At 71.7% G+C, this 228988-nt stretch carries 203 protein-coding genes and 7 pseudogenes (2 of these 210 only partly in view); 115 read left to right on the forward strand and 95 right to left on the reverse strand.

The window, feature by feature from the left end:
* Both OHB41_RS41325 and OHB41_RS41330 read left to right on the forward strand, forming a co-directional pair.
* On the forward strand, positions 1-622 hold the 3' portion of the coding sequence (locus OHB41_RS41325; RefSeq protein ID WP_266704989.1) for an endonuclease/exonuclease/phosphatase family protein. 194 nt of this gene lie to the left of the window's left edge; the window shows 622 of its 816 coding nt (coding positions 195-816); its start codon lies off the left edge, out of view; it ends in the stop codon at positions 620-622.
* 145 nt (positions 623-767) lie between these two features.
* Positions 768-1169, forward strand: coding sequence for a hypothetical protein (locus OHB41_RS41330; protein WP_266704991.1), 402 nt, complete (start codon positions 768-770; stop codon positions 1167-1169).
* Positions 1170-1459: 290 nt separating this feature from the next.
* Here OHB41_RS41330 and OHB41_RS41335 read toward each other — a convergent pair whose 3' ends face one another.
* Complete coding sequence (locus OHB41_RS41335) at positions 1460-2113, reverse strand: PP2C family serine/threonine-protein phosphatase (protein WP_266704993.1); 654 nt, start codon at positions 2111-2113, stop codon at positions 1460-1462.
* A gap of 10 nt (positions 2114-2123) precedes the next feature.
* Here OHB41_RS41335 and OHB41_RS41340 point away from each other — a divergent pair, with 10 nt between their 5' ends.
* The 15 genes from OHB41_RS41340 (at position 2124) to hypE (ending at position 16461) form a co-directional block, all read left to right on the forward strand.
* A complete protein-coding gene (locus OHB41_RS41340; protein WP_266704995.1) occupies positions 2124-2528 on the forward strand; it encodes a hypothetical protein in 405 nt (134 codons plus the stop codon).
* Between the two features lie 461 nt (positions 2529-2989).
* Positions 2990-4078: an NADH-quinone oxidoreductase subunit B family protein gene (locus tag OHB41_RS41345; protein WP_266704997.1), complete on the forward strand. Its 1089-nt coding sequence runs from the start codon at positions 2990-2992 to the stop codon at positions 4076-4078.
* 88 nt (positions 4079-4166) lie between these two features.
* On the forward strand, positions 4167-5951 hold the full coding sequence (locus OHB41_RS41350; protein WP_266704999.1) for a nickel-dependent hydrogenase large subunit: 1785 nt from the start codon (positions 4167-4169) through the stop codon (positions 5949-5951).
* The gene (locus tag OHB41_RS41355; RefSeq protein ID WP_266705001.1) at positions 5948-6550 is read left to right on the forward strand and encodes a NifU-related iron-sulfur-binding protein; all 603 of its coding nucleotides are present in this window, start codon (positions 5948-5950) and stop codon (positions 6548-6550) included. Before OHB41_RS41350 ends, OHB41_RS41355 begins: the two co-directional genes overlap by 4 nt.
* Positions 6547-7206 (forward strand): DUF5947 family protein, encoded by a 660-nt coding sequence (locus OHB41_RS41360; RefSeq protein ID WP_266705003.1) that lies wholly within the window; start codon positions 6547-6549, stop codon positions 7204-7206. The genes OHB41_RS41355 and OHB41_RS41360 overlap by 4 nt, the downstream gene beginning before the upstream one ends.
* Entirely contained in the window at positions 7203-7895 is a 693-nt protein-coding gene (locus tag OHB41_RS41365; RefSeq protein WP_266705005.1) for a DUF6084 family protein, read from the forward strand. The genes OHB41_RS41360 and OHB41_RS41365 overlap by 4 nt, the downstream gene beginning before the upstream one ends.
* Positions 7892-9322 carry a hypothetical protein gene (locus OHB41_RS41370; protein ID WP_266705007.1) on the forward strand — a complete coding sequence of 477 codons (1431 nt, stop codon included), beginning with the start codon at positions 7892-7894 and terminating at the stop codon, positions 9320-9322. Before OHB41_RS41365 ends, OHB41_RS41370 begins: the two co-directional genes overlap by 4 nt.
* Positions 9319-9879 (forward strand): hydrogenase maturation protease, encoded by a 561-nt coding sequence (locus tag OHB41_RS41375; RefSeq protein ID WP_266705009.1) that lies wholly within the window; start codon positions 9319-9321, stop codon positions 9877-9879. The genes OHB41_RS41370 and OHB41_RS41375 overlap by 4 nt, the downstream gene beginning before the upstream one ends.
* A gap of 10 nt (positions 9880-9889) precedes the next feature.
* The gene (locus OHB41_RS52765) at positions 9890-9994 is read left to right on the forward strand and encodes a DUF6893 family small protein (protein WP_381242641.1); all 105 of its coding nucleotides are present in this window, start codon (positions 9890-9892) and stop codon (positions 9992-9994) included.
* 222 nt (positions 9995-10216) lie between these two features.
* Positions 10217-10612 (forward strand): hydrogenase maturation nickel metallochaperone HypA, encoded by a 396-nt coding sequence (gene hypA, locus OHB41_RS41380; protein ID WP_266705011.1) that lies wholly within the window; start codon positions 10217-10219, stop codon positions 10610-10612.
* A 3-nt stretch (positions 10613-10615) separates the two neighbouring features.
* Positions 10616-11395 carry a hydrogenase nickel incorporation protein HypB gene (gene hypB, locus OHB41_RS41385; RefSeq protein WP_266705013.1) on the forward strand — a complete coding sequence of 260 codons (780 nt, stop codon included), beginning with the start codon at positions 10616-10618 and terminating at the stop codon, positions 11393-11395.
* Positions 11392-13872: a carbamoyltransferase HypF gene (gene hypF / locus OHB41_RS41390; protein WP_266705015.1), complete on the forward strand. Its 2481-nt coding sequence runs from the start codon at positions 11392-11394 to the stop codon at positions 13870-13872. Before hypB ends, hypF begins: the two co-directional genes overlap by 4 nt.
* Before the next feature lie 78 nt (positions 13873-13950).
* Entirely contained in the window at positions 13951-14259 is a 309-nt protein-coding gene (locus tag OHB41_RS41395) for a HypC/HybG/HupF family hydrogenase formation chaperone (RefSeq protein WP_266705017.1), read from the forward strand.
* Positions 14256-15380: a hydrogenase formation protein HypD gene (gene hypD, locus OHB41_RS41400; protein WP_266705019.1), complete on the forward strand. Its 1125-nt coding sequence runs from the start codon at positions 14256-14258 to the stop codon at positions 15378-15380. Before OHB41_RS41395 ends, hypD begins: the two co-directional genes overlap by 4 nt.
* A gap of 25 nt (positions 15381-15405) precedes the next feature.
* Positions 15406-16461: a hydrogenase expression/formation protein HypE gene (hypE, locus tag OHB41_RS41405; RefSeq protein ID WP_266706521.1), complete on the forward strand. Its 1056-nt coding sequence runs from the start codon at positions 15406-15408 to the stop codon at positions 16459-16461.
* A 75-nt stretch (positions 16462-16536) separates the two neighbouring features.
* On the opposite strand, the gene OHB41_RS41410 is transcribed toward hypE, so the two are convergent.
* The gene (locus OHB41_RS41410; RefSeq protein ID WP_266705021.1) at positions 16537-17343 is read right to left on the reverse strand and encodes a COG4705 family protein; all 807 of its coding nucleotides are present in this window, start codon (positions 17341-17343) and stop codon (positions 16537-16539) included.
* Between the two features lie 695 nt (positions 17344-18038).
* Between OHB41_RS41410 and OHB41_RS41415 the strand changes: the two genes are divergently transcribed.
* The 5 genes from OHB41_RS41415 (at position 18039) to OHB41_RS41435 (ending at position 22276) form a co-directional block, all read left to right on the forward strand.
* Positions 18039-18833 carry a SigB/SigF/SigG family RNA polymerase sigma factor gene (locus OHB41_RS41415; RefSeq protein WP_266705023.1) on the forward strand — a complete coding sequence of 265 codons (795 nt, stop codon included), beginning with the start codon at positions 18039-18041 and terminating at the stop codon, positions 18831-18833.
* 466 nt (positions 18834-19299) lie between these two features.
* Entirely contained in the window at positions 19300-19980 is a 681-nt protein-coding gene (locus OHB41_RS41420) for an ABC transporter permease (protein ID WP_266705025.1), read from the forward strand.
* Positions 19977-20648, forward strand: a complete 672-nt coding sequence (locus OHB41_RS41425) for an ABC transporter permease (RefSeq protein ID WP_266705027.1) — start codon at positions 19977-19979, stop codon at positions 20646-20648. Before OHB41_RS41420 ends, OHB41_RS41425 begins: the two co-directional genes overlap by 4 nt.
* Positions 20645-21580, forward strand: a complete 936-nt coding sequence (locus OHB41_RS41430) for an ABC transporter substrate-binding protein (RefSeq protein WP_266705029.1) — start codon at positions 20645-20647, stop codon at positions 21578-21580. The genes OHB41_RS41425 and OHB41_RS41430 overlap by 4 nt, the downstream gene beginning before the upstream one ends.
* 78 nt (positions 21581-21658) lie before the next feature.
* Complete coding sequence (locus OHB41_RS41435; protein WP_266705031.1) at positions 21659-22276, forward strand: RBBP9/YdeN family alpha/beta hydrolase; 618 nt, start codon at positions 21659-21661, stop codon at positions 22274-22276.
* 403 nt (positions 22277-22679) lie between these two features.
* Here the strand turns inward: OHB41_RS41435 and OHB41_RS41440 are convergent, their stop codons facing one another.
* From OHB41_RS41440 to rhaI, 7 genes are all read right to left on the reverse strand, one after another.
* On the reverse strand, positions 22680-23834 hold the full coding sequence (locus tag OHB41_RS41440; protein WP_266705033.1) for an ABC transporter ATP-binding protein: 1155 nt from the start codon (positions 23832-23834) through the stop codon (positions 22680-22682).
* Between the two features lie 22 nt (positions 23835-23856).
* On the reverse strand, positions 23857-24504 hold the full coding sequence (locus tag OHB41_RS41445) for a LutC/YkgG family protein (RefSeq protein WP_266705035.1): 648 nt from the start codon (positions 24502-24504) through the stop codon (positions 23857-23859).
* Positions 24501-25988, reverse strand: a complete 1488-nt coding sequence (locus OHB41_RS41450) for a LutB/LldF family L-lactate oxidation iron-sulfur protein (protein WP_266705037.1) — start codon at positions 25986-25988, stop codon at positions 24501-24503. Before OHB41_RS41450 ends, OHB41_RS41445 begins: the two co-directional genes overlap by 4 nt.
* Positions 25985-26740 carry a (Fe-S)-binding protein gene (locus OHB41_RS41455; RefSeq protein ID WP_266705039.1) on the reverse strand — a complete coding sequence of 252 codons (756 nt, stop codon included), beginning with the start codon at positions 26738-26740 and terminating at the stop codon, positions 25985-25987. The genes OHB41_RS41450 and OHB41_RS41455 overlap by 4 nt, the downstream gene beginning before the upstream one ends.
* 95 nt (positions 26741-26835) lie before the next feature.
* Positions 26836-28284: a rhamnulokinase gene (locus tag OHB41_RS41460; RefSeq protein ID WP_266705041.1), complete on the reverse strand. Its 1449-nt coding sequence runs from the start codon at positions 28282-28284 to the stop codon at positions 26836-26838.
* Entirely contained in the window at positions 28281-30320 is a 2040-nt protein-coding gene (locus OHB41_RS41465) for a bifunctional aldolase/short-chain dehydrogenase (protein WP_266705043.1), read from the reverse strand. The genes OHB41_RS41460 and OHB41_RS41465 overlap by 4 nt, the downstream gene beginning before the upstream one ends.
* A 145-nt stretch (positions 30321-30465) precedes the next feature.
* On the reverse strand, positions 30466-31626 hold the full coding sequence (gene rhaI / locus OHB41_RS41470) for an L-rhamnose isomerase (protein WP_266705045.1): 1161 nt from the start codon (positions 31624-31626) through the stop codon (positions 30466-30468).
* Positions 31627-31934: 308 nt separating this feature from the next.
* On the opposite strand from rhaI, the gene OHB41_RS41475 reads away from it, so the two are divergent.
* From OHB41_RS41475 to sigJ (OHB41_RS41515), 9 genes are all read left to right on the forward strand, one after another.
* A complete protein-coding gene (locus OHB41_RS41475) occupies positions 31935-33452 on the forward strand; it encodes a sugar ABC transporter ATP-binding protein (RefSeq protein ID WP_266705047.1) in 1518 nt (505 codons plus the stop codon).
* Positions 33453-33480: 28 nt separating this feature from the next.
* Positions 33481-34521 carry an ABC transporter permease gene (locus OHB41_RS41480; RefSeq protein WP_266705049.1) on the forward strand — a complete coding sequence of 347 codons (1041 nt, stop codon included), beginning with the start codon at positions 33481-33483 and terminating at the stop codon, positions 34519-34521.
* On the forward strand, positions 34514-35506 hold the full coding sequence (locus OHB41_RS41485) for an ABC transporter permease (protein ID WP_266705051.1): 993 nt from the start codon (positions 34514-34516) through the stop codon (positions 35504-35506). Before OHB41_RS41480 ends, OHB41_RS41485 begins: the two co-directional genes overlap by 8 nt.
* Before the next feature lie 29 nt (positions 35507-35535).
* A complete protein-coding gene (rhaS, locus tag OHB41_RS41490) occupies positions 35536-36618 on the forward strand; it encodes a rhamnose ABC transporter substrate-binding protein (RefSeq protein ID WP_266705053.1) in 1083 nt (360 codons plus the stop codon).
* 18 nt (positions 36619-36636) lie between these two features.
* The gene (locus OHB41_RS41495; RefSeq protein WP_266705055.1) at positions 36637-36957 is read left to right on the forward strand and encodes an L-rhamnose mutarotase; all 321 of its coding nucleotides are present in this window, start codon (positions 36637-36639) and stop codon (positions 36955-36957) included.
* 268 nt (positions 36958-37225) lie between these two features.
* Positions 37226-38251: a LacI family DNA-binding transcriptional regulator gene (locus OHB41_RS41500; RefSeq protein WP_266705057.1), complete on the forward strand. Its 1026-nt coding sequence runs from the start codon at positions 37226-37228 to the stop codon at positions 38249-38251.
* A 121-nt stretch (positions 38252-38372) separates the two neighbouring features.
* Positions 38373-39674, forward strand: a complete 1302-nt coding sequence (locus tag OHB41_RS41505) for an alpha/beta fold hydrolase (protein ID WP_266705059.1) — start codon at positions 38373-38375, stop codon at positions 39672-39674.
* 46 nt (positions 39675-39720) lie between these two features.
* On the forward strand, positions 39721-40554 hold the full coding sequence (locus tag OHB41_RS41510; protein WP_266705061.1) for an enoyl-CoA hydratase/isomerase family protein: 834 nt from the start codon (positions 39721-39723) through the stop codon (positions 40552-40554).
* Between the two features lie 158 nt (positions 40555-40712).
* A complete protein-coding gene (gene sigJ / locus OHB41_RS41515) occupies positions 40713-41606 on the forward strand; it encodes an RNA polymerase sigma factor SigJ (RefSeq protein WP_266705063.1) in 894 nt (297 codons plus the stop codon).
* A gap of 3 nt (positions 41607-41609) precedes the next feature.
* On the opposite strand, the gene OHB41_RS41520 is transcribed toward sigJ (OHB41_RS41515), so the two are convergent.
* A complete protein-coding gene (locus tag OHB41_RS41520) occupies positions 41610-42485 on the reverse strand; it encodes an SDR family oxidoreductase (protein WP_266705065.1) in 876 nt (291 codons plus the stop codon).
* Between the two features lie 173 nt (positions 42486-42658).
* Here OHB41_RS41520 and OHB41_RS41525 point away from each other — a divergent pair, with 173 nt between their 5' ends.
* Complete coding sequence (locus tag OHB41_RS41525; RefSeq protein WP_266705067.1) at positions 42659-43513, forward strand: pentapeptide repeat-containing protein; 855 nt, start codon at positions 42659-42661, stop codon at positions 43511-43513.
* Here OHB41_RS41525 and OHB41_RS41530 read toward each other — a convergent pair.
* Positions 43475-44959, reverse strand: a complete 1485-nt coding sequence (locus OHB41_RS41530; protein ID WP_266705069.1) for a cytochrome P450 — start codon at positions 44957-44959, stop codon at positions 43475-43477. The two genes, OHB41_RS41525 and OHB41_RS41530, sit on opposite strands and share 39 nt — an antisense overlap.
* 108 nt (positions 44960-45067) lie before the next feature.
* Here OHB41_RS41530 and OHB41_RS41535 point away from each other — a divergent pair, with 108 nt between their 5' ends.
* Both OHB41_RS41535 and OHB41_RS41540 read left to right on the forward strand, forming a co-directional pair.
* Complete coding sequence (locus OHB41_RS41535; RefSeq protein WP_266705071.1) at positions 45068-45685, forward strand: TetR/AcrR family transcriptional regulator; 618 nt, start codon at positions 45068-45070, stop codon at positions 45683-45685.
* Positions 45686-45784: 99 nt separating this feature from the next.
* Positions 45785-46510 (forward strand): DUF2470 domain-containing protein, encoded by a 726-nt coding sequence (locus OHB41_RS41540; protein WP_266706523.1) that lies wholly within the window; start codon positions 45785-45787, stop codon positions 46508-46510.
* Here the strand turns inward: OHB41_RS41540 and OHB41_RS41545 are convergent.
* From OHB41_RS41545 to OHB41_RS41560, 4 genes are all read right to left on the reverse strand, one after another.
* Positions 46478-47695, reverse strand: coding sequence for a lactonase family protein (locus OHB41_RS41545; protein WP_266705073.1), 1218 nt, complete (start codon positions 47693-47695; stop codon positions 46478-46480). The two genes, OHB41_RS41540 and OHB41_RS41545, sit on opposite strands and share 33 nt — an antisense overlap.
* A gap of 113 nt (positions 47696-47808) precedes the next feature.
* Positions 47809-48843 (reverse strand): hypothetical protein, encoded by a 1035-nt coding sequence (locus OHB41_RS41550; RefSeq protein WP_266705075.1) that lies wholly within the window; start codon positions 48841-48843, stop codon positions 47809-47811.
* A 53-nt stretch (positions 48844-48896) separates the two neighbouring features.
* Complete coding sequence (locus OHB41_RS41555) at positions 48897-50156, reverse strand: FUSC family protein (RefSeq protein WP_266705077.1); 1260 nt, start codon at positions 50154-50156, stop codon at positions 48897-48899.
* A 229-nt stretch (positions 50157-50385) separates the two neighbouring features.
* Positions 50386-51000, reverse strand: a complete 615-nt coding sequence (locus tag OHB41_RS41560) for a CGNR zinc finger domain-containing protein (RefSeq protein ID WP_266705079.1) — start codon at positions 50998-51000, stop codon at positions 50386-50388.
* 121 nt (positions 51001-51121) lie between these two features.
* Here OHB41_RS41560 and OHB41_RS41565 point away from each other — a divergent pair, with 121 nt between their 5' ends.
* The 3 genes from OHB41_RS41565 (at position 51122) to OHB41_RS41575 (ending at position 53840) form a co-directional block, all read left to right on the forward strand.
* Positions 51122-52123: a quinone oxidoreductase family protein gene (locus OHB41_RS41565; protein WP_266705081.1), complete on the forward strand. Its 1002-nt coding sequence runs from the start codon at positions 51122-51124 to the stop codon at positions 52121-52123.
* Between the two features lie 190 nt (positions 52124-52313).
* Entirely contained in the window at positions 52314-53246 is a 933-nt protein-coding gene (locus OHB41_RS41570; protein ID WP_266705083.1) for an NADP-dependent oxidoreductase, read from the forward strand.
* Positions 53247-53360: 114 nt separating this feature from the next.
* Positions 53361-53840 (forward strand): MarR family winged helix-turn-helix transcriptional regulator, encoded by a 480-nt coding sequence (locus OHB41_RS41575; protein WP_266705085.1) that lies wholly within the window; start codon positions 53361-53363, stop codon positions 53838-53840.
* A 165-nt stretch (positions 53841-54005) separates the two neighbouring features.
* Here OHB41_RS41575 and OHB41_RS41580 read toward each other — a convergent pair whose 3' ends face one another.
* From OHB41_RS41580 to OHB41_RS41595, 4 genes are all read right to left on the reverse strand, one after another.
* Positions 54006-54731 carry an Atu4866 domain-containing protein gene (locus OHB41_RS41580; RefSeq protein WP_266705087.1) on the reverse strand — a complete coding sequence of 242 codons (726 nt, stop codon included), beginning with the start codon at positions 54729-54731 and terminating at the stop codon, positions 54006-54008.
* 226 nt (positions 54732-54957) lie between these two features.
* The gene (locus OHB41_RS41585; protein WP_266705089.1) at positions 54958-56355 is read right to left on the reverse strand and encodes an amidohydrolase family protein; all 1398 of its coding nucleotides are present in this window, start codon (positions 56353-56355) and stop codon (positions 54958-54960) included.
* 331 nt (positions 56356-56686) lie between these two features.
* Entirely contained in the window at positions 56687-57082 is a 396-nt protein-coding gene (locus OHB41_RS41590; RefSeq protein ID WP_266705091.1) for a hypothetical protein, read from the reverse strand.
* A gap of 128 nt (positions 57083-57210) precedes the next feature.
* Entirely contained in the window at positions 57211-57759 is a 549-nt protein-coding gene (locus OHB41_RS41595; protein ID WP_266705093.1) for a GNAT family N-acetyltransferase, read from the reverse strand.
* A gap of 271 nt (positions 57760-58030) precedes the next feature.
* Here OHB41_RS41595 and OHB41_RS41600 point away from each other — a divergent pair, with 271 nt between their 5' ends.
* Entirely contained in the window at positions 58031-59101 is a 1071-nt protein-coding gene (locus tag OHB41_RS41600; protein ID WP_266705095.1) for a Rossmann-fold NAD(P)-binding domain-containing protein, read from the forward strand.
* A gap of 119 nt (positions 59102-59220) precedes the next feature.
* On the opposite strand, the gene OHB41_RS41605 is transcribed toward OHB41_RS41600, so the two are convergent.
* From OHB41_RS41605 to OHB41_RS41620, 4 genes and pseudogenes are all read right to left on the reverse strand, one after another.
* Positions 59221-59475 (reverse strand): hypothetical protein, encoded by a 255-nt coding sequence (locus OHB41_RS41605; protein WP_266705097.1) that lies wholly within the window; start codon positions 59473-59475, stop codon positions 59221-59223.
* 89 nt (positions 59476-59564) lie between these two features.
* Positions 59565-60335 (reverse strand): TNT domain-containing protein, encoded by a 771-nt coding sequence (locus tag OHB41_RS41610; protein ID WP_266705099.1) that lies wholly within the window; start codon positions 60333-60335, stop codon positions 59565-59567.
* A 299-nt stretch (positions 60336-60634) separates the two neighbouring features.
* Positions 60635-60850 (reverse strand): annotated as a pseudogene (locus tag OHB41_RS41615) (diguanylate cyclase); the annotation flags it as partial.
* A 112-nt stretch (positions 60851-60962) separates the two neighbouring features.
* Positions 60963-61247: pseudogene (locus OHB41_RS41620) on the reverse strand (cobalamin/Fe(3+)-siderophore ABC transporter ATP-binding protein); the annotation flags it as partial.
* Between the two features lie 151 nt (positions 61248-61398).
* Between OHB41_RS41620 and OHB41_RS41625 the strand changes: the two are divergent.
* Positions 61399-61938 (forward strand): LOG family protein, encoded by a 540-nt coding sequence (locus OHB41_RS41625; RefSeq protein WP_266706525.1) that lies wholly within the window; start codon positions 61399-61401, stop codon positions 61936-61938.
* 98 nt (positions 61939-62036) lie between these two features.
* On the opposite strand, the gene pdxR is transcribed toward OHB41_RS41625, so the two are convergent.
* Positions 62037-63476 (reverse strand): MocR-like pyridoxine biosynthesis transcription factor PdxR, encoded by a 1440-nt coding sequence (gene pdxR / locus OHB41_RS41630; RefSeq protein WP_266705101.1) that lies wholly within the window; start codon positions 63474-63476, stop codon positions 62037-62039.
* Positions 63477-63523: 47 nt separating this feature from the next.
* On the opposite strand from pdxR, the gene OHB41_RS41635 reads away from it, so the two are divergent.
* The 7 genes and pseudogenes from OHB41_RS41635 to OHB41_RS41665 all read left to right on the forward strand — a co-directional run bounded on the left by OHB41_RS41635 (position 63524) and on the right by OHB41_RS41665 (position 68439).
* Positions 63524-64075, forward strand: a complete 552-nt coding sequence (locus OHB41_RS41635; protein ID WP_266705103.1) for a carboxymuconolactone decarboxylase family protein — start codon at positions 63524-63526, stop codon at positions 64073-64075.
* A gap of 13 nt (positions 64076-64088) precedes the next feature.
* Positions 64089-64994 (forward strand): MIP/aquaporin family protein, encoded by a 906-nt coding sequence (locus OHB41_RS41640; RefSeq protein ID WP_266705105.1) that lies wholly within the window; start codon positions 64089-64091, stop codon positions 64992-64994.
* An 8-nt stretch (positions 64995-65002) separates the two neighbouring features.
* Positions 65003-65875, forward strand: coding sequence for an NAD-dependent epimerase/dehydratase family protein (locus OHB41_RS41645; protein WP_266705107.1), 873 nt, complete (start codon positions 65003-65005; stop codon positions 65873-65875).
* A 190-nt stretch (positions 65876-66065) separates the two neighbouring features.
* Positions 66066-67067: a hypothetical protein gene (locus OHB41_RS41650; RefSeq protein WP_266705109.1), complete on the forward strand. Its 1002-nt coding sequence runs from the start codon at positions 66066-66068 to the stop codon at positions 67065-67067.
* 24 nt (positions 67068-67091) lie between these two features.
* Positions 67092-67307 carry a transposase gene (locus OHB41_RS52430; protein WP_353962922.1) on the forward strand — a complete coding sequence of 72 codons (216 nt, stop codon included), beginning with the start codon at positions 67092-67094 and terminating at the stop codon, positions 67305-67307.
* 473 nt (positions 67308-67780) lie between these two features.
* A pseudogene (locus tag OHB41_RS52770) lies at positions 67781-67951 on the forward strand (ISL3 family transposase); the annotation flags it as partial.
* Between the two features lie 56 nt (positions 67952-68007).
* Entirely contained in the window at positions 68008-68439 is a 432-nt protein-coding gene (locus OHB41_RS41665; protein ID WP_266705115.1) for a DUF4259 domain-containing protein, read from the forward strand.
* A gap of 237 nt (positions 68440-68676) precedes the next feature.
* On the opposite strand, the gene OHB41_RS41670 is transcribed toward OHB41_RS41665, so the two are convergent.
* Both OHB41_RS41670 and OHB41_RS41675 read right to left on the reverse strand, forming a co-directional pair.
* Positions 68677-69369 carry a hypothetical protein gene (locus OHB41_RS41670; RefSeq protein ID WP_266705117.1) on the reverse strand — a complete coding sequence of 231 codons (693 nt, stop codon included), beginning with the start codon at positions 69367-69369 and terminating at the stop codon, positions 68677-68679.
* Entirely contained in the window at positions 69366-70610 is a 1245-nt protein-coding gene (locus OHB41_RS41675; RefSeq protein WP_266705119.1) for a hydroxymethylglutaryl-CoA lyase-like TIM-barrel protein, read from the reverse strand. The genes OHB41_RS41670 and OHB41_RS41675 overlap by 4 nt, the downstream gene beginning before the upstream one ends.
* Positions 70611-70987: 377 nt before the next feature.
* Here OHB41_RS41675 and OHB41_RS41680 point away from each other — a divergent pair, with 377 nt between their 5' ends.
* From OHB41_RS41680 to OHB41_RS41705, 6 genes are all read left to right on the forward strand, one after another.
* Complete coding sequence (locus tag OHB41_RS41680; protein WP_266706527.1) at positions 70988-71926, forward strand: L,D-transpeptidase; 939 nt, start codon at positions 70988-70990, stop codon at positions 71924-71926.
* Between the two features lie 455 nt (positions 71927-72381).
* The gene (locus OHB41_RS41685) at positions 72382-72978 is read left to right on the forward strand and encodes a hypothetical protein (protein WP_266705120.1); all 597 of its coding nucleotides are present in this window, start codon (positions 72382-72384) and stop codon (positions 72976-72978) included.
* 6 nt (positions 72979-72984) lie between these two features.
* On the forward strand, positions 72985-73638 hold the full coding sequence (locus tag OHB41_RS41690; protein WP_266705121.1) for a DUF5987 family protein: 654 nt from the start codon (positions 72985-72987) through the stop codon (positions 73636-73638).
* A complete protein-coding gene (locus tag OHB41_RS41695; protein ID WP_266705122.1) occupies positions 73635-75224 on the forward strand; it encodes an FAD-dependent oxidoreductase in 1590 nt (529 codons plus the stop codon). The genes OHB41_RS41690 and OHB41_RS41695 overlap by 4 nt, the downstream gene beginning before the upstream one ends.
* Positions 75225-75460: 236 nt before the next feature.
* A complete protein-coding gene (locus OHB41_RS41700; protein ID WP_266705124.1) occupies positions 75461-78163 on the forward strand; it encodes a TIGR03767 family metallophosphoesterase in 2703 nt (900 codons plus the stop codon).
* A 213-nt stretch (positions 78164-78376) separates the two neighbouring features.
* Positions 78377-80599 (forward strand): TIGR03767 family metallophosphoesterase, encoded by a 2223-nt coding sequence (locus OHB41_RS41705; protein WP_266705126.1) that lies wholly within the window; start codon positions 78377-78379, stop codon positions 80597-80599.
* 286 nt (positions 80600-80885) lie between these two features.
* Here the strand turns inward: OHB41_RS41705 and OHB41_RS41710 are convergent, their stop codons facing one another.
* The gene (locus OHB41_RS41710) at positions 80886-82862 is read right to left on the reverse strand and encodes a hypothetical protein (RefSeq protein ID WP_266705128.1); all 1977 of its coding nucleotides are present in this window, start codon (positions 82860-82862) and stop codon (positions 80886-80888) included.
* Positions 82863-83082: 220 nt separating this feature from the next.
* Here OHB41_RS41710 and OHB41_RS41715 point away from each other — a divergent pair, with 220 nt between their 5' ends.
* Complete coding sequence (locus OHB41_RS41715) at positions 83083-83475, forward strand: sigma factor-like helix-turn-helix DNA-binding protein (protein ID WP_266705130.1); 393 nt, start codon at positions 83083-83085, stop codon at positions 83473-83475.
* Here the strand turns inward: OHB41_RS41715 and OHB41_RS41720 are convergent.
* Positions 83433-84407 carry a DUF5937 family protein gene (locus tag OHB41_RS41720; RefSeq protein ID WP_266705132.1) on the reverse strand — a complete coding sequence of 325 codons (975 nt, stop codon included), beginning with the start codon at positions 84405-84407 and terminating at the stop codon, positions 83433-83435. The two genes, OHB41_RS41715 and OHB41_RS41720, sit on opposite strands and share 43 nt — an antisense overlap.
* Before the next feature lie 82 nt (positions 84408-84489).
* Between OHB41_RS41720 and OHB41_RS41725 the strand changes: the two genes are divergently transcribed.
* Positions 84490-85734, forward strand: coding sequence for an MFS transporter (locus OHB41_RS41725; RefSeq protein WP_266705134.1), 1245 nt, complete (start codon positions 84490-84492; stop codon positions 85732-85734).
* A 35-nt stretch (positions 85735-85769) separates the two neighbouring features.
* Here the strand turns inward: OHB41_RS41725 and OHB41_RS41730 are convergent, their stop codons facing one another.
* The 3 genes from OHB41_RS41730 to OHB41_RS41740 are packed head-to-tail and all read right to left on the reverse strand — an operon-like array spanning position 85770 to position 88707.
* Positions 85770-86357: a hypothetical protein gene (locus OHB41_RS41730; protein ID WP_266705136.1), complete on the reverse strand. Its 588-nt coding sequence runs from the start codon at positions 86355-86357 to the stop codon at positions 85770-85772.
* Positions 86354-88021 carry a sensor histidine kinase gene (locus OHB41_RS41735; protein WP_266705138.1) on the reverse strand — a complete coding sequence of 556 codons (1668 nt, stop codon included), beginning with the start codon at positions 88019-88021 and terminating at the stop codon, positions 86354-86356. Before OHB41_RS41735 ends, OHB41_RS41730 begins: the two co-directional genes overlap by 4 nt.
* Complete coding sequence (locus OHB41_RS41740) at positions 88018-88707, reverse strand: response regulator (protein ID WP_266705140.1); 690 nt, start codon at positions 88705-88707, stop codon at positions 88018-88020. The genes OHB41_RS41735 and OHB41_RS41740 overlap by 4 nt, the downstream gene beginning before the upstream one ends.
* A gap of 213 nt (positions 88708-88920) precedes the next feature.
* Between OHB41_RS41740 and OHB41_RS41745 the strand changes: the two genes are divergently transcribed.
* Positions 88921-89820, forward strand: coding sequence for a DUF3152 domain-containing protein (locus OHB41_RS41745; RefSeq protein WP_266705142.1), 900 nt, complete (start codon positions 88921-88923; stop codon positions 89818-89820).
* A gap of 3 nt (positions 89821-89823) precedes the next feature.
* On the opposite strand, the gene OHB41_RS41750 is transcribed toward OHB41_RS41745, so the two are convergent.
* Complete coding sequence (locus tag OHB41_RS41750) at positions 89824-90729, reverse strand: helix-turn-helix domain-containing protein (protein ID WP_266705144.1); 906 nt, start codon at positions 90727-90729, stop codon at positions 89824-89826.
* A gap of 220 nt (positions 90730-90949) precedes the next feature.
* On the opposite strand from OHB41_RS41750, the gene OHB41_RS41755 reads away from it, so the two are divergent.
* The gene (locus tag OHB41_RS41755) at positions 90950-91384 is read left to right on the forward strand and encodes a nuclear transport factor 2 family protein (RefSeq protein WP_266705146.1); all 435 of its coding nucleotides are present in this window, start codon (positions 90950-90952) and stop codon (positions 91382-91384) included.
* 211 nt (positions 91385-91595) lie between these two features.
* On the opposite strand, the pseudogene OHB41_RS52100 reads toward OHB41_RS41755, so the two are convergent.
* Positions 91596-91835 (reverse strand): annotated as a pseudogene (locus OHB41_RS52100) (PLP-dependent aminotransferase family protein); the annotation flags it as partial.
* 59 nt (positions 91836-91894) lie between these two features.
* Here OHB41_RS52100 and OHB41_RS41760 point away from each other — a divergent pair.
* Positions 91895-92605 carry an enoyl-CoA hydratase-related protein gene (locus tag OHB41_RS41760; protein ID WP_266705148.1) on the forward strand — a complete coding sequence of 237 codons (711 nt, stop codon included), beginning with the start codon at positions 91895-91897 and terminating at the stop codon, positions 92603-92605.
* Here the strand turns inward: OHB41_RS41760 and OHB41_RS41765 are convergent.
* The 4 genes from OHB41_RS41765 to OHB41_RS41780 are packed head-to-tail and all read right to left on the reverse strand — an operon-like array spanning position 92512 to position 97094.
* Entirely contained in the window at positions 92512-93870 is a 1359-nt protein-coding gene (locus tag OHB41_RS41765; RefSeq protein WP_266705150.1) for a GH1 family beta-glucosidase, read from the reverse strand. The genes OHB41_RS41760 and OHB41_RS41765 overlap by 94 nt on opposite strands.
* A 29-nt stretch (positions 93871-93899) precedes the next feature.
* On the reverse strand, positions 93900-94739 hold the full coding sequence (locus OHB41_RS41770; protein WP_266706529.1) for a carbohydrate ABC transporter permease: 840 nt from the start codon (positions 94737-94739) through the stop codon (positions 93900-93902).
* Positions 94740-94764: 25 nt separating this feature from the next.
* Entirely contained in the window at positions 94765-95766 is a 1002-nt protein-coding gene (locus tag OHB41_RS41775) for a carbohydrate ABC transporter permease (RefSeq protein ID WP_266705152.1), read from the reverse strand.
* Positions 95767-95780: 14 nt separating this feature from the next.
* On the reverse strand, positions 95781-97094 hold the full coding sequence (locus OHB41_RS41780) for an ABC transporter substrate-binding protein (protein WP_266705154.1): 1314 nt from the start codon (positions 97092-97094) through the stop codon (positions 95781-95783).
* 168 nt (positions 97095-97262) lie between these two features.
* Between OHB41_RS41780 and OHB41_RS41785 the strand changes: the two genes are divergently transcribed.
* Positions 97263-98585, forward strand: coding sequence for an ROK family transcriptional regulator (locus OHB41_RS41785; RefSeq protein WP_266705156.1), 1323 nt, complete (start codon positions 97263-97265; stop codon positions 98583-98585).
* Between the two features lie 183 nt (positions 98586-98768).
* Positions 98769-99611: an alpha/beta fold hydrolase gene (locus tag OHB41_RS41790; protein WP_266705158.1), complete on the forward strand. Its 843-nt coding sequence runs from the start codon at positions 98769-98771 to the stop codon at positions 99609-99611.
* Positions 99612-99761: 150 nt separating this feature from the next.
* On the opposite strand, the gene OHB41_RS41795 is transcribed toward OHB41_RS41790, so the two are convergent.
* On the reverse strand, positions 99762-100721 hold the full coding sequence (locus tag OHB41_RS41795) for an SDR family NAD(P)-dependent oxidoreductase (protein ID WP_266705160.1): 960 nt from the start codon (positions 100719-100721) through the stop codon (positions 99762-99764).
* A 366-nt stretch (positions 100722-101087) separates the two neighbouring features.
* A complete protein-coding gene (locus tag OHB41_RS41800) occupies positions 101088-102125 on the reverse strand; it encodes a PHP domain-containing protein (RefSeq protein WP_266705162.1) in 1038 nt (345 codons plus the stop codon).
* A gap of 133 nt (positions 102126-102258) precedes the next feature.
* Between OHB41_RS41800 and OHB41_RS41805 the strand changes: the two genes are divergently transcribed.
* The 4 genes from OHB41_RS41805 to OHB41_RS41820 all read left to right on the forward strand — a co-directional run bounded on the left by OHB41_RS41805 (position 102259) and on the right by OHB41_RS41820 (position 104236).
* On the forward strand, positions 102259-102498 hold the full coding sequence (locus OHB41_RS41805; protein WP_148011937.1) for a hypothetical protein: 240 nt from the start codon (positions 102259-102261) through the stop codon (positions 102496-102498).
* A gap of 257 nt (positions 102499-102755) precedes the next feature.
* A complete protein-coding gene (locus tag OHB41_RS41810) occupies positions 102756-103154 on the forward strand; it encodes a hypothetical protein (protein ID WP_266705165.1) in 399 nt (132 codons plus the stop codon).
* A gap of 3 nt (positions 103155-103157) precedes the next feature.
* The gene (locus OHB41_RS41815) at positions 103158-103862 is read left to right on the forward strand and encodes a hypothetical protein (RefSeq protein WP_266705167.1); all 705 of its coding nucleotides are present in this window, start codon (positions 103158-103160) and stop codon (positions 103860-103862) included.
* Positions 103859-104236, forward strand: a complete 378-nt coding sequence (locus OHB41_RS41820) for a peptidase inhibitor family I36 protein (RefSeq protein WP_266705169.1) — start codon at positions 103859-103861, stop codon at positions 104234-104236. Before OHB41_RS41815 ends, OHB41_RS41820 begins: the two co-directional genes overlap by 4 nt.
* A gap of 203 nt (positions 104237-104439) precedes the next feature.
* Here OHB41_RS41820 and OHB41_RS41825 read toward each other — a convergent pair whose 3' ends face one another.
* The 4 genes from OHB41_RS41825 to otr(A) form a co-directional block, all read right to left on the reverse strand.
* The gene (locus OHB41_RS41825; RefSeq protein ID WP_266705171.1) at positions 104440-105675 is read right to left on the reverse strand and encodes a lectin; all 1236 of its coding nucleotides are present in this window, start codon (positions 105673-105675) and stop codon (positions 104440-104442) included.
* A gap of 135 nt (positions 105676-105810) precedes the next feature.
* A complete protein-coding gene (locus OHB41_RS41830) occupies positions 105811-106482 on the reverse strand; it encodes a VanZ family protein (protein WP_266705173.1) in 672 nt (223 codons plus the stop codon).
* A 58-nt stretch (positions 106483-106540) separates the two neighbouring features.
* On the reverse strand, positions 106541-107191 hold the full coding sequence (locus OHB41_RS41835; RefSeq protein WP_266705175.1) for a DUF4230 domain-containing protein: 651 nt from the start codon (positions 107189-107191) through the stop codon (positions 106541-106543).
* A gap of 348 nt (positions 107192-107539) precedes the next feature.
* Positions 107540-109396: a tetracycline resistance ribosomal protection protein Otr(A) gene (gene otr(A) / locus OHB41_RS41840; RefSeq protein WP_266705177.1), complete on the reverse strand. Its 1857-nt coding sequence runs from the start codon at positions 109394-109396 to the stop codon at positions 107540-107542.
* Positions 109397-109642: 246 nt separating this feature from the next.
* Between otr(A) and OHB41_RS41845 the strand changes: the two genes are divergently transcribed.
* Together OHB41_RS41845 and OHB41_RS41850 are read left to right on the forward strand one after the other, a co-directional pair.
* Positions 109643-110596: a ribose-phosphate diphosphokinase gene (locus OHB41_RS41845; protein ID WP_266705179.1), complete on the forward strand. Its 954-nt coding sequence runs from the start codon at positions 109643-109645 to the stop codon at positions 110594-110596.
* A 510-nt stretch (positions 110597-111106) separates the two neighbouring features.
* Complete coding sequence (locus OHB41_RS41850; protein WP_266705181.1) at positions 111107-112024, forward strand: class I SAM-dependent methyltransferase; 918 nt, start codon at positions 111107-111109, stop codon at positions 112022-112024.
* Positions 112025-112136: 112 nt separating this feature from the next.
* Here the strand turns inward: OHB41_RS41850 and OHB41_RS41855 are convergent, their stop codons facing one another.
* Together OHB41_RS41855 and OHB41_RS41860 are read right to left on the reverse strand one after the other, a co-directional pair.
* Positions 112137-112517, reverse strand: a complete 381-nt coding sequence (locus OHB41_RS41855; protein WP_266705183.1) for an anti-sigma factor antagonist — start codon at positions 112515-112517, stop codon at positions 112137-112139.
* A gap of 247 nt (positions 112518-112764) precedes the next feature.
* Positions 112765-113715 carry an NADP-dependent oxidoreductase gene (locus tag OHB41_RS41860; RefSeq protein ID WP_266705185.1) on the reverse strand — a complete coding sequence of 317 codons (951 nt, stop codon included), beginning with the start codon at positions 113713-113715 and terminating at the stop codon, positions 112765-112767.
* Positions 113716-113785: 70 nt separating this feature from the next.
* On the opposite strand from OHB41_RS41860, the gene OHB41_RS41865 reads away from it, so the two are divergent.
* Entirely contained in the window at positions 113786-114736 is a 951-nt protein-coding gene (locus tag OHB41_RS41865; RefSeq protein ID WP_266705187.1) for a GlxA family transcriptional regulator, read from the forward strand.
* 326 nt (positions 114737-115062) lie between these two features.
* On the forward strand, positions 115063-116043 hold the full coding sequence (locus tag OHB41_RS41870; protein WP_266706531.1) for a zinc-binding dehydrogenase: 981 nt from the start codon (positions 115063-115065) through the stop codon (positions 116041-116043).
* A 128-nt stretch (positions 116044-116171) separates the two neighbouring features.
* Here OHB41_RS41870 and OHB41_RS41875 read toward each other — a convergent pair whose 3' ends face one another.
* The 3 genes from OHB41_RS41875 to OHB41_RS41885 form a co-directional block, all read right to left on the reverse strand.
* Positions 116172-116624, reverse strand: coding sequence for a VOC family protein (locus tag OHB41_RS41875; RefSeq protein ID WP_266705189.1), 453 nt, complete (start codon positions 116622-116624; stop codon positions 116172-116174).
* Positions 116625-116936: 312 nt separating this feature from the next.
* Positions 116937-117707: a DUF427 domain-containing protein gene (locus OHB41_RS41880; RefSeq protein WP_266705191.1), complete on the reverse strand. Its 771-nt coding sequence runs from the start codon at positions 117705-117707 to the stop codon at positions 116937-116939.
* 227 nt (positions 117708-117934) lie between these two features.
* Positions 117935-118681, reverse strand: a complete 747-nt coding sequence (locus tag OHB41_RS41885) for an SDR family oxidoreductase (RefSeq protein ID WP_266705193.1) — start codon at positions 118679-118681, stop codon at positions 117935-117937.
* A 474-nt stretch (positions 118682-119155) separates the two neighbouring features.
* Here OHB41_RS41885 and OHB41_RS41890 point away from each other — a divergent pair, with 474 nt between their 5' ends.
* Positions 119156-119527 (forward strand): cupin domain-containing protein, encoded by a 372-nt coding sequence (locus tag OHB41_RS41890; RefSeq protein WP_266706533.1) that lies wholly within the window; start codon positions 119156-119158, stop codon positions 119525-119527.
* A 63-nt stretch (positions 119528-119590) separates the two neighbouring features.
* Positions 119591-120205 carry a DUF5134 domain-containing protein gene (locus OHB41_RS41895; protein ID WP_266705194.1) on the forward strand — a complete coding sequence of 205 codons (615 nt, stop codon included), beginning with the start codon at positions 119591-119593 and terminating at the stop codon, positions 120203-120205.
* 63 nt (positions 120206-120268) lie between these two features.
* Here the strand turns inward: OHB41_RS41895 and OHB41_RS41900 are convergent, their stop codons facing one another.
* Entirely contained in the window at positions 120269-121165 is an 897-nt protein-coding gene (locus tag OHB41_RS41900; protein ID WP_266705196.1) for an RNA polymerase sigma-70 factor, read from the reverse strand.
* Positions 121166-121615: 450 nt separating this feature from the next.
* On the opposite strand from OHB41_RS41900, the gene OHB41_RS41905 reads away from it, so the two are divergent.
* The gene (locus OHB41_RS41905; protein ID WP_266705198.1) at positions 121616-122686 is read left to right on the forward strand and encodes a ferritin-like domain-containing protein; all 1071 of its coding nucleotides are present in this window, start codon (positions 121616-121618) and stop codon (positions 122684-122686) included.
* Between the two features lie 177 nt (positions 122687-122863).
* On the opposite strand, the gene OHB41_RS41910 is transcribed toward OHB41_RS41905, so the two are convergent.
* Positions 122864-124798 (reverse strand): N-acetylmuramoyl-L-alanine amidase, encoded by a 1935-nt coding sequence (locus OHB41_RS41910; protein ID WP_266705200.1) that lies wholly within the window; start codon positions 124796-124798, stop codon positions 122864-122866.
* A gap of 383 nt (positions 124799-125181) precedes the next feature.
* Between OHB41_RS41910 and OHB41_RS41915 the strand changes: the two genes are divergently transcribed.
* Both OHB41_RS41915 and OHB41_RS41920 read left to right on the forward strand, forming a co-directional pair.
* Complete coding sequence (locus OHB41_RS41915; RefSeq protein WP_266705202.1) at positions 125182-125673, forward strand: hypothetical protein; 492 nt, start codon at positions 125182-125184, stop codon at positions 125671-125673.
* A 249-nt stretch (positions 125674-125922) separates the two neighbouring features.
* Entirely contained in the window at positions 125923-126318 is a 396-nt protein-coding gene (locus OHB41_RS41920; protein WP_266705203.1) for a hypothetical protein, read from the forward strand.
* Positions 126319-126761: 443 nt separating this feature from the next.
* Here the strand turns inward: OHB41_RS41920 and OHB41_RS52775 are convergent, their stop codons facing one another.
* Together OHB41_RS52775 and OHB41_RS52780 are read right to left on the reverse strand one after the other, a co-directional pair.
* Positions 126762-127802 (reverse strand): DJ-1/PfpI family protein, encoded by a 1041-nt coding sequence (locus OHB41_RS52775; protein WP_266706535.1) that lies wholly within the window; start codon positions 127800-127802, stop codon positions 126762-126764.
* A gap of 237 nt (positions 127803-128039) precedes the next feature.
* Positions 128040-128837: pseudogene (locus OHB41_RS52780) on the reverse strand (PP2C family protein-serine/threonine phosphatase); the annotation flags it as partial.
* Positions 128838-129579: 742 nt separating this feature from the next.
* On the opposite strand from OHB41_RS52780, the gene OHB41_RS41935 reads away from it, so the two are divergent.
* Positions 129580-130329, forward strand: coding sequence for an SDR family oxidoreductase (locus OHB41_RS41935; protein WP_266705204.1), 750 nt, complete (start codon positions 129580-129582; stop codon positions 130327-130329).
* Between the two features lie 116 nt (positions 130330-130445).
* Here the strand turns inward: OHB41_RS41935 and OHB41_RS41940 are convergent, their stop codons facing one another.
* Together OHB41_RS41940 and OHB41_RS41945 are read right to left on the reverse strand one after the other, a co-directional pair.
* On the reverse strand, positions 130446-131000 hold the full coding sequence (locus tag OHB41_RS41940) for a TetR/AcrR family transcriptional regulator (protein WP_266705205.1): 555 nt from the start codon (positions 130998-131000) through the stop codon (positions 130446-130448).
* Entirely contained in the window at positions 130997-131359 is a 363-nt protein-coding gene (locus OHB41_RS41945) for a DUF1304 domain-containing protein (protein ID WP_266705206.1), read from the reverse strand. The genes OHB41_RS41940 and OHB41_RS41945 overlap by 4 nt, the downstream gene beginning before the upstream one ends.
* 201 nt (positions 131360-131560) lie before the next feature.
* Between OHB41_RS41945 and OHB41_RS41950 the strand changes: the two genes are divergently transcribed.
* From OHB41_RS41950 to OHB41_RS41975, 6 genes are all read left to right on the forward strand, one after another.
* A complete protein-coding gene (locus tag OHB41_RS41950; protein WP_266705208.1) occupies positions 131561-133105 on the forward strand; it encodes an oxidoreductase in 1545 nt (514 codons plus the stop codon).
* A 202-nt stretch (positions 133106-133307) separates the two neighbouring features.
* The gene (locus OHB41_RS41955; protein ID WP_526025017.1) at positions 133308-135155 is read left to right on the forward strand and encodes a sensor histidine kinase; all 1848 of its coding nucleotides are present in this window, start codon (positions 133308-133310) and stop codon (positions 135153-135155) included.
* Between the two features lie 5 nt (positions 135156-135160).
* Positions 135161-135571, forward strand: a complete 411-nt coding sequence (locus OHB41_RS41960; protein ID WP_266705212.1) for a roadblock/LC7 domain-containing protein — start codon at positions 135161-135163, stop codon at positions 135569-135571.
* Positions 135568-135942 (forward strand): DUF742 domain-containing protein, encoded by a 375-nt coding sequence (locus tag OHB41_RS41965; protein WP_266705213.1) that lies wholly within the window; start codon positions 135568-135570, stop codon positions 135940-135942. The genes OHB41_RS41960 and OHB41_RS41965 overlap by 4 nt, the downstream gene beginning before the upstream one ends.
* Positions 135923-136528, forward strand: a complete 606-nt coding sequence (locus tag OHB41_RS41970) for a GTP-binding protein (RefSeq protein WP_266705214.1) — start codon at positions 135923-135925, stop codon at positions 136526-136528. The genes OHB41_RS41965 and OHB41_RS41970 overlap by 20 nt, the downstream gene beginning before the upstream one ends.
* Positions 136525-137904, forward strand: coding sequence for a cytochrome P450 (locus tag OHB41_RS41975; RefSeq protein WP_266705215.1), 1380 nt, complete (start codon positions 136525-136527; stop codon positions 137902-137904). The genes OHB41_RS41970 and OHB41_RS41975 overlap by 4 nt, the downstream gene beginning before the upstream one ends.
* A gap of 69 nt (positions 137905-137973) precedes the next feature.
* Here OHB41_RS41975 and OHB41_RS41980 read toward each other — a convergent pair whose 3' ends face one another.
* Together OHB41_RS41980 and OHB41_RS41985 are read right to left on the reverse strand one after the other, a co-directional pair.
* Positions 137974-139602: an amidohydrolase gene (locus OHB41_RS41980; protein ID WP_266705217.1), complete on the reverse strand. Its 1629-nt coding sequence runs from the start codon at positions 139600-139602 to the stop codon at positions 137974-137976.
* A 41-nt stretch (positions 139603-139643) separates the two neighbouring features.
* Entirely contained in the window at positions 139644-141137 is a 1494-nt protein-coding gene (locus OHB41_RS41985; protein ID WP_266705219.1) for an APC family permease, read from the reverse strand.
* 118 nt (positions 141138-141255) lie between these two features.
* Here OHB41_RS41985 and OHB41_RS41990 point away from each other — a divergent pair, with 118 nt between their 5' ends.
* The 3 genes from OHB41_RS41990 (at position 141256) to OHB41_RS42000 (ending at position 143023) form a co-directional block, all read left to right on the forward strand.
* On the forward strand, positions 141256-141999 hold the full coding sequence (locus OHB41_RS41990) for a TetR/AcrR family transcriptional regulator (protein WP_266705220.1): 744 nt from the start codon (positions 141256-141258) through the stop codon (positions 141997-141999).
* Between the two features lie 89 nt (positions 142000-142088).
* Positions 142089-142550 (forward strand): pyridoxamine 5'-phosphate oxidase family protein, encoded by a 462-nt coding sequence (locus OHB41_RS41995; protein WP_266705221.1) that lies wholly within the window; start codon positions 142089-142091, stop codon positions 142548-142550.
* An 80-nt stretch (positions 142551-142630) separates the two neighbouring features.
* A complete protein-coding gene (locus OHB41_RS42000; protein WP_168531597.1) occupies positions 142631-143023 on the forward strand; it encodes a VOC family protein in 393 nt (130 codons plus the stop codon).
* Positions 143024-143058: 35 nt separating this feature from the next.
* Here OHB41_RS42000 and OHB41_RS42005 read toward each other — a convergent pair whose 3' ends face one another.
* Positions 143059-143385 carry a DUF4235 domain-containing protein gene (locus OHB41_RS42005; protein WP_266705222.1) on the reverse strand — a complete coding sequence of 109 codons (327 nt, stop codon included), beginning with the start codon at positions 143383-143385 and terminating at the stop codon, positions 143059-143061.
* Positions 143386-143683: 298 nt separating this feature from the next.
* Here OHB41_RS42005 and OHB41_RS42010 point away from each other — a divergent pair, with 298 nt between their 5' ends.
* Positions 143684-144628 carry a cation diffusion facilitator family transporter gene (locus OHB41_RS42010; RefSeq protein WP_266706537.1) on the forward strand — a complete coding sequence of 315 codons (945 nt, stop codon included), beginning with the start codon at positions 143684-143686 and terminating at the stop codon, positions 144626-144628.
* A gap of 171 nt (positions 144629-144799) precedes the next feature.
* Here the strand turns inward: OHB41_RS42010 and OHB41_RS42015 are convergent, their stop codons facing one another.
* Complete coding sequence (locus OHB41_RS42015) at positions 144800-145243, reverse strand: nitroreductase family deazaflavin-dependent oxidoreductase (RefSeq protein ID WP_266705223.1); 444 nt, start codon at positions 145241-145243, stop codon at positions 144800-144802.
* 165 nt (positions 145244-145408) lie between these two features.
* On the opposite strand from OHB41_RS42015, the gene OHB41_RS42020 reads away from it, so the two are divergent.
* The gene (locus OHB41_RS42020) at positions 145409-145924 is read left to right on the forward strand and encodes a nuclear transport factor 2 family protein (RefSeq protein WP_266705224.1); all 516 of its coding nucleotides are present in this window, start codon (positions 145409-145411) and stop codon (positions 145922-145924) included.
* An 89-nt stretch (positions 145925-146013) separates the two neighbouring features.
* Here OHB41_RS42020 and OHB41_RS42025 read toward each other — a convergent pair whose 3' ends face one another.
* Entirely contained in the window at positions 146014-146646 is a 633-nt protein-coding gene (locus OHB41_RS42025) for a LysE/ArgO family amino acid transporter (protein WP_266705225.1), read from the reverse strand.
* A gap of 421 nt (positions 146647-147067) precedes the next feature.
* Between OHB41_RS42025 and OHB41_RS42030 the strand changes: the two genes are divergently transcribed.
* Both OHB41_RS42030 and OHB41_RS42035 read left to right on the forward strand, forming a co-directional pair.
* Positions 147068-148255, forward strand: a complete 1188-nt coding sequence (locus tag OHB41_RS42030; protein WP_266705226.1) for a cytochrome P450 — start codon at positions 147068-147070, stop codon at positions 148253-148255.
* A gap of 19 nt (positions 148256-148274) precedes the next feature.
* Complete coding sequence (locus OHB41_RS42035) at positions 148275-148469, forward strand: ferredoxin (RefSeq protein WP_266706539.1); 195 nt, start codon at positions 148275-148277, stop codon at positions 148467-148469.
* A 108-nt stretch (positions 148470-148577) separates the two neighbouring features.
* On the opposite strand, the gene OHB41_RS42040 is transcribed toward OHB41_RS42035, so the two are convergent.
* Positions 148578-149147, reverse strand: coding sequence for a TetR/AcrR family transcriptional regulator (locus tag OHB41_RS42040; RefSeq protein ID WP_266705227.1), 570 nt, complete (start codon positions 149145-149147; stop codon positions 148578-148580).
* Positions 149148-149171: 24 nt separating this feature from the next.
* On the opposite strand from OHB41_RS42040, the pseudogene OHB41_RS42045 reads away from it, so the two are divergent.
* A pseudogene (locus OHB41_RS42045) lies at positions 149172-149435 on the forward strand (DUF1348 family protein); the annotation flags it as partial.
* Between the two features lie 52 nt (positions 149436-149487).
* Here OHB41_RS42045 and OHB41_RS42050 read toward each other — a convergent pair.
* Positions 149488-150939, reverse strand: a complete 1452-nt coding sequence (locus OHB41_RS42050; RefSeq protein WP_266705228.1) for an amidase — start codon at positions 150937-150939, stop codon at positions 149488-149490.
* 210 nt (positions 150940-151149) lie between these two features.
* Between OHB41_RS42050 and OHB41_RS42055 the strand changes: the two genes are divergently transcribed.
* A complete protein-coding gene (locus OHB41_RS42055; protein WP_266705229.1) occupies positions 151150-151698 on the forward strand; it encodes a flavoprotein in 549 nt (182 codons plus the stop codon).
* A 31-nt stretch (positions 151699-151729) separates the two neighbouring features.
* On the opposite strand, the gene OHB41_RS42060 is transcribed toward OHB41_RS42055, so the two are convergent.
* The 7 genes from OHB41_RS42060 to OHB41_RS42090 all read right to left on the reverse strand — a co-directional run bounded on the left by OHB41_RS42060 (position 151730) and on the right by OHB41_RS42090 (position 159936).
* Complete coding sequence (locus tag OHB41_RS42060) at positions 151730-153433, reverse strand: glycosyltransferase family 39 protein (protein WP_526025018.1); 1704 nt, start codon at positions 153431-153433, stop codon at positions 151730-151732.
* A gap of 113 nt (positions 153434-153546) precedes the next feature.
* Positions 153547-154866: an alpha-glucosidase/alpha-galactosidase gene (locus tag OHB41_RS42065; protein WP_266705230.1), complete on the reverse strand. Its 1320-nt coding sequence runs from the start codon at positions 154864-154866 to the stop codon at positions 153547-153549.
* Complete coding sequence (locus OHB41_RS42070; protein WP_266705231.1) at positions 154866-155882, reverse strand: carbohydrate kinase family protein; 1017 nt, start codon at positions 155880-155882, stop codon at positions 154866-154868. The genes OHB41_RS42065 and OHB41_RS42070 overlap by 1 nt, the downstream gene beginning before the upstream one ends.
* Positions 155879-156697, reverse strand: coding sequence for a carbohydrate ABC transporter permease (locus OHB41_RS42075; RefSeq protein WP_266705232.1), 819 nt, complete (start codon positions 156695-156697; stop codon positions 155879-155881). The genes OHB41_RS42070 and OHB41_RS42075 overlap by 4 nt, the downstream gene beginning before the upstream one ends.
* Positions 156694-157656 (reverse strand): carbohydrate ABC transporter permease, encoded by a 963-nt coding sequence (locus tag OHB41_RS42080; protein ID WP_266705233.1) that lies wholly within the window; start codon positions 157654-157656, stop codon positions 156694-156696. Before OHB41_RS42080 ends, OHB41_RS42075 begins: the two co-directional genes overlap by 4 nt.
* A 117-nt stretch (positions 157657-157773) precedes the next feature.
* Positions 157774-159069, reverse strand: coding sequence for an ABC transporter substrate-binding protein (locus OHB41_RS42085; protein ID WP_266705234.1), 1296 nt, complete (start codon positions 159067-159069; stop codon positions 157774-157776).
* A 12-nt stretch (positions 159070-159081) separates the two neighbouring features.
* Positions 159082-159936, reverse strand: coding sequence for an endo alpha-1,4 polygalactosaminidase (locus tag OHB41_RS42090; RefSeq protein WP_266705235.1), 855 nt, complete (start codon positions 159934-159936; stop codon positions 159082-159084).
* Between the two features lie 253 nt (positions 159937-160189).
* Here OHB41_RS42090 and OHB41_RS42095 point away from each other — a divergent pair, with 253 nt between their 5' ends.
* Both OHB41_RS42095 and OHB41_RS42100 read left to right on the forward strand, forming a co-directional pair.
* Positions 160190-161140 (forward strand): alpha/beta hydrolase, encoded by a 951-nt coding sequence (locus OHB41_RS42095; protein WP_266705236.1) that lies wholly within the window; start codon positions 160190-160192, stop codon positions 161138-161140.
* A 514-nt stretch (positions 161141-161654) separates the two neighbouring features.
* Positions 161655-162446 carry a class I SAM-dependent methyltransferase gene (locus OHB41_RS42100; protein ID WP_266705237.1) on the forward strand — a complete coding sequence of 264 codons (792 nt, stop codon included), beginning with the start codon at positions 161655-161657 and terminating at the stop codon, positions 162444-162446.
* 51 nt (positions 162447-162497) lie between these two features.
* Here the strand turns inward: OHB41_RS42100 and OHB41_RS42105 are convergent, their stop codons facing one another.
* Positions 162498-163370: a phytanoyl-CoA dioxygenase family protein gene (locus OHB41_RS42105; RefSeq protein WP_266705238.1), complete on the reverse strand. Its 873-nt coding sequence runs from the start codon at positions 163368-163370 to the stop codon at positions 162498-162500.
* A gap of 64 nt (positions 163371-163434) precedes the next feature.
* On the opposite strand from OHB41_RS42105, the gene OHB41_RS42110 reads away from it, so the two are divergent.
* A complete protein-coding gene (locus tag OHB41_RS42110; protein ID WP_266705239.1) occupies positions 163435-164358 on the forward strand; it encodes a helix-turn-helix domain-containing protein in 924 nt (307 codons plus the stop codon).
* Here OHB41_RS42110 and OHB41_RS42115 read toward each other — a convergent pair.
* The 3 genes and pseudogenes from OHB41_RS42115 to OHB41_RS42125 form a co-directional block, all read right to left on the reverse strand.
* Complete coding sequence (locus OHB41_RS42115) at positions 164321-164812, reverse strand: universal stress protein (RefSeq protein ID WP_266705241.1); 492 nt, start codon at positions 164810-164812, stop codon at positions 164321-164323. The two genes, OHB41_RS42110 and OHB41_RS42115, sit on opposite strands and share 38 nt — an antisense overlap.
* Positions 164813-164828: 16 nt before the next feature.
* Positions 164829-166100, reverse strand: coding sequence for an arsenic transporter (locus tag OHB41_RS42120; RefSeq protein WP_266706541.1), 1272 nt, complete (start codon positions 166098-166100; stop codon positions 164829-164831).
* Between the two features lie 114 nt (positions 166101-166214).
* Positions 166215-168598 (reverse strand): annotated as a pseudogene (locus OHB41_RS42125) (SpoIIE family protein phosphatase).
* Positions 168599-168849: 251 nt separating this feature from the next.
* Here OHB41_RS42125 and OHB41_RS42130 point away from each other — a divergent pair.
* Positions 168850-171948, forward strand: a complete 3099-nt coding sequence (locus OHB41_RS42130; RefSeq protein WP_266705243.1) for a glycoside hydrolase family 2 TIM barrel-domain containing protein — start codon at positions 168850-168852, stop codon at positions 171946-171948.
* Here the strand turns inward: OHB41_RS42130 and qcrB are convergent.
* Positions 171859-173403: a cytochrome bc1 complex cytochrome b subunit gene (gene qcrB, locus OHB41_RS42135; RefSeq protein ID WP_266705245.1), complete on the reverse strand. Its 1545-nt coding sequence runs from the start codon at positions 173401-173403 to the stop codon at positions 171859-171861. The two genes, OHB41_RS42130 and qcrB, sit on opposite strands and share 90 nt — an antisense overlap.
* Positions 173400-174335, reverse strand: a complete 936-nt coding sequence (sigJ, locus tag OHB41_RS42140) for an RNA polymerase sigma factor SigJ (RefSeq protein ID WP_266705247.1) — start codon at positions 174333-174335, stop codon at positions 173400-173402. The genes qcrB and sigJ (OHB41_RS42140) overlap by 4 nt, the downstream gene beginning before the upstream one ends.
* Positions 174336-174517: 182 nt before the next feature.
* Here sigJ (OHB41_RS42140) and OHB41_RS42145 point away from each other — a divergent pair, with 182 nt between their 5' ends.
* The 3 genes from OHB41_RS42145 (at position 174518) to OHB41_RS42155 (ending at position 179333) form a co-directional block, all read left to right on the forward strand.
* Entirely contained in the window at positions 174518-176131 is a 1614-nt protein-coding gene (locus OHB41_RS42145) for a DHA2 family efflux MFS transporter permease subunit (RefSeq protein WP_266705249.1), read from the forward strand.
* Entirely contained in the window at positions 176128-176745 is a 618-nt protein-coding gene (locus OHB41_RS42150) for a hemerythrin domain-containing protein (RefSeq protein WP_266705251.1), read from the forward strand. Before OHB41_RS42145 ends, OHB41_RS42150 begins: the two co-directional genes overlap by 4 nt.
* A 563-nt stretch (positions 176746-177308) precedes the next feature.
* Positions 177309-179333 carry an RICIN domain-containing protein gene (locus OHB41_RS42155; protein WP_266705253.1) on the forward strand — a complete coding sequence of 675 codons (2025 nt, stop codon included), beginning with the start codon at positions 177309-177311 and terminating at the stop codon, positions 179331-179333.
* A gap of 638 nt (positions 179334-179971) precedes the next feature.
* Here the strand turns inward: OHB41_RS42155 and OHB41_RS42160 are convergent.
* Positions 179972-180940: a 2-hydroxyacid dehydrogenase gene (locus OHB41_RS42160; protein WP_266705255.1), complete on the reverse strand. Its 969-nt coding sequence runs from the start codon at positions 180938-180940 to the stop codon at positions 179972-179974.
* The gene (locus OHB41_RS42165; protein ID WP_266706542.1) at positions 180937-182106 is read right to left on the reverse strand and encodes a lactate 2-monooxygenase; all 1170 of its coding nucleotides are present in this window, start codon (positions 182104-182106) and stop codon (positions 180937-180939) included. The genes OHB41_RS42160 and OHB41_RS42165 overlap by 4 nt, the downstream gene beginning before the upstream one ends.
* Before the next feature lie 128 nt (positions 182107-182234).
* Here OHB41_RS42165 and OHB41_RS42170 point away from each other — a divergent pair, with 128 nt between their 5' ends.
* Positions 182235-183398 (forward strand): PucR family transcriptional regulator, encoded by a 1164-nt coding sequence (locus tag OHB41_RS42170; RefSeq protein ID WP_266705257.1) that lies wholly within the window; start codon positions 182235-182237, stop codon positions 183396-183398.
* Positions 183399-183413: 15 nt separating this feature from the next.
* On the opposite strand, the gene OHB41_RS42175 is transcribed toward OHB41_RS42170, so the two are convergent.
* The 3 genes from OHB41_RS42175 to abmR form a co-directional block, all read right to left on the reverse strand.
* Positions 183414-184136: a cyclase family protein gene (locus OHB41_RS42175; RefSeq protein WP_266705259.1), complete on the reverse strand. Its 723-nt coding sequence runs from the start codon at positions 184134-184136 to the stop codon at positions 183414-183416.
* Positions 184137-185732, reverse strand: coding sequence for a purine-cytosine permease family protein (locus tag OHB41_RS42180; protein WP_266705262.1), 1596 nt, complete (start codon positions 185730-185732; stop codon positions 184137-184139).
* A 282-nt stretch (positions 185733-186014) separates the two neighbouring features.
* Positions 186015-186587 carry an ATP-binding transcription factor AbmR gene (gene abmR, locus OHB41_RS42185; protein WP_266705264.1) on the reverse strand — a complete coding sequence of 191 codons (573 nt, stop codon included), beginning with the start codon at positions 186585-186587 and terminating at the stop codon, positions 186015-186017.
* Between the two features lie 350 nt (positions 186588-186937).
* Here abmR and OHB41_RS42190 point away from each other — a divergent pair, with 350 nt between their 5' ends.
* Both OHB41_RS42190 and OHB41_RS42195 read left to right on the forward strand, forming a co-directional pair.
* Complete coding sequence (locus tag OHB41_RS42190) at positions 186938-187384, forward strand: protease inhibitor (RefSeq protein ID WP_266705266.1); 447 nt, start codon at positions 186938-186940, stop codon at positions 187382-187384.
* Positions 187385-187842: 458 nt separating this feature from the next.
* A complete protein-coding gene (locus tag OHB41_RS42195) occupies positions 187843-189417 on the forward strand; it encodes a bifunctional phosphatase PAP2/diacylglycerol kinase family protein (protein WP_266705268.1) in 1575 nt (524 codons plus the stop codon).
* An 11-nt stretch (positions 189418-189428) separates the two neighbouring features.
* Here the strand turns inward: OHB41_RS42195 and OHB41_RS42200 are convergent, their stop codons facing one another.
* Positions 189429-190928, reverse strand: coding sequence for an MFS transporter (locus OHB41_RS42200; RefSeq protein ID WP_266705270.1), 1500 nt, complete (start codon positions 190926-190928; stop codon positions 189429-189431).
* A 210-nt stretch (positions 190929-191138) separates the two neighbouring features.
* Here OHB41_RS42200 and OHB41_RS42205 point away from each other — a divergent pair, with 210 nt between their 5' ends.
* Both OHB41_RS42205 and OHB41_RS42210 read left to right on the forward strand, forming a co-directional pair.
* Entirely contained in the window at positions 191139-191492 is a 354-nt protein-coding gene (locus OHB41_RS42205) for an ArsR/SmtB family transcription factor (RefSeq protein ID WP_266705272.1), read from the forward strand.
* Between the two features lie 6 nt (positions 191493-191498).
* A complete protein-coding gene (locus tag OHB41_RS42210) occupies positions 191499-192035 on the forward strand; it encodes an SRPBCC family protein (RefSeq protein ID WP_266705274.1) in 537 nt (178 codons plus the stop codon).
* Between the two features lie 4 nt (positions 192036-192039).
* On the opposite strand, the gene OHB41_RS42215 is transcribed toward OHB41_RS42210, so the two are convergent.
* The 5 genes from OHB41_RS42215 to OHB41_RS42235 all read right to left on the reverse strand — a co-directional run bounded on the left by OHB41_RS42215 (position 192040) and on the right by OHB41_RS42235 (position 199082).
* The gene (locus tag OHB41_RS42215) at positions 192040-194853 is read right to left on the reverse strand and encodes an NHLP bacteriocin export ABC transporter permease/ATPase subunit (RefSeq protein WP_266705276.1); all 2814 of its coding nucleotides are present in this window, start codon (positions 194851-194853) and stop codon (positions 192040-192042) included.
* A 1-nt stretch (position 194854) separates the two neighbouring features.
* On the reverse strand, positions 194855-197077 hold the full coding sequence (locus tag OHB41_RS42220) for an NHLP family bacteriocin export ABC transporter peptidase/permease/ATPase subunit (protein WP_266705278.1): 2223 nt from the start codon (positions 197075-197077) through the stop codon (positions 194855-194857).
* The gene (locus OHB41_RS42225; RefSeq protein WP_266705280.1) at positions 197074-197883 is read right to left on the reverse strand and encodes a DUF2118 domain-containing protein; all 810 of its coding nucleotides are present in this window, start codon (positions 197881-197883) and stop codon (positions 197074-197076) included. The genes OHB41_RS42220 and OHB41_RS42225 overlap by 4 nt, the downstream gene beginning before the upstream one ends.
* Positions 197884-197973: 90 nt before the next feature.
* Entirely contained in the window at positions 197974-198189 is a 216-nt protein-coding gene (locus tag OHB41_RS42230; protein ID WP_148011319.1) for a type A2 lantipeptide, read from the reverse strand.
* Positions 198190-198668: 479 nt separating this feature from the next.
* Positions 198669-199082, reverse strand: coding sequence for a PaaI family thioesterase (locus OHB41_RS42235; protein WP_266705282.1), 414 nt, complete (start codon positions 199080-199082; stop codon positions 198669-198671).
* 195 nt (positions 199083-199277) lie between these two features.
* On the opposite strand from OHB41_RS42235, the gene OHB41_RS42240 reads away from it, so the two are divergent.
* Positions 199278-200597 (forward strand): S1 family peptidase, encoded by a 1320-nt coding sequence (locus tag OHB41_RS42240; RefSeq protein WP_266705284.1) that lies wholly within the window; start codon positions 199278-199280, stop codon positions 200595-200597.
* Positions 200598-200928: 331 nt separating this feature from the next.
* Here OHB41_RS42240 and OHB41_RS42245 read toward each other — a convergent pair whose 3' ends face one another.
* Positions 200929-203100, reverse strand: coding sequence for a SpoIIE family protein phosphatase (locus tag OHB41_RS42245; RefSeq protein ID WP_526025019.1), 2172 nt, complete (start codon positions 203098-203100; stop codon positions 200929-200931).
* Positions 203101-203412: 312 nt separating this feature from the next.
* On the opposite strand from OHB41_RS42245, the gene OHB41_RS42250 reads away from it, so the two are divergent.
* Complete coding sequence (locus tag OHB41_RS42250; RefSeq protein ID WP_266705286.1) at positions 203413-205857, forward strand: SpoIIE family protein phosphatase; 2445 nt, start codon at positions 203413-203415, stop codon at positions 205855-205857.
* Positions 205858-205998: 141 nt separating this feature from the next.
* On the forward strand, positions 205999-206526 hold the full coding sequence (locus tag OHB41_RS42255) for a metallophosphoesterase family protein (protein WP_266705288.1): 528 nt from the start codon (positions 205999-206001) through the stop codon (positions 206524-206526).
* A gap of 58 nt (positions 206527-206584) precedes the next feature.
* On the opposite strand, the gene OHB41_RS42260 is transcribed toward OHB41_RS42255, so the two are convergent.
* Positions 206585-207757, reverse strand: a complete 1173-nt coding sequence (locus OHB41_RS42260; protein ID WP_266705290.1) for an XdhC family protein — start codon at positions 207755-207757, stop codon at positions 206585-206587.
* A gap of 278 nt (positions 207758-208035) precedes the next feature.
* Between OHB41_RS42260 and OHB41_RS42265 the strand changes: the two genes are divergently transcribed.
* Positions 208036-210024, forward strand: coding sequence for an elongation factor G (locus OHB41_RS42265; protein ID WP_266705292.1), 1989 nt, complete (start codon positions 208036-208038; stop codon positions 210022-210024).
* A gap of 271 nt (positions 210025-210295) precedes the next feature.
* Here the strand turns inward: OHB41_RS42265 and OHB41_RS42270 are convergent, their stop codons facing one another.
* Both OHB41_RS42270 and OHB41_RS42275 read right to left on the reverse strand, forming a co-directional pair.
* Complete coding sequence (locus OHB41_RS42270) at positions 210296-210967, reverse strand: formylglycine-generating enzyme family protein (protein WP_266705294.1); 672 nt, start codon at positions 210965-210967, stop codon at positions 210296-210298.
* A 137-nt stretch (positions 210968-211104) separates the two neighbouring features.
* On the reverse strand, positions 211105-211455 hold the full coding sequence (locus OHB41_RS42275; RefSeq protein WP_266705296.1) for a VOC family protein: 351 nt from the start codon (positions 211453-211455) through the stop codon (positions 211105-211107).
* Between the two features lie 186 nt (positions 211456-211641).
* Here OHB41_RS42275 and OHB41_RS42280 point away from each other — a divergent pair, with 186 nt between their 5' ends.
* From OHB41_RS42280 to glpK, 3 genes are all read left to right on the forward strand, one after another.
* Complete coding sequence (locus OHB41_RS42280) at positions 211642-213528, forward strand: glycoside hydrolase family 5 protein (RefSeq protein ID WP_266705298.1); 1887 nt, start codon at positions 211642-211644, stop codon at positions 213526-213528.
* A gap of 164 nt (positions 213529-213692) precedes the next feature.
* Complete coding sequence (locus OHB41_RS42285) at positions 213693-214538, forward strand: MIP/aquaporin family protein (RefSeq protein ID WP_266705300.1); 846 nt, start codon at positions 213693-213695, stop codon at positions 214536-214538.
* 22 nt (positions 214539-214560) lie between these two features.
* A complete protein-coding gene (glpK, locus tag OHB41_RS42290) occupies positions 214561-216078 on the forward strand; it encodes a glycerol kinase GlpK (RefSeq protein WP_266705302.1) in 1518 nt (505 codons plus the stop codon).
* 54 nt (positions 216079-216132) lie between these two features.
* Here glpK and OHB41_RS42295 read toward each other — a convergent pair whose 3' ends face one another.
* Together OHB41_RS42295 and ctaD are read right to left on the reverse strand one after the other, a co-directional pair.
* A complete protein-coding gene (locus tag OHB41_RS42295) occupies positions 216133-216483 on the reverse strand; it encodes a hypothetical protein (RefSeq protein WP_266705304.1) in 351 nt (116 codons plus the stop codon).
* Positions 216480-218165 (reverse strand): aa3-type cytochrome oxidase subunit I, encoded by a 1686-nt coding sequence (ctaD, locus tag OHB41_RS42300; RefSeq protein WP_266705306.1) that lies wholly within the window; start codon positions 218163-218165, stop codon positions 216480-216482. Before ctaD ends, OHB41_RS42295 begins: the two co-directional genes overlap by 4 nt.
* Positions 218166-218270: 105 nt before the next feature.
* On the opposite strand from ctaD, the gene OHB41_RS42305 reads away from it, so the two are divergent.
* Together OHB41_RS42305 and OHB41_RS42310 are read left to right on the forward strand one after the other, a co-directional pair.
* Entirely contained in the window at positions 218271-218834 is a 564-nt protein-coding gene (locus OHB41_RS42305) for an RNA polymerase sigma factor (RefSeq protein ID WP_266705308.1), read from the forward strand.
* On the forward strand, positions 218827-219798 hold the full coding sequence (locus OHB41_RS42310) for a CU044_5270 family protein (RefSeq protein ID WP_266705310.1): 972 nt from the start codon (positions 218827-218829) through the stop codon (positions 219796-219798). Before OHB41_RS42305 ends, OHB41_RS42310 begins: the two co-directional genes overlap by 8 nt.
* Before the next feature lie 170 nt (positions 219799-219968).
* Here the strand turns inward: OHB41_RS42310 and OHB41_RS42320 are convergent, their stop codons facing one another.
* Entirely contained in the window at positions 219969-220871 is a 903-nt protein-coding gene (locus tag OHB41_RS42320; RefSeq protein ID WP_266705311.1) for a hypothetical protein, read from the reverse strand.
* Positions 220872-220930: 59 nt separating this feature from the next.
* On the opposite strand from OHB41_RS42320, the gene OHB41_RS42325 reads away from it, so the two are divergent.
* Positions 220931-221470 (forward strand): MarR family winged helix-turn-helix transcriptional regulator, encoded by a 540-nt coding sequence (locus tag OHB41_RS42325; RefSeq protein WP_266705312.1) that lies wholly within the window; start codon positions 220931-220933, stop codon positions 221468-221470.
* Positions 221471-221533: 63 nt separating this feature from the next.
* On the opposite strand, the gene OHB41_RS42330 is transcribed toward OHB41_RS42325, so the two are convergent.
* Complete coding sequence (locus OHB41_RS42330) at positions 221534-221899, reverse strand: nuclear transport factor 2 family protein (protein ID WP_266705314.1); 366 nt, start codon at positions 221897-221899, stop codon at positions 221534-221536.
* 173 nt (positions 221900-222072) lie between these two features.
* Here OHB41_RS42330 and OHB41_RS42335 point away from each other — a divergent pair, with 173 nt between their 5' ends.
* Positions 222073-222369 (forward strand): hypothetical protein, encoded by a 297-nt coding sequence (locus tag OHB41_RS42335; RefSeq protein ID WP_266705316.1) that lies wholly within the window; start codon positions 222073-222075, stop codon positions 222367-222369.
* A 125-nt stretch (positions 222370-222494) separates the two neighbouring features.
* Here the strand turns inward: OHB41_RS42335 and OHB41_RS42340 are convergent, their stop codons facing one another.
* Complete coding sequence (locus tag OHB41_RS42340; RefSeq protein ID WP_266705319.1) at positions 222495-224249, reverse strand: ABC transporter ATP-binding protein; 1755 nt, start codon at positions 224247-224249, stop codon at positions 222495-222497.
* A 333-nt stretch (positions 224250-224582) separates the two neighbouring features.
* Here OHB41_RS42340 and OHB41_RS42345 point away from each other — a divergent pair, with 333 nt between their 5' ends.
* From OHB41_RS42345 to OHB41_RS42360, 4 genes are all read left to right on the forward strand, one after another.
* Complete coding sequence (locus OHB41_RS42345) at positions 224583-225668, forward strand: S-(hydroxymethyl)mycothiol dehydrogenase (protein ID WP_266705321.1); 1086 nt, start codon at positions 224583-224585, stop codon at positions 225666-225668.
* Entirely contained in the window at positions 225668-226297 is a 630-nt protein-coding gene (locus OHB41_RS42350; protein ID WP_266705323.1) for an MBL fold metallo-hydrolase, read from the forward strand. Before OHB41_RS42345 ends, OHB41_RS42350 begins: the two co-directional genes overlap by 1 nt.
* A 132-nt stretch (positions 226298-226429) precedes the next feature.
* Positions 226430-227392 (forward strand): SDR family oxidoreductase, encoded by a 963-nt coding sequence (locus tag OHB41_RS42355; RefSeq protein ID WP_266705325.1) that lies wholly within the window; start codon positions 226430-226432, stop codon positions 227390-227392.
* A 217-nt stretch (positions 227393-227609) separates the two neighbouring features.
* Positions 227610-228422 (forward strand): SDR family NAD(P)-dependent oxidoreductase, encoded by an 813-nt coding sequence (locus tag OHB41_RS42360; RefSeq protein WP_266705327.1) that lies wholly within the window; start codon positions 227610-227612, stop codon positions 228420-228422.
* A gap of 134 nt (positions 228423-228556) precedes the next feature.
* Here the strand turns inward: OHB41_RS42360 and OHB41_RS42365 are convergent, their stop codons facing one another.
* Positions 228557-228988: the 3' portion of an Rv1733c family protein gene (locus OHB41_RS42365; protein ID WP_266705329.1), read on the reverse strand. It continues 153 nt past the right edge of the window; 432 of the gene's 585 nt are visible here — the last part of the coding sequence; the start codon falls outside the window, past its right edge — the gene reads right to left on this strand; it ends in the stop codon at positions 228557-228559.

Below are 228988 nucleotides of genomic sequence, written 5' to 3' on the forward strand. Positions count from 1 at the left end.
CGCCAAGACCGAGTACCCGAAAGTCGTCGACGAGGTGGTGGGCCGCATCCGGGCCAACCACGTCGACGCGGTCACGCTCAACGAGGCGTGCAGTGGCGATGTCGCCACGATCGCGGAGCGCACCCGCTTCCACTACCGCTTCGCCACGGTGATCTACAACGGTGCCCCGCTGCCCTGCAAGTCGCCTGACGGAAGGGGCTTCTTCGGCAACGCGGTACTGACCAAGGAGGCGATCCGCGCATCCGAGGACGCGCCGTACTCCGTGTTCAGCGGAGTGGAGCAGCGACGCTGGCTCTGCGTGACGACAGCCCGCAAGCTGGACGTGTGCACCAGCCACCTCTCCACCGACGGCGAGGCGTCCGGCACCGCCAACTCGGTCCAGTGCGCCGAGTTGACCCGGGTGCTCGCCTCCCGTGGCCGGTCCACCGTCTTCGCCGGCGACGTCAACCGGCACGCCTCGTGCGCGCCTGAGAAGCAGTGGACGCTGACTGACACGGCCGCAACCCAGGCGCCCGGCATCCAGCACGTCTACGGCAATCTCGCCGCGCCGACGCTGGAGATCGAACCGACCACGTACACGGACCACGACGCGCTGGTGGTGCGCGCCAGGCTGCGCCACTGATCTCCCATGGTTGACAGGTCCGGGGGCGTCGGCCCCCGGCCCCACCCGTATCCATGTCCGGTGCCCGTGTTCGGGGCGGTGGTTAGAATGAGCCATGAAATCGAACTCCACGCATTCCGGGACAAGTTGGGACCGGCGGCGCGCAGTGTTTCTGGCTTCCCTGCTGAGTGCGGCGGCCCTCGGATGGACCGCGGTCGCACTGAGCGTGCACGCGACCGGCTCGACCGCACCGGACCCCGACAGCGTGACCGATGCTGACGTGGCCCGGCTCGGTGCTGCTCTGATGGCCGGCATCGCGGCGCTGGCCGCCGGACTGTGGTGGAGCCACTGGACGACCGTACGTCGGTCGGCGACCGGCGGAGGCTGGGCGCGGGGGGCATTCGCCGTCTCCGCCGTCCATTCGATGTTCGTCGTACCGGTGATTGCGTTCGCCTCCTGGGACTGGAAGGTCCCCGCGATCGCGTTCACGTGCGCGGTGCTCGCCGGCGGTGTGCGGGAGGTCGCCGGGGTGACCGCACCCGCTACTGGGGTCGTCCGTCTGGGATGACGTCGTGGTGGGGCCGACGCGGCGCCGACGTGACGGGTGCAGTCGTTCCACGCCGGTACGACGGCGGGCAGGCGCGGAAGATGTCGCCGGCGGAGACCGTCTGCTCCAGGACGACGTTGCCGGCCTGGTCGACGCGCCGCCGAGCTGTTGCTGGGCCGCGAGGCCCACGGATGCCGGCGTGTCCCTTCGGGCCATCGAGTCAGCCAACGAGGGCAGCGAGCCCGTTCACCCGGATCGCGGTGCCGGCGTACCGCCCCGGCGCCCGGCGGGTCCGGGCCGGACCGGGTGGGTCAGGAGTCCGCCGGCGGGGTCTCCCGGGCCTCGCCGAAGTCCCAGAGGCAGACGACGGTCCGGTCGCCCCCGGGAGACCGCACCGGCACGTTCACCTCGGAGAGGAACGAGGTGAGATAGGGCCGGCGCGCCGCCCAACGCTCGGCGAACCAGTCTCCCGCCTCGGGGCGCACCAGCAGCTCCGCCAGGGACGAACTGCGCAGTGCCAGCAGGTCACCCGGACGGGTGGTCAGACGGACGCAGCGCACCTGCTGGGCGGCGGCGGGCAGCCGCAGCCCGCGCTCGGCCACCGTCTCGCCGGGCGTGAACGCAATGGTCCAGGCTCCGTCGCGCAACAACATCAACGCGCCGTCACCGATCCCGAAGGCCACGTGTTCCCGCTGCCGGCTGTCTCCCAGGCGCGAGAGCAGCCCCGTCAGCGCCACCGCGATCGCGGCGTCGTCCGGCTCGCCGCCCGGCCCCTCCCCGCGCGTCACCAGCCCCATGGAGTGCGCCACTCCCTGCAGTGCCGTCCTCAGCAGCCCGGTCAGGTCGTCGTCCGATCCGGTCGGCCCGTAGAGCTGATGGCCCAGCGTGTCCCCGTAGCGGGCCACCTGCGCGGCGAGGTTGCGGCAGGCGCGGTCGGCCGCGGACTGCGACCAGCGCCCGCGCACCTCACTGGCCGTGCTGGTGCAGCGGGCCCTCGCCGAGCGCGACGGGCGGCTGACACCGCTGGTGCTGGTGTTCACGAAGTGCGACCGCCTCCCGTCCGCGGCGGGCGCGCCCGCACCGCTGGACTCCCTGGTCGAACCCTTCGGGGACGTCATCGCGAAGGTCGCCGTCACCGAGAACCTGCGCGGCGCGGTCGCCCTGGTCGCCTGCGGCCGCGAGCCCGCGGGCGTGACGGTTCCGGTCCTGTGGATCCTGCATCACGCGATCGTGGGGCGCGGCCTCGCCCTGCGTGCCGCGCTGACCCCCGGGCGTCTGCTCGCACCGGCGGACAAGGCCGCCGAGTACGGACGCCTGGAACCCCTGTTCGCCCCCGCCGAACGACTGGTGACCCTGCTGTCCCACGTGCCCAGCTTCTGAGCGGGCCTCGGACCCGGGACCTGATCGACCCCGTCGCGGGGGACCCTCCCGGCCCGCCGCCGGGTGGCGGCTCGACCCCCGCTTTCGGGTGACCCCACAGCCTGTCGTCGGCGACGCTCCGTACGAGGTGTCCGACCATCGCAGTCGACCGGGGCCCTGCCGCCCGTACCGTCGCCGCCGGGAGTCCGTCATGCGCATCCCCGCCCGGCGACCGGAGATCCCCTTCACCTGGACGGGCGACCCAGGGCGTCGCGGATCGGCGGGGCGCTGCGCCTCTCCGGACCGGCGAGGGCAGGGGCACCGGACAGGCCCCGTCACTGGAACGGACGGTCATCACATCCCATCGCGGCCGGAGGGGTGGTACCAAGAGACCTGATAGTCGAATTAAAGGCTTTCATCCCCAAAAGGGGTTTCGTTCCCCCAGGGGATCTCATCCCTCACCTCCCCGAGGAGGCGGTCCCATGACAGCGACGACGCCGAGCACGGCCGGCGCCACGGACGCCGGTGGTGCGCCTGCCGACGAGACCCCCACGATCCACATCCTCTGGATCAACGCGGGGCTGAGCTGCGACGGAGACTCGGTCGCGCTGACGGCCGCGATGCAGCCGAGCATCGAGCAGATCGCCCTCGGCGGCCTGCCAGGCCTGCCGAAGATCGCGGTCCACTGGCCCCTCATCGACTTCGAATGCGGTCCGGTCGGCGGCGCGGACACGTTCATCGAGTGGTTCTTCAAGGGGGAGCGCGGCGAGATCGACCCGTTCGTGCTGGTCGTCGAGGGGTCCATCCCCAACGAGTCGATCAAGCCCGAGGGTTACTGGTCCGGTTTCGGGGACGACCCGGCGACCGGCCAGCCGATCACCACCAGCGAGTGGATCGACCGGCTCGCCCCCAAGGCGCTGGCCGTCGTCGCCATCGGCACCTGCGCCACCTACGGCGGTATCCACGCCATGGCGGGCAACCCGACCGGAGCGATGGGCCTGCCCGACTACCTGGGCTGGGACTGGACGTCGCACGCCGGCATCCCCATCGTCTGCGTCCCCGGCTGCCCGATCCAGCCGGACAACTTCGCCGAGACGCTCACCTATCTGCTGTACCAGGCGGCCGGCTCCGCCCCGATGATCCCCCTCGACGACAAGCTGCGCCCCGCGTGGCTGTTCGGCGCCACCGTGCACGAGGGCTGCGACCGGGCGGGCTACTACGAGCAGGGCGAGTTCGCGACCACCTACGACTCGCCCAAGTGCCTGGTGAAACTGGGCTGCTGGGGCCCGGTCGTCAAGTGCAACGTGCCCAAGCGCGGCTGGATGAACGGCATCGGCGGCTGCCCGAACGTCGGCGGCATCTGTATCGCCTGCACCATGCCCGGCTTCCCGGACAAGTTCATGCCCTTCATGGACGAACCCCCCGGCGCGAAGTTGTCCACCAAGGCCAGCGGCGCCTACGGCGCGGTGGTCCGCAGACTGCGGACCCTCACGACCCAGACCGTCGACAAGGAGCCGAAGTGGCGCCACACCGGGGACAAGATCACCACCGGATACCGGCCACCGTGGTGATCCCCCGCCCCACCTGAGACGCACGCACCCCCACCACCCCGGCCACCCCTCCCGGACCACCCGCGCGAAGAAGGGCACGACACAGACGATGGCACCGAAGACGAAGGCGGCCGGCGACGGTAGCGGCCTGATGGAGATGGCCTGGGACCCGATCACCCGGATCGTGGGCAGCCTGGGCATCCACACGAAGATCGACTTCAAGCAGAAGCGGGTCGCGGAGTGCTACAGCACCTCGTCCGTCTTCCGCGGGTACAGCGTGTTCATGCGGGGCAAGGACCCCCGCGACGCGCACTTCATCACCAGCCGCATCTGCGGGATCTGCGGCGACAACCATGCCACCTGTTCGGTGTACGCGCAGAACATGGCGTACGGCGTGAAGCCCCCGCACCTCGGTGAGTGGATCATCAACCTCGGCGAGTCCGCCGAGTACATGTTCGACCACAACATCTTCCAGGAGAACCTGGTCGGGGTCGACTACTGCGAGAAGATGGTCAGGGAGACCAACCCCGGTGTCCTCGAACTCGCCGAGCGCACCGAGGCACCGCACGCCGGGGAGCACGGCTACCGCACCATCGCCGACATCATGCGCTCCCTGAACCCCCTCGAGGGCGAGTTCTACCGCGAGGCACTCCAGGTGAGCCGGTACACCCGCGAGATGTTCTGCCTCATGGAGGGGCGCCATGTGCACCCCTCCACGCTCTACCCGGGCGGCGTCGGCACCATCGCCTCCGTACAGCTCTTCACGGACTACCTCAGCCGGCTGATGCGCTACGTGGAGTTCATGAAGCGCGTCGTCCCCCTGCACGACGACCTCTTCGACTTCTTCTACGAGGCCCTGCCCGGGTACGAGGAAGTAGGACGCCGGCGCGTGCTGCTCGGCTGCTGGGGCGCGCTCAACGACCCCGAGTACTGCGACTTCACCTACGCCAACATGACGGACTGGGGCCGGCGGATGTTCGTCACGCCCGGCATCGTCGTCGACGGCAAACTCGTCACCAACGACCTCACCGAGATCAACCTCGGCATCCGCATCCTGCTGGGCAGTTCCTACTACGAGGACTGGCAGGGCCAGGAGCAGTTCGTCACCCACGACCCGCTCGGCAACCCGGTCGACCCGCGGCACCCGTGGAACCAGCACACCATCCCGGCCCCGCAGAAGCGGAACTTCGACGACAAGTACAGCTGGGTCATGTCGCCCCGCTGGTTCGACGGCAAGGACCACCTCGCCCTGGACACCGGCGGCGGCCCCATCGCCCGACTGTGGTCCACCGCCCTGTCCGGACTCGTCGACACCGGCTACGTCAAGGCCACCGGGCACAGCGTCGTCATCAACCTGCCCCGCACGATGACGAAGCCCGAGACCACCTTCGAGTGGAAGATCCCGCGCTGGAGCAACGCGCTGGAGCGCAACCGCGCCCGCACCTACTTCCAGGCCTACACCGCCGCCGTCGCGCTGCACTTCGCGGAGAAGGCCCTCGAGGAGGTACGCGCCGGACGCACCCAGACCTGGGAGAAGTTCGAGGTGCCCGACGAGAGCATCGGGGTCGGTTTCACCGAGGCGGTCCGCGGTGTCCTCTCCCACCACATGGTGATCCGCGACGGCAAGATCGCCAACTACCACCCGTACCCGCCCACCCCGTGGAACGCCAGCACCCGGGACACCTTCGGCACCCCAGGCCCCTACGAGGACGCCGTGCAGAACACCCCGATCTTCGAGGAGAACTCCCCGGAGAACTTCAAGGGCATCGACATCATGCGCGCCGTCCGCAGCTTCGACCCCTGCCTGCCCTGCGGTGTCCACATGTACGTGGGCGGCGGCAAGACCGTACAGAAGATGCACATGCCCACCGGCCTGAGCGGACTGGGCGGATGAACGCCGCGCGGGCGGCCGAGGCGCCGCACCCGGTGAACGCCACGCAGACCGGACTGCGGATCGAGGACGTGCTCGACCGGCTCGCCGCCACCGGTGACCCGGCCGTCCGCGCGGCGGCCGAGGAGCTGGTGCAGGCCCTGATGGACTTCTACGGGGCCGGACTGGCCCGGGCGCTCCACCTGCTCTCCGCGCCCGCGAACCGTCGCGCCGACGCCGACCCGGTCGCGCCGCTGCTCGGCGACGAACTGGTCGCGAGCCTCCTCGTCCTGCACGACCTGCACCCAGAGGACCGGGCGACCCGTATCGCCCGCGCCCTCGACACCGTGCGGGAACACGAGCTGGCCGTCGTGGACTTCGACGAGACGACCGGAACCCTCAGGCTCCGGTCCGCCGAGGCGGCGGGCACGGGCTGCGGGTGCGCCGCGAACGGGACGACGGCGCGACAGGCCGCCGAGGACGCGCTCGCCTGCTTCGCGCCCGAGGTCACGGCCGTCGAGGTGGAGTCCGCCGGCACGCCGGGGGAGCCCCCGCTGCTGCAGATCGGCCTCGGCCCGGACCGCCGGGCCGCCGGCCGCCCGGCTCCGGCGAAGACCGCGTGAGCACGCCCACCGGCGCGGGCCCGGCCACCCGAGGACCGGGCCTGCGCAGGTTCCTGACCGGGCGTGGGCCGCGCCCGGAGCGGTGCGGACTGTGCGCGGTGGCGGTGGACGAGGCGCACCACCGCCACCTGGTCGACACCGAGAAGCGGGCCATCGTCTGCGCCTGCCTCCCCTGCGCCCTGCTCATGCAGCAGCCGGGCGCCGCCGCCGCGGGCCGCTTCCGCGCGGTACCGGACCGCTACCTCACCGACCCGGACCACCGTCTCGACGACGGTGCCTGGGAAGCGCTGCAGATCCCGGTCGGCGTCGCCTTCTTCTTCCGCAACGCGGCGCTCGACCGGCTGGTGGCCCTCTACCCGAGCCCGGCCGGGGCCACCGAGAGCGAGCTCGACCCCGCCGTCTGGAAGACCGTGCTGGGCGGCAGCCGCCTCGCCGAACTGCTCGAACCCGACGTGGAGGCGCTGCTGCTGCGCCGCGTCGACGGCCGCGTCGAGTGCGCCCTCGTGCCCATCGACATCTGCTACGAACTGGTCGGCCGGATGCGCCTGTTGTGGCAGGGCTTCGACGGCGGCGCGGAGGCCCGCGCCGCCCTGGACGCGTTCTTCGAGAGGGTCGGGGAACGCACCCGGGACGTGGGGGAGGAGAGCCGGCCGTGACCGAGTTCTCGTTCACCTGCACCGGCGTGCGCGCCGACCGGTTCGCCGCCGGACCGACCCTCGTCTTCCGGCTGCGTGTCACCGCCTCCGGCGACGAGCCGGTGCACGCCGTCGCGCTGCGCTGCCAGATCCGCATCGAGCCCGCCCGACGCGGCTACGAGCCCGCCGAGGCCGACGCGCTTGCCGACCTCTTCGGCGAGCGGTCCCGCTGGGGCAGCACCCTCCAGCCGGTGCAGTTCGCACAGGTGTCCGTCATGGTCCCCGCCTTCACCGGGGAGACCGAGACGGACCTCGTCGTGCCCTGCACCTACGACATGGACATCGCCGCGACCCGCTACTTCGACGCCCTCACCGACGGCGAGGTACCGCTGCTGATGCTCTTCTCCGGCACCGCGTTCACCGGAACGGGCGGCTTCCGCGTCGAGCCCGTCCCGTGGGACCGCGAGGCCGTCTTCCGGATGCCCGTCGCCACCTGGCGGGAGATGGTCGAACAGCACTTCCCCGGCTGCGGCTGGATCCGGCTGCCCCACGACACCATGGACGCCCTGCTCGCCTTCCGCTCCCGCAGGGCGCTGCCGTCCTGGGAGGCCACCGTGCGGGCACTGCTCGACGAAGGCTCCGGCGCGGCTCCCGGCACGTCCCGGCCGGGGTCCACCCTCACCCGTATCACCGGAAGGACCGCTCCGTGAGCGTGACCACGTTCGCCCCGGAGACCGAGGCACGTCTCGCCCTCGCCCGGCAGGTCGCCGACGCCGTCCTCTTCGAGGGCTATGTGCTGTACCCGTACCGGGCCTCCGCCGCCAAGAACCGGCTGCGCTGGCAGTTCGGGGTCCTCGTGCCGCCCACCTGGGGCGCCGCGACCGAGGAGCACGACTTCCAGCACACCGAGTGCCTGATGGAACCCAGGGCGGACGCCACCCTCGCGGTCGAGCTGCGCTTCCTGCGCGCCCGGCGGAGGACCGTCCAGCGGGCGCGCCCCGACGGCGGCTTCGACACGGTCCGCGAACTCCGTCTGGGGGACCGGATCCTGGTCCCCTGGGACGAGGGAACCGAGGAACGCGTCGAGGCGGTCGTACGGGTCGACGAACTCCTCGGCGACGGCGTCACGATCCCCTTCGACCGCCCCGCCGCGGAGGACACCGAACCCGTCCTCGACGAGACCGGCCGCCCGGTGGGCCGCATGATCCGCCGCTACGAGGAGACCACGGGCGTCCTGCGACTGTCGGCCCGTGAACTCGACGGCCCCTACCGGGTGATGCGGCTGACCGCCGTCGTCGAGAACACCAGCACCTGGACACCCACGGACGGCGCGGCCGCCGACCGGGACGCGGCGCTGCCCCGCTCCCTGGTGGCCGCCCACCTCCTCATGGGACTGAGCGCCGGGTCGTTCCTCTCCATGACGGATCCCCCCGAGTGGGCGAAGGGCGCGATCGCGGCCTGCCGCAACCTCCACACCTGGCCCGTCCTCGCGGGCGAACCCGGCCGCGCCGACGTGGTGCTCTCCTCGCCGATCATCCTGGAGGACCACCCGGCCATCGCCCCGGAGAGCCCCGGAGCCCTGTACGACGCCACCGAGATCGACGAGATCCTCGCGCTGCGCACCGCCGCCCTCACCGACGAGGAGAAGCGCGAGGCACGGGGTACCGACGAGCGGGCCGCCGCCGTGATCGACCTCGCGGACTCGATGCCCCCCGAGGTCCTGGAGCGACTGCACGGGGCCGTGCGCAGTCTGCGCGAGGTGACCGGATCGGCCCCCGCCCCCGCCGCGGACGGATTCCCCGACGAGTTCGGGGTACCGCGACCGGACACACCGTGGTGGGACCCGGCGGGCGACGCCGGATTCGACCCCGGGCACGACCGGGTCGTCGTCGACGGACACTCCTTGGGCGCGGGCAGCCGGGTGCTGCTGCGGCCGGGCCTGCGGCGCACCGACGCCCAGGACCTGTTCCTGGCCGGGCGCACCGCCAGGGTCGAGGCCGTCCTGCACGACGTGGACGGCGGGGTGCACCTCGCGGTGACGGTCGAGGACGACCCGGGCGCCGACATCCGCCGCGAACAGGGCCGCTTCCTGTACTTCCAGCCGGACGAGGTCACCCCGCTGGAGGACGACGCATGAGCGCCGCGCCGGACCGGCCCCGCACGCCGCTCGGCAGGGTCCTCGTCGCCGGCATCGGGAACATCTTCCTCGGCGACGACGGCTTCGGCGTCGAGACCGTGCGCGCCCTGACCGGGAGGCAACTGCCCGCACACGTCGAGGTCGTGGACATCGGCGTACGGGGAGTCCATCTCGCCTACCAGGTCCTCGACGGCTACGACACCCTGATCCTGGTCGACGCCACCGCGCGCGGCGAAGCACCCGGCACCCTCTACGTCATCGAGCACGACGCCGCCGAAGGGGACGCGCCGCCCGGTGCGGTCCTCGACGGGCACCGCATGACCCCCGACACCGTGCTCGCGCTGCTCGGGACCCTCTGCGCCGGAACCGGTGGCCGGCCGCCCCGGCGCACGCTGGTGCTCGGCTGCGAACCGGCCTCGGTGGAGGAGGGCATCGGCCTCAGCCCGCCGGTCTCCGCCGCCGTACCGGAGGCCGTCCGGCTGATCGAAGAGTTGCTGCGGGCCGACGAGCCGGGAGAGTCCGCGCCGCGGGCCACGGTCGGCGAAGCCGCGAAGTGAGGAGAGAACCATGATCAAGACCCTCGTCGGCGGCGTTGTCGCCGCCGTTGTCGCCGCCGTCCTCGTGCAGTCCCTGCCCGACATCAGGCGCTACCTGAGGATGCGCAGCATGTGAGCCGGCGCCCGCCCGGCCGGATGGCCGAGGGGGCGCGTGAACGCGTACCGCGCTGTTGCGGCGAACGGCGTACCCGGCCGGGCGGCGACGGCGCGCCGGGCCGCCGCCCCCGGACGCCTCCCCTCTAATGAGGGCGGCGGACCCCCGCCCCACGGGTCGACCCACGGGACGGCCGACCGGGCGGCGGCCGGCCCGGACCGGCCCCTGCCAGGACGGAGACCGATGCACGAGATGTCCATCGCGCTGGCCGTGATCGGCCAGGTGGAAGAGGCGGCGGAACGGGCCGGCGGCGTCACGGCCGTGCGCTCGGTACGGCTCCAGGTGGGCGAACTCGCCGGCGTCGTGCCCGACTCCCTGTCCTTCTGCTTCGAACTGGCCTGCGCCGGAACCCTCCTCGAAGGCGCCGAACTGGTCACCGAGTCGGTGCCCGGACGGGCCCGCTGCGCACCCTGCGCACACGAATGGGCCGTCGGCATGCCGCCCCTGCTGACCTGCCCGCGATGCGGCGGAGCCGGCACCGACCTGCCGGCGGGCCGCGAACTGCAGATCCTCAGCGTGCAGTGGGAGGACGGCCCCACGCACGCGCACCTCCGCGAACCGATCCCCGAGGAGCGCTGAACCATGTGCCGTGTGGTCGACCTGCAGCAGGCCGTACTCGCCAAGAACGACGAGAGCGCGCACACCCTGCGCGCCGAACTGGCCGCCCGCGGCACCACCGTCGTCAACCTGCTGTCCAGTCCCGGCAGCGGCAAGACCGCCCTGCTGGAACGCGAACTGGAGCTGGCCCGGCGGCGGTCCGTGCCGGTCGCCGCGCTCACCGCCGACCTCGCCACCGAGAACGACGCGGTGCGGCTCGCACGCTCGGGCGTCCCGGTCAAGCAGGTCCTCACCGACGGGCTGTGCCACCTGGAGGCCGAGATGCTCCGCCGCCACGTGGAGGGCTGGCTGCCCGACCGCACCCGGCTGCTGTTCGTGGAGAACGTCGGCAACCTCGTCTGTCCGGCCTCCTACGACCTGGGGGAGACCCTGCGTGTCGTGCTCGCCTCCGTCACGGAGGGCGAGGACAAACCCCTCAAGTACCCCACCGCCTTCGGCCTGGCCCACCTGGTCGTCGTCACCAAGACCGACATCGCCGAGGCCGTGGAGTTCGACGAGGCGGCGTTCCGCGCGAACGTCGAACGCGTCAACCCCGGCGTCGAGGTGCTGCTGACCTCGGTCCGCCGCGACCTCGGGATCGGGACCCTGCTCGACCGGGCGCTGGCGGCCGCGGACGGCGCCCCCCTGCACGCCCCCGTCATGGCCCACCGCGCGGACGCCTCCCCGCACTCCGGCGCCGCTCCCCACACCCACGTCCACGAGCACCCCGACGGCACCGGCGCCATGGCGCACTCCCACTCGTGAGCGAACCCCGGTCCCCTGCCGCCGTCCTCGGCGAGACGCCGCTGCGCCGTCGTGTCCTCGTGCGGGGCGTGGTGCAGGGCGTCGGCTTCCGCCCGTACGTCTACACCCTCGCCACCGGCCTGGACCTGCGCGGACATGTGACCAACACCCCGGAAGGCGTCGTCGCCGAGGTCGAGGGGGCGCCCGAGGCCGTCGCCCGGTTCTGCGACGGCCTCGCCGTGCACGCGCCACCGCTGGCCCGCGTGGAGTCCGTCGACCACCAGGAGGTGCCCGCCACCGGCGACACCGCGTTCAGCATCCTCGCCTCCCGCACGGACGGCCCGGCCCGCACACTGATCCCGCCGGACACCGCCACCTGCGCAGCGTGCCTGCGTGAACTCGCCGACCCGGCCGACCGGCGCCACCGCCACCCGTTCGTCAACTGCACCCACTGCGGCCCCCGGTTCACGATCGTCACCGGTCTGCCCTACGACCGCGCCCACACCACCATGGCCGGCTTCCCGATGTGCGCCGACTGCGCGCGCGAGTACGCCGACCCCGCCGACCGGCGCTTCCACGCCCAGCCCGTCGCCTGCCCGGCCTGCGGCCCGCGGCTGCGGCTGCTCGTCCCCCCGCCCGGAGACGCCGGCCCGCCGCGGCCGGTCACGCCCGACGCCCCGGTCGCCGAGGCCCGCCGGCTCCTGGCGGACGGCGCGATCCTCGCGGTCAAGGGACTGGGCGGCTACCACCTGGCCTGCGACGCCACGAACCCCGACGCCGTCGCTCTGCTGCGCCGCCGAAAGGCCCGAGGCGACAAGCCGTTCGCGGTCATGGCCAGGGACCTCGACGACATCGGGCACCTCGTCCGTCCCGGCGCTGAGGAACGCGGCCTCCTCACCGGTGCCACCCGCCCCATCGTGCTGCTGCGCCGCGCCGGCACCGCGCGCACTGCGCACGACCCGTGGCCGGCCGCGTCCGTCGCGCCCGGCAGCCCCGACCTGGGCGTGATGCTGCCGTACACCCCCCTGCACCATCTGCTGTTCGGCCTGCCCGGCGACCCCGACGGCCCGCGCCTGCTCGTCATGACCAGCGGCAACGTCTCGGGCGAGCCGATCGTCACCGACGACGGGGAGGCACTGCGGCGGCTGGCCCACCTCGCCGACGCCTGGCTCACCCACGACCGCCCGATCCATGTGCCCTGCGACGACTCGGTGCTGCGGGTGTGCGACGGCGAGCCGCTCATGGTGCGCCGCGCCCGCGGCTACGCCCCGCTGCCGCTGACGCTCCCGGTGCCCGTCCGGCCGGCTCTCGCCGTCGGCGGCGACCTCAAGAACGCGCTCTGCCTCGGCGAAGGCCGCCGCGCCTGGCTGTCCGCCCACATCGGCGACATGGACGACCTCGCCACCCAGCGGGCCTTCGAGCGGGCCGTTGCGCAACTGGAGTCCATCACCCCGGTGCGCCCGGAACTGCTGGCGGCCGACCGGCATCCCGGCTACCGCTCCGCCCGCTGGGCCGACCGGAACGCGACGGGACGGCCCGTCGTGCGCGTCCAGCACCATCACGCCCATGTCGCCTCCGCGATGGCCGAGGCGGGCCTCGACGGCAGCCGCCCGGTGCTCGGCGTCGCCTTCGACGGCACGGGGTACGGCGACGACGGAGCGGTGTGGGGCGGCGAGTTCCTGCTCGCGGACTACGACGGCTTCGTCCGGTTCGGGCACCTCGCGTACGTGCCGCTGCCCGGCGGTGACGCCGCCGTACGTCGTCCGTACCGGATGGCGCTCGCGCATCTGCGGGCCGCCGGGCTCGACTGGTCCGACGACCTGGCCTGCGTGTCCGACTGCCCGCCCGACGAACGCCTCGTACTAGCGCGGCAGTTGGAGCGTGACCTGAACTGCGTCCCCACCTCGAGCATGGGCCGGCTCTTCGACGCCGTGTCCTCCCTGGCCGGTGTCTGCCACCGGTCCGGGTACGAGGCCCAGGCGGCGGTCGAGCTGGAGGCCGCCGCGCTGACGGCGCCCGCCGGGGACACCGGGGCGTACGGGTTCGGCGTGCGGTGCGCGGAGCCGGACCGGCCCGTCGTGCCGGGCACCGGCGGCCCACGGGCGGACAGCGCGCCCACCCCGGCCGGGCCGGCGGCCGTCCTGGAACACCCGGCCCCCGTCCTGGCGGATCCCGCACCCGTGTTCGCGGCGATCGTCGCTGATCTGCGCGCGGGAGTGGCGCCTGGCGTGGTCGCGGCCCGTTTCCACCGGGCCGTCGCCGCGCTCGTCCGCCGGTTCTGCGGGCTGGCACGCGAGCGGCACGGAGTGGACACGGTCGCCCTCACCGGCGGTGTCTTCGCCAACTCCCTGCTCTCCTCGGCCTGCGCCGCGGCCCTGCGCGCGGACGGCTTCACGGTCCTGCGCCACCACCTGGTGCCGCCGGGGGACGGCGGTCTGGCCCTGGGCCAGCTGGTGGTGGCCGCCCGCGCCGAGGAACGGACCCCCGCCACCGACTGACGAACCGGTCCGGCCGGGCGACGACGTACGACCCGCACGACCCGCACGACCCGCACGCCCCACAGCAAGGAGAGGCCCATGTGCCTGGCGGTACCCGGCAGAGTGCTGGACATCGAAGAACGGGACGGTACCCGGATGGCCAACGTCGACTTCGGCGGCGTGGTCAAGGAGGTGTGCCTGGAGTACCTGCCCGACCTCCAGGTCGGCGAGTACGCCATCGTCCACGTCGGATTCGCCCTCCAGCGGCTGGACGAGGAGTCGGCGAAGCAGACGCTGGAGCTGTTCGCCACCCTCGGCATGCTGCAGGAGGAGTTCGGCGACCCCTGGGAGATGGCCGCGGAGACGGGCGGAACCCTGCCGCCCGAGGGAGAGGGGGCGCGGCTGTGAAGTACATCGACGAGTTCCAGGACCCGGACCTGGCGCGCAGGCTGCTCGACGACATCCACTCCACGGTGACCAGGCCGTGGGCGCTGATGGAGGTCTGCGGCGGACAGACGCACACCATCATCCGCCACGGTATCGACCAACTCCTGCCGGAGCAGGTCGAGTTGATCCACGGCCCCGGCTGTCCGGTGTGCGTCACACCGCTGGAGGTCATCGACAAGGCACTGGAGATCGCCTCCCGCCCCGGGGTGATCTTCTGTTCCTTCGGCGACATGCTCCGTGTACCCGGCACCGGACGGGACCTGTTCCAGGTGCGGGGAGCGGGCGGCGACGTACGGGTCGTCTACTCGCCGCTCGACGCCCTGCGGATCGCCCAGCAGAACCCGGACCGGGAGGTGGTCTTCTTCGGCATCGGCTTCGAGACGACCGCACCGCCCAACGCCATGACGGTGTACCAGGCCCGCAAGCTCGGCATCAGGAACTTCAGTCTGCTGGTGTCCCACGTGCGCGTACCCCCGGCCATCGAGGCGATCATGCAGTCCCCGAGCTGCCGGGTCCAGGGCTTCCTGGCGGCGGGACACGTGTGCAGCGTGATGGGCGTGGAGGAGTACCCGGAACTCGCGGAGCGCTTCCGGGTGCCGATCGTGGTGACCGGATTCGAGCCGCTGGACATCCTCGAGGGCGTCCGCCGGACCGTGGCGCAGCTGGAGCGTGGCGAGCACACCGTCGACAACGCCTACCCCCGTGCCGTCCGCCCGGAGGGGAACGCGGCGGCGCGGGCGATGCTGGAGGACGTCTTCGAGGTCACCGACCGGGCGTGGCGCGGTATCGGCGTGATCCCCGACAGCGGCTGGCGGCTGTCCGCCAAGTACCGTGACCACGACGCCGAGTACCGCTTCTCGGTCGACGGCATCCAGACCCGGGAACCGGCCGAGTGCCGCAGCGGCGAGGTCCTTCAGGGCCTGCTCAAGCCGCACGAGTGCGAGGCGTTCGGAACCCTCTGTACCCCCCGCACCCCGCTCGGAGCCACGATGGTCTCCAGCGAGGGCGCCTGCGCCGCGTACTACCTCTACCGGCGGCTGGACCTCACCCCCGCTCCCCGGGAGGCGAGCCCCGTTGTCTGACACCACGGAGACCACCGACGTGCGGATGCCCGTCCTCGATCCCGCGGCCTGGACCTGTCCGGCGCCGCTGCGCGACCAGCCCCGCGTCGTCATGGGGCACGGCGGGGGCGGGGCGCTCTCCGCCGAACTCGTCCAGCACGTCTTCGCGCCCGCCTTCGGCGGCAGTGTGCTCGCCCAGATGGGCGATGCCGCGGCCCTGTCGCTGGGCGGTGTCCGGATGGCCTTCTCCACCGACTCGTTCGTGGTGCGGCCGCTGTTCTTCCCCGGCGGCAGCATCGGCGACCTCGCGGTCAACGGCACCGTCAACGACCTCGCCATGAGCGGTGCCCGGGCCGCCTACCTCTCCTGCGGCTTCATCCTGGAGGAGGGCGTCGAGATGGAGACCGTCGCCCGCGTGGCCGAGGCGCTCGGTGCCGCCGCGCGCACCGCGGGCGTGGAGATCGCGACCGGTGACACCAAAGTGGTGGAGTCCGGCCACGGCGACGGGATCTACATCAACACGGCCGGGATCGGACTCATCCCGGCGGGCGTCGACCTGCGTCCGCAGCGGGTCGTGCCCGGCGACGTCGTGATGGTCAGCGGCGCGATCGGCGTGCACGGCGTGGCCATCATGAGCGTCCGTGAGGGCCTGGAGTTCGGGGTGGAGATCGAGAGCGACTGCGCGGCGCTCGGCGGGCTGGTCGACGCCATGCTCGCGGTCACCCCCGATCTGCACGTGCTGCGCGACCCCACCAGGGGCGGCCTCGCGGCCTCCTTGAACGAGATCGCGGCGGCCTCGGGCACCGGGGTCGTCGTCCGGGAGCGCGAGGTACCGGTCCCGCCGGCGGTGGCCAACGCCTGTGCCGTGCTGGGGCTCGATCCCCTGTATGTCGCCAACGAGGGCAAGTTGGTGGCCTTCGTTCCCCGCGCGCACGCCGACGCCGTGCTCGACGCGATGCGGGCGCACCCACTAGGCGCGGGGTCGACGGTCATCGGCGAGGTGGTGGCCGACCATCCGGGCATGGTGGTGGCCCGAACCGGGCTGGGCGGCACCCGGGTGGTCGACATGCCGATCGGGGAGCAGCTCCCGAGGATCTGCTGACCCCCGGACGGCCGCACGGAGGGCGGGAGGCCGCGAGCCGGTCTCGCCTCCTCCCGCCCCGTGCCGCGCGTCCGCTCACACGGCGCCGGACATCGGGCGCGGGGTGTCCCGGACGTCGTCGCGCGAGACGGCGAGATAGGCGACGAACCCGACGATGGCGACGGTCCAGGCCAGGGTGACGGGCCCCAGCCCGAGTCCGAGGCCGCCGCGCGTGTGGCCGAGGGCCATCCAGTCGGCGATCGAGGCGCCGAGCGGACGGGTGAGGACGTACGCCGCCCAGAAGGCGGCCACGGCGTTGAGGGCGTTCCAGCGGTGCAGGACGGCCGGGACGGCGATGGCGACGGCGTACAGCACGGCCGAGCCCAGGTAGCCGAGGCCGACCGTCGCGGAGAGGTCCCCGGCGGCGGTGCCGAGCGCGAAGGTGGCCAGCACGGTGACCCAGTAGAAGAGTTCGCGCCGGCGGGTGCGGATGCTGTGGATGGAGAGGGTGCGTTCGCTCGCGTACCAGAGGACGAGGACCGCCGCCAGGGCGAGCATGAAGAACGGGGTCGAGACCATGTAGGGCACGCCGAGGCCGACGTGCAGGACGTCCGCGGCCATCGTGCCGAACACGCTGACCATGACGATCGCCGTCCAGTAGATCCAGGCGACGTAGCGGCGGGCGGTGAGCTGGAGGGTCAGCGAGGCCGCGAGGGCCAGACCGCCGAGGCCGACCGCGGGGACGGGGCCGAGCTTCTGCGCGAGGAGGTCCGAGGCCGTTTCACCCATACCGGTGGTCAGCACCTTGATCAGCCAGAAGCAGACGGTGACTTCCGGAACCTTGCTCGCCATGTGGGTGGCGGTGGCGGCGCGACGATGGTGGGTGAGGTGCTCTGTGCTCATGCCCCGCACGATGACATGGCGAACTGGCCTGGTCACAGGGGTCTTTGCCATTGCTTTGGGGCTTCTGGTGCAGGTGTTGCCAGGCGCCGCGGCGAGCCTGAACACAACCTGAACGCATCCGCGGAAACCCCTGGATCCGCTGGCCGGCGACGTGGACTCGGTGATACGAAGGCCGGTCCGCCCGACCGCTCGACCCGACCGCACGGCCCGATCGCGATGCCCGACCGAGCAGCCCGACGCGATGCCCGACCGCTCGACCCGCTCCGGATCTCCACCCGGTGTGGCCGTCCCCGCCCACCGTGCCCGACACGACCCGACCCGACCCGATTCCGGAAATCGCGCACTCGAAAAATTCACGCGTCGACCGCGGAAATGCACGACGCGTGAATGTCCGGCACAGGAGGGGGCGGCGTGTGAATCGGCCGGGGTGCGCGCGAATGAGCCGTGTGCGAATACGGCGGCCTGTTTCCCTGCGCATGTTTCCCTACGCTCCAGCGTCGGTCGGCTGCCCGGTGTCACTTTAATGAACCGAGGGGTTCCGGATGACCGATATGGGGTAATTTAGGGCAGAGTGCTTCGGACAGGAGGCACGTCCGTGGGAGCTGGTCCGCCAGATCCCGGGTGTGCCCCGTCCATCAGTGTGCGCCCGCCCCCATGGACTGCCGGTCAGTAGCCCTGAGGGAGCTGTGAGCGCCATGCACACCACGGTCAGTACGAGGCATCACCCGCACGACGACGCCCCCGACACCGGCGACGCCTTCGCCCGGCTCGCCGGACTTCCCGACGGGCCCGAGCGGGAGGCGCTGCGGGACGAGATCGTCCGCGCCTGGCTGCCCATGGCGCAGCGCGTCGCCGGCCGGTACCGCGGCAGGGGCGAGGCGGCCGAGGACCTCGTGCAGGTCGCGGCGCTGGGCCTGCTGAAGGCCGTCGACCGCTACGACCCCGCCCGGGGCAACGCCTTCGAGAGCTACGCCGTCCCGACCGTCACCGGCGAGATCAAGCGTCACTTCCGCGACCACATGTGGATGCTGCACGTGCCGCGGCGCGTCCAGGAAGTGCGCGCCAGGGTCCGTACGGCGCTCAAGGAGCTCTCGCAGACCACACCGGGCCGGCAGCCCACCGTCGCCGAGATCGCCGCGTGCGCGCACCTCGGCGAGGACGACGTACGCCTCGGGCTCGAAGCCCTGGACTGCTTCGCCACCCTCTCCCTGGACGCCGAGCTGCCCGGCGAGGACGACGGATGCGCGCTGGCCGACACTCTGGGCGAGACGGACGCCGGATTCGACCTGGTCATCGACCGCGAGGCGGTCAAGCCCGCGCTGCGCTGCCTCCCGGAGCGCGAGCGCACCATCCTCTATCTGCGCTACTTCCGCGGAATGACGCAGCTCGGCATCGCCGAGCAGCTCGGGATCTCGCAGATGCACGTCTCGCGGCTGCTCAGCACGTGCTGCAGCACCCTGCGGGAGCAGCTGCTCACCGAGGCGGCGTAGGGCACGGGCCGTGTGGGGCCCGGTGGCGCGCGGCCCCGGCGGTCCGGTGACGGTGTTCCGCCCGGCCGTCCGGCGGGTCGCCCCATCCGGGCGGCCGGGGGGCGGGCTCACTGCCGAACCCTCCCGGGAATGGTTGGCCAGCGGGCCGCCTCTCTTCGAACTACCTGGGTGGACTCGGTCCAAACAAATTCCGGGCGACGGGTTGAGCGCGCCGTCGCCCGATTTCCGCGTGGACCGCGTGATTTCCGAGGATCCATTCCAGCGGCGCGCGCATATCGACCCGAAGATCTGTCGGGCGGGCGGAAACATTTTCCCCGCACTCCGGCACCGCGGATTCCGCCCGATCCGCCCGGGGCGACCGCGGCCGCATGACGACACATGACACCCGTACGCGCGTGCTCGCAGTGACACCCCGTACGGGTCACCAGAACGCGCCGCCCCCCTGCGGGCCCGCTGCAATGGACAGATGACGGCGCCTCCGGACGACTGCCTCGCGCGCAACGAGTGGATCTGCGGTGCGTATCTGAGCACCCGTCGCCAGATCCTGCTCGACGCCGTCGCCCAGCACCTCCAGCTCACCGTGATCGCCGTGCTCGTAGGACTCGCCGTCGCGGTGCCGCTGGCCGTCCTCGCCCGCCGCTGGGGCTGGGCCGCCGGCCCCGTCCTGGCGGTGACCACCATCCTCTACACCGTCCCGTCACTGGCGATGTTCTCGCTGCTCCTGCCCGTGTACGGACTGTCGGCCGCACTCGTCGTCGCCGGCCTCGTCCTCTATTCGCTGACCCTTCTCGTACGGAACATCCTCGCGGGCCTGCGCGCCGTCCCCGAGGAGACCCGGCAGGCCGCGCGCGGCCTGGGATACGGGCCGGTCAGGTTGCTGCTCACCGTGGAGCTGCCGCTCGCCGTGCCCGCCGCGATGGCCGGGCTGCGGATCGCCACCGTGTCCGCCGTCTCGCTGGTCACGGTCGGCGCGATCGTCGGCTTCGGAGGCCTCGGCAACCTCATCTACGCGGGCATGAACACGTACTTCAAGGCGCAGGTCCTCACCGCGTCCGTGCTGTGCGTCGTCATCGCCGTCGCGGCGGATCTCCTGCTGCTCGGGGTGCAGTGGCTCATCACCCCCTGGACCCGCGGAGCCCGCGGATGAACACCCTGGCCGAGGCCTGGCACTGGCTCGGCGACCCCGCGCACTGGACGGGCGACGACGGAGTTCGGCACCGCCTCGCCCAGCACCTCGTCCTCACCGTCGTCTGCCTGGTCATCAGCTGCCTGATCGCCCTGCCCGTCGCCCTCGTCCTCGGCCATCTCGGGAAGGGCGGCGCGCTCGCGGTCAACATCTCCAACGTCGGCCGGGCCGTCCCCACCTTCGCCGTCCTCGTCCTCCTGCTCCTCACCCCGCTCGGCAGGTACGGCGAGGGGCCCACGGTCGTCGCACTCGTGCTGTTCGCCGTCCCGCCGCTGCTCACCAACGCGTACGTCGGCATGCGCGAGGTCGACCGCGGCGTGGTGCGGGCGGCACGCGGCATGGGGATGACCGGGCGACAGATGCTGTTCCAGGTCGAACTGCCCCTCGCCCTGCCGATGGTGATGAACGGCGTCCGGATCGCCGCCGTCCAACTGGTCGCGACGGCCACCATCGCCGCGCTCGCGGGCGGCGGCGGGCTCGGCCGGATCATCACCGCGGGATTCAACCTGGCGAGCACCCCGCAGGTCGTCGCGGGCGCCGTGCTGGTCGCCGTGTTCGCGCTGATCGTCGAGGGGATCTTCGAGACCGCCGAACGGCTCGCGCCCCGCTGGGTGAGAGGCGCGCGGTGAAGCGACACGCCGTCCTCGCCGGTGTGCTCCTGCTGGCCGGCTGCGCCACCGGCCCGTCCCTGGAGAACCGCGGCGCCGTCACCGCGCCGCCCGGCGACAGCAAGCACCTGACCGTGGGCTCGGCCGGATTCACCGAGAGCGACCTGCTGGCCCAGATGTACGCCCTGCTGCTGAAGCAGGCCGGGTACAGGACCTCCATGCTCACGGTCGCCAACCGCGAGCTCTACGAACCCGCCCTGGAGTCCGGCCAGATCGACGTCGTTCCGGAGTACGCGGCCACCTTCGCGGACTGGCTGAACGCCAAGACCCACGGGGCCGACGCACCACCGGTCGGCTCGCCCGACCTCACCGCCACCATGAAGGCGCTGCGGTCGCTCGCCGCACCCCGCGGGCTCACCGTCCTCGATCCCGGCAGGGCCGTCGACCAGAACGCCTTCGCCGTGACCGGCCGGTACGCCCGGCAGCACCGGCTGAAGAACCTCAGCGACCTCGGGGCGTCCGGTCTGAAGGTGCGGCTCGCGGCGGGCGACGAGTGCGTCAAGCGGCCCTACTGCGAACCGGGCCTGAAGAAGACGTACGGCATCGACATCACCGCGGTCGATCCGAAGGGCGTCGGCACGACCCAGGCGAAGCAGGCCGTGCAGAGCGGCCGGGACCAGATGGTGCTCACCACGACGACGGACGCGACCCTGGGCGAGTTCGGGCTCGTCCTGCTCGCCGACGACAAGCACCTGCAGAACGCCGACTACGTCGTGCCCGTCGTCAACCGCTCGCGCGCGGGCAGCGAGAACGTCACCAAGGCGCTCGGCGCGCTCAACGGCGTGCTCACCACCGCGGACCTGGCGTCCATGAACCAGCAGGTGGACAGCTGGCGACGGCTCCCGGAGGACGTGGCACGCGCCTATCTGAAGGAGAAGGGCCTCCTGAAGTGACCGGCTGTACATGACGGGCCCGGGCGACTGTACGGGGCCGCTGGACCCGGCGGCGTGGCATGCCCGACGATCACCCTCATGACCTCGATCCCGGCCTCGCCCTCGACCTCGCGCTCCTTCCTGATCCTGCACGGCTGGCAGAACCGTCGCCCCGAAGGCCACTGGCAGCACTGGCTGGCCGGTGAACTGGCGGCCCGAGGGCAGGACGTGACGTACCCGCAGCTCCCTGATCCCGACCACCCGTCGCTGACGTCCTGGCTCGACCGGCTGCACGCCCACCTCGACGCGCAGGAGCACGAGCGCGTGGTCGTCTGCCACAGCCTCGCCGTCCCGCTGTGGCTGCACGCGGCGGTTCGTGGCACGGTCCGCGCCGACCGGGTCCTGCTGGTCGCACCGCCGTCCGAGGCGGTCATCGCCGGCTACGAGGACATCGCCGGTTTCTGCCGCTCGGGTGCCACCGCGGCGCACCTGCGCGCAGCGGCGCCGGTGACCCGGCTCGTGGCCACGGACAACGACCCGTACTGCCTGGGCGGTGCGGCCCAGGAATACGGGGTGCCCCTCGGCCTCGACACCGACGTCGTCCCCGGCGGCGCGCACCTGGACCTCGAAGCGGGCTACGGTTCCTGGCCCTCGACCCTGTCCTGGTGCCTCGACGAAACGACCCGCATCGCCCCCCGCCCACCGAACGCCCCATAGCCGACGCGCGCCCCGCCCCCCCCGCAGGGGGCGCGGGGAACGGCGCGCCGAGCCCCCACGCACCCGCACCTGAGTCCCGCCGATACGCCTTCCCCGGCACCCCGGTTCAGGGACCGCCCTGCAAGGGGCGCGGGGAACGGCGCGCCGAGCCCCCACGCACCCGCACCTGAGTCCCGCCGATACGCCTTCCCCGGCACCCCGGTTCACGGACCGCCCTGCAAGGGGCGCGGGGAACGGCGCGCCGAGCCCCCACGCACCCGCACCCGAGTCCCGCCGATACGCCTTCCCCGGCACCCCGGTTCAGGGACCGCCCTGCAAGGGGCGTGGGGAACTGCGCACCCAAACGCCGCCCGCACCCAAACCTCACCCCCCAGCGCACCCACCCCCCAACCCAGCGGAGCGCCTACGCCTTGGTTACCGAGTCGAACGCCACCTGCCCCCGCGCCACCCCCCGCGCATCCGCGTCCACCGAGCGCCGCAGCGCCTCGTGCAGCTTCGCCGGGGTCAGGACGCCGAGGAACCGCGCGCCTTCCAGTACCGCGACCCACCCCGCGTCGTGCTGGAGCATGACACCGAAGGCCTGTTTCAGCGGGGCACCCACGGGGACCCATGAGTCCATCCGGTGGACGTGGTCCCCGACGGAGCCGCCCCCGGTCAGCTCATCGACCCCCACCCAGCCGTGCAGATCACCCTCGGCGTCCAGCACCACCGCCCAGCGGGCGCTCCCGGCACGCAACCGCTCGGCGGCCGGCCCGGCGGACTCGTCCATGCTGGCGACGGGCGGCTGTTCCAGGTCGTCGTGCTGGATCTCGGTGACCGACAGCCGCTTCAGCCCTCGGTCGGCCCCGACGAACTCGGCGACGTACTCCGTGGCCGGGGTGCCCAGGACGGCCCCCGGCGTGTCGAACTGCTCGACGCGCCCCTGCCCGTACACCGCGATGCGGTCGCCGAGCCGGACCGCCTCCTCGATGTCGTGCGTGACGAACAGCACCGTCTTGCGCACCGACTCCTGCATCCGCAGGAACTCGTCCTGCAACTGCTCGCGGACCACCGGGTCGACGGCCCCGAAGGGCTCGTCCATCAGCAGTACGGGCGGGTCCGCCGCGAGCGCCCGTGCCACACCGACCCGCTGGCGCTGACCGCCCGACAACTGGTCCGGATAGCGGGATCCGTACGTCTTCGGGTCCAGGCCCACCAGGTCGAGCAGCTCGGCGGCGCGGGCCCGGGCCTTCGCTCTCTTCCAGCCGACCAGCGTCGGAACCGTCGCCGTGTTGTCGAGGACGGTCCGGTGCGGGAACAGGCCCACCTGCTGGATGACATAGCCGATCCGCCGGCGCAGCCGGACCGGGTCGACCGTGGCGACGTCCTCACCGTTCACGAGGATCCGGCCCGAGGTCGGTTCGATCAGCCGGTTCACCATCATCATGGTGGTCGTCTTGCCGCAGCCCGACGGGCCGACGAGCGTGACGAGTTCGCCCTCCGCGACCTCGAACGAGAGGCCGTCCACGGCCGTCGTGCCGTCCGGATAGCGCTTGGTGACCTGTTCGAACCGGATCATTCCCTCACGCTATCCGCGCCCGTCACCCGCCGCTCACCAGCACCACCTCCAGGGTGCGGGGACCGTGCACCCCCTCGACCCGGTCGAGTTCGATGTCGCTGGTCGCCGACGGGCCGGAGATCCAGGTCAACGGGCGGGCCGGGTCGAGGCGCTCCAGCGCCTGGGGCACGGAGGAGACGACCTGCCCGGGAACACGGACGACACAGATGTGGTGGTCGGGGACCAGCGTGATGCGGCGACGGCCCTGGTCGGGGCCGCCGTCCAGGACCAGGGTGCCGGTCTCTGCGATCGCCACAGCGCACCCGGTGACCACGCTGTCGACCCGGTCCAGCTCGGCCGAGGTGTCCTCGGCCCGGTCCGGTACACGCGTGACCTCGGTCGCGGCCAGCCATGTCTCGTCGAGACCCGCCGGTACGACCACCGAGGCCGAGCCGTGCGCGGCGAGCAGCCCGGCGACGGTCGCCGCCAGTTCGCCGGCCGCGCAGCGGTGCACGATCGCCCGGTAGTCCGCCAGGTTCTCGGCCAGCAGATCCACCGTCTCCGCGACACTCCGGTCGCCGTGCTCGCGCAGATACCCGCGCGGCACGGCCTGCTCGTACGGCGTGTCGTCCCGCGGAACGTCGGCGAGCGCGCGCCGCACCCGCCCCAGGATCAGCTCCCTGCTGCTCACTTCGGCACGTCCTTTCCGCCTCGTGTCCGCTGCCACCAGTCGCGGAACGGCTCCGCGGGTACCGCCGGCAGGTCCCGGGTGTCGCTCCACGCCCGGCCGGGTCCGGGCAGCGTCCGTGGATGGAAACGGCGCGTCCGGGACGCCAGCCGCTGGCCGGTGCGCAGCGCGCCGGGGTGGCCGAACGCCCAGCGTGCCGCCCGCATGGCGGCCCGCTCGGCGGCGTGCCCCTTCGCGGGCTTGAGGACGACCTTGTTGCCCTTCCGCGTCACCTGGCCGCCCTCGGCGATCCGCTCGCGCAGATGGACGAGGACCTCCGGGATGTCGATGGCGACCGGGCAGACGTCGTAGCAGGCGCCGCACAGCGAGGAGGCGTACGGCAGGGAGGCGTCGATCTCGCTCTCGGTGCCCCGGAGCTGGGGGCTGAGGATCGCGCCGATCGGGCCGGGGTAGACCGAGCCGTAGGCGTGCCCGCCGGCCCGCTCGTACACCGGGCAGACGTTGAGACACGCCGAACAGCGGATGCAGCGCAGCGCCTGGCGGCCGACCTCGTCGGCGAGCGTGTCGGTGCGGCCGTTGTCGATCAGGACCAGGTGGAAGGTCCGGGGACCGTCCGCCGTGTCGGAGTCCGTGGTGCCCGTCCACATCGAGGTGTACGGGTTCATGCGCTCGGCGGTCGAGGAGCGGGGCAGGGTCTGCAGGAAGACCTCCAGGTCCTGCCAGGTCGGCACGGTCTTCTCGATCCCGACGACCGAGATCAGTGTCTCGGGCAGCGTCAGGCACATCCGGCCGTTGCCCTCGGACTCCACCACCATCATCGTGCCGGTCTCGGCGACCATGAAGTTGGCGCCGGAGACACCGACCTTGGCGCGCAGGAACTTCTCGCGCAGATGCAGCCGGGCGGCCTCGGCGAGTTCGGCGGGCGTGTCGGTGAGGCCCTCGGGCGCCGGGCGGCCCCACTCGCTCATCTCGCGGGCGAAGATGTCGCGGATCTCGCCGCGGTTGCGGTGGATCGCGGGGACCAGGATGTGCGAGGGCCGGTCCTTGCCCAACTGCACGATGAGCTCGGCGAGATCGGTCTCGTAGGCGCGGATGCCCGCCGCTTCCAGGGCTTCGTTGAGACCGATCTCCTGGGTGGCCATCGACTTGACCTTGACGACTTCGCTCTCACCGGTCGCCCTGACCAGCTCGACGACGATCCGGTTGGCCTCGTCGGCATCGGCGGCCCAGTGCACGACGCCGCCGGCCGCGGTGACCGACTCCTCCAACTGGACGAGATAGCGGTCGAGATGACGGAGTGTGTGGTCCTTGATCTGTTTGCCGGCCTCGCGCAGGGCCGCCCAGTCGTCGAGTTCGGAGACGGCGACGGCGCGCTTGGCGCGGATCGTGTGGGTCGCGTGGCGCAGATTCGCGCGCAGGGTGGGGTTGTTGACCGCCTCGTGGGCGGCCTCGGGGAAGGCCGGCATGCCGACGAAGGTGCCACTCATGCGCTCGGCTCTCCTTCCGTGCTCGCCAGGATCTCCGCGATGTGGACCGGCCGCATGTCCGTGCTCAGCCGGGTCATCGTGCCGCCGATGTGCATCAGACAGGAGTTGTCGGCGGCGCAGAGCACGTCCGCGCCCGTCGCCTCGGCGTTGCGTACCTTGTCGGCGCCCATCGCGGCCGAGACGTCGGGGTTCTTGACGGCGAAGGTGCCGCCGAAGCCGCAGCACTCGTCGGCGCCGGGCAGCTCGCGCAGCTCGAGTCCCCTGACGGCCTGGAGCAGCCGGCGCGGCCGGTCGCCGAGCCCCAGACTGCGCAGCCCGTGGCAGGTGGGGTGGTAGGTGACGGTGTGCGGGTAGTACGCGCCCACGTCCGTCACCCCGAGCACGTCCACCAGGAACTCGGTGAGCTCGTACGTCTTGGGAACGACCGGGGCGAGCGTGGCCGCGAGGGTGTCGCCGCGGCCTTCGGCCCGTGCCCGCTCGCCCATCCGTGGATAGAGCTCCCGCACCATCGCGCCGCACGACCCGGAGGGCGTCACGATCGCCTCGTACTCAGCGAAGACATCGGAGAAATGCCGGGCCAGTGGTTCGGCCTGATGCCGGTATCCGGTGTTGTAGTGCGCCTGTCCGCAACAGGTCTGGGCCATCGGGAAGTCGACCTCTACGCCCAGCCTGGTCAGCAGTTTCACCACGGCGCGGCCGGTGTCCGGATAGAGCGTGTCGTTGACACAGGTCAGGAACAGAGCGACGCGCATCGCGGCTCCTAGGGATCGATCATCGGATGAGTGCAGAGTACGCGGCGGGCGGGCGCAAGGGGAGTCCCCGCTCGGGGAGCCGGGTCGGTCCCCGCTCACGGACGGACGAGCCGGTCCTGCGCGGCGCGCCAGACGGCCGCGTCGCCCCGGGGCTCGTACCGCCGCAACGGCTGCGTACGGGCGAGGAGCCCCCGCATCGACGTACGGTCGCCGACCAGGCCCTGGGCCCTGGCCTGGACGAGGACGTTGCCGAGTGCGGCCGCCTCCGCCGGGCCCGCCACCACCGGCAGCCCGCAGGCGTCGGCGGTCAGCTGGCAGAGCAGTTCGTTGCGGGTGCCGCCGCCGACGATGTGCACGACGTCGACCGGGTGGTCGGCGAGCTCCTGCGCCTCGGCGACGGCCCGGCGGTGGGCTAGCGCGAGGGAGTCGAGGATGCAGCGGGTGGTCTCGGCACGGGAGCCGGGCACGGGCTGCCCTGACGCCCGGCAGGCGTCGGCGATCCGGGCCGGCATCCGGCCGGGGGCGAGGAAGGCGGCGTCGCCCGCGTCCACGACCGATCGCAGCGCCGGGACCTCGGCGGCGGCCCGCAGCAGTTCGCCCAGGTCGGGGTGGTCCCACTCGCGCAGGCACTCCTGGAGCAGCCACAGTCCCATGATGTTGCGCAGATAGCGGACCGTGCCGTCCACGCCCAGCTCGTTGGTGAAGTTGGCCGCCCGGCTCGCCTCCGTGAGGACCGGCGCGGCCAGCTCCAGGCCCGCCAGGGACCAGGTGCCGGTGCAGATGTAGGCGAAGCGTTCGCCGACGGCGGGGACGGCGGCCACCGCGGAGGCGGTGTCGTGCGAGGCGACGGTCGTCACCGGGACCGGGCCGGTCAGTCCCGTCTCCTCCAGCACCCGGGGCGTCAGGAGGCCGGCCGGGTCGCCCGGCCGGCGCAGCGGCGCGAACAGCTTCAGGTCGATGCCGAGCCGCCCCGCGAGGTCGTTCGCCCACCCGCGCGTCCTCGGGTCGATCAGCTGGGTGGTGGAGGCGTTGGTCAGCTCCGTGCCCGCCTCGCCCGTCAGCCAGTAGGCCAGTAGGTCGGGGATGAGCAGAAGCCTCTCGGCGTGCGCGAGTTGGGCCGTCGAGAGGGCCGCGGTGAGCTGGTAGAGCGTGTTGAACGGGGCGTACTGGAGCCCGGTCGCCGCGTACAGTTCGGCGGCGGGCACGGTGGCCCACACCTGCTCCGCGACGCCCTCGGTGCGGGTGTCGCGGTAGTGCACCGGGTTGCCGAGCAGCGTCCCGTCGGCGTCCAGCAGCCCGTAGTCGACGGCCCAGCTGTCGATGCCGACGGAGTCGACCTGACCGGCGGCGCGCAGTCCGTCGAGCACTCCCGCGTACAGCGCGAGCACGTCCCAGCGCAGCCCCTCGGGGACCCGCACCGGCCGGTTCGGGAAGCGGTGGGCCTCGGTGAGGTCCAGGGTTTCGGGGCCGACGCGGCCGACCATGACGCGCCCGCTGGACGCGCCGAGGTCGACCGCGGCGAAGGTCTTGTGGTGCCCGTTCATCGCAGGAATGCCGCCGCGACGCCGGCGTCGACCGGGACGTGCAGACCGGTGGTGTGCGTGAGGTCTCCGCCGGTCAGCGCGAACACCGCGTTCGCGACGTGCTCGGGCAGCACCTCCCGCTTGAGGATGGTCCGCTGGGCGTAGAACTCGCCGAGCTTCTCCTCCTCGATCCCGTACGTGGCCGCGCGCTGGGCGCCCCAGCCGCCCGCGAAGATGCCCGACCCGCGCACCACCCCGTCCGGGTTGACGCCGTTGACACGGATGCCGTGCTCGCCCAACTCGGCCGCCAGCAGCCGGACCTGATGGGCCTGGTCGGCCTTGGTCGCGGAGTAGGCGATGTTGTTCGGTCCGGCGAAGACCGAGTTCTTGGACGCGATGTAGACGATGTCGCCACCCAGCTCCTGCCGGATCATCACCCGGGCGGCCTCGCGGGAGACCAGGAAGGAGCCGCGGGCCATGATGTCGTGCTGGAGGTCCCAGTCCTTCGCGGTGGTCTCCAGGAGCGGCTTGGAGATGGAGATGCCCGCGTTGTTGACCACCAGGTCGACGCCCCCGAAGGCGAGCACCGCCGCCCGGAAGGCCTCGGCGATCTGCTCCTCGGAGGTCACGTCGACGGTGACGGCGACGGCCCTGTCGGGTCCGCCCAGCGCCGTGGCGACCTCGGCGGCGTTGGCCGCGTTCAGGTCGGCGACCACCACGCAGGCACCCTCGGCCACCAGCCGCTCGGCGATCGCCTTGCCGATACCGCTGCCCGCGCCGGTCACCAGCGCCACCCGGGTCGCGAGCGGCTTGGGCCTGGGCAGCCGCTGGAGCTTGGCCTCCTCCAGCGACCAGTACTCGATGCGGAACTTCTCCGACTCCTCGATGGGCGCGTACGTGGAGACGGCCTCGGCGCCCCGCATCACGTTGATCGCGTTGACGTAGAACTCGCCCGCGACGCGAGCGGTCTGCTTGTCCTTGCCGAAGGAGAACATGCCGACGCCGGGGATCAGCACGATCGCCGGGTCCGCGCCGCGCATCGCGGGGGAGTCGGCGTCGGCGTGCCGCGCGTAGTAGGCCGCGTACTCCTCGCGGTACTCGGCGTGCAGCTCCTTGAGACGGGCGATCGCCTCGGCCGGCTCGACGGTCGGCGGCAGGTCGAGGACGAGCGGCCTGACCTTGGTCCGGAGGAAGTGGTCGGGGCAGGAGGTGCCGAGCGCGGCGAGACGGGGGTGCTCGGCGCGCTCGAGGAAGTCGAGGACGACGTCGGAGTCGGTGAAGTGGCCGACCTGCGCGCGGTCCTGGGAGGCCAGGGCCCGGACGTACGGCGCGAGGGCCGCGGCGCGCGCGCGGCGCTCGGTCACGGGAAGGGCCGTGTAGCCCTCGACGGCCGGCCCGAAGGGCTCGGGCCTGCCGCGCTCGGCGAGGAACGCCTCGGCGGTCCTGATGATGTGCAGTGAGTTGCGTTCGCAGTCGTCGGCCGTGTCGCCCCAGGCGGTGATGCCGTGGCCGCCCAGGACACAGCCGATCGCGCGCGGGTTGGCCTCCTTGACGGCCGCGATGTCCAGGCCGAGCTGGAAGCCCGGCCGACGCCAGGGGACCCAGACCACGGTGTCCCCGAAACACTCGGCGGTCAGCTTCTCGCCGTCGGCCGCGCAGGCCAGCGCGATACCGGAGTCCGGGTGCAGGTGGTCGACGTGGGCGGCGTCCACCAGACCGTGCATCGCCGTGTCGATGGACGGGGCCGCGCCACCCTTGCCGTGCAGGCAGTAGTCGAACGCGGCGACCATCTCGTCCTCGCGCTCCACACCGGGGTAGACCTCCGTCATCGCCCGCAGCCGGTCCAGCCGCAGTACGGCGAGCCCGGACCCGGTCAGCGTGCCGAGGTCACCGCCCGACCCCTTCACCCACATCAGCTCGACGTCGCCGCCGGTCACGGGGTCGGTGTCGGTGCCCTTCGCGGAGGTGTTGCCGCCCGCGTAGTTGGTGTTGCGGGGGTCGGCGCCGAGCCGGTGCGACCGGGCCAGCAGAGCGGCGGCTTCGGGATGGGGTGCCATGTTCCTGGTCCTTAGAGAAAGAGGAGTGAAGAGAGAGGACGTACGAGTGCTGCGGCGCACCCGGCGGGTCCCGGGCGGCCGCACGGCCGGCGACCTGCCGGCCCCGGCCTGCCGCCGGGGTCACCCGGCGGACGCGACACGGCGGCTACGCCCCCCACCCGGCCTGCTGTCCGCCCACCCGCTCCGCGGCGATCTTCCCCGCCCACCCGGAACGGTGGTACGCGGCCACCGGGTCACCGTCCAGGCCGAGCTCCTCGCGGACCTCGCGCAGCAGCGGCCGTACGTCGGTGTTGTACGCGTCCATGATCACGGCGTTCGCGGCGAGCACGTCACCCTCGCGCTGGGCGGCAGCCAGCGCGTCCCGGTCCACGAGCAGCGCCTTGGCGGTGGCCTCCTGCACGTTCATCACCGAACGGATGATCGCGGGGATCTTCGCCTCGATGTTGTGGCACTGGTCCAGCATGAACGCCACGTCGGGGGTGAAGCCGCCGCCGCGGATCACCTCGTACATGATCCGGAAGAGCTGGAAGGGGTCGGCGGCGCCCACCATCAGGTCGTCGTCCGCGTAGAAGCGCGAGTTGAAGTCGAAGCCGCCGAGCTTTTGCTCACGCAGCAGCGTGGCGACGATGAACTCGATGTTGGTGCCGGGCGCGTGGTGCCCGGTGTCGACGACGACCTGTGCCTTGGGGCCGAGCTTGAGGCAGTGCGCGTACGCGGTGCCCCAGTCCGGCACGTCCGTCGCGTAGAAGGCGGGCTCGAAGAACTTGTACTCCAGGAGCATCCGCTGGTCGTCCCCGAGCCGCTCGTAGACCTGGGCGAGGCTCTCGGCCAGCCGGTCCTGGCGCTCGCGGATGTCGTCCTGGCCGGGATAGTTCGTGCCGTCGGCGAACCAGAGCTTCAGGTCCTTCGAACCCGTCGCGTCCATGATGTCGACGCACTCGAGCAGGTGGTCGAGAGCCTTGCGCCGCACCGTCGCGTCCGGGTGGCAGACGCTGCCCAGCTTGTAGTCGTCGTCCTGGAAGGTGTTGGAGTTGATCGTGCCCAGCCGCAGGCCGCGCTCCTCGGCGTACTTGGCCAGGGCCGCGTAGTCGTCGACCTTGTCCCAGGGGATGTGCAGCGCGACGGACGGCGCGGCACCGGTGTGGGCGTGCACCTGGGCGGCGTCGTCCAGTTTCTCCCGCGGACTGCGCGGCACGCCGGGCTGGGCGAACACCTTGAAGCGGGTTCCCGAGTTCCCGTACGCCCACGACGGCGTCTCTACTGCCTGGGTCTTGAGTGCGGCCTTCACCGCGGCGAGCTCGGTCACTTCGGGGCTCCTGTGACTTCGGGTGTGACGTCGGGTCTGAGCGACGGCGACTTCGGTCCGGACGGCTTCGATCTGAACAGGGGTGGTCTGAAACGATTCAGAACGCTGAAGCTATGAGCACCCCGAAAGGCTGTCAACCCCCTCGGCAAAGACCGCTCTCCGTGACTCGGTTGTGACCTTTGGCTATCGAGAATTTCGACCCGAACCCATTGACGTGACCTGGGCTACATGCCTAACGTCCCGGCAACCTAGTTGAAACCTTTCACGACGTCGTGAGGCCTCTCCGCCCGCGTCGTTGAGGAGCTCCCATGACCCACCGGTCCGACGCGGGTCCGGCCCCCGTACTGGCGCTGGAGGACATCTCCAAGTCCTTCGGCGCGGTGCGCGCCCTGCGGGACGTGTCCCTGGAACTGTTCCCCGGCGAAGTGCACGCACTCGCCGGTGAGAACGGCGCGGGCAAGTCGACCCTCATCAAGACGCTCGCCGGCGTGCACCGACCGGACGCCGGCCGGGTGCTGCTGGACGGCGAGCCCACTGTCTTCCACGGTCCCGCCGACGCCCGCGACGCGGGTATCGCGGTGATCTACCAGGAGCCCACGCTCTTCCCCGACCTGTCGATAGCCGAGAACATCTTCATGGGCCGCCAGCCCCGTCGTGCGCTCGGCCGCATCGATCACAAGGCCACCCACGCGGCGACCGCCGGTCTGATGAAGCGCCTCGGCGTCGAGCTCGACCCCGAGCGCCCGGCGCGTGGACTGTCCATCGCCGACCAGCAGATCGTCGAGATCGCCAAGGCGCTCTCCTTCGACGCCCGGGTCCTGATCATGGACGAGCCGACCGCCGCCCTGACCGGCAGCGAGGTCGCTCGCCTCTTCGGGGTCGTGCGCACCCTGCGTGAGCAGGGCTCGGCGGTGCTGTTCATCTCGCACCGGCTGGAGGAGATCTTCCAGATCTGCCAAAGGGTCACGACCCTGCGCGACGGTGCCCTGATATCCAGCGAGCCGCTGGAGGGCATGACGGAGGACGACCTCGTACGCCGGATGGTCGGCCGCGACCTCGACGAGCTCTACCCCAAGCAGGACGTCGAGGCGGGCGAGATCGCCCTCAGCGTGCGCCGCCTGACCCGCGAGGGTGTCTTCACCGATGTCTCCTTCGACGTCCGGCGCGGTGAGATCGTCGGTCTCGCCGGGCTCGTCGGCGCGGGCCGTACGGAGGTGGCGCGGGCCGTCTTCGGCGTCGACCGCTGGGACGCGGGGGAGGTGGAGGTCGACGGCAGGTCGCTCACCAACGGCGCGCCCTCGACGGCCATGTCCGCAGGCCTCGCCCTCGTCCCCGAGGACCGCCGCGCCCAGGGCCTGGTGATGGACATGTCCATCGAGCGCAACATCGGTCTGACCGGGCTGCGTACGACCGTCAGGGCGGGCCTGATGGACCGGGGCGCCGAGCGCAGCCGGTCCCTCGACTGGGCGGTCAAGCTCCAGGTGAAGTACGCCCGGCTCGCCGACACCGTGGCCACGCTCTCCGGCGGCAACCAGCAGAAGGTCGTTCTGGCCAAGTGGCTCGCCACCGGCCCCAAGGTGCTGATCGTGGACGAGCCGACGCGCGGAATCGACGTGGGCACGAAGGCCGAAGTACACCGGCTGCTCAGCGAGTTGGCCGCGGACGGCGTCGCCGTCCTGATGATCTCCTCCGACCTGCCCGAGATCCTCGGCATGGCCGACCGGGTCCTCGTGATGCACGAGGGCCGGCTCACCGCCGAGATCCCGCGCTCCGAAGCCACCGAGGAATCCGTGATGGCCGCAGCGACCGGGAGGGCCGCCGCATGACGACGACCGACACTGAGAGGGCCGCCGCATGACGGTGACCGCACCCAACCCCGCCCCCGCCGCCGAGGTCCCCCGGTCGAGCGGCACCCGGCTGGTGGACCGCGTCTTCAAGATGCGCGAACTCGCCATCCTGGTCGTCTTCCTGGTGATGATCGCCATCACCCAGATGGGCAACAGCCAGTTCCTGTCCGAACAAGGCATCAAGGACCTGCTGTTGAACGCGACCATCCTGGTGCTGGTCGCCACCGGCCAGTCGCTGGTGGTGATCACCCGGAACGTCGACCTGTCGGTCGGTTCCACGCTCGGCATCAGCGCCTTCGCGGCCGGCACCTATCTGCAGGGCGGCGGAAACCCCGTCGTCGCGGTGGTCCTCGCGGTGCTGCTCGGCATCGGCTGGGGACTCGTCAACGGGCTGCTGGTCAGCCTCGGCCAGGTGCCCGCGCTCGTCGTCACCCTCGGCACGCTCTACATCATCCGCGGCATCGACTCCATCTGGGTCGGCTCCCGGCAGATCACCGCGGCCGACCTCCCGGGCAGCTTCGTCGACTTCGGCTCCGGCGGCATCTCGGCGGTGCCGTACCTCGCGCTGATCGCCCTGGCCGTGCTGCTGGTCACCGCCTACTACCTCAAGCACTTCGGCAGCGGACGGGAGTTGTACGCGCTCGGCTCCAACCCCGAGGCCGCGCGGCTGGCCGGCATCCCGGTCCGCAAGCGGATCCTGACCGCGTACGTCGTCTGCGGCGGCCTCGCCGGCCTCGCCGGCGCCCTGTACCTCGCCCGGTTCGGCAACGTCGACTCCGGCACCAGCACCGGCTACGAACTCACCGTCGTCAGCGCGGTGGTGGTCGGCGGCGTCGTCTTCACCGGCGGTTCCGGCAGCGTCTACGGCGCCGCGCTCGGCGCGCTGCTGCTCACCTCCATCAACAGCGTGCTGCCCGCGCTCGGCGTCAGCTCCGTCTGGGTGCTCGCCATCAACGGCGTCCTGCTCATCCTCGCCATCGCGGTCGACCGGATCGTCGCGCTGCGCGTGGCCTCCGCACTGAAGAAGAGGAACGCCCGCCATGGCTGACTCGCCCCTCGCGCGCGCCGTCCGCTGGGACACGGTCGTCGGCGCCCTCCTCATCGTCCTGCTGCTGTTCTCCTTCGGCTTCGTCGACGGCTTCGGCAACGCACTCAACTTGTCGTTCCTGATCGGCAACACCCTGCCCATCGCGCTGATCGCGCTGCCGATGACCCTGCTCGTGGTGGCCGGGGAGATCGACCTCTCGGTCGCCTCCACGGCCGGTCTCTCCGGCTCGGTGATGGGCGCCCTGTGGAACCAGGGCATGACGATCGAGACGATCATCCCGCTGTGCCTGCTGCTCGGCGTGGTGTGCGGGCTGGTCAACGGCCTGCTGGTGACCCGGCTCGGACTGCCCTCCCTCGCCGTCACCATCGGCACGCTCGCCGCCTACCGGGGCATCGCGCAGATCGTGCTCGGCTCGGACGCGGTGACCGACTTCCCCACCCAGTACCAGGACTTCGCGGCCGGGCGCATCGGGGACACCTTCGTCCCGCAGGCCTTCCTGCCCTTCCTGGTGCTCCTCGCGATCGCCGTGGTCGTCCTGCACGCCACCCCGTTCGGACGCTCGGCCTTCGCGGTCGGCGCCAACGAGGAGGCCGCGCGTTTCGCCGGTATCCGGGTCAAGCGGCAGAAGCTGATCCTGTTCGTCGCCACCGGCTTCATGGCCTCGCTGACCGGCATCTTCTGGGCGCTGCACTACGCCAGCGCCCGCTACGACAACGCCACCGGCCTCGAACTCTCCGTCGTCGCCGCCGTCCTGCTGGGCGGCATCGACTTCGACGGCGGCAAGGGCACGCTCGGCGGCGCGATCGCGGGAGTCTTCCTGCTCGGCGCGCTGCAGAACGTGATGAGCCTCTCCAATGTCTCCGCGCAGTCGCAGATCGTCGTCACCGGCGTTCTGCTCGTCGTCTCCGTGCTCGGCCCCCGGGTCGCGCGGCAGATCTCCGTAGCGAGGGCGGGCCGCAGAGCCGCCTCGACTCCGACCTCGTAACCGCCCACCCTCGTAAAGGAACTTCCGCCATGCGCAAGTCAACGATCCGCCGCACCTGCGTGGCGCTCGCCGCCGTCACCTCGCTCGCCCTGGCCGCCACCGCCTGCGGTGGCACCACCAAGAAGGACGTCAAGAGCGACAGCGGTTCGAACGCCACGGCCGGCAAGGCCGACCCGAACGCAGCGACCAAGAAGGGCCTGACGGTCGGGTTCCTGCCCAAGCAGGTCAACAACCCGTACTTCACCTCCTCCGACAAGGGCGGCGAGAAGGCGCTGACGGAGCTGGGCTCCAAGTACAAGGAGGTCGGCCCCAGCAGCGCCACCGACACCTCCGGCCAGGTGAGCTACGTCAACACGCTCACCCAGCAGCAGGTCGACGCGATGGCCGTCTCCGCACAGGACCCGGGCGCACTGTGCACCGCGCTCAAGCAGGCCATGAGCAACAAGATCAAGGTCGTCACCTACGACTCGGACACCAAGCCCGAGTGCCGCAACGCCTTCGTCTCGCAGGCCAGCGCCGAGGACCTGGGCCGCACCGAGGTGCAGCTGCTCGCCGAGCAGATCGGCTACAAGGGCGAGATCGCGATCCTGTCCGCCGCGCAGACCGCGACGAACCAGAACACCTGGATCGACTTCATGAAGGACGAGCTGAAGGACCCCAAGTACAAGGACGTCAAGCTGGTCAAGGTCGCCTTCGGCAACGACGACGCCCAGCAGTCCTTCCAGCAGACCCAGGGCCTTCTCCAGGAGCACCCGAACCTCAAGGGGATCATCTCCCCGACCACGGTCGGCATCAAGGCCGCGGCCCAGTACCTGTCCGGCTCCAAGTACAAGGGCAAGGTCAAGCTGACCGGCCTCGGCACCCCCAACGACATGCGCAAGTACGTCAAGAACGGCACCGTCGACGGCTTCGAGCTGTGGGACCCGGCGAAGCTCGGCGAGCTCGCCGCCCGCACCGCCGTCGCGCTGGTGTCGGGACAGATCAGCGGCAAGGAGGGCGAGACCTTCAAGGCCGGCGACATGGGGTCCTTCACCATCGGCAAGGACGGCGTGATCAACCTGGGCAAGCCGACCGTGTTCGACGCGAAGAACATCGACCAGTTCAACTTCTAGGTCCCCGGAGGGTCCTTGATGCAGCGTGTGTGCTTTCTGCTGAAGGTCCGGGCGGACCGCCTCGACGAGTACCGCGAGCGGCATGCCGCCGTGTGGCCCGAGATGCTTCAGGCGCTCTCGGCCACCGGCTGGCACAACTACTCGCTGTTCCTGCGCGAGGACGGGCTGCTGGTCGGCTACGTGGAGACCGAGGACTTCGCGGCCGCCCGGGCCGGCATGGAGGCCACCGGCATCAACGCCCGCTGGCAGGCGGAGATGGCGCCGTTCTTCGAATCGCTGGACGGCGCCAGACCCGACGAGGCGATGACCCCCCTCACCGAAGTCTTCCATCTTGCCTGACCAGGAGCCCCGCACATGAGACGACGCACGCTCCTGACGACGGCGCCGGCAGGCACCGTCCCGGGTCCCGGTCCCGCCGGCACACCACGGGCCGCCGGCCCGGGCCCCGTCACCGCCGCCACGCACCAGGGGAAGGCCTGCGGCACGCCGCCCCGGGCCCTCCACGTCGTCGTGTCCCGGTTGCCCGCATGAGCGCCGGTCCCGGAGGACACGCGGGTAATGTGAAGGCCCGCCCGCCGCTTCTCGTTTACCTGGAGGTTCCTGCCTGATGGCTCAGTCGGTGGGTATCAAGGACGTCGCCCGCGCCGCTGGAGTCTCCGTGGGCACGGTCTCGAACGTGATCAACCGCCCGGACACCGTGGCCTCCGAGACCCGGGCGCGGGTCCAGTCGGCCATAGACCGGCTCGGCTACGTCCGCAGCGAGTCGGCGCGCCAGCTGCGGGCCGGGCGCAGCCGGATCATGGGCCTGCTCGTCCTCGACATGGGCAACCCCTTCTTCGTGGACGTGGCGCGCGGCGCCGAGCGGGCCGCGCGGGACGCCGGGCTCGGCGTGATGGTCTGCAACAGCGCGCAGAGCGCGAGCGAGGAGGCCGACTACCTGTCGCTCTTCGCCGAGCAGCGGGTCCGCGGGGTGCTGCTGACCCCCGCCGACGCGACGGGGCGCAACATCGAGACCTTCCGCCGCAACGGCATCCCCTTCGTACTGGTCGACCGGGTCGCCGAGGGCACCACCGAGTGCTCGGTCTCGGTCGACGACGTGGCGGGCGGCGCGCTGGCCGTACGTCATCTCGTCGACGCAGGCCACCGCTCGATCGCGTACGTCAGCGGTCCGCCCGGACTGAACCAGGTCACCGACCGGCGCACCGGCGCGCTGAACGCGCTGGCCGAGGCAGGGCTGCCGCCCACCGCCCTCAGGGAGCTGCCGACCGAGCGCCTGGACGTCGCCGCGGGCCGTGACGCCGGCGCCCGGCTGCTCGGCCTGGCCGTGCGCCCGACCGCCGTCTTCTGCGCCAACGACCTGCTCGCACTCGGTGTCCTGCAGGCCATGTACGCGGCCGGCGTCGGCGTCCCCGACGACCTCGCCATCGTCGGCTACGACGACATCGAGTTCGCCGCCGCCGCGGCCGTCCCGCTCACCTCGGTGCGCCAGCCCGCCATGACGATGGGCGCCCTCGCCGCCGAGCTGCTGCTGGAGGAGACGGAGGCCGAGACGGCCCCGGTGCCGCACGAACACCGCCGGGTGGTGCTCCAGCCGGAGCTGGTGGTACGCCGTTCCAGCCTGTCGGCGCGCTGATCCTCCCCACCCGGTGCTGAGCCGCTGTTCAGTACGGTTTCTTGATCCCCGGGCTCGGCCGGCCCGGGAGCATGTGTTCAACTGGGACGCAGCCTGGAATCCGTACGTCTGGGGAGTCCCGTTGACCGTCAGCTACCGCCAGCCCGGTGTCGTCCTCACCGACCACCGCTTCACCGTGCCCCTCGACCACGACGACCCGGCGGGGGAGACCATCCAGTTGTTCGCCCGCGCGGTCGTCGCGAGCGAGAAGGCGCACCAGGACCTCCCCTGGCTGGTCTACCTCCAAGGCGGCCCCGGCTTCGGTGCCAACCGCTTCGTCGGCAAGCAGGCCTGGCTCGGCCGTGCGCTCAAGGAGTTCCGGGTCCTGCTGCTCGACCAGCGCGGCACCGGCCACTCCACGCCCGCCAACCGCCAGACGCTCCCGCTGCGCGGTGGTCCGCGCGCCCAGGCCGACTACCTCACGCACTTCCGCGGCGACTCCATCGTCCGTGACTGCGAGGTCATCCGCCCCCGGCTCACCGGCGGCGCGCCCTGGACCGTACTGGGCCAGAGCTTCGGCGGCTTCTGCGCGGTGAACTACCTCTCGACGGCCCCCGAAGGCCTGCGCGCGGTCCTGATCACCGGCGGGCTGCCCGCGCTGGACGCGCACGCGGACGACGTCTACCGGGCCGCGTATCCCCGTATCGAGCGCAAAGTGGCGGCACACTACGCGCGTTACCCCCAGGACGTGGAGCGGGCCCGGCAGATCGCCGAGTACCTCGTGCGGCACGAACCGGTCCTGAGCGGCGGCGACCGCCTCACCGTCGAGGCCTTCCAGTCGCTCGGCATCCTTCTCGGCGGCAGCGAGGGCAGTCACCGGCTGCACTACCTCCTGGAGGAGGCCTTCGTCCGCACCCCGCAGGGACCGGCTCTCTCCGACGCCTTCCAGGAGGAGGTCCAGGGGCTGCTCTCGTACGCGGGCCACCCGCTGTACGCGCTGATCCACGAGGCGGTCTACGGGCAGGACGACCGGCCCACCGCCTGGTCGGCCGAACGGGTGCGCGCCGAGTTCCCGCAGTTCGACGCGGCCAAGACACTCGCGGACGACGGGCCGCTGCTGTTCACCGGCGAGTCCGTGCACCCTTGGATGTTCGACACCGACCCCGCGCTGCGGCCACTGCGCGAGACCGCCGAGGAACTGGCCGCCCGCACCGACTGGCAGCCGCTGTACGACCCCGCCCGCCTCGCCGCCAACGAGGTCCCGGTGGCCGCGGCGGTCTACCACGACGACATGTACGTCGACACCGGGCACGCGCTGCGCACCGCCCGCGCCATCGGCGGTCTGCGCACCTGGGTGACCGACGAGTTCGAGCACGACGGCGTACGGGCCGGCGGGCCTCGTGTCCTGGACCGGCTGCTGGCGTTGACGCGCGACGAGGTCTGAGGTCCCCTACGGTCTGACGGGTTGTCAGAACCGAGAGGGGACCTGGATGATCGACACCTTGCGTACCGACGTCCCGGAGGGTGAGGAGCGCTTCCGCCTCGACGTGGAGGACGGGATCGGCGTCCTCACCCTCTGCCGTCCGGGCAGGCTCAACGCGTGGAGCTGGGAGTCGACACGCCAACTCGGGCTGCTGGCCGACCGGATCCGCTTCGACGAGTCGGTCCGGGTGGTCCTGCTGCGGGCGCAGGGGCGGGCCTTCTGCGCGGGCATCGACGTGACGGCACCGGGCGGCGCGATCGAGGGACGCTCGGACGCGGAGCGGGCCCGCAACTACTACGAGGGGATCCGCTGGGCGCACGAGCGGTTCGCGGTCTTCGCGGGGCTGCCGCAACCGGTGGTCGCGGCCGTCCAGGGACACTGCCTGGGCTTCGGCTTCGAACTCGCGCTGATGGCGGACCTCAGGATCGCCGCCGACGACGCGGTGTTCGCTCTGCCGGAGGCGCGGCTCGGGGTCGCCGTCGACGCGGGCGGAGATCTGCGCATCGCGCGGGAGGCGGGGGCCGGGTGGGCGAAGTTCCTGGCCCTGACAGGGCGTTCACTGGACGCCGTCACCGCCGAGCGGCTCCGTCTCGTGCAACTCGTGGTCGCCCGCGACGAACTGGACGCGGCCGCCCGTGCCGTCGCCGCCGAGATCGCGGCGAACGCGCCGCTCGCCGTGCGCGGCATCAAGCGCGACATCGACGCGTACGCCGACGCGGGACTCGCGGCGGCCTTGGACCGGACCGCCGGATCGGCGGCGCTCACCCTGGCCTCCGAGGACTCCCGCGAGGGATACGCGGCGAAGGCCGCGCGCCGCGTGCCGCGGTTCGAGGGGAAGTGACCGGCGTGCTTTGATCGGACGCGGCTCCGAGCCGCGTCCGGCCCGGCAACGGCCGGAGCGGGCACGGCGACCGGTTCCGTGCCGCGTCCGGCGCCCGGCCCGGCCCGGCCCGGCGAACGGTGCCGCACGGGGTCGCGTGCGGTGGGGAAGGGGGACGGGTGAGGGACGACGAAGAGCTTCTCGCCGAGCGGTTCGAGGAGCACCGGGGCCGCCTGCGAGCGGTGGCCTACCGGATGCTCGGCTCGCTGAGCGAGGCCGACGACGCCGTGCAGGAGACCTGGCTCAAGCTGAGCCGGACCGACGCGGCCGGCATCAGGAACCTCGCGGCCTGGCTGACCACCGTGGCGGGCCGGGTCTGCCTGGACATGCTGCGCTCCCGCGCCGCGCGTCGTGAGGAGCCCATGGACACCTACGTCCCCGATCCGGTCGTGAGTCCCCTGGACCGGGTCGATCCCGAGCAGGAGGCACTGCTGGCCGACTCGGTCGGGCTCGCCCTGCTCGTGGTGCTGGAGACGCTGGAGCCCGTGGAGCGGCTCGCGTTCGTGCTGCACGACATGTTCGCGGTGCCCTTCGACGACATGGCGCCCGTCGTGGGCCGTTCCCCGGCCGCGACCCGTCAGCTCGCCAGCCGCGCGCGACGCCGCGTTCAGGGGGCCGCCCCGGAGTCCGAGCCGGATCTCGGCCGGCAGAAGGAGGTCCTCGACGCCTTCCTCGCGGCCTCACGCGCGGGGGACTTCGAGGCACTGGTCGCCGTCCTCGACCCCGAGGTGGTGCTCCGCGCCGACTCCGGTGCCCTCGTCGGCGGCGCGGCCGCGTCCAAGCTGGTGCGCGGTGCCCGGACCGTCGCCGGGCAGGCGCTCCTGTTCCGGCAGTTCGCGGACTCCTCGCGGCTCGCGCTGGTCAACGGTGCGATCGGCGTCGTCACGGCGCCCGGGGGCCTCCCGCTGGCGGTCATGGGCGTCACCGTCGCCGACGGGAGGATCGTCGGGATGTACATCCTGTCCGACCCCGAGCGGCTGGCGCGGCTCGACCTCACCCCGTTCGGCGACTGACCGTCAGCCGGTGAAGGGGCCGAGCCCCAGCTGGTCGCGCACCGGTACCACCGGTGCGCCGACAAGCCCCCTGCGCTGCCAGTTCGCACCGTCCACCACCAGGGTGTGGCCGGTGATGAAACGGGCGTAGGGGGAGGCCAGGAAGGTGGCGGCCCAGCCGAGTTCGCGCGGCGCGCCGACCCGCAGCGCGGGCTGTCGCGCGTCGTGCGTCCCGGCCCGGTCCAGCGCTCCCCGGATGTCGGCGGTCATGTCCTCGTGCGGCATCAGACCGGGCACCAGCCCGTTGACCTGGATGCCGTACGGGCCCCACTCCACGGCCAGGGTCTCCACCAGGTTGCGCACCCCCGCCTTGGCCGCCGCGCTGTGCGCGTATCCCGGGCCGCCGGTCCAGGCGTACGAGGCGCCGACGTCGATGATCGAGCCGGGTGTGCCCGCGGCCAGATGTCGGCGGCCGAACTCGCGCGTCATCAGGAAGGTCCCGGTGAGGGTGATGTCGACGACCGCCCGCCAGGCGTTCGGCGTCATCTCCTCAGCGGGCACGGGGAAGTTGGCGGCCGCGTTGTTCACCAGTACCCCGGGCAGCGGGCAACCGTCGAAGACCTCGGTGATGCGGTCCGCGTCCCGTACGTCGCACACCGCCGTCGCCACCCGGGTGCCCAGCCGGGCCAGCTCGGCGCGGGCGGAGCGCAGATGCTCCGGGCCGCGGCTCACCAGCAGCAGATCGGCGCCGAGCCGCGCGAACTCCGCCGCGATCGCCTTGCCCAGCCCGGTGCCGCCGCCGGTGACCATGACCAGCGTGCTGTCGTACGTTCCGGGCGGGAGCGCGCTCGCGCCGAGCGGGGGAGGGACGGGCAGGCCGGGCGGGAGTGTGTCGTCCATGGCCGCCTCGATACCCCGTGCGACCGAAAACCTCCAGAGCCGAGGCGTTCCTGTGCGTCCCGGTCTCCGGCGGACGCCCCCACCGCAGCCGCTCGCCCGGCCCTCCGGATCGGTTGCCGGTCATGTCATCGGCCCAGTTCAGGCCGTGGTTCGCGGGTCAGTAGGCTGGGGGCATGCAGGAAGACAGCGGAACAGCCACGGACCGGCTCCTGGAGCTGCGGGCCGACTGCGGCGAGTGCTTCGGGCTGTGCTGCGTCGCGCTGCCCTTCGCCCGTTCGGCCGACTTCGCGATCGACAAGGACGCCGGTAAGCCCTGCCCGAACCTGGCGGCCGACTCCCGGTGCGGCATCCACACGCGGTTGCGTCAGAAGGGCTTCACGGGCTGCACGGTGTACGACTGCTTCGGCGCCGGGCAGAAGGTGTCCCAGGTCACCTTCGGCGGCCAGGACTGGCACTCCGTCCCGCGGGAGCGCGCCCGGCAGATGTTCGACGTGTTCCCGGTCGTCCGTCAGCTCCACGAACTGCTCTGGTACCTGAACGAGGCGCTGACGCTGCCCGCGGCCGGCCCGGTGCACGCCGACGTCCGCCGTGCGCTCGTGACCACCGAACGGCTGACCCGCCTGACCCCCGGAGAGCTGGGGGAGCTGGACGTCGGTGCGCACCGGCAGGACGTCAACGTGCTGCTGCTGCGTGCCAGCGAACTGGTGCGGGCGGGAGCCGGGCGCGGGAAGAACGGCGGGAAGAAGGACCGCCGGGGCGCCGACCTGATGGGCGCCCGTCTCAAAGGCGCCGACCTGCGGGGTGCGGACCTGCGCGGCGCCTACCTCATCGCCGCCGACCTCACGGGTGCGGATCTGCGCGGCGCGGACCTGATCGGCGCCGACCTGCGGGACACCGATCTCACGGACGCCGATCTGACCGGGGCGTTCTTCCTGACCCAGCCCCAGGTGAACGCGGCCCGGGGCGGCGCCGGCACCAGGCTGCCGCGGTCAGTCGGCCGACCGGATCACTGGACGTCCCGGCACTGAGCCCGGTGCCGGCGCCCGCTCCTCGAGGTGCAACCGCAGTCCTTCCGGCATCAGGGTCAGTCGTTCGGCGATGCGAAGCCGGTAGTCCGGCTCGGGGCGCAGTTCGTAGCGGCGCAGCAGCAGCCCGAGGACCAGCGTCGCCTCGTGCAGCGCGAACTGACGGCCGATGCAGGCGCGGGCGCCGGTCCCGAACGGCTTGAAGGCGTGGCCGGGCCGGGACCGCACGGCCTGCGCGTCGAAACGGTCCGGATCGAAGGCCTCGGCATCGGCTCCCCAGACGTCCGGATCGCGGTGCAGCATCGCCGTCAGCACCAGGGTCCACGCCCCCCGCCGCATCGGGTGGACGCCGCCCAGCACGGTGTCCTCCCGGGCCTCGCGCGCGAAGGCGGGCGCCGTCGGCCACAGCCGGAGCGACTCGTCGAGGATCCGGCGCACGTACCGCAGCTTGGCGACCTGGTCGTAGCCCGGCCGGGGCGTGTCGCCCCAGACGCGGTCCACCTCGGCCCGGGCGCGGGCGGCGATGCCGGGGTGCCGGGAGAGGTAGTGCAGGGCGAACGAGAGCGCGCCCGAGGTCGTCTCGTGACCGGCGACGAGGAACGTGATGACCTGACGGCGGATGTTCTCGGGCGTCAGCCGCTCCCCGGTCCCGGGGTGCGCGGTCTCCAGCATGCGGTCGAGCAGGTCCCCTTCGCCCGAGGTGCGCTGTCGGGCCGCCACGACCGCGTCGACCGTGCGGTTGAGGTAGGCCATGTCCGCCGCGTTGCGCCGGGTGGCGCCTCGCAGCACCACGGGTGCCAGCGGCGCGGGGAGCACGTTGAGGCGCTGCGCGTAGGTCAGGGTGCCGACCATCGCGGTCACGAAGGGGTGGGGTCGGGTGCGTTCGAAGGAGCCGAAGTCGTGGCCGAAGCCGGTGCGGGCGATCGTCTCCAGCGTCAGTTTCGTCATGTCGGCGGGCACGTCGACCGTGCGTCCGGCCGTTCGCTCCCGGTCCCAGCGGTCGGTCAGCCGCTCGGCGACGGCCAGCATCATCGGGTGGTAGCCCTCCATGGCCTCGCGGCTGAACCCGGGGGCCAGCACGTCGTGCGCGAGTTGCCAGTTCGGCTCGTGGTTGTAGGCCGTGAACAGCCCGTCCCCCGCGACCGGCCGGAGATTGGCGACCCCGAGCCCCACGTGCTTGGCGAACCGGGCCTCGTCCGCCAGTTCGGCCGCGAGCTTCGCGCCCCACACGAAGACGATCTCCTTGCCGAAGGCCCTGCGCCGGAAGATCGGGCCGAGCTGCCGCCCGAAGCGCATCGAATCCTGCAACGGGGAGCGGACGTTGGAGCCGATCACATCCCCGACGACCGGGATCCGGTACGGCGGATGCGGGATGCGGCGCAGCTCCGGCCAGCCCAGCTCGGCACTGCGGAACCCCTTGGGCAGTGCGGCCCCTGTCGTCTCCGCCATCACGCGATCTCCCTTGTGCCTGCGGCCGTTCGGCTCTGTTGTACGCGGGTTCAACAGCGGATTCCAGTCTGTTCCCGTTGCTGAACCGACGTCAAGTAAGGTGCGGACATGGCCGGGAGTCGGGGGGAACGGGAGGAGCGCACGCGCCGTCGGCTCAGTAGCGCGGAGCGTCGGGAGCAGCTTCTTTCGGTGGGGGCGCGGCTGTTCTCGGAGAGTCCGTACGACGACGTGTGGATCGAGCAGGTCGCCGAGATCGCCGGTGTGTCGCGCGGTCTTCTGTACCACTACTTCCCGACCAAACGGGACTTCTTCGCCGCGGTCGTGGAGCGCGAGAGCGAGCGCATGCTGCGCATGACGGCGGCGGTGCCCGGGGTCGCCGTGCGGGAGCAGCTCGGTGCCGGGCTGGACACCTTCCTGGCGTACGTCGAGACCCATGCCCACGGCTTCCGTGCCTTCCATCGTGCCGACGCGGCCGGTGACCAGGCGGTGCGCGCGGTCTACCGGCGGGCCCTGGCCGCCCAGGAGCGGCAGATCCTGGAGGCGCTCGCGGCGGACCCGGACTTCGGCCGCGCGGCCGTGGAACGGCCCGAACTCCGGATCGCCGTGCGCGGCTGGCTCGCCTTCACCACGGCCGTGTGTCTGGAGTGGCTGCGGGGAGCGGAGCTGACGCGGCAACAGCTGCGCGATCTCTGCGCGCGGGCGCTGCTGGGCGCGATCGCCTCGTAGCCCCTGGGGGTGACATGGCTGCGGCACGGTTGGCGCACACCCGGATCTTCGATAGGTTAGGCAAGGCTTACCTAAATGGAGGTTGGGATGGGTGACCGAATGGGTGACCGTCATGTCTGGACGGCCGCGCCCGCCGTTGCCGAGCGCGGCCGCTCGGTGCTCGCCGCGGCCTGGTCCTGCGCGGTGACCGCCGAGGGCGGCCGGGAGGAGCTCCTCGGCGCGCACACCGTCGCCGCGGACGGCAGGGTCCTCCTGCACGTGCCGGACGACAGCTCGCTGCTCGCCGCCGCCATCTGCGCGCCCCGCGGCGAGCCGTCGGCCGTCCTGGAGTTCGCGGACGTCGCGCCCGTTCCCGTACGCCGCCGGATCCGTACCCGCCTCTGGATGGCCGGCTGGTTCGTGGTGGGGGAGGGACGTCTGGAGTTCCAGGCCTCACGCGTCGTGCTGCGCGACGCGTCCGGCGCCGTCGTGGTCCGCCTCGACGAGTTCGCCGACGCCGTCCCCGATCCGCTGGCGACGGCCGAGGCCGCCCTGCTCACCCACCTCGCCGACGCGCACCCCGACGCCGTCGAGCGGCTGACCCGCCTCGTCGAGCCCGAGAGCCTGCACGGCGCGGTCCGCGTCCAGCCGCTCGCCGTCGACCGGCACGGCCTGACGCTGCGCATCGAGCGGGCGCGGGGCGACGGCGATGTGCGCCTGCCCTTCCACGCACCCGCCGACGACGTCTCCCAGCTCACCGAGCGGATGCATGTGCTGCTCACGCAGGCGAGCTCCATCACCCGCCCTCGTGCGCTACAGCGGCAGCGCGCAGACGGCGACCGGTGACGCGAACGGCTCGCCCGCGAGCCGGAGGCCGCCGCTCGCTCCGTCGACATGGAAGACGCTGACCGTGCCGGAGCGCTGATTCGCCGCGAACAGCAGCCGCTCGTCGGGCGAGAAGGCGATCTGGCGCGGGAAGTCGCCGCCGGCCGGCACGGTGTCCAGGAGCCTCAGCCGGGCGCCGTCCGCCTCGACCGCGTAGCGCGTCAGACTGTTGGCGCCACGATTGGCCAGATAGGCGTACGCGCCGTCAGATGTCACCAGGATCTGCGCCGGGTAGTTGGTGCCCGTCCCCGTACCCGTGGACTGCGGGTCCCCCGGCGTGAGCCGCCCGCTCGTCCGGTCGTACCCGCAGACCACGACCGTGTTGTCCACCTCGTTGGCGAGGTAGGCGAAGCGGCCTCCGGGGTGGAAGGTGAGGTGGCGGGGGCCCGCGCCCGGACGGGTGTGCGCCTGGGACACCTCGGCGAGAGTGCCCTTGGACGTGTCCAGACGGTAGCTGTAGACGGTGTCGGTGCCCAGGTCGACGGCGAGGACATGGCCGGCGTCCGGGCCGGTGAGGAACTGGTGGGCGTGCGGCCCCTGCTGCCCGGGGCCGGGAGCCGGGCTGGAGTGCGTGACCAGATCCGTGCGCTCGCCGATCGCGCCCGAGGCGTCGATGGGGTGCACGGCCACACTGCCCGAGCCGTAGTTGGCGCTCAGCAGCCAGCGCCCGCTCGGGTGGACGGACAGGTGGCAGGGGCCCGAGCCTCCCGTGCCACGGGTGCCGAGCACCTTGTTGCCCGCGAGGCGTACGGCCGTCACCCCGCCCTCGGGCCGCTCGTCGACGGCGTACAGGGTGCGGCCGTCCGGATGCACGGCGAGGTACGAGGGGTCGGCGACGCCGGTGACCGTGCCGGTGGCCTTGACGGCGCCCGTGACGGGGTCGTACGTGGCCAGTCCGATCCCCTTCCCACCCCCGTCGACCGAGGTGTACGTGCCGACGAACAGGGGCCGGACGGTGGGAGCGGATGAGCCGCCGGTCGGGTGTGAGCCGACGGTGGGCGCCGTCACGGCGTCCGCGGGCTCGGCGCGGGGCGCGGCCGGCGCGGGCAGTGCCGTCGCCGCGACGGCTCCCGTCAGCGCTCCGACGAACCGGCGCCTGCTCCAGCCGCCGCCCGCGCCGCGCGCCGGTTCTGCACCACTGCTCATGCCTGCACCTCGGGTGTCGGTCGCCTCAGCCGTGACACCCACCATGACGTGCGACACCCGTGCGGTGCAAAGACGGCGCGGGACGTTGCACGGTACGCAACGCGCACCGGTTCCTACCAGTCACCGTCCGCGACCGGTTTGCCCGGTGCGTCCCCGAGCGGAATCACCTGCTCGGGCGAGGGCGTCTGCCAGGGCTCGTGGTCGGCGCCGAGCCACTCGCCGACCGGCCGCACCGCGCCCAGCGTGTCGGTGGGGGCCACGTCCCCGGCGTCCTGGTCGTAGTACTCGAACCAGGGCAGCCCGGCCCGGGTGTAGGCCGCGCGGTCCACGGGTGACGGCGGGGGTTCCTCGCCCGTGACGCGCCGCCACTCGGGGGGCGTCACGAGGTGGACGAACACGCGGCCCGGCTCCGCGGCCCAGGCGTCGAGCGGCCGGTCGGCCGGATAGATCTCCTGACGCATCGAGCCGCCCACACCGAGCCCCATGGCCGGCGCGCTTCTCGCACGGCCGGCGGCGGGAGCGGGGGCCGGCACGCCGCCGGGCGCCGGGGGAGCGGCCCCGTAGCCGGACATGGCCCCGGCCGACCTGCGGGTCCCGGCCCGGCGGCGCTCCTGCTCGCGCCACTTCGCGAGCTCCGCCGCACGGAGGGGGAACGACTGCAGCTGGATGCCGCCCCACACCTCCTCACCGGTCACCTGGCCCTCGACCGTGGCCCCGAGCCCGAGGGGCACGGCCACGAACTGGCGGACCTTCCCCTTGCCGGAGTTGATGCCGTCGAGCCACGGCTGACGCGGCAGCACCACGTGGTTCTGCGGGTCCAGCGCAAGCCGCGGGCTCCAGGGGCTGCCCGAGATCGCGCACACCTTGCCCACCCCGACCTGCAGTGCGGCCGGTTCCGTCGAGCCCGCGAAGCTCAGCCACATGGCCTCGCGCAGATGGACCGGCAGCATCACACCGCCGCGCGCACGCCATGCGGCGGGCACGGTGTCCGCGTGGTCCTCGACGCGGCGCAGGGGGAACTCTCCGAGGCCGGGCGGCAGTCCGTGCGTACCCGTCTCGGGCAGGCGCAGCGTCCGCATGAAGCGGATCCGCACACCCCCCGGCAGCAGGAGTGAGTTCCCCTCGATCCGTACGGCGCCTTCGGTCATCCGCGCTCCCCCTCGTCGTCGGCGCCACGCCTCCCCGGCGTGGCACGGGCTTCCTACAGAGAACGTCGCGAGGCCGCCGGACGGTTCCGGCTGCGGCGCGGCAGCGGGACGCGCAGGTATTCCCGCAGACGGGTGAGGTGAGGCCGGCGCTCGCGCTGCTCGCGCGCGCCGCGGTCGAGTTCCTCCATCAGCCGCCGCGAGCGGTGCTCCGTGTCGAGCTCGTCCAGGATGCGGTTGACCTCCGTGAGGACGGCGCCGTGCAGCTGCCACTGACGGGCGTCCCGCTGGACCCCGTCGAGCAGCAGCTGGGCGAGTTTGTCGCGGGTCGCCGACGCCGTGGTCAGCTCCGCGGCGAGCCGGGTCTCCGCCGACTCGGCGCTGTGGCTGACGTCCGTGGTCACCAGGACGGCGAAACTCACCACGGCGTCGGCGACCTCGCTCAGCAGCTGCTCCAGCACCGCACCCACCTGCGGTTCGAACAGGGGCTCGGGATCGCGCTCCTTGGCGAGGTCGGTGAGGGTGCGCGCGAGCACCCGCAACACCACCGTGCAGATCTCCAGCGTGTCGAGTCCGGTGCGCAGCACGATCCGGTGCAGCAGGCCCTCACGGACGCGGGGATTGAGTTTCAGGCTGTCCTCGGCCTGCCGCAGTGCCGCGTCCACCCCGACGATGTCGTGGTCCAGGCGCCGCGCCTCGTGCAGCCGGGCGGTGGCGTGCTCCACGGGGGTGCGACCCGCCGCCTCCTCGCCCATGCGCAGCATCAACTGGCGTACGCGCCGTGCCAGGTCCTCGATGGACTGGCCGGCCGCGCCCACCCACACGGGGGGAGCGAACAGCAGATTGCAGCCGAGCCCGACCACCGCGCCGATCAGCGTCTCCAGGACCCTGGCCCAGGCGGTGTCCCCGACCCGGGTCACGCCGAGGACGAGCATGGCGCTGATCGCCACCTCGGGTACGAACTCGCTGACCCGCACCAGGTGGCCGACGGCCAGCGAGGCGAGGATGAGCAGGGCCAGGCTCCACCAGGTCAGCCCCACGAGCAGGCTGAAGCCGATGGCGACCATGACGCCGGCCACCACGGAGTTCACCCGGCGGATGCCGGTGGTGAGGGTGGAGTAGAGCGTGACCTGTACGACGAGGAGCGCGGTCAGCGGGGCGGTGAGCGGTGCGGGCTCGGGGCTGAGCCGGACCGCGATCACATACGCGATGCTCGCCGCCGCGGCCGACCGCACCGACTGGACGACCACGGGTTCCTGGTGCCACTTCCGGAACTGTGGTCCCACCACGGCCCACACACCACGTACGTCTCGCATCCTTGGCCTTTTCCCCTTTCGTCCCTGTACCGAACGTGCTGATCGAGGACTGTAACTGTCCGCAACGAAGCCAAATTTGTCGTCGCCGGGCCCCTTCCCTGATCTGTCCCGCCGACGCACCGACCGCCGACGCACCGACCGCCGACGCGCCGGCCATCGGCGCGCGCGTGTCAGGGGTACGCAGGCTCGCGGGCCCCACGGTCGCCGGGCGGGTGGAGACGACTCTCCCTCACCGGGGGGAGGCGGCGCGGCTGCGGGACCGGTAGCCGGCCACCTTGGCGAGATTGCCGCAGCGGTCCATGGAGCACCAGCGGCGGCGGCGGGCCTGGGAGTCGTCCAGGAAGAGCAGGGAGCACGTGGGGTTCTCGCACTCCTTGACCCTGCCCAGCAGGGGGCCGCCGATCAGGAGGACGGCGTCCCGGGCCACGGTCGCCAGAGCCGCGGGGCCGGGACGCGCGGCGGTCCAGCGCAGGGGCGGCCGCGGGCCGGCGTACGGCTCGGCGAACTGGGGTGCGAGGTCGGGCAGAGCCGCCGCTTCGTTCACCCGCGTGACGTCGCCCGGGTCCGCCGCCTCTTCGAGCATCGCGGCGCGTACGAGGCGGTAGACGGCCTCCCGCAGTGAGCGGGCGTGGCCGAGATCGGCCTCGCTGATCCGCACCGGCCCGTCGTCCGTTCCCGTGTGCAGGCCCGCCTCGGTGATCCAGCGCGCGAGGGCCTCGGGGTCCGGGAGCCGTTCGAGCGGCGTGTCGTGCCGTTTGCCGAGCGTGGCGACGAAGTTCAGGGCGGGTCGTCCGCCGATGAAGGGGAACGCCGTCTGCGGCTCGGGGGCGGGGGCTGAGGACATGGCCCGAGTCTAACGCCTTGACACCAGTTCATGAGGTGTCGCACAGTGACACCACTTCAACCGGTGTCACTGGGCGCGCCGTCCGGCGCGTGGGGCTCCGGTACGTTCCGAGGGAGCAGGTATGCGTGCGGTGCGGATCGAGGAGTTCGGCGGGCCCGAGGTGCTGGTCCCGGTGGAGGTGCCGGACCCGGTCGCGGGCCCAGGTCAGGTGCTGGTGCGGGTCGCGGCGGCGGGGGTGAACCGGGCGGACGCGCTCGTGCGGGCCGGGGTGTACCACCGGGCCGGCCGTCCGCCGCTGATCCCGGGCGTCGAGGCGTCCGGCGTCGTGGTGGCCGTGGGGGAGGGGGTGACCGGAGTCGGGGTCGGACAGCGGGTCATGGCCCTGGACGGGGTGAACGCACCTGGTTTCTACGCCGAGTTGGCCGTCGTACCGGCCGAGCGGGTGACCGTGCTCCCGGACGGCGTCGAGCTGACGCAGGCCGCCACCCTGCCCGTGGCGTGGCTGTCCGCCTGGTACTGCCTGCTCCGTCTGGCGAAGGTGACCAAGGACGACACCGTACTGGTGAAGGCCGCCGCGAGCGGGGTGGGCAGTGCGGCCGTGCAGATCGCGGCCGGTGCCGGCGCCCGTGTCATCGCGTCGGCGGGCTCACCGGAGAAGACCGCCTGGGCTGCCGGGTTCGGTGCGCACGACATCCTCGACACCTCCGTGCACCCCGACGACGCCGAGGTCGACGAGGTGCTGCGGCTGACCGGGGGGCGGGGGGCGGACATCGTCCTGGACACCGTCGGCGGCCCCGCCTTCGGGCGGAGTCTGCGCGAGGTCGGCCACGGCGGACGGGTGGTCGCCCTCGCCAACGTGGCCCTGGAGCCGAGCGTCGTCGACACCCGTGACTTCTATCCGAAGAACGCGTCCGTCCTCGGCTTCCAGCTCACCAACCTGCAGATCCACGGCTACGACCCCCGCGCGGACCTGCGGGAACTCGCCGAACAGGTCGCGGCGGGCCGGTACCGGGTGCCGGTCGAGGCGGTGTTCCCCCTCGAACGGGCACGTGCCGCGCACGAGCGTCTGGAGCGGAGGGAACACCGGGGCAAGATCGTGCTCGCCGTTCACGACGGGGTGTGACTCGGGCGGACGCGCCGTCCGGAACGGGCGCGGGCGCGTGGGGCGTCGGATGACGTCGGCACTGTTGACACTTCAACAATAGACTCTATTGTGGATCCATCAACAAACGTCCTGGTGTGACCCGCCCCCGAGACGGAGGGGCTCACAGTCCTGGCCCGCACCGATGTGGGACACCCTCAAGGAGAACCCCATGAAGGCACTGGTCGCCCGCTCCTACGGGCCCGTGGAGAATCTGACCCTCTCGGACGTGCCCAAGCCCACGCCCGGACCGGGCCAAGTCCTGGTCCGCACCGAGGCGTCGGCGCTGAACGCCATCGACCTCGCCCTGGTCACCGGAGCGGTCAAGGATCATCTGCCGATCCAGCACCCCTTCGTGCCGGGCGTCGACGTCACCGGCGTCGTCGAGGCGGTCGGCGAGGGCGTGTCCCGCTTCGGTGCGGGGGACCGCATCCTCGCCTGGAACGGCGTGCCTTCTGGCGGCCTCGCCGAGTACGCGCTCGTCGAGAATGCTCCTTCCGCCGCCCTGCGCCCGGCCACGCTGGGTCCGGCCGAGTCGGCCGCACTCCCGACCGCCGCGCTCACGGCGGCCGCACTCGTCGACGAAGCCAAGCCGCAGGACGACGAGAGGGTGCTCGTGGTCGGCGCCTCCGGGGGCGTCGGCTCCTTCGCGGTACAGCTCGCCAAGCAGACCGGCGCCAAGGTCCTGGCCACCGCGCGAGCCGACGAGGAGGACCTTCTGCGGCGGCTCGGCGCCGATGCGACCGTCGACTACATGAACTCCGACGTCACCGCGGAGGCTCTGCGCTGGGCCCCCGGCGGCGTCGACGTCGTGATCGATCTGACCCATGCGGGACCGGCGTTGGCCGGCGCCGCTGCCGCGGCGCGCCCGGGTGGCCGTCTGGTCTCCCCCTTGATGGGTCCTCCGGCCTTCGACCGCGACGTCACCGCCGTCTACACCGGCACCCGGACGCCTGCCGGGCGGCTCGAAGCCCTTGCGGCCCAAGCGGCCGAGGGACACCTCATCGTCGAGATCGGCGCGCGCTACTCCTTCGCGGATGCCGCGCAGGCACTGACCGACTACGCCCACACACACCTGCCCGGCAAGGTCGTCATCACCTTCTGACCTGTTCTCGGCGGCCTACCGGCTGCCGAGCCGGGCTGCGGCCCGTGACCGCGAGTACCGCCTCGAGGCCGCACACATTTTGTTGGCGTGTCAACTTTTTGATATCCTCGCAGCATGGGACGAGGGCAGTGGCTGAACGAGCAAGAGGCTCATGTCTGGCACTCGTTTCTGGATCTGCGCCGTCGCATCGAGTCCGTGATCAACCAGCAACTCAGCGAGGACGCCGGTCTGTCCTCGGTGGACTACGAGCTCCTCGTTCCCTTGTCCGAGGCCCCGGACGGGGTACTCCGATTCCGGGAACTGGGGCGCATGGTGGGCTGGGAACGCAGCCGCCTGTCGCACCAGGTGCGACGCATGGAGCAGCGGGGGCTCGTTCAGCGTGAGGACTGCGCCACCGACGCCCGTGGATTGATGATCCGCCTCACGCCGACAGGCCGTGCCGCCATTACGGCCGCCGCGCCGGAACACGTCAAGGTCGTGCGACGGTACTTCTTCGAGTCCCTCACCGAAGAAGAGGTGGCAACGCTGGCGGACGTCTACGACCGACTGCTCGCCAGGATCGATTCCGACGTGCCCGGCAGCGCTGCACCCTGACTCCTTGCTCCTTGCTCCTTGCTCCTTGCTCCTTGGTCCCTGGGACAGCCGTCCGGTCGAGGAGACCCGGACGACGGTGTGCGTCCGGACGGCGGCCGGGACGTCGACCGCGGTCGGCACCGCGACGGCGCCGGCCGGAGCTCCGTGACCGCGCCCAGCTCGGGGTCAACGCCGGGTGAAGCGATATCCGGCGTGGTGCAGGGCGCCGTCCTTGAACTCACCGAAGGCCCAGAAACCCAGGTCGTCCAGGTAGTCGATGCGCGTGCCGTCAATCCAGTAGCGGCCCTGATAGGCGCTCGGGCGGTCGCCGCGCGCCTCGTCGTAGCGTCCGTCGGGCAGCAGTTCCTGGCGTACGAAGTTGTTCTCCTCGACCCACATCCCCGTGAACGGGTGTGCCGGGTCGAAGACGGGCGCTTCGTTCGGTATGGCGGCGGCGGTGGTTTCTTCCAGAGGCCGGCCGTTCCAGAGGCGGACCCGGCCTCCGGTGACCAGGACGTCGAGATGCGTGCCTCGGGCCGGGACCGCGCCGACCGGGGTTCCGGGGGCGTCGGCCAGCTGGAGAACGGCGACGTCGGCGGCCTTGCCCGGAGTGAGAGTGCCGCTGTTGGCGGCCTCCGCGAAGTCGGTCGCGGCCGGCAGGACGACGGTGCCCGCACAATCGATGACGATCATGTTGTCGTCGCCCGCCGCCGTCAGCAGGCCAGGGCCGACTCCCACGATCAGTGAGCCGCCGATGAGGACGTCGGCTTTCTGCCAGTCGCCCATCAGCGGGTTTCCGGTGACGACCGCGCCGCCGGCCAGCAGGAGTGGCCGGCCCTGAGGGCTTCGCAACTCGCTCAGAACGGCGTCGTCGCGGCGCGGAGCCGCGGTCGTGGTGGTGGTGTCCGTCATGGTGGTTCCTCTGGTCGTCGGTGGGCCCGAGGCGCGGTCGACCTCAGGCCCCGCGGTCGGGGTCACGGCCGACGCGGTACGCGGCCAGGCCGTGCGGTTGCCGGGCGTACGTCATCCTTCTGCGCGGCCCGAAGGGCGCCGCGGCTCCGGGGCGTGGGCCGGTGCGAAGGCGCCCCGGGGTCCTGGCGACGCGAAGGGGCCGTCGGCGCTGAAGCCGAAGGGGCTCTCAGCCGATGGCGGAGGTGTTCAGGACGTACTCACGCGAGGCGTGCACCTGGCTGCGCAGAGCAGGCAGGTCGACGTCGAGAACCTGGCCGTTCCACTTCCGGGCGTCTCCGTTGATGAGGACGGCGGTGATGTTGCGGGCGTCCGAGCCCAACACGACCGTGGCGACAGGGTCGTTGAGAGGCATGTTGTTGAGGTCCTCGGCCCGGATGACCAGCAGGTCGGCCTTCTTGCCCGGGGTGAGTGAACCGGTCACCGCCTGGAGGCCGTTGGTGCGGGCCCCCTGCAGGGTGGCGAAGTCCAGCACATCGTGCGTGCTGATGCGTGAGGGCTGCTGGTCAGTGTGGTGGGCGGCGTTGACGGCGCGCATCCGCTGAATGGCGTGCAGGGCTCGCATCTGGGTGAACATGTCGCTCGACAGGGCCACTTCGACGTCGATGCTCAGTCCGGGCCGGATGCCGACGGCCAGGGCCTCGTCGACGGCGGGGATCGCGGTCTCCAGCCCGATCTGCGCGTCGGACGTGGGCGCGAGCGCCACGGTGGTGCCGGAGTCCCCCATCGCCTGCCACGCCTCGGCGCTGAGCCCCGTCGCGTGGATGAGGGTGACGTCCGGGCCGAGGATTCCTTCCTTGTTCCAGCGCAGCACGGCCCCGGACGACGCCATGCCGAAGACGGCGTCGACGCTCACGCCCACCCCCAGATCCTCGGCGATTCGGGCCAGTTCAGGCCCGTAGGCGAGGCCGGGTCCGGCGATCTCGTCGGTCGCGAGGGCGGCCACCCGCAGGGTCAGCAGGTGGTCGTCGCTGGTGAAGAACTGGTTCTTGAGCCGGGTCAGGTCACCGGGCCACTGCCGGTCCCAGTCGCCGAAGTGCGGGCCCATGGAGGCGTGCACGCCGCGGATGCCGGTGTCGAGGAGGGCCTGGACGGCGGCGTCGGAGTGCTCGGAGCTGCGGGAGTTGTGGGAGAAGTCGAGCATGCAGGTGATGCCGCTGTCGATCGCGGTCAGAGCGGCCAGCCGGGTGCCGACATACATGTCCTGGGGTCGGTAGACAGGGGCGTAGCCGGCCAGGGTGGTCGTCACGTAGCCGCCGAGGTCGTCGACGTCCGGCATGATCCGGCGCAGTTGAGCTTCCCAGGCGTGCCGGTGGGTGTCCACGAAGCCGGGGGCGAGAATCGCGTCGGTGGCGTCGACGACCACGGCGCCGTCCGCTCCGAGATCGCGTCCGACGGCGGTGATCGTGCTGCCTTCGACGAGCAGCTCACCGCCGGAGAGGACTCCGAGTTCCGGATCCATCGTGACGATGGTCGCGCCGGTGAACAGGATGCGTCGCTGCGGGTCGGCGGACTGCCGCTGCAATTGGTCGAGCACGGCGGCACTGGTGGTGTCGTTGACGTTCATGGGTGTCCTCTTCCTCGCCCAGAGGCGCGGTGGGCTTGTGCGCATCGGCTTGCGGACACCAGCGTCGACCGGGCTCACCGGGGTAGCCAGGCCGCGGTTTCCCCGGGTGCCGCACACCCACCTTCGCTGCGGGCGGGGGGCAGCCGGGGGGATCGAGGGCACGAGTCGCCGCGACGGATGACGTGGGATTCGATCAGCCGGACCGCCTTCTCGACTGGGCGAGATGCCCCCCCCACACCTCGCGGACCTCGCCTACGGATGCGCTTCCTCAGGCGCTTCAGGGGCGGGGTGAGCCACCTGGTGCCCTGTCACAGGGCGGACGGCGCGTCCCTCACTGCTGGACCCGGCACCGCCGGTCCGCCAGTGCTCGGGTCAGTTCGGCGTCGTACTGATCGGCGTCGAAAGAGAACGCTGGGGGCCGCACCGTGTCAACGGGCACCTGCCAATCCGACCACTCCACGATCCCGCCGTGACGCTGCACGAACACGGACAGGAAGCCACAGCACCCACCCGTGCACTCGGGCTCGCCCAGCACGACACGTCGCCCCCCGCCGGTCGCCCAGAGGGGGCCGTGACCGTCAGAGGGGAGCGCATCCTCGGCAAACGGGCCGTGGCCTCCCTCTCCGGCCGCCTCTGCCACCACGTCCTCGCCGTCGAGCCGGAACCGCAACTGGGCAGCCCACCGCCGGCCCGGCGGCAGCACACTGACCTCGAACCGATTGAACACCCGAGCACCCTACGGGCACTGGCCGGCACGGGTCTTTTCCCGCGACCGGGCGTGGGCGTCCGGCCACCTACCAGTCGCGAACGGTGCCTTGCGGCATCAGGGTGTTCTCCTGAGCGGCGCCTCGGGACTCAGGTCTCGGGAAGCGACGGATCGGGTGTCCAGGGGTTCGGCGCGGTGATGGACCAGCGTTCGTGGTCCCGCCAGTCCCCGTCGATGTAGAGGTAGGCGGGAGAAACCCCTTCGTGGCGGAAGCCCAGCCGCTGGACCAGGGCCAGGGACGCCTTGTTCGCGGGCTGAATGCTGGCCTCCAGCCGGTGGAGTCGCAGGTCGGTGAATGCGTGCTGGAGGGTGATGGTGAGCCCCTCGGTCATGTAACCCAGTCCTGCGGACGGGGCGAAGGCCGCGTAGCCGAGGGACGCGCCCTGGTAGCGGCCTCGGATGATCGAGTTGATGTTGACCATGCCGGCGGCCGCGCCGGTCTCCGCGACGCGGACCAGGAAGCCCAGGTTGGTGCCGTCGTCGAAGCGGCGCATCCAGTCCTGGAACTCCTCAGCGGTTCCGGGTAGTTGCATCCACGGCAGGTGCAGCCCGGTGCTGGCCCGTACGAGCATGCAGAACTCGTCCTGGTCGGCGTGGGTGAGCGGGTGCAGTTCGACCCGTGACGGCATCTTGAGCATGCACCAACATTAGGGCCTGGAAGCAGTGGGCCCCCTAGTGATCCACCAGCGGGAAGATCTTGCAGCACCCGGCCGTGGCCACTCGCAATGACAAGCGCCGCCGCGTTCACCTCGGCACCGCGACCGCGGCAGCCCCCATCATCCGACTGCGGACATGGCCGGCCGGACATGAATCAGGGACTGTCGTCATTCCTTGGCCAACGACCCCCGGGTTCAGGGCTGGTCGGGTCCTGGGAGGTCGGCAGTCAGAGGGGTGTGTCAGAGTCTGCGCATGCTGGAGATCGCGGTGAAGACGGAGAACTGGGAGCGGCACGTCCGTGTGTCCGCCGAGGAGCTGGCCGGGCTGGTCCGGCGAATCGGTGGTGACGGTGACCGGTTCCTGGTGGTCCAGCGGATACCCGACCTGCCTGACGTCTTCGCCCAGGTCTGGCACAAGGCCGGTGGTGACTACACGCTGGAGTACCGGGACGGTGCCGCCGACCGACACTTCCAGGCGACGGTCGGCGGGTCCGAAGCCGTGATCGCGGCGATTACCGGCTGGGCCCGCCGGGAGGCCGGTTGGGAGGGTGGTCTGGCTTGGTCGCTGCTGGACATGGGGCCCGCCCGCGAAGTTGGCCGTCGTGAGGACGGGGCCGAACACGGCGCCGGGAAACACGGTGGTCAGTTCGGTGGGGCCCGCGTGACTCTCCATGAAGTCCCACGCCGCCCGTTCGGCGAGCGTCTTGGAGCTCATGCCGTCGAGGTTAGAACGCCTGAAAGCCCTGCGACGGGCCGAAAGGGGGGTGCGCTTCTCCCAGGATTTCCGGCCCCCGTGGAGCCCGTCGCCACCGTGGGCTGCCCGCCGATTTCTGACTACCGGCACCGGCATGATCGTGCGATGCGGGCGCGTCCGCCGTCCGGCCCAGTCCATAACAGCCCGGTGCTGAACGGGACCCTCCGCGCCATGTCCGGCATCCCGCGGATCGGACTGGAGATCGTGGACGTCCGCGATCTCGTGGACATCCACATCAGGGCGATGACGTCGCCGGACGCCGCCGGCCAACGCTTCCTCGCCACCGGCGAGTTCACCTGGATGACCGAGATGGCCCGCATCCTGCGGGACGGCCTCGGAGCCGACGGCCGCCGGGTCTCCACCCGGCAGGTCCCGGACTTCGTGGTCCGGCTCGCGGCCCGGTTCCGGGACCGGTCGCTGCGCGAGATCACGCCGGCCCTCGGCCGCCGCAACCGTCACAGCACGGAGAAGGCCGGGCGGGTCCTCGGCTGGCAGCCCCGGCCCGCCCGCGAGACCGTACTGGACTGCGTCAGAAGCCTCATCGAGCACGGCGCCGTCCAGCACATCTGAGCGCCGGGCCCCGTCCGACCGCTCGGCGGAGGTGACGCCGGAGCCGCGGACACCCGGAGCGCCGCGCGGACGCGATCCCTGCCGCGCGGTCACGGTTCGTCCCCCCCCGTGCGGTGAGGTTACGCGGGGCCGGGGGCCGGTCCCTCGTCGGTGAGACGGTCGTAGAGCCAGCCGCAGGCCCGGGCCTCCTCGGTGAACCGTTCGAAGACCTCGCGCCGTCCCCGCTCGTGGACGCCCACCACCCACTCCCCGTCACGTTCCTCGAGGAAGTAGCGGTCCGCCGCACGGTGGTCGCCGGGGCAGTCCGGGATCTCGTAGTACGCGGAGGGGACCCCGGCCGCCCGTAGGGCCTGGCACAGCTCGAACCGGTCCATGGCGCCAGTCTTTCATCAGGGCTGAAGCCGGGCCCGACATGTCCGGGCCCGGCTTCAGCGGGATCGTGCGCGATTGCGGGAGGGCGGGACTACTTGATGACGCGCACCAGGGTGCCGTTGCGCACCAGGTCCCCCACCGTGGTACGCGGGATGCCGGGACAGAACTGACTCGACGTCACGTACTGGGTGCCGAGGCCCGGCTGCTCGAACCCGGGGGCGGTCTTTCCCGCACACACCGTCACGTCCTTGGCCACCTTGTACACGTGGTAGTCGTACGGGTAGCGCGGATCCATGGTGTTGAGGCTCGACGGCGGGATCGACCGCTTCCCGTACTTGGTGCCCGCCGGGGCGAGGAACCGGCCCGCCTCGGCGCCGAACCGGTCCACCTTCAGGCCCGCGTGGAGCACGAGAGGAGCGGCGAGCACCGTCTGGTTCCTGTGCGTGTAACCGTCGTCCGGCGGGTAACGCCAGTCGCCCTGGCCCGAGTCGGCGGAGGGGTCCCACCACCGGTTCAGGAACCGCACGGCGGTGAGGCCGCCGAGCCGGTCGTACCGGTGGAGGATGTGCCCCAGCGCTCCCTGCGTCGGCAGCCACTTGGGGCCCAGCCGCCAGTCACCGCAGAAGAAGTAGGGGCGCAGGGCCGGAGCGATGGGAGCGGGCACCAGCCCCCTGCACACCCACGGCTGGACGGGCCCGCCGACAGTGGCCTTCGGCAGCGCGGACGAACGCGCCACTCCCGGAGCCGGTTTGACGGGCCAGGCGTGCGCGGCAGCACCTGGACGGCCGCTGTCCCGGTCCGCGGGCGCCGCGGACGACGAGACGGAAGCGCCCAGCACCAGGGAGCCTGCCAGGCCTCCCACCGCCGCCAGGCTCGCACACCAATGTGACGATCTCACCAAACCTCCTGCGGGAACGTGTGTCCGGAACACGCCGCCGCGCGCCCTGGAAAGGCGTCGTGGGGCGACCGGAATGTCGGGACTCACACAAGCCAAAGGGATCCGGCCGAGCGAGTGGACGTGCCGAAGCGCGTCCGAACGGGTCCGTGGCTTCATCCCGTTGCGTCATCGCCGACCCGTCCGGCCACACCGACCGGCGCCGGAGCGGGAGGTCCGGACCCGTCCTACTGCCCCCGGGCCACCACGCCTCTCCGCGCCGCACCTCAGGGAGCGGGGACGGCGGTGGGCGGCCACACTCCCGGTGCCAGCACGCCGAGTGCCCAGGCGCGGGCGACCAGTTCCGTACGGTTGGCGGCTCCCCAGTGCTCGGACAGGAGCCGCGGGTGCTAGTTGACGCCGTCCACGGTCAGGCCCGTCTCCCGGGCGGCCCGCGCGGTGGTCGCGCCCCCGGCGAGCAGTTCCAGGACGCGCGCCTCGGCCGTGGAGGCCCACGGTTCGGTCGGCCGCCGCGCGCCGGGGCACTCCCGACGGTGCGGTGAGCGGCTGACAGGGGTTCCGGCCGTGACCACGCCGCGCGGCTCGATCCGGCGGTCAGCGCACCCGCGTCTCCCACACACGGGCGGGGACGACGAGCGGGCCGCCGGTGACCGGGTCGGGGACGACGACACAGGAGAGACCGAAGACGTCCTGGACCAGGTCGGCGGTGACGACCTCGGTCGGCGGTCCCTGGGCGACGATGCGGCCCGCTTTCATGGCAACGAGGTGATCGGCGTAACGGGCGGCCTGGTTGAGGTCGTGGAGGACGGCGACGACGGTGCGGCCGCGCTCGTGGTTGAGCCGGCGGACGAGGTCCAGGACCTCCACCTGGTGCGCGACGGGCCTCGCACAGCGCCCGGGTGCCCGGGCGCACCGTCCTGCCGGGGAGCGCACGGCGGTGGATTGGTCCGGCCCGCCACCCGGGAATTGGCCCCCACGGCCGGGGCGCCGGGTGCGTAGGGTCGGGATCATGACAGCGGTTCCCCCCACGATGAACGTCTGTGTCTTCCTCTCCGCCGCGGACCTCGACGAGCGCTACACCCGGCCGGCCCGCGAACTGGCGGAACTGCTCGGCAAGGGAGGGCACACCCTGGTGTGGGGCGGATCCGACACCGGACTGATGAAGGTCGTCGCCGACGGGGTGCGGGAGACCGGAGGTCGGCTGGTGGGAGTCTCGGTCGCCTTTCTGCGCGAGTGGGCCAGGCAGGACGCCGACGAGATGGTGTTCGCCGACGACCTCGCCGCACGCAAGGCCCTGCTGCTCGCGCGCGCGGACGCGGTGGTCGTGCTGGCGGGCGGCCTGGGCACGCTGGACGAGGTGACCGAGATCCTGGAGCTGAGGAAGCACGGACTGCACGACAAGCCCGTGGTGCTGCTGAACACGGCCGGGTTCTACGACGGCTTGGCACTCCAGCTCCGCCGGATGGAGGAGGAGGGCTTCCTGCCGGTACCCCTGAGCGGGCTGTTCTTCCTCGCCGACGCGGCCGCCGACGCCTTCGCCCACCTGGAGGAATCCGTCGTCGGGCGATGAGGCGACGGCGGTGAACCTGCCCGGCCGCGGCCAAGCGCGGCGGTACCCGGCAGTACGTAGCAGTACGTAGCGGTACGTGGCGGTACGTGGCGGTACGTCTAGGGCATCACCCCGCACAGGACGTCCAGCGCACCCTTCCACGCACTGTCCGAGGGAGCCGCGTAGTTCACCACGAGCGCGTCCTGCGGGGGGAGTCGGTGGCCGGACTCCGGCGTCTCGTAGCGGAACTCCGCGAGCCCGCTGACCGCGAGGCCCCGCCGCGCCGCCTCCTGGGTGACCGAGTGCTCCGTTCCGTGGGGGAGTTCGACGACCGCCTGCAGCCCGGCGGCCATGCCCTTCACGTGGACGTGTGGGGCCCTGTGGGCCAGGGCCGTGACCAGTTGCTCACGGCGGCGCCGGTAGTGCAGCCGCATCGAGCGCACATGACGGTCGTACGCGCCCGACGTCAGGAACTCCGCCAGCGTCAGCTGTTCGAGCGCACTCGACATGTAGTCGCCGTACCCCTTGGCCGCGACGATCTCCGGGACCAGTTCCTGCGGCAGGACCATCCAGCCCAGCCGCACCCCGGGCGCCAGTGCCTTGCTCACCGAGCCGAAGTACACCACCCGTTCGGGGCCGAGGCCCTGCAGGGCGCCCACCGGCTGTCGGTCGTATCTGAACTCCCCGTCGTAGTCGTCCTCCAGGATCAGGCCGCCGGTGCGCCGCGCCCACTCGACGGCCGCCGTACGACGGTCCGGGCGCAGCGCGACCCCCGTCGGGTACTGGTGGGCGGGTGTCATCAGGACCGCGCCGATGTCCTCCAACCGCTCCAAGTCGTCGGTGCACGCGCCGTGTTCGTCGACGTGGACGGACGGAGTGCGCAGGCCTGCGTCGGTCAGCAGGTCGCGGTAGAGGTCGAGTCCGTACGACTCGACGGCCACCGCCCGCACCTGCCGCGCCCTGAGCGCCCGTGCCATCAGCGCGAGCCCGTGGTGGAAGCCGGAGCAGACGACGATCCGCTCCGGCACGGCGTACACCCCGCGGGCCCGCGCCAGATAGTCCGCGAGGGCGGTGCGCAGACGGATCTGGCCGAGGGCGTCGCCGTAGCCGAAGGCGTCGTGCGGCGCCGCGGTCAGGGCGCGGCGGGCGGCGGTGAGCCACTGCGCGCGGGGGAAGTTCGCGAGGTCCGGTGAACCCGGCCGCAGTCCGTACGTCGGACGTTTCGGGGCCGGCCGCGCGCGGGGGGTGTCGGGTTCGGCTCTGCTCGGCTCGGCCCGCTCCGCCACCCGGGTCCCGGAGCCCTGCCGGGCGGTGAGCCAGCCCTCCGCGACGAGTTCGGCGTAGGACTCGGTGACGGTGTTGCGGGAGACACCGAGATCGGCGGCGAGCGAGCGGGACGGCGGCAGCCGGGTGCCGGGTGCCAGCCGTCCGGTGCGCACGGCGTCCCGGAGCGCGTTCGTGAGCCCGGCGCGGAGTCCGGGGCCGCGCAGTTCCAGATGGAGGTCGCTGCCGGGTCCGGAGGGCGAGTCGGGCCCCGGATTGGTCTGGGAATCTGTCACAGAAGTGGACCCTACTTCAGTGCCACTGGATGCGTAGCGTTGCAGTCATGAACGGGAACGAAGTGCATGAGAACCGTGACGACACGGACAACCCGGTGGGTCTGGACAACCTTGGCCGTCTACCCGAGCACGTCCCTCGCCCGGACTGGGCGGAACTCGCGCCGGAGGCGTTCAAGGCCCTGGTCCGCGTGGACACGGCGGCGAAGCGGGGGCTCGATCCCGTCCTGCTGAACCTGGTCAAGATCCGCGCCTCCCGGATCAACCACTGCGCCCTCTGTCTGGACATGCACAGCAGGGACGCGCTCGCGGCAGGTGAGTCGGCGGGGCGGATCCTCCAGCTCGGCGCCTGGCGGGAGTCGAGGCACTTCTACACGGCCGGGGAGGTCGCGGCGATCGAGCTGACCGAGGCGATCGCCGTGTTCACGGACAGTCCCGTGCCGGACGAGGTGTACGCGCGGGCCGCGGCCGAGTTCAGCGAGAGCGAGCTGGCCCGTCCCGTCGTCGCGATCACGATGCTCAACGGCTGGAACGGCTTCGGAGTGTCCACCTGCCTCGTCCCCGGCCACTGCACATCGCCACCTGACCGGACGACGCCCTGACGTGAAGGAGATCATGGTGAGTACCGTTCGTTCTCGCGCGCACCGGCTGTCGCTGTCCCGTGCCGTCGACGAGTTCGTGCTCGCCACCGTCCTGCTGTTCCTCGCGGTGACGGCCGTACGGTGGCTGCGCGACCCGGGCTCCGTGCTGTGCGTCGCCGACCTCGACGCCGCGATCACCGTCATCGGCGCCTTCGGCGGGACCGTCCTCACCGTGCTCATCCTCACCCCGCCGGGCAGGCGCAGCGGGGGACACATGAACCCGGCCGTGACGGTCTCCCTGTGGCTGATGGGCGCCTTCCCGGGACGCAGTGTCCTGCCCTACGTGCTGGCCCAACTCGCGGGCTCCGCCGCGGGGACGGGGCTGGCGCGTCTGGTGTGGGGACGCCCGGTCACCCTCCCGTCGGTCGACTACGCCGCGATCGGGCCCGCGCCCACCTGGCAGCCCGCGTCCGTGTTCCTCGCCGAGGTGGGAGGCATGGCGGCCATCGTCCTCGTCGTCGGGTTCCTCCTGGCCCATACCCGCTTCTCACGCCTGCTGCCGTACGCCATCGGACTGTCCGTCGCGCTGGTGATCACCCTGCTCGGCACCCGCAGCGGGGGCTCCGTCAACCCGGCCCGTCAGCTCGGGCCCGCCGTGCTCGCCGGGCGGACCGAGGACCTGTGGATCTATCTGGTGGCGCCGGTCCTGGGAGCCGCGCTCGGCGCCTGGCTCGACCGCCTCCTCGGCCGGCGTCGGCTCCGGCGCCGCCTTCCGGCAGGTGCGACGCGGGTGGCGGCGAGTACCGAGTCGTCGGGTGAGGGCGGTGTCCCCGTCCTCGCCGTGCAGGGGCATGCCGCCCTTTGCGAGCCGAGCCGCGTGACCGCCCCCACTCCACCCATATCCGTACAAGATGGAAACTCTTGCAACCGAAAGGGCTGATTTCATCCATGAACATCCTCGTTGCCGGTGCGACCGGCGCAGTGGGCCGCCTCCTGGTACCCCTGCTGGTGAAAGAAGGACATCAGGTCACGGGAATCTCCCGCACGCCCGAAGGGACCGAGCGCGTACGACGGCAGGGCGCGTCGGCCGTCCAGGCGGACGCGTTCGACAGGGACGGCCTGCGACGGGTGATGGCCGAGACCGCTCCGGACGCGGTGATCCATCAGCTCACCGCCCTGTCGGACGCGGACGGGGAGACGACCAACCGGCTGCGCGTCGAGGGCACACGCAATCTCGTGGACGCGGCCGAGTCGGCCGGAGTGAAACGGATCGTCGCTCAGTCGATCTCCTGGGCGTACGTACCGGGGGAGAACCCGGCGGACGAGACCGAACCGCTGGATCTCGGGGCGGCCGAGCCGCGAGGAGGAATGGTGGACGGCATCCGGGCACTGGAGGAGACCGTGGCCGAGATGGAGGCCGGTGTGGCACTGCGCTACGGCATCCTCTACGGCCCGGGCACCTGGTACGCACCAGGGGGCGCCGTGGCCGCGGCCCTGGCCGGTGAGCCGGACGCGCGTCTGCTCGCCAACCTCGAGGCGGATCACTCGGTGACGTCGTTCGTGCACGTCGCCGACGCCGCGAGGGCCACCGTCGCCGCCCTCGACTGGCCGTCCGGGCCCGTCAACGTCGTGGACGACGAGCCGGCCGAGGGCCGTCAGTGGCTGCCGGTCCTGGCCGCCGCCCTCGGCGTGCCCGCACCCGAGGTGCGCACCGGACGGCAGAGTGGGGCCAGGGGCGCGTCCAACGAACTGGCCCGCTCCCGGGGTTGGGAACCCGAGCACACGACGTGGCGGTACGGCTTCGCCGCACAGGATGTCTGACGTACGTCTGGCGCATGTCTCCCGCACAGGGGATCGCACCCGGCCCCCGGCCGGGGCGACCCGGACGGTGCCCGCGGTGCCGGGTAACCGTGCTCCTCGAACTCCGCGCCGTCGGAGAACCGCCGCCCCGTCGAACTCGGGGCTGCCGAGGCGGCGTCCGGTCCGACGGGTCCCCGGTACGGTTCGTCCGGTGAACGCGAACGCAGACGTGGACGTGGACGGGTGGGAGGCGGGGCACCGGGCCGCGTACGGGTGCGGGGCATGGGAGCGGGCCTGCCGGCAGGGGGCCCTGTTGGCAGGCTGGTACGAGGAGCAGGACCGCGGCCTCGGCGCTCCGACGCCCCGGCGGTTCCACGCGCATTCAGGTCCGCGTGCCAAGTGGCCGTGGGGGAGCGGCCCGCACACCGTGGGCCTGCTGCTGTGGCGGGCCGCTCACGACGCCGGGATCCTGGTCGACGAGATTCTCCTGGCCGACACCTTGCGCTACTGCGACCCCGCGGCCGTCCCTCTGGCGGCGGGCCCCCTGCCCGACGCTGCCCGAATGGGGGGCATCGGGGTCGGCAGCGCCGAGTCGGTGGTCGGGATCAGGCACGTACTGCAGGCCCACGTCGCACCCGAACACCTACAACCCCGGCCCGCCGGGGCGCGGTTGACGGTCGGCTACCGGGTCCGGGAAGTCCTGGCGACGCCGGACTGGGAGCGCGGCGACTGGCCGGCGGCCCTCGTGCCGGCTCGTCAGGCGATGGGGCGGGCGGACGACCTCCGGGAGCGGGGGACATGGGAGCCCACCGCCCGGGAACGGTCCACCGGGGCGCGCATCGGCCTGGACCGGGAACCGGCCGCCGCGCGCGCCGTCCCGGGAGGCCGGGCGTCGGGCTGGCGGGCGCGGGCGGCACGCCTGGTCCACCTCGCCGACGCGCTGTCCACCGACGCCGACACGCTGCCGCGCGACAGCCAGGGAACCCCGGGTCCGCTGGCACAGGTGCTCGTCGCCACGGCCCGTGCGTGCGAACGGCTGCGGACGAGCGCGGAGGAGGTAGGGCGACTGTGGGCGGCGGAGCCGCACGAGCCTGCGGACCCGGCCTCCTGGGAACTGGCCCACGTGCCCGACGCGTTGCGCGTCCAGACCGAGGAGACGGAGGATCTGGTGCGGGCCGTCGCCGTCTTCCTGTGGGTCCTGGCGTGCAGCTGACCGTCAGGAGCACGCGGCACCGGTCTGGCGGCCTGGCTCGCCCAGCGGCCAGGCGTCGAGGTTGTCTGCCGGGACCGAGCACCGTTCTTCGCCGAGGGCGCTGCCGCCGGAGCGCCGCAGGCGGTCCAGGTCGCGGACAGGTGGCATCTCTGGCACAACCTGAGCGAGGCCGCAGAGCGGAGTGTTGCCCAGCATCGTCGCTGCCTGGACGTTCTGGCACCCGCGGCATCTGAGCCGTAGCCTGCGACGGTTCCGGCTGTGGACCCGTCCACTTCGCCGTGACCACGCGGACACCGGTTCGCCGACCGAACCCGGTCCCGGCACGCTGCCGTGCACGCCCCGCTGAAGCCAGGGCACAGCCAACGCTCGATCCAGAGACACCTCCGGATGACCTGGCGGACCGTCAAACAGTTCGCTGAAGTCGCGACGTCAGGGGAACTGTTCACCGGCCAATGGCAGAACCGGCCCTCCGTCCTCGACGACTACAAGCGGTACCTGGACGACCGCTGGAACGGGGGCTGCACCAACGCCTGGAAGCTCGAGGAAGAGATCGTGCCGCTCGGCTACAAGGGCAGCTTCCAGCGCGTCCGCGCCTACCTGCACGACAAGCGCACATCGCCACGGCCGGTGACCGCCATGCCGCCCTCGCCCCGCCCCGTGTCCGGATGGATCCTCCGGCACCCGGACACCCTTGCCGGCCCAGCCTCCACACCTTCGCTGCGGGCATCGACCGAGACCGCGACGCCGTCATCGCCGGCCTCACCTTGCCCTGGAACTCCGGCGTCGTCGAAGGCCACGTCAACCGGATCAAGATGCTCAAGCGCCAGATGTTCGGCCGCGCAGGCTTCGACCTTCTTCGCAAACGGGTCCTGCTCGTCCCGTAGTCGTGTTGTCAGTGCCTGATGCGAGGATCCGGGCGACCATATGCAAGGAGATCAGCATGGGTACCTGGGATACCGGCCCCTTCGACAACGACACAGCCGCAGACTTCGCCAACGCGCTCGACGATGTCGAGCCCGAGGCGCGAGAAGCCCTGATCCGAGGCGTCCTCGTCCGAACGATCGACGCAACCGGCTATCTCATGGAAGCGGAAGAGGCGGTGGCCGCCGCCGCCTTGATCGCGGCGCAATGCCCGGAAGGCGACCCCGTCGACACGCCCTACGGCCCGGAAACACCTATGCCCCTGTTCCCTTCCGACCTGCGCGCACTCGCCGACGAAGCCCTCGCCCGCATCGTCGGCGACGAGGATGGGCCAGCCTCGAACTGGGTCAACCCGGAGGACTGGAAGCAGTGGCGAGCCATACTCACGCGCCTTCGCGCAGTGCTTTCCGCGCCACCCCCTTCCATTGCTCTCTTCGATGTCCAGCCATAACGGAGCGTCACTCAGCACGGAAGCTGAGCCAGAACCTGTACTTGGGTTCTGGCTCAACTTCTGCGATGCCGTCCCGAGGTGAGAGCGTCGGCAAGCCGCGCCCCCGGATCACCAGGGAGAGGGTGCGCCGAACGCCCGGTCGGCCAAGTGGAGATGCCGTCGTCCACCCACCGCGGAACGACGTAGAAGTGCAGGTGGGCGTGCGGCACCGGCTCTCCTTTGACCAACACCCCACCTTTAAGTGGCCTTCGGCCCCCCGTGGCCGGCGGCGCGCAGATGGTGCAGATAGGCGGTGGGGTCGGGGTGCATCGCGTCCTGTGCGCCGGAGCGGTGCAGTTCCAGGTGGCCGTCCGGGTGCAGACGGAGGGTGGTGGTCGCCGCGCGGGGTGGGGAGCCCGGGGCGTCGGGGGTGGTGCCGGGAAGCGCGGCCGGGTCGAGGACGGGGACGTCCTCGGGGAACATGGCGCGTGCCTGGGCCGCGGTCGGCGCCGGGGGCCGGCCCGTGCGGTTGGCGCTGCTGACGTACAGGACGGGGTGCTCGTCCAGGACCGGCTGCAGGGGGCTCCAGCGGGCGCCGAACAGCAGGGTCCACCCGTTGTGGGTCGCCGGGGCCAGCCAGGCGGGCGGCGTGTGGTCGTGGCGCAGCGGGGCCAGCACCGTGACCCGCTCGTCGGTCAGCAGCCGTCGGGCGGATTCGGCCGCGTGCTCCGCCAGCTCGAGCGCCGGCAGGACGAGGTCGGTGGTGTGCGGGTGATGGGTCCACAGGGCGACGGGCTGGTCGGCGGGGCGGTCCTTGGCCCGGTTGACCGCGGACGCGGCGGTCGCGGCGACGACGAAGGTCAGGGGCGCGTGGTTGGGCAGCACCGCGGCCCGCCCCAGGGACAGGCTCGCGTGCACGGCGTGGACGATGCCGGTGTGCGCCGCGGTCATCGCGGAGTGCGGGCGGTGGGGACGGTCAGGCGGGTGAGGTAGTCGCCGAAGTCCGTGTCGTCGATCACAGCGTGTCCTTGTCGATAGGCCTGTGACTTCACCCAGGCCACCGCGGTGCGTGTCTGGTCCGGGTCGAGTCCGTGTCCGAGCCGCGCGGCGACGGCGGTGATCACTCGGGCGCTCGCGAGATGCGTGAGGATCACGCGGGGCTCGATACCGAGGAGCGCGTGGGGATCGTAGGGTTCGAACAGGCGGGGATGGACGAACGGGGTACCGGTGGAGATGGTGCCGACGCCGTCCCCCACGATCGGTGTGGTGACACCCAGCGGCGCGCCGGTCTCGGCGGCCACCATGCGGGCGATGCCGGGCGGCAGGGTCAGGTCGGGGTCGGTCCACCACGGGGCGCGGCCGTCGCCGAGGAGTTCACGGGCGCGGTCGGGGCGGTAGGCGAGCAGGAACAGGAGCGGTTCGGTGGCGACCATACCGCTGCGTTCGGCGATGCCCAGCCAGGACGAGGACAGGACACGGACGCCCGCGCGCAGTGCCTGGAGGGTGTTGGCCAGAGCGAGGCCGAGGTCGTTGTGCAGGTGCGAGGCCAGGACCACGTCGTCGCCCGCACGGCGGCGCACGGTGGTGAACATGGCCGCGGCGTCCTGCGGCAGTTGGTCGCCGACCGTGTCCGCCAGTACCACCACCCCTGCGCCCGCCTCCGTCATCCGCGCGGCGTGCTCGCCGGTCAGGGCGTGATCGGCCCGGGAGGCGTCGGCCAGGCACACATCGACAGCCACACCGTCGCCGGTGTCCCTGGCCCCCGCGACCAGCGCGGCACCGGCGGTCAACGCCCGCTCGGCCGAGCCATGGGTCATCACCCCGGCCATCGCCTCGGACGCGGGCACGATCACCATGATCCTGGCGTGCGCGCTGCCCCGGACCGCGGCCAGGGCCTGGCGTACGTCACCGGCGGTGCCCCGGCACACCGCGGACACGCTCACCGTCTCCCCGGCCTCCACCGCCACCTGCCGGACCGCTTCGAACTCCTCCGCGCACACGGCGGGGAAGCCGGCGGCGAACACCGCGTGCCGCGGGCCGTCCGCGGCGAAGATCCGGCCCTGGGCACGGGCCAGACGCACCCGGAAGTCACCCGTCATCAGGGTTTTCGCCTGAGCCCCGTCCCGCGGGGACTCCTCCCAGAGCACCACCCGGCCCGCCCGCGCGGACTCGCGCACCACATCGACCGCCACCGTCACGCCCTTCGATCACGGGCCGTGGACGGCGGGCCCGGCACGCCCCGGAGAACGATCACCCGGAGCGGGTTCCTGCCGCAGCCACAGCGGGCCGTTTCACACGATCGGGCGCACCGCGGACCTTACGGTTGCGCGGCCACGACTTCAACGGGGGAGCGCACTCGGGGCCCCGCGCGGAAAGACCCGAGCGTCTCGTCCCCGGTCCGGGCCGCGAGCCGAGACTTGAGACACGTTTTACGTGACGCGTGCAACTGCTGGCCCCTCCGCCGGTGTCTGACACTGAGTCGGGCCCGTCAGGGTCGTGGGGCGAGAGAGCGGAGCAGGTCGTGGGACGGCGCAAGAGTGGCATAGGGATCGCACTCGTCACGGGTGTGATGCTGCTGGCTGCGAGTGCCTGCGGCGGGGGCGGCAGCGACAAGGCGGGCGGGGACGACGCGAAGGCGCCGGGCAAGCCGAGCGCGAGCGCCTCGCCGTCACCGACGAAGCCCGCGGGTCCGCCGATGTTGCTGGAGACGATCACGCCGCAGACGGGAACCACGGTCGGTGTGGCCATGCCGATCTCGGTGGTCTTCACGAACCCGGTGGCGGCCAAGGCGCGGGCCACGGTCGAGAAGCACATGAAGGTGAGCGCCTCGCAGCCGGTGGCCGGTGCCTGGCACTGGTTCGGCGACAAACGCGCCGACTGGCGCCCGAAGACGTACTGGCCCTCCGGGACGACCGTGAAGATCGACGCCGACATGAAGGGCGTCGACAACGGCAACGGACGGTACGGCGTGCGCACTTACACGCACACCTTCAAGGTCGGTGACGACGTGCGCGCGGCTGTCTCGGTGACCGGCCACACGATGAAGGTGACCCGGAACGGCGCGGCGGTGCGCACCCTGTCGATCAACGCGGGCAGCGCCCAGTATCCGACGTGGAACGGCACGATGGCCGTCATCGACAAGCAGGAGAAGGTCCACATGACCTCCTGCAGTGTCGGTATCAGCTGCGACAAGGGCAGCCCCAACTACTACGACCTGACGCTGCCCTGGGACGTCCACCTCACCCAGTCCGGCACCTACGTGCACTACTCGACCGGCGACCCGAACCCGGGCAGCGGCAGCGCCCGCGGCTCGCACGGCTGCGTCCACCTGTCCATGTCGGACGCCAAGTGGTTCTACGGCGAGGTGAAGCAGGGCGACCCCGTCACCATCACCGGCTCGCCCCGTGCCAAGGCGCCGGCCGACAACGGCTACGCCGCGTTCAACCTGGGCTGGGACCAATGGCTCGCGGGCAGCGCTTCCGGGGAGGGAACGACCGCGACGCTGTGACGCCCCGCGGCGGCGCGACATCGGGTTCGCCGATGTCGCGCCGCCGCGGTTCGCCCGGGTCCGTCCGGTAGGGCGGATGGCGGGAGTCGGTCATCGAGTCGTCCGTGGACGTCGACAGCGGGCGACACGGTGGTGCGAAACGTGGTGGGCCGAGCCGTCCGCGGGGACGGCCGCGCCGGGACGCGATACCTGGTCGGGAGCACAACAACCGCAGCACGGAAGGCAGTTGACGGAACTTCCTGCGGCAGGCTCAGTGGCTCAGTCACTGACCCACCTCTTGTACCGGGCGGTAGGTGTGCCCCATCCTCGGTAAGCCGGCCGCCCCGCCCAGCGTGCTGTGACGGCGGTCGGTCGTGCGTGACGTTCGCCCTGCTCCGCCTACGGGAGGTCCCGTGTTTCCCCTGCGCCTTCGTGTTTCCGCAGCCGGCTGCGCGCTGCTTCTGGGAGCGTCGGCGGTGCTGCTCACGAGCAGCACCGCCGACGCGGCACCGTCGAAACCGGTCGTCCGCGAGAACCCGGTCCGGGAGGCGACCCGCTCCGCGGGGGCCGTCGACACGTCCACGGGGCCGTTCACCGAGCCGGGGTTCGCCGCCGGCTGCACCTGGCACGAGTTCGGGGAGGGGGAACAGCCGCCGTGGTGGCTGACGTTCGCCGACCCGCTGTGCGTGGAGTACAGCAAGCGGGACATCACCATCGACGACGGAGGGGCCCTGCGGTTCCTGGTGGCCGAACCCTCCCGGTTCGCCGTCGCCATGGTGACCTGCCACTACTACCAGAAGGACCACTGGAGCGTGCAGTCCACGCACGGCGCGACGCCGTGGGTGGCGTGGGACGGTCAGTACTGGTGGGACAAGGCGGCGGGACGGGCCGGAGCCCGCCTGACGAACTTCCGTGTCGACGGACACACGGTGGGCATCGGGGACGCGGTCACGGCCCTCGAACCGCTCTTCCCCGACGTCGCCCGCGCGCTGAGCGACTACGGCCGGGCCGCAGGCGAGACCGGGCTGACCGTGTCACTGCCCCACGACCTTCGCTGCGCGCTGGCCGGGTGACCCATCATGACCGGACCCGACCGGAGAGCCATCCTCAAGGCACTCGTCGCCACGCTCGCAGGACTGTCCGCCGACGGTCTGGACTCGCCCGTGGCCGACGCGGCCGACGCCTCCGAGAGCTGGACGACACAGACGCTCGAGGCGTTCGCCGACACCCTGATCCCGGGCGCGCGACGCTTTCCCGGTGACGTGGTGGTCGCCGGCGCGGTCACCGGGCCGGGTGCGGTACAGGCCGGTGCCGTCGGCCTCCTCGCCTCGCCCGAACTGCCGGTGGCGCCGCTGCTCCCGGCGATCGCGGCGCTGCTGGACGCGCGCGCCGTCGCCTATGCCGCCCTCCGGCTGATCTGGCTGCCACCGACCCGCCCGCCTTTCGTGGGCCTGTCCTTCTCCGACCGCACCGCCCTGGTCGGCGGCCTGTTCGACCCGGATGACCTGGACCGGCCGATCTGGCAGGTGATGAGCCTGCTGGTGGGGCTGGCCTTCGACACCGCAGGACAGCAGGACACCGTCGAGGCCCTCGGGCAGGGCCATCCCGGGCTGGCGTGGCTGCGCTTCCCCGAGCCCGACCCGGACGGCCTCTGGCGCTTCCCCGACTTCTCCTACGGCCGCCCGCTGGCGGACCTTCATCCGAACACGACCGCTTCGGGGAGCCCGGCATGACGGTGCAGACCACGGACGTCCTGGTGATCGGCAGCGGCTTCGGCGGTGCGATCCCGGCCTACTACCTCGCGGCGGGCGGAGCGCGCGTCACTGTGCTGGAGCGCGGCCCCCGCGCGGCCGCCGCCGACTTCACCCACTCGATGCGCCTCGGCACCTACAACAAGATCGTGGACGTGATCCAGGGCGACGGAGTCTCGGTGGTCGCCGGCAACTGCGTCGGCGGCGGGAGCGTCGTCTACTTCGCCGCCTCACTGCGCGCACCGTCCTTCGTCTTCGAGCGCCACGGCAGCCTCGGCCGCCGGCTGTGGCCGGCCGCCCTGACCCGGGCCGCCCTCGACCCCTGGTACGACCGGGTCGAGGAGGCGCTGCCGGTCACCCGGACCGACTGGCCGGACGTGTCCTACGCGGGCGGGGTCCTGGCAGCCGCCTGCCGGCGGGCCGGGCACACCTGCAATCCCGTGCCGGTGGCGGTCGACACGAGCGCCTGCACCAACTGCAACTGGATGCTCTCCGGCTGCCGCTTCGACGCCAAACGCTCCCTGCTGCTCAACTACCTGCCCGCCGCGGAGGCCCACGGCGCCGACATCCGTCCGCTGCACGAGGTGCAGACCGTCACCCCGTCGCCGCTGTCCGGCCACCGCTACGCCGTGGGCTACACCGTCCTGGATCCCGACGACTACAGCTGCACCTCGGAGGCCGGCGTCATCCACGCCAGGGTCGTCGTACTCGCCGCCGGTGCCGTGGGCACGCCCGTGATCCTCCAGCGCTCCGCTCTCCTCCTCGGGGGCATTCCGGCCGCTGTGGGGCGCTACTTCTCCGGCAACGGCGACCGCGTCAGTGTCGCCGACATCGTCGAGGACAAGGCGCGCTCACTGCTGGGGCTGTCACGTCCCGACGGGTCCGCCTACCAGGGGCTGCCCGTGGGCCGGCCCATCACCGCCGCCACCTACGACCACCTGGACCCGACCGCCCCGGAGTACAGCCGCTTCACCCTCCAGCAGATCTACTTCCCTCCGCTGACCAACCTGCTGGCGCAGGCCGCCGGTTCGCCCGCCTGGTTCGGCGTCGAGAAGCGGAACATGCGGGCCCGGTGGCGGTCCTGGCTCACCCTGCTGGCCATGACCGAGGACGACAACGAGGGCACCTTCGGGGTGGTCCCGCTCACCGGCGGCTTCACCCGGCTGGCGCCAGGGCTCGGACAGGGCACGATGACCTACCGTCCCACCTCCCGTACCCGCCGGGCATGGGACCGGGCCGACACCGCACTGCGGGACATCCTGGAGAAGGACGGCCTCTCCCGGGTCCGCCCGTGGAGCGAGGACGTCGCCGACACCGTCACGGCCCATCCGCTCGGCTCCGCGCGGATCGGCGACGATCCCGCCACCAGCGCGCTCACCGACGGCCACGAACTGCGCGGTCACAGCGGACTGTTCGTCACCGACGGCGCCGCCGTCCCCACGTCCCTCACCGTCAACCCCTCACTGACCATCGCGGCCCTCGCCGAACGCGCCGTCGCCACGATCGTCACGCGTGCCGCCGACACCGGGGTCGCGCTCCGCCGCGACGTTCCGCTTCCCGGCCGTTGACGGGCCCGTGGAACGAGGCGGAACGGAATGGAACGCCAGAAGGAGAGACGAGTTCGACCTTTCCCGGGAGACATGGCGTGGGTATCTCACGAAGAAGGCTACTGACGACGACCGGAGTGGGCGTGGTGGTGTCGGCCATCGACGCGGGCGGTTTCCGCGCCGCCGCCGAAGCTGCGACGCCGACGGCCGCGGGCCGAGCGCCCGTTACGGCGACAGCCTCCCCATCGGAGGTGCCGGTGGCCACCACGTGGGACCGGACGGTGCAGCGGGCGAGCTACGCCCAGGGCGCGGGCTACCAGCGGCTAGTCGCCGGGCCGGGGGAGCCGCACACCATACGTACCGACCTCTGGTCCCGCTTCGGCCCTCCGACGATGGCGCTGGCGGCGTTCGCGCAGATGACCGACCTGCACATCGTGGACGACCAGTCGCCGGCCCGCCTCGAGTTCATGGACCGCTACGCCGACGCGGGCGCCCCGCACTACGCCTCGTACCCCACCGATTCCGCCTACCGGGGCCACGAGTTCCTGTCGACGCAGGTCGTCGACGCGATGTGCCAGGCCCTCGCCGGTATCGGCGAGGGTCCGCGGAGCAAGAAGCCGCTGCAGTTCACCATCGTCACCGGCGACGCGATCGACAACTGCCAGCACAACGAGAACCGCTGGTACATCGACCTGCTCGACGGCGGCCAGACCATCGTCCCGGACTCCGGCCGCATCGGCCTGGACCAGAGCTTCTCCGGCGGCGCCCTGACCGGCGGCGGCACCGGGGACAACCACTACTACTACCCGTCGGTGCCCCCGCAGCAGGTGCCGGGCAACCAGTACACCGGCACGTCAGGTCTCGGATTCCCCTATGTCCCCGGCCTGTTGGACGCGAGCGGCGCGGTGGGCGCGGCCCGCCGGCCGTTCGTCTCCCACGGCCTGGGCATGCCCTGGTACGCGGCGTACGGCAACCACGACGGCCTGTGGCAGGGCAACGAACCCATCGACAACAACCTCGTCGACGTCCAGGGCATGACGGTCGGCTCGTCCAAGACCACCGGCACCTCCGCCGACCTGCCCGACAACTACAGCGACCTCGGCACCTTCGGCAAGCTGATGGTCGCCTGGGACCTGGAGGGAACCAGGGTCGTCGCCGACCCCGACCGGCGGCTGCTCACCCGCAAGGCGTTCATCCAGGACCACTTCAACACAGCCGGCCTGCCGGTCGGCCACGGATTCCAGGGCGTCGGGATCGACAAGGCCTACTACGCGATCCCGTCCGGTTCCAGCGACCTGATCCGCTACCTCACCCTGGACTCCACCAACACCAACACCGACGGTTTCGGCTCCGGGGCCGCGGGCGGGTCGATCGACACCGACCAGCTGAACTGGCTGGAACAGCAGCTCAGGGCCAACAGCTCACGCTACGTCGACACCAACAACCGCATCGTCACGCGGAGCGGTGTGCAGGACAAGATGTACGTCCTCTTCTGCCACCACACGCTGGGCACCATGGACAACCTCGACGACGGCATCTTCGGCGGCATCTTCGGGGACCGGCACACCGGCGACGAACTCAAGGCACTGCTGCTGCGCTACCCGAACGTGATCGCCATGGTCAACGGACACACCCACGCCAACAGGATCGTCCCCCATCCGACTCCGGCGTCCAGCCCGATCTCCGGCGGCTTCTGGGAGATCTCCACGGCCTCGCACATCGACTGGCCGATCCAGAGCCGCATCATCGAGATCATGGCGAGCCCCGACGCGCAGAACGCGGGCGAGTTCGGCTCCTCAGCCGGGCCCGCCACCATCTCGATCTTCACCACCATGGTCGACCCCGCCGCGCCCCTGTCGTTCGGGGGCGACACCAGCACGCCCGCACAACTGGCCTCCCTGGCACGGGAGCTGGCCACCAACGACCCGCAGGAGGTGAACCACGGCATCACCAACCGCATGGGCGTCGCCCAGGACCGCAACACACAACTGCTCCTGCCGGCCCCCTTCCCGCTGCACGCCCCGCACCCGCTCGGCTCCCCGATCACCGCGGCCCGCAACAAGGACGGGCGCCTGGAACTGTTCGGCACGGACGCGCAGGGCAACCTGTGGAACACCGGTCAGCAGACCGCGGGCGGCGGCCTGCGGTCCTGGACGAAGCTCGACAGCGGGCCGGGGTGGCAGTCCGTCACCGCCGGCAGCCACCAGGACGGCCGGGTCGAGGTGTTCGCCATCGACCAGAACGGCTACGTGACCCGTCGCGCGCAGACCAGCGCGGGCAGCAGCACCTACACGGCGCCCCAGCAGTTCGACTCCGGCTTCACCTCGGCGACCGCGGTCCAGGACCAGTGGGGCGGCATGCAGGTCTACGCGACCCGCGGCGACAACACCATCCGCCACCGCTGGCAGGACTTCCTGAACGACGACACCGCCTCGAACGGCTGGTTCACTCCCTGGACCCAGCTCGGCGGCACCGCGATCCAACTCGCCGTCGAGACCGGCTCCGACGGGCGGGCCGTGCTGGTCGCCATCAAGGAGGACGGCCTCCTCATCCAGCGCCGGATGAACGTCGCCAACGCGCAGACGGAGAGCGAGTGGGGCGGCGTGCTGCCGCTCGACGGCATCCTCGACTCCGTCGACATGGCCCGCAACCTCGACGGCCGCCTGGCCATCTTCGGCACCAACCCCGACGGGCAGCTCTTCCGCCGCTTCGAGACCGCCCCCGCCGCCGGCACCTGGCAGTCCTGGGTCCAGCTGCCGACCCAGTCCGGTAACACCACGCTGCGGATGCGGCACGTCTGCGCCGAGCGGAACGGGTCCGGCAGGATCGAACTGTTCGCCGTCGACGACACGGGCACGCTGTACCGCTGCACGCAGACCGACCCCAGCAGCACCACCTGGTCCGCCTGGGAGTCCTGCCAGTTCACACTGCGCGCCACGCACACCTCCGCCGGTCTGTGACAGGCCCGGCGACACCGGATCCGTCCCGCTCATCCGCCTGAACACAGGTCCCGGCCCCGCCGCTCGGCGGCGGGGCCGGCACCCGCGGGTGTCTCCGCCTTCCCCGCGACCGTCCCGTCACCGGCCCTTGGGAACTCCACCGCGGTCGACGGGGTGGCGGACGGGCGAACGACGACCGCACAGCATGTCCGCCCCCACACCGAAGGAATCGACATGTCCGTCTCCCGTCGCAGGATCCTGACCGCTGCCGGAGTGGCCGTGGTGGCCGCGGCCCTCGACGTCGGCGGTCCGCGCGCCGTCGCCGTCGCCGCGTCGCAGCCTCCCGGCACCGGCGCCGCATTCGGCCTCACCACGTTGGACCGGACCGTACGGGTCGGTCCCGACCTGGGCACGGGATACCACGGCGTGGTCGCCGGCCCCGGCGAACCGCACGTCGTCCGCGACGACTTCACCCCCGCGACCACGCCGCAGGTCATCCGGTCGCTGATCGCCTTCGCCCAGATGTCCGACCTGCACATCGTCGACGACCAGTCACCACTGCGCGTCGAGTGTCTGGACCGGCTCGCGGACTACGGACCCCCGCACTACAACTCGTACCCGACCGAATCGGCTTACCGCGCTCACGAATTCCTGTCGACACAGACGACCGACGCGATGTGCCGAGCCGTCCGGCAGGTCCTCCGCGGCCCGCGGACGAGCACACCGCTTGCCTTCACCGTCGTCACGGGCGATGCGGTCGACAACTGCCAGTACAACGAGTCGCGGTGGTACATCGACCTGCTCGACGGCAACCCGGTGCGACCGGACTCCGGTGACCTCACCATGGACGAGAGCGTGGCAGGCGGCCAGTTCGGGACGGAGACCCACTACTGGCATCCGGAAGCACGGCAGACCCCGCCCGACAACAACGCCCTCCACGGCTTTCCGGTCGTGACCGGCCTGCTGGGGGCCGCCCGCAGACCGTTCACGGCGACCGGACTGGGCATGCCCTGGTACGCCGCCTACGGCAACCACGACGCGCTCGTCCAGGGCAACGTCCCGATCGACACCCTCCCCTTCGACCCGCTCAAGGCCGTCGCCACCGGCTCCACCAAACTGACGGAGATCGAGGGAGTCCCGGACGTCTTCGACAACACCGCGACGTACTACCTGGACCTGCTGAAGGACGTGCTGACGGGCGAGTTCACCCTCCGGACCGCCCACGTGACGGCAGACCCGTCCCGCCGGCTGCTCACGCGGGGCGACTTCATCGCCGAGCACTTCAACACCACGGGTACCCCTCGCGGACACGGCTTCACCTCCGGCAGCGACAAGGGCTACTACGCGATTCCCCCGGGGCCGGACGACGTGTTCCAGTTCCTGGTGCTGGACACGACCAACACCGGCGGCGGTGCCGACGGCGCCCTCGACCAGGACCAGTGGAACTGGCTGAACGCCCAGCTCAAGGCCAACAGCTCACGCTACGAACTCGACGACTCCGACGGCACCCGGGCCCGGACGGTCGTCACCCAGCCCGGCGTGACCGACAGACTCGTCGTCATCTGCTGCCATCACACCCTCGACTCCATGGACAACACGGACAGCGCGTCCCCCTACGGCGGCGCGGAACTCCGCGACCTGCTGCTGCGCTTCCCGAACGTGATCCTCCTGGTCGACGGCCACACCCACACCAACAACATCTCGGCCCACAAGACCTCCTGGCCGTCCACCCTCCGCAACGGCTTCTGGGAGGTGAACACGGCCTCGCACATCGACTGGCCCATCCAGAGCCGGATCTTCGAGATCGCCGAAGGCGGCGGCATCCTGTCCGTCTTCACCACCATGGTCGACTCCGACGCACCGCTGTCGTTCGACGGGGACACCGGCACCCCCGCCGCGCTGGCCTCGCTGGGACGCGAGCTGGCCGCCAACGACCTTCAGGCGGTGGCGGCCGGTATCGACAAGCGCCGTGGAACAGCCGAGGCCCGCAACACACAGTTGCTCCTCCCCATGCCCTTCCCCCTGCCCGCCGGACGCGGCACACCGCTTCCGGGCACCGGCTGGCCGGTGGTTCAGCAGGGGGCGAGCGGCGAGCGGGTCAGGACCGCGCAGTACCTGCTCAACGCCCGGGGAGCCGCGCTGAGCGTGGACGGCTCCTTCGGCTCGTCCACCGGCAGCGCGGTGCGGTCCTTCCAGACGAGCCGCGGTCTGTCCGCCGACGGGATCGTGGGACCCGCGACCTGGCGGGCTCTCGCCGTCGTCGTGCAGCAGGGCAGCAGTGGGCCCGCGGTGACGGCGTTGCAACGCCAACTCGTCATCCACGGAGCCGCGTTGAGCGTGGACGGTTCCTACGGTTCGGCCACCGGCGGCGCGGTACGGTCCTTCCAGTCCGCCCAGGGCCTGCCGGCCGACGGGGTCGTCGCGTCCACGACCTGGCAGACGCTGACCGGGTTGTGACGCGCGCCGTCCACGGGACCGCCGACCGGCGGACGACGACTCCCCGGTGCCGCGAGCCGCGAACCCGGTCGTGCGCGGGCGGTCGACCGGGGGCGGTGCGATACCGCCGGCGACCCCGACGGGCCTTCACCCGCGACAGCGCCGGACGGCGCCCCGCACGACAGGGGCCGAGCCGGCCCGTCCGTACGCACGCGGCCAAATGCCGGACACGGACACTGCCGACGCCCGCGCGGGGTGCCGGGCGGGTGGCCGGCGCTTCGATCCGGGCGGCGCGGTCCGGCACCCGTCAGGCGGGCCAGTACGAGCACCGCACCCCGGTGTGCACCGCGTGCCGCAGGTGTTCACCGATCACCGGGTCGGCTGCCGCGATCCGGTCCAGCGCCCGGCGGACGGCCTTGCTCACCGCGACCCGGGAGCGTTCCTCGCCCTCGGGGAAGCGGCGGGCGCGGCCGCCCAGTCCCGTGGCCCCCGCCAACTGGCCCACCAGCCAGTCGTGTTCGGCCTGGGCCGCGGCGGCGCGCGCATGGTCGTCTTCCGCCGCGAACTCGTCCAGTTCGAGGCGCAGCCGCGTCAGACGACTGCGATACTCCTGTGTCGCCACCCGGTCCAGTGCCCGCTGCCCGGACAGACCCGTGTGCTCGACGGCCCCGTCGAGCGCGGTCAGCCCCGCCACGAGGTCGACGGCACGGATCTCCTGGCGCGGGTTGGCGATCAGCACCACCAGATGGAGCATCCCCACACTGTGGTCCACCAGGACGCTGCGCCCGCCGACCCCGATCCGCCACTTGCGGCCCAGCCGGGTACAGAACGCCGCGGTCTGCCCCTGCCCGTCCTCGCCCTGCTCGTCCGCACCGTCAGGGCCCCCGGTATCCGGTGCCGACGCCGTGGCCTCAGCGGCGGCCACGGCCATCTCCCGCCGGACGGCGTCGGCCTCGGCCTGCCGCCCGGACCGTTCGAGGGCCACCGCGAGCCGCTCCCAGGAGGCCGTGGCCGCGGGCCAGTGCGCGAGGGCGAGGTTCTGCCGTACCGCGTCCCGCAGATGGGTCACGGCCCGGTCGACGTCTCCCATGGTCAGTGCGGCGACGCCCAGCGCGTGGTGGGCGGAGCCGAAGCAGGCGACGGCGAGGCTGCCCACGATCGGCAGATGACCGTACGGACGCAGCAGTTCGTAGACCCGGGCCGCCGTGGCGGTGTCGTCGAGGAGATAGGCGGCCTCCGCGACGCCGTGCATCGTCACCATCCAACTGCTGGACCGAGGCAGGTCGCCGAGGTCGTGGCCGCACAGCGTGGCGAGCGCGCTGACGGCCTTCCGCCGGTCCCCGGCCGTCACGGCGGCCACCGCCAGCGCGGCCAGGGCGTGATCGTCCACGGCGCTCAGGGTGGGGGAGTTGACCACTTCGCTGAGCAGCGGCACGAGTTCGACCACCCGGCCCTGGTACCAGCGGATGGTCACCAGCTGCGCGGCCTGCCACACGGTCGCGTTGACGTCACCGGCGGCGATCCCGCGCTCGGTGCAGGCCCTGGCCAGGGCCTCGGCCTCGTCGAGGCGGCCCGCGCGGACGGCGAGCATGACCTCCATCGCGCTCACGACGAACCCCACCGCGAGATGGTCCTGCTCGGCCAACAGCCCCCGCAGCTCCGACAGGCAGCGTTCCGCGTGCGGGTCGCCGTCCAGGAACATGTCGACCGTCTGCCACAGCAGGCCCATCAGCAGATCGCTGCGGCGGGAGGTGCGGAAGCTCTCCGCGACCAGCTCGGCGGCCAGTTGACGGCGCAGTGCTCCGTACTCCGGGCCGATCAGGCAGTGATGGGCGAGGCTCAGGGCCTCCGCACGCGCCATCGGGTTCTGTCGTGCCCGCGCCTGCTTGAGCAGTGCCATGACCGCCGTGTTGTCGCTGTTGCGGTAGTCGCCCTCCCCGGCCAGCCGGATCCGCAGCCGAAGCGCCAGCGAGGACTGAGGGTCCAGCAGCTCCAGGGCCCGGCGTATCCGTGACTCCAGGAGAACCGAGCCGGCGACCGTACGGTGCTCGTGCACCCACAGGCCGCCGAAGCCGAGGGCGGCCACCGCCATCGCCCGTTCCTCGCCCACCGACTCGGCGATCCGGAAGGCGCGTTCGAAGCGGTCCCGGCCGGTGCGCAGATCGCCGTCGTCGACGACGGCACGGGTGCCCTCGTCGAGCAGGGTCCGAAGGTCACCGGGCCGCCGGGCGTCCGGTCCGGCCGGACCGGACGTGTTCCGAACGGGCGCATCCGCGTTGTTCACGGCTGTAATTCTCTCCTGGGTGCACTCGACAACGCCAGGTGAAGCCGGCCGGACCGCCGCGTCGATCGTGATCGATGGCCATGCCACAGGCGGGGGACGGCGAGTGAGCCTATCGCAGAGGCCGCAGGGGGGAACAGCCGCTGTCCGAGGCGTGGTTGCGGCGTTCCCCGCCCGTCGCACGTTCCCCTCGCGAGGCTCGGCGCGCGGCCGGCTGTTCGGGGTGGCCCGCAACGTCTGGACCAGTACCTTTCGGCGGGCGGGACGCAGGGAGGCGGTACCGGGACCGGAGGTCACCGATCCCTGGAAGGTGGTGGACCAACGCCTGGACGCGGCGGCGCCGGCCCCCGCGGCCCCCGCGGTGCGCCGGTCGCTGGCCGAACTCCCTGTGGACCACCGTGATTTGCTGCTCCTTGTCAGCCGGGAGCAGCTGCCCCCGGCGGAGGCGGCCGCCGCCGGGGGCATCCCGGCGGTCACGGCCCGCTCACGGCCGCACAGGGCCCGGATCGATCAGGGCGATCAGGGCGATCAGGGCGATCAGGTGGGTCAGGTGGGTCAGGCTGGTCAGGTCCGTCAGGCGTTCGCGAGCGTGGTGCCCAGCGGCGTGCGCTCGTAGAGCACCTGGTGGCCGTAGCGGCGCGAGGTGAGCAGGCCCGCGTCGCGGAGCACCGACAGATGGGACGAGACGGACGAGAGGGCGAGCCCGTGCCGGTGCGCGAGCGCGCTGGTCGTCGCCGGCTCGCCGAGGCCGCCGAGGATGGCGGCCCGGTTGGCGCCCAGCAGCCGCACGAGGGCGTCGGAACCGGACTGCGGGGCCTGCCACAGACCGCCGATGCCGCGGGCCGGATAGACGATGGTGCTCTGCCAGGGCGGGTCGAAGCCCGCCGCGACGTCCGGCCACACGAAGACACTGGGCGCGAGGACCAGGCCGTCGCCACCGAGGTCCCGGTCGTGCTCCGTCCGTCTGTGCAGCGTCAGGGTGCCGTTCGCCCAGCTCAGCGAGGGATGGAGATCGGCGAAGAGCCCGGTCAGTCCGTCGTCCGCGAGCCGGCGCGCCCGGAAGGCGATGTCGGCCTCCAGCACGGCGCGCAGCCGGGGCCAGTACGGGGCGACCAGAGCGTGCCAGACCCGCTCACAGAGATCCGCCAACTCCTGCACCGCGCGCACCGGATCGGCGAGCATGGCGCGCCCCTGCCCGGCGTCCGCCGCGCCCGGGGTGTCTGCGAGGGAGCGCGCCAGGTCGTCGCGGGCGGTGTCGGGGCCGGTGGCACGTAGCCGGGCCAGGTCCTCCTCGATGGAGGTCAGCGGGCCGTCCGGTGGCGGGCAGAGGAAGTCCGGGGTGTGACCGTGGTGCGGCATCAGCAGCCACAGCGGCGTGAGGTCGAGCTCACGCGCCGCGGCCTCCGTCTGCCGCAGCCAGGGCAGATGGTAGCCCTGCAGCCGTACCTGCTTGAGGACGCGGACCGCGCCCTGGGCCTCCCACAGCGGGGATATCCCGAACCGGCAGCGCAGCAGGTCGTCCGGCCCGAAGCGCATGTGGACGGGCACGGGTGGACCTCCTCAGGGGTGTGACTTTCGGCCACAGCCGAAAGACTACGGGCGGCGGCACCGGACCGCCAGGCTGCGGTCCATGACGCTGAAAGCCGACGCCGCCCGTGACGCCGACCCCGCCCCCGCTGCCGCCGCGCCCGCCGGCTATCGGGCCGTCTTCGCTGTGCGGGAGTTCCGGGCCGTGTTCGCGGCGCACGTCCTGTCGTTGCAGGGCACGGTCGTGGCCCAGATCGCGCTGGCGGTGCTGGTGTTCCGGCTCACCGCCTCACCGCTGCTGTCGGCGCTCACCTTCGCGCTGGGCTTCGTGCCGTACGCGATCAGCGGGACGCTGCTGGCCGGGATCGCGGACCGCTTCCCGCCGCGCCGGGTGCTGGTGGTCTGCGACCTGCTGTGCGCGGCGTGCGCTGCCGGGATGGTCCTGCCCGGGACGCCGATCGCGGTTCTGCTCGTCCTGCGCGGCCTCATGGCGACGGTCGGCCCGGTCTTCACGGGGACGCGGGCGGCGAGCCTGGCCGACATCCTCCCCGGCGACACCTTCGTGCTCGGGCGCTCCCTGATCCGGATCGTGGCGCAGGGGGCGCAAGTCGTCGGATTCGGCGTCGGCGGGCTGCTGTTGATCGTCGTGCCGCCGCGCGGCGCGCTGCTGCTCACCGCGGCCGCCTTCCTCGGGTCGGCGCTGCTGCTGCGCCTGGGCACCCGGCGGCGGCCCGCACGCGGTGCGGGGGACCGCGCGGGCGGTGGCGGCACGGCTTCCCTGCTCGCTGACCGCCGGGTGCGGTCGCTCCTGCTGCTCGGGTGGGTGCCGACGTTCTTCGCCGTCGTCCCCGAGGCGCTCGCGGCGCCGTACGCGGATGCGGCCGGCGCGGGGACGACCGGGCTCGGCCTCTTCATGGCGGCGATGCCGGTCGGCATGATCCTCGGTGAGTCCCTGGCGGGCGGGTACCTGAGCCCGGTGGTCCGCGGCCGGATCGCCGGACCGCTGGTGGCCTGCACCCTGCTGCCCTACGCCGTCTTCCTGTTGGGGCCCTCGCTGCCCTGGTCCCTCGCCGCGATGTTCGTGGCCGGCCTCACCGGGGCCTACACCCTGGGTGTGGACCAGTGGTTCGTCGACGCCGTGCCGGAGGAGATGCGCGGGCGGGCGATGACCGTGCAGTCGGCCGGTCTGATGACGATCCAGGGCGCGGGGATGGTGGCGGCCGGCGCCGCCGCGGAGTTCGTGCCCGTCCATCTGGTGAACGGCTGGTCCTGCGTGATCGGCACCCTGTGCGTCCTCGCGGTGCTGCGGACCGTACGGGGTCAGGGCCGGGGTCACGTCAGCCGATGATCTTCACCCGTACCGGGGCAGCGGCCGGGTCCCTCCTACGGCTGGAGAGGGTCGGGGCACGATCCGTCCGGCTGCGTCATCGTCCATCCGTTCCCGCGCACACGGACGCTCGGGGGCGTGGCGGCGGGCCGCGCACTGGTGGGAGCACCGCCGGTGGTGCCGTCCCCAGCCGCGTCCGCGGGTTGCGAGCCGTCCGGCAGCCGCGCCGCCACCGTGCACGCCAGCTGGAGCATGGCCAGATGGCTGAGGGGAGGGACGTTCCGGGGGACCAGGACGGACAGGGCGCCGTCGTCGTCGATCGTCACTTCCGGTGCCTCCTTCAGGCGGGGCAGCTTCGTGGTCGCCGTCGCGGTCTCGCTCGCGGTCGGTCCGCCGAACAGCAGACGTACGACGGCCCCGAGGTCCCCGGGGTCGTCGACCTTGCGGCCATAGGGCGCCAGATCACCGTCGCGCAGGAAGAAGAGGGTGATGGCGGCCGACGCCCGGGGCGCCGTGCTGGGCGAGGACATGCCGCTCGCCGGTTCGCCGGCCTGGATGACGTCGGACGGGGGGACTCCGCACGCCGCGAGGGTGAGCGCGGCCGAGAGTCCGGCCAGCAGCGCCCCCGCGCGGGAGCCCCTCACCGGGCACCCGCGGTGGCCTCGTCGGCGTCCGGGGACTCACGGCGCAGGGGGAGTTCGACCGTGAACACCGATCCGCCCTCCGGCCGGTTCGCCGCGCTGATGCGCCCCCCGTGCAGGTACACGTTCTCCGCCGTGATGGCCAGGCCCAGCCCGCTGCTCTCGCTCCTGGTCCGTGCGGTGCTCGCCTTGTAGAAGCGTTCGAAGATGTGCGGCATGGCCTCCTCGGCGATTCCCGGTCCGCTGTCGGTCACCTCGATGACGGCCCACGCCACGTCCGCCCGCTCCTCCCGCACCCCCATGGTCAGCCGCACCGGCGGCGCCCCGTGCCGCAGCGCGTTGCCGACCAGGTTGGCCGTCACCACGTCGAGTCGGCGCGGATCCACGCGCGTCCTGAGCACGCCGGGCCGTGGCAGGTGGGTCTCGACCTGACCCTGCCACCCGCGGGAGGCGAGGGTGCGCTGGACGGACTCGGCCAGGTCGACCTCGTCGAGGTTGAGTCGGACGGCGCCCGCGTCGAAGCGGGAGATCTCCATCAGGTCCTCCACCAGCCCGCTCAGCCGGCTGGTCCCCTCGCTGACGAGCCGCAGCGCGTCGCCGGTCTCCCGGTCCAGGTGCGGCGCGTTCTCGTCCAGCACGTCGGTGACCGCCGACATCGCCGCCAGCGGCGTCCGCAGTTCGTGGGAGACGTCCGCGGCGAAACGGCGCGCGCGGGCCTCCAGGCGGCGCAACTCCGCGACCGACCGCTCCAGTGCGGCCGCCGTGTCGTTGAAGGACCGTGAGAGGTCGGCCAGTTCGTCGGAACCGTTGACGGCCAGCCGGATGTCGAGGTGCCCCTCGGCCATCCGACGCGTCGCCCGGCGCAGCGCGCGCACGGGACGCAGTACACCGCTCGCGGCCAGGAGCGCCAGGACGACGGCGAGACACAGTGCCACCACGGTGGCCCGCTCGATGCCGCTGACCATCGCCTGGACGTAGGCCTGTTCGGTGTTCTGCGGCACCACCAGGTACATCGCGAGCCCCGAGAGCCTGGCGTCCTTGCCCTCGCCGGAGTTGTACGTGACCGGCATGCCGACGACGAGATAGGGATGCCCGCCGGCGTTCACCCGCTGGAACACCGCGGCGCGGCGGGTTCCCACGGACCGGCGCAGTTCCGGGCTCAGCTTGTCGAACTCGGCACTCGGCGAGTAGGCGCGGAGGCTGCCGTAGGTGGCCATCACCCGCCACCCCTGTGAGGCGTTCGCGCGGAGCACCTGGTTCACCGCCGTCTGCAGGTTCGACCGGTCCGGCGGCAGGGGAGTGTAGACGGCCACCGCGTCGACGCTGGTCCGGAACTGCCGGATGACGGCGTCCTGGCTCTGCTGCAACACCCCCGTACGCGCCTCCCGGAAGGCGAGGGCTCCGGTGCTCAGGGCGCTCACCACGGCCACCAGGGCGAAGGCCACCACCAGACGGGAGCGCAGGCCCCGCAGCGGAAGCGGGGTCCTCGCCAGGACCGCCCGGAGGAACCGCACCGGCCCGGGGCCCTGCCGGCCGGCGACGGCCTCGCGACCCGGTACCGCCTCGCGACCCGGTACGGCGTCGCCACTCGGTATCGCCTCGCGCTGCCGTGCGGTCTCGCGTCTCCGTACGGCCTTCCGTGCCCGGACGGCTCTCGGGCCGTTCATGAGGAACCGAAGCGGTATCCGAAGCCACGTACGGTCTGGACGTACCGGGGATCGCCGCCCAGCTCACCGAGTTTGCCGCGCAGTCGCTTCACGCAGGCGTCCACCAGCCGTATGTCGCCGTGGTAGCTGTGCTCCCAGACCGCTTCCAGCAGCTGCTGGCGGCTGAACACCTGGCCGGGCGAGGCCGACAGGGTGAGCAGCAGCCGAAGTTCCGAGGGAGCGAGCGGAACGCGTTCACCGCGGTGTGTCACGAGGAGTCCGGCGCGGTCGATGACCAGCTCGCCGTGCGCCTCCGCCCGGGGGCGGACGGCGTCGGACACCGACGCGTCCTGCCTGCGCAGTACGGCCCGTATCCGCGCGTCCAGCACCCGGGCCTGCACGGGCTTGACCACATAGTCGTCCGCGCCGGCCTCCAGTCCCACGACCACGTCGATGTCGTCCCCCTTGGCGGTCACCATGATGATCGGCACCTGGTCGCGGTCCCTTATCCGGCGGCACACGTCGAGGCCGGAGATGCCGGGCAGCATGAGGTCGAGGACGACGACGTCCGGGTGGAAGGGGCGGAGCTGTTCCAGACCCTCTTCACCCGTTCCGGCGGCGAAGACGTCGTGCCCCTGATGTCGGAGCGCCAACTGGACGGCCTTACGGACATCTGGGTCGTCTTCGACAAGTAGGACTCGTGGCACTTCGACAGTATGCACGGAACGTGTTCGGCGGCTGTTCGAGAGGACGGGTGCTGCCGGGAGCTGTTACAGAAGGGTCACAAGGGGTGGGGTGTGCCGGTGGTCTCCGGTCCGCGTGCTGCTGGGCAGGCAATTCTGTTGAGGGAAACCACTCGTTATCTCTTCGTTATGAGCCGAACCAATGGTCATCATCTGGCCTGACCAGTCTCGGCTGCCATGCATTCGGCACGAGAGCTGGAATCCGCACCACCCACCGACATCGACGCGGCCCCCCGGCGCGGCGGCCGGCAGAACCGGTCCTCCCACCGCCGGGGCCGTCCGCACCGTCGGGGCCTGAGCTGTCTGGTCGGCGTTCTGCTGGCCGCCGGCCTGCTCGGCTCCGCGACGTTCCTGCTCGACAGCGGACGAAGCGACGCGTCGAGCGACGCGTCGAGCGGTACGCCGCGTCCACGGAGCACGGTGCGCGTCACGCCCACGCCCACCCCGACCCCGTCCCTGAGCCCGACACCGAGCCCGACGCCGACCTCCACGCAGATCGACGTCCCCTCGACGGGCACCGGCACGTTCGTCGCCGCGCACGCCACCGGCGCGAAGGTCGGCCACGGCACGCGTCCGCTGCGCTATGTGGTGGAGGTCGAGGGCGGGATCGGCATCTCGCCGACCCGAGCGGCGAACGAGATCGCCGGCATCCTCGCCGCTCCCCGTGGCTGGACCCGCAACGAGGGCTTCGCGTTCCAGTTGGTGAGCGCCGGGGAGTCCTACGACCTCAAGGTGAGGATCGCGACACCGGGCACGGCGGACGCCCTGTGCTGGGCGGGCATCCACCAGGACACCGGCGGCGAGTACAACTGCGAGATTCCCGGCGGGGTGGTGGTGAACCTCAGGCGCTGGGTCAGGGGGTCGCCCACGTTCGACGGTCCGATCCACGACTACCGGGCGCTGATCGTCAACCACGAGATGGGGCACTTCCTGGGCTACTCGCACATGACCTGCGCGGGTCCCGGGCAACCGGCCCCCGTCATGATGCAGCAGATCAAGGGCCTGCACGGATGCGTCGCCAACGCCTGGCCCTACGACAGGAAGGGGCGCTTCGTCTCCGGGCCGCACGTGCTGTGAACGTCACCCGAGCCCTTCACCTCGTGGCGTGACGACCGTGGACGGTGGGTCCTGCTCCTGGCCGGTCGTGGCGGACCAGGTGGCGAGCAGCTTCAGGCCGTCCGCGGCGGGGGTTCCGGGCGGCGAGCTGTAGACGACGACGCTCAGGCCGCTCTCGTCCGGGAGGCTCAGGGTCTCCTGGTCGAGTTCCAGGTCGCCGACGAGCGGATGGTTGAGGCGCTTCGTGCTGTCGCGGAAGACATGCACGTCGTGGGATCCCCACAGCACGCGGAAGGTGTCGCTGCGGGTGGACAGTTCACCGATCAGGTTCGTCAGTTCCCGGTCGTAGGGTTTCCTTCCCGCCTCCACACGCAGCGCGCCGACGGCGAAGCGGGCCATGCGCTCCCAGTCGGTGTAGAACCGCCTGGCCGCGGGGTTGAGGAACGCGAACCGGGCGACGTTCCCGCCACAGGCCGGGTCGGCGTACATCTCCGAGTACAGGGCCCGGCCGAGCGGGTTGGCGGCCAGTGTGTCGAGGCGGTCGTTCATCACGTACGCCGGCAGCTCCGGCATTCCCTCGACCATCCGCGCCACGCTCGGCCGCACCGTTGGCCGGGCCGTCCGCTGCCGTGCCCGAGCCCCGGACACCGGACCGGCGGCGCGGGCGAGGTCGTACAGGTACATGCGCTCGGTGTCGTCGAGCCGCAGGGCGTGGGCGATGGCGTCCAGTACGCCGTCGGAGACACCTCTGAGGTTGCCGCGCTCCAGGCGCGTGTAGTACTCGACGCTCACCCCGGCGAGCGCGGCGATCTCGCCCCTGCGCAGTCCGGGCACCCGCCGCTGTCCGTATGTCGGCAGACCCGCCTGCTCCGGGGTGATCCTGTCGCGACGGGAGCGGAGGAATGCGCTGACTGCGTCCCGGTTGTCCATGAGGACAGGGTAGGCAGGCCGCCCGACGCGTGGGGGTCCCTGCCGGTACCCCTCACGGCAAGGACTCCCCCCGCACGGCCGTCTCCCGTTGCATGGTCAGTGCCCCGATCCGATCGGGGCAGGACCGGTCGAGGACGTACGGGCCCCGGCCGGACGATCCCTCCGGCACCGGGTTCCGGATGAGGGCTCGAGTACCGAACAGGACTGAAGGGGAAGACAGATGAGCAACCAGAGCGGGACGGTCCCGGAGAGCCGCGCGGATGTCGTGCGCGGACTGTACGACGCGCTGAGCAAGGGCGACGTGCCGGGTGTCCTGGCCAAACTCGATCCCGAGGTGATCGTCGACGAGCCGATCCAGCTGCCCTACGGCGGCGTGCACCGGGGCCGGGAGGCGTTCGTGCGGTCGGTCCTGGGCGCGATGGCGGCCCACGCCGACATCGCCATCACCGCCGCCGAGGTGTTCGAGGGGCCGACCGGTGTGGTCGGAACCCTCACCGGAACGCTCACGGCCCACACCACCGGTGAGGAGTTCCCGTTGACCATGGTCGAGATCCACCAGGTCGAGAACGGCACGGTGCGCCGGATCGACGTCTACACCAAGAACCCGCACGAGCTCGCCGCGTTCTACGCACGCGCCGAGGCGGGCACCGGCTGACGGCGGCGACGAGGCCGCGAGCCCGGCCGAGTTGTTCCACGCGGCGCGAACGCCCCGGCTCCCGCCCAGGCCGTCGTTCCGAAGACCCCCGGCCGGCAACAGCGATGCGGCGGACGGCCGTTCCCTGAAGAGGCGGCGACGGGTCGAGGAAGGCGTAGGTGCCGTCCTCGACGAACCGACAGTCGTGCGCACGGGCGAGGGCGACGAGGTGGTCACGCCGTTCCTGGTCGAGGACCCAGCCGAGCGGGTTGTGCAGCGCGGGAATCGCGTGGATCGCGCGGACGGGTCGCGTACGGCACAGACGGTCGAGCGCGGCGAGGTCGGGCCAGGTCGCCGTGACCGGGATCGGTGCCAGACCGAGCCCGTGGGCCGCGGCGAGCAGCTTGACGCCGGGGTGGCTGAGCGCGTCGACCGCGAGGACGTCACCGGGCCTGGTGAGAGAACGCAGCACGCAGTCGATGGCGACGGGGACACGCGCTGACCCGGCGGATCGAGGAGCTTCCCAAGCCCGTGATCGTCGCCGTCAACGGGCTCGCGTACGGGGGCGGTTGTGAGATCACGGAGGCGGCCCCGCCGGTGATCGCCGCGGAGCACGCCACGTTCGCCAAATCCGAGATCTCCCTCGGTTTCCCGCCGCCGTTCGGCGGCTCGCAACGGCTGCCGCGGCACATCGGGCGCAAGCGTGCCCTTGAGATGATCCTGACCGGCGATCCCGTTTCCGCCACGTGGGCAGAGCGGACCGGGCTCGTCAACGCCGTTGTCCCGGCCGGTGAACTCCTTGTCACCGCGAGGAACTTGGCCCGGCGGATCACCCGGCACGCACCGACGGCCGTGGCGGCATGCCTGCGCGCGGTCACCCGCGGCGTCAACCTGCCCATCGACGAAGGGCTCGCTCTCGAGGCGGTGTGCTTCGCGGCCACCGTGCCCAGCGAGGGCGTACGGACCGGGCTGCGGCGGTTCCCCGACCCCACGGCCGACGTCCGCTGGCTTCGACGCGAGGTCCGCTGTTCGTCGGAGCCAGCGGACGTCAGGGTCCGCACGAGCACCCGCCCGGCGCCCGGGGCCGGCGACCGCGTCCGGCGGCCACGAGAGGGGGACGCTCCCTCAGGAGGCCGCCGGGTTCCCTGCTACGCCGCGTTGCGCCCCCGTTCCCCGTACTGGCGGATGATGTCCGCGTACCGGTGTCCGCTGCCCTTCACCGTGCGCTTCTGCGTCTTGTAGTCGACGTGCACGAGTCCGAACCGCTTGTCGTAGCCGTAGGCCCACTCGAAGTTGTCGAGGAGCGACCAGGCGAAGTAGCCCGCGAGGGGGACACCCTTGCGGGCCGCCGACGCGCAGGCGGCGAGGTGGCGCTCCAGGTAGTCCGTGCGTTCCGGGTCGTCGACGGTTCCGTCGGGACGGACGACGTCGGGGTAGGCGGAACCGTTCTCCGTGACGTACAGCTTTCGGGCGCCGTAGTCGTCCGTCAGACGGTGCAGGAGGCGCTCGATGCCGGAGGCCTCGACCTCCCAGTCCATGGCGGTGCGGGGCACTCCGGGACGGCGGAGCGTGCGGACCCGGGGAATCGGTCCGGTGGGGTCGTCGGCGACGCTGGACGGGAAGTAGTAGTTGAGGCCCAGCCAGTCCAGCGGCGCGGCGATCGTCTCCAGGTCACCCGGCTGCTCGGGGAGTTCGACCCCGTACAGCTCGCGCATGTCCGCCGGGAAGCCACGGCCGTGCACCGGGTCGAGCCACCAGCGGTTGGTGTGCCCGTCGAGGCGGTGGGCCGCCGCGACGTCCTCGGGCCGGTCGGTGGCGGCCTCCACGCTGGCCAGGTTGTTCACGATGCCGACCTGGGCGTCCGGGACCGCCGCGCGGATGGCCTGGGTGGCCAGCCCGTGCCCGAGCAGGAGATGGTACGAGGCGGGGACCGCGGCCGTGATGTCCGCCAGGCCGGGGGCCATCCGCCCTTCCAGGTGACCGATCCAGGCCGAGCACAGCGGCTCGTTGAGGGTGGTCCAGTGCTTGACGCGGTCACCGAGGCGCTCCGCGACGACCGCCGCGTACGAGGCGAAGTGCAGCGCCGTCTCGCGGGCCGGCCAGCCACCGCGGTCCTGGAGCACCTGGGGCAGGTCCCAGTGGTAGAGGGTGACCGACGGGGTGATGCCCGCCTCGAGCAGGCCGTCGATCAGGGAGTCGTAGAAGTCGAGGCCCTTCGTGTTGACCTGGCCGTCACCGCCCGGCACGACGCGCGGCCACGCGACGGACAACCGATAGGCGTTGGTGCCGAGTTGGCGCATCAGAGCGATGTCCTCGCGCCAGCGGTGGTAGTGGTCGCAGGCGAGGTCCCCGTCGTCGCCGTTGTCGATCTTGCCGGGGGTGTGCGAGAAGGTGTCCCAGATGGAGGGGGAGCGGCCGTCCTCGGTGACGGCGCCCTCGATCTGGTAGGCCGACGTGGCCGTGCCCCACAGGAAGTCCTCGGGAAGTGCGGCAAGGTCGATGGTCACGGAAGTCCCTTCGGGGGTGGTGGAGTTGGTCACTTGACGGCTCCGGCCGTCAGCCCGGCGACCAGATAGCGCTGGAGCAGCAGGAACCCGGCGACCACCGGGACGCTGACCACGAGCGACGCGGCCATGATCTGGTTCCAGTACACGTTGTTGAGCGTGGAGTAGCCCTGGAGCCCGACGGCGAGTGTGCGCGTGGTGTCGTTGGTCATCACCGACGCGAACAGCACCTCGCCCCAGGCGGTCATGAAGGCGTAGACGGCGACGGCGACGATGCCGGGGATCGCGGCCGGCACGACGACCCTGAACAGCGCGCCCAGCGGGCCGCAGCCGTCCACCAGCGCCGCCTCGTCCAGGTCGCGCGGCACCGAGTCGAAGTACCCGATCAGCATCCAGATCGAGAACGGCAGCGAGAAGGTGAGATACGTCAGGATCAGGCCGCCGCGCGAGCCGAACAGGGCGATGCCCGTCGCGTTGCCGATGTTGACGTAGATGAGGAACAGCGGGAGCAGGAAGAGGATGCCGGGGAACATCTGCGTGGACAGCACGGTGACCGTGAAGGTCCGCTTGCCCCGGAACTCGTAACGGCTGACGGCGTACGCCGCGAAGACGGCGATGACCACCGAGCAGACCGTCGCCGCGCCGGCCACGATCAGCGAGTTGACGAAGTACCTGGCCAGCGGGACCGTCGACCAGATGTCGATGTACGGGCGGATGGTCAGACCGCTCGGCACCCAGCGGAACTTGCCCGAGACGTCCGCGAGCGGCTTCAGGGAACTGGAGACCATCACGTAGACCGGCACCAGGACGAAGCCCGTGAGCAGCGTCAGGAAGATTCGCCGGGACCAGAGGAAGGAGCGCGGCGGAGCCATCGGCGAGCGGTGTGCCTGCGCGGTGCTAGACATCGGCGGTCTTCCTTCCCCGGGAGGTCAGCAGCAGGTAGGCACCGGTCACCACGAGCAGGAAGAGCAGCAGCAGGACCGACATGGCGGACCCGGTGCCGAAGTTCCAGGTGACGAAGGACGCCTGGTAGATGTGGACCGAGATGAGATCCGCGGACTCCGGGGCCGTCCTGCCGAACAGGACGAACGGTGTGTTGAAGTCGTTGAACGTCCACAGGAACAGCACCAGGATCAGGACCTGGTTGACCGCCCGCAGCGACGGCAGGGTGATGCGGCGCAGCTGCTGCCACAGGCCCGCGCCGTCGAGGGCGGCCGCCTCGTACAGCTCGCCCGGGATGTTCTGCAGACCGGCCATGATGATCAGGAAGGCGAACGGCCAGCCCTTCCAGACGGAGACGACGAGCAGCGCGTAGAAGCTGTTGTCGCCGATGAGCCAGAAGGACGGCTTGTCGGTGAGGTGCAGCTGGTCGTGCAGCACGTGGTTCACCAGGCCGTTGTCGTGCTGGAACATGAACACCCAGGTGATCACCGCCGCGTACACCGGAAGGGCGTACGGGACGAGGAACAGCGCGCGCAGCAGGCCGCGCCCGCGGAAGGTGTCCTGCATGTAGATCGCGGCCGCGGTGCCGATCAGCCAGCACAGGCCGACCGAGAGCAGGGTGAAGCCGACCGTGACCATGAACGAGTGGAGCAGCGCCTTGCCGACGGGCGCGCTGAAGTCCACCGAGACCTTGTAGTTGTCGAGGCCGGACCAGGGCGCGGTGCCCCAGTCGCGGATGTAGAACTGGGTGAGCTCCTTGAAGCTCATCACGATGCCGATCACCATCGGCACCAGGTGGACCAGGAGTTCGAGGAGCAGGGCGGGCAGGAGCAGCAGGTACGGCAGTCCGATGCGGCGGATCCGCCCGGTGCGGCGCGGGCCGCGCGCCGCACCGGGGGAGTCCTTGCGCACCGTCCGCTCGCCGGAGTCGGCGGAGGCGGCGGTCGTGGTGGTCATGAGGGTGTCCGCACTCACTTCTTCGGCATCTGCTGCTGGGCCTTCTCGAGCTCGGCCTTCACCGAGGCCGTGGTGACCGGGTGTCCCGCGGCCGCGGCCGCGAACAGCTCCTTCACGGCGGTGCCGACCGCCGTCTCGAACTGGGACTCGTCGGCGACCTGCGGAAGCGCGGCCGCGCTCTTGGCCAGGGTGTCCTTGAGGACCGAGTTCGAGGGGGTGTTGAAGGCGGCGTCGCCCTGGGCGGTCTTGACCGGCGGGATCGAGCTGTACGCCGTGTTGAGGATCTTCTGCTCCGCGTCGCTGGTCATGAACTTCACGAACTTGGCGGCGCCGTCGAGGTTCTTGGAGTTCTTGAAGACGGCGAGGTTGATGCCGGCGACCATCGAGTTGACGTTCGTGCCCGTGCCGGGGGTGCCGGACTGCACGGGGACCGGCGCGATGCCGTACGCGTCCTCGCTCATGCCCTGCGACTTGAGGTTGGCGGACGCGGACTGCCACAGCAGCATGGCGTTCTTGCCCTTGGCGAAGTCGCTGACGGACTGGTTCTGCGCGTACTCGGCGTTGCCCGGCGCGATGATCTTGTCCTTCGCCATCAGCCCGACGTACTGCTGGACCGCCGCGACCACGCCGTCGTTGGTGAAGTCGGCCTTGCCGTCGGCGGTGAAGAAGTCGGCCCCGTGCTGCTTCGCGAAGACGAAGACGTGGTGGATGTTCTCCGACACGTTCGAGCCTTCGGCGCCCAGGCCCCACTTGCCGCCCTTGGACAGCTTCTTGCCGTCGGCGACCAGTTCGTCCCAGGTGGCCGGCGGCTTCGCGATGCCGGCGTCGGCGAACGACTTCTTGTTGTAGTAGAGCGCGTACGCCATCGAGTACAGCGGCACCGCGGCCGGGTCCTTGCCCTCGGCCCCCGTCGAGCCGAGCGCCGAGTCGACGAAGCGGTCCTTGCCGCCGATCTTGGCGAAGTTCTTCGCGTCCCACGGCAGCAGCGCACCGGTGGCCTGCAGGGAGGCGCTCCAGGTGTTGCCGATGTTGAGGACGTCGGGGCCCTGCCCCGAGGTGGTCGCGGTGAGGATGCGGTTCAGCAGGTCGGACCAGGGCACGACCTCGACCTTGACCTTGATCCCGCTCTGCTTCTCGAACTTGTCGAGCTCGGGCTGGAGCACCTTCTTGTCGATCTCGATGCTGGCGCCCTGGTTCGAGGCCCAGTACGTGAGCGTTTTCGGCGAGTCGTTGGACCCACCGTTCGACGAGCCGCCGCCACAGGCGGTCGCGGCGGTCAGCAGGGAGATGGTGACCGCACCGGCGGCCGCGGCTCGGATTCTGCGCATGGCTGCGTATGTCCCTTTCCCGGAGGGAGCCGAGAGGGCCGAGTCCGTTCACTTCCCGAACGACCCTCATGGCTTAATTTAGGACGTGAGTTAAGACCCGGAAGAAAGTCGCGTCAAGGGATCGCGCAGCTGTATCTTGCAGGTCGGGGCAGGCCGGAAGGGATTCACATGGCGGGGCGCAACGGTCGGACAGTGCGTGACCTGCGGCGGGGCAATCGCACCGCCGTACTGCAACGTTTGTATTTCGACGGCCCGATGAGCCGTTACGAACTGGGCCCGGCCACCGGGCTGAGTTCCGGTTCCGTCAGCAACGTGGTCGCCGAGCTCGTCGCCGACGGACTGGTGGAGGAGGCCGGAAGCGTCGAGTCCGACGGCGGACGGCCCCGCACCCTGCTGCGGGTGGCGCCCGGCAGCGGCCACATGATCGGCGTCGATGTCGGCGAGACCCGCGTCCGCGTCGAGCTTTTCGACCTGACCCTCACCGAACTGGCCCGGACCGAGCGGCGGTTGGAGCGCCAGGGGTACGAGGTCGACCGGCCCTCGCAGCGTCGGGAGTACGACGTCGACGTCATCGTCCGGCACATCCGCGACGGCATCGCCGAGGTGCTCGCCGAGGCGCGGATCGATCCGGAGCAGCTCCTCGGCGTCGGCATCGGAGTCCCCGGCATCGTGGCCCGCACCCCCGAGCGCGGCGCGGTGGTGCACGGCCAGACGATCGGCTGGGACGCCGTCCCGCTGGAGTCCCTGCTCCGTTCGACCTGCCGACTCCCCGACACCGTCCCGTACTTCGCGGACAACGGCGCCCGGACCCTCGGACAGGCCGAGATGTGGTTCGGCGCCGGACGCGGCGCGCGGAACGCGGTCGTCGTCCTCTTCGGCTCCGGCGTCGGCGCCTGTCTGGTCACGGAGGACGTGGAGAACGGCCGGTCCGTCGAATGGGGGCACCTGACCGTACGGGTCAGGGGGCGCCGTTGCCGTTGCGGCTCCCTGGGCTGTCTGGAGGCGTACGCCGGCGCGGAGGCGCTGCTCGACCGCTGGCGCGAGGAGGGCGGACGGCCGCCGGAGGGCACCGACGAGGAGACCGCGCTCACCGCGATGCTCGCGGCCGCCTACCCCGACGGGGACGCCGAGCACGACCCGGTGGCGCTCTCCGTTCTCGAGGAGACCGCCGAGTACCTGGGCGCGGGCCTGTCCGACCTGATCAACCTGTTCCAGCCCGAGCGCATCCTCATCGGTGGCTGGGCCGGACTCCAGCTCGGCACCCGCTTCCTGCCCGCCGTACGCCGGTACGCCACCTCGTACGCCCTGCGCTATCCCGCCCAGCGGGTGTCCATCGACCTCGGCCGGCTCGGACCGGACGCGGTGACCGTGGGCGCCGCGATCCTTCCTCTGGCCGACTTCTTCGCCCGGGGCGGGAGGCGTGCCGAGCCGGTGAACGAAGGGCCTTCCCCGGCCTGGCGGACCGCCCTGGAGGAGCGGGCGCCGCACTGACGCAGCAGCGTGCGCCTCGCACCGGCTCACCGGCCGACCGACACGCCGGGCCCGCGCGTCCGACGCACCGGCCCACGCGTCGCCATGACGTCCGGGGTAATCGACCCGGCACCCGTCTCCCGGAACCCTGAAGGACGTACCCGGACGCACCCCGCGTCGTGACCGGATCCCGGGAGGATTCCCATGCCGTACTTCCAGAGCCCCGTCGATGGCACCCGGCTGCACTTCGTGGACTACGGACCGGCCGAGGGCCCGGTGATCGTGTTCGTCAACGGCTCCTACTTCGGCACCGGGATGTGGGAGTTCCAGACGCTCCCGCTCGCCGACGAGGGATTCCGCTGCGTCGGTCTCGACCGGCGGGGCCACGGCCGGTCGGACGACGTGTGGGGCGGCTTCGACCTCGACAGCCTGGCCGACGACGTCGACGGTCTGCTGCGCCACCTCGACCTGCGGGACGTGACCCTGGTCGGACACTCGGTCGGGGCCGCGGAGGTCGTGCGCTGCCTCACCCGGCACCGTGGCGCACGCGTGTCCAGGGCGGCGCTGGTGGGAGGCGTGGTACCGGGCGTCGTGCGCACCGCGGATCATGCGGCGGGTGTCGATCCGGCGGTCGTCCGGGCCGGCAACGAGACCGTGCGCCGCGACCCGGCGGCCTTCTTCGCGCAGGGAGCCGACGCCTTCTTCGCCCTCGGTCTGCCGGGCAACGACCTCTCCCCGGAGTACGTCCGCAGCGCGGTCGACCGGTGCCACGGAGCGACCGCGCGCGCCGGGGCGGCCCTCAGGGAGCTGGTCGCCACCCTGGACCTCGCTCCCGAGCTGCCGAAGATCGATCTTCCGGTGCTCGTCGTGCACGGCACCCACGACACGTCCGCGCCGCTCGCCCCGACCGGCCGCCGCGCGGCGGAACTGCTGCCCGACAGCACGCTCAAGGTCTACGAGAACGCGGGCCACGGCCTCTACGCCACCCACGCGGATCTGCTCACCGCGGATCTCCGGGAGTTCGCGGGTCAGCGCCGGAGCGCGTGAGCCGCGCTCCGGCCGACGAGTGACTTCGGTTGACCGGAGTCAGCGGTCGACCGAAGAGCCACCGGTCTCGGCTTCCCCCGTTCGGGCGGGTCGGCGTGCGGGCCGACCCCCACTGCGGCGGACCCGAACCGGGGCCGACCCGAGGTCGGGTCACGCGAACGCGTTCACCCCGGTCAGCTCCGCCGACAGCTCCCACAGCCGCGCGGCCTGGTCGGGGTCGATCGCGTACTCCCGTACGCCGGTCCGCTCGCCGTCCGCGGCAGTGACCTCGGCGATGTCGCAGTCCTCGCAGTACACCCCGCCCAGACCGGCCAGTTGCGGCGAGGTCGCGGCCCACACCTGGGTCGCGGCGCCCTGGGCGGGCGACTTGAAGGCGTCCGGGTTCAGCGGCACGCCGTTCTCGTCGATCCACCCGCGCTCCATCATCTCCTCCTTGGCGAGGTGACGCTGGAGCGGCGTGAGGATGCCGCCGGGGTGGAGGGCGAAGGCGCGCACGCCGGAGTCCCGGCCGAGCCGGTCGAGTTGGACGGCGAACAGGACGTTCGCGGTCTTCGCCTGCCCATACGCCTCCCACTTGTCGTAGCCGGTGCGCCAGTGCACGTCGTCCCAGCGGATGCCCGAGTTGTGGTGGCCGGTGGAGGACACGGAGACGACCCGCGCGCCGCCGGGCTCGATCGCGGGCCAGAGCCGGTTGACGAGCGCGAAGTGGCCGAGGTGGTTGGTGGCGAACTGGGCTTCCCAGCCGGGCCCGACCCGGGTCTCCGGGCAAGCCATGATCCCGGCGTTGTCGATCACGATGTCGATGGTCCGGCCGGAGGCGAGGAACCGTTCGGCGAAGGCGCGGACGCTGTCGAGGTCGCCGAGGTCGAGCTCGTCCACTTCGACACCGTCGATGCCCGCCACCGCTTCCCGGGCCACGTCGGGGCGCCGCGCGGGGACGACGACGTGGGCGCCGGCCCCGGTGAGCGCGCGCGTCGTCTCCAGGCCGAGTCCCGAGTATCCGCCGGTGACGATCGCGAGCTTCCCGGAGAGGTCGATGCCCTGGAGGACGTCGTCGGCGGTGCTGCGGGCGCCGAACCCCGAGCCGATCTTGTGCTGTGCAGTGGTCATGCGACGACGTTACGGATTGGAGAGCACTCGAAGTCAACCGCGCGCCGGTCGGCCGCGGGCAGGAGAAAGGCCCCGACCGGACGGGGGAATCGCGGTCGGGGCCGTCTGTGGTGGGCACGGATGGCGGTCGCCTCTCGGCGAAAGGCTCCACAGGGCATCAGCCGAACGATCGTCCCTGTGGGCGAGGGTTGAGGCCCGGGGACACTGTTCCCTCCATACCCACGGTTGGTTCAACGGGGAACTACCGGCGGGTGTTCCCCCGGGACCAGGGGGAAGCGGTGATGTGGGTCACCCCGGACGTGAGGCGGAGAGGACCAGCCGCGGTGGCCGCCCGGCGGTGTGGCCCGCGCCCCACGACCACCGCCCTCAGGGCCCTGTCGTGCGCGACGGAGGCGTCCTGTCGCGGGTCCAGGCCAGCAGCTCGTCCGCGGTCCAGGTGGTGATCACCCGCTCGGCGGGCACCCCGCACTCCTCCGCCCGCGCGCAGCCGTGGATCTGCCAGTCGAGCTGACCGGGGGCGTGCGCGTCGGTGTCCACGGAGAACAGCACACCCGCGTCGACCGCACGGCGCATCAGCCGGCGCGGCGGGTCGAGCCGCTCCGGACGACTGTTGATCTCCACGGCCGTACCGGATTCGGCGCAGGCCGCGAAGACGGCGTCCGCGTCGAACTCCGACTCGGGCCGTCGGCGCCCGGTGAGCAGACGGCCCGTGCAGTGCCCCAGCACGTCCGCGAGCGGGTTGCGCACGGCGGCGATCATGCGGCGGGTCATCGACCGCGCGTCCATGCGCAGTTTGGAGTGCACCGACACCACCACGACGTCCAGGCGGTCCAGCAGCTCGGGCTCCTGGTCCAGCGACCCGTCGTCGAGGATGTCGCACTCGATCCCCGTGAGCAGCCGGAACGGAGCCCACCGACGATTGAGTTCCCCGACCACCGCCAGCTGTTCGCGCAGGCGCTCGGGGGACAGGCCCCGCGCCACGGTGAGCCGCGGCGAGTGGTCCGTGAGCACCGCCCACTCGTGTCCGAGCCGGGCCGCGGTCCCGCCCATCGCCTCGATCGGGCTGCCGCCGTCCGACCAGTCGGAGTGCAGGTGGCAGTCGCCGCGCAGCAGGGCCCGCAGCGCTTCACCACCCTGGGCGAGCGGCTCCCCGGCCGTCCGTTCCAGCTTTTCCAGATAGCCGGGCACCCGGCCGTCGAGTGCCTCCCGCACGACCTGTGCCGTCTTCGGCCCGATGCCCTTCAGCGACTCCAGGGACCCGTCGGCCGCGCGTCGCTCGACCTCGTCACGAGAGAGCCCGGCCAGCAGGGACTCGGCGGTGCGGAAGGCCCGTACGCGATAGGTGGGGGCCTGGGACCGCTCCAGCAGGAACGCGATCCGGTCCAGGGCCTCGACGGGATCCATCGGCGCCACCTTCCACCAGCTCCGCGGGCCCTTCCAGCCTCGCCCAGCCGCCGTGCGCCCGCACGGCGAGGGCGGCTCACCCGGCTGGACGCGCGCCCCCGCCCACGTGCGGGAATCGATCTACGCTCTACTCATGACCGAAATCGCGAGCCCCCACATCTCCCAACCACGGATCCTGGTGCTCGGGGTACAGCCGGGCACGCCGCCGTTCCGGATCATGGAGATCGACGGCGAAGTGGTCTGCGAGGCGAGGGCCATCACCGACGTACTCGTGACGGCCGCCGCCTACGGGATCACCGTCCACGATCTCGACGACCCGGACGTGGTGCGCTGGGTGGGTGGCGACAAGTTCACGTGGCTCCCGCGCCATTAGCGGCGGCGGTACGGCACGGGCGGCGGCACCGTTACCGGCATCGGTAGCGCCGCCGGTCGGGGGGTGGGGGAGCGCGCGGACCTGCGGGTTCTGCGCCGGTGCGAGCTGTTTCAGGAGGAATGACCCCGCACCTCGGTAAAGATCATCAATTGTCGGGAACCGCGCATGGGCCGGCGATCACGAGGGCACGGTTGATCTTGCCGGGCGAGCAGCAGCCGCTCCGGCATCCCCTCCGTTCCGTCTCCTCGGGAGTCCTCATGTTCCGTGGCTTCGCCGTGCCCGCGTCCCTCCTGGCATCGACCGCGTTCCTCGCCTCCGTCGCGGCGGGTACGGCCGCCGCGATCCCCTCGCTCTCCGCGACGTCCCCGGCCTCCGGAGCTTCGCGGGCCGGGGACGTGTGCTTCTGGACCGCGGCCGGACAACACGGCTCGTCCTGGTGCTACACCCCACCCGGCTATACGGACGTCCCGGAGTTCCTGCACGACAAGGCCGCCTCCTTCCGGTCCAACGCCGACACCGCCGTGTACGCCATCGACTGGGGCCGCGGCACCTGTTACGCCCGGCTGATCCGGGCGCACGACCTCGCCGACAACTGGCCCTGGGGCGCCCGGCTGGACGGTGTCGCCGACACCACGATGGGCTGCGAGGTCGGCTGACCCGTGCGACTCCTTCGCACGCTGTGCGCCACCACGCTGGCGGCCCTCGCGCTGGCCGGCTGCGCCACGACGCCCGCGCAGCTGACCGCGCCGCCGTTGCCCAGGTCCGAGCGTGACCGGGACGACCTCATCGACGCCGCGCAGCAGGTACTCGTGGACCGTTGCCTGGCCCGGCAGGGGCTCACCTCGCGCCGCACCTCGGACGGAGAGGACCGCCGACTGCAGGGCGCCCTGTTCGGCCGCGGCCGGCCCGAGCTGGCCGTCACCCTCGCCACCGGGTACACCGTCACCGCCCACACGGACGGCTGTCTCGCCGCCGCCCAGCGCGACCTGTACGGGGACCAGGAGCTCTGGTTCCGTACCCGGGTCGTCGTCGAAAACCTGCGGGCCGAGGCCCAGCAGCGGATGAAGCGCGACACCGGATTCCGTGCGGCGACGGCCCGCTGGACCCACTGCGCCACCCCGGCACACGGACCCCGCCCCGACCGCCCCGACCCCGCCGTCTCCGAGCGCTGCGCCCGTGGGAGCGGCCTGGCCCGGTTGCGTACGCGCCTGGAACCGGCCCTGCTGGCCCGGGTCCGCGCCGAGCGGCGCGGGCTGCTGATCGTCTACCGGCAGCTGCGCACCCGCGCACTGCACCGCGCGGCGGCGCTGTACGCCGAGCGGACCGTTCCCACCACCCGGAAGAAAGGCAGTACCTCTTCGTGAACACCAAGCGCCTCGCGCTCTCCGCCGCAGCGTCCCTGCTGGCCCTGACCGGCTGCCTGGCCCTGGCCACCCCCGCCGGCGCGGCCGACTGCCCCAGCGGGAACTTCTGCGTCTGGGAGAACGCCAACTTCGACGGCCAGCGTGCCAACTGGTCGGGGGACGACGGCTGGTGGGAGAGCTGGATCGCCGACACCGACTCCTCGTGGGCCAACCACGGACTGTCGGGACCGGGCGTCAAGGACCACGTCAAGGTCTACGAGAACGCCTGGCAGGGCGGCGCCATGACCATCTGTCTCGGACCCGGGGAGGAGGTCGGCTACAACGCCGTGGCGAACGACCGCGGCGACTCGCACACCTGGTCCATGGGCTGCTGACCGGCCGCCGACCCGCGCAGTCCGCCCACGGTGCGAGGCCGTGGGCGGACAACCGGCGGTGCGCACGCCCCGGTTGCTGAGGGCGGAGACACGTACGGGGGCATGTAGGAGGGGACATGCAACGGGGGACATGTAACGGGGGGTCCGGCCGGGGCGCGAACCCCCACCGGACCCCCCGTCCCCCCGTCCCCCGAGGTGGACTCTCAGCTCACGGACCACTTCTGGTTGGCGGCGCCCGAGCACGTCCAGATCTGCAGCCGGGTGCCGTTGGCCGAGCTGTTGCCCGTCACGTCCAGACACTTGTCGGCCTGCGGATTCACGATGTCGTTGGCCGCGCTGACGGCCCACTTCTGGTTGGGCCCGCCGGTGCAGTCCCACAGCTGGACGGTCGAACCGTCCGCCGTACCGCCGCCGGTGACGTCCAGGCACTTGCCCAGTGCGCGGATCGTGCCGTCGGAGGAGACCGTCCACTGCTGGGCCGCGGTGCCGTTGCAGTCGTAGAGCTGTACGGGCGTGCCGTTGGCGGCGCTCGCCCCGGCCACGTCCACGCACTTGCCGGCGAGACCGGTGATCGGCCTACCGGTGGACCCCGAACCGTCGCTCGTCGTCACCTTCACCTCGTCCACCACCAACTGCTGCGGGAAGACGGTGGAACCGTCGGGGTCGCCCGGCCAGTAGCCGCCGACCGCCAGGTTGAGGATCATGAAGAACGGCTTGTTGAACACCCAGGTCTTGCCGCCCAGATCGGCGGGCGTACGCCGCTGGTAGACGTTGCCGTCCACCGACCAGGTGATCGAGTCGGGGGCCCAGTCGATGGCGAAGGTGTGGAAGGCGTCGGCGAAGGCCTGGCCGCCCGGCAGGGTGTAGCCGGCGCCGATGCCCCCGGATCCCGAGTATCCGGGCCCGTGGATGGTGCCGTGCACGGTCGAGGGCTCGAAGCCGACGTTCTCCATGATGTCGATCTCGCCCGAGTCGGGCCAGTTGACCGGTGTGCCGAGCATCCAGAAGGCGGGCCACATGCCCTGCCCGCGCGGGATCTTCATCCGCGCCTCGACGTGGCCGTAGGTGCCGGTGAACTTCCCTGAGGTGTTCATCCGGGCCGATGTGTACTCGCAACGCCCGTACCAACACTGGTAGTTGCCCGGATTCTCCCGGCGGGCGGTGATCACCAGGTGGCCCTGGCCGTCCAGCTTCGCGTTGTTGTTGCCGGACGTGTAGTACTGCCGCTCGTGGTTGTTGACGTTGTCGCCGGTCTCGACCTGCCACTTCGAGGAGTCGACGCCGGCGCCGGAGGGACCGTCGAAGGTGTCGGAGAAGGTGGTGACGGCCGCGACCGCCGTCGGGGGATCCGCCTGGGCGGGTACGACGGCGGCCGCGGTGACGAGCGCTGCGGACAGCACTCCCAAGAGGCATCTGCGGAGCAGGCGTGGGGAGTTCAAGACTCTCCCTTCTGTACGGTGCCCCGGGGAAGGGGGCGCCGACTGAGGTGGGGGGTGCGTGCTTCGCCTCTTGATTTAAGGAGTGAGGTAAGGGGGTGTCAATACTTTGGTCCGGACCAGCGCTTCGGGTTGGGTTCAGGCCTCCCGGGAGTCGCGCCGGTTCCGGAAGCGACGGCGTGGGTGCACGGCCCGGCCCATCCGTCGCCCCAGCAGCAGATAACCCACCAGTGCGCCGGTGGTGTTGAGGATGACGTCGTCGATGTCGAAGGCACGTCCGGTGATGAACGCGCCCTGGGCCAGTTCCACGAGCAGCATCACCGCCGCGGTGAGCAGCACCACGCGCAGAATCCCGCGGGTGCGGGGGACGAGGACCGGCAGCAGTACGCCGAAAGGCACACCGAGCAGGATGTTCCCGCCGATCTGCTTCACGGCGTCACGCAGCGCCGGCTGGTCCAGGTAGGCGCGCAGGGACCGGCCGGGGTGCAGATTGGTGTGGATCAGCGCCTTCGACGCCGGGGACGGCTCCAGGGTCAGCCGGGCCAGGGCGACCGCGAACCCCACCATGGCCACGAAGGCCAGCAGCATGATCAGCAGCCGGACCAGCAGCGGGAGCGACCTGCGCTGTTCCTTGGCCGGTGCCGTGCGCGCGACCCGGGCCGGTTTCTTCGGGCGGCGGCGGAAGACCTTCGCCTTGTCCCCGGACGGTGTCTTGCGCTTGCCCTGTGCGGACGCCTTTCCCTTGTCCTGTGGGCGGCCGGTTTTCCCGGCACGCGTGCCCAACGCCGTACGGATCACTCGATCCTCCACGTTTCAACAATTCTCTGGTCGAAGGCTGTTACCCGCAATGCCGTGCACCACTCCCGGATCAGGTGCCGTAGGTGACGGTCACGTCGGTGAAGCCGAGCGAGTGCAGCAGGCCGTCGAGCATGCTGGTGGTGTTCTGCTCGGCCCGTGCCGTCAGACGGCTGTCCTTGGCGGCGTCGCCGATGTGCTTCGCCGCGAGTTTCTGCACGGATCGCTCGCTGTTCGGATTGTCGGAGAAGAAGTCGCCGAGCCGGTCCAGCAGACCGCGCTGTTTGGAGACGGCGTAGGAGCGGTCGGGGTCGAGGGCAGGTTTGCCGAGCACCGCGTGCGGCAGCCGCAGAGTGGCCGAGGTGCGGTCCGAGTTGACCGTCACGTCGTTCTTGGCGAGCTTCCCGAGGTCGACATACGCGTCGACCGTACCGGCGCCCACGTACAGCGTGCGGGACCCGCGGATGGCGTCGGGCAGGAACTTCGCGTCCTTCTCCAGGTCCACCACCACCTGGAAGTTTCCCGACGCGGCGTCGTAGCGGCTCATGTCCTGGATCGACTGCAGGAGCGCGGGCCCGGAGCGGTCGTGCGTCTCCGTGCCGAACAGATCGCGCAGTCCCGGGAGAACGGCCAACCGCAGCCCGGCGAACAGCACCACGAGCACCAGTACCACGGCGGTGATCACCTTGGCCCACACGGGCATGCGTTTGATGGACGTCGTCATGTCGACGGCCCTCCTTCCTGCTCCCCGGATGCCCGCCAATCCCGTTGATAGACCCTTCCGTTGCCGAGTCGATGTCGGTGCAGGGGGCACGGGTTTCCGTTGCGGGGCAGGGGAAGGGAAGGCATAGGGGGCGGGGCAGGAGGGGCGAGCCCCCTGCCCGCTGTCCTCACGGTGCGCGGTGCACGGTGCACGGTGTGCCGACGGAGCGCCGCTCCCGCCTGGCATACGCCGTCGGTCCGCCCGCACGCCGCGTGCTCCGGGGTGCACGCGGCCACTGCCGGACGGCACGGAGCAACCGCCGGGCTATACGCGCCAGTCGCCGCCGGACTACACGCGCCGGTCGTCGGGCTACAGGCGCCGGTCGCCCGACGGGCGTGACCACCAGACCCCCTCGCCGTGGGTGAGGCCCGGCAGCCGCAGCTCGATGTCCCGCACCCGCCGGGCCGGCAGCTCGCCGGTCACCAGCCAGGAGGTTCGTCCGCCGGTGGTCTCCCCGAACTCCGCTCCCAGTGCGGCGAGTCGCGCGGTCACCGGGGCGAGCGCGTCGAGCGGGACCTCCACTTCGAAGGTGTGGCAGGGCTCGTACACCCGCGTCCCCGCCCGCTCCAGCGCGCGCCGCAGCACGATGGGGGTGAGGCCCCGGAAGTCGGCGGCCGTGCTGAGCGGCGCTACGAATCCGGAGCGGATCAGGGTGACCCGGTAGTCCGTCACCGGCCGGTCGTGCGGACCGGTGAGCAGGGTCGCGTGGACGGTGTCCTCGATCGCCTGGTGGAAGGCGCGGGGAAGGGCGCCGAGTTCGGTCTCGTATGTGAACACTCCGCCCGAACCGAGCGGTCCCGGCCCGATGCGCAGGCCCACGGTCGCCCAGAACCCGAGGTGACCGTGACGCTGGATCTCCTCGCACGCCTCCCCGGTGCCGTCCGGCCGCTCCAGGAACCGCACCCGGCTCGGTTCGAACTCCGCCTCGATGCCGAAGTCCTGGGCGAGCGTGGCCGCGAGGACTTCCAGCTGGACCTCGCCGTAGAGGAGCAGCGAGGTGGCGCCGGACGGGGCGGGGCGGGCCCGCAGCAGCGGGTCCTGGTCGGCCAGGGCGAGCAGTGCCGCGCGCAGCGGGGCCGCCTGGTGCGGGTGCTTCGCCCGGACCACCGTCTCCAGCGTCGGTGCGGCGAACTGCGGCGCACGGTCGGTGGCGTCGCCGAGCCGGTCGCCGACGCGGACACCGCTCACGCCGCGGAGCGCGGCGATGTCGCCCGGGGTGAGGGCGATCGCCTCGGGCCGCCCGACGACGTCCAGTTCACGTGCGCGGCCGGGCACCGGGGAGGTGCGACCGTCGGCCTCGCGCCGCACGAACGTGAGACGCTGACGGGGCGTCACCCGGCCCGCGTACAGACGCAGATAGGCCGTGCGCTCGCCGCCGGGGCCGGGCCGTACGGCGAAGACCGTGCCGCGGGGCGGGCCGGAGTCGGGAGCCGTCGCGCGTGGCACCATCCGGACCAGCGCCTCGACGAGCTCGGGAACACCCTGGCCGCCCAGGGCGGAACCGAAGAGGACCGGATGGAGGGAGCCGTCGGCGGTGCGCGCGGTGAGGGCGGCGTCCAGCGCGTCCGGGGTCGGCGGGGGACCGTCCACGACCGCGGCGAGCACGTCCGCGTCCACCTCCGCGAGCGTACCGATCGCCGCCTCGTCCAGCGGACGCGGTACGACACGGGCGTGGGGTCCGCCGATGTCCCGCACACGGGTGAGCGGGACGACGAACGGGGTGAGACGGCGTCGGACGTCGTCGAGGAGCGCCTCCTCCCGCGCTCCCGCCCGGTCGATCTTGTTGACGAACACGAGCGTGGGCAGCCGGAGTCGTCGCAGGGTCCTCATGAGCACGCGGGTCTGCGCCTGGACGCCCTCCACGGCGGAGAGCAGCAGCACGGCGCCGTCCAGGACCTCCAGGGCCCGCTCGACCTCGGCGATGAAGTCGGAGTGGCCAGGGGTGTCGATCAGGTTGATCTGGACGTCCCCGGCCGTGAAGGCGGCGACGGCCGAGCGGATGGTGATTCCGCGCCGGCGCTCGATCTCGCCGTCGTCGGTGCGGGTGTCGCCCGCGTCGACGCTGCCGAGCCGGTCGAGGGCGCCGCCGTCGAACAGCAGCCGCTCGGTGAGGCTGGTCTTACCTGCGTCGACGTGGGCCAGAATGCCGATGTTCAGGGTGTGCATGTGTGGTCGAGTCCTCGGGGGCTGTCGTCCGGCAGGGGCGCTGAGACGTTCCGAGGAATCGGCACATGTCGTTCTCCCGAGGGTGAGGGATGCGGGCGGGGTCATCATGACGTGCGGCCGGTGACGCTGCGCAACCGGTTTTCTCCCGGTGGGGCACCCCGTCGGGGCCCAGTACGATGAAGCACGCATCCCGGGTCGATCATGCCAGCCGGCGGCGCACCCGGTTCGATCTTGCGAGGAGCGGTCGTGCGTGACATCGCCGTGTTCAGCGGTAGTGCCCATCCCGAGCTGGCGGCAGAGGTCTGCGCGCATCTCGGCGTGCCCCTCAGCCCGACCCGGGTCAGCCGGTTCGCCAACGACTGCCTGGAAGTACAGCTCCAGGCCAACTGCCGTGAGCGTGACGTGTTCCTCGTGCAGCCGCTCGTCACCCCCGTGCAGGAGCACCTGGTGGAGCTGCTGATGATGTGCGACGCGGCCAGGGGGGCGTCCGCCGGGCGGATCACGGTGGTCATGCCACATTACTCGTACGCACGTTCGGACAAGAAGGATATGCCGCGGATCTCCATGGGTGGCCGGCTGGTGGCCGACCTGCTGGTGGCGGCCGGGGCGAGCCGGGTGCTGGCGATGACGCTGCACTCCCCGCAGGTGCACGGATTCTTCTCGGTGCCGGTCGACCATCTGCACGCGCTGCGCGAGTTGGCCGTGCACTTCCGCAGGCACGACCTGTCCCGTACGACGGTGGTGTCGCCCGACCTGGGCAACGCCAAGGAGGCGGCGGCCTTCGCGCGGCTGATCGGTGCCCAGGTGGCGGCCGGTGCCAAGCAGCGGTTCGCGGACGACCGGGTGAGCATCAGCTCCGTCATCGGCGAGATCGCCGGCCGCGATGTCATCGTGCTCGACGACGAGATCGCCAAGGGCAGCACCGTTCTCGAACTGCTCGAGCGGTTGCGGGAGTTGGGGCCGCGGTCGATCCGGGTCGCCTGCACCCACGGGTTGTTCGCGGCGGGCGCGCTCAAGCGGCTCAGCGAGCAGGAGGACGTGCTGGAGATCGTGTGCACCAACACGGTGCCCGTGCCGCGTGAGGAGCACACCGAGAAGCTGAGCATCCTGTCCATCGCCCCGGCACTCGCGGAGGCCGTGCGGCGCATTCACAACGGTGAGTCCGTCAGCGCCCTGTTCGACGCGCCGCCGAGCGAATAGGGGAGGGGAAGAGGGACTTACTGATCGAGGCTTGGTGCGAGGCCGTCCCCGAAGCCCCTCGATCAGGGTGATCGCCGTCGTCGAGTTCTCCCTCCGTCGGGCCACGGTGATCGTCGCGCGCCGCGTCCTGATCCGCCACGCCACCCTTCACTACCGCTGGGATCGGCGTCTCCTCATGCACCTCGTACACCGCCTCGAGGGATCCACTTGCCGCGGATCGACGGGGTCGGCGCCACGGATTGTCGGACGCCCCTTTCTGGAGAGACGCCCCGGACAGGCGCGGTCGGAACTGGGTGGGGCGGCTGCTGGAGCTGACCCCGTCCGAGCTCATTGCGCAGCAGTCGCGCGCCCAGTGACGGTCTCCACGCGTGCTGAACCACCTGCCTGATGTCGTGCACTTCCCGGACGGCGCCGCGTCGCGGCCTGCGACTCGCACGTGAGGCGGGACTGCGGACTGGCCCGCGGCGGGGCAGCAGCGGCGGCCACACGGGTGGTGTTGAATGTGGCGCCATGAGCGAGAGCGGGCGTGCGGCGAGCCGGACGGCGGTGCTCGTCTGCCAGGGGCGGGCTGCCGCGAACGGGAGGGCTGCTGCCGGCCGGTTCGCGGATCCGGTGGCGGTACGGCTGTTGCGCGCCGCGGAACGTACACCCGTGGACGAGGTGCGCGCCAGCACTCCGCCGAAGGGCTGGCGGGAGCGCACCGTGTACGAGAGTGTGCGGGCGTGCGCCGAGGTGGTCGTGCCGCGGACGGTCGCGATCGACGAGGCACTGCGCGCCGGCGTGACCGGTCAGCTCGTGATCCTCGGAGCCGGTCTGGACACGCGCGCGTGGCGTCTGACGGAGCTCGCGCAGACGGACGTGTGGGAGGTCGACCATCCGGCCTCCCAGCAGGACAAGGTCGCCCGCCTCGCCGAGGCCACGCCGGTCGTCGGGGAACCGGACGAGAGCAGTCGCCTCGCCGCCGAGCCGGCGGCCATCGCCCGCTCCGTGCGGTTCACGCCGGTCGATTTCGCCGTCGATGATCTCGGTGCGGCGTTGGATGCCGCCGGGCACGACCCCTCCTCGCCGACGACATGGCTGTGGGAGGGCGTCGTCCCGTACCTCACGCGCGACGAGGTGCGTGCCACGGTGGCCGCGCTCGCCGCCCGGACGGTCCCGGGCAGTGCACTCGTCGTCAACTACCAGGCGCCGTCGGCGAGGGCGGCCGCTGGCCGGCTGCTGGCACGCGTGCTCGGCAGTTCCGTCACCTCGGGCGAGCCGTGGCGCTCGCTGTGGACGCCGCGGCGGATGGCTGCGCTGCTCGCGGAGTACGGCCTGCGGGTGGTGTCCGACGACGACCTCCTCGCCGTCGCACACACCCTCGGCAGCCCGGCACGCGGGCGCAGGTCCCTGCAGTCGGGTCGCGTGGCCGTCGCGGAGAGCCACTGACGTGCGGATCTGAGCCGGCCCGGCACCATGGCCAGGATTCGGACTTCGTCGTGCTCGCGCCAAGAGGCTTCCCGTCCACCCGGGACGGGGCACGGCGTCGGCGGGGCCGCCGTCACAAGGTGCCCGACGCCGCCTCCGGCTGACCGAGCGCCTCGTCGAGCGACGCCGAGGGCGGCAGGAGATGGTCCAGGCCGGTCACCCTCAGCATGCGCAGAGTCAGCGGACGGTCGCAGACCAGGTGCAGCTGTCCGCCCCGGGCGAGGACCCGGCTCCTCGCCCGGTACAGCAGGCGCAGCCCCGAGCAGTCGAAGAACTCGACGGGCCGCAGGTCGATGACGACCCGCGGCTCCGGTCGGCCGGTGGCCGAGTCCAGGTACGGAGTGATCGCCAGGGCGGTGAGGATGTCGATCTCTCCGTGGAACTCCAGCACCGTGTGGCCCCGGTCCCGGTGGACGCGCAGATGCCGGTGCGGCGGCGCGGGGTCGTGGGTCATGACGACATCGCCTCCAACCGGCCGCTGAACCGCTCCTGTGACGGGGGTGGGCCCACAACTCCGGCCCCTGCTCTGCAAGTTACCCTCGTTGGAGTGAATTTCAGCATGTTCGATTGACATATGTCTTCGATTTGAGCGACGAGTCCTTCAGTCGTCTGCTCGGTGCGTGCGTCGAGTGGTGGCCGACCGGCCCGTGCGGGGGGCACGGGCACGGCGAGATGGTCGCGCCGTGCCCAAGGGTTCCGCGTCAGTCGACCAGCAGCACCAGCTTGCCCGTCGTCCGGCCGGTCTCTCCGAGCGCGTGCGCCTCCGCGGCGTCGGCCAGCGGGAACGCACCGGCGACCGTCGCGTGCAGCAGGCCCTTGTCGACGAGATCCGCGATCGCCCGCATGCCCGCGTGGTCGGCCTCCACCAGCATCCGCGCCGCCCGTACGCCCAGCCGCGCGGCCTCCTCGTACAGCTCCTCCGGGCCCACCGGCAGGATCGACACCACGATCCCGCCCTCGCGCAGCACCCGCAGCGACTGGAAGGTGTTGTCGTCGCCGATCGTGTCGAGGACCACGTCGACGTCCCGGACGGCCTCGGTGAAGTCGGTCTCCCGGTAGTCGATCAGCTCGTCCGCGCCCAGCTTGCGCAGGAACTCGTGCTTGCCCGCGCTCGCCGTACCGATCACGTACGCGCCCCGTGCCTTGGCGATCTGTACGGCCACATGCCCGACACCGCCGGCGGCCGCGTGGATCAGCACGCGCTGCCCCGGCCGCACGTCGGCCGTGTCGACGAGTGCCTGCCAGGCGGTGAGCGAGACCAGCGGCAGGGCGCCGGCCTCCGTGTGGTCGATGCCGGCCGGCTTGCGTGCGAAGGAACGCGCGGGAGCGGTCACGTACTCGGCGTGCGAGCCGTGGCCGAACGGGTAGGGCACCATGCCGAAGACCTCGTCGCCCGGCGCGTGGACGGTGACGCCGATACCGACAGCCTCCACCACACCGGACACGTCCCAGCCCAGGACGAAGGGCGGCTGCCCCAGGAACATGCCCGTCGCCCGGTGCTTCCAGTCGGTCGGGTTGACCCCGGCCGCCCGCACCCGCACCAGTACCTCGCTGGGCCCGGGAACGGGGCGCTCCACTTCCACTTCCTTGAGGACCTCGGGTCCACCGAGAACGTCCTGACTGATCGCGCGCATCGTGTTCTTAGTACTCATGACTCACAGCCTGCCGGGGTCGGACGCTCCGTGAAATGGCACGATTGCCAATCTCCGATAGGATCGTGCCATGCGGCATGTGGAGAGAGTGGTCGTTCTGGCGCTCGACGGCGTCTACCCCTTCGAGCTCGGCATCCCCAGCCGGATCCTCGGTGCGGCGGACGGCCGGTACGAGGTGCTGACCTGCACCGTCGACGGGAAGCCGGTGCGCAGCAACGCGGACTTCTCGATCACCGTCGAGCACGGTCCCGAGGTGCTGCGCACGGCGGACACGGTGGTGATCCCGGCCATCACGCCGTCGAGCGTCACCGCGGAGCTTCCCGCCGAGGTCACCGCCGCGCTCGCGCTCATCCGGCCGGGCACCCGTCTCGTCTCCATCTGCACCGGCGCGTTCGTGCTGGCGGCGGCCGGGCTCCTGGAGGGCCGGCGGGCGACCACGCACTGGCAGCTCGCCGACCAGTTCCGCGTCATGTACCCCGGCGTGGACCTTGATCCGGACGTCCTCTTCGTGGACGACGGCACGGTCCTCACGTCCGCGGGTGCCGCCTCCGGGGTCGACATCTGCCTGCACATCCTGCGCAAGGACCACGGCAGCGAGCTGGCCAACAGTGTGGCCCGGCGCTGTGTGGTGCCGCCCTGGCGCGACGGCGGTCAGGCCCAGTACATCGAGCAGCCCGTTCCCGACCCCGTGGCGACCAGCACGGCCGCGACCCGGGTGTGGGCACTGGCCCGTCTGGGTGACCCGCTGACCCTGACCGACCTCGCCGGTCACGCCCGGATGAGCCTGCGCACCTTCGCCCGGCGTTTCCACGACGAGGTGGGCCTCAGCCCCGGCCGCTGGCTCATCCAGCAGCGCGTCACCCGGGCCCGCCATCTGCTGGAGGCGAGCGAGCTCTCGGTCGACCAGATCGCCGGCGAGGTCGGCTTCGCCACCGGCACCTCCCTGCGCCAGCACCTGCACGCGGCGATCGGTGTCTCGCCGCAGACCTACCGGCGTACGTTCCACGCGGCGGCGCGTTGACCTGACCGCCGCACGGTCTCCGCCGCCTGCGGCTGCGCGCGGCCCGTGCGGCGAAGGGGCCGAGCTTCGTGCCGCTCGCGGGAATCGTCCTCGGCCGGCCGGCCGGCCGACGAGGAGGTGCCTGCCGTGCGTGGCCGGCCGCTCGGACACCGGGTTTCCCTTGCCACAGCGGCTGAACGCCAATGTCCTTGGACAGCCGGGTCGCACAACAGGTCATTGACCGGGCCGAGTTGGGAATGAAACCGCGGCGTCCGCATGTTGACGACCGCCGACCGGCTCTCCTATCCAGGGAAGAAGGCAGGCCCGTGACGTCCTCGCCGACCACCATGCGCGCCGTCCAGCTCTCCGCCCCCGGACCCGTGGACAACCTGCGGCTGACCACACTCCCGCTGCCGCCCCTGCGGGACGGCTGGGTACGCATCCGCGTCGAGGCGTTCGGCCTCAACCGCTCGGAGCTGAAGCTTCGACTGGGCGTGAGCGTGGGCGTCGACTTTCCCCGGGTGCCGGGTATCGAGGCCGTCGGCACCGTCGACGCGGCTCCGGCCGGCAGCGGGCTGGCTGTCGGGCAGAAGGTCGTCGCGATGATGGGCGACATGGGGCGCACCTACGACGGCGGCTATGCCGAGTACACGTCCGTGCCGCTGTCCCAGGTCATCCCCGTCGACACCGACCTGCACTGGGAGTTGCTGGGCGCCCTGCCGGAGATGGTGCAGACCGCCTACGGCTCGCTCACCGTCGGCCTGGACCTGAAGCCCGGTCAGTCCGTGCTGATCCGCGGCGGCACCTCCTCGGTGGGCCTGGCAGCCGCCGCGCTGGCCACCTGGCGTGGCGCGACGGTGCTGTCCACCACCCGACGGGCCGATCGCCTGGCCTCGCTGAAGGAGCACGGTGTCGACCACCCGCTGCTCGACACCGGTGAGGTCGCGCCCGCCGTGCGCGAGCTGTACCCGGACGGTGTCGACGCCGCCCTCGATCTCGTCGGCACGCCGACCCTGCCCGACACTCTGCGCGCGGTGCGCGTGCACGGCACGGCCTGTTTCGGCGGCAGCCTCTCCAACCAGTGGACGGTGCGGGACTTCTCCCCGAACGAGTACCTGCCGAAGGGGGTACGCCTGGCGGGCTACTTCGGCGACGCCGCCGACCTGCCTCGCGAGGCCTTCCAGGAGATCCTCGACGCGGTCGCGGCCGGCCGGCTGGTCTTCCCCGTGGACCACGTCTACGACGGCCTGGAGCAGGTGCCGCAGGCCCACGACGACATGGAGCACGACCGCGCCACCGGCAAACTCGTCGTCCGCGTCCGGCATTAGGACCCGGGTGAAGTGTCCCTGCGCCCGGGACGGTGGGCGTGCGGCCCAGCGCCGGTCCCCCGGCCGTCGGGTGGCCGCCGTGCCGGTGCTCGGGAACATCGGCGGCGCACCGGTGACGGACATCGGGATCAGGACTCCGCGGGCCGGGCGGCCAGGATTCCGCTGAGCAGACCGGTGGACTGGCCCACCTCGATGAGGTGGCCGTCGGGGTCGCGCAGGTAGCAGCGGAGCTCGGACGCACGATCGAGGGGCTCGGTCAGGAACTGCGCGCCCTTCGCGACGGCGTGGGCGTGGAAGGCCGCCATGTCGGCGACGCGCACGTTCAGGAAGGTGGACACCCGCTCGCTGTTCTGCGGTACTTCCAGTGTGACGCCGGGCTTGTCCGGGGTGGGCCCGCCGCCGGGGTTCATGATGATCCAGCTGTTCGCCACCTTGACGATCGCCGGGTTCTCCTCCATCACGACCTCACCGCCGAAGACATCGGCGTAGAAACGTCGCGAGACCGCGACGTCGCTCACCGTCACGAAGTAGGTGAGGAGGAGACCGTGCTCGGGCACGGGGAGTTCACCGTGAGAGGTCATCGGGTCCGCACCTCCGGGACCGGAGAGTCGTGCCCCGTCCGGCAGCGTCTTCGCCGCATTCGGCCGCCCCTCCGTCCCCGTACGGATGTCGCTCTCGTGAGTGTGCGCTGAGTTCCTGTCGGGCACCGTGGGGCACCTTCCCTTCAATCGACCACGTCACAGGGCGGGCGCGCCACCCTCATCGGCGCGGTCGCATGTCAAGTCCTGTGGCCGTTCCATGGGTTGACTGGGTGCGCCGTGGATCTGTGACAACCGGAAGCTGGGCCCGCTCGTCGAACTCGCCGAGCAGGCCCGGCAGCAACTGGTGGAGTTCTACGGCCCGGTGGGCCGCGGCAACGGTGTGCCGTCGACGTACAGGTCGACGTGTTCGTTGTAGAACGCCGTCAGGCCCGCGATGCGGTTGGCCTGAATCGTGGGGAAGTCGTACATCCAGGCGATGTCGTCGTGGGTGGCGACGTCGCTGTCGAACGACCAGTAGCTGCTGGTGGTTCCCTTGTACGGGCAGTGGGTCACCGTGTCGGATCGGCGCAGCCGGGTCCAGTCGACGTGCTCGCGGTCGATGTAGTACCGGGTCGGCAGACCGGTCTCGAACAGCTTCACGCAGTTCGGCGCGTCCGCCAGTACGACGCCGTCCAACTCCACGCGGACACTGCTGGACGAGCGCAGCGCGTCCACCCGGGAGTAGGGGCTGCGCGGGTGGACGAAGACCGGCTCGTCCTCCTCGAACCAGGAGTCCAGCGCCTTCCATTCGAAGCGGACGGTGCCGCGCAGGGGCTCCGGAGCGTCCTCGTCCCAGACCCAAGCCGTGCCCTCGCGGACCTCGGACCCGGTACGCAGGGAGTGGCGCCGTGCGGGCCCGGCGCCCAGCACCTCGACGTGGTCGTCGTCCGTCAGCACACCCTCGACCATGTCCTCGACCGGGATGCTGAACTGGGGATAGGCAAGCCACTCCCACACGTACAGGGCACGTCGGGTGTCGAAGACGGTGCGGCCACCGATCAGCCCGCGGATGCGCCGCGGTACGGGCTCCACGTGTCCGATCGGGGCGATCAGGCGCGGGTGCAGCACGCTTTCTTCAGCCATCGTTGTTCTCCTCGGTCCACTCGATACATGTGCGCCCTCGGTGCGGGGCGTTTCCGGTCTCCGTCGGCGCGGACACCGGGGTGTGGCGCTGCCGTCGTGGATGCGGCCCCCGCGACGCGAGGCGACCGGCCGCCCCGGACGCGGCCGTCGCCACATCCGCCGTGCGGTGCGAAGGCGGCCTTCGCGGGAGGCAGGGCTCCGGCATCAGAGCCGCCCGGGTGGCGGGACTACTGCTGCTGGGCGACCCAGTCGGCGAAACGCACCTTGCCGAGACGGACGTCGGGGCCGGGGAGCAGGGTGGTGTCCTGCAGCTGGGCCCCGAAGTAGGGAGCCTTGGGGTCCGCCACGACCGTGCGGGGGTCGTTCTTGGCGGCGAGGCCCTTGCCGATCAGCTCGTCCAGCCGGAACGTGTCGGGGCCGGCCACCTCGACCACGCCGTCGACCGGTGTGCCGACGGCGGTGGCGCCCACCGCGGCGGCGACGTCGTCGGAGTAGACGGGCCGGATCCCGACCGGGGCGAGATGCACGGTGTGGCCCTGGGTGGCCGACTCCGCGATGCCCTTCATGAACTCGAAGAACTGCGTGGCGTGAACGATGGAGTAGGGAATCCCCGACTCCTTGATCAGCTCCTCCTGTACCTGCTTGGCACGGAAGTAGCCGCTCTCCTGCAGGCGTTCGGTGCCGACCACGGACAGCGCGACATGGTGGGTCACACCGGCCTCCTTCTCGGCCTTCAGGAGGTTCGTGGTCGAGGTACGGAAGAACTCCATGACGTCGTCGTCCGCGAAGGAGGGGGAGTTGGAGACGTCCACCACCACCTGGGCTCCGCGCAGGACCTCGGCCACGCCCTCACCCGTCAGCGTGTTCACACCGCTGTTGGGAGAGGCCGGCACCGCCTCGTGGCCGTGCTCGGCGAGCTTGCTCACCAGCTTCGAGCCTATGAGTCCGGTTCCGCCAATGACTACAACCTTCATGATGGGTTCCTCTCGGATAGGTGCCACTGTGCATCGCGCCGCGGCCGCCGAGGTGGTCCACCCGGACAAGGGCTCGTCTGCACAAGGTGACAGCGGCTGTACCGACAAAGACAGGACAGTGGCGGTCCCTGTGACACCGCACTCGTAGTGCCGCTCAGTGCTGCTGAGGGGAGTGGAGCCGGCGCGTTCCGTCACCGCACGACATGCCGCCGACCACGCGGAACCGGGCACGACCAGGCCCTGACTTGTGTCACAGATCCACGGCCCGCCCGGTCATCACGGGGAAACAGTCGTGGGAGCCGGAGACGTGGCCTCGTGTCCGGTGGACGGTGTGCCGCCCATGGCTTTGTGGATGACCTACGGAAGGTGCGACCAGTGTCGGACAAGGATGCGGCGAACGTTCACGACCACGGGCACGGCGGACACGGACACGGGAACGGCGAGGACGGGCCGAGCTGGACGCGGGCGGCGAGGATGCTGCAGGACGCGTCACCGATCACCGTCCCCGAAGGTGCCTCGGCGATGACGATCCACGTCGAATGGGAGCCCGGCGACCCGGGAACCCCTCCGCACCGCCACTCGGGCCCGGCGTTCGGGTACGTCATCGAGGGGGCGGTCCGCTTCGAGCTCGAAGGTGAGCCCGAGCGCGTCATCGAAGCCGGCGGTACGTTCTGGGAGCCGGGCGGCGACGCCATCCACTACCAGGACGGCAACGCGCTGGCCGACGCCGGCACCCGCTTCGTGGTGACCATGCTGTGCGCGCCGGGCAGGCCCATGCTCGAACTGGTCGACGAGGAAGAGCTCGCCCAGCGCGCCCACCTGCGGGCCCCCCGCCCCACTGCCTGACCCCGCGCCCCACTCACGCGCTCTCTGATGGAACCGTCCGCTCGTGGGAGGGCGCGGCAAGGCATGAGTGCCTCCGATGCCATCTACTGCATGCTGACACCGCTCTTCGTGGCCGCGGCCGTCCACGGGCTGCGGCACGATGTCCTGTCACGGCGTTCGGGGTGGCGCAGCCGCGTCGACCGTCTTCTGCACACCGCCATGGCCCTGGTCATGGCGGTGATGCCGTGGTTTGACCTGGGCCGCGGGTTGCCCGAAGGGGCGCAGACGGCCTTCTTCGCCGCCGCCGCGCTGTGGTACCCGTTGACCGCGGTGAGCGGCCGCCAGGAGTCCGAGCCGGCCGCAGCCGCCACGCGGCTTCCGTACGCGGTCGGCATGGCCGCGATGGGCTGGATGACCCGTCCCGGGGCGGCCGAGCCGCACGAGGCCCTGGGCGGAGCGCCGGTGCCGGCGCATCACTCGGCGCACCCCGTAGGGCAGATGAAGGGCGACGAGACGGTCACCGCAGTACTCGCTCTGTATCTCCTCACCCATGCGCTGAGGTTGCTGACCCGGGACATGCCCACACTGCGCGCAGCCGGGAGCAGCGACATCTCCACCGACAGGGAGCTGTACGGCCGCTTCTGGGAAGGAACGACGGCCCTCGGGACGGCCGTCATGCTGCTGCTCATGGTCCACTGACCGTCGCGGCCCGAGGGCTGGTTCCGTCGCCACTCACGGGCGCGACTGCCCGCACGCGGACCCTCACTGGCCCAGAGACGCCGCGTAGGGGCCGAGTTTGTCGGGGTTCATGACCCACATGATGCGTTCGATGCCATGTTCCGAGGCGTCCACGGAGAGCAGGACGACGGGGTTTCCGTGGGAGGAGACGAGGACGGCAGGGCTGCCGTTGCTCTCGACCCAGCGGATGTCCGTCCCGGGCCAGAACCGCGGGGCGAAGGCGACGAGGTATTTGCTGACGTGGGGGCGGCCGACGACCGGGATCTTGGAGGCCCCGCGGATGCCTCCGCCGTCGGCGTAGCTGACCACGTCGGCGCTGAGTACTTCCTCGAGCGCCGAGAGGCTGCCGGTCTGTGCCGCGACGAGGAAGACCTCCAGCAGCCTGCGGTGGGCGTCGGGACTGACGGGCTCCTTGCGTTCCGCGGAGAGGTGTTTGCGGGCGCGGCTGACCAGTTGTCGCGTGTTGGCCTCGCTGGTCTCGAGGATGTCGGCGATCTGTCCGTACGGGTAGGCGAAGGCTTCCCGCAGGACGTAGGCGGCCCGTTCCACCGGGTTCAGTTTCTCCAGGAGGAAGAGGACGGCCAGGTCGAGTGCCTCGGCCCGTTCCGCGCCCAGTTGGGGGTCGAGGCTGGTGTCTACCGGTTCCGGCAGCCAGGGCCCGATGTACGTCTCACGCCGTACCCTGGCGGACTGCGCGAGGTTGATGGCCAGGCGGGCGGTGACCGTGGCCAGGAAGGCCGCCGGCTCGCGGATGTCGGTGCGGTCGGTGCTCTGCCACCGCAGCCAGGCCTCCTGCACGATGTCCTCGGCCTCCACGGCGCTGCCGAGCACGCGGTACGCGATCCCGAAGAGCTGGGGACGGGCCGCGACGAAATCCCTCGTCGCCCGGTCGAGGGAGTCTGCGTCATCCCCGGCGTGCATAGGTGACCTCCAGTTCACGACTGCCACGGCGCAAATATTCTCACGGACAAAAATTGTCCGAGTAAGGGGGGCCTCTTCCGGCCCCCGACGCCCACTCGGGTCGTCGCCGCCCCTGGCGAGGCGAGCCAGCTGATGCTCCCGCTCACAGCCACCGAAAAGGTGCAGATCGCCACCGATCTGAACGGGGCTGTCACAGATCGGGCGGCGGTCCTGTCATAGCTGAGGATCTGACAGTGACGGGTGTCCCGGCAGGCGGGGGGAGGCGTCGTGAAGATCGCGGTCAGCGGGCGGTACCGACCATCCCGACCGACGAGCTCGCCGCACCCTTCGGCCGTACGAGCCGTCCTGCCGGCGCCGACCGGAGACACCCCGCTGTCCCGGTGAACGGCCTGAATCCCGGTCTTCACCACGGTACTTACCCCTCTGGAACAGCCGAAGTGAGAAGAACCTGTGCCTCATCCAGAACAGCCTGACCTCACCGCGACACGTGCACCGGCACCGATAACGACGCTCGAAAGCCTTCGTGAGCACCTGCAATGGGCGATCGAACTGGAACACGCCACACTGCCGCCCTACCTCTGCGCCCTCTACTCGCTGGACCCGTCGAGGAACGCTGAGGCGGTTCAGGTGGTGAGCGGTGTCTTCGTCGAGGAGATGATCCACCTGGCCCTGGCGGCGAACCTCCTCAACGCGGTCGGCGGTCGACCTCGCCTGGACACGCCGCGGTTGCTGCCCCGCCATCCCCGGCCCCTGCCGCACGGCGATCGCTCGCTGGAAATGTCACTGGTTCCGTTCGGGCCGGAAGCGCTTGAGATGTTCCTCCGCCTCGAGCAGCCCGCGCGGGCCGGTGCTCCCGCCGAGGGCGACGACTACGAGACGATCGGGCAGTTCTACGACGCGATCGAGCAAGGACTGCGCCACCTGTGCGCCGAACTCGGCGAGCAGGCGGTCTTCTGCGGCGATCCCGCCCGCCAGGCCGTCGCCGGCCCCTTCATGCACACGGGCGGCCGGATGGCCGCGGTCACCGATCTCGACTCGGCCCTGGCGGCACTGACAGAGATCGTCGAGCAGGGCGAGGGCACGTCCCGCGGCGAGGTCTGGGACGGTGACGAGGACATCTTCCACACCGACCGCGACGAAGTCGCCCACTACTACCGGTTCCAGGAACTCAAGGCGGGCCGTCGCTACCAGCGGGGTGACACGCCGCGGTCCGGACCCACGGGTGAAGCAGTCGTGGTCGATCCCGAGGGTGTCTACCCGATGCGCCCCAATCCGCGGATGGCGGATCACCCTCTGGGCAGCCCGATCCGTACTGCCCAAGAACAGTTCAACAAGACGTACTGCGTGCTGCTCCAGCAACTGGACCAGGCGTTCAACGGCAGCCCCAAGATGCTGGGGGCCGCGACCGGCACGATGTACGCGCTCAAGGCACAGGCGCAGAACCTGATGCAGACGCCCGACGGAGACGACACGACAGCCGGTCCGACCTTCGAGTACATCGAACCCGAACTCCGCGGGTGACCGTCGGCGCACGTTGCCGGATGGTCGTGGTCGACGCGGGCCCGGACCGTACCGGCTGAGCTGATCGCCCGGAGTGGTGGCGGACATACGAGTCCCACTCCGGGCTTGGTACGGGTGAGGGGCCCGGCCTGGTGGTGTGTCACCGGGCCGGGCCCCTCGCCTATGGGGTGCTGGTGGTCAGTTTCCGCTGTCTTCCCAGTGGTGGATGGCGGTGGTGGCGGTGGTGTCGTTGGCGTAGACGAGTGCTACGCGGTGGTTGTACTGGATGGTGTACATCTTCTTGGCGCCGATGACGACGGTTCCGGAGGTGAAGTAGTCGTCGGTGGCGGCGGGGGGCTGGGTGGCGACGTAGGCCTGGCCCGCGGGGACGGTGTACATGCTGAGGGGGGCCTGGGCGGAGGCGCCGAGGCCGGCGGGGTATTCGGATTTGTCGGGGTAGCTGGAGCCGTAGACGGCTACGGGGGTGGTGCCTGCGGCCTTGATGATTTTCACGCCGTAGGCGCATCTGGTGTTCTGGCCGTCGGGGTTGTGGAACCAGACCTTGGCGCCGCTGTACCAGATGGCGGTCCAGTCGTTCTGTACGTCGGCGACGACGAACTGCTGGCCGGTCTGGGCGGTGCTGCCCCAGTCGTTGATCCGGTTGGTGCCGGGGCCGGTGGGGTGGATGGCCTGGTCGGCGAAGAGGGGGGCGGTGGCGTCGGGGGCGGTGCGCAGGTAGACGAAGTTGGAGGCCTGTGGTGTGTCGGTGCAGGCGGGGGTGTTGCCGGTGGGGTCGTCGGCGGGGCAGATGTTGACGTTCTGCACGTTGTCGGCGAAGGTCGGGTCGATGGTCACGACCGAGCCGATGGTGGGCGGGGTGTGCGGTCCGCTGAGGGGGTGGCCGAGCAGGCGCATGAAGTGGTCCCAGTCCCAGCCGTTGCCGGGGTCCCAGTGCATGCCGGAGACGAGTGAGGAGTTGGGTCCGGCAACGTTGTCATGGCCGATGATGTGCTGCCGGTCCAGGGGTATCCGGAATCGGTCGGCGAGGTAGGTCACGAGGTCGGCGGTGGCTTCGTACTGGGCTTCGGTGTACCAGGTGGCGCCCTGGGCGGCGTAGCCCTCGTGCTCGATGCCGATGGAGTGCAGGTTGGTGGAGTAGTTCCCGGCCTGGAAGGCGATGTCCTTGGTGGGCACCATCTGGGTGACCGCGCCGTCTGCGGACCGCATGACGTAGTGGGTGGAGGCGGCGTTCTTGGGGTCGGCGAGGGTGTTGATGCCGGCCTGGTAGGTGGATTCCAGGTCGTGGATGACGATGGTGTCGATGCGGATGCCGTTGGCGGGCCGGTTGGAGACCTGGCCGCCGGCCGCGGAGCCGGGCACGAACGTGCAGTCCACGGTGGGCGGGCATTCGGTGTCGGTGGCGGTGGTGGCCGCCGTCTTCAGGTGCAGCTCGTCCACCTGCGTGTCTGCGGGGTGGATCGAGGGGGTGGCTGTCAGCCGGACTCGCTGGCCGTTGTCGGTGGTGGCGGTGGCGCCTTCGCGGATGGTGTCGAAGACCCGGTTGGCGAAGCGTGCGGCTGCCTGCTTCTGTGTGGACTGGCTGTAGCGGGCCACGGCGCCGTACCACTGGGCGGCGTCCGGTGGTGTGCTGCCGGTCAGGTGTTTCTGGTACGAGGCGAGGAGTGCGGCGCCGCCGCGGATGTTCGCGGCGGGGTCCTTGCGGAGGGTGTCGGCGGGCAGGCCGGTGAGTTTCGCGGCGGCCTGCAGGGTGTGCAGGGCGGGGTTCGCGGCGAGGGTGGTGAGGTCGCTGCGGCCGGTGGCGCCGGCGTCGCCGGCGGCCATCATGGCGGGGGTGACGTCGGTGAGGTGCAGGGGTCCGAAGCCGCCGTCGGTGCTGGGCAGTTCGCCGTGCGACTGCCAGCCGGACTCCTGGTAGGCGAGGCCGAGCAGGACGTTGAGGGGGATGTGGTACTGCGTGGCGGCGGCGGCGAAGTCCTGCTGCCGGGTGGTGTGGGCCGGATCGGCCGGGGTGTCGGCAAGTGCGGTGAAGGGGAGGGTGGCCAGGCCGGCTGCGGCCAGTGTGCCGGCGGCGATCACGGCCGAGACCCGCAGCCGCTTCTTCCTCTGATGCAAGATGCTGTTCCTTACGGAAATCCGGTATGAAAGGTCGTCAAGTACCCTACGGTCGGGCGCTCGAGCAGGACAACGGATGTCACGGCCTCGAAGCGCCGACCACCGTATGACCGGCGAACCGGGCCAGTTGTGACATCGGGCGGCTGTCTGCTCTGGACGTCACCCCGCCCGGCGGAGACGGTGCGGAGTCATCCCCCAGGTTGTCCGGTAGTCCGCGTTCTCGGGCCCCCGACGGCGGCGACATGCGAATATGGCCCGGCAGCGGCCCGAACAACGGGCATGCTGTGTGGATTTATCGCGGGCATGTCCTCTGCGACAGCGGCGTGCACGAGCAGTGTGAGTGCGACCACGGCAGCAGCATCGTTCGGGGGGTTCGACTGGTAGTGGACACGGCATCGAATCCCTGGCAGGGGCACGACTTCGTGGTGCTCAGCGCCGTTCTGCTGGCCGGGGCAGCGACCTTGACGGCCGCCACCGTCTACCTCTGTTCACGGTGCACGCGGCAGGCCCGCCGGCGGCGCACCCCGACGGCCGTATGGCGGGACGCGTCCCTGACGACCGTCACCGTGGCGCTGGCCCTCTACGTCTGGGGATGCCTCCACGTCCTCTTCCTCGAAGACCAGGAACAGGCGGAGGCGTGCGAGCGGGCGCGCCCCGCAGGAGTACCTAACCTGATCGGCCGCAGGGGTGACTTCATTCCCCTTCGCCTCGTGTGCGAGGCATCGAACGGCCACGACTACTCCGTCGTGATCCCCCGCTACATCAACCCGGCCATCGCCGTCCTGCTGCTGCTCTCACTCGCCTGCGCCCTTGTCTCCGCCCGTCTCCACCACAAACGGCGCACGGCAACCCGGCCGGAGAGCTCGACCTGTTGAGCCCCCCGCGACGTCGCCATGGCCGGCGGACGCGTGGGTGGGTGGGCGGTGTCCGGCGTCAGACACCGCCACCGTGATCGGTCGGCCTTTGCCGCGATCGTCGATGTGACGGCTGTCACAGATCGGCGTGCCACCCAGTCATTGAGGTATACGCAGAAAAATCAGTCAGCCCGATGTGCTACCGCAGCTTGGACTGAACGCCGTGGCACCCCGGTGCCGCGCGAACCCGAGGACGGGAGGCGAGACGCCATGTTGCTCGAGGCGGACACATGCATCTGCCGAGGTGCGTACGAGACCGTTTCCTCGTCGGAGCATCCACAGGACGCCGACGGCTCCTTCTCCGATCCGGGGTTCTCCGTCCACAGCCCGGCTGCCGAAGAGTGGGCTCCGCCACCTCCCCCTGAGATGTGGCTGGTGGGTCTTGAGACGCGCACCACGGACGGGCTGCCCGTCTGGCGGTACTACGTCGTGGATCACGCCCTCGATTCCTGCCAGGCGTCTCACGCGGCGCTTGAGCGCGCCGACAGCGCTCCGGAGAGGGCTGGTTGGGGACAGGCCGGCGTCGTCGGCCGGATCGAGCGCATCGAAGTGCAGCAGATACTGCAGGACGTGCTCGGGAAGGTCACGCTGGGGCGGCGGTCCTGAACGCCTCGGAGACACCCTCCTCCGCGAAGACGTGCTGTCGGAGGAGGGTGTCTCCGGAATCCACGGAGAGCCCTCGGACCGGTGGTGCTCAACCATGTGCCACCCGGATGACCTGATCCGTGGCACCGATGTCCTGCACGCACCGGGTCGGCGCCGGTGTCGCCCTGCATGATGGGAGGAGAGCCGGTCGGAGGGGGTTTCCACCGGGGCCGGGCCGGCCTCGCGGACGGCGTACACCGGTTCCGCTCTGCCCGGCCACGCGCAGGGGAGGGCTTACGAGCGGCAGAGCGGCGGAGCGGAGGCGGGAATCACGCGGTGCGCCGTCGCGGAACCTGCACGGCACATGACGCCGTGACCGCATGGTCACACCCGGAACAGGTCACTGCTCCTCGGAACTGTCCGTGTCCGGAACGACCCGCGGGTCATGGGTCATGGGTCACGGGTCACGAGGAGTCCGCGGTGGCCGACGATTCCAGGCACCCGGCCGGGACGCCGAAGTCGGTGGACACCGCTCGACTTCCGGCGCCGGGGGCGGTGGCCGGGCGCGTGGTGCGGAAGCGGTCCCGGTAGGTGCCGGGGCTCACCCCGAGCCGGCTGCGGAAGGCCCGCCGCATGGTCTCCTCCGTACGGAATCCGCTGCGTCGCGCGACGGTGTCGAGCGGTTCGTCCCCGCCCTCGAGGAGCGCCTGTGCCGCCTCCAGGCGGATGCCTTTCACGTACTCGCCGGCCGTGGTGCCGATCTCCGTACGGAACAGCCGGGTCAGGTGCCGTGAGCTCAATGCCGCTCTGTCGGCCAGTGCCTGCAGACTGTGGTCACCCCGAGGGTCGGCTGCCACCCGGTCCAGGACGTCACGCAACGGTGAGTTCGCGGGGCGAAGGGACTGCTGACGCACGCTGAACTGGGACTGTCCGCCGGGCCGTGCCATGAAGACCACCAGGTGCTTGGCGGCCGCCCGGGCGACGTCCGGACCCAGGTCGGACTCGACGAGCGACAGCGTCAGATCGATGCCGGCGGTGATCCCGGCAGAGGTGATGAATCTGCCGTCCCTGACGAAGATCGCCTCGGAGTCCACCCGGACGCGGGGATAGCGGGCGGCGAGGTCCGCGGCGAGTTTCCAGTGGGTGGCGGCCCGCCGCCCGTCCAGCAGCCCGGTCTCGGCCAGAGGGAACGTGCCGGCGCAGACGGCCGCGACCGTGGCGGTGCGGGACCTGTCGGCGAGCCGCGTGATGCCCTCGACGAGCGGTGGATCGGCGACCGCCTCCCACCACTGGGGACCCCCGGGGACGACGAGTGTGTCGACGCCGGAATCGACGTCGCCCAGCGCCCTGTCCGGTACGAGCCGGAGCCCGGCGGTGGTGCGCACCGGCCGCCCGTCGAGGGAGGCGGTGGTCAGCCGGTAGTCGCCGCCGAGCTCGTTGGCCGCGGCGTACACGTCCAAGGGCCCGGTGACGTCGAGCGACTGCACCCCGTCGAACATCAGCACAAGGACGCGATGGCGCGCCGCGTTCCGGGTGACCCCCGTGGAGCGACCACGGGACGGCTCGGGGGGAACGGCCTGATCTTTCCCCATGGGCTTCTCCGTCCTCGTCGGTGGGGGCGCGGCCTGCGGCGAGCTGGGAGCGGAATCGCCGGGGTGGCCCGCACGCGCCAGGGCTGCCGTTCCCGCCGTTTCCGGGTCACGTACCCGGGATGTCGTGGAGGCGGGTGTTCGCTGGAGGGCGATCATGGCGGCGTCGTCGCCCAAGGGGCCGCTGATGTGACGGGAGAGGTCGCCCTGGACGTACCGGAGGAGTTGCTCGGGGCCGGTGCCGGCCCAGGAGGCGACCCGCTCCTTCAGGGGGTAGAAGGCGCCTGACCCGTCGCGGGCTTCGGTGATGCCGTCGGTGTAGAGCATCAGGACGTCTTCGGCGGCGAAGGGGAAGGTGTCCTGGTGGTGGTCGCGGGCGGAGGAACTTCCCAGGCCCAGGGGCGGGCTGCATCGCTGAGGCTTCAGGAGGGTTGCGCGGCCTCTGTCCGAGAGCAGGGGCGCGGGATGGCCGCAGCTGACCGCGTGCACCACCGGATGGTCGTCGGGGATCTCCAGCAGCAGAGCGGTGACGAAGCGTTCGCCGGCCTCCTGGTCGGTTTCGACGACCTCTTCCAGGTGGCTGCGGATGCTGGCCTCGAGGTGAGCGGCCACTTCCGGGAGGGTGGGGTAGCAGCGGGCGGCTTCCCTGAACGCGCCGAGTGCGGCCGCCACCTCGTGTATGCCCTGCAGCCCCTTGCCGCGCACGTCGCCGATCAGGACCCGCGTGGCACCAGGGATGCGGACGGCGCCGTAGAGGTCGCTGCCGACCGTGGCGTGCGCGTCGGACGCCTGATAGGTGGCTGCGACACGCAGCGGGCCGAGCCGGCCGGGGAGGGGACGCATGACGACCCTCTGCGCGATTTCCGAGACGGCGCGAAGGGTGTTCACTTCCGTGCGGTGACGCTGTCGCAGGGCGCAGAAGAGGATGACGACCGCGCAGACGACGAGCATGGTGACGGACCGCGGGACAGTGGCGAACAGTAGCCGAGGGCAACCGAGGTCGAGGCCGATTCGGGCCGTACCCGACACGAGGACGACTCCTGCGCTGAGCGTCGGGCCGGCGAGGGTCGCCGCCACCGTCGAGACGGCGGCGAGCAGGGTCACCCAGCCGACGGCCGGGACGTACGCGCCGCCGAGGACGATGACGCCCACCAGAGCCAGGAGTACGGCGACCAGCCGCAGACGTGACGGCAGGGAACCGCGGCTGGTACCGGCCCGGCCGGCACCCGGGACGAGGTCGGCATTCCACCGGGAGGCCGCGGCGGGGTGGGGGAGGGGCGGTGAAGTGATCACGCACTGTTCCTAACGGGTCGGGGACCACTGCCCGGCTTGTCGAGCGCACAGGCGGTGCACGGGCAGTCACTGCGGATCCCGTGCGAAGTCCCCGGACGGGGAACGGCGTTCCTGCGCGGAGAGGCGGGCTCCGAAGCTCGCTCGCGAACCGGTCATGGGAAGCGCCGCACATCGACGCCTTGTGGGGTCCATGTGTGCGCTCCGAGCACGGCGCAGTCGCGGGCTTTCCAGGTATGACCGCTTATGCGCCTGATTTGTGACGTCGGCAACGCCTGAGCGGATCCGGTCCGAACGGCACCCGAAGCGGAAGGGGCCGACCATGGTCACGGGCCAGGACGTCACAGTCTCGGGGTCTCCGCTGTCATGTACTTGTACAACGTCAAGTGGGACGGGAGCAGTCATGAAGATCGCGGTGGCCGGCGGTACAGGAGTCGCCGGGCGGCTCGTCGTGGAAGTGCTACGAGCGCGCGGGCACACGCCGGTGGTGCTGTCCCGCGGGCAGGGCGTCGACCTGCTGAACGGGTCCGGGCTGGATGCGGCGCTGGCCGGCGCCGAGACGGTCGTCGACGTCAGCAATGTGACCACGATGCGCAGATCCGTGGCGATGAACTTCTTCGACACCGCGGGTCGGCATCTCGTCGGCGCGGCGGAGCGGGCGGGGGTGCGGCATCTCGTGACCCTGTCGATCGTGGGGATCGACAGGGTCAAAAACCCGTACTACGCGGGCAAACTGCGGCAGGAGGAGATCGTCCGCGGCGGGCCGGTGCCGTGGACCGTTCTGCGGGCCACCCAGTTCCACGACTTCGCGGGTCAGCTGCTGAGCAGCCTGCCCGGGCCGATCGCGATGGTGCCGATGGGACGGCTCCAGCCCGTCGCCGTACGGGAGGTGGCCGAAGCCCTCGCCGACCTCGCCCTCGGATCGCCGCGGGGGATGGCCCCCGAGATCGCCGGCCCGCGGGTGGAGTCGCTGGTCGACATGGCCCGGCGCCGGATCGCCGCGGGCGGCGTCCGCCGGCGCCCGGTCCTGCCCCTGTATCTTCCCGGCGGGATGAACAGTGGCGGCCTGCTTCCGACCGGCCCCGGACCGCGGGGCACCCGGACGTTCACCGACTGGCTCGGTGAGCAGAGGACCACTGCCACGAACGGCTAGGGCGTGCCAGGCGTCGCGAGGCGGGCGGGATTTTCGCAGCACGCCTGCCCTAGCGGACGGTCGAGCCGGCCCCACGCGGTGGAGACGTGGCCCGGGACGCAGGACACGGTGGGGTGTCACCGGCTCATGTGCAGGGTCACCAGCAACTGCCATACCTGGTGGGCGACTTCCTCCGGAGTGCCCACCAGCAGACCGTGCAGCCAGTCCGCGAGCACCCCCGCGAAGGTGGCGGCGACCGCGGAGGCTACGAGGGCGGCGTCCGGGGCGCCCGCGAGGGTCCGCTCGGTCAGACTGCGGGCGCGCAGGTCCCGGTGCAGGACATGACCCAGGGGGCCGCCGCCGCCGGGGCTCAGGAGGGCCCGGTAGAGGCCGGCGTGCGGCGCGAGGCCGGTGAAGAACGAGAGGAGCGCGGGCGGGGCCGACACCGGGTCGGGCCGCCCGCGCCACGCGTGCAGCGCGTCCACGGCCTCGCGGACGACATCGGCGCAGGTGTCCACCGCGAGCGCCTCCAGGTCGGCGTAGTGCAGGTAGAACGTGGCCCGGCCCACTCCGGCGCGCCGCACCAGCGCGGCGACGCCGACCTCCTCCAGCGGGCGCTCCGCGCACTCCGCGAGCAGTGCCCGCCGCAGCCTGTCCCGGGTGCGGGCCGCCCGGGGATCCTCGGGCGTCACCGGGCGACGAGGACGGCGGCCAGGGCGAGCGCGCCGGGCAGCGCCTGCGCGAAGAGGATGCGCCGGTTCGCGGTGACCGCTCCGTACACCCCGGCGATCACCACGCACACCAGGAAGAAGACCCGCACGCGGAAGCCCGTCGGGTCGGCCGCGAGCAGCCCCCACACCAGACCGGCGGCGAGGAAGCCGTTGTAGAGCCCCTGGTTGGCGGCCATCGGCGCGGTCGCCCGGGCCATCTCCGGATCGAAGCCGTGCAGTCCCCGCCCCGGCTTCTTCTCCCACAGGAACATCTCCATCACCAGGATGTACACGTGCAGCGCGGCCACCAGGCCCACCAGCACGTTCGCGACCGTCTCCATCGTCAGCAAGCTCCCTCGTGCGATCGAAAATCCTGGACAGGTGTCCACTATAGCCGGACAGCTGTCCAGGAAGTCTCGGGCTGCCTCCGGTTGTCCCGTGCGCCCCCTGGGTAGGGCGATGCAGCGGATTCCTTTGCCGGAGGGGGAGTTGACGTGTCGGGCAGCCTCGCGCCAGGGGGATGGAGCGGGAGTGAGCGGGGAATGTGGGCCGCTTTCCGGAGGGGCGAGTGGTACGCGGACGGGGGCGAGGTACGGGCCGCGGTCGTCCGCAGGCTGCTGCTCGCGCCGCCGCCCGCCGAACCGGGCCACCTGCCCCGGCTGCGGCTCAGGGACGTACGGATCACCGGGAGGCTCGACCTCGCCGAGGCCGTCGTCGCCGGGACCCTGCGGATGCGCAACTGCCGCTTCGAGCAGGTCCCCTGGCTCGACGGCGCGGCACTGGGCGCCCTCGAACTGCGCGACTGCGTGCTGCCCGGACTCTCCGGGGTCGGCGTCACCATCGGCGGGAAGTGCGAGATCACCGCGTGCCGGGTGGAGGGACCGACGGACCTGTACGGCGCGTCGATCGGCGGCACCCTGCACCTGGAGAACAGCCGGCTGACCGGGCGCGGTGAGCGTCGCGGCGAACGCGCCCTGCAACTCCTGTGCGCCACGATCGGCGGCGACATCCAGGCCGGCTCGGGCTTCGCCGTCGACGGCTGCACCGACCTGCGGGACACCTCCGTACGCGGCAGCGTCGTGCTCACGGGCGCCGCACTGCGCAACCCGTCGGGTACGGCGCTCAAGGCCAACCGGCTGCACATAGGAGGCAACCTGAACTGCCGCGGCGGACTCGTCGCCGAGGGCACCGTCGACCTGTGCGACGCCCGGGTGGGCGGCGGTGCCCTCTTCGAGGACGCCTCGCTCTCCGCCGTGCACGGACCGGCCCTGCGCGCCCACGGCATAGACGTCGGAGCCGAGTTCAACCTCTGCGACGGGTTCACCGCGCTCGGCAGGCTCTCCATGAGCAGCATCACGGTGCGCAGCCGGTTCTGCTTCAAGGACGGTCTCATCGACGCCCCCGCCGGACAGCCGGCCCTCATCAGCCGGCGCTCCACCGCCTCCGAACTCGACCTGCGCTTCCGGGAACCCGTCAAAGGCGTGGTGTCCCTCAGCCACACCCGCGTCACCGTGCTGAGCGCCACCCCGGAGACCTGGCCCAGGGCACTGCGCATGGACGGCATGGTCTACGACAGCCTGCTGCCCCAACTGCCCGCCCGGCAACGGCTTCCGCTGCTCGCCCGTGACCCCGAGGGGTTCACCCCGCAGCCGTACGAACAACTCGCGGCCACCTACCGGCAGCACGGCCACGACCGTGACGCCCGCACGGTGCTGCTCGCCCAGCAGCGCAGGCTGCGCGGCACACTGCCGTGGCCGGGGCGCGTGTGGAGCGGCTTCCAGGACCTCACCGTCGGCTACGGCTACCGGCCGATGCGCGCCGTGTGGTGGCTGTGCGCGATCATGCTCAGCGGGATCCTGCTGTTCACGCGCTGGCCCCCGCAAGCGGTCGACCCGGGCAAGCCGCCCCACTTCCAGGCGGCCATCTACACCTTCGACCTGGTGCTGCCGCTCGTCGACTTCGGGCAGGAGCAGGCGTTCAGTCCACGGGGCGGGCTGCAGTGGGCGGCCGTGGTCCTCGTCTGCCTGGGCTGGCTGCTCGCGACGACGGCCGCCGCGGGCGCCAACCGCGTTCTCCGCAGGACCTGACACCCGACCGAGCACTCCTGTCGGAGGGTGATCGAATACGCACCGCTCTGCGTCGCCGGGTTGATCCTTTTGATCTAGAACCCGATAAGCTCCCCTGGGACAAGGCGAGTTGAGGCGGACACACTCGCTCGTCCCGTGCCGCGCGCGCGACCTGTACGACGCCCGCACACCCCCCTGTGTTCGAGCGTGCTGCTTTTGAAGGATGCAGATGGAACTTGCCACTTCGCCCCCGGCGGCGCGGGCACCCGTCGCCTGGTACGGCTGGTGGCTGATGCCGGTCGCGCTGGGAGCCGGAACCGTCGCCACCGCGGTCGCCGGCCCCGACCAGGTCCAGATCCCCGCGGCGTTCGCGGGTACGGCGGCCACCACGGCCGGCGCCATCTGTGTGCGGCTTCTCCTGCGCACCCGGTCCCAACTGCGCCGTGCCGCCGACGAAATCCTCGGCGAACGGGCGGAGCGGTCCCAGCGGTTGCAGCGGCACGTGGCGGACCTGGAGCGGGAGTTCGCCGCCGAACGCGCGGTCCTGGACGCACAACTGGCCGACCGGACCCGCACCTTCGAGACCCGTCTCGCCGAGCAGACACAGACCTACGAAAACCGCGTCGCGGAACAGACGGACGGCCACGAGGCACGCGTCGCCGAATCGTCCGAGGGTTACGAGGCGCGCCTCGCCGAACGGTCCGAGGATTACGAGGCGCGCCTCGCCGAACAGGCCCGCACCCACGAGGCGCAGCTCGCGGAAGAGATCCGGACCCACGAGGCGCGCCTCGCCGAGCAGGCGCGGGCCCACGACGCGCGGATCGCCGAGCAGGCCGAGGCCCACGAGACCGGGATCGCCGCGCGGACCCAGGTCTGGCAGGAGCAGCTCGCGGTGCAACTGGCCGTCGTCGGCAGGCTTGGTGACACGTATCTTCCCGGCGCGCTCGAACGGCTGCGGGCCGGTGAGGCCATCGACGACATCCTGCCGGAGGTCGCGCAGGAGACGGACGCCGGCCCCGAACTCCGTGCCGAGCTGCGGAAGATCCTGCGGACCGCGCTGATCGGCGTCGAGGCGGAGTTCGACCGCTCCACCTCCGCCGAGCAGGCCGTGATCAGCATCGGCAGCCGTATGCACGTGCTGACCAGCAAGCTGCGCGGCCGTCTGCACGAGATGCAGGGTGAGCACGGCCGGCTCCCCGCGGTGGCCCGTGGGCTGATGGAGCTGGACCAGGAAATCGGCCCCGCCGACTGTCTCGCCGCCAGCATCGGCGTGCTCGGCGGCTCGGACCGGCCCGGACGTCAGTGGCAGGAGCCGCAGCGGCTGCTCAGCGTGGTCCGCGGCGGTATCGGCCGCATCAAGGACTTCGGCCGCGTCCAGGTCCGTCATCTGCCCGAACTCGGTGTCGACGGCGCCCTGGTGGACCACCTCACGCTGCTCTTCGCCCATCTCCTGGACAACGCGGCACGCTACTCGCCGCCCACCGAACCGGTGGTCGTCTCCGGGCGGGAGGTACCCAACGGGGTCGGCATCGAGATCCAGGACGCGGGCAAGGGGCTGAGCGAGGAGAAGAAGAACGAGGCCGTGCACACCCTCGCGGGTACCTCGGCCGGCCCGGGCCTCGGCGGTATCTCGGAGGACGCGAACCTGGGCCTGCGTGTGGTGGGCACGCTGGCACGCCGCTACGGCATCCGGGTCACCTTCGCCGACTCGCCCTGGCTCGGCACCTCGGTGGTCGTCGTCGTACCGCACAAGTACTTCAGCCCGCTGCCCGTCACGGTCACCGACCCGGCCCCCGCCGCCGGGACCGCCGCGGACCGGGCCGCGACGAGTGACGAGAGCGCGGACACCACGTCCGGCGGACTTCCCCGGCGCCGCGGCAGACGGACCGGGGTCCCGGATCCGCGCCCCGGCGCCGCGGGCCGCACCGAGGAGTCCGTGGCCGCCGTACCCCCCGCCGCGTCCTTCGCCGGCCTCGCCGCCTTCGCCACGGCCGGCCGGGACAGCGCCCCGCCGCACGGCACGGCCGCGGCACGTGAGTCCGACGAGCACCGCACTGAAGAGAGCGACTAGTTCACATGACGCAACAGGGAACCGACGTCGGCTGGGCGCTCCGCGACCTGACGGAGAGCATCAAGGAGATCCGCTTCGCCCTCGTGGCCTCGAGCGACGGCAAGGCCATCACCTCCTACGGCGCCGACGACCCCGACGACGTGGACCGGTTCGCCGCCGTGGTCGCCGGTCTGCAGGCGCTGGCCCAGCCGGTGGCCGAGCAGTTCCCCCGCCGTGCCGGGGGGCTGCGGCTGGCGATGATCGAGGTCGACGGCGGCCACCTGTTCGTAGTGCGGGCCGGAGTGGAGACATACCTCGGAGTGGTGGCCAGGGAAGGTCTCGACCAGGGACTTCTCGGCCACCAGATGAGGGATCTGGCCCGCAGGATGGGTGAACTCCTGGGCACCGAACCACGCTTGGAGGAGCACTCTGGATGAGTGCTCCCCGCCGGCCCACGGACCCCTCCGGCCTTGAGCGCTACTACGTCCTCACCGGCGGCCGCAGTGGGCCGGGCGGCGGTCCGGCGGCGGGCCTCGACGTCGCGACCCTCGTCGTCTCCCGCGCTGTCCCCGCCCCGGGCATGCAGCCCGAGCACGAGGAGATCCTCCGGCGCTGCCGCGAGCCGCTCTCGGTGGCCGAGCTCGGCGCCCATCTCGAACTGCCCTTCAACATTCTCGCGGTGCTCCTGGCCGATCTGCTGGACGCAGGCCGTGTCGAGGCCCGTCATCCCCTACCGGAGTCGGACACCGGTCGCGGGCCCGGCCGCGCGCTCCTCGAGGAGGTACTCCGTGGACTTCAAAGGCTTTGACCGTCCCGACCGGGGGTCGGACGGCGGCCCCCGCTCGGTGAAGGTGATGATCGCCGGCGGCTTCGGCACCGGCAAGACCACCCTGGTGGGCTCGGTCAGCGACATCAAGCCGCTGACCACCGAGGAGACGCTGACCGCGGCCGGCGCCGGCGTCGACGACCTGATCGGCGTGGCCGACAAGACGCGGACCACCGTCAGCATGGACTTCGGCAGGATCTCCCTCAACGAGGAGCTGGTGCTCTACCTGTTCGGGACGCCGGGCCAGGAGCGGTTCTGGTTCCTGTGGAACGGCCTGTTCAAGGGCGCGCTCGGGGCGATCGTCCTGGTGGACACCCGGCGGCTGGACTCCAGCTTCCGGGCCATCGAGGAGATGGAACGGCAGGACGTGCCCTTCGTCATCGCCCTGAACGTCTTCCCGGACTCTCCGCGGCACCCGGTCGGGGAGATCCGCGACGCCCTCGACCTTCCTCCGCACACCCCGATCGTGGCCTGCGACGCCCGGGACCGGGCGTCAAGCCGTGACGTCCTCATCGCGCTCGTACGCCACCTGCAGGAACGCTCCGCCGCCGCTCGGGAACCGCGATGAACGACCGGCTCACACACGATGCCGGCGCCCCCCGCGGCTGCCCGGTGGCACACGGCGACGCACACGACCGCGCGGGCGGCAGCGCGCACGACCGTGCGGACGGCGCTGCGGGCCGCGGCCTCACCCGGCTGTACGGACCTGGGGCGGCGACCGATCCGCAGGAGTTGTACGCGCGGCTGCGCGAGGAGTACGGGGCGGTGGCCCCGGTCCTCCTGGAGGGCGACGTTCCCGCCTGGCTGGTCCTCGGCTACCGGGAGAACCGGCGTGTGCTCGACAACGCCCGTCAGTTCAGCCGGGACGCCCGCATCTGGCGGGACCGGAAGGAAGGCCGTGTCGACGACAGGTCACCACTGATCCCGATGCTCGGCTGGCGGCCCGACTGCGTGTCCCAGGACGGCGAGCCGCACCGCAGGCTGCGCGGCGCGGTCACCGACAACCTGCGGACCGTCGCGGCACGTGGCATCCGGCGCCATGTCGCGCACTTCGCCCACCGGCAGATCGACGCGTTCGCCGGCACGGGCAGCGCCGATCTGGTGGGGGAGTTCGCCGAGTACCTGCCGATGCTCGTCCTGACCCGGTTGTTCGGACTCCCGGCGGCCGAGGGGCGCAACCTCGCCGTCTCCTGCGCCGAGGTCATCAAGGGCGGCGAGGGCGCCCTCGCCCACAACGACCTGATCACGCGCATCCTCGCGGATCTCACCGACCGCAAACGTGCCGAGCCCGGCGCCGACTTCACCACCGGACTGATCGAGCACGAGGCCGGCCTCGACGAGGACGAGATCCTCAGCCATCTGCGCATGGTGCTGATCACCGCGCACACCACCACCAGCAACCTGCTGGCCCGCGTGCTCCAACTGGTCCTGACCGACACCTCCCGGCTAGCCGGGCTGGTCAGCGGAGAGCTGGACGTCTCCGCGGTCGTCGAGGAGGTGCTGTGGAACACCCCGCCGCTCGCCGTCCTGCCGGGGCGCTTCGCCGCCGTGGATCTCGAACTCGCCGGCCACCGCGTCATGGAGGGCGACCTGCTGGTGCTAGGGCTCGGCGCCGGAAACCTGGACCCCGGGATCCGGCCGGAGGCCGGGGTCCAGGTGCGGGGCAACCAGTCGCACCTGGCGTTCAGCGGCGGCGCGCACGAGTGCCCCGGACAGGGCATCGGCCAGGCCATCATCGGGACGGCCGTCGACGTCCTGCTGCACCGGCTGCCGGGCCTGCGGCTGGCCGTGCCGGCCGGTGAACTCACCTCGACGGCCTCCACCTGGGAAACCCGACTGGACCGGCTGCCGGTCGAGTTCGCGGCGCGGACGGGAGAGGAAGGGCGGACGGGAGAGGAACGGCGGACGGCTGCTGGATGGCCTCCACACCCCTCCGCCCCCTGACCCGCTGCTCGGCGTCGTGCCCGAGCGCGTCGCACCTTTGCCGGACGCGTGCCGCCCAGTGCCGCGCCGTCACGCGTCCGGTGCCTCGTGGACGCGCTCACCCCCCACATAGGTCAGCGCGACCCCCGTCGTGCCGATCTCCTCGGGCGGCCCGGCGTACGGGTCGCGGTCCAGCACCACCAGATCCGCCAGCGACCCCGCCCGCAGACTCCCGGTGTCGTCGAGATGGTTGGTGTACGCGGATCCCGCTGTGTACGCCGTGAACGCGGCGGTCAGCCCCACGCGTTCGGCCGGCAGGAACACCGGCTCCGTCGCGTCCGGCGCCACACGGTTGACCGCGACATGGATGCCCTGGAGCGGGTCGGGACTGCTGACCGGCCAGTCGCTGCCCGCCGCGAGTCGCGCCCCGGACCGCAGCAGCGAGCCGAACGGGTACTGCAGGGCAGCCCGTTCGGGCCCGAGGAAGGGAATGGTCAGCTCGTCCATCTGCGGTTCGTGCGCGGCCCACAGGGGCTGGATGTTGGCCGTGGCGCCGAGCCGCGCGAAGCGGGGCACGTCGTCGGGGTGCACGACCTGGAGGTGGGCCAGGTGCGGACGCGTGTCGCTCGGGCCGTTCGCCTTCCGCGCCGCCTCGACCGCGTCCAGGGCGTCCCGTACGGCCCGGTCGCCCAGCGCGTGGAAGTGGCACTGAAAGCCGAGGGCGTCCAACTCGGTGACGTATGCCGGAAGTCGGGCCGGATCGATGAAACTGGTGCCCCGATTGGCGGTGGCGCAGCCGCAGCTGTCGAGATAGGGGTCCAGCAAGGCGGCGCTGCCGTTCTCGGCGACCCCGTCCAGCATCAGTTTGACGCTGGTGGCGCGGAACCGCCCATGGCTCAACGCGGCTCGGCGCTCCACGAGTTCGGGGATCTGCTCGGCCCCGCGTTCCCGGTCCCACCACAGTGCGCCGACGACCCGCGCGGTCAGCGAGCCGTCGCGGGCCGCCGTCAGATACGCGTCCGACGGGTCGTCCATTCCCAGGAAGGCGCCGACGAGCGCGTCCTGCCAGGCGGTGATGCCGAGCGCGTGCAGATGCCGTTGGGCGTGCAGCAGCGCGGCGAGCCGGTCCGCCGGGGTGGCCGGGGGAAGGAGCCGGCCGACGTACCGCATGGCCCCTTCCTGGAGCATCCCGGTGGGCTCGCCCGAGGCGTCCCGCTCGAAGCGCCCGTCGGCCGGGTCCGGAGTGTCGCGTGTGACACCCGCAAGCTCCAGGGCACGGCTGTTGGCCCAGGCCCCGTGGTGGTCCCGGTTCGGCAGGTACACCGGCCGGTCCGGCACGACCGCGTCCAGCACCTCTTTCGTGGGCGTACCGCCCTCGAACGCCTCCATGGACCAGCCGCCGCCCGTGATCCACTCCCGGCCGGGGTGCGCGTCGGCGTACGCACGGACGGCGCGCACGGTCTCCTCGGCGGTCCGCGCGCCCGTCAGATCGCACCGGGCGAGTTCCAGTCCCGCCGGGACGGGGTGGAGGTGCGCGTCCTGGAAACCGGGCAGGAGCAGTCGTCCCGCGAGGTCGACGACCTCGGTCCGGGGGCCGGTCAGTTCGTGCGCCGCGGCCCCGACGGCGGTGATCCGGTCGCCGGTGACGGCGACCTCGGTGACGGTGGGGCCCTCGGGAGTGAGGACCGGTCCACCGGTGAACAGGAGGTCAGCGTGCATGTGTCCGTTCCTTGGTCGGGTGTCGGCGGTGCGGGGAGCGGTCAGCGGGGTGCGGCCAGCAGCCGGGGCGCGTCGGCGTCGGTGCCGCGGCCGGTGCGGAAGTACGGGGATCTGCGCACCCACTTGGCCCAGGCGGCCGCCGCGCATCCGGACGCGATCATGAGGCCGGGCACGAGCAGCAGGAACCACCCGTTGTCCGCGCTGACTTCGAGATGGTCGGTGGAGGTGTAGAACGACCAGGCGAGGTAGCCGCCGAGGCCGAGCAGGGCCGCGGCACTCAGGGACGGGAGCACCACGGCCCGTATCCCCTGCCGCCAGTCCTCGCGCAACAGGCCGCGGAAGCGCGCCGCGGCCGCCAGGGCGGTGAGCGCGTAGGACAGGGCGACGACGATCCCGACCGCGTTCACCGTCGCCATGATCATGTCGGCGAGCCGGGGGATCACCAGGGCGAGCACCGCCACCGCGGCCGCCAGCGCGCCGATCAGCTGGGTCCCGGCCGCCGGAGTCCCGTACCGGGAGCTGACCCTGGACCACACCGGTCCCAGCGTGCGGTCCCGGCTCATCGCGAACATCCCGCGAGCCGTCGGGATCACCCCCGCCTGCAGGGAGGCGACGGCCGAGAACATCAGCGCCACCAGAGGCAGCGCGGCGAGCGGCCGGGAAGCGAGACGGTCGCCGAAGAACGCCAGCCCCTGGGCGCCGTGGCCGGCCAACTCGTCCTCGGAAAGCACACGTTGGAAGGCGACCGAGCCGAGGAGGAACAGCCCGAGCATCGTGACCAGCGTGATGGTCCCGGCCCGTGAGGCGTCCTTGGGGTCACGCACCTCCTCGTTCACGGTGAACGCCGCCTCGAACCCCCAGTAGCAGAACACCGACAGCAGCATGCCCTGCGCCAGGGCCGAGGCCGAGGGGATCTGGAACGGGTCGAACCAGCTCAGGCGGAAGGCGTGCGGACCGGTGACGATGCCGTATCCGCAGAAGCCCAGCAGGACGACGTACTCGAAGACCAGCAGCCCGCCCTGCAGACGGGCGGCGGTTCTGACCCCGGTGACCGCCGTGAGGGTGACGGCGACGAGGACCACGACGCCCACCGCGGTCGTCTGGGCGGTGGAGTCCGGGTCCAGCGCGAACCCGGCCGCCTCGTGCAGCCCCGCCTCACCGGCGAGTTGCAGCATGGCCGAGCCGGTCACGGCGGTGGTGTAGGCGAGAAAGGCCACCGTGGCCACGATGTTCACCCAGCCGACCAGGAAGCCGAGCCAGGGAGTGAGTGAACGGCCCACCCAGACATAGCCGTTGCCCGCGTTCGGCTCGACCCGGTTCAGCCGGGAGTAGGCGCCCGCGATCCCCAGGACCGGGAGGAAGGCGAGCAGCATGATGGCGGGCAGATGCAGACCGACCACCCCCGCCGTCACGCCCAGCCCGATGCCGATGCTGGTGGTCGCCGCCGTACTGGAGGCGGCGATCGCCACGCCGTCCACGACACCGAGGGACTTGCGCAGGGACGGGGGATCCACACCGTACGGCTTCTGCGTCATGGCCTGCTCCGATCGCACCCGGGGCCTGGTTGCGGCCCGATGAGCGGAAATGAAACTGCCCGGGGCCTTAACAGGTCAACGCCGTTGACATAAGGTGCCCGCACCGGAGGGAGAGCCCATGACCGAACGAGTCGTCCCGCCCGCCGCCCGGCGGCGCCGACGCCCCACCAAGACGGGTGTGGTCCTCTCCGAGGAGCTCATCGTCGAGACGGCGCTGCGGCTGCTCAAGGAGCACGGCGCCGACGCCCTCACCGTCCGCCGCCTCGGCCTCGCCCTCGGCGCCGATCCCACGGCCCTGTACCGGTACTTCCGCGACACCGACGACCTGCTGCTCGCCATCGCCGACGAGCTCATCGGCCGTACCCTGCGCACCTGGCGCCCCACCGGTGACTGGCGGGCCGACCTGCGCGACCTCGGCCTGCGGATGCACTCCGGATCGCTCGCCCATCCCCAGGCCGCGGTGCTCAGCGCCTACCGCGTCACGGGCCGGGTCCACGAGATCGCGGCGGTGGAGACGATCCTCGGCGTGCTGCGCGGCGCCGGCTTTCCCGACGCCGAGGCCGTACGGATCTACCACGCGTTCGTCGACCAGGCGCTGGCCTTCGCGGCCCTCGACGCGGCGAGCGTGGCCCTGCCCCGGGCCGCTCGGGAGGCCGAGGCCGGGGTGTGGCGGGCGACGTACGCGCGGCTGTCCCCCGACACCCACCCGCACATCGCGGCGACGGCGCGTCATCTGGTGGCGGACATGCGACGCAGCGCCTACCCGGTGGCGCTCGACCTGCTGCTGGCCGCGGCGGCGGCCCGGCTGGACGAGATACAGGAGCTCCCGCGGCCGCAACCGACGCGGCGGACGTGGACGTGACCGGAGGGCCCCGCCGGTCACACCGCCCGACTCTCCCGCGTCGTTCCCCCGGACCTGTCCGTACCACGGCCCCAGGAGGCTGACCGCACATGACCCCGCCCGCCCGCACCTTGAAGCAGCGCACACAGGACACGCTCCACCGGCTGGAACAGGACGTCGACGTCTGGGTGTCCACGGCAGGCCCCGACGGCGCGGCGCCCCACCTGATCCCGCTGTCCTACCTCTGGGACGGCACGACCGTGCTGCTGGCCACCCCCGGCGCCAGTCCGACGGGCCGCAATCTGCGGACGACGGGCACGGTACGTCTGGCCTTCGGACCCACCCGCGACGTGGTCGTCGTCGACGGCACCGTCGACACGCTGGAACCCGCCGCGCTGCCGGCCGGTGTCGGCGACGCCTTCGCCGAGCGGACCGGCTTCGATCCACGCCGCCTCACCACCGCCTACCTCTACTTCCGTGTCACTCCACGGCGGGTACAGGCCTGGCGCGAGGCCGACGAGATCGCCGGCCGCGACCTCATGCGGGACGGCGGGTGGCTCGTGGACGACTGATTCCGCGGGACGGGGTATCCGGGAGGCGCGGGGCAGCGACGGCCCGGCCGACCGCGCCCCCGATCCCCTACGGAGGAAGCATGGCACTGGTCCTGGCAGGCGTGGTGGTGCTGGACTGCGCCGAGCCCGAGAAGCTCGCCGCGTTCTACAAGGAACTCCTCGACGGCGAGGAGACGGACACGAGCGCGAACCGTATCGACATCAGAGGCGCGGACGGGACGCGGATGGGGTTCCGCAGGGACCTCACGGCGACGCCGCCGAGTTGGCCGCGCCCCGAGAACTCCCTCCAGGTCCATCTGGACTTCCAGGTGGCGGACCTGGACGAGGCGGAGCGCCGGATCGTCGGTCTCGGCGGGCGGCCCATCGAGACCAAGGACGCCGCGGGACCCTTCGAGGAGCGGGGCTACGCCGACCCGTCGGGGCACTCGTTCACCCTGTGCCTCACGCCCACCATGGCGCCGAAGCTGGGCTGAACCCACCGCCGCATCCGGCCCGGCGGACACGGTCGTCAGCTCCGGCCACCACGGCCGCCTCTGCCCTTCCCCTTGTCCGGGGACGGCCAGATCCCCGTCGAACGCTCGACGGCCTTCGCGCCCGCGCGGTCCGCCGCGCTGCGGGCGACGGCGAACAGCGCGCCCTGGAGGGCCGCGGCGAGCAGCACCTCACCCCAGCCGCGGTCCTTGTCCAGCGCGTCGGGCGCGTCCTCCTCGTGGCGCACCGCCTTCCACGCCGCCTCGAAGGCCAGTCCGGCCAGGGCTCCGCTCGCCCAGCCCAGCGCGAATCCCAGCGGCTTGTAGACGAGGGGGAGTTGGAGTTTCTTCCGTTTCCTGGGCACGTGGGTCTCCTTCTGTGGTCCGAGTCGACGGTGCCACCGAATCCGGACGTCGGGTAGAGGGCCGCACCGTCCGCCGAAGTGTGAGGCGCGCGGGCCTGGGCAATCGGACGGGGTGAATCGGACATCGCAGGACCGGTCGGACCGGCCGAAGCCGTCGGCACAATCCCAGGAGCCGAAGGAGCCGAAGGAGCCGAAGGAGCCGAAGGAGCCGAAGGAGCCGAAGGAGCCGAAGGAGCCGAAGGAGCCGAAACAGTCGGAGCCGGCGCCGAAGCCGAAGGGGCAGGACCACGGAACGCGCCTGACCGTGCTCGTGGCCCTCGGGGCCAATCTCCTGATCGCCGTGGCCAAGGCGGTGGGCGGACTGCTCACGGGCTCGCCCGCACTGCTCTCCGAGGCCGCGCACTCCGTGGCGGACAGCCTGAACGAGGTCTTCCTCCTCGCCGCCCTGCGCCGCAGCCGACGGCCCGCCGACCACAGGCACCCGTTCGGCTACGGCAAGGAACGGTTCTTCTGGTCGCTGCTCGCCGCCGTCGGCATCTTCGTGATGGGCGGCTGCTTCTCGTTCTTCCAGGGCTTCGAGGCGCTGAAGAGCGGCAGCGAGGAGTCGTCCAGCGGCTATGTGGCGGGGCTGGCGGTGCTGGTCGTCTCCTTGCTCGCCGAGGGCGCGTCCCTGTTCCGCGCGCTTCACCAGGTGCGCGGACAGGGCGGCGCCGGAGGGCTGCGCGACCCCGCCCTGCGCACGGTGGTCGCCGAGGACGGCACCGCCGTGCTGGGCGTGACGCTCGCGATCATCGGCATGGCGCTGCACATGATCACCGGACAGATCGTGTGGGAGGCCTCGGCATCCTTCGCCATCGGGGCACTTCTGGTGGGCGTCGCCTACTGGTTGGGCCGCGACGCGCGCGAGCAGCTCATCGGCCGGGCCGCCGACCCCGAGTCGAGCGGCCGGATACGTGCCCTGCTCGAGGCACAGCCCGAGATCGACAGCGTGGAGGCGCTGCTCACCATGGAGATCGGCCTCGACTCGACCCTGGTCGCCGCCCGGATCGACCTCGTACCGGGGATGGACAGCGAGGAGGTCGAGGAGGTCGCCGTCCGCATCAAACGCTCCGTCGCGCACACGGTGCCGGAGGCGGACCAGATCTTCCTGGACGTGACCGACGCGGCGGCGGCACGGGCCGCGTCGCGCGAGGACGGGACAGCGGAAGACCCCGCCGCGACGGGGGAGCGCGGCGGGGCCTGAGGTACGGGTGCCCGGGGGGCGACGGCTCATGCACGGCATGTTCGCGGGACCTCGACGTCGGCCCCGAGGCCCCTTCGAGGACCTCGGCGCGGACGCGGCCGGGACCCCCGGTCAGGCGTGGCCGGGACCCCGCTCACGCGCCGCGTGTCGTCGCCCAGGCGTCCGCGCAGCTCAGTCCGTCGGCTCCAGCACGAAGACGGGGATCTCGCGGTCCGTCTTCTTCTGGTAGTCGGCGTACGAGGGGAACGCCGTGACCGCCCGCTCCCACCACTCGTCCTTCTCCGCACCGGTGACCTCACGCGCCCGCAGGTCCTGGCGCCGGGCACCGTCCTGGAGTTCGACGTGCGGGTCGGACTTCACGTTGAAGTACCAGACCGGATGCTTGGGGGATCCGCCGAGCGAGGCGACCGCCGCGTAACGGCCGTCGTGCTCGACGCGCATCAGCGGGGTCTTGCGGATCTTGCCGCTCTTGGCACCGCGGGTCGTGAGAATGATGACCGGCAGTCCCGTGTCCTGCAGTGTGGTGCCCTCGGTGCCGCCGGAGCTCTCGTACAGCTCCACCTGGTCGCGCACCCACTGCGTCGGGCTGGGTTCGTACTCACCCTCAAGAGGCATGACTTCCGTCCCATCTCGCGTCGTACTGGTCCTGTCTCGGCATGATTCAACACCAGCGCGGCCGTGAATCATCCGCACCATGACCCCGCGGGTAATCGCGGACGCGGGACACGTGCGGGACCGTGGAGCCGTTCCCGGACGAGGACCACGGAGAGGGCGGCCCCCATGTCATCAGTCACCCCACACGTTCCGACAACCGGTGCCGTGGCCCAGGAGTTGCTGCGCCGGATCGGCGCCGGCGTCCCCGAACGGATCGCCGAGCTCTACGCCGAACGGATCGACTGGCAGCTCAGCTGGCCACGGGACGAGCACGGGCGCGCCCCGACCCCGTGGATCCGTCCGCGGTCCACCCGTGCCGACGCGGCCGCCCACTTCCGGGAGCTGGGCGCGCACCATCTGCCCGGAGGCGCGGACACGACGATCGAGCGGATCCTCGTCGACGGTGCGCAGGCCGTGGTCCTCGGTGAGATCCGGCAGACGGCCCGGGCGACCGGGCGCCCCTACCGGGCCCGGTTCGCCCTGCACCTGACGGTCGAGGACGGTCTCGTCGTACGGCATCACGTGTACGAGGACAGCCTCGCGGTGGCCCGCGCCTTCGAACCCGGCGACGACGTCCGACCGGTGTCCCCGGGCACTTTGGCCCTCCCGGGCGCCCCGGCGGCCCCTCGTCACCACCGGTGACCGCGCCCGCCAACTCGCCGGTCCCACCGGCGGATCGAGGCACGTGCAGGACCGCAGCCGGTCAGGCCGGTCACGGCGGGTCCGCGCGCTCACGAGGAGGCGGCGAGCATCCGCACGGCGAGCACCATGATCACGCCGCTGGACACGAGCGCCGTGACCAGCCGCCCCCGGTGTCCCGTCAGGACCCGCCCCAGCAGTGCGCCGCCCCCGGCGATCAGCAGCTGCCAGCTCGCGGAGGCGACGAACGCGGCGAGCACGAACACCCCCTGCTCCAGCGGCCGTACCGCCTCGGTCGCACGGCTGCCGAGGACCAGCGCGGCGAAGTAGACGATGGTGGTGGGGTTCAGGAGGGTGATCCCCAGCAGCGTCAGATACGCCCGCGCCGGGTGCGCCGGATCCTTCGTCGAGCGGGCGGTGAGCCGCCGCTCGCGGTACTGGCGCAGCGCGGTGACGGTGCCCCGTACCGCCAGGGCGGCCAGGACCAGCCCGGACACCCAGCGCAACGGCACCAGCACCGGCTGGAGCGCGGCGGCGAGCGCCGCGCCCCCGAGCGCGGCGACCAGGGCGTACACCCCGTCCGCGGTCGCGATGCCCAGGGCTGCGGACCCGCCGATCCGCAGTGACGTACGAGCGGTGAGGGACACTAGATAGGTCGCGACCGCTCCGACGGGGATGGCGATGCCATAGCCCGCGAGCAGCCCCGCGACGAGCGCGGCGGTCACGATCGGGGAAGTGAGGGCCTCCGCGGTCGGCCGGGCTGCTGCTGGACCCGCACCGGACGAGTGGCGGCGGAGGTCTGCGGCAGGAAGGCTTCGAACATGGACATGCGCAGATCCTCGGGCCTCCGAGGCGGCCCGTGCAACCGAATTTCGGGGGCCGCCGACGGGATCACAAGGGACACCGCCGAGCCACGTGGAACGGGTGTCCACCGTGGCCTGGGCGGGCGGTTCGAGCCATGTCCACGCGTGGGCGCCACCCCGCCGGCCTCAGGGCGCCCGGTCGGCGCCCCGCCGGGCGACGGCGTTCGGCCAGACCGCCCGACCGGAGCATCTGGCCGAACTTCGAGTGGCTCTGTAGATGCCTGGGGCATCTAATGAGAGCGGCAAGATCGGCAAGAGGGAACCATCGCATGCGAGGTCACTCATGACAGAAACCGTTGCCTTCCCCCAGGACCGTACGTGTCCTTACCACCCGCCCACCGCCTACGACCCCCTGCGCGAGGCGCGCCCCCTGTCGCGGGTGTCCCTGTACGACGGCCGCAGCGTGTGGGTCGTCACGGGCCACGGCATCGCCCGTGACCTCCTCACCGACCCACGGCTCTCGTCCGACCGCACCCGTCCGGCGTTCCCGATGCCCACGGAGCGGTTCGCCTCCGCCCGGGACCGCCGGGTGGCGCTCCTCGGGCTCGACGATCCCGCGCACCACACCCAGCGCCGCATGCTGGTCCCCAGCTTCACCCTCAAGCGGATCGGGACCCTGCGCCCCCGTATCCAGGAGACCGTGGACCGGCTGCTCGACGCCATGGAGCAGAAGGGGCCGCCCGCCGAGCTGGTCGGGGACTTCGCGCTGCCCGTGCCGTCGATGGTGATCTGCGCGCTGCTCGGCGTCCCGTACGCCGATCACGAGTTCTTCGAGGAGCAGTCCCGCAGGCTGCTGCGCGGCCCCGCTGCCGCGGACACCCAGGACGCCCGCGACCAGCTGGACGCGTACTTCGGATCGCTCATCGACCGCAAGCAGAAGGATCCGGGCGACGGACTGCTCGACGAGCTCATCCAGGACCGGTTGCGCGAGGGCGCGGTGGACCGCGAGGAGCTGATCAGCCTCGCGACGATCCTGTTGGTGGCCGGCCACGAGACGACCGCGAACATGATCTCGCTCGGCACGTTCACCCTGCTCAGGCACCCTGAGCAGCTGGCGGAGCTGCGGGCGGAGCCGACGCTCATGCCCGCCGCCGTCGAGGAGCTGCTGCGCTTCCTCTCCATCGCCGACGGACTGCTGCGGGTGGCCACCGAGGACATCGAGGTGGCCGGGGCGACGATCCGCGCCGACGACGGAGTCGTCTTCTCGACCTCCGTCATCAACCGTGACGAGCACACCTTCCCCGAGCCGGACGCCCTCGACTGGCACCGTCCGGCCCGTCACCACGTCGCGTTCGGCTTCGGCATCCACCAGTGCCTCGGCCAGAACCTCGCGCGTGCCGAGATGGAGATCGCCCTGCTGTCGCTGTTCGACCGGCTGCCCGGACTGCGGCTGGACGCGCCGGCGGACGACATCCCCTTCAAACCCGGAGACACGATCCAGGGGATGCTGGAACTCCCCGTGACCTGGTAAGAGGCTTACGGGCATGACCATCCACATCGTTATCGACAAGGACGTCTGCATCGGCGCGGGACAGTGCGCGCTGACCGCGCCGAGCGTCTTCACCCAGGACGACGAGGGATTCAGCGAGGTGCTCCCCGGCCGCGAGGACGGCGGCGGTGACCCACTGGTCCGGGAGGCCGCGCGGGCCTGCCCGGTGGGCGCCATCACCGTCTCGGAGGCCTGAGGACACCTCCGGCGGATCCGGGAAACCTCCCGCGGACCCGAGGGCACCCTCCTCGGGTCCGTCCGTCGCGCCTTCCGGCCGGTCCGGTGGCGGTGGTGTCGTGTCCGTTCAGCCGGCGTGCCGGAGGGAGGAGATGAGTGCCCCGGCCGCCGAGGCCGCGTGCCCGGCGGCCTCCACCTCGCGCGTGATGCCCGCGGTGACCATGGCTCCCTGATCGGCGAGCGAGTCCGGCAGCCCCGCGTCGGTCACGAGGCCGCCCAGATAGTCCCTGAACGCCTTCTTGTGCGCGCGGACCTGGGCGGTCACGCGTGGTGAGGTGGCGCCGAGTTCACCGTAGGAGTTGATCCAGGCGCACCCGCGGAAGTCCGGTTCCCCGAACCACAGCCGGAGCCGGTCGAACACGGCCGGAATCCGCCGCTCGGGCTCCTCGTGCCGGTCGACGTGCTCGGCCAGCCGGCGCCGCCAGCGGAGGTCACGCCGCTCCAGGTAGGCCTCGACCAGCAGTTCCTTGGCGGGGAAGAGCTGGTAGAGCCGCTTGAGGGAGAGGCCCGAGGCGCCCCGGATGTCGTCCATCCCGACGCTCTGGACGCCGCGGCCGTAGAACAGCTCCTCCGCGGCGTCCAGCGCCTGTTCCCGGGCCTGCGCGAGGGCCTGCTCGCGGGCGCTCGTGATGTCCATGGGCAGGGGGCTCCTTGACGCGACGAGCGCGAGCGGGAGTACGCCCTGCGCAAGGACCTCTGGTACTTCGACGGCAACCGCATCGCCGTCCGCTTCCAGTACGAGTCCCGGGACGCGGACGGCCGGTGGTGGCGGTCGTACGGCAACGAACCGTGGGAGTTCGACGGGCAGGGGCTGATGACCCGCCGCGAGGCGAGCATCGACGACGTGCCGATCGAGGAGAAGGACCGCCGGCTCTTCGGCCGGCGCTCCGAGGCCGAACGCGGGGCGTCCCTCCCGCTCCGGTGACGCGGGGCCTCTCCGGTGACGCAGGCCGCCCCTCCTTCTCCGGCAGCACGCCCTACTTCGGTACCTGGAAGCCGCCGATCCTCTGCTCGAGCAGCTCGGCCAGCCGCAGCGGGGTGCGGTCCTCGAACATCGGACCGATGAGCTGCACTCCCACCGGCAGGCCCTCGGGGGACCGGCCCGCGGGCACGGCGGTGGCCGGCAGGCCGGGCATCGTGGCCTGACCGGCCCAGACGAGCTGGTCGAAGTACGGGTACTCGACGCCGTCGATGTCGATCCGGCGGTCCAGCAGATCGGGGTCGTGGTCGTGCGGGAACGCGGGAGTGGGCGTGACGGGACACACCACGGCGTCGAACTCGGCGAAGAGCCGCCGCCAGCCGTGACGGTGGAGCTCGCGACGGCCGTTCGCCTCGATCCAGTCGCGGTGGCTCAGCACCATGCCGCGCAGCCGCGCCGCATCGAGACTCCGGTCGTCCGCGCTCAGTCCGGCGGCGCGGCTCCGCAGTTGCTCGTACGCCGCGACGGGAAAACGTGCAACGGAGCCCGAGAACAGCAACTGCGTGTAGACCACCGCGGCTTCGGCCGGATCGGGCAGCAGCGGACTGTGCCGCTCGACGCGGGCGCCGCCGTCGACAAGGGCGTCGGCGACCCGGTTCACACCCGCCCGCACAGCGGACCCGGTCGGAATGAGCGGATGCTCGTCGAGGACCAGGACCCGGAAGTCGCGGAGCCGCTCGTGGCGCGCGGGCGGCAGCCTCAAGTCGTGCGCCACACCGAGCGTCAGCGGGTCCGGTCCGGCCATCACGTCGAGCAGGAGCGTGAGGTCGCGGGCAGTGCGCGCCATCGGACCGACGACCGCGAGGTCAGGGTCGCCCGGCAGGGCCGGCGTGGGCGGCGGGACCATCCCGCGGCTCGAAGCCAGCCCGAGTGTCGGCTTGTGCGCGTAGACACCGCAGAAATGTGCGGGGGTGCGCAACGAACCGGCGATGTCGGAGCCGATGGACAGCGCGCCGAATCCGGACGCCAGGGCCGCCGCTGACCCGCCGGAGGACCCACCCGGCGTGCGACCGTGATCCCACGGGTTGTTGGTGGTGCCGTAGATCTCGTTGAAGCTCTGCATGTCCTGCAGCCCCAGGGGCACATTGGTCTTGCCGAGCACCACCGCGCCCGCGGCCCTGATCCGCGACACCTGCACCGCGTCCTCGTCCGGCAGGTAGTCCCGGTGTGACGGCATGCCCCAGGTCGTGGGCAGCCCGGCGATGTTGTAGGACTCCTTGACCGTCACCGGAATGCCGAGCAGCGGCCTGTCCTCACCGCGGGCGCGCGCCTCGTCGGCACCGCGCGCGGCGGCCCGCGCACGGTCGAAGTCCGGCACACAGATCGAGTTGACCGTCCTGTCGTCCCGCTCGATACGGGCGATCGCCTCGTCGGTCAATTCCACCGAGGTCACTTCACCGGCGCGCAGGGAAGCCGCGAGTTCTTCGGCCGTCCGAAAGTTCCAGTCCATGAATCCGACCGTAGCGGCCCCGGAAACGGGCCACGAAATGCCGCTTCGCACAACGGAATGGATGTCTCAATCCTGGTCTCCAAGGACCAAGTCCGCACGCGGCGGGACTCCTTGGACGACACTCTTCGGCGACGGGCTCCTCGCTCCGCCGGCGTCGTCGGCCAAGTGGCCGTACGAAGAAGCCGTCAACGGAACACTAGGGTTCTCCGGGTGACCGAACGCACCGGGCGGGCCCCCGCCGCAAAGCCCTTCCTCTACGTCGTCGTCTGCGCGGCGGGCATCGCGCAGGACGTCGGCAGACTGATCGCCGCCGCGCAGGAGCGCGGCTGGGAGGTCGGCGTCATCGCCACCCCGCAGGGGCTCGGGTTCTTCGACGCGGAGGCCGTCGGGGCACGGACCGGCCGCCCGATCCGGTCCGCGTGGCGGGCCCCGGGCGACCCGCGCCCCTTCCCGGCCCCCGACGCGGTGGCCGTCGCTCCGGCCACCTTCAACACCGTGAACAAGTGGGCGGCCGGGATATCGGACACCCTCGCCCTGGGGACCCTGTGCGAGGCGTACGGTCTCGGCGTCCCGATCGCCGTACTGCCCTGTGTGAGCGACTCGCTGGCGGCTCACCCCGCGTATCGCGCGAGCCTCGACCGGCTGCGCGGCATGGGCGTCCGGTTCGGCGACCGGTACTCGGGGGAGCCGGGTGCGGACGGACGGCGCGCGGAGTTCCGCTGGGAGCGGGTGCTGGACCTGCTCGCCGCCCGCACCTGACGGAGGACGGGGCGACGGGCGGCCCCGTCGCCTAGGGCCTCCGGAAGATCGTGATCGAGTGGCCGACGTCATCCACGGGCGTACTGCCGTCGAGCAGTGCCGCGAGCCGGCCGTCCGCCTTCGCGACCGAGGAGTCCGAGACGGCGAGCAGGCCGTGCACCTCGCCCGGCGGTGCCTTGCGCGGATCGGCCGCCTCGATCCCGTACGCGGAGGGCACGCCGCTGCCCTTGTAGACGAGCCAGACCCGCTCGCGCGGATACCGCTCGGCCAGACGGTCGGCGAGCCGTCCCAGGTCCTGCCCCCAGTCGACGTTCGAGTCGTGCAGCCGCAGACGGGTCATCGACGGTCCGCCGAACGCCTCGTTCGAGTACGGCAGGTAGTACGGGAACGCGCGCAGCGAGCTGACCGCGACGAACAGCACCAGCGCCGCCGCGGCGAGACGGGCCCGGCGCGGCCGCAGCGCGAGGACCCCGGCCGCCGCGACCGCCAGGAACACCGGCACGAACAGCGCGTAGCGGACCCCCAGATCGCGGGATCCCGTCATGGCCACGGCGAGCAGCACGGCCGGAGGGAGGAGGACGTACGGGGCGGCGGCGCGCAGCCGGGGCACACAGACCATCGCCGCCGCGCCGGCCGGCCAGAGCACGAGGGTGCCGAGCGGTGTCTTCACCAGCAGCGCGGCCGGCAGGTAGTACCAGAGCGAACCGCGGTACACCCTGCCGAAGAGGAAACCGCCCCACGTCGCGTTCTCGAAGCCGAACTGGACGCGCATCCCGTCGCGGTACGGCCGGGGGACGGGCAGCCAGTGCAGGGCGAGCCCGCGCAGACCGTGCACGGCCGGGACGTCCGCGGGCGTGGCCCAGCGCAGTCGCGGGTCGACGACGAGATAACTGGCCCACACCACGGCGAGGGCCAGCAACACCATGCCGACCGCCACCGCCACGCTCAGCGCGACGAGCCGACGCTGGGCCTGCGGGCCGGGGCCGGAGGCGCGACGTGTGTGCCAGAAGGAGAGGACCGCCAGGAGCAGCAGCACCGGGACCGCGGGCAGGGTGCTCATCTTGGTGGCGAGCGCCGCGCCGAGCGCCACCCCCGCGAGCGCGAGGTGCGGCAGCGGCCGCCCGCGCCGCGCCCGCCACACCAGCCACGCCGAGGTCAGCACGAATCCGGTCGCCGGAACGTCGAGGGTGGCCAGCGAGCCGTTCGCGATGACGTCGGGAGACAACGTGTACAGCGCGAGCGCCACCAACCCGCCCACAGAACCGACGAGTTCACGGGCGAACGCGAGCACGACCAGGCCGAACAGCAGCGTCAGCACGATCACCGGCAGCCTCGCCCAGAACATCACCCGCCAGGGGTCGTTGCCCGACTCGTAGAGCAGCCGCCGTCCGAGCGCCGTCTGATCGTCGGTGGCGTGGGCGCCGAGGTGGGGGTGGGCGAACACCAGCCCGGCGCCGATGATCAGTTTGCCCAGCGGCGGATGCTCCGGGTTGTAGCGCAGGCTGTGTTCCCGCGTGTAGACCACCGCCGTGCCCACGTACACCGGCTCGTCGATCGTCGGTGTCTGCCGCGCGGCGGCCGTGACCATCGCCACCGACATCTGTGCCAGCAGGGCGGCCACGGCGAGCGCGAGCATCCACCGCCGGTGCCGCCGCAGTCGGGCGTATCGTCGCGGCGGCTCGGTGGTGCTCGTCGGCAGGCGGCTTTCCCGCCTGTCCGCCATGGAGGTCGACATGCCTCTTGATACGTCCGCCCGGTGGCCCGCCGCTCATCCGACACGGGCCGGTTTCGTCACGGGTGCGCCTCGCCGGCCGTCCGGCGTCGGCGGAACGGCGGCCGGCAACGTGTTCAGTGGCCTAGCTCGGCCCGCAGTTCCGGCTGGAGCAGGGCGCCGTGGGCGCGTACGAGGTCGTCGCACAGGTCCCAGATCCGTTCGACGGGCAGCGCGGCGGCCGTGGCGGGGTCGGCCATGGCGGCGTGCCGGATGTGGCGGGGGTCGTGGTCGGTGGCGGCCCGCACGACCAGGTCGTTGACGGCGACATAGGCACTGTTGAGGGCCGCGCACTGGGGCGGAAGCGAGCCGACGCGGGTCGGCTGCACACCCAGCGCGTCGGTCAGGCAGGGGACTTCGACCACGCAGTCGGCGGGCAGGTTGTCGATCAGACCGCGGTTGGGGACGTTCCCGTAGATCGTGCGCGGAGTGCCGGTGAGAGTGCTGTGGATGATCTGCGGGGCGTACTCCAGTGTGCCCTCGACGGGCAGCGGCGCGTCCCTGGCCAGGGCGGCGCGGGTCTGCTCGTAGCTCGCCGTGTTCTCCTCGATGATCTGCAGATAGGCGCCCACAGGCAGCCGGAGGCGTTCGATCTCGCTGTCGTGGTGGAGATACCAGGGCACGTACTCCGAGGAGTGCTCGCTGGTCTCGGTGGGGTAGTGGCCCAGCCTGCGGTACATGTCGACACGGACCCGTCGCAGCAGCCCGGGATCCCTGACGATCGCCTCGTCCAGCAGCGGGTGGAGGTCCTGGCCGGCGCGTTCGAAGCGCAGCACCCAGGCCTGGTGGTTGACCCCGGCCGCCAGATAGGACACCTCCTCGAAGGGCACACCGACCAGCGCGGCGAGGTCGTGCATCGTCCAGTGCACCGAGTGGCACAGGCCCGTCACGCGCAGGTCCGGAGCGATGCGGCTGAGGTAGAGGACGTTCATCGCCATGGGGTTGGTGTAGTTCAGCAGCAGCGCGTCCGGGCACAGTTCGGCCATGTCCTCGGCCAGCGCGCGCAGGACCGGGAAGGTGCGCAGGGCGCGGAAGATGCCGCCGATGCCGAGGGTGTCGCCGATGGTCTGGCGCAGACCGTGGCGGGCCGGGATCTCGAAGTCGACGCGGGTCGCCTCGTTCATGCCGACCTGGATGATGTTGATGACGAAGTCGGCGTCGGCCAGGGCCGCCCGCCGGTCCAGGTGTGCGGTGATCACCGGCTTGGCCCCGCGGGCGGCGGCGATGCGCAGGGCCGCGCCCTCCGCCGTGGCGAGCCGCTCCGGGTCGATGTCGTGCAACGCGATCCGGGCGTGGGCCAGTTCGGGGAAGGCGAACAGGTCCGCGAGCAGCCCCTGGGTGAACACCACGCTCCCGGCCCCGATGAAGGCGATCTTCGCGGCGGTGACGTCGTACATCAGTGACTCCCTCTGTCCGAGTGGTGCAGGGTGGCGGCGTGGGCCTCTTCCCACGTGGGCTGGGCCGCCGTACCGCCGTGGCCGCGGGTGGAGAGCGAACCGCAGGCCACGGCGAGGGCCAGGGCCGACGCGAGGTCCAGCCCCCGCAGCGTCGCGGCGACGAATCCGGCGTCGAAGCTGTCGCCGGCGCCCACGGTGTCGACGGGGTCGACGGGGAGGGCGGGCGCGTGCAGCGGTCGTGTCCCCCGAAGGGCGACGGCGCCGTCGCCGCCGTCCTTGATGACGACGGTCGGTGGCTGTCGCGGGGGCCGGGCCGCCTCGTCGCCGCCCGCGACCGTGCCGCTGACCACCTCACCGCGCGGCGGCCCGGGGCGCGGCTCCGCGGCGGGGTACAGACCCAGGGCGCGTGCCTCGGCCGCGTTCGGCAGCAGGATGTCGGTGACCTCCAGGACCGGATCGAGGAGGCCACGGTCCCAGCGTCCGGCCGGGTCGTCGTTGGTGTCGAGCGAGGTCGTCGCCCCCAGGGCGCGGGCCCGCGTGAACACCGCGCCGAGGGACCGCGCCAGACGGGGCATCAGGAAGAACGAGGCCGCGTGCACATGCCGGGTGGCGGCCAGCAACTCGCCCGGGACGTCCTCGGCGCCGGTCGCCGTCAGACAACCCGGCGCGGTGAGGATGGCCCGGTCCCCGTCCTCGGTGGTCACCACCACCGTGAGGGGCGTGGCCAGTTCGGGATCGGTGACCAGGAAACCCACGTCGACCCCGCGTCCCGCCAGCGCGTCACGCACGAACACGCCCGCGGCATCGGCACCGACGCGGCCCGCGAAGGCGACCCGCAGCCCCAGCCGGGCGGCCCCGCACGCCATGATCGCCGCGGATCCGCCGAGCACCAACCCGGCGTTCGCGACGAGCTGTTCACGCTGCCCGAAGGCGAGTGGTCCGGACAGCGGACCGGTCACCACGTCCGGATTCGCGTCGCCGATCACCACAAGATCGAAAGCCCGCACCGCCGTCACCCCTTCAGGCCGCTCGACGTGAGCGACTGCACGAACGTCTTCTGCGCCAGCAGGAACGCCACCAGCACCGGCAGCACGGTGATCACGTTCCCCGCCATCACCGCCGACCACCGGGTGTGGTGCTGTCCCTGGAAGGTGGTCAGCCCCAGCTGGAGCGTGTACTGCGTGTCGTGGTTGAGCGCGATCAGCGGCCACGACAGGTCGTTCCAGGTCGACAGGAACGTCAGCACCGCGACAGTGGCCAGCGCGGGCCGGGCCAGCGGCAGCACGATCGAGAAGAGGACCCGCAGCCGCGAACACCCGTCGATCCAGGCGGCCTCCTCCATCTCCCGCGGCAGTGAGAGGAAGAACTGCCGGAAGAGGAAGACCGCGAACGGAGTGACCAGCGACGGCACGATCAGCGCGCCGAGCGTGTCGATCAGACCCAGCTCCTTCATCACCAGGAAGGTGGGGATCATGGTGAGCTGGAACGGGATCACCATGGTCGCCAGCATCAGCCCGAGCAGGAGCCGCGATCCGGCGAACCGCATCCGCGCGAACGCGTAGCCGCCCAGTGCCCCGAACAGCAGATTCGACCCCACCGCGACCGAGGCGACCAGGAGGGAGTTGGCGAACCAGCGGGGGAACAGCGCGTTTCCGAGCACGTACCGGTACCCGCCCAGGTCGATGCCCTTCGGCCACAACGCGGGCGGGAACCGGTTGATCTCCGCGTTGGTCATCACGGAACTGAGCACCAGCCACACCAGCGGCAGCGCGAAGCACAGGGCCAGCGGCGCCAGCAGCAGATGCCAGCCGCTCACCTTTCGCGTCCTCATCGGACGACTCCTTCCGTACGGCTCTGGCGGCGCCGTACGACCCGCAGCGCCGCGCCCACCACCATCAGGGCCACCGCCAGGACGTACGCCGCCGCGGCCCCGTAGCCGGCCGTGAACGTCTGGAAGGCCTGCTGCCAGACGAAGTAGACGACGACCGTGGTCGAGCCGAGGGGGCCGCCCTTGGTCGTCACATAGATCAGGTCGAAGACCTGGAGCGCCGTGATCACCTGCCACAGGAGCAGGAACACGGTGACCGGAGTGAGCGTCGGCAGCACGATGTGACGCAGGATCAGCGCACGGCCCGCTCCGTCGATGCGGGCGGACTCGACGAGTTCGGGCGGCACGTCCTGGAGTGCGGCCAGGTAGACGACGACGCAGAAGCCGACGCCGCTCCACAGCGAGATGAGGACCAGCAGGTAGATCGCCTGGTCGGGGTCGGAGAGGAAACCCTGCGGTGAGATGCCGAGTTGGTGCAGCAGCGAGTTGGCGACCCCGAACTCCGGGTCGAGGATGAACGAGAACAGCACGCCCTGGGCCGTCGCCGACACCACGAACGGGATGAAGACGAGCGTCCGGTACAGGCCGATGAGCCGCAGACGGCGGTTCAGGGCCAGGGCGAGCGCGAGGCCGCCGACCAGACTGAGCGGCACGTAAAGGGCCGTGTACAGCAGGGTGTTGCGCACCGCCGTGTGGAAGCCGGGGTCCTCGGCCAGGGCCCGGTAGTTGTCGAGGCCGACCCAGCGGCCCGGCGTGACCAGGTCGTCGGCCCGGAAGGACAGCAGCAGCGACCAGAGGACGGGGACGATGCCGAGGCCGAGGATCACGACGACCGCGGGGCCGATGAACCCCCAGGCGGTGGCCGTCTCCCGGCGGGCGCGACGGCGTGCGGCGCGCCGTGCGGCGGCCGGGGGCACCGCGGCCTGCGGGGCGAGCGTGATGGCGCGGGGCAGAGTGGACAAGAGGGCCTCCCTCACCTGGAAGTCACCTGAGAGTCACCTGGACACGGACGACGGAACGCGGGGGACGCGTCGGAACGCGTCGGTGGATGCCGGAGGTTCTCGGCTGTTCGGCCCGGGTCAGCGGGGGATGAGCAGGGCGGCGTCGGACCGTTGCGCGCACCGGCGCAGGGCGCCGGCCGGGGAGTCCTTGCCGAGCAGCACGGAGACGATCGCCTCGCCGAGTGCCTGGGAGATCTGCGGATAGGCGGCGTGGACCGGGCGCACCCGGGCGGAGCCCAGCGCCTCGGTGAACACGTCGAGGCCCCTGGTCCGCCGGGAGTGCAGGCGCCACTCCGGCCGGTCGGCGGTGGCCGAACTCAGCGGAAGACTGCCCGCCGAGAGGTCCCAGCGGGCGTCCTGGGCGGGCCGCATCATCCAGCGCACGAACTCGACGGCCGCCCGGGAACGGGCCGAGCCGTTGTCGAACACCGTCCAGGTGTCCGGGCCCGAGATGGTGACCGGCCGTCCGCTGTAGGTCGGCAGCGGCACGACGTCGTAGTCGACCCCGGCGCCGATGATGTCGGGGAGCTGCCAGGGCCCGGTCCCCACCATGGCCATCCGGCCGGCCATGAAGACCTGGTACATCTGCTCGCCGCTGGGCTTCGGATCGACGTACACGCTCTTGTCACGGCTCAGCCGGGCGAGGGTCTCCAGGGCCCGTACGCCCTGGTCGGCGAAGCCGATGTGCTTGCCGTCGGCGGCCACCACGTCACCGCCCAGGTCCCAGATCATCGGCCACAGCCGCCACACCGTGTCCTCGTCGCCGGTCCCGGGCCAGCCCGTACCGAAGACCCCGCGGCCCGGCGCGGTGAGTCTCCGTGCCGTGTCGGCGAACTCGTCCCAGGTCCAGCCGGCCCGCGGGAAGTCCACCCCGGCCTGCCGGAACAGCTTTCTGTTGTAGACGACGGCCAGGGAGTCGAGCAGCGCCGGGGCGGCCCGCACCCTGCCGTTGACGGTGACTCCCTCCCGTACCGGGGCCCAGAGAGACCGCCACGGAGTGGGGCCCGCGTGCAGCGCGGACGTCAGATCGACGACGCGGGGACTGCGCGCGATGCTGGCCAGGTCGGAGCCGAAGATGTAGGCGATGTCGGGATAGGAGCCCGAGGCGAGCGCGGCCGTCACCTTCTGGAGCATCGCGTCGGACAGGACACCGCCGCCCGCGCTGTCGACGCGGATGCGCGGATGGGTGCGGTTGAACTCGGCGACGAGCGCCTCCACGGCCTTCCTGCCCGTGTCGCTCTGCCCGTGCCACAGTTCGACGGTCACGGTGCCGTCGGAGCCGACGCCGTCGGAGGCGCCACCACCGCAGGCGGCGAGGAACGGGGCGGCGGCCGCGCCGGCCAGCAGCCGGCGACGTGCGATCGAGGAGGTCATCACGGCCTCCTGTCAGTGCGTCCGGCGGACGTAGTCCGCGCTGCCCGGCGTCGAGACGTCCACGTCCCGGCGTACGATGCTCAGCCGTTTCCCGTACCGCGCGCGGGCCTTGCGCAGCCCGCTGTCGGTGTACTCGATGACGACGACCCGGTCGTGGAACGCCTTCGCGTACGTCCCGCACTCGTCGTACTCGCCGCACTCCTCCGCCACGGCGAAGTCGAGGCCGGTCCGTGCCCTCAGACCGGCCAGCTCCGCGGTGTTCTTCTGCCCGATGGCGAGGTGGCGGGCGTGCGCTCTTGCGGAGAGCAGCGTGATGAACGCGGTGGCGTCGCCGGGGTCCAGCAGGTGACGGGAACGGGTGTAGCTGTCGTAGTTGTCGGGCTCCACCGCGTCGAAACCCTTGTCGGCGCAGCCGTCGATCCACCCGCCGACCCGTGCGGCCACCCGCTCGCGTTTGTCCGGCGTACCGATGTCGAGCAGCGCCTCGTCCCAGTCGCGGTCGACGACGACCCTGCCGTGCGCGTCCCGCAGCAGCAGGTCGGCCGGCCACTGCCGCTCCTCGCCCGGCTGGACCTGGAAGGCGTTGACGTAACAGATGTTGTAGAGGCCGGGCGCGGGCGCCGCCGTACGGTCGCGGCTGACGATGCGGACACCCGACGGCGGCCGGTAGGCGCCGCCGATCTGGTAGTCGAAGCCCGCGTGGAGCGGGGGGAGCCGCACGGCCCGGGGGCTCGGTCCCGAGCTGCCGTGCTTGCGGGGCGGCGTGTCCTTCGTCGGTCCGGAAGCACAGCTCACCAGTGTCACGAGAGCCACCAGGGCAGCGGCTGCCCCCGGACCGGCGACGCGGAGAACACGTTTGACGGGCATGTCCGCTCCATCAATCGCGAGTACGACCCCGCCTCGGACGCTCCCGCGATCCTGGCGACTTTGGCCGGACTTGAACCGTGTCCGTTACCGGCTGGGCGCACCTCTGGGTGCCCGGCTGCACGCCTCGGCACGCCAGGATCAAAGCGCTTCCAAGCCGCTCGCGTCAAGGCCGCGCCCGCCCGGGAGGGCCGTGGGGTGGCCGCCGACACGCGATGTCCGCCGGGAGCCCCGCCCCGAGCCCTATTGTCAGGACATGACCGGAGACCGTATCGCACTGGCCGTCCACGACCACGGGGGCGACGGCCCGCCACTGCTCCTGCTGCACGGAGCGGGCCGCACGCTGGCCGACTGGGCCGCCGTCGCCCCTCTCCTGACCCCTCGGCACCGGGTGCTCGCCGTCGACCTGCGCGGACACGGTCTCTCGCCCTCCGGAACCTGGAGCCTGCCCCGGGTGGTCGACGACATCGAGGGGGTCCTCGAGGAGTACGGCCTCCCCGGCGCCCTCCCGGTCGGACACTCGCTCGGCGGGATGATCGCGGTACGGTACGCGGTGGACCACCCGGAGGTCACGCCCGGCGCGGCGAACCTGGACGGATACGGATGGGGCCGCCCCGACCAGTACGTGGACCTCGACCCGGCGCATGTCGCCGAACGTCTCGTCCAGGTCGGAAAGTTGGCGAAGGCCGCGCTGCCGGACGGACCGCTGCCCGTCGACGGCCTGCAGACACTGCTCGCCCAGCAGCGCGCCCTGTCCGGACAACTCGGCGTTCCCTACGAGCTGTTGGAGACGGCGCTGCTGCGCGCCGTGCACCACACGCCGGACGGGCGGCTCGAGTTGAGACCGCGGCGCGAGCACGCGCTCGAGATGCTGGCCGAGATCGACTCGCTCGACGTGTTCGGCCTCTTCGCCCGGATGGACCGACCGCTGCTGCTCGGGCGCGCACTCCGCCCGGTGCCCCCGGTACCGGGCAAGGAGTGGTTCGACGACCTGATGACGGCGTACGGGAAGGGGCTCGACAGGGATCTCGCCGCGCTCGCCGAACAGCGGGCCCGCGTGCGGGTCGTCGGGATCGACGGCACGCACGCGATGCTCTTCGAGAACCCCGGCGCGGTCGCGGACGCGCTCCTCGCCTTCGCCGCCGAAGCGCTCACCGGATCCCCCTCGGCCCCGCTCCGGCCCGCGCTGCCCGAACCGGGGGCGTGACATCGGTGGGGGACGCGGCGGCGAACCGTTGACTGAACCAACTCGATCATTTTCGCAGCTCAGACGGTCCTTCTGCTGGCTTCCGTGGATGCTTGGACGTGATCCCGAGAGGGAGTTGGCGAGCTTCGTGCTGCCCAAGGCCAGGACAGCCGGCAGAGACGGGAGATCGATGGGAGCCGTTCGTCCTCCTGGACGCGGACGGGGTCGGGATCGAACCCGTGGCCGCCTTCTTCGCGGAGCCGCCGGCTGGTGACAACAGCAGCCACGATCCGGTCGTAGGGAATGGACCAACTGGGTTGGTGGTGCTTCCGGAAGAGCCATGGACGTGGCAAACGGTACGAGGCGGTTGCCGGGCGCCGCCGGCGCTGCGACGAGCCGGCGTGCCGGCGTCGCTCGCCGTGGACACCTCGATGCCCGCAAATTTCGTTGAGCCCGCGCCCTGCGATCGTGTTGGCTGGCGGCACCGAACCGTCAGTACCGCAGGTGTCCGCTTGGCTGAAGCAGGGAGTTGGACGTGCAGGACATTGTTGTCGACCCCGCTGCCCACAATCGGGCAGCCTGGGACAAGTATGTCCAAGAGGGCAACGAGTGGTCGAGGCCGGTGAGTGCTGAGGATGTCGAGCGCGCCCGCATGGGCGACTGGTCGATTGTTCTCATCGGGCGTGAGCCGGTCGACCGCTCCTGGCTGCCGGCGGACCTGACCGGCAAGGACGTGTTGTGCCTGGCCTCCGGCGGTGGCCAGCAGGGTCCGATCCTCGCCGCCGCGGGGGCGCGGGTCACCGTATTCGACAACTCACCCCGCCAGCTCGGCCAGGACCAGATGGTGGCGGCGCGCGACGGACTCGAGCTGCGCACCGTCCTGGGCGACATGCGCGACCTCAGCGCCTTCGGCGACGCAACATTCGACGTCGTATTCCAGCCGGTCTCCAACCTGTTCGTACCGGACTTGGCACCGGTGTGGCGTGAGTGCTTCCGCGTCCTGCGACCGGGCGGAACGCTCCTCGTGGGCTTCCTCAACCCTGATGCGTACTTGTTCGACCACGAGGCGCTCGACGAGCGCGGCGAGCTGATCGTCGTGCACAAGCTGCCCTACAGCGATGTCACGCAGTACTCCGCCGAGGAACGCGCCGCGAAGTTCGGCGCGGATGCCGCTCTTGAATACAGCCACACCCTCACCGACCAGATCGGCGGGCAACTCGCCGCGGGGTTCGTCCTCACCGGCTTCGCGGAAGCGCCGCACCAGTCCAACGCATCCGCTCAATACATGTCGCACTATTTTGCGACGCTGGCGGTCAAGCCGACCTGACCCAGCCGTGGGGCGGGCGCAACTTCGGATCACCAGTCACGAACGCACCAGCTATGAGGTCGGTCCACGAAATCGCCGCTGGCTCACCGGCAGCTGCCGTGCTGCCTCCGGTGGTTCAGAGGAGAACTCGTTGCCGCACGGGCCGGCGCCCTCGCTCTCGGGCAGGGCGACCGGCTCGCCGCTCATCGTCAGGGTGCGGTAGTGGCCGCCGATGCGGGCCGTGGACCGCCCGACATAGTGGCCGATGAAGGAGCGGCGGAAGCGGTCGGCGCTGCGGTTGGGGCCCGAGCCGTGCACCAGGCTGCCGTTGAAGAACAGCACGTCGCCCGGTGCCATGTCGACCGGCACGGCCACCAGACCGGGCGGCGGCGGCACGTACTCGCGTACGAAGGACAGCTCCTCGTCCGCTTCCTGAGGACAGAACAGGTCCATCCGGTGGGTGCCCGGCACGACTTCCAGACCGCCGTTGTCCCGGTCGATCGTGTCGCAGGCGATCCAGGCGGCCACACAGGTGCCCGGCTCCACCCGCAGATAGAAGTTGTCCTGGTGCAGCGCCTGGCCACGGGCGCCGGGCGGCTTGAAGTAGAACATGCTCTGCGCGGCCAGGACCTCCTCGCCCAACAGGTCTTCGAGGACGACCCGCAGCCGGGGATCGAGCAGCGTGCTCCGGGACAGCGCGTTGATGCGGTGCGGATGCATCACCCGCGGGTGGCCGTGCAGCGGATCGGCCGGGCCGCCGGTGTCCGTCGCGCGGGGCTCGAAGTGCCCCGGCACCGGCCCGGCGGCGTGCAGCGCCGTGAACTCGGCGCACAGCTCGTCGATCTCGGCGCCGGTGAACAGCCCGCGGAGCACCACGAAGCCGTTCTCCGCGAACTCGTGCTCCCACGAGCCCGAGGCCCGTCCGCTCCTGTCCGTGACCGTCATCCGACCGTCCCTTCCGCTCGGGGTGCGAGGTGCCCAAAGCTAGGCCGACGACCCTTCCCGGAGGATGCCCGTGCGTGCTGACGTCCTGCCCGAGCCTGCTGTCCCGTCCCCGCCGCCGGGCCTGGTGACCGTCGGACGCTACGACCAGCGGTCGGGATACCGCGTCCACCGGCCGTACGGCAGCGACAGCTGGCTGTTCACCTGGACCACGGCCGGACGGGGCAGCCTTCGGCAGGGCGCGACACGGACGACGGCCGGCGCGGGCGACCTGGTGGTCCTGGGACCCGGCGTACCGCACCGCTACGGCGTCGAACCGGGCGCCGGCCACTGGGCGTTCTGGTGGGCGCACTGTCGCGCCAGGCCGTCCTGGGACCGGTGGCTGCGGCCGTACGCCCTCGACGACGGGGTGTACGCCGTGCGGCCCGCCCGGAGCCGGGAACGCATCGGGTCGGCGTTCCGGCGGATGCTCACCGACGCCCGCTGGACGGGGGACGGCGAGCCGCCCGGTGGCGCGGAACCGGCCGACGGCGCGGTCGCGGTCGCGCATGGCACCGCGGCCAGGGAACTGGCCCTGTGCTCCCTGGAGGAGATCGTGCTGCTCGGCACGGCCCGGGCGGAGGGCGTCAGGCCAGGGGTGGACGCCCGTGTGCTGCGGGCGGAGGCGCTGATGGCTGCCGACCCGGGCGCCGCGCACACCGTCCGCTCGCTGGCCGGGGCGGTCGCGCTCTCGCCGTCGCGGTTCGCGCACCTCTTCACCGAGCAGCTCGGCCGGTCCCCGATGCGGGCGTTGCGCGAGGCCCGGCTGCTGCACGCCGCCCGGCTTCTGGAGGTCACCGAACTCCCGGTGGAACGGGTGGCCGCGGTCTCCGGGTTCACCAGCGCCCCCCACTTCCAGCGGACCTTCCGGCAGCGCTACGGGACCCCGCCGGGCGCCTACCGCCGTGGTACCGCTAGGGGTGGTGCGGGGGAGGCGGCGGCAAGGTCGTGACGTCCGGAGCCGACTCCGGCCAGACCAGCAGGACGGGACAGGGCGCGTGGTCGACGACGAACCGTCCGGCCGGGCCCAGACTGTGCGGACCGAGGCGGGCCCGGTCGCCGTCGCGGGCGAGCACGAGCAGATCGGCGCCGTCGGAGGCGGCGACCACCTCCCGTTCGGCGCGGCCGGCGCGCTCCAGACGGTCGCAGGGGCGCCCCAGCCGCTCGGCCGCCGCGTCGAGCAGCTGAACGGCCGAGGAGGCGCTGAGGTCTTCCAGCAGGGCCTCGGGGTCGCGCTCCCGGTGCCCCCGGCCGAGCAGTCCGGCGAAGGCGCCGTGCGCCAGACCGGGCACCCCCGGCTCGCTGACGTGCAGCAGCACGACCTCCGTGGCCCGCGGCGCGTGCTCGCGCACCGCGTCCACACAAGCCGGCCAGGTCCCTTCGACGAGCCAGGCGATCACCCGCATGGGCAGCGTCCTCCGTTCAGCCTCCGATGACGTGGAGCGAGGTCCACAGTGCCAGTACGGCGGGGACCAGCGCGGCCGGCACGGCGATCAGGCCGAGCCGGGTGAACTCCTTGAGGTCGACGCCGTGTTCGTGCTGGTGGACGATACGCCGCCACAGCAGGGTCGCCAGGGAACCGGCGTAGGTGAGGTTGGGGCCGATGTTGACGCCGAGCAGGACGGCCAGCACCGCGCCGGAGCCGGACGTGGCGGCGAGCGGCAGCAGCACCAGCACCGCGGGCAGGTTGTTGATCAGATTGGCGAGGACGGCGGCGAGCGCCGCGATCCCGAGCAGCGCGGGCAGCCCGCTGCCGTCCGGCAGGATCCGGCCGAGGGCGTCGGAGAGTCCGTTGTCGACCACCGCGCGGACGACGACGCCCAGGGCGAGGACGAAGGCCAGGAAGGCCGGAGCGGCGGCCCGGACGACGGTGAGCACGGTGGCGCGCCCACGCACCGTCGCACGAACGGCGAGCACCAGCGCCCCGGCCGCCGCCGACCATGCCGGATCGATCCCGACCGCGGAGGCGACGACGAAACCGGCCAGCGTGCATCCCACCGTGACCAGCGCGAACAGCGGGAGCTCCGGCGGCTCGTCGAGGGTGGGCTGCGGAGCGGCGGCGGCCAGGTCACGGGCGAAGAAGCGCCGGAAGACCACGTACTCGGCGCCGATCGCGACCAGCCACGGAAGGACCATCAGCGCGGCGAACCGGGTGAAGCTCAGCCCGCTCGCGGTGAACGCCAGCAGGTTGGTGAGGTTGGAGACCGGGAGCAGCAGCGAGGCCGTGTTCGACAGGTGCGTGCAGGCGTACACGTGCGGTTTGGGGCGGGCGCCCATCCGGGCCGCGGTGGCGAAGACGACGGGCGTGAGCAGCACGATGGTGGCGTCGAGGCTGAGCACCGCGGTGATCGCGGAGGCGAGCGCGAAGACCGCGGTGAGCAGGCGCCGGGGCCGCCCCGCGGCCCAGCGCGCCATCCAGGCGCCGCACGCGTGGAAGAGGCCTTCGTCGTCACAGAACCTGGCGAGCACCAGTACGGCCGCCAGGAAACCGATCACCGGCCCCAGGTGCGCGGCCTCCTCGCGCGCGTGGTCCCAGGAGATCGCGCCGGTGGCCATCACCAGCAGGGCGGCCGGGACCGCGACGACCGCCTCGGGCCAGCCGAACGGCCGCACCACCGCGCAGACGAGCACGGCGGCGAGCAGTACGACGGAGAGTGTTTCGGCGAGCGGGGTGTTCAGGGTTCGGTCCTCCAGGGCACGATCGGGTGCCCGTCCATCACATCAGATGCCGCACCACCTGCCCCGACGGGACGCGGTCAGACCTCCGGGAGCGCGTCCCTCCGGCGGCGGTTCGGACCCAGGGGCCGGTCAGACCTCTGGGAGCAGGCTCAGCTCGGCCCAGATCGTCTTTCCGTCGGCTGTGTGCCTGCTGCCCCAGCGCTGGGTGAGCTGGGCGACCAGCAGCAGCCCGCGCCCGCCCTCGTCGAAGGTCCTGGCCCGGCGCAGATGCGGCGCGGTGTGGCTGCTGTCGGAGACCTCGAAGATCAACGTGTCCGCGTCGTGGATGAGCCGCAGCCCGATGGGCGCGTCGCCGTACCGGACCGCGTTCGTGACCAGCTCGCTCACCACGAGTTCGGCCGTGAACGCGGCCCGGCTCAGTTCCCAGCTGTCGAGCTGTTCCACGACCTGGCCGCGGATCGGCGCCACCAGGGCCGGGTCGGCGGAAACGTTCCAGGTCGCCACCCGCGAGGACGGCAGCCCGTGGGTCCGGGCGAGCAACAGGGCCACGTCGTCCGGGGCCCCGCCGGCGGGCAGCAGGGCCTGGAGGATCGCGTGGCAGGCCCCGTCCAGGGAGTCCGCGGACCGCTCCAGCGCGCGCACAGCAGGTCGAGGTTGATGGCGGGGTCGCGGTCGCGGTCGTCCAGCAGTCCGTCGGTGTAGAGGGCGAGCACCGTGCCCTCGGGGAGGGCGAGTTCGACGGACTCGAAGGGCAGACCGCCCAGCCCGAGCGGCGGGCCCGCGGGGACGTAGACCTGCCGGGCCGGGCCGCCCGGCGGAAGCATGACGGGCGGTGGATGGCCGGCGCGCGCGAGCGTGCAGCGCCGTGTGACCGGGTCGTACACCGCGTACAGGCAGGTGGCGCCGACTTCGGCCGTGGTGTCCTCCGAGCCGGCCTCCGCGGACAGCCGTACGACGAGGTCGTCCAGGTGGGTGAGCAGTTCGTCCGGGGCGAGGTCGAGGTCGGCGAGTGTCCGGACGGCCGTGCGCAGCCGGCACATGGTCGCTGAGGCCTGGACGCCGTGGCCGACGACGTCGCCGACGACCACCGCCACCCGCATCCCGGACAGCGGGATCACGTCGAACCAGTCGCCGCCCACCCCGGCCCGTGCGGCGGGAAGACAGCGGGAGGCGGCCTCCAGGGCGGCCGTGCGCGGCAGTTTCCGTGGCAGCAGGCTGCGTTGCAGGGAGAGCGCGGTCTCGCGCTCGCGGGAGTAGCGGCGTGCGTTGTCGATGCAGACGGCGGCCCGGGCCGTCACCTCCTCGGCGAGCAGCACGTCGTCGGCGGTGAAGGGATCGGGGCGCCGGCAGCGGGCGAGGACGGCGACGCCGAGGGTCTGGCCCGCTGCCGTGATCGGTACGCACATGACGGCGTGGACCCCGTACTCCGCGGCGCGTTCGCCCCGCGGCGCGTCGCAGGAGAGCCACTCCGTCAGGGTGCCGGTGTCGTCGGGCACCACGATCGTCCGGCCGGCCCTCAGCGAGTCGGCCTGCGCTGAGGCGGCGGGGTAGACGTCCACCTGTCCCGGCTTGAGCACGGCCTCGGGGGTACCGGGGTGGACCGACCGGTGGGCGACGCGACGCAGTGCTACGGGTGTGGGCGGCGGCCCGACGGGGGGTTCGCCCCCGTGCTCCGGCGCGTCCAGCAGATCGACGCTGACGAAGTCGGCCAGGACGGGCACGCAGACGTCGGCGAGTTCCTGGGCCGTTCGGGTGACGTCGAGCGAGGTGCCGATGCGTACGCCGGCCTCGTTGACGAGTTGCAGGCGCTCCCGGGCGAGATGGTGCTCGCTGAAGTCGTGCGCGGCCAGACACACCCCCACGACCTTGCCTCCGGAGTCGGTCAGCGGGGCGATCCGGGCCGGCCAGGCGTGCGCGTTGTACTCGCCGCCCGCCCGCAGGTACGTCTCGACGTCGCGTCCGATTCCGGAGACGAGCACGTCGCGTAGATGGGTCTCCAGCTTCTCGCTCTCCTCCTTGCCGCCGATCTCGGAGATCCGCGGGCCCTGGATGAGGGCTTCGGGCAGACCGATGACGTCGGGCATGGCGTCGTTCACGGCGAACAGGCGCAGCCGCTCGTCGTAGACGGCCACGGGACACGGGGACTGCAGCGGCGCCGCCGTGGTCAGTGGATCTCCCGGCTCGCGGGGGTCCCTGGGTTCCAGCGGTGTGACCACCAGCCAGCTGACGGGGCCGCCGTCCGGCGACTGCCTGCGGTGGGCCGGCAGCCATACGGGGAGGGAGTGTCCGTCGCGGTGGCGCAGGGCGACGGTGCCGTTCCAGCGGCTTCCGCCCGGTTCGCCCGGCAGGTCGGCGCGGTCGGCGAGCAGCCTGGAGACGGGACGGCCCTCGACCTCTTCCGGAGCGTGGCCCAGCAGACGGCGGGCCCCCTCGCTCCACCGGAGCAGGGTGCCGTCGGCGTCGATGACCGCCCGCGCCGTGGAGGCCTCGTCGAGGGGGTGGACCGGGGCCATCGTCGCCACTCCCTCACGGACACTCGCGGTGAACACGCGTCACTCGGGCCTCAGCCTCGTGCGCGGGCGCGTCACGCACCCCGCACACGGGCCGCCGAGGAGCGCATCGGTGCGACATGTTCCGGACGGGGTGACACCCGGGACGGAAGTGGGTGCCCGCCCCTTGACGGGTCCATGTGTCACCCCGTCAGAATCTGTTTGTTCAGGATCAGTTGTGATGAGTTATGAGCCCTTGATGAGGGAGAGCCGCTTTGACGGTCACTCGGAGATCGGTATTGATCGCAGGAACCGCCGCCCCCACGGCCGGAGCGCTCGTGGGCGCCACCGACGCCCGGGCGGCCTCGTCCGGACACGCGACGGGCCGCAGCACCGTCGAACTCCACGACGGCTGGCGCTTCGCCCTGGTCGATCCGGGCGGGGTCACCGACCCGACCGGGGCGTACGAGGGCGCGGCACAGCCGGGCTACGACGACTCGGCCTGGCGCGAGGTGGCCGTCCCGCACGACTGGAGCATCGAGCAGACCCCCACCACGGAGCACGGCACCACCAGCGGCACCGGCTTCTTCCCGGGCGGCCTCGGTTGGTACCGCATCGCCTTCACCCTGCCGCCCGAACTTACCGGCAAGCGGATATCGGTGGAGTTCGACGGCGTCTACATGGACGCGTACGTCTACTGCAACGGCACCGAAGCCGGCCGCCACCCCTACGGATACACGGGGTTCGCCCTCGACCTCACCGAGCTGCTGCACACGGACGGCAGCACCGCCAACGTCATCGCGGTCAAGGTCCAGAACCAACTCCCCAGCAGCCGCTGGTACTCGGGCAGCGGCATCTACCGCGAGGCCCGTCTCGTGGTCACCGAACCGGTGCACGTCGAGCGCTGGGGCACCCACGTCACGACACCGGACATCACCGCGCGGCGGGCGGTCGTCAGGGCGCGGACGAGCGTGGTCAACCGGACCGGTGCCGCGACCGAGGTCCAGGTGATCTCACGGATCGTCGACCCCGACGGCCGCACCGCGGGCCGCGCATCCACCACCGCGACGGTCGGCGACCGGGCCGACGAGACACATGAACTCGTCGTCGAACGGCCGAGGTTGTGGGACTTCGCGACCCCCGGCCACCGCTACACCCTGGAGACCGAACTGCGCGTCGGCGGCAACACCGTCGACACCTGCCGCACGTCCTTCGGTATCCGCTCCTTCCGCTTCGACCCGGACGAGGGCTTCCACCTCAACGGCACCCACGCCAAGATCAAGGGCGTCGACCTCCACCACGACCAGGGCGCCCTCGGCGCCGCGATCAGCATCGACGCCGTCCGCCGGCAGATGACCATCATGAAGTCGATGGGCGTCAACGCCTTCCGCACCTCCCACAACCCGCCCTCCCCGCAGATGATCCAGGTCTGTGAGGAGCTGGGCATCGTGATGATGGTGGAAGCCTTCGACTGCTGGCGGACCGGCAAGACGAGGTACGACTACGGCCGCTTCTTCGACGAGTGGTGCGAGAAGGACGCCACCGAGATGGTCCTCGCCGCCCGCAACTCGCCCGCCGTGGTCCTGTGGTCCATCGGCAACGAGATCCCCGACTCCACCTCCACCGCCGGACTGGCCATGGCCGACCGGATCATCGGCGCCGTCAGGGCCGCGGACGACACCCGCCCCCTGGTCATCGGCTCCGACAAGTACCGCCGCGTGCCCGCCAAGGGCTCCGCGGCCGACCTCATGCTCGCCAAGCTCGACGGGCTCGGCCTCAACTACAACACCGCACAGTCGGTCGACGCGCTGCACGCCGCCTACCCCCACCTCTTCCTCTTCGAGTCGGAGTCCTCCTCCGAGACCTCCACCCGCGGCACCTACCAGGAGCCGGAGCACCTCAACACCGGCGAGAACCACACACCGGGGCGCCGCGCGACCTCCTCGTACGACAACAACCTCGCCTCCTGGACCATGAGCGGCGAGTACGGCCACAAGAAGGACCGGGACCGGAAGTGGTTCGCGGGCCAGTTCCTCTGGTCGGGGATCGACTACATCGGCGAACCCACGCCGTACGACGTCTTCCCGGTCAAGGCGTCCTTCTTCGGCGCGGTCGACACCGCGGGCTTCCCCAAGGACATGTACCACCTGTTCCGGAGCCAGTGGGTGAGCGAACCCATGGTCCATCTGGTGCCCATGACCTGGAACCACGACAGGGGCGACACGGTCGAGGTGTGGGCATACTCGAACGTCGACACCGTGGAGCTCTTCCTCAACGGAAAGTCCCTCGGTACACGGAAGTTCGACACGAAGAGAACCGTCGACGGCCGTACGTACCTGGAGACCACCGAGGCGACCGGCGACGACAAGACGTTCACCTCGGGCCCCTACCCGGGCAGCTACACCAGTCCCAACGGCAGCGCGGGCAGACTCCACCTCACCTGGAACGTGCCCTACGCACCCGGTGAGTTGAAGGCGGTGGCCCGCCGCGACGGCCGAACCGTCGCCACCGACGTGCTGCGCACCGCCGGCCCCCCGCACGAGGTCCGCCTCACCGCCGACCGCAAGTCCCTTCCCGCGGACGGCCGTTCACTGGTGTTCGTGACGGCGGAAGTGGTCGACGCCCGGGGAGTGGTCGTGCCCGACGCCCAGCACCTGATCGCGTTCGAGGCCCACGGCGGATCGCTCGCCGGTCTCGACAACGGCCGGGAGGAGAGCGCCGAGCGCTATCAGGCGAGCACCCGGACCGCCTTCCACGGCAAGGCCCTCGCGATCGTCCGCAGCGGCACGCGCCCCGGAGCACTGCGGGTGACGGCCCGCTCCGAGGGGCTGCGGAGCGGCGCCGTCTCCGTGCCCGCCACCGCGGCGCGCACGAAGGCGACCACCCCGGCCGCCCGCTTCGAACCCGACCCGGGACCCGGTGCCCCCGCCTACCCGTTCGCGGACGCCGGCTACTCGGGACGCCCGGACTCCCTGCCGGCCGCCATGCTCGACGGTGACGCGGCCACCGGCTGGTCCAACGCCTTCTACAAGTCGGCCACGGCCCTGCTGCCCGCCTTCAGCGGGGCCCGCCCCGAGGACTGGGTCTCGGTCACCTGGGCGCGCCCTCGCGCCGTCGACCGCGTCGAGGTCTCCTTCACCGTCGATGCGACGCACACCCTGCCCGCCTCGGCCGAGGTCTCCGTGTGGGACGGCGAGCGGTACGTCCCGGTGAGGGGAGCGTCGGTCGACTGGGCCACCGCGTCCGACGCGCCGACCGTGATCACCTTCGACCGGACCCGCGGGTCACGGCTGCGGATCCTCCTGACCAGCGGGCACCCTGGAGCCGCCGACGGCGGGCTGCGCATCAGCAGGCTGGAGGTCCCGGTGGTCTGAGCGCCCGCGATGCTCGTGCTCGGTCAGCGTGTGGAGTTCGGCCGGGCCCAGCGGGCGGTGCGCCTCGACGTACTCGCCGTGCGGCAGGCGTGTGATCACGCCGGTCGCACGGCCGTGCGCCACCAGTTCACGGTCCCGCTGCTGCAACCCCAGACACAGGCGGCGCGTCACCACGAGGACGAGGACCGGGACGACGAACAGGGAGACCCGCACGGCCCAGGTCACGCTGTTGATGGACAGATGCAGTCGGGTCGCCACGATGTCGTTGCCGCCGCCCGCGAGCAGGATCAGATACACGCTGATCCACGCCGCCCCGATCGCCGTACGCACCGGCCGGTTGCGTGGACGGTCCAGGAGATGATGCTCGCGCCGGTCCCCCGTGAACCGGGCCTCGAGGAACGGGTAGACGCCGATGGCGACCAGGAGCAGCGGAAAGACCACGACGGGGATGAGCACGCCGAGCACCAGCGTGTGCCCCGCGACATGGACCTCCCAGCCCGGCATGACACGCACCAGGCCCTCGGCGAAGCCCAGGTACCAGTCCGGCTGGGCGCCCGTCGACACCTGGTCGGCGCGGTAGGGGCCGTACGCCCAGACCGGGTTGACGGTCGCGACCGCCGCGACCAGCGTGATCACCCCGGACACCAGGAAGAAGAAGCCGCCGGCCTTCGCCAGGTACACCGGCAGGAACGGCGTCCCCACGACGTTGCGTTCGGTCTTTCCCGGCCCCGCGAACTGGGTGTGCTTGTGGTACACGACGAGGATCAGATGCGCGACGACGAGCGCCGCCATGATCCCCGGGATCAGCAGGACGTGCAGCGAGTAGAAGCGGGACACGATGTCATGGCCGGGGAACTCCCCGCCGAACAGGAAGAACGACAGATAGGTGCCGACGACCGGCACCGACAGCAGCGCCCCGTCCACGAACCGCAGTCCCGTCCCGGACAGCAGGTCGTCAGGCAGCGAGTAGCCGAACAGGCCCTCGAACATGCCGAGGAGCAGCAGCGTCCAGCCGAACACCCAGTTCAGCTCACGGGGTTTGCGGAACGAACCCGTGAAGAAGTGCCGCATCATGTGCGTCAGCATCGCCGCCAGGAAGATCAGCGCGGCCCAGTGGTGGATCTGCCGGATCAGCAGCCCGCCGCGCACGTCGAAACTGATGGCGAGCGTGGACGCGTACGCCTCCGACATGCGGATGCCGTTCAACGGGACGTAACCGCCGTGGTACGTCACCTCGTTCATGGACGGATGGAAGAACAGCGTCAGGTACACGCCGGTGAGGACGAGCACCACGAAGCTGTACAGGCAGATCTCGCCGAGCAGGAAGGACCAGTGGTCCGGGAAGACCTTGCGCAGATACCGCCTGCCGAGGGTGTGGAGGCCCAGACGGCCGTCGAACCAGTCGGCGAGGCGCTCGCCGGAGGACGTCCTCCCTGTGCTCCCGGTGTCCGTCATGCGCGTTCCTCCTCGGTCGCGTCGGTCTCGTCGGCCCGCCGTACGCGCGCCAGCTTCTCGGGGTTGGTGACGATGTAGACGTCGGACACCCGCTCGCCGTCCGGGGTGAGATCCATGACCATGACCGCGTACGGCGACTCGCCCGCGAAGATCACCGCGGAGTCGTCGCCGTTGACCCGGCGGTAGCGGATGTCGAGGCCGGCGCCGCGCCGAGCCGCGTAACCGGCGAACAGCCGGGCCGCCTTGTCCCGGCCGCGCACCGGGCGCAGCCCCGCCGGCGCGTTGCCACCGCCGTCCGTCCACACGGTCACGTCCGGCGCGAGGATCTCCATCAGCGCGGCGATGTCCCCGCCGAGCGCCGCTTCGACGAACCGCTCGGTCGCCTGGCGGCGGACACGGGGATGGGCCCGGTAGAGCGGCCGGCGGGCATGCACGTGTTCCCGCGCCCGGTGCGCGAGCTGACGCACCGCCGCCGGACTGCGGTCGATGACCTCCGCGATCTCGGTGTGCGCGTAGCCGAACACCTCGTTGAGGACGAAGACCGCCCGCTCCAGCGGGGTGAGCGACTCGAGGACCACCAGCATCGCCAGTGACACCGACTCGGTGCGCAGGGTGCGGTCGGTCGAGTCGTCGGGGGCCGCTTCGTCGAGCAGCGGCTCCGGCAGCCAGGGCCCCACATACGTCTCGCGGCGCCTGGTGATCGCGGCGCGGCGCGCGAGCGCGTGGTTCACGGCGATCCGTACGAGGTAGGCGCGCGGGTTGGTGATCGCGTCCAGCGGTGCGCGCCGGGCGCGGCCCGTCCACGACAGCCAGGCCTCCTGGAGGACGTCCTCGGTGTCGGCGACGCTGCCGAGGATGTTGTAGACGATCGCGAAGAGCAGTTCGCGATGGTCGACGAACACCTGCGTGGCGCTTTCGGTCCGCTCGGACATGCCATTCCTCCCTGGGTGCGCTCACCACTGCGAGCCCCGGAGGGGGTCCGAATGTGACATCCGGAGGCCAAAGAGTGACGTACGTCTCACGACGTCACGCGGTCCCGGCGCCGTGCCCTCTTGAACGCGAGTCCGATGCCCGCCACACACGGCACCCAACTCGGCACTAGGAGACAGACATCGTGTTCAAGAAATGGCACGGAAATCCCTGGGCGATCCTCTTCACGCTCTCCCTGGGCTTCTTCATGACCCTGCTCGACCTGACCATCGTCAACATCGCGATTCCCGACATGGGACAGGACCTCGACGCCTCACTGGACGAGATCCTCTGGGTCGTCAACGCCTACACGCTCGCGCTGGCCGTGCTGCTCATCACCGCGGGCCGCCTCGGCGACCTGCGCGGCAAACGCGCCCTCTTCCTGGCCGGCGTCGCCCTGTTCACACTCGCCAGCCTCGCCTGCGGCCTCGCACGGGACCCGGCCCAGCTGATCGCGTTCCGGGCGGTCCAGGGCCTGGGCGCGGCGCTGCTCATGCCACAGACCCTCTCGATCATCGCGGAGGTGTTCCCGGCCGACCGGCGTGGTGCCGCGATGGGTGTCTGGGGCGCGGTCGCGGGAATCTCCGGCGCGCTCGGCCCGATCGTCGGCGGCGCGCTGATCACGCACCTGGACTGGCGGTGGATCTTCTTCGTGAACCTGCCGCTGGGGGCGCTGGTACTGGTGCTCGCCGTGGCGATCATCCCGGCCTCGCGTCGCACGGTCCGCCACCGCTTCGACACCCCCGGCGTCCTGCTCGCCTCAAGTGCCCTGTTCTGCCTGGCCTTCGGGCTGACGGAGGGGCAGCGCTACGACTGGAACGGCTGGATCCTGGGCCTGTTCGGTGCCGCGGCGCTGCTCTTCGCCGGTTTCCTCGGCCACGAGCGCGGACGGCAGGGCGACGATCCGCTCGTCCCGTTCTCGCTCTTCAGGGACCGCAACTTCACCCTCATCAACTTCGTCGGCGTCACGGTGTCCTTCGGCGTGATCGGGATGTTCCTGCCGCTGACGATCTACCTGCAGTCCGTCCTGGGCTTCAGCGCCCTCAAGTCCGGGCTCGTCCTGCTGCCGCTGGCCCTCGGCTCGTTCGTGACGGCGGGACCGGCCGGAGTCCTCGCGGACAAGGTCGGCGGCAAGTTCATCCTGATGACCGGGCTGCTCGCCTGGGCCGCTGCCCTGGTGTGGATCGTGGCCGCGGTGGACGTGGGGTCGAGCTGGACGGCGGTCGCCTTCCCGCTCCTGCTCGCGGGCCTGGGAGCCGGGTTCACCTTCGCGCCGATGGCCACCGAGGTCATGCGCAACGTGCCGGCGAGGCTTTCCGGAGCCGCGTCCGGCCTCAACAACGCGCTGCGGCAGGTCGGTTCGGTGCTCGCGGGTGCCGTCGTCGGCGCGGTGCTCCAGGCCCGGCTGGCATCCTCGCTCCCCGAGCAGGCCCAGCAGCGCGCCGGCCTGCTGCCCGCGGCCTACCGCGACGGTTTCGTCGGCGCCTTCTCCAAAGGGGAGGCCGACATCAACGCCGGGCAGTCGGCGCGGGTGCCGGACGGCGTCCCGCGCGACGTCGCCGACCGCATGCGCGAACTGGGCGGCCAGGTCTTCGGCCATGGCTTCGTGCACGCGATGGGGCCCGCCGTCCTGGTCGCCGCCGCCGTGCTGCTGACCGGCGCGCTCGCCTGCCTCGCCGTACGCCGTCACCGCGGCCCGTCGGCCAACCCGCACGCCCTGCCCGTGTACGAACCCCAACTGGAGGAAGCGGCCTCATGACCACCGACACCATCGACCTCACCGTCATGTACGCGGCCCACGACGCCTTCCGGCGCGACCTGGAGCGCCTGGCCAAGGCGGCGGTGGACGGCACCGCGGCCTCTCCTGGAGTCCGCGCGGGCTGGGACAACTTCAAGCACCAGCTGCACATCCACCACACCGCGGAGGACAGCGACCTGTGGCCGCGTGTGGAGCGCGGGGCCACGGGCCGGCCCGGGGACGTCGCCCTGCTGGCCGCGATGGAGGCGGAGCACGCCGGTCTCGGCGCGCTGCTGACGGCCGTCGACACCGCGCTGCGTGACGGGTCGGCCGAACTTGCCTCGTGCGTACACGCGTTGGCCGCGGCTCTCGACGACCACCTCGCGCACGGGGAGGACAGCGCCCTTCCGCTCGTCCAGGAGGTACTGACGCCGGCGGACTGGGGCGCCTTCACCGGGCGGATCCGCGAGGCACAGGGGCTGCGCGGGGCCGCGGTCTTCGTGCCGTGGCTCGTCGACGGAGCCCCGGCCGCCGACCGGGCCCGGTTCCTCGGTGCGCTGCCGCCGCCCGTGCGGGTCCTCAACCGGCTTTTCTGGGAAGCGGGTTACCGCAGGCGCGGTGTGTGGCGGGCCTGAACCCGAGGCGCGCCCGGACGGGGCCTCGGCTCCGTCCGGCCGCGTGGGCCGTGGCCCGGGGCCGCCGGCCGAGGGCGGGAGGAACGGGGCCGGCGGCCGGTTTCGCGCGGGAGAGCCGCCGTCCTGCGCTGGGCCTCCGAGAAGGGCCGGGTTCCAGTGGACCACCGGGTTCCGTGCGCCGGGAGCGTGCGACGGGCTCCGGCGCGAGCGCGCGGTTCACACGGGGCGCAAAGAAATTTCGAAAGCCGGTGCGAATAGGCCGAGTTGCCAGAGAATTTGACCATCTTTCAAAGATGCGGATGTTGCTCAGGCGCCTTGTTGGTCATGAGTGTGTTGTGCGAGGGTGAACTTACTGCGCGTGGTCAATGGCCGGGTGTGAAATCCGTGTTCGTCATTCCGGACCGCCTCCGAGTGCGAAAGGCTCCGGACGAAGGTCTTCGCCGACCTTCCCGCCCGGCTGTTCTCCCGGCGCATCGCCAGAAAGGTACGCACCGGGCAGGGCTGCTTTTCGGCGGCCGGAAATTGCCTGTGCGTCACCTTGCACCGTGGAAGGAACCCGCTTCGTGCCCACCCCCCACCCCCCTCGTCCCGCCTATCCTCCCGGCGGCGCCTCCGGTGAATGCGACGAGAGTCTCGCCGCCCGGCTCAGAGGCCGACCGGAGGGCGGGGCCACGCAGTCCGTCGCCCTGCTGATGGCCCGGCACTGGCAGTCGACGTACGACTACTCGGTCATCTGCCTCGCCTCTTCGTCGCACGTCGCCTCAATGGTCGCCGCGACCTCCTTCCACTACGCGCTCGACTGCCTGATGCGCGGCGAGTCCGGAGCGGCCCTGCGGCCCCGGCTCCTGGTGACGGTGCGGGACACCGTCAAGGAATGGTCCGCGGAGGACCGGATATCCGGTGTTCTGCCGGACTTGGGGAAACCCGCCGGTGGCCGTGGTATGCGGGTGGCGGGACCCATGGCGGCCGAAAACCGGAAGCTCGCCGAGCGTTCCTTCCAGGCGCTCCCGGGTTCCGCCCAGTGCCTGCTCTGGCACACCGAGGTCGAGGCCGAGCCCATATCCGTACCGGCCGGTCTGTCGGGCATGGACATCCCCACCGCGACGGCCGCTCTGGAGCAGGCCCGCGAGCAATTCCGGCAGGGTTGTGTACGCGCCCATCGGGAACTCGCGCCGAGTGAGGAATGCGGTTTCTACAATCGGCTGCTGGATGTCCTGACGCGTCGCGGCGGTGCGCTGTCGTCGGACGTCCGGCACCATCTCGCGGGGTGCGCCCACTGCCGACACACCGCGGAGCAACTTGGTTACTTTGAGGGCGAGTTGGGTGTCCTGCTCGCCGAAGCGGTGCTCGGCTGGGGCGCGCGGCGCTATCTCGACACCCGCTCGGGGGGCGCGCGGCAAGGAGTGCGCCCCCCGAGCGGGCCGGCGGTCGGGGGGCGCCTTTCGGATGATCCCGCCGTTCCAGGCGGCCCCCGAGGGGGCAGCGGTACCCGTGGTGGTGGCGGTGGTGCGGGAGGTCATGGAGGTCCGGGCGACGACGGAGGTCACGCGGGTGGCGGGGGGCCCGCGAGCGGCGGACGCCATCGACTGCTGGCCAGGATCCCCGCGCCGGGCCGCCGGATCCCGACCGGACAGGCACGTTCCAAGGCCCTGCTCACGGGGGCGGGCACGGTCTCGGCCCTGCTGCTCGTGACCGTCCTCGCCGTGAGCGTGTCGTCCTCCGGCGGCGGCGGTGCCGACCCGGCCGCCTCCACGGGCGTCGGCAGCAGTCACACCGTGCCGGCCGCCCCGGGTTCCTCGCCCCCGACCTCGGCCGGACTGCCCGCCGGTACCGAGCGGACACGGCTGCGCAACCTCGCCGCCGACCTGTGCCTCGACATCAGGGGCGGCAGGACGACCTCCGGCGCGGAGACCGAGCTCGCCGTCTGCTCCTCCGCCCGGACCCAGCAGTGGTCGTACGAGGACGACGGGCTGCTGCGCAGTGTCGCCGACCCCGGAATGTGCCTGGACTCCGGGGCGGTCGACGGTGTCGTCGCGCTGAACCGCTGCGTCGGTTCCGGGGACGCGCACGGCGACGACGTCCGCTACGACCTCACCGTACGGGGCGAGTTGCTGCCTCGTGCGCGGAGCGGGCTCGCGGTCGCGCCCGGTTCCTCCGGCCCGGACGCCGTCGTCGTCGTCAAGGACCGGAGCGGTTCCGACGCGCAGCGCTGGCGCACCGATTCCTCGTCTGCCGCACCCCGGTCGTTGTCGATCGCGGGCACGGCGGGCGCGGCGGTCGCGTCAACGAGTCCCGTCACCGAGCGGGCGTCCGCCGACGGCACGACGAGAGGACAGCGAGACGGAGGGCCGGGCGACCCGCCCGGCGAGCGGCCGACGGGCGGTCCCGACACCCCGGACACGACCGCGACGGGCGGCCCCGACACCCCGGACACGACCGCGCCGGGCTGCCCCGACACCCCGGACACGACCGCGCCGGGCGGCCCCGAGGAACCCCGCGCGGTGAGCGTCGACGACCGCACACACCCGGAGCCCGTGCTGCCGCTGCCCGTAGGACTTCCTCCCGTGGCGGCCGAGACGGCCCTCTGACGGAACGGCCCCCGGCCCCCCCGGCGCGCACGAGCAGTCGGGGGCCGGGCCCCGACGGGATCGGCCTGCGGGTGTCGATCGCCTTGCCCGACGGGATCGGCCTGCCGGGCTCGATCGGTTCGTCGGATGGGATCGGTCTGGCCGGGGGAGGTGTTCGCGATACGGGACCGTGTGGGCCGATGGTGGCGGGCCGGCCTGCGGGGACGGTGTACCCGATGGGGCCGGGCGACCCGGCTGGGGCGGTGCGCCTGCGGGCCCGGGTTCTCGACAGGATCGTCCCGCGGGTGTCGATCGCCTTGTGCGACGGGATCGGCTCGGCCGGCCGGACTCGATCGGATCGTCCGACGGGGTCGGTCTGGCCGAGGGGATGGGCTCGCGCGACGGGACCGAGTCGGCCGACCGTACCGGGCCGACCTGCGGTGCGCCCGATGGGGCCGGGGCACCCCGCTGGGGCGGTGCGCCCGACGTGACCGGGCGCCGCCAGGGACACCGGGCGGCTTCGCGGGACAGTGCGCCCGGATGGGGCCGGGCCCCCTGCGGACCGGGGGCCTCGCGGGATTGGGCGGCCCCGCGACACCGGGCCGTGTCGCGGGGCCGGGTCCGGGACGGGGACCGGGCGTGGGGGCGGGCCGAGCCCGCTACGACACCACATCCCGTGGCGGCTTGCCCGCCACGAAGTCGGCGGCGTTCTGGACCGCGGCCAGCGCGATCCGTACGAGGGTCTCGCGCGTGACGCCCGCGACGTGCGGCGAGAGCACGACGTTCGGGGCCTTGAGCAACCGCAGTGCCGCCGTGGGCGGTTCGGGGTCGAAGACGTCGAGACCCGCGCCGGCCAGCGCACCCGCTTCGAGCGCGTCCGCGAGGGCGTCCTGGTCGATCAGGGCGCCCCGCGAGGTGTTGACGACGAACGCGGTGGGCTTCAGGAGCGCGAGCCGTTCGGCGTTCAGCAGATGCCGGGTCGTCTCGGTGAGCGGCACGTGCAGCGTGATGTAGTCCGACGTCCGCAGCAGTTCGTCGAGTTCGACGTGGCGGGCGCCGCCGAGCCGGGCCTCCGCCTCCGCGCCGACGGACTGCGGACCGGCGTACACGAGGGACATGTCGAACGCGACCGCGCGGCGGGCGACCTCCTCGCCGATGTGACCGAGCCCGATGATGCCGAGGGTCTTGCCGGACAGCTCGGTGATGGACCGCTGCAGCCGCGGCAGCGCCCAGTCGGCGTCGACGAGGGCGGTGTGCGCCGGGATCAGCTGCTTGGCGAGGGCGAGCATGAGGGCGAAGGTCTGCTCGGCCACGTTCTGCTTCTCGGCGCCGCTGGAGCCGATGTTGCACACCGGCACCCCCTTGGCGCGGGCGGCCTCCAGGTCCACGTAGTCGAAGCCGTGGCTGGCGCACTGCACCAGTTCGAGGTCCGGTGCGGCGGCCAGGTGCTCGGCGGTCACCGGGGCGAGGCCGGTGATGATGACGTGGGCCTCGCGCAGCGCGCCGGGGTCCTCGTCGGTCGTCTCGACGACGGTGACGCGGGCCTCACCGGGGAAGACGCCGGCGAGAGCGGCTCCGGCGGTGCGACCGCCCACGTGTGCCGAGACCACGGCGAGTACGTTCTTCACGGTGTTTCCTCGATCAGGTCGTCGGGGCCGAGGCCGGCGGGGCGGGAGTGTCCGGACAGGGCGAGGGTGAGGTCGAACTCCGCGAGCAGACAGCGGATCACGTGTTCGACGCCCGCCTGTCCGTCGAGGCCGAGCCCGTAGGCGTACGGCCGTCCGACGAGCACCGCCCGTGCGCCCAGGGCGAGTGCCTTGAAGATGTCGTCGCCGGTGCGGATGCCGCTGTCGAACAGGACGGTCAGCCGGTCGCCGACCGCCTCGACCACGCGGGGCAGCGCGTCGGCGGCCGCCACCGAACCCGCCACCTGCCGTCCGCCGTGGTTGGAGACCACCACGCCGTCCATCCCCGCGTCGGCCGCGCGCCGGGCGTCGTCCGGGTGCAGGATGCCCTTGAGGACGATCGGCCCGTCCCAGTTCTCCCGGAGGAAGGCCAGGTCCGGCCAGGTCTTTCCGGGGTCGGCGAACATCCCCACGAAGTGCATCACGGCCGCGTTCGGGTCCTCGTGCACCGGCTTGGCCAGACCCGCCTGGAACGCCGGGTCGGAGAAGTGGTTCGCGGTGCCGATGCCGTGCAGGAACGGCAGATACGCCTGGTCGAGGTCGCGCGGACGCCAGGCCAGCAGGGGAGTGTCCAGCGTGACGAGCAGGGCCGTGTATCCGGCGGACTTCGCCCGGGCCAGGAAGCTCCGGGTGACCTCGCGGTCCTTCGCCCAGTACAGCTGGAACCAGCGCTCCGCGTCACCCATCGTCTCGGCGACCTGTTCCATGGGCGTACTGGACGCCGAGGACAGGATGTACGGGACACCCTGCGCTGCGGCGGCCCGTGCGGCGGCGGGCTCCGCGTCCGGATGCATGATCGAGAGCACGCCCACGGGCGCGAGCGCCAGCGGCGCGGGCAGGGCGCGCCCCAGCACCTCGACGGACAGGTCGCGTTCGTGCACGTCCCGCAGCATGCGCGGCACGATCCGGCGGCGGTCGAGCGCCTCCCGGTTCGCCCGCGCGGTGCTGCCGTTGCCCGCGCTGCCCGCCACATAGCCGACCGGACCGGGGCCGAGCCGCTGCTCGGTGAGCTCCTCCAGCCGGGTCAGATCGGTGGGCAGCCGCGGCACGGCGCCCGTCATTCCGTTCAGATAGATCTCGTACTGGAAGTCGGCCCAGTGCTTCGCCATCCGTACGTCCCGCCTCTCGTCCCTGAGATCGCGCTGTACGCCGTCGATCCTGGCCACTGTGACAAGGTCCGTCCACTGTGGTGCGCACATCGCGTGGCTGGGATCATCACCTCGTGACAAACAGGCCCGTGGACGTCAGAGAACGTGTCCGGCAGGAGATGGTCGCCGACCCGCGTGTCGTGGAGGCGGTCGTCGCCGCCGTGCACGAACAGGTCCCGGTCTACGCCGCGCTCGACGACAGCCGACTGCCCGAGGTACGTGCCATCGCGGCCTGGGGGCTGGAGCGCCTGCTCCATCTGTGGGCCACCGACGCCACGCTGGAGCCGTCGGACCTGCGGCGCTTCCGGGGCATCGCGGCGGCCCGCGCGGCCGACGGGCGCCCCGTCCAGGCGGTGCTGCGCGCCTACCGGGTCGCGGCGACGGTCCTCACGGACGAGATCGCCGCCCGCGCGCCACGGCTGACCGCGACGGACGCCCTGGCGCTCACCAGGATGCTGCTGACCGCGCTCGACACCCTCTCCGAGGAGATGGCCACCGCGTACGCCGCGACCAGCGAGGACCTCGCCGCGAACCGTGACCGGGCGCTGCGGCTGCTCCTGGACGACCTGATCGCGGGGCGGCACGCCTCGGTCGGCGCGCTGACCGACCGCTCGGCCCGGCTGGGCATCCAACTCCCCGACCCCGCCTGCCTGCTGGTGGCCGAGTCGGCCGGCCCGGACCGCCCCGACATGACGCACGACGTGGTGACGGGCCTGCTGGACACGCTCGACACCACCGGCACTCCCGACGTCGTCTCGCCGACGACCGTACGGGGCCCCCGCGCCGTCCTGCTGCTGCCCGCCGCCGTCGCGGGGGCCGGCGCGGCACTGCGCGCGCTGGACCTGCGCGGCTGCGCGATCACGACGGAGAGCCTGGACCGGATCGCCGTAGCCCACCGGCTGGCCGCCGACGCCCTCGACACGGCACCCGCCCACGCGTACCGGGGAGGCCGCCTCCTCACCGACGCCGACGCCCATGTCCTCGCGCTGCTCGCCGGGCACCCGGCCGCGCCGCCGGACCACATCGCCCGTCTGGTGCTGGGGCCGCTCACCGATCCGGGGCAGGGACACCTGCTGGCGGCGCTCACCGCGTACCTCGACACGGGTACGGCGAACGCCGCCGCACGTGAACTCCATCTCCACGCCCAGTCCCTGCGCTACCGCCTACGCCGCATCCGCGAACTGACGGACCGTGACCCGCGCGACGCCTGGCAACGGCTGACCCTGGACATCGCCCGCACGATCAGGGCCTGAGCGGGGGCCCTCCGCTCAGACCTGTCCGCCCGGCACGGGAGAGGGGCCGCCCCGCGGCGGGGTGTCCCGCGCCGGCTCGCCGACGCGGGCCGTGGCCCTGATCGGTGCGCCGTCCGCTCCCGCCAGGCGCAGGGGAAACAGGAAGACCTCGACCGACCGGCCCGCGGCCTGGGCCTCGGCGAGCCGGCCGAGGCCGGTCAGGTTCTCGGCGATCACCCCTCCCGCCCCGCACAGCACACGGTGGGCCGGCAACTCCGCTCCACCCGTGGGGTCCACGCTCAGCGCGTCGACGGCCACCGTGCGCACGCCCGCGGTGACGAGGGCCTGCGCGGCCGTCGGCGTGAGCCAGGGGTGCGCCGCGTAGTGGTCGGTGCCCCAGTGCGCCGACCATCCGGTGGCCAGCAGGAGGATGCCGGCCGGTCGCCTTCCGAGGAGACCGAGCGCCGGCGCGAGATGGTCCGGGGTGATCGGCTCCCGTGCCGGCAGACCCCGGACGTCGGCCACCACGGCCGCTCCCGCGAACCGCTCCAGCGGCAGATCGTCCAGCGTGGGCCACGCCTCGTCCACGTGGTACGGCGCGTCGACGTGCGTCCCCGACTGCGAACCCATGTGCAGCCGCAGGACGTTGACGCCGTGCTCGGCGACCGTCAGCGCCCTGGTCACCTCGACCCGGGGGTCACCGGGATAGACGGGCATTCCGGTGACCACGGGGACGGACAGATCGATCCAGGGACCCATTCAGCTGCTCTCGGCGGCGAGGGCCGGCGTCGAGCCGTCCGTCCGTGAGCCGTCCGTCTCCGCGCCGGGCCCGGTGATTGCCGGGACCGGGACGTCGACCGTACGGGCCAGCCGCGCGCCCTGCGGCCCGTATACGGCCCGGGGCTCGGGGAAGACCCGCAGCAGCGTCAGGAACAGCACCGCGGCGACGGCCAGCGACAGCGGCAGACTGATGTCGATGCCGTTGGCCAGATCGCCCAGCGGTCCCACGAACTGACCGGGGATGTCGGTGAACAGCACACCGACCACCGCGGCCACCCACCACGCCGTCATGCCCCGCCAGTTCCAGCCGTGCGAGAACCAGTAGCGGCCGCCGCGCTGGCGGCGGTTGAAGACCTGCAGCGCGTCCGGGTCGTACCAGCCGCGCCGGGTGTAGAAGCCCAGCATCATCACGACCATCCACGGAGTGGTGCACGTGATGATCATCGTGGCGAAGGTGGAGATGGACTGGACGAGGTTCAGACCGAAACGGCCGATGAAGATGAAGGCGATCGACAGCACACCCACCACCAGCGTCGCCTGGACCCGCGACAGCCGCGGGAACACCGACGAGAAGTCGAGCCCGGTCCCGTACAGCGAGGTCGTGCCCGTCGACATGCCGCCGATCAGCGCGAGCAGACACACCGGCAGGAAGAACCAGCTCGGGGAGATGGCCAGCAGCCCGCCCACGAAGTCGGGGGCGCCCGGGTCGACGTACTTCGGAGCCTTCGTCGCGATGATGCTCGCGGTGGCCAGACCGAAGACGAACGGCAGCAGGGTCGCGATCTGCGACAGGAACGCGGCGCCGACGACCCTGCGGCGCGGCGCGTCGGCCGGGATGTAGCGCGACCAGTCGCCGAGGAACGCACCGAAGGACACCGGGTTCGACAGCACGATCAGCGCGGATCCGATGAACGACGGCCAGAACAGCGACTGGGTGGCGGAGTCGGCGGAAGCCGTGAAGACGCCCGCGTACGAGGGGTCGAAGTCACCGGCGAAGGCGATCGCGCCGAGCAGGAACAGCACGGTCGCCGAGGTCACCGCGATCTTGTTGACGAAGAGCATGAACCGGAAGCCGTAGACGCACACGGCGAGCACCAGACCGGCGAACAGCGCGTACGCGACGACGTACGACAGATTGCTGCGCTCCAGGCCGAAGAGCCGGTGCGCGCCGCCGACCAGGGCGTCGCCGGAGCTCCACACCGAGATGGAGAAGAAGGCGATGGCGGTGAGCAGGGAGAGGAAGGAGCCGACCACCCGGCCGTGCACTCCGAGGTGCGCGGACGAGGAGACGGCGTTGTTCGTGCCGTTGACCGGGCCGAACACCGCCATCGGGCAGAGGATCAGCGCGCCCGCCACCACGCCGAGGAGCGTGGCCGCGAGCCCTTGCCAGAAGGAGAGACCGAAGAGGATGGGGAAGGCCCCGAGAACACAGGTGGAGAAGGTGTTGGCGCCGCCGAAGGCGACCCGGAACAGGTCGAGCGGGGACGCGCTGCGGTCCGCGTCGGGGATCCGCTCGACCCCGTAGGTCTCGACCTCGGTGAGGGAGGGAGAGGTGGTCGGGGAGTTGTCGGACAAGAGTGCTCCAGCGAAGTGCCTGTACCCGGACGGGCGGTGGAACGCGTGGTGGCGCCTGGGGAGGGATGGCCGGTTGTCGCCGCTGGGGTGTGCGGCGTGAGCGGAAGCCGTCCTCGTGGGGTCTGCCGACGTTAAGGCGTCGCGGAGCACGGGCACCAGAGGACGGATCATCCACCTTCCGAGCCACCACAGGACGGTTCCTCCACGGAGTGGGCGGTCCGTCGCTACGGCGTCATCTCTCGTTCACTCCTTCTGCTCCCTCTCGTTCTCTTCCCGCTCTCCCTACTTCTCTTCCCGTTCTCCCTCGGTGTCGGCGGCGGCAGCGTCCTGCGGCCCGGCGTCCGGCCCCTGGGCGCGGACCCGCTCCACGTGTGCGAGCGAGTCACGCAGTTCCGTCAGCCAGTCGTCGGTGTGGCGCTGCACGAGGCGGACGCACCAGGCGAGCGCGTCGCTGCGGCTGCGGGCCACGCCGCCGGCGATGAGGGTGTCGAGGACCTGGCGCTCGGGCTGGCGCAGCCGGGTCATGACAGGTGCCGCGACGTGGGTGAACAGCGCGCGTTCGCCCCCGCACTCGACACCCCAGGACACCTTCCGGCGGAAGCGGTGCTCCGCCTCGCGCGCGACCGCGACCCGGTCGTCGCGGGTGCGCTCCCTGAACTCCTGGACGCGTGCCCGGACGGCGGCCTCCCGCTCCGCGTCCGAGGCGCCCTCGGCGAGCCTGGGCTCCGGGATGCGGCCGACGACGGTGATCTCCTCGCGGTCGACGGTCACCTCGGCCGGGCTCTCGAAGAGAACGTCGGGAAGGCGGCCGGCGAACCAGCCCCGTATCTGCTCGCGATGCTCTGTCGTAATCATGTAATGACGATTACTCCATTGCAGGGGATGCGCAAGGGTCGCGGGGCGATGTCCGCCGTGGGCGGAAAGGGGGTCCCGTGGGGCCGGGGGCGCGCTGAGCGGAATGTTTCAGGCCTATTGCGGAGCCGGGGAAATCCAGCCAGGAAGATGCCCCGGGCGATCAACGGCCGTGCCGTTGTAGGGCTCGAACGTTCGAGTTTCGTTACTTCGCGCCAGTGATTCAATACTCAAAGTTACCGAAACGCGTGGGGTCGATGTGTGTTTCCGGTGTGGACTCGGCAGACTCGCGCTCGCCGCACCGACACACACCGAGCCGGTGCCGCATTCAACCGAGCGGAAGGATGCACACAATGCCGAACACCGCGCGCTGGGCAGCGACTCTCACCCTCGCGGCCACCGCCGTCTGCGGGCCCCTCGGAGGGTCCGCCCTCGCCGCCCCCGCCCCCGCCCCCGCGCTCGCCCCGTCCGGGCTGTACGCCCCCTCGGCCCTGGTGCTCACCACGGGCCACGGAGAGAGCGCCGACACCGCGACCCCGGAACGCGCGGTCACGCTGAACTGCGCGCCGACCGCCTCCGGCACCCACCCCGCGGCCGTCCAGGCCTGCGCCGAACTCCGGGGAGCCGGCGGCGACTTCGATGCCCTCTCGGTCAGAGACGGCGTCTTGTGTACGAAGCAGTTCGATCCCGTGGTCGTCACGGTCGCCGGTGTCTGGCAGGGCAAGCGCGTCGCGTACGAACGGACCTTCGCCAACGAGTGCGTGAAGAACTCCTACGGGACGACCGTCTTCACGTTCTGAGAGACCGGGATCGCGCGCTTTTCGTGAGCATCGATCGAGGCGCGTAGCTGGGGAGTGCGAGCCCCGTCGCGGAGTGCAGCGCGATCTCGCACCGAGGGTCGGCCGGGCGGAGTGGGGCCTCCGGTCGGCCCTCGGCATGTTCCGGGCCCGCCCACGAGGACGCAAGTCGGCTCGTCCTCGGAGGGTTTGGCCCCGCAGGGGAAGCACGCCGAAGGCTGGAACCCCGGGCGCGGCACCCGCAGGCCCGAGCGGCGGGGGAAGCGGACCGACGCGGACCCCCCGGAACACCGGAACACCGGAACGCCGGAACGCCGGAGCACCGGAACGCCGGAGCACCGGCACTTCGGGCTCGGTCAGAGCCGCGGCGACCCGCGCGGGAGGCTCCGCGCGGAGCAGTCGCGTCACCGGTCCGAGTCTCCGGGGATGCCGGGTCCGTCCCGGTACCGTAGCCATGGATCATGAGTGTTCTGACTGACGCGGACCGACGGCTGTTCCGACGCGTGGCGGCGGCGCGGCTGCCCGGCGCGGATCCGGCGCTGCGACGGCTGAGCCACTGCGCCGATCACGGCCGCCTGTGGCTGGGCGCGGCGGCAGGCCTCGCCCTCGCCGGGAGCGGCACCGGCCGCCGCGCGGCGCTGCGGGGTCTGGGCTCGCTGGCGCTGGCCTCGCTGACCGTCAACACCGCGGCCAAGTGGAGCACCCGGCGCCCCCGCCCGCTGCTGGAGACGGTCCCGCCCGTCCGCCACCTCGCCCGGCAGCCGCACACCACCTCGTTCCCCTCCGGGCACTCCGCCTCGGCCGCGGCCTTCGCGACCGGAGTCGCCCTGGAGTCGGCCGGACCCGGCGCACTGGTCGCGCCCTTCGCCGCGGCGGTCGCCTTCTCGCGGGTGTACGTGGGGGTGCACTATCCCGGTGACGTGCTGGCCGGCGTCGCGATCGGAGTCGGGGCGGCCGTCCTCACCGCCCGCTGGTGGCCGCCGCGCCCGGTGCTCCCGGAGCGGGAACGGCCCTCGGTGTCCGCCCCGGCGCTGCCCGCCGGCGCGGGGCTCGTCGTCCTCGTCAACGCCGAGGCGGGGACGGCGGAGCCGGGGGCGTCGTCTCCGGGCGAGCGGTTGCGCGCGCTGCTGCCCGCGGCCGACCTGATCGAACGCGGCCCGGACGACGACTTCGCCGCGCTGCTCGACCGGGCGGCCGCGAGGGCCGTGGAGGCGGGGGGTGCGCTCGGGGTGTGCGGAGGCGACGGCAGCGTCAACGCCGCCGCGCGGGCGGCGGCCGAACGCGGGCTCGCGCTCGCCGTGTTCCCCTGCGGCACCTTGAACCACTTCGCCCAGGACGTGGGCGTATCCGGTGTGGAGGACACCGCCACCGCGGTCGGCAGCGGCGAGGCGGTGCGGGTGGATCTGGGCGTGGCGAGGCCGCCGGGTGCCGGGCACGAGGTGCGGTTCCTCAACACCTTCAGCATCGGCCTGTATCCCGAACTCGTCGCGATCCGCGAGCGCTTGGAGGATCGCTGGGGCAAGCGGGCCGCCTCGGCGGTCGCCCTGCTGCGGGTCCTGCGCGATGCCGCCCCCGTAGAACTGCGCGTCAACGGCCGGGACCGACGGCTGTGGCTGCTCTTCGCGGGCAACGGGCGCTACGAGCCGGAGGGTTTCGCCCCGGTCTTCCGGCCTCGCCTGGACGACGGACTCCTCGATCTGCGGCTGATCGACGGCGCCCACCGCCTCGCCCGTACCCGGGTCGTGGTCTCCGCCCTCCTCGGCGCGCTCGGCCGCTCCCGTGTGTACCGCGCCGAGGCGGTGCCCTGGGTCGAGCTGGAGGGTCTGGGCGGCACGGAGACCCTCGCGTACGACGGTGAAGTCGCGCCCGCGCCGGCCGGGTTGAGGCTGGAGAAGGAGCGGCGCGCGCTCGTCGTGTACCGGCCCGCCGCGGCACGGAACGCGAACGTCGGGCCGGCCGCTCGGGCCGGCGGCCGGCGCAACGGGAGGAGGGGCCGCCGTCTCCCTGCAGACGGCGGCCCCTCGGTTCCGGGGTGATCACACGGGTCCTACATGTGGACGGCGCGCACGGCGTCCGGGTCCTGCTCCTGGGCGCCACGGCGGTACAGGAGGAAGGCGATGACCGCGCCCGCGGCGAAGAAGCCCGCCGACCACCAGAAGGCGGTGGTGTAGCTCTCGATCGTCGACTGCGCCCGGACCAGCTTGTTCGTCGCGTCCTTGCCGGCCAGGTAGCTGGTGGCGGCGCTCGCGGCGAGCGTGTTCAGCAGCGCGGTGCCGATCGAACCGCCCACCTGCTGCATCGTGTTGACCGTGGCGGAGGCGACGCCCGCGTCCTCGGCGGCGATCCCGCTGGTGGCCAGCGACATGGCGGGCGGCATCACGATGCCGAGGCCGGCGCCGATCAGGAGCAGCTGCGGCAGCACGGCGGTGGAGAAGTCCGAGGCGACCCCGATACCGGTCAGCCAGGCCATGCCGGCGACGGCGATCGCGAAGCCCGCCGGGATGACGATCTTCGGGCCGATGCGCGGTACCAGGACGGTGGTGGACACCTGAGCCATGATCATCAGGGCCGCCATCATCGGCAGGAAGGCGACACCGGTCCTGGTCGGACTGAAGCCCAGGTTCAGCTGCAGGTAGTAGGTGAGGAAGAGGAAGACACCGAACATGCCGGCACCGGTGATCAGCACGGTGACGAACGACGCGGCGCGGTCGCGGTCGAGCAGGACGCGCATCGGCAGCAGCGGGTGCTCGGCGCGGGTCTGCCACCGGGCGAAGGCGCTGAGCAGGATGCCGCCGGCGGTGAGGAAGCCCCAGGTCAGCGGCGAACTCCAGTCGTGCGTCTCGGCGTTGGAGAAGCCGTAGACCACGGCGAAGAGGCCGGAGGAGACCAGCAGGGTGCCCGGCAGGTCGAGCCGGGAGTTCGCGGCGTCCCGGTGGTTGCTCAGCAGCACCCAGCCGCCGGCGAAGGCGACGACCGCGAAGACGAGGTTGACGAACAGCGTCCAGCGCCAGTCGAGCGCGTCGGTCAGCACACCGCCGAGCAGCAGACCGACCGCGCCACCGGCACCGGCGATCGCGCCGTAGACACTGAACGCCTTGGCGCGTTCCTTCGCGTCGGTGAACGTCGTGTGCAGCAGCGAGAGCGCGGCGGGGGCGAGCAGCGCGCCGAAGACACCCTGCAGGGCACGTGCGGTGACCAGCATGCCGAAGCTCGCGGAGGCGCCGCCGAGCACGGAGGCGCCGGCGAATCCGGCGACACCGATGAGGAAGGCGGGCTTGCGCCCGAAGAGGTCGGCGATGCGTCCGCCGAGCAGCAGCAGGGAGGCGAAGGCCAGCGAGTACGCCGTGACGATCCACTGCCGGTTGCCGTCGGAGAAGCCGAGGTCCGCCTGCGCGGACGGCAGGGCGATGTTCACGATGGTGGCGTCGAGGACCACCATCAGCTGCGCGATGCCGATGATCGCGAGGATCCACCACCGCCTCGACGACGGCGCGGACGAGGAGTCCACGGAGCCCTTGCGGGCACCTTCGGTCAGGGTCTGGGACATGGGAGAACCACTCCAGGGAAGTCGCTCAGGGTAACGGAGACGTAAACGAAACTGTTTCGTACACATCGACACTAAGACACCGCCCTGCGAAACGGCAACGTTTCGCTAGAGGTGCCGAGTGAGGTGACCGTCACATCGCGCATCCCGCTGCGGGTGCGCGTGTGTCGTATGCCTTGACCGGCATATAACCGAAGCGGCATATTGGGGCGCATGCCCGACGTCACTCCCTGGACCGCGCTCGCCGACCCGCACCGCCGCGCGATCGTCGCGCTGCTGCGGGAGCGCCCGCGCCCCGTCGGAGAGATCGTGGCGGCATGCGGACTGAGCCAGCCGAGCACCTCGAAGCACCTGCGGGTGCTGCGGGACGCGGGCCTGGTCCGGGTCAGCCAGGACGCGCAGCGCCGCGTCTACGCGCTGGATCCGGCCCCGATCGCCGCACTCGACGCCTGGCTCGCCCCGTACCGCACGCTGTGGAACGACAGCCTCGACGCTCTCGGACGCCGTCTGGACCAGGCGGCGGGGGAGCCGTCGGACGAGCCCGAAGCCCCCTCCGTGAAGGACTGAGCCACCATGTCGGCCGAACGCACCGCCCTCACCGGCACCTACCTCACCCTCGACGACGGCCGCCCCGCCGTCCGCTTCAGCCGTACCTACGACCACCCGATCGCCCGCGTCTGGCAGTTCGTGACCGACCCGGAGGAACTGGCCGGCTGGTTCCCGTCCCGCGCGGAGATGGAGCTGCGCCCCGGCGGCGCGATCCGGTTCAGCGGTGACCCGAACACCTCCGACTCCACGGGCCGCGTCATCGCCGTGGACCCGCCCCGGCACCTCTCCTTCGACTGGGGCGGCGACGAGCTGCACTTCGACCTCGAGGCCCTCGACGAGAAGCGCACGCACCTCACGCTCACCGACGTGCTCGCGGCCGAGGACACCGCCGCCCGCAACGGCGCCGGCTGGGAGGTCTGCCTCGCAGTCCTCGACGCCAAGGCCCTCGGCCGGCACTCGCCGGGCCCGCACGCCGGCGCCGGAGCGCCCTGGCGGGAGATCTACGGCGCCTACCTCGCCGCCGGTGTCCCCTCCGGCGCCCAGGTACCGGGGATGGACTGACCTCTCACGCCAACTGCCGTCGCACCAGTTCGTGCAGCCGTCCGCCCGTGTCCGCGAGCAGCCGCGCGGGAGGCCCCTGCTGGGCGACCCGGCCGTCCTCCATCACGATCACCCGGTCCGCGTCCATGACCGTGGACAGCCGGTGCGCGATCACGACCCGGGTGGCGTTGAGCGCCCGGGTGCTCTCGATGACCGTGCGCTGGGTCTCGTTGTCCAGGGCGCTGGTTGCCTCGTCGAAGAAGAGGATGCGCGGGCGGCGGATCAGCGCCTGGGCGATCATCAGGCGCTGGCGCTGCCCACCCGAGACCGCGCCGCTGCCGGAGACGATCGTGTGCAGCCCCATCGGCATCCGCCTGATGTCCTCGGCCAGGCCCGCCATCTCGGCCGCCGCCATCGCCTCTTCGGGGGTGTACGGCTCGGTGCCGCAGATGCAGTCCAGGACGGAGCCGGTGAACGGCTGCGCGTGCTGGAGCACGACACCGCACTGACGGCGCACGGCGGACTGGTCGAGGGCCGCCAGGTCCTGGCCGTCGTACAGCACACTGCCCGAGACCGGTTTGTCGAAGCCGATGAGCAGCCTCAGCAGCGTGGACTTGCCGCAGCCGCTGGGGCCGACGATCGCCACGAACTCGCCCGCCCGGATGTCGAACGACACGTCGTCGAGGACGAGCGGGCCGTCGTCGGAGTACCGGAAGGAGAGCCTGCGGGCCTCGATGGCCCCGGACAGCACGCCGGGGCGGGTGCTCGCCACCCGGACCTCCGGGGTGGCGTCGAGCACCGGCTTGATCTCCTCGAACATCGGCAGCGCGGCGGCCGCCGAGACGAAGGCGCCGGTCAGCTGGGTGACCGAGGTCAGCAGCATGGTCACCGAGGTGTTGAAGGTGAGGAAGTCCGCGGCCGACAGGGATCCGCTCGCCGGGCCGGCGAGCAGCATGAACATCAGCAGGGAGCAGAGCGGCAGATAGACCGCTCCCAGCACCGTGGTGAGGTTCTTGATGCGGCCGACCTTCCGCTGGAGTTCACGGCTGCGCGCGAACTCGCCCGCCCAGGCGGCGTACGCGTAGTTCTCCGCCGCCGCGACCCGCAGTTTGGGCAGTCCGCGCAGGGTCTGGAACGCCTGGTTGTTCAGCTTGTTGCCGAGCACGACCAGCCGCCGCTGCCACCGCACCTGCCACAGACCGAGCCCCAGGAACACGGCCGCGATGACGACGAGCATGGCGACCGCTGCCAGCGCCATGGGCACGCTGTACCAGAGCAGCAGCCCCAGGTTCATCGCGCCGACCGTGCCGGCCTGCGCGAGTGTGGGGCCGACGCCCGCGAGGAGTCGTCGGATCGCGCTGATTCCCATGGCGGCACTGGCCAGTTCACCGGTCGAGCGCGAGGTGAAGAACTTCGTCGGCAGCCGCAGCAGCCGGTCCCACACGGCCGGTTGCAGCGTCGCCTCGATCCGCCCCTCCATCCGCAGCAGCGTGAGGTTCTGCAGCAGCATGAACGCCGCCGACACCACGCTGGTGATCATGATCGCCAGGCAGACCTGCACGATGAGTCCGTGCTGGGCCTTCGGCACGTACTCGCCGAGCACCTTGCCGGTCGCGATCGGCACCAGGGCGCCGATCGCCACGGTGACGAGACCGCTGACCGCGAGGTTGCGCAGATCGCCGCCCGTGCCCTGGAGACAGAACCGCGCCAGCCGCAACGGGCTCAGCCGGCGCTCGGGCAGCGGCCGGTAGAACATCACGGCCCGCGGCTCGAACTCGGCCGCGTTGGCCTTCTCGACCGGCGTCTCCCGCCCGGACGACGGCTGTACGGCCACATAGCCGCCGCGCCGCCACAGCAGCGCGACCGGGCTGCCCGACACCGCACGCCGGCCCACCAGCGGGCCGATGTCGTCCCGCCACCAGGGCCCGTCCAGGCGCACCGCACGACTGCGGACGCGCGAGGCCAGCGCGATCCGCTCCACCGGGTCGATCCTGTCGCTCTCCGTGCCGCTCTGCGCCGGCTCGGCGAGCGTGATCCCGGACGCGCGGGCGACCAGCGCGCAGGCCGTGTAGGTGGCGTCCGTGTCGGCCGACGTAGGACGCTTCGAAGCCGTCCCCATGGATGCGAGCAGGGTCCGGTCGGCCTGGGCGCGGACGGCCTCGCCCGCCTTGATGCCCGCCGCCGTCCGGTCCTCGTGACGGGCCTCCAACTGCTCGATCCAGCGGTCCAGCGTGGCCAGCAGCCGGTACTGCTGGTCGACCATGCCCTGCCACACACCCGAGTCCATCAGCAGGTCCGCCGCGGCCTCCGCCCCGTACAGCGAGCCGTACTGCACACTCCCCGGCGGCACCTGCATCCAGAAGACGTCGTCGTCCGTGAGCGCGGCCGCGTTCTCCGTGGCCGTGGGAGCCTGGAAGAGGATGGAGAGGCTGCGGCCGACGCCGAGCGCGAGGGCGTACTCCAGCGGGCTCGATGTCGGCGGCACGTACTGGGGGTTGCCGTACTCGTCGTAGGACCAGGTCTCGGTGGGGACCGGCTGGTACAGCTCGCGCAGCACGATCCGGCGTACCGCGCAGTCCCGCAACGGCCGCCCGACCAGCGTGTGCTGGGGACCCGCGACCGGGCCGAGCAGCAGCGAGCCCGCTTCGAGGCGGCCGAGGTGGTGCCAGTGGCCCTGCTGGGCGGCGTCGACCGCGAACAGGTCCAGGGCGCCCGCGACCACCAGCCACAGGACCTGCGGCCCTTCCAGGTCGAGGCGGTTGAGCCCGGCGCAGTCGACCGGCGTACCCATCGTGCCGAGCGCGCCGAGGACGACGTCGCCCTCGTGAACCGTCGTCATCTCATCGCTCCCTGACCAGCTCGGCGTACGGACCGCCGGCCGCCACCAGGGCGTCGTGCCGCCCGCGTTCCACGATCGTGCCGTGCTGGAGCACCACGATCTCGTCGCTGTCGCGCACGGTGCTGAGCCGGTGCGCGATCACCACACAGGCGCAGCCGCGCTTGCGCAGGTTGTCGATGACGGTCTGCTCGGTCTCCGCGTCCAGCGCGCTGGTCACCTCGTCGAGGACCAGGATGCTGGGCCTGCGCACCAACGCCCGTGCGATCTCCAGCCGTTGGCGCTGGCCGCCGGAGAAGTTGCGGCCGTCCTGCTCGACCCGGCTGTGGATGCCGCCGGGGCGGCGCACCACGACGTCGTACAGGGCCGCGTCCCGCAGCGCGGCGACGACGGCGTCGTCCGGGATCGACGGATCCCACAGCGCCACGTTGTCGCGGACCGTGCCCTCGAAGAGGAAGACGTCCTGGTCGACGAAGGAGACGGAGGCCGCGAGTGCGCCGCGCGGGATGTCCTCCAGCAGTTGCCCGTCGATGCGGATCGTGCCTTCCCAAGGGGTGTACAGGCCTGAGATCAGCCGGGACACCGTGGACTTGCCGCTTCCCGAGCCGCCCACCAGTGCCACCTGCCGGCCCGGGCCCACGGTCAGCGAGAAGCCGGTGAGCAGCGGCTTGTCGAGCGGGCTGTAGCCGAACGTGATGTTCTCCAGCTCGACATGGCCGTGCAGCCTGCGGGTGGAGTCGCCGGTGCCGGAGCGGGCGTACAGCGGGTCGGCCTGGAAGTTCTCGACGTCCTTGAGGCGTGCCACGTCGGCCGCGAAGTCCTGGATGCGTCCCGCGACACCGTTGAGCCGGGTGAGCGGCGCGGTGAAACGGGTGACGAGCGCCTGGAAGGCCACGAGCAGACCGACCGAGATGTGCCCCTCCATCGCCCGCAGACCGCCGATCCAGAGGATCAGCGCGCTGTTGAGGGTGGCGAGCGTCGGCGCGACCACTCCCAGCCAGGCACTCGGCACCCCGAGGCGCTGCTGTTCCTCGAGTGTGGTGGCGTGTTGCCCGGCCCACTTGCGGAAGTAGCCGTCCTCGCCGCCGGTCGCCTTCATGGTCTCGATCAACTGCAACCCGGTGTAGGCCGTGTTGGTGAGCCGGGCGCTGTCCGCGCGCAGTTTCGCCGTACGGGTCGCGCGCAGCCGGATCACCACCCGCATCGCGACCACGTTGAGCAGCGCGACACCGATACCGACCGCCGTGAGCTGCGGATCGTAGGTGTAGAGCAGGACGGCGTAGAGCACCACGACGACCGCGTCGACGCCCGCCGCCGCGAGGTCTCGGGCCAGGGTCTCGGCCACCGCGTCGTTCGACTGCAGCCGCTGCACCAGGTCGGCCGGGCTGCGCTGGGAGAAGAAGGTGACCGGCAGTCGCAGCAGATGGCGCAGGAAGCGTGCGCTGCTGAGCGTCGATGAGATGATCCGGCCGTGCAGCAGGTTCGCCTGCTGGAGCCACGTCAACAGCACGGTCAGCAGGACACAGGCACCCATCGACGCGAAGAGCACGCCGAGCAGCGAGGTCTGACCGCCGATCAGGTAGGTGTCGATGTAGGTCCTGCTGAGCGCGGGCACCGCCGCGCCGACCGCGACCAGCAGCAGGCTGGCCAGCACGGCCGCGGGCATCGTGCCCGACGTGCCGCGCAGCCGGGCCGGCATGGCGCCGAGGATGCCGGGCCTGCGGCCGCCCTCGCGGAAGTCGGGGCCCGGCTCCATGACCAGCACCACGCCGGTGAAGCTGGTGTCGAAGTCCTCCATCGGCACGAAACGGCGGCCCTTGCCCGGGTCGTTGATGTGCACCCCGCGCCGTCCGAAACGGCGGCCCATTCCGTCGTAGACGACGTAGTGGTTGAACTCCCAGAACAGGATCGCGGGCGCCTGCACCTCGGCGAGCGCGGCCGTGTCCATCTGCATGCCCTTGGCCGTGAGGCCGTAACCGCGCGCCGCCTTGAGGAGATTGCTGGCGCGCGAGCCGTCCCGGGAGACACCGCAGGCGATGCGCAGCTCTTCGAGGGGGATGTACCGGCCGTGGTGGCCGAGCACCATGGCGAGGGAGGCCGCGCCGCACTCCACGGCCTCCATCTGGAGCACCGTCGGCGTGCGGACGGTCCTGCGGGTGCTCCTGGGGACCGTGCGCTTCGGCGGTGCGGCGCGCCGTCTGCCCCGGGTGTCCTGTGCGGTGGTCACGGAAGCAGCCAATCGACGGGACGCTGATCGGCCAGCCGGATCGAGCCCGTGGCCAGGGTCATGGAGGTCAGCGGGTACGGAGGCCCGTCCGCCGAGGACCACTTGAGGCCGCTCTTCGTACGGGACGAACGGTCGAGGGAGACCAGGACGGCCACCGGCCTGCCCTTCTTGGTGAACTGCTCGCCGAGCTGGCTGTCGCCGAGGGAGGAAGTGATCTGCTGCTGGGTCTGCACGCTCCGGCCGACCGCCTTCACATGACCGCGGAGCACCCCGTACCGCTGGGTCGGCACCGACTGGACGGTGAGGTCGACGGCGGCGTCCGCGGGGATGGTGGATGCGCTCTCGGCGGGCACGTACACCGTCGCGTAGAGCGGATCGCCGGCGTGCGCGACCTTCTCCACCGCGGCGACGTTCGCGCCGGTGGAGATGATGGCCCCGATGGTGGCGGCGAGGGCCGTGACGCGGCCGGCGGCCACGGTACGGACGACGGAGGTCTCGCCCTGGGCCGTACGGACCTTCAGCACCGGGGCGTCGGCCGCGAGCCGATCGCCCTCCTTGGCGAGGACCGCGGTGACCTGACCGGCGACGGGGCTCTGCAGGACGTAACTGCCCTGCGCGTGTGTGAGGACGGCGGGGGCACCGACCGTCGAGGCCACCGTGCCCGTCACGGCCCAGACCGACGCGGCCGCCATGACGACCACCGTCACGGACAGGACGAGCCAGCCCTGGGGGCGGGCGAAGCGCACCGGCAGGTCGAGTTCTTCGGCTGACTGCAGCTTGGCGAGGGCCTGTTGGCGGAACTGCACGGAACTTCCCTCACCTGTCGGAGAGATTTACGGCATCCGAGAGCCCCGGAACCGGGGAGTGGTTCCGGGACTCAGCGGGATGAGACGCGATCAGAGACCGGCGACCAGGCCGGTGACCGGAGCGGTGTTCAGGCCGGTCACACCCTCGACGGTGCCGACGGCCGTGCCCACGAGGCCGGAAACCGGGGCAACGCCGTCGACCAGGCCGGTGACGGTGCCAACGGCGTTCAGCGACAGGCCGCCGGAGACGTTGTCGAGGTCCGCGTCCGAGATCTCGGCGGTGGCAACCTGGGGGGTGGAGTTCATGGGGGAACTTCCCTTCGTATGGATATTCATAAGGGGGGAGCGGCCCCCTCTGGGGACAGATGACGGCCGCCACCGCGGGGGTGCGGATCCCGTGTCCGGGAGCCCTGCGGCTCCCGTCTCCGGAGGTGTGCCGCGACCTCCGCGGTGCACGGATCAAAGCACGGTCGCGGGGCACGTATCCAATCAACCAGGGCTCCCACCTGGGAACTTGAGCGCAGCTTCGGCCCAACCGTGCAGGCGTGCACACGTCTTTGCGGCCACTTCTTCACATGCTGCACGGCATTGTTTCGGCGCTGCCCTTGCCGCCCGGCGCGCCAATGGGACAGTCCCGTCCCAATGGCGCGCGGGGGGGCGCGCGACTGTGCAGATCCGTCGCGCGCCGTGACGCGCCTGCGCATTCGATGTGCAGATTCGCTGAAGCAAGGATTCCGGCCCCGTTGGCGGACGGAGTGTCACCGGCCGTCAGCGGACGGTGTCGTTCAGCCGAGCAGGGCGTACACCGTGCTCGCGCGCGCCGCGACGTCGCGGGCGTCCCCGGCCGTCATCGTGACGTCGGCGAAGGCCATGCGGCGGCCGAGCTTGGTGAGGACCGCCTCGACGAGCACGTCCGCGTCGGTGACCGCGCGCTGGAAGCTGGTGGACTGCTGGACCGTCGTCATCGGGACGAAGGCGCCGCGCGCCGCCGACACCGCGATCACGGTCGCCGTGTCGGCGGCGGCCATCAGGGCCTGGCCCGAGAGCGAACCGCCCGCGCGGGCGAGCCGGGCGGACCAGGGCAGCCGCAGCACCGCGCGGCCCTCGCCCAACTCCGTCACCGACAGGCCCAGGTCCAGCACCCAGGGAGCGAAGTGGGTGGAGAGGATCTTGTCGGCTTCGGCGAGGTTCAGTGTCATACGGGGCAGTGTTCCCCGGTCGGCCGGAGGAGAGACGCGGTCACCTCGTAATCCATGCCTTCGGCCGGGCTGACTCCTGCCTTTCTCAGAGGGAGTTGAACAACTCCTGCGACTCACACGTATCAACAGGCATCCAGGCGCCCCCCAGTCAGCCGCCGGACGGTGGCATCGACCCCGTCCCCAGGAGGTCAAGAGTTGAGTCACAAAAGGATTCCCAAGCGCAAGGCCGCCATCGCCGCGGGAAGCGTCGCGGCGCTCGGAGCGGCAGCGCTGCTGCTGCCCAACGCCAACGCCTCGCAGACCGACGCGAAGGACGCCGCTCCCAAGACGCTGAAGGCCGCGGACGCCTCGGACCTCACCTCGCTCCTCGCCACCCAGCTCGGTGAGGCCTACGGAGGCGCGTACTACAACGCCGCCAAGCAGCAGGTCGTCGTCAACGTCGTCGGCGACGACAGCAAGGCGGTCGACGCGGTCAGGAAGGCCGGCGCTGTTCCCCGCAGCGTCGACAACAGCCTCGCCGCCCTCAAGTCCGCCGCCCGGACGCTGAAGACCGACGCGACCATCCCCGGCACCGCCTGGTCCGTCGACCCCAAGACGAACCAGCTCCGGGTCACCGCCGACAGCACGGTCACAGGTGCGAACTGGAGCAAGCTGACGTCGACGGTCGACTCGCTGGGTTCCGGCATGGCCACCGTCAAGAAGTCCGCGGGCACCTTCAAGACGTTCGTGGACGGCGGCGACGCCATCTTCGGCGGCGGAGCGCGCTGTTCGCTGGGCTTCAACGTCACCGCCGGCGACGGCAGTCCCGCCTTCCTGACCGCCGGTCACTGCGGGGTCGCGGCCAAGCAGTGGTCGGACGCGCAGGACGGCGCGCCGATCGCCACCGTCGACCAGGCCACCTTCCCCGGTGACGGCGACTTCTCGCTCGTCAAGTACGACGACCCCAACACCCAGGCCAACAGTGTGGTCAACGTCGGCAACGGTCAGACCGTCGCCATCAACCAGGCCGCCGACGCCGCCGTGGGCCAGCAGGTCTTCCGGATGGGCAGCACCACCGGTCTCAACGACGGCAACGTCACCGGACTCGACGCCACCGTGAACTATCCCGAGGGCACGGTCACCGGACTCATCCAGACCGACGTGTGCGCCGAGCCCGGCGACAGCGGCGGTTCGCTCTTCACCCAGGACGGCAGTGCGATAGGCCTGACCTCGGGCGGCAGCGGCGACTGCACCGTCGGCGGCGAGACCTTCTTCCAGCCGGTGACGACCGCGCTCACGGCGACCGGCGCGACGCTCGGAGCGGGCGCCGGGGCGGGTGCGGGCGGTGCGGGCGACGCGAGCGCCACGGCCGGTGCCGAGCCCAGCGACCCCGCGGCGAGCGACCCGGCGGCCGGTGACCAGTCCGGGATGGGTGACCAGTCGGGGGCCGGCGGCGACCAGTCGGGTGCCGCGGGCGACAACCAGTCCGGCACCGGTGCGGACGACGGCTCCGGAATGGTGAGCTCGAACGGGTGACACCGCTGACGCAGAGCCACTGACCCGGCCGCGGAACAGCCGTCCCGGCCGACGGTGGGAGGTCCGGCCCTCCGGCGGGAGGGCCGGACCGCTCCGCGTCCCGGGACCGGCCGCCCAACCGGTGTGCGCCGGGTGACACCCGGTCGGCGTGGACCGTATGACGCCCCGTCGGTGTGCGCCGCTGACACCGGTTCGGCGTGGACCGTATGACGCCCCGTCGGCGTGCGCCGCTGACACCGGTTCGGCGTGCGTCGTGTGCCGGCGGGTCGGTGGGCGTCGCGCGGCTCCCGGTCAGTGTCCGCCGTAGGACCGATCCGCGACGGGGCCACCGTCACGCGTGTGTCCGTGCCCGCAGCAGAAGCAGTGCCACGTCGTCGAGCCGCTCCTGCGTCAGCGCCCCGCTCTGCCGCACCAGGGTGTCGGCCAGCTCGTCGAGCGGCTGCTCGGGGGCGTCGCCGAGACGCTGCCCGAGGCCGGCCAGGGCGTCCTCGATGTCCACACCGGGGGACTCGATCAGCCCGTCGGTATAGAGGGCGAGCAGCGAACCGGGCAGCAGCGGGACCTCGGTCGTCTGGTACCTGGCGTCGGCGTCGATCCCGAGCAGCGGCCCGCCGGCCAGGTCGAGCACCCGCACCCGCCCGTCCGGCCGCCGCAGCAGCGGGGGCGGATGACCCGCGCGCGCCATGACCGCGACCTCACGGGCGGGATCGAGGCGCAGATAGAGACAGCTCGCGAACAGGTCGGTGCCCAGGTCGATCAGCAGCCGGTTGGTGCTGCGCATCACCTCCTCCGGCGGCTGGCCCACGGTCGTGTACGCGCGGACGGCGGTCCGGACCTGTCCCATCAGGGCCGCCGCGGTCACGTTGTGCCCCTGGACGTCGCCGATGACCGCCGCGGCCAGGCCGTGCGAGGGCATCAGGTCGTAGAAGTCACCGCCGATCTCCATGCCCTGAGTGGCCGGCAGATAGCGTGCGGCCGCCTCGATGAAGGGCAGCGACGGCAGGGTGTGCGGCAGCAGCGCGGCCTGCAGACCGTGCGCCAGATGGAGCTTGGTGTCGTAGAGCAGCGCCCGTTCCAGCGCCTGCGCGACGAGCCCGCTCAGACTCGTCAGCACGGCCCGTTCGTCGGTCGGGAAGGAGTGCGGCTCCGCGTAGGCGAGGACGCAGGTGCCCAGCGGACGTCCGGACGCGATCAGCGGCAGGTACGCCCATGCGGCCATGCCGTCGGACGTCGCGTTCCGGGGCGGATACAGGTGCTCCAGTTGCGCGCGTGAGTCGAAGAAGGCGGGCACCCCGCTGTTGTGGGCGTGGGTGCAGGGGGACGGCGCGCTCAGCGACAGCCCGTCGAGGTGTTCCGCGACGTGGGTGTCCGGATACCCGCGGTGGCCGAGTACGTGCAGTCGGCCGGCCCGCGAGCCGAGCAGGATCAGCGCCCTGCTGCCGACAGCGGGCGCGATCTCGTCGGCGACCAGTTGCACCACGTCCTGCACGCTCGCGGCCTGGGTGAGCGCGCCGGCGAGGCTGAGCACATGGGAGATGGTCACCAGGCGCGGGGCGTCCTCGTGCTGCGGCCCGGCGCGGTTCTCCTGCGCGACCGCCCTGGCCCGGGAGATGCGCACACTCAGCCCGGTCGTACTCGGATAGAGCCGGAACGACAGCCAGTCACCGGGCGGCCGCAGCGCCACGAACGACGTCACGTGCTGGCTGATCAGCGCGGCGCGGTAGCGGTCCTCGTAGACGGGATCGTTGAGCCAGGGCACCGACGCCCACAGCTGGGTGCCCAGCAGAGCGCTGACCGGCAGGCCGAGCATCTCGGCCGTCGCCGGGTTGGCGTAGCTGACCCGCCCGTGCAGATCCAGCGCGCACAGCCCGTACGGCAGCCGCGCCACCATCCGCGCCGCCTCCACCGTGCCGAGCGTGCCGGGGACCGGTGTGGCGGACGGCGTGAGCAGGTCGGGTTCCCGGCGGACCGGGCGGTGCTCCTCCGCGGCCCGCTCCAGGCGCAGCGCGAGCCTGTCGCAGGCCGCGGTGAGGTGGTCGCGCTCCCGGTCGGCGAGTTCCAGAGGGTGCGAGCCGGGCCACGTCACGAAGACGGCTCCGTACGTGGTCCGCGAGGTCGCGACCGGAAGGGCGGCGAGCGCGAAGGGGTACGGCAGGACCATGGCGATCCGGGGAAAGCGGCGGGCCATCTCCTCCCCGCCGCTGACCCAGACCAGTCGCCGCTCGCGCACCGCGACGGCCACCGGGATCGGAGCGTTGAGCCCCACCCGCTCCCAGGGCGCCGCGAACGCCCGGGGCATGCCGGCCATCACCGCCATCTCCAGTACGGGTTCGCCGCTCGCCAGCAGGTACACCGCGCCGGAGTGGGCATGCACCTCCTCCACCAGCGAGGCCAGCGTCAGCGAGAGCAGAGGCCGCCCGACCTGCGTCGTACGGCCGGCCGGTGCCTGCACGGACCCCCGCCAGTCGGACACGCCGACCACCTCCTCGCAGGGCCGCGCCATGGCTCCCGGGGCCAGGGCGTGTGTGGCCCGTCCCGTCGGGCGGCCGGCGCCCGGCACGGCACCTCGCCGCGTGGCCGGATCACCCGGGTGCGTCCCCTCCGCGGGAGACCCTCCGCCGTGCCGCGGACGGCCCGGACACCGCACGCCGATCCGGCACCAGGGGCCGGCCATGATCTAAGGCTCCCTCCTGGCGGCTCCCGCCGCACGGCGAGCGCCACGCGCGGCACCCCGTACGGCTTCCGGGCCCCACCACAGGCCCGCAAGGTGCCGGAACGGTCACAGGGGCTGCGCGGGGGCTCCGGAAGCGCTGTAATGACGGACGTGGTCAGTGAGCGCGCTGCGGAACGCGGAACGCGGACGCTGCGTGCCGAAATCTCCCTGAAGACCCCCACGCCGGACCTCGATCCGCGCGAACGGCTGCGCCGTGTCCTCGAACAGGCGCTCGTTTTCGCCGGGGCGACCGTCGTCGCGGTGTACTCGCCCACGAAGAGGGGCGGCGAACTGCACCTGACCGAGTCGGCGGGTGTCCCCAGAACGCTCTACGGGCTGCGCGACAGCTATCTCCTCACCGGCAGTTCCCCCACGGTGGACGCGCACCGCTCGGGCCGGCCGCTGTGGCTCGGTCCGGAGGAGATCGGCCGCTGTGCCGAATCCCGTCGCCTGCCGTCCCAGGACTTCTGGCTGGCCGTGCTGCCGCTGCGGGACGCCGGGTGCCTGGTCGCGGTCAGTGAACGCCCCGGCGGCTTCGACAGCGAGGACAGGGAGTGTCTCGCCCTGATCGCCGAGGCCGCGGTCTGCCCCGCGCCCGGCTCGGCGACCGCCCCCGGCGCCCTGGCCGCCAGCGCCTTCGACCTCGCCATGGACACCGGGCACGTCGAGGTCGACGACGAGATGCTGGAGCTGTTCGGCCTGGATCGTGCCGAGTTCGACGGCAAGGTCGAGACCCTGCTGTCACTCACCGTCCCCGAGGACCTGCCCACCCTGATGTCCGTGGTCGAGGCGGACCACATGTCCATCGGGGAACGCGAGCTGGAGTTCCGCATCACACAGCCCTCCGGCAAGCCGAGGTGGCTGCGGCTGCGCGGCCGCATGGTGCCGGGAGGAGACGGCCGCCCGGCACGCCTGGTCGGTACGGTCGCCGACGCCTCGAAGCTCCGCTCCGGCGTCAGCGACGTGGCCCGCGTACAGCGGCTGGCCGCCGCCCTCGCCACCGCGGGCACCGTCCGGGACGTGGGCCGGGCCGTCGTGGCCGCGCTGCGGCGGCCCCTGCGGGCAGACCGGATCGCCCTCGCCGAGTTGGAGGGCGACCGCCTCGTCGTCACCGTCCTCGATCCGCCCGAACCGGCCGCCTGGCCGGAACTGTGGCGCTCCGAATGGCGTTCGGAGTGGCCCGACGCGCCCGTGCGCGCGATGCCGACGCTCGCGGCGGCCCTCAGCGAGGGACGCCCGGCCGTCTGGCCCGCCGGATCCCCGCTGGAACCCGCGCTCGCCGACGTCGGCCCCGGCGGCCTCGCCATCCTGCCGCTGCCCGCCGGCGGGCGCATGGCCGGAGCCTGTCTGATCGGCTGGGACGCCCCGCACGACTTCGGCCCCGACGAGCGCGCCCTGCTCACCGCGTCCGCGGGCCTCGCGGGCCAGGCACTCACCCGCGCCCGCTCCTTCGACGCCGAACACGAGCTGGTCACCACGCTCCAGCGCTCCCTGCTCCCGCGCCGGCTGCCCAGGCTTCCCGGCGCGGTCGCCGTCGCCCGCTACCTGCCCACCACGGCGGGACTCGAGGTCGGCGGCGACTGGTACGACGTGATCCCGCTGCCCGACAACCATGTCGCCCTCGTCATCGGCGACGTCCAGGGTCACAACGCCCAGGCCGCCACCCTCATGGGCCAGATGCGCACGGCCCTGCGCGCCTACGCCGTCGAGGGCCACCCGCCCGACGTCGTCGTCTCGCGCGCCAACCGGCTCCTCATGGACCTGGAGACCGACCTCTTCGTCACCTGCTGCTACGTCGAACTGGACATGGAGGAGGGGTCCGCCTGGTGCGTACGTGCCGGCCACCATCCGCCGGTACTGCGTCACCCGGACGGCACCACGGAGGTCCCCGACTCCGACGGCGGACCGCCGCTCGGCGTCGTCACGCAGGCCGAGTTCCCGATGACCCCACTGCGGCTGCGGCTGGGCACGGTCGTCGCCCTGACCACGGACGGTCTGGTCGAGTCCGCCGAGGTCGACATCGAGGACGGCCTGAACCGGCTCGCCGGGGTGCTGGCCGCGTCCGACCCCGCGCACCTCGGGATGGTCGCCGACAGACTGCTCACCGGCGCCAACCGAAGCGACGACGTCGCCCTCCTCCTGATGCGCTACGACGGCATGTCGCTGCGCCCGCTCCGGGAGAGCTGGACGATCTGGCGCGTCCCCGAGGCCGTGCGGCACGCCCGCCGCTTCACCCGGCGCACGCTGCGGTCCTGGGGCGTGACCGACGACAGCATGGACACCGCGCTCCTGGTCGTCTCCGAACTCGTCACCAACGCCCTCGTGCACACCGGCGGCCAGGTCAGACTCGACCTCACCCTCATCAACCGGCTGCTGCGGATCGCCGTCGCCGACTCCTCGCCGCGTACGCCCATCAAGCCCACCAGCATCGGCTGGGAGGCCACCGGCGGCCGCGGCATCCTCCTCGTCGAGGCCACGTCGGCGGCCTGGGGGAGCCTGCCGGTCAGCGGCGGCAAGCAGGTGTGGAGCGAAGTCCTTCTCGACTGAGCCGGACCGGCCGCACCGGACCGGGGCGGACCGGACTGACTCGGACCGAGGCGCACCGGACCGAGGCGCACCGACCGACGCGGGCCCGGCAGCCGTCCGGACGCGGCCTCGGCGCGGGGCCCGGAACGTAGGGTGGACGCCGTGCGTCTGCTCCTGATGTCCGACACCCATCTCCCCGCGCGGGCCAGGGAACTGCCCCCGCGGCTGACGGCCGAACTCCCGCTCGCCGACGTCGTCGTCCACGCGGGCGACTGGGTCGACACCGCCACCCTCGACCTGCTGGAGGAGCGGGCACGCAGGCTCGTCGCGGTCCACGGCAACAACGACGGCCCGGAGCTCCGCGCCCGCCTCCCCGAGGTCGCCCGGGCGGAACTGGACGGTCTGCGTCTCGGGGTCGTGCACGAGACCGGCTCCGCCCAGGGCCGCGAGCGGCGCTGCGCCGAGCGCTACCCCGACCTTGACGTCCTGGTCTTCGGCCACAGCCACATCCCCTGGGACACCACCACCGGGACCGGTCTGCGCCTGCTGAACCCGGGCTCGCCGACGGACCGCCGTCGCCAGCCGTACTGCACCTACATGACCGCGACCGTGGCCGACGGGCGGCTCACCGACCTGACACTGCACCGGCTGCCGCCCCGCACGGGGAACCGGGCGGACGGTATCGCCTGACGGGACGGTCCGGGCCGGGGCAGGAGCGGTGCACTCGACCGGGACAGGAGCGGTGCACTCAAGGCGCGGCCGCCTCCCTTTCTGCAGGCGTTCCCCCCGGCGTTCCTCCCAGCGTTCCTCCGGGTGGATCGAGGCGCCTCGGATGGATCGCCCCGCCGGTCGCCGTCAGGGGTGCCCCGCTGCCGCCCCAGCGCAGTGCGACGATCTCCGCGGCGACGGACACGGCCACCTCCTCGGGCGTCCGCGCCCCGAGATCCAGACCGACCGGCGAGCGGAGCCGGGACAGCTCGTCCCGCGACACACCGGCCTCGACGAGCCGCTTCGTCCGGTCGTCGTGGGTACGGCGACTGCCCATCGCGCCGATGTACGCGGCCGGGCGGCGCAGCGCCTCCTCCAGCAGGGGCACGTCGAACTTCGGGTCGTGCGTGAGGACACAGATCACCGTGCGCGCGTCGGTCGTCGTCCCGCGCAGATAGCGGTGCGGCCAGTCCACGACGACGTCCACGCCCGCCGGGAACCGCTTGGCCGTCGCGAAGACGGGCCGGGCGTCGCACACCGTGACGCGGTAGCCCAGGAAGTCCCCGACGCGGGCCACCGCCGCGGCGTAGTCGATCGCTCCGAAGACGAGCATGCGCGGCGGCGGGGCGAAGGACTGGAGGAAGACGGTCACGGCGTCCTCGCGGCGCTCACCGTGCGGTCCGTAGTGCCGCTGTACGGTGGCGCCCTGGGCGAGCTCGCCGCGGGCGTCGGCCGTGACGGCCGTGTCCAGGCCGGTCGAACCCAGCGAACCGGCCACCTCGTCCGGCCACACCGCGAGGGCGGCACCGAGCGGCGCGGGCCCCGCCAGTACCGTCGCCACGGTCACCGCACGCCCGGCGGCCACCGACTCGGCCACCGCGCCGAAGGAGGGGTCCTCGCCGGGCGTCACCCTGCGCAGCAGCAGGCTGATCTCGCCCCCGCAGGTGAGACCGACGGCGAACGCGTCCTCGTCGCTGTACCCGAAGGTCTCCAGGCGCGCCTCGCCGGACGCCACAACCTCCTGGGCCAGTTCGAAGACGGCCCCCTCGACACAGCCTCCCGACACACTGCCCACGACCTCGTCGCCCGGCCCCACCGCCATCGCCGCTCCCGGGTCGCGGGGCGCGCTCCGGGAGACCGCGACCACCGTGGCGAGCCCGAAGGGGGCGCCCGCCGCGTACCACCGGTTCAGCGCCGGGAGGATCTCACGCATCGCTCGCTCCGCTCACCGCTCACCCGCTCATCGCAGACCGCGGCCCGTTCGAGGGCCCGTTTCTCCTCAAGGGTCCACTCCTCCCCCCACCCCCGCCAGCCGTTCCGGTACGGCCGGGCCGTGCCGGGCGTTGGTTGAGCGTTAATCCGTTGCCGCCGGACCCGGTCGGCTGCTGGACTACGTGGGACATATCCGCCGGGATCAAGGAGCAGCAATGCGCACACCGTTCATGTCCGCCCAGGAAGGAATCACTCCCACTTCGAAGGACATGACGCCCGGTGCATATGCTCAACCTCGGAATCCTGGCGCACGTAGACGCCGGTAAGACAAGCCTGACCGAGCGCCTGCTGCACTCGGTCGGGGTCATCGACGAGATCGGCAGCGTCGACGACGGAAGCACCCAGACCGATTCCCTCGCGCTCGAGCGGCAGCGCGGTATCACCATCAAGTCCGCCGTCGTCTCCTTCGCGATCGACGACGACGTCACGGTCAATCTGATCGACACCCCCGGTCACCCCGACTTCATCGCCGAGGTGGAACGGGTGCTGAGCGTGCTCGACGGCGCCGTGCTCGTGGTCTCGGCCGTGGAGGGCGTACAGGCGCAGACCCGGGTGCTGATGCGGACGTTGCGGCGGCTGCGGATTCCCACACTCGTCTTCGTGAACAAGATCGACCGAGGCGGCGCACGGTACGAGCGCGTTCTGGAGAACATCGCCGCGCGGCTCACCCCGGCGATCGTCCCGATGGGTGAGGTGAGCGGGGCGGGCACCCGGGACGCCCGCTTCGCCCGGTTCACCGCGGACCGGCTCTGCGGGGCGCGGGCGGACCTGCTCGCGGAGCACGACGACGCGCTGCTGGCCGCGTACGTCGAGGGACGGGTCTCCCGCGACCGGTTCCGGGACGCCCTGGTGCGCCAGACCGGGCAGACACTGGTGCACCCGGTGTTCTTCGGTTCGGCCATGACGGGCGCAGGTGTCGAGGAGCTGATCGCCGGGATCAGGGAGCTGCTCCCGCCGGCCGAGGGCGCGGCCGACGGGCCGCTCTCGGGCACCGTCTTCAAGGTGGAGCGCGGGCCGGCCGGGGAGAAGATCGCCTACGTCCGGCTGTTCTCCGGGACACTGCGGACCCGCGACCGGGTGTGCCTGCGCGACGGCGGGGAGGCGAAGGTCACCGCGATCAGTGTGTTCGACCGCGGCGCGGCGGTGCCCGAACCGGCCGTGACGGCGGGGCGGATCGGCAGGCTCTGGGGCCTCGGGGACATCCGTATCGGCGACACCATCGGCGTGGCGCGGAAGTCCTCGGACGACGAGCTCCACTTCTCACCCCCGACCCTCGAAACCGTCGTCGTCCCCCGCCGTCCGGCCGACAGGGGCGCGCTCCACCTCGCGCTCACCCAACTGGCCGAACAGGACCCCCTGATCGACCTGCGCCAGGACGAGCTGCGCGAGCAGGTCTCCATGTCGCTCTACGGCGAGGTGCAGAAGGAGGTCGTTCAGGCGACACTGGCCGACGAGTTCGGCATCGAGGTCCTGTTCCGGGAGACGACACCGCTGTGCGTCGAGCGGCCGGTCGGCAGTGGCGCGGCGGTCGAGTTCAACGGAAAGGACCCGAACCCCTTCCTCGCGACCGTCGGGCTGCGCGTCGATCCGGCGCCGGCCGGCTCCGGTGTGGCATTCCGTCTGGAGGTCGAACTCGGAGCGATGCCGTACGCGTTCTTCAAGGCGGTCGAGGACACCGTGGGGGAGACCCTGAGCCAGGGGATCCACGGCTGGCAGGTCACCGACTGCACGGTCACGATGACCCACTCCGGCTATTCACCCCGGCAGAGCCACGCCCATCAGGGCTTCGACAAGAGCATGTCCAGCACGGGGGCCGACTTCCGGGGCCTGACCCCGCTGGTGGTGATGGACGCGCTGCGTGCGGCGGGTACCCGGGTGTACGAGCCGATGCACCGGTTCCGGCTGGAGGCGCCGACCGACACCGTGGGGGCGGTGCTCCCGCTGCTGGTGAGGCAGCACGCCGTGCCGGCGACCACCGAGATGCGGGGAACCGTGTGCGTGCTGGAGGGCCGGATCCCGGTCGCCCGGGTCCATGAGCTGCAGCAGCGGCTGCCGGGCCTGACCCGTGGCGAGGGCGAGCTGGAATGCGCTTTCGACCACTACGCGCCGGTCGTCAGGGGCGCGGTCCCGGACCGGCCGCGGACCGATCTCAACCCGCTCGACCGGAAGGAGTATCTGCTGAACGTGACGCGAAGGGTCGGCGCGTGACGCGACGTCGCGCGACAATGCGGGCAGCGTGACCGGACGGGTCCCGACGGGCGGCATCCGACCGGACGGGACCCGACCGGACAGCATCCGGCCGGACAGCATCCGGCCGGGCGGCACCCGTCCGGGTGGCGCCTGACTGGACGTGCCCCGTCTCGGTCGGTCTGGTCCGTGTCTCCGGTGAACGGGTCCGATTCGCCGGACGTCCCGGATGACCGAGCCCCCGGTCGAGCGGTCGGCGGACATGGCGTCCGAGGACGGACGAGACCGGTCGTCACCCGAGGGAACGCGCGACGCGGAATCCGACGTCGTCGACCTGGAAGGTCGGGTGGCTGCGGCGCCGGGCGGAGGCCCGGCAACTCCAGTGCTCGTCGAACCAGCCACCGCCACGGAGCACCCGGTAGGTGCCGTAGACCTCGGCGTCGTAGACGTCCCAGCACCAGTCCCAGACATTGCCGAGCATGTCGTGGAACCCCCACGCGTTCGGGCGTTTGCCACCCACGGAGTGGATGCGCTCGTGCGAGTTGCCGCGGTACCAGGCGATCTCGTCCAGCTCCCCGTAACGCGGACCTTCGGTACCCGCACGGCAGGCGTGCTCCCACTCGGCCTCGGTCGGCAGTCGGTACCCGTCGGCGGACGCGTCCCACTCGATGTCTTCGCCGCCGTCCCGGAAGTGGTACGCGGAGGTGAGCCCGTCGCGCTGGGACAGGGCGTTGCAGAACCGCGCCGCGTCCCACCAGGAGACACACTCGACGGGCGACTGGTCCCCGTGGGCGGTACTCGGCCGCCGGTCTGTGATCTGTGCGTAGAACGCCTGGGTGACCGGGAACGCCGCGAGCTGGTAGGGCGCAAGCTCGACCGACCAACTGCGCTGCGTCCGCCGGTCCGACAGCGTTGTCCGCCCCGGCGGGACAGCGATCATCTCGTTCCCCGTCACCACGTCCATCCCCTGATCCTCTCAGGGATTCCCGGCCTTCAGGCCGGGCGGGAACGCGGGCCTCGGTCCGGAGGCGCGAAGCGCCGGAGTGCTCCGCGTCCGCGGGGTGACCTGAGAACCCTCACGCTGAACTGAGTGCCATGGAGTCACAGGCTGTGGGCGATGGGGTGCCGCGGTTCGTACAGGGGGAGTTCGGCGCCGCTGGGGAGCCGGATTGCCGTCAGTTTGCCCCAGCGCTGTTCGCTGACCGGGCGGGTGATCTCGACACCCTGTGCGCGGAACTCGCCGAGCTGGGAATCCAGGTCGTCGCACATCAGGAAGAACTCGTGCTGGGGCGGGCCGTCGGTCGGGTGCACGGCCACCTCGGCCGGGGGCAGCTTGAAGATGAGCCAGCCGCCGCCCGCGTCGACGCCGGGAAAGCGGAGGACGTCACGGATGAAGGCGCGGTCCGCCTCAGCGTCCTGGCTGTGGAGGACGACATGTGCACCGTTGATCACGGCTGGCTCCTGCCCGTCGACTGGTTCGCGGTCGTGTCCCCGGCATCCTGGCACGCTCAGATCGGAGAAGACCGTCGGCTCCCCTCGACGACACGACGACACGACGACACGACGGCCGGTCGCGCGGAGCTGAGACTTACTCATGAGTCAGATGTATTGACCGCTCTCCCCACCCGCGCAATTGTTATGGACATGGCGAAGTTGCGTGCGCGTCTGCTCGGCGTCCTCGTACTCCTCACCGGCTGCTTCTCGGTGGCGGGCGTGCAACCCGCCGCCGCGGACGGACTTCCCGACTCCCTGTGGTTCGACGCGCCGGCCGCGGCCACCCTCACGGTCGACGGCGGACGCTTCATCGACGGCCTCGGCCGTGAGGTCGTCCTGCGCGGCTACAACGTCTCCGGCGAGACGAAGCTGGAGGAGAACAGCGGACTCCCCTTCGCCTCGGTCGCCGACGCGAGGAAGTCGGCGACGGCCCTGCGCGCCCTCGGAGGCGGGAACTCCGTACGTTTCCTGTTCTCCTGGGCCCACGCCGAACCCGTACGCGGTCAGGTCGACACCGCCTACCTCGCCGCGGCCACCGACCAGATGCGCGCCTTCCTGGACGCCGGAATCCGTGTGTACCCCGACTTCCACCAGGACCTCTACTCCCTGCACCTCTTCGACCCGGGCAGTTGGTACACCGGCGACGGCGCTCCCGAGTGGGCCGTGGACGCGGGGAACTACCCGGGTGAGTCGTGCGGGATCTGCCTCTTCTGGGGCCAGAACATCACCCAGAACGGGGCGGTGAAACAGGCGCAGTACGACTTCTGGCACAACGCCCACGGCCTCCAGGACGCCTTCCTGGCCACGGCCCAGGCCACCCTCGCCTACGTGGAACAGCACCTCACAACGGCCGAGTTCGCGGGCGTCGTCGGCTTCGACCCGTTCAACGAGCCGTACGCGGGCAGCTACGACTCGGGCCAGACCAGCCGCGGCTGGGAACGTGACCTGCTCTGGCCGTTCTACGTACGCTTCCGGGCCCGCATGGACGCGGCAGGCTGGCAGGACAAGCCCGCCTTCGTCGAACCGAACCTCTTCTGGAACGCCGACATCGACTCCCAGAAGCAGGAGGGCGGCCTGCTCGACGCGGGTCCTCTGGGCCCCCGGTATGTGTTCAACACCCACTTCTACGACCAGAAGGCGATCTCCGGCATCCTGATGTGGGGCAAGGCGGGGGACGGCCAGTACGCCACCGACTTCTCCACGGTGCGTGACCGTGCCGCGGCGGCGGGGACGACGGCGATCGTCAGCGAGTTCGGCCACCCGTTGTCGGGAACGGTCGCGGACAAGGCCCCGACGGTCCTCAAGGCGATGTACCAGGCTCTCGACTCCCGGCTGCCAGGGGCCGGTTGGTGGTCCCGGCCGGCGGCCTCGGGGCCGGTCCTCTCCGGTACCCAGTGGCAGTGGGACCTCTACAGCGGCCGCCATCACGAGCTGATGAACGGCAACGCGAGCAAGGTCCGCACCTCCGGTGACGCCTGGAACGACGAGGACCTGTCCGCCGTACGCCTCGACGACTCCGGAACGGCCGTCCTGCGCCAGGACGCCCGCCTCCTGGACCGGCTCTACCCGAGCGCGACAGCCGGCACCACGCTCGCCTTCACCTACGAGGACCGATCCCGGGACGGCTCCACCACCCTGACCTGGAACCCGGTCCCGTCCACCCTGCCCCATGTCTCCCAGCTCGTGGGACCGGGCCGGTACGGCCTGCTGGTCTGGCGCTCGGACGGCGGCACCGCACCCACGGAACTCCATCTCCCGGCGTCCTTCGCCACCTCGGCCACGACGGTGGTGTCCGACCTCGGCACGGCGTACTCCCCGCCCGCCTACACCACGAGCACGCCGATCGCCGTGGCCCCCGAGCCGGGCGGCACCGGCGCCCGCCGCCTGCTGCTCACCGCGCCGGGCGCCGCGGGGACTCCGCACTACGCGCTCGTCACGAACGGGGCCACGGCGCCGTCCGCCGGCCTGTTGAGCGCGGCCCGCTCCGAACTGACCTCATGGGCGGCGACGGCCGGCCGGCCCGCCACCTGACGACGCCGGTGGAACACCGCCGTGGCCCCTCGCCCGGCGAGGTGACCATCCGTGACGCCTGATATCTGCCTGTAAATGCGGTTGTCTCATGATCGATCTATGCTGATGCCGGGAAAGCTCGGGCAGTCGACGGCCGGTCGTGAGCCGGCGGGAAGCGGGCTTGCATGAGGGAGCGGTTCGACAGGCTGGGCCTGGTCGGCGAGATGGCCGCCGAATTCGTCGGCACCATGGTGCTGATCCTCTTCGGATGCGCCGTGGTGGCGCAGGTGGTTGCCGGCGGCGCGCTCACGACCCCACCGGGCGGACTCGGCGACCACGACAGCATCTCCTGGGGGTGGGGCATCGGTGTCACCATGGGTGTCTACGTCGCGGCCCGCCTCAGTGGCGCCCACCTCAACCCCGCGGTGACGGTGACGCTGGCCACCTTCAAGGGATTCCCCTGGCGCAAGGTGGCGCCGTACGCGTTCGCCCAGACCGCCGGCGCCTTCGTGGCGGCGCTGCTCGTCCGCTGGAACTACACCGAGGCACTGGCGAAGGCCGACCCCGGCCACACCTTCAAGACGCAGACGGTGTTCTCCACGCTGCCCGCCAACGGAAACCCGAACCTGCCGGTCCACGAGTGGGGCGCGTTTCGCGACCAGGTCATCGGCACCGCCCTGCTGCTGCTCCTGATCCTGGCCATCACGGACCTGCTCAACACACCCCCCGGCGCCAACCTGGGCGCGTTCATCACCGGTCTGGTCGTCGTGGGCATCGGTATGGCCTGGGGCACCAACGCGGGTTACGCCATCAACCCCGCGCGCGACTTCGGTCCCCGGCTGGCCAGTTTCCTCACCGGGTATCGCAGTGCATGGCGGGATCAGTACGGAAACTTCTACTTCTGGGTGCCGATCGTCGGCCCGCTGGTCGGCGGTCTGCTCGGCGGGGCGCTGTACAAGGGCGTCGTCGGACGGTTCCTGCCTTCGGCGGAGCCCGAGCCCCCCGGCCGGGCCCAGGCCTCCGAGGGCTGACCCCTACGCAGAAGGCGGCACCATGGCTGATCTCGTCGGCGCCGTGGACCAGGGGACCACCAGTACCCGGTTCATGATCTTCGACCACGCGGGCAACGAGGTGGCGAAGCACCAGCTGGAGCACACCCAGATCCTTCCGCGCTCGGGGTGGGTCGAGCACGACCCGGTGGAGATCTGGGAGCGCACCGAGTCGGTGATGGAGAACGCGCTGCGGGCCGGGAACGTGTCCGCGACCGACCTGGCGGCGATCGGCATCACCAACCAGCGCGAGACCACCGTCGTCTGGGACCCGCGCAACGGCCGTCCCTACTACAACGCCATCGTCTGGCAGGACACCCGCACCGACTCGATCGCCGCGGCCCTGGAACGCTCGGGCCGGGGCGACGTCATCCGCCGCAGGGCGGGCCTGCCGCCGGCGACCTACTTCTCCGGCAGCAAGATCCAGTGGATCCTGGAGAACGTGGACGGCGTCCGTGAGGCGGCGGAGAAGGGACACGCCGTCTTCGGCAACACGGACTGCTGGGTCCTGTGGAACCTCACCGGCGGCCCCCACGGAGGCATCCACGCCACCGACGTGACCAACGCCAGCCGCACCATGCTGATGGACCTGGAGACCCTCGACTGGGACGACGAACTGCTGGGATTCTTCGACATCCCGCGGACGATGCTGCCCACCATCAATCCCTCGTCCCACCGGGAGGCGTACGGGGTGACGCGCACCTCGCGGCCCCTGCAGGCCGCCGTCCCCGTCGCCGGGGTGCTCGGCGACCAGCAGGCGGCCACCGTGGGACAGGTCTGCTACGCCCCGGGCGAGGCCAAGAACACCTACGGCACCGGCAACTTCCTGGTCCTCAACACCGGTACGGAACCGGTCCGTTCGCAGCACGGCCTCCTCACCACCGTGGCCTACCAGTTCGGCGACAGCCCGGCGGTCTACGCCCTGGAGGGCTCCATCGCGGTCACCGGGTCCGCGGTGCAGTGGCTGCGCGACCAGATGAAGATCATCAAGGACGCGGCGGAGAGCGAGACGCTGGCCCGTACGGTCGAGGACAACGGGGGCGTGTACTTCGTCCCCGCGTTCTCGGGTCTGTTCGCCCCCTACTGGCGCTCCGACGCCCGCGGCGCGATCGTCGGCCTCGCCCGGTACAACGACAACGGACACCTGGCCCGGGCCACCCTGGAGGCCATCTGCTACCAGAGCCGTGACGTCGTCGAGGCCATGGAACAGGACTCCGGGGTCCACCTCGACGTGCTCAAGGTCGACGGCGGTGTGACCGCCAACGACCTGTGCATGCAGATCCAGGCCGACGTCCTCGGCGTACCGGTCAGCCGCCCGGTCGTCGCCGAGACCACCGCGCTCGGCGCGGCCTACGCGGCGGGCCTGGCCACCGGCTTCTGGCAGAACACCGACGAACTGCGCACCCACTGGCAGGAGTCCAGGCGCTGGGAGCCCCAGTGGTCCGACGACCGGCGCGAGGAGGGGTACGCGGGATGGAAGAAGGCGGTGCAGCGGACCCTCGACTGGGCCGAGGTCGAATAGACCGCCCCCGAGCCGCGCACCACCCGCTTCCCGCGTCACCGGCCGTCCCACCGGTCAGCACGCGCTCACCGAGGTGAGGGTCACCAGGGCCACGACGACCGCGCCGAGCAGGAACGCGGTGCACAGCCGCAGCCGCAGCGCCCGGTACGCCGCCTCGTACTCGGCCCGCAGCTCCCGGCCGCGCCGTGCCGTCCGTTCCCAGGAACGGCGCGTGAGTTCCAGGTAGTCGTCCACGTAGGACTCCTCCACCTCCTCCCGCTGGGTGTCCGTCAGCCAGGCCAGCGACCGGGCGAAGCGAACCGCCTCCGCCCGCCCCTCGGCGCGTGAGGCCTCGATGAGCAGATGGCCCTCCACCTCACTGATGAGGGCCCGCGGATCGAGCGGGCGGTCGTCCATGGCCGTCATCGCAGGTCCTCGCGCGCCGTCTCCAGTTGCGGGCGCGCGGCGCCGATCTCCGGGTGGTGCAGGTCGAACGCCGGGGATTCGCTGCGGATCCGCGGCAGGGTGAGGAAGTTGTGGCGCGGCGGCGGGCAGGACGTGGCCCACTCCAGTGAACGGCCGTACCCCCAGGGGTCGTCGACCTCGACCTTCTGGCCGTACTTGGCGGTCTTCCAGATGTTGTAGAAGAACGGCAGGAGGGAGCTGCCGAGCAGGAAGGAGAAGATGGTCGACACCGTGTTGAGGGTGGTCAGACCCTCCACCGCCAGGTAGTCGGGGATGCGGCGCTGCATGCCGTTGGCGCCCAGCCAGTGCTGGACAAGGAACGTGCCGTGGAAGCCCACGAACAGCGTCCAGAAGGTGATCTTGCCGAGGCGTTCGTCGAGCATCTTGCCCGTGAACTTCGGCCACCAGAAGTGGAAGCCGGAGAACATCGCGAACACCACGGTGCCGAAGATCACGTAGTGGAAGTGCGCCACCACGAAGTAACTGTCCGAGACGGGGAAGTCCATCGGCGGCGACGCGAGCATCACTCCCGTCAGACCGCCGAAGACGAAGGTGATGAGGAACCCGGTGGCCCAGAGCATCGGTGTCTCGAAGGACAGCGAGCCCTTCCACATCGTTCCGATCCAGTTGAAGAACTTCACGCCTGTCGGTACGGCGATGAGGAACGTCATGAAGGAGAAGAACGGGAGCAGCACGCCACCGGTGACGTACATGTGGTGCGCCCACACGGTCACGGACAGACCCGCGATCGCGATGGTCGCGCCGATCAGGCCCATGTAACCGAACATCGGCTTGCGCGAGAACACCGGGATGACCTCGGAGATGATTCCGAAGAACGGCAGCGCGATGATGTACACCTCCGGATGGCCGAAGAACCAGAAGAGGTGCTGCCACAGGAGCGCCCCGCCGTTCGACGCGTCGAAGACATGGGCGCCGAACTTGCGGTCCGCCTCCAGCGCGAACAGGGCCGCGGCCAGGACAGGGAAGGCCAGCAGCACCAGTACCCCCGTGAGCAGCACGTTCCACACGAAGATCGGCATCCGGAACATCGTCATGCCGGGAGCGCGCATGCAGATGATCGTGGTGATGAAGTTGACCGAGCCGAGGATCGTGCCGAAGCCGGAGAAGGCGAGCCCCATGATCCACATGTCGGCGCCGACGCCCGGCGAACGGACCGCGTCCGACAGCGGCGCGTAGGCGAACCAGCCGAAGTCGGCCGCACCCTGCGGAGTGAGGAAGCCACCCACCGCGATCAGCGAGCCGAAGAGATACAGCCAGTAGGCGAACATGTTCAGCCGCGGGAACGCCACGTCGGGCGCGCCGATCTGCAGCGGCATGATCCAGTTCGCGAAGCCGGCGAACAGCGGCGTCGCGAACATCAGCAGCATGATCGTGCCGTGCATCGTGAACGCCTGGTTGAACTGCTCGTTCGACATGATCTGCAGTCCCGGCCGGGCCAGCTCGGCGCGCATCAGCAGCGCCATCACCCCGCCGATGCAGAAGAAGCCGAACGCCGTGACCAGGTACAGCGTGCCGATCGTCTTGTGGTCCGTGGTGGTCAGCCACTTCACCGCGGCCTTTCCGGGACGACGCGGACGCCCGGGAACGGCTGCGGGCGGCGTCGTGACAGTGGTGCTCTCCATGCCCCGCCTGTGTCCGGCGCCGGGGCCCCGGTCACACTTGAGGGAAGCGACGAGCGTCACACCGGCGGCTGTGACGTTCGAAGGACTGCCGGACACATAGGGATCATGAGCAACGACGAGACCTTCGCCGCTGCCTATCGCGAGCACTACTGGGCGGTCAGCCGCTACGTGGCGAGGCGACTGGACGGCCGGAGCAGTGACGTGGAGGAGGTGGTGGCGGAGGTCTTCACCGTCGCCTGGCGGCGCCGGTCCGACCTTCCGCCGTCCCCGCTTCCCTGGCTCTACGGGGTGGCACGCCACTGCCTGGCCAACGTCGTACGCGGTTACGGGCGGCGCCGCAGACTCCTCGACCGGCTCGGCAACGACGAGAGCGCGCACGGCAGACAGGTGGTCGAAAGCCCCGACTCCGGGTCGCCGGGCGACTGGGTGCACGAGGCACTGGCCCGGCTCTCACCGGCGGACCAGGAAATACTGCGCCTCACGGCCTGGGAGGAACTCGGCGTCGACGAGGTCGCCGTCGCCCTCGGCTGCGGCACCCGCGCCGCGGCGATGCGCCTGCACCGCGCCCGCCGCCGGCTCAGAGCCGAGATCGACCGTCCGCACCTCGCCGTTGCCCCCGGCACCGCGACGTCCCGCCACGACACCCCGAAGGAGCACGGCCATGGCTGATGAACTCGACCTCCTGCGCCGCGCCAACCCGGTACCGTCCGACGACGGCCGCTTCCACGACCGGCCGCTCGACCAGCACGCCGAGCGCCGCCTCAACCGGCTGCTGCACAGCGGGCGTCCCCGCCGGCTGCGCCGCTGGGCCCTGAGCGTCGGGTCCGCTGCCGCCGTCGGCGTGGTCGTCCTGACGCTTCTGCTGTCGGGCTCGGCGACCACTCCCGCGGTGGCCGCGCCCCGACCCCTGCAGATCGAGTCCGGCTCCACCCCCGTTTCTCTCGGCCGGATCGCCGCACGGGCGGCCGCCGACCGCTCCCAGCGGCTGCGCCAGGGGACCCACGCGCAGACCTGGAGCCTGAGCATGACCGCGGGCTCCGGCGCCGGGCGGGCGGTCACGGTGCCCGAGGAACGTGTGGTCCGCTGGCAGCCGGACGGCAGCTCCACAGAACTGGTCGTGGCCACCGACCCGCGCCGGCCGGGCCGCCCCGTCATCAGCGGAGCCGACCCCGTCCCGCGCACCGTCGAGGACGGTCATGTCCTCAGCAGGCGGACCTTCCCGCCCAGCTGGAGCGATGCCCCGCCTCAGGCCACCCCGCCGCACGACACCGGGCGGCTGCGCGCCTACCTCGACGAACTCGACCGCACCGGACCGCTGGGAACGTCCCAACTCCTCGACGCAGTCGGTGAGTTGCTGGACAACTGGACCCTCGGTTCACGCGAGAACGCGGCAGTGGTCCGTCTCCTCGCCGACGCGAAGGGGCTGCGTCCGGCCGGCGCGGTCACCGACCGGCTGGGCCGCCCGGGACAGGCGTACGTGTACGACGACACCGCGCACGCCGTGCGCCGGATGCTGATCCTGAATCCGGTGACCGGCGCCGTACTCGGCCTGGAGGACACCGTCACCAAGGACGACGCGGAGTTCGGCGTCCGGTCCGGGGACGTGATGTCGTACAAGGCGTGGATGCGCTGAGTGCAGGCCCCGGACGTCCGAGACGGCGTCCGGCGCCTGTGGCGGTCCGCGCGGGCACCGCGCCCGTCGTCGGGCCGGCACCTCCCGGCATCGGCGTGATCAGCGGCGCCCGTGCACGGACGGGCGCGACGTCTACGTCGCCGGGGTGACGGCCGCCGTCGCCGTTGCGATCAGCGGCCGCGCTCGCCGGCCGTGGGCGGCGCCGTCGGGTCGGTCCCGGCCAGGAACGCCTCGGCCTGCGCCGCGACGGTCACGGCGCCTACGGCTCGTGCCCAGCGGGCGACCTCACGGGCCAGTGCCGCGGCCCCGGCGTCGTCACCCGTGTCGCGGGCCAGGACCGCCAGGAGCAGTTGCTGCGAGAGGGTGCCGGGGACGGTTCCGGCCCGGGCGCCGAGCTCGGTCGCCCGGGTCCAGCGTTCCAGGGCCCGTACGTGGTCGCCGGTGTCGTGATCGTGATCGCCGAGGTGTCGCAGCGCCTCGCGGGACAGGAGGTCGTCGCCGAACTCGCCCGCAAGCAGGGCCGCTTCGTAGTGCGAGGGCGCGAACTCCCGTTCGGCGAAGAGGTTGTCGGCGATGAGACCCAGGTACATCTCCGCCCAGCCGCGGCGGACGGTGTCCGGGGCCCGGTCCCGCAGGCCCAAGGCGAAGCCGCGCAGTGAGGTGAGGACCGCCGGGTCCTTGCCGTCGGGTCCGGCCCGGAACACGCCGTCGACGTGCAGTTGTTGCCGGTAGCCGTGACGCAGCCGCAGGAAGTCCAGGTCCCAACGACTGACGAGGGGTGACGCGCCGGCGATGTCCTCGGTGGGCTCCTCGGCCGCCTCTTCGGCCGTTCCCTCAGCGGCCGCGAGCCTGGCCGCCGCCAGACCGGTCCCGCAGAACCAGTCGCTCTCCAGTGCGACTTCGGCGGCGGCGACGGCGAGCCGGACGCGGGCCCGGGCATCGGTCACCTCGGCGGAGTCCAGCAGGGCCGTCGCCCGCTCCCATCGTCCTGCGATCCTCAACTCACGTGCTGCTGCGATGAGTTCGTCGGTCGACACGACCGCTCCGACGGCGTTGCCCGTGGTGTTCGTCATGGCGAGGAAGGTAGTAATCAGAAAAACTATCCACAAGAAAACCACTTTCGGAGGTGGGCGTGGGGGAGCACATCGGGCGGCAGTCCTCGAACGGGGACTCCGTCGACCGGCACGTGGCGCTCTGGTCGAAGGAACTCGACTGGATGGACCCGGTCAAGGAGGAGATCTTCGTCCGGCTCGCGATCCTGGCCCGGCACGCCGCGCAGGCCCGCCGGGGCACCCTCGACTCGGACGGACTGCGGCACTGGCAGTTCAAGGTGCTCCTGATGCTGCGCAGGACCGGCCCGCCGTACGCGGCGAGCCCGTCGCGCCTCGCCGACCTGCTCGGACTGACCCGCGGCGCGCTGTCGGCGCGGCTCGCCCCACTGGAGGACGCGGGACTGATCACCCGTACGCACGAGGCGACCGACCGACGGCGGGTGGAGGTACGGCTCACCGAGGCCGGATACGCCGCGTTCGAACAGCACGCGGTGTCGGAGGACGAGGGTGAGAACGCGCTGCTCGCAGTGCTGACCGCAGCAGAGAAGCGGACACTCGCAGACCTGCTGCGGAAACTCGTCGTGGCCGCCGAGTCCGGGGCGACCCCGACCGCCCCATAGCCACCTTGGCCGAGAAGGTCCAGGTCAGACGGGAGGACACCTGGACCTTCGGCCAGTTCCTCCCTACTCGTCCCATGCCTGCAGCAGCGTGTGTTCGACGATCTTGCCGTCCCGCAGCGACATCATCGAGCTGGCCAGTACCCGCACGCCGTCCGGGTAGAGGCAGGACTCGGTGAAGGCGACGTGGTCGCCCTGGATGACACACTGTTCGAGCTTGTGGATCATGTCCCGGCTGTAGACGTCGTTCAGCATGTCGGCGATCTCGCCACGACCGTGTTTCACCATCGGGTGACTCGGCTGCGTGTTGCGGTCGACGATCCGTATCTCCGCGTCGTCCGCGTACAGCGCCAGCATTTCCGCCGGGTCGTGTCCTTCGATTCCGCGGCGCAGCGCTTCCGTGTCGAAGGCGGGGCCTGCCATGGTGCCCATGAATGACCTCCTCGAAGGGCCGCGGCCCGGTGAGGAGCGGGCCGCGAGGGGCCTCTCCTCCGAGACTCCTCCGCCGCACAGCTCACGGCAAGCCCAGCCCGCACGATGAGCCTCTCGGGTGAGCGGCGGGGTCCGGCCGTGACCGGGCGGGGTCCGGTGCCGTTGCTGAAGGCATGATCTCAACACGACGTATGGTCGCCGCCGTTGGTCTCGCCGTCGGTGTCACGGGCCTCGCCGCGCCGATGGCCTCCGCGGCCGCCCCCGAGGCCCCGGACGCGGGACGGCTGAACCCGATCACCCAGCTCGACACGCTCGCGACGAGCGGCCTCCCGGCCGAGCAGCAGAACGACATCCCGCGGATCTCCAACCAGCTGGCCGGGCTCAACCACCTGAACGACCTGAACCAGCTGCACCAGCTCACCGACCTGGCCGCCCCCGTCACCGGGTTGCTCCCGGGCATCGGGGCCTGAGCCGCCGGCCGAGCCCCCCACACCCTGCCCCCGGCACGCGTGCCGGGGGCAGGGTCGCGCCCGCCCGTGTTCGCCCGGTGAAGCGTTCTGCGTCTCGCGGGCGCCCCCGGACGACGCGCGGAGCCTCAGCCCGTCGTGGCGAGGAACTGCGTGGCGGCCAGTTCCGCGTAGAGGGGGTCTCCCGCCACGAGTTCCCGGTGGGTTCCCACCGCCCGCACCCGGCCCGCGTCCATGACGACGATGCGGTCGGCCATCGTGACGGTGGACAGCCGGTGCGCGACGACGAGGACCGTGGTCGTCCGCGCCACATCGGCGACCGTGTCCCGCAGCGCGGCCTCGTTCACGGCGTCGAGCTGCGAGGTCGCCTCGTCGAGGAGCAGCAGGCGGGGGCGGCGCAGCAGGGCGCGGCCGATCGCGACACGCTGGCGTTCACCACCCGACAGCTTGGTGCCACGGTGCCCGACCAGCGTGTCGAGACCACGCGGCAGCCGGGCCACCAGCCCGTCCAGACGCGTCGTCCTCACCACCCGGGTCAGCTCCGCCTCGTCGGCCTCCGGGTTGCCCAGCAGCAGGTTGTCCCGCAGGGAACCCGACAGGACCGGGGCGTCCTGCTCCACGTATCCGATGGCGGACCTGAGCTGCGACAGGTTCCAGTCCTCCAGTGGACGGCCGTCCACCGTGATGACGCCGGCCTCGGGGTCGTAGAAACGCTCGATGAGCGAGAACACGGTGGTCTTGCCCGCGCCCGAGGGGCCGACGAAGGCCGTCATGCCCCGGGCCGGTACGGCGAACGTCACGCCGTGATGGACGTACTGCAGATCGTCGGCGTACCGGAAGCGGACGTCGTCGAAGGCGAGCGAGGCAGGCGCGGAGCCGGGCGTCGGCAGGGGCGCGGGAAGCGCGGCCGGTTCCGCGGGCAGCCGCAGCGCCTCCTGGATCCGGGCGAGCGCCGCGGCGCCGGTCTGGTACTGCGTGATCGCGCCGACGACCTGCTGGATCGGCGACATGAGGTAGAAGACGTAGAGAAGGAAGGCGACCAGGGTGCCGACGCCGATGGCGCCGGTCGCCACCCGGGCGCCGCCCACCGCGAGCACCGTGATGAAGGCGATCTGCATCGCGAGCCCCGCCGTGTTGCCCGCCGCCGCCGACCACTTGGCGGCCCGCACGCTCTGCCGCCAGGACTCCTCGGCCGCCGCGTGGATGGTCTGCTCCTCGCGGTGCTCGGCTCCGGACGCCTTGATCGTGCGCAGCGCCCCGAGGATCCGCTCCAGCGCGGCGCCCATCACACCGACCGCGTCCTGCGCCTGCTTGCTGGCCCGGTTGATGCGCGGCACGATCAGGCCGAGCACCGTTCCCGCGCACAGGATCACCCCGAGGGTGACACCGAGCAGCACCACGTCGACCAGCCCCATCATCACCACCGTCGCGACGAGCGTGAGGCCACCGGTGCCGATGCCCACGAGCGAGTCGGTGGTGACCTCGCGCAGCAGTGTCGTGTCGGAGGTGATGCGGGCCATCAGGTCGCCGGGCTCGCTGCGGTCCACGGCCGGTATGCGCAGCCGCAGCAGATAGGACGACAGGGCGCGCCGCGCGCCGAGCACCACCGACTCGGCGGTGCGCCGCAGCACGTACGAACCCAGCGCGCCCACCGCCGCGTTGGTGACCACGAGCGCCGCCATGCCGAGCAGCGCCCGCCCGATGGGCCGGTCGTGCGACAGGTCGTCGATGAGCCCGCGCGCCACCAGCGGCAGCAGCAGACCGGTGCCACCGGTCGTCAGCGCCAGCAGGGCGCCCGCGAACAGCGCCCACCGGTGCGGGCGTACGTATCCGAGAAGCAGCCGCCAGGCGGGTGGTTCGGCTTGCGTCCCTGCGATGGTCACGGCGCTCCTTGCGGGAAGGGATGAGGACGCCTCAGGCTACGTCGGCGCCGGCACCGTACGGGCACCGGTCGGCCCCCCCGTACAAGGTGGACCGGCCACGCATCGGCGCCGCCCGGAGGGAACCTCGCGCCGGGCGGCCGGGCGGCCGTCGAGCATGCGGAACAGGGCGTCCGCCGGGCCCTGTTCGGCGCACGTCATGACGCTCCCGCGAGACCGGAGGCGGGCGGCCCGGCACACGTCGACCGAGGCGACCGAAGACCACCTGGCCTGCTACCGGTCGGTCACACCGTAGGGTCGGTCGACGAACGTCGATCTACGGAAGGGTTCGCCACCATGGCGCAGGAAGTACGTGGCGTGATCGCCCCGGGCAAGAACGAACCGGTGCGCGTGGAGACCATCGTCGTGCCTGATCCGGGGCCGGGAGAGGCCGTGGTGAAGATCCAGGCGTGCGGGGTCTGTCACACCGACCTGCACTACAAGCAGGGCGGCATCAACGACGACTTCCCGTTCCTGCTCGGCCACGAGGCCGCGGGCGTCGTGGAGTCGGTCGGCGACGGGGTCACGGAGGTCGCACCCGGCGACTTCGTGATCCTCAACTGGCGGGCCGTGTGCGGGCAGTGCCGGGCCTGTCTGCGCGGGCGGCCCTGGTACTGCTTCAACACCCACAACGCCAAGCAGAAGATGACCCTCACGGACGGCACCGAGCTGTCCCCGGCCCTGGGCATCGGCGCCTTCGCCGAGAAGACCCTCGTCGCCGCCGGACAGTGCACCAAGGTCGACCCGGCCGTCTCCCCGGCGGTCGCCGGACTGCTCGGCTGCGGTGTGATGGCGGGGATCGGCGCCGCCATCAACACCGGAAACGTCGGCCGGGGCGACTCCGTGGCCGTCATCGGCTGCGGAGGCGTCGGCGACGCGGCGATCGCGGGGGCCAGGCTGGCCGGCGCCGCGAAGATCATCGCCGTCGACATCGACGACCGGAAGCTGACCACCGCCTCGAAGCTCGGCGCGACGCACACCGTCAACTCCACCTCGACCGACCCCGTCGCGGCGATCCAGGAGCTGACCGGGGGCTTCGGCGCCGACGTCGTCATCGACGCGGTCGGCCGCCCCGAGACGTACAAGCAGGCGTTCTACGCCCGTGACCTCGCGGGCACGGTCGTACTGGTGGGCGTCCCGACCCCGGAGATGAAGCTGGAGCTGCCGCTGCTCGACGTCTTCGGACGCGGGGGAGCCCTCAAGTCGTCCTGGTACGGCGACTGCCTGCCGTCCCGCGACTTCCCGATGCTGATCGACCTGCACCTCCAGGGTCGCCTGGACCTGGAGGCGTTCGTGAGCGAGACGATCGCGCTGGACGAGATCGAGGCCGCCTTCGAGCGGATGCACCACGGCGACGTGCTGCGCTCGGTGGTGATGTTCTGATGACCGCGCGCATCGAACACCTCGTCACCTCGGGCACCTTCTCCCTCGACGGCGGCACCTGGGACGTCGACAACAATGTGTGGATCGTCGGGGACGACCACGAGGCGATCGTCATCGACGCCGCGCACGACGCCGACGCCATCGCCGAGGCGGTGGGCGACCGGCGGCTGCTGGCCATCGTGTGCACCCACGCCCACAACGACCACATCGACGCCGCGCCCGCCCTCGCCGAGCGCACCGGCGCCACGATCTGGCTCCACCCGGACGACCTGCCGCTGTGGAAGCAGACCCATCCCGACCGGCTGCCCGACGCCTGGCTGCAGGACGGGCAGGTGATCGAGGCGGCAGGCGCCGATCTGACCGTCCTGCACACGCCCGGCCACGCCCCCGGCGCGGTGTGCCTCTACGACGCGGGGCTCGGCACGGTGTTCACCGGCGACACCCTCTTCCAGGGCGGTCCGGGAGCCACCGGCCGCTCCTACTCGGACTTCCCGACCATCGTCACGTCGATCCGTGAGCGTCTGCTCGGCCTGCCGGGCGACACCGTCGTCCGCACCGGGCACGGCGACTCGACCACCATCGGCGCCGAGGCGCCGCACCTGGAGGAGTGGATCGCGCGCGGCCACTGACGCGGACGCGCCCGAAACCTGACAGAAGATGTCCGGCTTCCACGTCACGCTCGTAGCGACCCATCGGTGAAGCCACCGCTGGGCACTGCGAACCCGTACGAACGCAAGAACGTACGAACATGGAGGTCGGACATGTCAGGGCCGCTGGAAGGCAAGGTCGCACTGGTCGCGGGCGCCACCCGGGGAGCGGGGCGGGGGATCGCCGTGGAACTCGGCGCGGCCGGCGCCACCGTCTACGTGACCGGGCGCAGCACCCGCGAACGGCGCTCGGAGTACGACCGCCCCGAGACGATCGAGGACACCGCGGAGCTGGTGGACGCGGCGGGTGGTGTCGGTGTCGCCGTGCCCACCGACCACCTCGACCCCGTGCAGGTCGAGGCCCTGATCGCACGCGTCGACGACGAACAGGGCCGGCTCGATGTCCTGGTCAACGACATCTGGGGCGGCGAGAAGCTCTTCGCGTGGGACGCCCCGGTCTGGGAGCACGACCTCGACAACGGACTGCGGCTGCTCCGGCTGGCCGTCGAGACGCACGCCGTCACCAGCCACCACGCGCTTCCCCTGCTGCTGCGCCACCCCGGCGGCCTCGTCGTCGAGATGACCGACGGCACCGCGGAGTACAACCGGGACACCTATCGCGTCTCCTTCTTCTACGACCTCGCCAAGGCGTCGGTCCTGCGCATGGCGTTCGCGCTGGGACACGAACTGGGCCCGCGCGGCGCCACCGCGGTCGCGCTCACCCCGGGGTGGCTGCGCTCCGAGATCATGCTCGAGACCTTCGGTGTCACCGAGGAGAACTGGCGCGACGCGACGGAGCGTGTGCCGCACTTCGGCATCTCCGAGACGCCGTTCTACGTCGGCCGTGCCGTGGCCGCGCTGGCCGCAGACCCGGGCGTCGCGCGCTGGAACGGGCAGTCGCTCTCCAGCGGGCAGCTCGCCCGGGTGTACGGCTTCACCGACCGCGACGGCAGCCGCCCGGACGCCTGGCGCTACATGGTCGAGGTCCAGGACGCGGACGGACCGGCGGACGGGACCGACGGGGTGGGCGACGGTGGCGGCCCCGACGCCCAGGCGGTCGTCGAGACCTATCGCTGACACCCCCGCGCCGGCGTTCCGGGAGGGCCTGCCATGTGCCCCGGGAGTACGGGGCCGCTCCCGCCCGAACCGCTCCATCTCCATCACGAGGACGGTCGACGCGCGGGCCTTCTCCACCACGGCCGGGATGCCCGGGAGCAGGAGCGCCTCACCGGCGGGTCTCCGGTGGGCGCACGGCGTCTGTCCGCACGACGACCACGGCAGTACCTTCGCTGCCATGACTGCCACGACTGCCATGAGGCGCTTCGAAGGACACGGGGTTGTGATCACGGGCGCGGCCCGCGGCATCGGGGCGGCCACCGCCCGCCGGTTCGCCGACGAGGGTGCCCAGGTGCTCCTCGCCGACGTGGACCTGCCCGCGGCGGAGAAGACGGCCGCTTCCATCCGCGAGGCGGGCGGGCGGGCCGAGGCGTACGTCTGCGACGTGGGTGACCGCGCGTCCGTCGAGCGAGCCGTGGAGCACGCCGCCCACACCTTCGGCTCACTGGACGTCCTGGTCAACAACGCCTACGGATGCACCCCCGACGAGCCGCTCTTCGAGGACGAGCCGGACGAGGTGTGGGCCCACGACCTCGACCTCACCCTGACCGGCGCCTACCGGTGCTCCCGCGCGGCGCTCCCGCACCTGGTGGCCTCCGGCCGCGGCGCGATCGTCCATATCGGCTCCGTGAACGGCATCCAGGACTTCGGCAACCACGCCTACAGCGCCGCGAAGGCGGGGCTCATGTCCCTGACCCGCACGCTCGCCGGTCACGCCGCGCCCCGGGGGGTACGCGTCAACATGGTCGCGCCGGGGACGGTCCGCACCACGGCGTGGGAGGGGCGCGACGACGACCTCGCCGTGGCCGCGGAGCTCTACCCGCTGGGGCGGGTCGGAGAGCCGGACGACGTCGCCGCCGCCGTCGCCTTCCTCGCTTCCCGTGACGCGTCCTGGATCACCGGGACCACCCTGTGCGTGGACGGGGGGCTGTTGGCGGTCAACACCGGTTTTCGCAACGCGCTGCGACGGAGTGCGAAAGGGGCGGAGTAGGGGGTGGTGTCCGCGGGGAGGTGTCCCCCGGGTGCATCGGGTGCATCGGGTGCATCGGGTGCATCGGGTGCATCGGGTGTCCCGTACGCCTCCGTTACCGTCGGCTATGCCTCGTACGCCCTGGGTGTTCGGTGTCAGGGGGTCTTGTGCCCCCACCGCGGTCCCACCTGCTCCCACGCGCGGGCCCACTCGTCGTAGCGGCGCCGGTCGAGCCGCCAGCGGGCGAGGCGGCCGCCGGCGAACACCAGGCTGCCGAAGGCGATCGCGGCACCGGTGCCGAGGGCTCCCGCCTCGGCGGACGCCGTGCCCGGATCGGGAGGCTGGGTGGTGAGCCGTCCCTGGTGATCCAGCCAGACCACGACCTTCGACCCGGCGGGGTGTCCGGCGTTCACCAGCGTCCGGCCCGTGTGGGTGGCGCCGTCCGGACCCGTCCAGCGGACCGTCGCTCGGACACCGTCGTAGACGGGGCCGTCCCCTGTCGGCAGTGTCCGGGCCGTGTTGTCGACGAGGACGGCCGGGACCGGGTGCCGTTCGTGCCGCAACCGGGCGAAGGACGCGTCGGCGGT

Origin of the sequence: Streptomyces sp. NBC_01571, assembly GCF_026339875.1 — a bacterium.
GTDB lineage: Bacteria > Actinomycetota > Actinomycetes > Streptomycetales > Streptomycetaceae > Streptomyces.

Coding starts and splice junctions, on each gene's coding strand:
- OHB41_RS41535 (WP_266705071.1), top strand. CDS start 45,068: ATGGCCGGGAGTCGGGGGGAACGGGAGGAGCGCACGCGCCGTCGGCTC.
- OHB41_RS42065 (WP_266705230.1), bottom strand. CDS start 154,866: ATGTACGACGTCACCGCCGCGAAGATCGCCTTCATCGGGGCCGGGAGC.
- OHB41_RS41770 (WP_266706529.1), bottom strand. CDS start 94,739: ATGGCTCCGCCGCGCTCCTTCCTCTGGTCCCGGCGAATCTTCCTGACG.
- OHB41_RS41570 (WP_266705083.1), top strand. CDS start 52,314: ATGAAGGCACTGGTCGCCCGCTCCTACGGGCCCGTGGAGAATCTGACC.
- OHB41_RS41665 (WP_266705115.1), top strand. CDS start 68,008: ATGGGTACCTGGGATACCGGCCCCTTCGACAACGACACAGCCGCAGAC.
- OHB41_RS41880 (WP_266705191.1), bottom strand. CDS start 117,707: ATGGCTGAAGAAAGCGTGCTGCACCCGCGCCTGATCGCCCCGATCGGA.
- OHB41_RS41755 (WP_266705146.1), top strand. CDS start 90,950: ATGAGCAACCAGAGCGGGACGGTCCCGGAGAGCCGCGCGGATGTCGTG.
- OHB41_RS41860 (WP_266705185.1), bottom strand. CDS start 113,715: ATGAGTACTAAGAACACGATGCGCGCGATCAGTCAGGACGTTCTCGGT.
- abmR (WP_266705264.1), bottom strand. CDS start 186,587: ATGATTACGACAGAGCATCGCGAGCAGATACGGGGCTGGTTCGCCGGC.
- OHB41_RS41345 (WP_266704997.1), top strand. CDS start 2,990: ATGACAGCGACGACGCCGAGCACGGCCGGCGCCACGGACGCCGGTGGT.
- OHB41_RS41585 (WP_266705089.1), bottom strand. CDS start 56,355: ATGAACGTCAACGACACCACCAGTGCCGCCGTGCTCGACCAATTGCAG.
- OHB41_RS41435 (WP_266705031.1), top strand. CDS start 21,659: ATGACCTCGATCCCGGCCTCGCCCTCGACCTCGCGCTCCTTCCTGATC.
- OHB41_RS41465 (WP_266705043.1), bottom strand. CDS start 30,320: ATGGCACCCCATCCCGAAGCCGCCGCTCTGCTGGCCCGGTCGCACCGG.
- OHB41_RS41625 (WP_266706525.1), top strand. CDS start 61,399: ATGAACGTCTGTGTCTTCCTCTCCGCCGCGGACCTCGACGAGCGCTAC.
- qcrB (WP_266705245.1), bottom strand. CDS start 173,403: ATGACGGACACCGGGAGCACAGGGAGGACGTCCTCCGGCGAGCGCCTC.
- OHB41_RS42215 (WP_266705276.1), bottom strand. CDS start 194,853: ATGACGACGGTTCACGAGGGCGACGTCGTCCTCGGCGCGCTCGGCACG.
- OHB41_RS42190 (WP_266705266.1), top strand. CDS start 186,938: ATGCCGAACACCGCGCGCTGGGCAGCGACTCTCACCCTCGCGGCCACC.
- OHB41_RS41835 (WP_266705175.1), bottom strand. CDS start 107,191: ATGACGACGTCCATCAAACGCATGCCCGTGTGGGCCAAGGTGATCACC.
- OHB41_RS41420 (WP_266705025.1), top strand. CDS start 19,300: ATGACGGCGCCTCCGGACGACTGCCTCGCGCGCAACGAGTGGATCTGC.
- OHB41_RS41980 (WP_266705217.1), bottom strand. CDS start 139,602: ATGCACGCTGACCTCCTGTTCACCGGTGGACCGGTCCTCACTCCCGAG.
- OHB41_RS42260 (WP_266705290.1), bottom strand. CDS start 207,757: ATGCGTGAGATCCTCCCGGCGCTGAACCGGTGGTACGCGGCGGGCGCC.
- OHB41_RS41680 (WP_266706527.1), top strand. CDS start 70,988: ATGCTGCTGGCTGCGAGTGCCTGCGGCGGGGGCGGCAGCGACAAGGCG.
- OHB41_RS41795 (WP_266705160.1), bottom strand. CDS start 100,721: ATGACCACTGCACAGCACAAGATCGGCTCGGGGTTCGGCGCCCGCAGC.
- OHB41_RS42230 (WP_148011319.1), bottom strand. CDS start 198,189: ATGAACTCCACCCCCCAGGTTGCCACCGCCGAGATCTCGGACGCGGAC.
- OHB41_RS41885 (WP_266705193.1), bottom strand. CDS start 118,681: ATGAAGGTTGTAGTCATTGGCGGAACCGGACTCATAGGCTCGAAGCTG.
- OHB41_RS41425 (WP_266705027.1), top strand. CDS start 19,977: ATGAACACCCTGGCCGAGGCCTGGCACTGGCTCGGCGACCCCGCGCAC.
- OHB41_RS41580 (WP_266705087.1), bottom strand. CDS start 54,731: ATGACGGACACCACCACCACGACCGCGGCTCCGCGCCGCGACGACGCC.
- OHB41_RS41605 (WP_266705097.1), bottom strand. CDS start 59,475: ATGGACCGGTTCGAGCTGTGCCAGGCCCTACGGGCGGCCGGGGTCCCC.
- OHB41_RS42150 (WP_266705251.1), top strand. CDS start 176,128: ATGACCACCGACACCATCGACCTCACCGTCATGTACGCGGCCCACGAC.
- OHB41_RS42355 (WP_266705325.1), top strand. CDS start 226,430: ATGTCAGGGCCGCTGGAAGGCAAGGTCGCACTGGTCGCGGGCGCCACC.
- OHB41_RS42095 (WP_266705236.1), top strand. CDS start 160,190: ATGACCGGAGACCGTATCGCACTGGCCGTCCACGACCACGGGGGCGAC.
- OHB41_RS41955 (WP_526025017.1), top strand. CDS start 133,308: ATGCAGATGGAACTTGCCACTTCGCCCCCGGCGGCGCGGGCACCCGTC.
- OHB41_RS41510 (WP_266705061.1), top strand. CDS start 39,721: ATGATCGACACCTTGCGTACCGACGTCCCGGAGGGTGAGGAGCGCTTC.
- glpK (WP_266705302.1), top strand. CDS start 214,561: ATGGCTGATCTCGTCGGCGCCGTGGACCAGGGGACCACCAGTACCCGG.
- OHB41_RS41475 (WP_266705047.1), top strand. CDS start 31,935: ATGACCCACCGGTCCGACGCGGGTCCGGCCCCCGTACTGGCGCTGGAG.
- OHB41_RS41520 (WP_266705065.1), bottom strand. CDS start 42,485: ATGGACGACACACTCCCGCCCGGCCTGCCCGTCCCTCCCCCGCTCGGC.
- OHB41_RS41805 (WP_148011937.1), top strand. CDS start 102,259: ATGACCGAAATCGCGAGCCCCCACATCTCCCAACCACGGATCCTGGTG.
- OHB41_RS41990 (WP_266705220.1), top strand. CDS start 141,256: ATGACCGAACGAGTCGTCCCGCCCGCCGCCCGGCGGCGCCGACGCCCC.
- OHB41_RS42270 (WP_266705294.1), bottom strand. CDS start 210,967: ATGGACGTGGTGACGGGGAACGAGATGATCGCTGTCCCGCCGGGGCGG.
- OHB41_RS41495 (WP_266705055.1), top strand. CDS start 36,637: ATGCAGCGTGTGTGCTTTCTGCTGAAGGTCCGGGCGGACCGCCTCGAC.
- hypB (WP_266705013.1), top strand. CDS start 10,616: ATGTGCCGTGTGGTCGACCTGCAGCAGGCCGTACTCGCCAAGAACGAC.
- OHB41_RS42175 (WP_266705259.1), bottom strand. CDS start 184,136: ATGGGTCCCTGGATCGATCTGTCCGTCCCCGTGGTCACCGGAATGCCC.
- OHB41_RS42205 (WP_266705272.1), top strand. CDS start 191,139: ATGCCCGACGTCACTCCCTGGACCGCGCTCGCCGACCCGCACCGCCGC.
- OHB41_RS41875 (WP_266705189.1), bottom strand. CDS start 116,624: ATGACCTCTCACGGTGAACTCCCCGTGCCCGAGCACGGTCTCCTCCTC.
- OHB41_RS42060 (WP_526025018.1), bottom strand. CDS start 153,433: ATGTCGACCTCCATGGCGGACAGGCGGGAAAGCCGCCTGCCGACGAGC.
- OHB41_RS42250 (WP_266705286.1), top strand. CDS start 203,413: ATGACGGACGTGGTCAGTGAGCGCGCTGCGGAACGCGGAACGCGGACG.
- OHB41_RS41995 (WP_266705221.1), top strand. CDS start 142,089: ATGACCCCGCCCGCCCGCACCTTGAAGCAGCGCACACAGGACACGCTC.
- OHB41_RS42295 (WP_266705304.1), bottom strand. CDS start 216,483: ATGACGGCCATGGACGACCGCCCGCTCGATCCGCGGGCCCTCATCAGT.
- OHB41_RS41750 (WP_266705144.1), bottom strand. CDS start 90,729: ATGGACAACCGGGACGCAGTCAGCGCATTCCTCCGCTCCCGTCGCGAC.
- OHB41_RS42235 (WP_266705282.1), bottom strand. CDS start 199,082: ATGACACTGAACCTCGCCGAAGCCGACAAGATCCTCTCCACCCACTTC.
- OHB41_RS41775 (WP_266705152.1), bottom strand. CDS start 95,766: ATGACCACCACGACCGCCGCCTCCGCCGACTCCGGCGAGCGGACGGTG.
- OHB41_RS41975 (WP_266705215.1), top strand. CDS start 136,525: ATGAACGACCGGCTCACACACGATGCCGGCGCCCCCCGCGGCTGCCCG.
- OHB41_RS42030 (WP_266705226.1), top strand. CDS start 147,068: ATGACAGAAACCGTTGCCTTCCCCCAGGACCGTACGTGTCCTTACCAC.
- OHB41_RS41355 (WP_266705001.1), top strand. CDS start 5,948: ATGAACGCCGCGCGGGCGGCCGAGGCGCCGCACCCGGTGAACGCCACG.
- OHB41_RS41785 (WP_266705156.1), top strand. CDS start 97,263: ATGGCGGGGCGCAACGGTCGGACAGTGCGTGACCTGCGGCGGGGCAAT.
- OHB41_RS41780 (WP_266705154.1), bottom strand. CDS start 97,094: ATGCGCAGAATCCGAGCCGCGGCCGCCGGTGCGGTCACCATCTCCCTG.
- OHB41_RS42350 (WP_266705323.1), top strand. CDS start 225,668: ATGACCGCGCGCATCGAACACCTCGTCACCTCGGGCACCTTCTCCCTC.
- OHB41_RS42165 (WP_266706542.1), bottom strand. CDS start 182,106: ATGGCGAAGCACTGGGCCGACTTCCAGTACGAGATCTATCTGAACGGA.
- OHB41_RS41350 (WP_266704999.1), top strand. CDS start 4,167: ATGGCACCGAAGACGAAGGCGGCCGGCGACGGTAGCGGCCTGATGGAG.
- OHB41_RS42090 (WP_266705235.1), bottom strand. CDS start 159,936: ATGCCCGTCAAACGTGTTCTCCGCGTCGCCGGTCCGGGGGCAGCCGCT.
- OHB41_RS42085 (WP_266705234.1), bottom strand. CDS start 159,069: ATGACCTCCTCGATCGCACGTCGCCGGCTGCTGGCCGGCGCGGCCGCC.
- OHB41_RS42280 (WP_266705298.1), top strand. CDS start 211,642: ATGGACATGGCGAAGTTGCGTGCGCGTCTGCTCGGCGTCCTCGTACTC.
- OHB41_RS41950 (WP_266705208.1), top strand. CDS start 131,561: ATGTGGGCCGCTTTCCGGAGGGGCGAGTGGTACGCGGACGGGGGCGAG.
- rhaS (WP_266705053.1), top strand. CDS start 35,536: ATGCGCAAGTCAACGATCCGCCGCACCTGCGTGGCGCTCGCCGCCGTC.
- OHB41_RS42320 (WP_266705311.1), bottom strand. CDS start 220,871: ATGACGAACACCACGGGCAACGCCGTCGGAGCGGTCGTGTCGACCGAC.
- OHB41_RS41870 (WP_266706531.1), top strand. CDS start 115,063: ATGCGCGCCGTCCAGCTCTCCGCCCCCGGACCCGTGGACAACCTGCGG.
- OHB41_RS42020 (WP_266705224.1), top strand. CDS start 145,409: ATGTCATCAGTCACCCCACACGTTCCGACAACCGGTGCCGTGGCCCAG.
- OHB41_RS41565 (WP_266705081.1), top strand. CDS start 51,122: ATGCGTGCGGTGCGGATCGAGGAGTTCGGCGGGCCCGAGGTGCTGGTC.
- OHB41_RS41555 (WP_266705077.1), bottom strand. CDS start 50,156: ATGCGAGACGTACGTGGTGTGTGGGCCGTGGTGGGACCACAGTTCCGG.
- OHB41_RS41395 (WP_266705017.1), top strand. CDS start 13,951: ATGTGCCTGGCGGTACCCGGCAGAGTGCTGGACATCGAAGAACGGGAC.
- OHB41_RS41460 (WP_266705041.1), bottom strand. CDS start 28,284: ATGAACGGGCACCACAAGACCTTCGCCGCGGTCGACCTCGGCGCGTCC.
- sigJ (WP_266705247.1), bottom strand. CDS start 174,335: ATGTCCGAGCGGACCGAAAGCGCCACGCAGGTGTTCGTCGACCATCGC.
- OHB41_RS41500 (WP_266705057.1), top strand. CDS start 37,226: ATGGCTCAGTCGGTGGGTATCAAGGACGTCGCCCGCGCCGCTGGAGTC.
- OHB41_RS41635 (WP_266705103.1), top strand. CDS start 63,524: ATGAACGGGAACGAAGTGCATGAGAACCGTGACGACACGGACAACCCG.
- OHB41_RS42015 (WP_266705223.1), bottom strand. CDS start 145,243: ATGCCTCTTGAGGGTGAGTACGAACCCAGCCCGACGCAGTGGGTGCGC.
- OHB41_RS52765 (WP_381242641.1), top strand. CDS start 9,890: ATGATCAAGACCCTCGTCGGCGGCGTTGTCGCCGCCGTTGTCGCCGCC.
- OHB41_RS42075 (WP_266705232.1), bottom strand. CDS start 156,697: ATGAGGACGCGAAAGGTGAGCGGCTGGCATCTGCTGCTGGCGCCGCTG.
- OHB41_RS41865 (WP_266705187.1), top strand. CDS start 113,786: ATGCGGCATGTGGAGAGAGTGGTCGTTCTGGCGCTCGACGGCGTCTAC.
- OHB41_RS41455 (WP_266705039.1), bottom strand. CDS start 26,740: ATGCGCGTCGCTCTGTTCCTGACCTGTGTCAACGACACGCTCTATCCG.
- OHB41_RS42195 (WP_266705268.1), top strand. CDS start 187,843: ATGAGTGTTCTGACTGACGCGGACCGACGGCTGTTCCGACGCGTGGCG.
- OHB41_RS41550 (WP_266705075.1), bottom strand. CDS start 48,843: ATGACCGAAGGCGCCGTACGGATCGAGGGGAACTCACTCCTGCTGCCG.
- OHB41_RS41485 (WP_266705051.1), top strand. CDS start 34,514: ATGGCTGACTCGCCCCTCGCGCGCGCCGTCCGCTGGGACACGGTCGTC.
- OHB41_RS41540 (WP_266706523.1), top strand. CDS start 45,785: ATGGGTGACCGTCATGTCTGGACGGCCGCGCCCGCCGTTGCCGAGCGC.
- OHB41_RS41985 (WP_266705219.1), bottom strand. CDS start 141,137: ATGACGCAGAAGCCGTACGGTGTGGATCCCCCGTCCCTGCGCAAGTCC.
- OHB41_RS41895 (WP_266705194.1), top strand. CDS start 119,591: ATGAGTGCCTCCGATGCCATCTACTGCATGCTGACACCGCTCTTCGTG.
- OHB41_RS41450 (WP_266705037.1), bottom strand. CDS start 25,988: ATGAGTGGCACCTTCGTCGGCATGCCGGCCTTCCCCGAGGCCGCCCAC.
- OHB41_RS41790 (WP_266705158.1), top strand. CDS start 98,769: ATGCCGTACTTCCAGAGCCCCGTCGATGGCACCCGGCTGCACTTCGTG.
- OHB41_RS42245 (WP_526025019.1), bottom strand. CDS start 203,100: ATGGCGCGGCCCTGCGAGGAGGTGGTCGGCGTGTCCGACTGGCGGGGG.
- OHB41_RS41745 (WP_266705142.1), top strand. CDS start 88,921: ATGCATTCGGCACGAGAGCTGGAATCCGCACCACCCACCGACATCGAC.
- OHB41_RS41945 (WP_266705206.1), bottom strand. CDS start 131,359: ATGGAGACGGTCGCGAACGTGCTGGTGGGCCTGGTGGCCGCGCTGCAC.
- OHB41_RS41810 (WP_266705165.1), top strand. CDS start 102,756: ATGTTCCGTGGCTTCGCCGTGCCCGCGTCCCTCCTGGCATCGACCGCG.
- OHB41_RS41595 (WP_266705093.1), bottom strand. CDS start 57,759: ATGCTCAAGATGCCGTCACGGGTCGAACTGCACCCGCTCACCCACGCC.
- OHB41_RS41440 (WP_266705033.1), bottom strand. CDS start 23,834: ATGATCCGGTTCGAACAGGTCACCAAGCGCTATCCGGACGGCACGACG.
- OHB41_RS42110 (WP_266705239.1), top strand. CDS start 163,435: ATGCCCGTGCGTGCTGACGTCCTGCCCGAGCCTGCTGTCCCGTCCCCG.
- OHB41_RS41735 (WP_266705138.1), bottom strand. CDS start 88,021: ATGAACGGCCCGAGAGCCGTCCGGGCACGGAAGGCCGTACGGAGACGC.
- OHB41_RS42310 (WP_266705310.1), top strand. CDS start 218,827: ATGGCTGATGAACTCGACCTCCTGCGCCGCGCCAACCCGGTACCGTCC.
- OHB41_RS42050 (WP_266705228.1), bottom strand. CDS start 150,939: ATGGACTGGAACTTTCGGACGGCCGAAGAACTCGCGGCTTCCCTGCGC.
- OHB41_RS42330 (WP_266705314.1), bottom strand. CDS start 221,899: ATGGGCACCATGGCAGGCCCCGCCTTCGACACGGAAGCGCTGCGCCGC.
- hypE (WP_266706521.1), top strand. CDS start 15,406: ATGCCCGTCCTCGATCCCGCGGCCTGGACCTGTCCGGCGCCGCTGCGC.
- OHB41_RS42000 (WP_168531597.1), top strand. CDS start 142,631: ATGGCACTGGTCCTGGCAGGCGTGGTGGTGCTGGACTGCGCCGAGCCC.
- OHB41_RS41690 (WP_266705121.1), top strand. CDS start 72,985: ATGACCGGACCCGACCGGAGAGCCATCCTCAAGGCACTCGTCGCCACG.
- OHB41_RS41410 (WP_266705021.1), bottom strand. CDS start 17,343: ATGAGCACAGAGCACCTCACCCACCATCGTCGCGCCGCCACCGCCACC.
- OHB41_RS41855 (WP_266705183.1), bottom strand. CDS start 112,517: ATGACCCACGACCCCGCGCCGCCGCACCGGCATCTGCGCGTCCACCGG.
- OHB41_RS42285 (WP_266705300.1), top strand. CDS start 213,693: ATGAGGGAGCGGTTCGACAGGCTGGGCCTGGTCGGCGAGATGGCCGCC.
- OHB41_RS41935 (WP_266705204.1), top strand. CDS start 129,580: ATGAAGATCGCGGTGGCCGGCGGTACAGGAGTCGCCGGGCGGCTCGTC.
- OHB41_RS41900 (WP_266705196.1), bottom strand. CDS start 121,165: ATGCACGCCGGGGATGACGCAGACTCCCTCGACCGGGCGACGAGGGAT.
- OHB41_RS42210 (WP_266705274.1), top strand. CDS start 191,499: ATGTCGGCCGAACGCACCGCCCTCACCGGCACCTACCTCACCCTCGAC.
- OHB41_RS41640 (WP_266705105.1), top strand. CDS start 64,089: ATGGTGAGTACCGTTCGTTCTCGCGCGCACCGGCTGTCGCTGTCCCGT.
- ctaD (WP_266705306.1), bottom strand. CDS start 218,165: ATGGAGAGCACCACTGTCACGACGCCGCCCGCAGCCGTTCCCGGGCGT.
- OHB41_RS41415 (WP_266705023.1), top strand. CDS start 18,039: ATGCACACCACGGTCAGTACGAGGCATCACCCGCACGACGACGCCCCC.
- OHB41_RS41725 (WP_266705134.1), top strand. CDS start 84,490: ATGACGCTGAAAGCCGACGCCGCCCGTGACGCCGACCCCGCCCCCGCT.
- OHB41_RS41530 (WP_266705069.1), bottom strand. CDS start 44,959: ATGGCGGAGACGACAGGGGCCGCACTGCCCAAGGGGTTCCGCAGTGCC.
- OHB41_RS41965 (WP_266705213.1), top strand. CDS start 135,568: ATGAGTGCTCCCCGCCGGCCCACGGACCCCTCCGGCCTTGAGCGCTAC.
- OHB41_RS41480 (WP_266705049.1), top strand. CDS start 33,481: ATGACGGTGACCGCACCCAACCCCGCCCCCGCCGCCGAGGTCCCCCGG.
- OHB41_RS41525 (WP_266705067.1), top strand. CDS start 42,659: ATGCAGGAAGACAGCGGAACAGCCACGGACCGGCTCCTGGAGCTGCGG.
- OHB41_RS41800 (WP_266705162.1), bottom strand. CDS start 102,125: ATGGATCCCGTCGAGGCCCTGGACCGGATCGCGTTCCTGCTGGAGCGG.
- OHB41_RS41600 (WP_266705095.1), top strand. CDS start 58,031: ATGCTGGAGATCGCGGTGAAGACGGAGAACTGGGAGCGGCACGTCCGT.
- OHB41_RS42115 (WP_266705241.1), bottom strand. CDS start 164,812: ATGCGGGTGATCGCCTGGCTCGTCGAAGGGACCTGGCCGGCTTGTGTG.
- OHB41_RS41575 (WP_266705085.1), top strand. CDS start 53,361: ATGGGACGAGGGCAGTGGCTGAACGAGCAAGAGGCTCATGTCTGGCAC.
- OHB41_RS42305 (WP_266705308.1), top strand. CDS start 218,271: ATGAGCAACGACGAGACCTTCGCCGCTGCCTATCGCGAGCACTACTGG.
- OHB41_RS41545 (WP_266705073.1), bottom strand. CDS start 47,695: ATGAGCAGTGGTGCAGAACCGGCGCGCGGCGCGGGCGGCGGCTGGAGC.
- OHB41_RS42360 (WP_266705327.1), top strand. CDS start 227,610: ATGACTGCCACGACTGCCATGAGGCGCTTCGAAGGACACGGGGTTGTG.
- OHB41_RS41645 (WP_266705107.1), top strand. CDS start 65,003: ATGAACATCCTCGTTGCCGGTGCGACCGGCGCAGTGGGCCGCCTCCTG.
- OHB41_RS41375 (WP_266705009.1), top strand. CDS start 9,319: ATGAGCGCCGCGCCGGACCGGCCCCGCACGCCGCTCGGCAGGGTCCTC.
- OHB41_RS41670 (WP_266705117.1), bottom strand. CDS start 69,369: ATGACCGCGGCGCACACCGGCATCGTCCACGCCGTGCACGCGAGCCTG.
- OHB41_RS41920 (WP_266705203.1), top strand. CDS start 125,923: ATGTTGCTCGAGGCGGACACATGCATCTGCCGAGGTGCGTACGAGACC.
- OHB41_RS42105 (WP_266705238.1), bottom strand. CDS start 163,370: ATGACGGTCACGGACAGGAGCGGACGGGCCTCGGGCTCGTGGGAGCAC.
- OHB41_RS41695 (WP_266705122.1), top strand. CDS start 73,635: ATGACGGTGCAGACCACGGACGTCCTGGTGATCGGCAGCGGCTTCGGC.
- OHB41_RS42040 (WP_266705227.1), bottom strand. CDS start 149,147: ATGGACATCACGAGCGCCCGCGAGCAGGCCCTCGCGCAGGCCCGGGAA.
- OHB41_RS41560 (WP_266705079.1), bottom strand. CDS start 51,000: ATGTCCTCAGCCCCCGCCCCCGAGCCGCAGACGGCGTTCCCCTTCATC.
- OHB41_RS42335 (WP_266705316.1), top strand. CDS start 222,073: ATGATCTCAACACGACGTATGGTCGCCGCCGTTGGTCTCGCCGTCGGT.
- OHB41_RS41960 (WP_266705212.1), top strand. CDS start 135,161: ATGACGCAACAGGGAACCGACGTCGGCTGGGCGCTCCGCGACCTGACG.
- OHB41_RS41850 (WP_266705181.1), top strand. CDS start 111,107: ATGAGCGAGAGCGGGCGTGCGGCGAGCCGGACGGCGGTGCTCGTCTGC.
- OHB41_RS42345 (WP_266705321.1), top strand. CDS start 224,583: ATGGCGCAGGAAGTACGTGGCGTGATCGCCCCGGGCAAGAACGAACCG.
- OHB41_RS42200 (WP_266705270.1), bottom strand. CDS start 190,928: ATGTCCCAGACCCTGACCGAAGGTGCCCGCAAGGGCTCCGTGGACTCC.
- OHB41_RS41705 (WP_266705126.1), top strand. CDS start 78,377: ATGTCCGTCTCCCGTCGCAGGATCCTGACCGCTGCCGGAGTGGCCGTG.
- OHB41_RS41890 (WP_266706533.1), top strand. CDS start 119,156: ATGCTGCAGGACGCGTCACCGATCACCGTCCCCGAAGGTGCCTCGGCG.
- hypA (WP_266705011.1), top strand. CDS start 10,217: ATGCACGAGATGTCCATCGCGCTGGCCGTGATCGGCCAGGTGGAAGAG.